Consider the following 225,297-nt stretch of genomic DNA (forward strand, 5'->3'; position numbering starts at 1 on the left):
CCCTTAAGCATCTTGGAAGTTAGTGGAACGGTCCTGGAAAGGCCGGCGATACAGGGTGATAGCCCCGTACACGAAAACAACCTTGATGTGAAATCGAGTAGGGCGGGACACGTGACATCCTGTCTGAATATGGGGGGACCATCCTCCAAGGCTAAATACTCCTGACTGACCGATAGTGAACCAGTACCGTGAGGGAAAGGCGAAAAGAACCCCTGTGAGGGGAGTGAAATAGAACCTGAAACCGTGTACGTACAAGCAGTGGGAGCCCTTCGGGGTGACTGCGTACCTTTTGTATAATGGGTCAGCGACTTACATTTTGTAGCGAGGTTAACCGTATAGGGGAGCCGTAGGGAAACCGAGTCTTAACTGGGCGTCTAGTTGCAAGGTGTAGACCCGAAACCGGGTGATCTAGCCATGGGCAGGTTGAAGGTTGAGTAACATCAACTGGAGGACCGAACCCACTAACGTTGCAAAGTTAGGGGATGACCTGTGGCTGGGGGTGAAAGGCCAATCAAACTCGGAGATAGCTGGTTCTCCCCGAAAGCTATTTAGGTAGCGCCTCGGACGAATACTACTGGGGGTAGAGCACTGTTTGGGCTAGGGGGTCATCCCGACTTACCAACCCCATGCAAACTCCGAATACCAGTAAGTAATATCCGGGAGACACACGGCGGGTGCTAACGTCCGTCGTGAAGAGGGAAACAACCCAGACCGCCGGCTAAGGTCCCAAAGTTCTGGTTAAGTGGGAAACGATGTGGGAAGGCTCAGACAGCTAGGATGTTGGCTTAGAAGCAGCCATCATTTAAAGAAAGCGTAATAGCTCACTAGTCGAGTCGGCCTGCGCGGAAGATGTAACGGGGCTCAAACCAGGCACCGAAGCCGCGGATTCACGCTAAGCGTGAGTGGTAGGGGAGCGTTCTGTAAGTCTGCGAAGGTGTATCGAGAGGTATGCTGGAGATATCAGAAGTGCGAATGCTGACGTAAGTAACGATAAAGGGGGTGAAAAGCCTCCTCGCCGGAAGACCAAGGGTTCCTGTCCAACGTTAATCGGGGCAGGGTGAGTCGACCCCTAAGGCGAGGCCGAAAGGCGTAGTCGATGGGAAGCAGGTTAATATTCCTGCACGACTTGTAATTGCGATGGGGGGACGGAGAAGGCTAGGTGGGCCAGGCGACGGTTGTCCTGGTGAAAGTGCGTAGGTGGTGTTTCTAGGCAAATCCGGAGACACAACACTGAGACACGAGACGAACACACTACGGTGTGGAAGCCATTGATGCCCTGCTTCCAGGAAAAGCCTCTAAGCTTCAGATTACAAGTCATCGTACCCCAAACCGACACAGGTGGTCGGGTAGAGAATACCAAGGCGCTTGAGAGAACTCGGGTGAAGGAACTAGGCAAAATAGAACCGTAACTTCGGGAGAAGGTTCGCTCTTGATGGTGAAGTCCCTTGCGGATGGAGCTGTCGGGAGTCGCAGTGACCAGATGGCTGGGACTGTTTATCAAAAACACAGCACTCTGCAAACACGAAAGTGGACGTATAGGGTGTGACACCTGCCCGGTGCCGGAAGGTTAATTGATGGGGTTAGCGCAAGCGAAGCTCTTGATCGAAGCCCCGGTAAACGGCGGCCGTAACTATAACGGTCCTAAGGTAGCGAAATTCCTTGTCGGGTAAGTTCCGACCTGCACGAATGGTGTAACCATGGCCATGCTGTCTCCACCCGAGACTCAGTGAAATCGAATTCGCCGTGAAGATGCGGTGTACCCGCGGCTAGACGGAAAGACCCCGTGAACCTTTACTACAGCTTGGCACTGAACATTGAACCTACATGTGTAGGATAGGTGGGAGGCTTTGAAGGCGTGACGCCAGTTGCGCTGGAGCCGTCCTTGAAATACCACCCTTGTATGTTTGATGTTCTAACGCAGGGCCCTGAATCGGGCTCGCGGACAGTGCCTGGTGGGTAGTTTGACTGGGGCGGTCTCCTCCCAAAGAGTAACGGAGGAGCACGAAGGTTGGCTAATCCTGGTCGGACATCAGGAGGTTAGTGCAATGGCATAAGCCAGCTTAACTGCGAGACGGACAGGTCGAGCAGGTACGAAAGTAGGTCATAGTGATCCGGTGGTTCTGAATGGAAGGGCCATCGCTCAACGGATAAAAGGTACTCCGGGGATAACAGGCTGATACCGCCCAAGAGTTCATATCGACGGCGGTGTTTGGCACCTCGATGTCGGCTCATCACATCCTGGGGCTGAAGTCGGTCCCAAGGGTATGGCTGTTCGCCATTTAAAGTGGTACGCGAGCTGGGTTCAGAACGTCGTGAGACAGTTCGGTCCCTATCTGCCGTGGGCGTTGGATGATTGAAGGGAGTTGCTCCTAGTACGAGAGGACCGGAGTGAACGAACCTCTGGTGTTCGGGTTGTCACGCCAGTGGCACTGCCCGGTAGCTAAGTTCGGAATCGATAACCGCTGAAAGCATCTAAGCGGGAAGCGAGCCCTGAGATGAGTCATCCCTGACCCCTTGAGGGTCCTAAAGGGCCGTTGGAGACCACAACGTTGATAGGCGGGGTGTGTAAGTGCAGCGATGCATTGAGCTAACCCGTACTAATTACCCGTGAGGCTTAACCATACAACACCCAAGAAGTGTTCTAAGGCTTGTAGCAAACCTAAGCGAACTACTAATTCAGTGATAATGACTCAGTCGTTATTCACGTCAGCTTTCTGGATTGAAGAATTTGCCTGGCGGCCATAGCGCCGTGGAACCACCTGATCCCATGCCGAACTCAGAAGTGAAACGCGGTAGCGCCGATGGTAGTGTGGCATTCGCCATGCGAGAGTAGGACACTGCCAGGCACCTAATTAAACAGCGATGTGAAGAATCACGACGCTGGCTGCGAGGATGACACCTCAGAAGAAGCAGCACATGATTTAGCGCAAGCTAACCGAATGCGGAGCGGTAGTTCAGTCGGTTAGAATACCGGCCTGTCACGCCGGGGGTCGCGGGTTCGAGTCCCGTCCGCTCCGCCACTAATTTGAAAGGCCTTCCCAGATGGGAAGGCCTTTTTGCTATGGGCGATTTTGCCCAGCGACTCACAGGTTTGCACATCGGAACCAACACAAAGCCCGGCTTCATGACCGGGCTTTGATGTTTTTAGCGTGTTAAACAGCCTGTATTAGCATTTATCTGGAGGAAGAGAACTAAAGCCCTGTCATCTTTTCCATTTTGTATCTATATCAAGCCCTTATCTGATGGATCACTGGACATCTTAACTGGTTTACTTTTGGCCAAACTCTGTTCATGGTGCGCGATTAGGGTTGTATCTCGTTTATAACTCGGTAGAGTAAGGGCATCTTGAGTTTGCCTGTCCCGCGCCGAGTTTGCCGGGTTCCAGGTGTAACTTGGCCAGTTTTTATCAACCTTAAGTCAGTGGTATCGATATGGAACAAGTAAACAAGTCCACCTTCAGCGATGTACTGGAATATGTGCGTATGTCCCGTCGCCAGAACAAACTCAAGCGTGAAATTGCGGATAACGAGAAGAAGATCCGTGACAACCAGAAGCGCGTGCTGCTGCTCGACAACCTGAGCGACTATATCAAGCCGGGCATGAGCATTGATGATGTGCAGGCGATCATCGCCAACATGCGTGCCGACTATGAAGAGCGCGTGGATGACCACATCATCAAGAACGCCGAGCTCTCCAAAGAGCGTAAAGAGCTGAGCACCAAGCTGAAGGGCATGAGCTCTCACAAATAAGCGTTGCGTTTTCGCTTAAGAAACACCGGCCACTGGCCGGTGTTTTGTTATCAGCTCGGATCTCTGCCACTCCTGCAACAATCGGCTCCCCTTTTTAGAATTGCCCTGTTACCATCACCACAAAGCGGTCAATAGTTTCAAGCCATTGACTTGAAAAGACTAAGCTTGAGTGAAACACAATAAATTGCGCAACCATGGTGGGGCTGATATGGGCGCATCAGAACAGACGGATTTGACACAAGTGGCATCTCAAGATTCATCTGTCCAGACCTCGGACGGGAACCCAAAGCGCAAGCGCCGTCCCTGGTGGCGTTGGCTGTTCTGTTTTCTCTTTTTATTGTGCCTGGGGGCGGTGATCGCTCTGGTTGGCTATGAGATGAAAACCTCGAAGCTGCAATCTCAGGAGATTTCCCGCTATGCTGCCAAGCTCACCTATCAGGTCGAGCCTGGCCAGAGCAAACAGATCGCTTTCCCTGAGGATGGCCCGTTCGACAAGCGGCTCGGCTATGTGCAACTGCCGATGATGCAGGAGCGTTTGCTGCAGCGGGGCTATGAAGTCAGCAAGCAGGTGCATTTCTCCGACGCGCTCTATGACTACGCCAGTCGTGGCTTCTTCGTGCCCTATACCGAGAAGGTGCAGGCCGGTTTGACGCTGCACGATTGCCGCGCCGAGCCCTTCTATCAATTCAAGTATCCGACCCATCACTATCCGGATTTTGACTCCATTCCGCCGCTCGTCATCCAGTCGCTGCTGTTTATCGAGAACCGCGACTTGCTGAGCAACGAAGAGCCGTTGGCCAACCCGGCAGTCGACTGGCCCCGTTTTGCCAAGGCCGCGCTCTCTCAGGTGGGCAAGGCGCTCGATATGCAGGATCAATCTGCCGGTGGCAGTACCTTGGCGACCCAGGTGGAGAAGTATCGCCACTCGCCGGACGGGCTGACCCTGTCGCCGACCGAGAAGATCCGTCAGATGGCCTCTGCCAGCGTGCGGGCCTATCGTCTCGGGCCGGAAACCCTCGAAGCGCGCAAACTGGTCGCCTGGGCCTACCTCAACTCGGTACCGCTCTCGGCTGCGCCAGGATATGGTGAAGTCCATGGTCTGGGAGATGGTCTCTGGGTCTGGTTTGGTGCCAACGTCGATGATGTGAACCGTCTGTTGGATCCCGCCCGCAACCAGAACGCGCCGCTGGCCGAGCAGGGGCTTGCCCTGCGTCAGGTTGTCTCTTTGATGATTGCGCACCGCCGTCCCTCTTACTATCTGGCTCAGGGGCGAGAGGCATTGGCTACCCTGACCGACAGCTACCTGCGCCTGTTTGTGCAGGAGGGAATGATCACGCCACCTCTGATGGAGGCGGCGCTCAAGGCCAAGATTACGTTCCGTGACTTCCTGCAGTCCCCGGCTATCACCCGGGTGAACAACAACAAGGGGTTGCAGGTTGCCCGTACTCGCCTGAGCCGTCAGCTCGGGGTGCAGCTCTATGACCTCGACCGGATGGATCTGACGGCCGATACCAGCCTCAACATGCCGCTGCAAAATGAAGTATCCCGTTATCTGCAGCAGTTGGCCGATCCGGCGTTTGCCGCCCAGGTAGGGCTGTTTGGCGAGCGCCTGCTCTCGCCTGAGAAGACGGGCGATGTGCGCTACAGCTTCACCCTGTTCGAGAAATCGCCGGAAGGGTTCAAGGTGCGGGTGCAGACCGACAACACCGATCAGCCGTTCGATATCAACGAAGGCTCCAAGCTGGAGTTGGGCTCAACCGCCAAGTTGCGGGTGCTGACCACCTATCTGGAGATTGTGGCCGAGCTGCACGACAACTATGCCGGGATGCCGGTCGAGAATCTGCGTAAATTGGCTGCCGTCTCTCAGGACAACCTCAGCCGCTGGGCCATCTCCTATCTGATGACGGCTCAGGACAAGAGCCTGCCTGTGATGCTGGAAGCTGCGCTGGATCGCAAATACTCCGCCAGCCCCAATGAGGGGTTCTTTACCGGTGGCGGCATGCACACCTTCAACAACTTCCGCCGCGAGGATAACAATCGTATTCCGACGTTGCGTGACTCTCTACGTGAGTCGATTAACTTGCCCTTTGTGCGGCTGATGCGCGATATCGTGCGCTACAGCCTCTACAAGGAGGGCAACCGTGCCCAGTTGCTGAAGGACGACAAGGATCCCCGTCGTCAGGAGTATCTGGCCAAATTTGCCGACAAAGAGGGCCAGACCTATCTGCTGCGCTTCTGGCGTAAATATCGCGGCAAGACCCCCGAGGAGCAGCTTGATACCTTCCTCGACGGTCTCAAGCCGAGTGCGGTACGTCTGGCGGCGGTTCACCGCTACCTGATGCCGGAAGCCAGCGAAGCCGCATTTGCTGCCTTCCTGGCGGAGCGGTTGCCGCGGGAAAAGCTGAGTGCGAAACGGATCAATCAGCTCTATGTGAGCTATGGCCCGGGCAAGTATTCACTGCCGGATCAGGGCTACATCGCCCGGGTTCACCCGCTGGAGCTGTGGTTGCTGGCCTATCTCAAGGAGTTTGACAAGGCAACCTTTGCCGATGCCGTTGCTGCCAGCCGTGACGAACGCCAGGAGGTCTACAGCTGGTTGTTCAAGACCCGTCATCGCAGTGCTCGTGATAGCCGGATCCGCACCATGCTGGAGGTGGAAGCGTTTCTCGATATTCATCAGCGCTGGGCCAAGCTTGGTTATCCGTTCGACCATCTGGTGCCGTCCTTGGCTACCGCCTTGGGGAGCTCCGGTGATCGTCCGGCTGCACTGGCCGAGCTGATGGGCATAATCCAGAATGGTGGCATCCGTTCGCCGACCCTGCGGATCGAGCACCTCTCGTTTGCCAAGGGGACTCCCTTCGAGACCGAGTTTGAGCCACAACACACCGAGGGAACCCGAGTGATGCCGGCAGAGGTGGCGGCAGCCCTGCGCAGTGCGCTCTCCAAGGTGGTGGAAGGGGGCACAGCAAGACGTATCGCCGGTGCTTTTACTCTGCAGGACGGCACTGTGTTGCAGATGGGGGGCAAGACCGGCACCGGTGATAACCGGATTGAAACAGTAGGCCGTTATGGCAATGTGACCAGCTCGCTGGCGCGCAACCGAACCGCGACCTTCGTTTTCTATCTGGGGGATGATCACTTCGGTACCCTGACCGCCTATGTACCGGGTAGCCAGTCCGACAAGTTCCGCTTCACATCTGCACTGCCGGTGCAGGTGCTCAAGGGCATGGCTCCCCTGCTGATGCCTTACCTGCAACCAGGTTCCCATACCCAGTGTCTGGCGAACCAGTGAAACGAGCGAATTACCGCTCATCACGCAGGTAACTGACCAGAAAAACGGGGAGGCTGACAGCCTCCCCGTTTTCATTTCCTAATCGGGCGCAGCGGCGATCGATTGCGATCAGGTGTTCAGTACGAACTGCTCGATCACCTGGGCCACACCATCTTCATCGTTGCGGGCAGTGGTGTGCTGGGCGAGATCCTTGATCTCGTCGGTGGCATTCCCCATCGCAACCCCGAGGCCAGCGTACTCGATCATGTGGCGATCGTTACCCGCATCTCCGACGCAGATCACCTGAGCGGCGGTCAGGCCAAGGTGCTCGGCCAGCGCGGCAACGCCGGTCCCCTTGTTGCTGTGCTTGTTCATGAACTCGAGGAAGAAGGGGGCGCTCTGTACCACGGTATAGCGTTCATAGAGCTCTGCGGGCAGTCGCTCGATGGCGCGGGAGAGCTGGGGCGGCTCGTCGATCATCATCACCTTCATGATCTGCTCGTCGGCAGGCAGGGTGGCGAAGTCGATCAGATTGATCGGCATGCCGATCAGGCGGGATTCGTGCTCGGTGTAGGTGCTGACACGGGGGCTGATCAGGCCACGGGTGACCGAGAAACCGTGGACGTTAACCTCCAGCTCGTCGGCCAGTTTGGCGATGGCGCTGGCGTCACTGCCGGTCAGCAGCTGGCTGCGGATGATGCGCTGATCGGCAACCTGTTGTACCAGGGCGCCGTTGTAGCAGATGACGTAGTCATGCTCTGTGGTGAGGCCGAGTTCTTCCAGATAGCGGCTCATGCCTTCCAGTGGACGGCCAGAGGCCAACACTACGGTTACCCCTTTGGCGCGCGCGGCGCTGATGGCGGCGTGGGTGCGGGGAGTAATTTGGCCCTGCGGGTTGAGCAGGGTGCCATCCATATCCAATGCGATCAGCTTGTACATCTCTCACTACCTGAGTCTGGGTGGCCCGCCCGGTGGGGCCAAGGAAGTGGCGAGTGTAGCGAAAATCGGCGTCGGGATCACGGCCGGCACAGCGAGCTGCCGGTGTCGGTTGATCTATTTGTGCCCCTCGTAAGGGGTCATCTCCAACGTGTCATCATGAATGGTCAGACGGGTGGGGCCTCGGGTGATGGTAACCTTGCGTTTAAAGCAGGCCATCTCGACCTCGATGCCGGAGAACAGATGCTGGGTGGCAATGACCTCCATTTGCGCCATCAAGTTCTGCATATCTTCATTGTTTGCCGTGATCTGTTCGTGGATGAGGGTCAGCTCCGCCAGCTGGTGATCGCGGATTGGTTTGAGCTTGCGCAAGGTATCAGGATTGCGTTTATCGCTGGGCAGTTGCAGCAGTTTCATCACCAGTGCCTTGACCTTGTCGAGCTGGGCCTGACACTCCAGCTGGCGCAACTTGAGTTGGTGTTCCTGTTCCTTGTGGGTGAAGTAGCCACCGAGGATCTGCAGCCGGGTATGGTTGGCGGCCTCGGCCCCCAGGCTGGGGGCCATGATTAGACGATTGGCAATGCTGGTTCCACCCAGCAGATTGCCTTTACGCATGTTAGTGTCACCCACCTTGATATCCCGTCCACTGCGGGTGTAGCAGTGGCTGAGCTGGCTCTGGATTTGTATATCTCCACCCGCTTCCAGCTGCGCGTATTGGGCATAGCTGGCGTGGATCTCCCCTTGGGCATTGAGCTGGCAAAGGTACTCTCCCTGCTCGTTGCGGCGGCCAATGATACCGTGCCGTACCGTAATGCTGCCCCCTGCTTCGATCCAACCTCCTTCGATAAATCCACCGATGACGATGTCACCGCTGACCCGTATTTTCATGCCCGGGTTGACGTCGCCGCTGACGATTAATCCCCCCTCAAACGCAATGTGGCCGTGGCGGGCATCCACCTGCTTGACACTGAGTACCTCGTCCACTTTCATACCTGCTTTCTCCTGGCAGGGCAGGCCAGCCCTACTGGCGATCAACAAGTCGGGATCGTCGGGGGAGATGAAGGTTCCCTCGCCAGCACTCATTGGACTGTCTTTACCATCCTTGGCAGGCAAGTCCTGACCTGTCACGGTAAAGCCGGGCACCCCGACGGTGGCAGGATGGCGGCGCATCAGCTGGGCCCCTGCCTTGACGGTGACGATGGAACCAAGATCTCGCAGATCGACTTTGCCATGATCCAGTTCTTGCGGCTTGAGGATCCGCTCGGCCGGTGTCTCCACCAGCCGCTCATAGCGAGTGTCCTGACCATTGACGGCAGGCTGGCCGTTGGCAATCACCAGCTTGAGCTGACTGCCGGGGGCGGCCTCCTTGGCTGACTGGATGGCAGCGGTGAGCAGTTGCTCACTCACCCCCTGTTTGATTTCGCTGATGGCGATCGTCTCTTTCAGCTGTTCCAGCGTCACATACTTGCCCCCCCAGTCGGCAGTGATCTGGGCGATGGCGCTCATGCGATCCTTCTCCACTATTACGGCGAGTCGGGCATCCTGACGCTTGCCGATGGGGATGGGGTTGGCAGGGACGGGGGCGGCAGGGTTGGTGAGCAGGGTATTAAGCAGGCTGATGGCCTGTTTGATCCCCTCGGGCAGCGGCTGATAGCGGCGACAGTTGGAAGCGAGCAGCAGAGCCTGCACATCCTGTTCCGTGACAGGTTTGGTGAGACCGGCGGCAATCCGCAGGCAGACCAGTTCCATATCGCTTGATAGCAGCAACCACTCTTTGCTTAACACCGCATCTCCTTGCTGGATGAGAACGGAACGATCGGCTCGTTCCTCTACTGTCATTTAATCTCTCAATGATTAATAAAGCGAGTCGCCAACCCTGAGAGTGGGCAGTATTCAGATATTTCCTCTGAATGGTCAATGAATTGAAGTCAAATCGGTGATGGCGGCCAGATAAATGTGGGCGCTGTTTGGAAACGGAGTGAAAAGACGGATCGCAGCGCCAGCGACATAGGGTTGCTGGCAGGGGAGTGGCGGTTCTTATCAGCTGCGCTGGGCTGTTCTGGCCAGGGTGAGGTAATCGCCGAGCACCGGCTCACCCAGCATATGGCGGCGCAGCATGTCGAGGGCGGCAAAGGCGAGGATCTTGCGGCGACTCTCCGGGTCGGGGTGGCTGACCTTGACCGTCTGACCGACGTGTTTTCCATCGGCGCTGAGTAGCAGTGGTACACCCTCAGTGCCCTCTCGCCCTATGGTCAGTTGCAGGCCCGCATCGGCGGTCGGCAGTTGCGCCAGCTCATCGGCCAGTTGCGTACTGAAGTTGGCCTCCAGCCTGGGATGGCCGTGACAAAGCGCCAGCAGGGCGCCGCCACTCTCTCCCTCCAGCAGAGCCAGCGGTTTGCCTTGCAGCAGCGCCAGGATCTGCTGCGCCGGTTCCGTATCTCCGCTGCCAACCAGCCAGGGACGGATCGTATCCAGCAGTCGGCGCTCGGCACTCTCCATGTCAGCGGTACTGGCGTCGTGGCCGATCAGTTTCAGCTCGATAAGGGGCATGGAGGAGCGGTAACCCAGCTCGATGCCGGCTGGCCAGGGGTCGGCATCCAGCATATCGCTGAGGGCCGACTCCGAGACGCCGAAGGTGTAAAAGCGACGCAGCTCGGTATCGACTTGTGCCCCGGCCAGCTGTTTGAGGCGCGGCAGAATTTGCTCGCGCACCATCTGTTTGAACTCGAACGGCACGCCCGGGGTGAAGAAGAGCTGACTCTGGCCACTTCGCACCACAAAGCCGCAGGCGGTGCCGACCGGGTTGTCGAGGATCTCGCTCCCCTGTGGCAGCCATGCCTGTTTGGCATTGCTTTGTGCCATGGGGCGGCCACGGCTGGCGTAGCGCGCTTCGATGGTAGCGAGCCATTCGGGGAAGAGGGTGAGTGGCTGGTCAAAGGCTTCAGCTGCCGCCTGAGCGGTCAGGTCATCGGCAGTGGGCCCGAGTCCGCCACACACCAGCACCACCTCGGCGCGGCTGGCACTCTCTTGCAGCACCGTTTTCAGGTCGGTGAGGTTGTCCCCTACCGTCAGGCGACGGCGCACCTGCCAGCCCTGCTCCAGCAGCAGAGCGCTGAGCCAGGCCGCGTTGGTATCCACCACCAGACCCGTCACTATTTCATCTCCGGTACTGATGATCTCGATACGCATGGCTGGCTCCTTGGATTAAACGGGTGGCAACGGTTGGCCTCGGGCCAACACAATCAGGCTTTGTTGTGCTCGAAGTAGTAGCTGATCCGGGTACGCGGATTGAGGTACTCGAACACGGCGGGCGGCAGCCGTTTGGGGTGGATCACCTTGGCGATCGACAGTTCGGCTTGCTGCAGGTCGATGATGGCGGCTTCCTGACGGGGAATGCGCGGATCGTAGACCAGCACCGAGGGGTAGAGCAGGCGGGAAGCGTTGACCGACATCACCAGTCCCACCTGACCGTTGGAGAGCTGCACCACGCTGCCGGGGGGGTAGATCCCCATCAGCCGGATCAGCATGCTGAGGTACTCCGGATTAAACTGCGCCTTGCGCTGCTTGTAGAGGCCGCTCAGGGCTGAGTAGGGCACCTTGGCCTGCATGTGGCAGAGGTTATCGTACTCGTTGATCAGCGACACCATCTGGGTCAGCGGATCGAGCTGGCCACCCTTGAGCCCTTCCGGCCCGCTGCCATCGAGATATTCATGGTGATGGAGCACGATCCCCTTCGCCTCGGCCGGGAAATCCTTGGCCAGATTGAGCAGATCCAGCCCGTAGCGCGGGTGCTGGGCCATCAGGTTCTGCTCCGGCTTGGTCAGCGGCTCGGTCTTGCGCAGGATCTGGCTCGGGATCTTCAACTTGCCGATATCGTGGAACAGCGCCCCCATGCCGACCTGACGGATCTCGTCGGCCGTCATGCAGCACTCCTTGGCCAGCAGCATGCTGAGCACGCTCACATTGAGGGAGTGGAAGTAGAGGTTGTTGCCATCCTCGCTGTCGGAGACCAGATGGAGCACCATCTCGTCCACCGAGAGCAGTTGCTCGGTCATGGCGTTGACCAGCTCCTGTGCCTCGCCGATGGCATTGAGGGGGCGGGACTGGATCTTGCTCATCACGCTGCGCACCTGGGCCAGCGACTGCTGGAACTGCTTCTCGCACTGCTGCAAATTGCGGCGATACTGTTGCAACTGCTCTATACGCTGATCCTTCTCCTGCTGCATTCGGGCTTGCCGCTGTGCGGCGTCTGCGCTCTCTTGTTGCTGAGGCTGTACCTGATTGAGGGGCTTGGGCGGAACGTCGCTCTTGTCGGGAATGATGGTGACCAGTTTCAGGCCGAGACGGCGGATCAGCTCGATCTCTTCTTCACTTTTGATCTTGAAGCTGGAAAACAGGAACGGGTGTTCGCGCCACCCCAGTGGCAGGGATACATAGTTGCCGACTTGCAGTCGATCTACGGAAATCTTGATACCGGTCATTATCTTGGAAGCAGGAGACACACTGAGCCGTATGCTAGTCAAAGGCGGGGGTGAATACAAAAGGTATCTGATGACAGGGCAGGAGCTTTATTATAGGCTTCTGGATGTCCAGACATATTTACTGATGCAGTACAGGGAGTAAGCATGCCGATCAAGATCCCGGATCAGTTACCCGCCGCCGAAGTGCTGGGGCAGGAGAACATCTTCGTGATGACGGAATCCCGGGCCGTCACCCAGAACATCCGCCCGCTGCGGGTGTTGATCCTCAATCTGATGCCCAAGAAAATTGAGACCGAGATCCAGCTGATGCGGATGCTCTCCAACTCGCCGCTGCAGGTGGATGTGGATCTGTTGCGCATTGATGACAGGGAGTCAAAGAACACACCTCAGGCCCACCTCGAGAACTTCTATCACGACTTCGAACAGGTGCGTGGCAACAACTACGACGGCATGATCATCACCGGGGCGCCGCTTGGGCTGGTGGAGTTCGAGGAGGTGGTCTACTGGCCGCGCATTGTCGAGATCATCGAGTGGTCCCATCAGCACGTGACCTCCACTCTGTTTCTCTGCTGGGCGGTGCAGGCGGCGCTTAAAGCCTTGTATGGCATGGAGAAGCAGACCCACGGCGAGAAGCTCTCCGGGGTTTATCGCCACCACCGCCTCGACGAGCACGAACCGCTGCTGCGTGGTTTCGATGACGAGTTTGTCGCGCCCCACTCCCGCTATGCGGCGTTTGATGGCGATTTGATCCGCGCCCACACCGATCTGCAGATTTTTGCCGAGTCAGAAGAGGCGGGGGTTTATCTGGCGGCGACCAAGGATTGTCGTCAGGTGTTTGTCACCGGGCATCCGGAGTACGACGCCCTGACTCTCGATGGGGAGTACCAACGGGATCTGGCGGCGGGCCTTGACCCGGCTATTCCGGTCAACTACTACCCGAATAACGATCCGGGCAAGACCCCGCGCGCCAGCTGGCGCAGCCATGGTCATCTGCTGTTTGCCAACTGGCTCAACTACTACGTCTATCAGCTCACCAGCTATCGGGTGGAGGATATCGGCAAGGTCTTCACCTATGACCAAGGGGGCAAGTAGTCAGTCGCCCAGCTCCAGCCGCTGGGCCAGCTGGTCGAGCCATTGGCGGTGGCAGGCCAGGGTAAACGCCTTGGGTCTGTGGGCCTTGATAGCGGCCATCGCTTCTTGCTGTGGCTGGCCGAGGGTCATCAGCAGCGCGGCGGCGACCAGACCGGTACGACCGCTGCCCCCTTTGCAGTGGATGACCAGATGTTTGCCATCCCCCAGCAGCTCGCGCAGCTGCGGCAGCGCCTGTTGCCAGGCGGCCTCGAAGGCTGCATCGGGGGCCAGATCATCCTCGATGGGCAGGTGGAGCCAGCGCATTCCTTCGTGCTCGACCTGCTGGCCGAGCTGCGCCAGTTCGAGTCGGGTCAACTCGGCGCTCGTCATCAGGGTCACCACCCCGTGGGCACCGGCCAGCCGCAGTTGATCGAGCGCCAGGGTCAGCGGCACCTGCTGGGTGCCGGGGCAGGGGGTCAGCAGCAGCTGACCATCGACACGGGGAACCTCAAGGCTCCAGAAAGGGTGATACGGGTGCATGGCGGATCCTCGCGTGGTGGCCACAGGGCTGCGGCCGGTGAATGGCGCCAAGGATAGGCGGGGCAGGGGGGATGTCAATGGCCGTTGTGTTTGCCCCAGTTTACGGGCAGAGTCTAAAAAATTGAGCGGTTCAAGGAGTTAAGATGAGAAACCTGGATCAACTGGATTTGGATATCCTGGCCCATCTGTTTCGGGATGCGGGCATGACCAACAAAGATCTGGCCGCGTTGGTGGGCGTTGCCCCCTCCACCTGTCTGGAACGGGTGCGCAAGTTGCAGCAGGATGGCGTGCTCAAGGGGGCGCACTGCGAAGTGGATTATCAGGCCCTCGGGGGTCACATTCAGGCCATGGTCTCCCTGCAGCTGGCCCGGCACAGCCGCCAGATCATCGATGCCTTCCGCGATGCCATTCTGGCGCTGCCCGAAGTGATCAGTCTGTTCCACATGGGGGGCAAGGATGATTTTCTGGTGCACCTGTGTGTCTCCGATACCGAGCACCTGCGCAACTTCGTCTTCGATCACTTCACCTCCCGCGAAGAGGTGGTGCACCTCGAAACCTCGCTGGTGTTCGAGCACAAGTTCAGTCGCTCCCTGCCCTGCTTTCCCCAACCATAACGGCCTGTGGGCCGACGGTATGGATAGATGGAAAAAACCGCCAGCTGGCGGTTTTTTCCATTCTGCTATCGGCTGAATCAGCACGGGCGGCTCAATTGGCGGCGGTGCGTTCATCCTTGGCCGTCTGATAGAGGCTCTTCTGATAGGCCATGCTGCCCCACAGGGCCAGACCAAGGGCATCCTCCTTCAAGGCGTCCGGCTGCGCCGCCAGGGTCAGCTTCTCGCTGGCATTGTCGTAGACATAGCCCTCTGCCGCCCGTTCCGGTTGCAGTATCACCACATCCTTGCCGCGCATCAGGGCGAAGTTCTTGTCGTACTGCATGATGGCGCGCCCCGGCCAGTCGGCAGGCATGCGGGTCAGATCCTTGCCAAGCATGGGGTAGTCGGCACTGATCCCCATCAGGGAGAGCAGGGTCGGCGCCATGTCGATCTGGCTGACGACGCGCGGATCTTTTCTCGGCACTATGCCGTCGCCCACGATAACCCCCGGAATATGGAAGCGGGGGATGGGCACCAGACTGGCGCCACCGACCCGGCTGTCGTGATCGGCGATGACCAGGAACAGGGTATCCTTCCAGTATTCGGACTGTTTCGCCCTCTTGAAGAACTCGCCGATGGCGTAATCCGCATACTTGGCCGCGTTGTTGCGGGTCTGCTTGGGTTGCTCGAAGAGTTCGATGCGGTTGTCCGGGAATTCGAACGGATCGTGGTTGCTGGAGCTGAACACCAGACTGAAGAAGGGTTTGCCCTCCTTGTGCAGCGCCTTGAAGGTCTCGTCGGCCTTGACCATCAGATCCTCATCTGAGGCGCCCCATGAGCCCTTGAACACCGGATTGTCGAAATCCTTCTGCTCGACGATGGTGGTGAAGCCGTTGCCGAGGAAAAAGCTGCGCATGTTGTCGAAGTGACTCTCGCCGCCATAAATAAAGCTGGTGTCGTAACCCCGCTGTTTGAGCAGATCCGCGATGGTAAAGAAGTTGGTCTGGCTCTTGCCTAGTTTGACCACCGCCTGTGCCGGAGTTGGCGTGAAGCCGGTCAGTACCGCCTCGATACCACGCACCGAGCGGGTGCCGGTGGCGTAGAGCTGCTCGAAGGCCCAACCCTGCTGCGACAGGGCATCGATGTTGGGGGTAAGCGGCAGGCCGCCGAGGGAGCCGACAAACTGGGCACCCAGACTCTCCTGCAGCAGGATCACCAGATTCTTCGGTTTACCCTGGAAGCTCGCCTGGTTGAAGGTCTGGCTGGGCAGCAGATCTGAGTTGAAATCACTGGCCGGACGGCCACTCTCCTTGCGCATGACTTCGAGCACCTTCTGAGGGGTCATCTCGCCGTAAAACTGGCCGGCATCCTCCTCGGCGCCCATCTGTTTGATGGCAAAGAAGAGGGAGTAGGCGGAGTTGACGGTGAGCGAGTTGACCAGCGGATCCTCGGCAAAGGCGACCATGGCCGGGTTCAGGGCGCGGTGGCCGAGACTGGAGCGGGCACCGAGAAAACCTATGGCCAGAATGAGCAGGGCGAAGGCCGGACGCAGATACCAGCGGGGGAAGCTGAGGCCATGCACCAGACGGCCGCTCAGCCACCAACCGCCGGTCAGCACGGCGCCACTGAAGAGTAACGCCAGCAGCAGCTCGGCTTTGCGCCCCGCCCACAGCATGGCGAACACCTCTTTCGGATAGATGAGGTACTCCACATAGAGACGGTTGGGACGCACGCCATATTCGGTGACAAACGAGGGGGTGGAGATCTCGAGGAACAGCATCAGCCAGAGTCCGACGGTCAGCCAGACGCGCATCAGTTGCAGCCAGCCCCGGCCGATGGCATGGGGGCCTGCCAGCAGCAGAGTGAGCATGGCGGGGACACCCCAGACCCAGCAGAGGGTCGCAAAGTCGACCCGGATCCCTTGCAGCAGCATCTCCTGCCAACCGGCCACGGCATCCACCCGTTCCAGTTGCCAGAGACCGAGGGCGATTCGGCTGAAAGAGAGAGAAAAAAGCGCGAGCGCGCAGAAGACGGCGAAGGGCCAGAACGGGCCGAGTCGCTGTTTTAGATCTGTCATGTTTGTTCCTGAATGAGACTGTAAACGTCTGTCCACAGACGTTTTTTTAGTTGTTGTGAGGTTATGACAGATCGAATTGGTTAAGGTTGCATTCAAGTTTGTTAAAAGTCGGCATTAACACATTTATCATCTAAAAATGTGATGTCGCGCCACTAATGAGCACAGCATAATCTGCTGGGTAAAATGTGAGCCACAGCGTGTATGGATGGAGCGCTGGTGTTTATAATTGCCGCGAATTATCTCAATCGGAGCCGAAGGGATGCCGGTCTTTATCGATGTCGAGTATGTGCGGGGATGGCGCCTGTTTCTGGTGTTATCGGATGGCACCACGGGTGTGCTGGATCTGACCCCCTGGCGAACCCAGCCGCTGTTTGCAAAGCTGGAGAGCGAGCGTCACTGCGCCCGGGTCTTCATCAACCGTCACCACCAGCTGGAGTGGCCTGTTGGCTGCACGCTATCCGCCCATGAGGTCTATCACCTCATCTCTCCCATCGATGAGCGGGAAGCCTTCAGCTAATCCCCATTTTTTGTGAGCCAACGCCAGATTCCTGTTACTGGAATGTTTGCCCGTTTGCCTTTCTGAGCCAACTTGGGTAAAACCTGCGCAACATTTTGCCAACTTGCCTTCGCTTCACCTGACAGAGGCTTGCCGCTTTCGCGCCGCAGGCCTTTTTTGCGGCCTGATGGCAAACCTTTCCCTTGCTGAAAGGTTTGGTCGGTTGAATGAAAATAACAAAATAAACAAATACATAAGGAAAATGTATGGCTTGTCATATGCGCACACCTCTTGCCCTGCTGGTGGGCGGGCTCGCCTGTCACGGCGCTGCCGGTCAGGAATCGGTTCAACAGCTGGATCCCATGGTGGTGGTGGCAACCCGCCCCGCCAGCACACTTGAAGTGACGCTGGATCCCAAGAAGCCCGGTTCCCCCATGCCCGCTGCCGACGGCGCCGGTTATCTGAAGAATGTCACCGGCATGAGCATGGTGCGCAAAGGGGGGCTCGGTGGCGACCCTGTACTGCGGGGGATGGGGATGTCCCGCCTCAACGTGCAGATGGATGGCGGCATGCTGGCCGGTGGGTGTGGTGGCCGGATGGACCCGCCCACCGCCTATGTGTTCCCCCAATCCTTTGACCGGATCCGGGTGCTGAAGGGGCCGCAATCCCTCGAGCAAGGGGCTACGCTGGCGGGAACCGTGCTGTTCGAGCGGGACAGACCCGAGTTCACCGCACCGGGCCTCAAGGCCGATGCCTCGGCCCTCTTTGGCAGCTTCGGCCGCGATGATCAGATGGTCGACATGACGGCAGGCTCGACCGACGGCTATCTGCGCGGTCAGTTCACCCACTCCGATAGCGACGATTACCGCGATGGCCATGGCAACAAGGTGCGCTCCTTCTATCGCCGCGAGAACGGCACCGCCCAGCTGGGCTGGACGCCGGGGGAGCACACCTGGCTGGAACTCACCGCCGAGCGTAGCAATGCCCGTGCCGCCTATGCGGACCGCACCATGGATGGCCCCATGTTTGATCGCGAATCCTTCGGGCTGAAGCTCAAGCAGGAGCAGATCACCACTCACTGGCAGCGCAGCGAGCTGACCCTGTGGGACAACTACATCGACCACATCATGGACAACTTCAGCCTGCGGCAAAACAGCGGCATGAAGATGCTCTCCAACCCGGATCGCCGCAACACAGGTGGGCGCTGGGCCAACGATATCGCCCTGCCTGCCGACTGGCTGCTGACCGCCGGGCTAGACAGCAACCGGGATCAGCATCGCAGTCGGAGTGGGGTCGACTATGCCACCAAAGATCGTCAGCGCACCCTGCGTTTCGAGCAGCAGGGCGGCTTCGCCGAACTGGGTCGTCAGCAGGGGGCCCACAGCTACAAGGGCGGTTACCGTCAGGATAGGGTCGAGACCACCCGCTATGGCGCCGGTGAACAGACCCTCTACAGCGATACCCTGAGTCTTAACAGCGGGTTTGGCCGCTACGAATATCAGTGGTCGCCACGCTGGTCCAGCTATCTGGCCTGGGGGCAGGCAGAGCGTGCGCCGGACTACTGGGAGCGCAGCAAGGACAGTACCCCGTTCACCCTCAACCCGGAGCGCAGTCGCCAGTGGGATGCGGGGTTGGCCCTGCGCAGCCGCGAGCTGGATCTGACCCTCTCCCTCTTTAGCTCCGATATCAAGGACTACCTGCTCTACAACAGCAAGTCAAACAAGGTGCGCAATATCGATGCCCAGACCCGGGGGGGCGAGCTGGAGGGGCGCTGGCAGTTTGCCGATCAGTGGCGTCTCGATGGTGGTCTGGCGGTGGTCTATGGCGAAAACCAGAGCGACAACAAGCCGCTGGCCCAGATGCCGCCGCTTGATGGCAAGCTGGCGTTGGGCTGGCAGCCGGACGAAGCGCTGAGTTTCACCCTGCTGGGGCGCGCGGTGGCGGCGCAGGATCGGGTAGATCTCTGGTCCGGCACCGTTGCGGGTCAGGATCAGGGGGAGACCCCGGGCTTCTTCACCATGAACCTGAGCGGCGCCTGGCAGTTTGCCAAAGGGTGGCAGCTTTCGGCCGGGGTGGACAACCTGTTCGACACCTTCTACTACGAGCACCTCTCCAAGTCGGTGCACGCCAGTCAGGCGGGGTTGGGCTATGAGCAGAGCGGCCGCATCCCCGAGCCGGGCCGTTCCTACTGGCTCTCGCTCAACTACCGTTTTGCTTCGGCAGGGGTGCTATAACCAGTTGAGTCAGATAACGTTTTCAGTCACAGACACCGCTGTGTGAGCATCGCTATCATGGTGAAAAACAGGCGTATCAGACGCCTGCTCTCACAGCGGGAACATAACAATGAAACAAGGAACGTTACGCTATGGCGGCCTGCTCGGGGCCGCCCTGTTACTTGCGGCTTGCGGCGGCAGCGGTAGTTCAGGTGGGGAGAGTTCTCCCCCCGTCGTCAATCCGCCGGTCACCCACCCTCCGGTTGCCACGGCCAGTCGTGCCTGCTATGGCGACGATCAACCCGCCTGCAACCTGCGCATCTATCAGGTAATGGTGGAGTCGTTTGCCGATGGTGACGGCACTGCCAACTACGGCATCGGCTATGGCCCCTCCCAGCACAACGGCGATCTGCAGGGGATCATCGACAGTCTCGACCACATCAAGAGTCTCAACGTCAACGCCATCTGGCTCACCCCGGTGTTCGACTCCTGCGCGGGGCAAGGCGGCGATAACAAGCTCGATGCCACCGGCTACTTCGCCTGCGACTTTTTCACCGTGGATCCCAACTTTGGCAGCAATGCCAAGCTCAAACAGCTGGTGGACGGGGCGCACCAGCGCGGCCTCTATGTCTTCCTCGACGGGGTGTTTGGCCACGTCAACAAGGTGGGGGTGAGCAAGCCCTCGCCAGAGGGGCGTCTGCCAGCCCTCACCAGCGGCGGTGCGGGTTATCCCGGCCAGCTGGTGGATTACAGCAAGCCGGAGAGCCTCGCCTACTTCAAGGAGGTGGCCCGCTATTGGGTCGAGCAGTACGGCATCGACGGCTGGCGCCTCGATCAGGCCTATCAGCTTGGGCTGGATGATTGGCGCGCCATTCGCAGCGAGGTGGAGCAGGCCAGCGCAGCGCGCAAGGCCGCCGGTCAGCAGTGGGGCACCCTTGGCTACATGGTGGGCGAGGTGTGGAAGGGGGCTGACGACATTCGCGCCCAGGCTTACGGCAGCAGCGACAATCCAGCGCTCTCCTCGGCCTTTGACTTCCCGTTGCGTTACGGCATCCTGCAGGCACTGGCGGTGGAGGAGTCCGGCAAGGGCGGGCAGGGGGCCAGTGTGCTCGATGCCAGCTGGAACAAGGTGGAGAACTACCCGAATCATGCCATGCCGAACCTGATGCTGGGCAACCACGATCTGGTGCGTTTTGGTGATCTGCTGGAGCGCGGCAACTTCAAGTCGACCGAGTACTGGCAGCGCCACAAGGCAGCCTTCAGCTTTATGGCGGCCCGTTCCGGCCCCATCACCTTCTACTATGGCGAGGAGTTTGGCGACGAGGTGCCGGGCTTTGCTGCCAAAGTCAGCGGTGACTGTGCGGCGCAGGGCTTGTGCGACGACCATGTGGCCCGCAGCGACGGCAAGGTGCCCGCTGTCACCGGCTTTGTGCCAAGTAGCGAACAGGCCGAGCTGAAAGAGTGGCTCGCCCAGTTGCTGGCGATGCGTGCTGCCCACCCCGCCCTCTATCAGGGAGAGCGAGTCAAGCTGGTGGCCGAGGGCAGTCTCTATGGTGACATCAAGCAGACGGCGGGGGAGCAGATAGTCTACCTGCTCAACCTCTCCACCACGGCGCTCAGCTACAACTTGCCGACGGGCAAACTGCGCAGCGGCAGCGCGCTGGTGGATCTGCAAAGCGGCGAGAGTCTGGCCATTGGCGGCAGCAGCGTGACGGTGGAGATACCGCCCTTGAGCGGGCGTTTCCTGCGTCTGCAATAAGTCAGCCACAGCACGCTTTGATATGAGAGAGGGCCCCATCGCGGGGCCCTCTCTGTCATTGTGGGCGACAAAGTCATGGCGGGGTTATGCGGTGCTCTGGCCCCGGTTTTCCAGCCGCTGGCGAAAGGCGCGGGCCAGTCGCTCGTAGAGATCCTGCGCCTCCTTGTCTTCGATATCACCGCGGATCCAGGGGTTGTCGACGATCTCCAGCAGCACGCAGTCGCGCCCCTGCTGGCGCAAATCGAGCCCATAGAGGCCATTGCCGAGCTGATGCACTGCGCGGCGAGCGGTCTGCAGTACCCGCTCCGGCACCTCGTTGAGCGGTAACGCCTCGATGCGGCTCATGTCGAGAGGGTGCTTGCGGCGGCGAATGCGGTTGCCGGGTTCGGGCCGGTAGCGGCGACAGGCAAACAGCGGCGAGCCATCGAGAAAGCCGATGCGCCAGTCGAACTCGGCGGGGATCCGGCTCTGCACCAAGAGCAGGGCGGAGCGGCCCAGCCCCTCGTCCAGCAGCCGGGCCAGCAGCAGCTCGTCGCTGGCCATGGCGAGATCGCGCCCCTGTGCCCCGTCGGGCACCTTCACCATCAGCGGCAGGCCGAGCCGCTGTACCAGCTCGTCCACATGGTGGCGGCCGCGGCGGGTCACCACCATGGTGGGCGGCATGGGCACGCCGCTGCGCACCATCAGCTCGTAGAGATAGAGTTTGTTGCTGCAGGCGAGGATGGCGCGGGAGCTGTCGATCACCGGCATCTTGAGCTGTTCGGCGCGATGGGCAAATTCGAAGGTGTAGTGGCCGACTGCGGTTTCGGCACGCAGCCAGAGGGTGTCGAACTCCGGCAGCCGCTCTATGGCCGACGGTGGCAGGATCTCGGCCCGGATGCCTTGGGTGGCAGCTGCCCGGATAAAACGCTCCAGCGCCAGCCCGTCACTGCTGGCGCGGCCGTCATCTGGGTCGACCAGAATGGCGAGCTGGTAGAGCGGCGCCGCCTGCTCCTCATCACCGGTCCCCACCAGCGCTTGGGCGTGGTGCAGCATCAACTCTTTCTCGCTCTGGCTCAGCTCCAGCGGCGACAGGCTCTGCTGCTGGCGCACCGACCAGCCGTGGCGGCCGCGCTTGAGGGTCAGCTCCTGCAGCGGCAACTGGCTCAGGCCATAGTAATAGCGCGCCAGCCCCGCCAGCTCGTTCTGTTCACACTGGCCGAAGATGGCGCGTACCCGGATCCTGTCCTCGCTCTGCTGGGCCAGCCATCCCTGCGCCTTGCGCCACAGCTTGGCCGGTGGCTGCAGGGGTTGCAGTCGGCTGATGGCTTGCAGACCCGGCAGACAGTGGTGGCCGCGTGCCTGGGCCAGCAGCGAGCAGTAGTAGCCTGCGCTCAGGTGCTCCAGATTGCGGCAGAGGTTGATGATGCGGGGTCGGCCGCCGGTGGTCGGCACGCCATGTTGCAGATAGGTGCGGGCGGTCAGCAGATAATCGGCATGGCAAGGCCAGTCGCCCAGCTCTTCGACGATGACATAGGTACTCATATTTTCGGCTCCACAGATCAGACTGCCTGAACAGGCAGGATCCCCAGTGGGCTTCGATGCACCGACAAGCACGACAATGGCGCGAGGGGAAACAAGAGGTTACAGTGCCTAATATGACGCCTTGGTAACTTGTGATACAAGTCGCATTTTTGGTGCTGAGGATAAATAACCGAACAAGGACTCCCCGTGTTGACCGTACGTGCGGCCCGAACCGATGATCTGGGCGCCATCGTGAATCTGGAACGCTACTGTTTTCCTCCCGAAGTCGCCTTTGGCCGCAGCCGCTGGCACTATCTGCTGGCCCACGCCAAGGGGCGCACCCTGTTGCTGCTGGACGAGAAACATCAGCTGATGGGCTATCTCTGCCTGCTGGAGCACAGAGGCTGGGATCGGTTGGTCATTCAGGCGCTGGCCATCCGCTGGACGGTGCGTCGTCTGGGCTGGGCGCGGCGCCTGCTGGAGCAGGTGATCTGCGAGGGCAAGGCCGCTGGCTGGGGGGCGATTCGCCTCGAAGTGGGGGACGCCAACGAAGAGGCGCTGGCGCTCTATCAGGGATTGGGATTTCGTCCCCAGCAGCGGCTGGCGGACTACTATGGCCGCGACCAGCACGCCCACCGACTGGTGCTGCCGCTGGTGAGCGACGAGGAGCGTGAGCGGCGCAGAGTGGCTCGCACTCAGGCGCGCAAGCCGTCTTTACAGGCCAACTGACCATATTGAACGAGCAGAATCGAGGAGCAGGATGAGCTGCGACAACTGTCTTGCCACCGCCATCAGGGCAAAGCTGGGGCGCTGTCCGGTCTGCGCTGGCCAGACCTTCGTCATCGGCCTGATTGGCTGGTTGGTCTGGTGGTGGTGCGGCGCCGACACCTCGGTCAACGCCCTCACCGGCCTGCTGTTTGCGCTGGGTGGCTCGGGCCTGTTGCTGCTCCATCTGGTGGTATTTGTCTGGCGCAAGGCGACCGGACGTGAATTGAGCGATGAATAAATCAGATTGGATTCAACAACATAAATAACAATATCGGTGTAGATATGGAGGTTCAGATGATTGCAATGGTAACGGGCGCCTCGTCCGGTTTTGGTGAAGCCATCAGCCGCCAGCTGGTGCAGGCGGGCTACAAGGTGATCGGCACCGGTCGCCGTGCCGAGCGGCTGGCTGCGCTGGCTGACGAGCTGGGCGAGCAGTTCCTGCCGCTGGCGTTCGATGTGCAGGACAAGGCGGCTACCCGCGCCGCCATCGCCGCTCTGCCAGCCGCCTGGAGCGAGGTGGATCTGCTGGTCAACAACGCCGGTCTGGCGCTGGGGCTGGAGCCGGCCCACAAGGCGGATCTGGAAGATTGGGAGCAGATGATCGCCACCAACATCAGCGGTCTGACCCTGCTCACCCGCCTGCTGCTGCCGGGCATGGTGGCGCGCAATCGCGGTCACGTCATCAATATCGGCTCCATCGCCGGCACCTACCCCTATCCGGGCGGCAACGTCTACGGCGCCACCAAGGCGTTCGTGAAGCAGTTCAGCCTCAACCTGCGCGCAGATCTGGCGGGCACCGCCATCCGCGTCACCAACGTGGAGCCGGGCCTGTGCGGCGGCACCGAGTTCTCCAACGTGCGCTTCCACGGTGACGATGCCAAGGCGGCCTCCGTCTATCAGGGGGTGGAGGCGATCCAGCCGGAAGATATCGCCAATACCGTGCTCTGGGTGAGCCAGCAACCGGCCCACGTCAACATCAACAGCATCGAGATTATGCCGGTGGCCCAGACCTTCGGCCCGCTCAATATCAGCCGCCGCTGATTGCGGCAGGTGATGAAAGCAAAAGAGGCTCCCGTGGGAGCCTCTTTGCGTTGGCGAGCCGGTCACAGGCTCATGATCTTCTTGAACTCCTCCGGCGAATACTTTTTCTCGGTGCGCTTGGTGAGATCCGTCATCAGCTTGTAGCGCAACGTTTTGGCCATCTGATAGGTCTGCTCCAACTGGCCGTAGGAGTAGTCGGCGGCCAGCCCGATGGCGGTAGCCTTGTCGCTGGCGTAGGTCTGCTTCAGGCTCTTGTCGAGCAGGGCCACCTCCTTGTAGAGCTTGGTGCTCTCTTTGCTCCAGACGCCGCGCAGCAGCGGCAGGTATTTGTCCGGATCGGCGCTGGCCAGCGCGGTCAGGCTGCGGAGCTGCCAGTAGGCGGAATCGTCGGAGTAGCTGTCGCTGCCGGTGCGATAGGGCAGGGGATAGTTTTCCAGGGTGTTGTAGAGCGGCACCATCACAGATTCGGCCAGCACGCCGTAACTCTGCCAGATGAGCCCCTGCAGCTCTTTGGGCATCTCCTTGCGCAGCTGGATGACGTGGGATTCCAGCTGGCGATCGACGCGGATCGGCCGCTCCGCCTTGCCCGCGAGCGGCGTACCGTCATAGGTGGCGCTCAGCACCCTGGCTACGTCCGGCAAGGCGATGGGGGCATCCGGCTTCATAAACAGTGGATATTGCGCCTGCCGGGTCGCCTGTTTGTGGGAGGCCGTCAGCATGTTCTGGCCGAGCCACTCCCGATCCACGTTGTAGGGGTCGGCAATCACTCCGAATGCCTTGGCGAAGTTGAAATCTTTCGGGTCGGCGTTATCCAGCAGTTTGTGCTCGCGCACGAACTCCAGCAGCTTGGGCGAGTGCAGCACATCGGCGCTGTCGAGATTGACGCCGTGGATGCGCAGGCCGTTGGCCACCATGGCGTAGCTGTCGTCCGGCACCCGCACCGCGATCCAGTGGTGGCCGGAGCCAATCTCCATCAGCCAGGCTTCGTTCACATCCGCCAGATAGAGGCTGTTGCCCTCACCGGCACCATATTGCTCCACATAGCGGCCGAGCAGCTCGACCCCCTCTTTGGCCGTCCTGGCTTGCGGCAGGATCAGGGTGGGGATGATGGCTTCAATCACTCCCTTCTCAATCAGCGGATCGGCTTTCCGGGCCTTGTCGTTGACCTCGGCACTGGTGGTGGCCGAGATGGTGACGTTGAACTCGTTGATGCCGCGCTCTTCATAATATTTGCCTGCCGGGTCGCTGGTGGTGGCATCCCAGTCGTGGATGGCGGAGTAGGCTAAGAACGCCTTGGGCATCGGCACTTCCAGCCCGTTGCCCAGTTTCCAGAGTTTGCCCTCGTTCTGCTGCGCGGGCCGGAAGGCGAGGTACTTGTTCCAGTTGTTGACGCCAAAATCCTCGTTTCTGGCGATCATCACGCTGCCATCGGCACTGGCCCCCTTGCCGACGATAAGACCGGTACAGGCGTCGGCACTGGTGCCAAGCAGGGTGAGCAGGGTGGCGGAGAGAAGACTCAAGGTGTGTTTTTTCATAGTTATGCCCGAAAGGTTGAGGTGAGTGAGATTCAGACGAGGGGATGAGGTGTGGGGAGGCTGCAACTCCGAACTGGCAGCGGAGTGAGCACGACAGATTGGTCTGCCTGTTATTGGTTTTTCGAACAGATCATCCATGACACGGCTGGCTGGTTGTGATGTGCGCCAAAATTGTATTCCCGAGTGGTTGTTTATTTTGTGATCGAGCTGCGGTTCCTGACTTTTCTCTGGCGTCGTGGTGCGCGGACGGCGAAATGTGCCAAAACAGCGAGAACCGGCAGCAGATGAGTCATGATTCTGACGCCAGCCTTGCGTGGGGGACGTGGCGAGATCCGCCATAGCGCGGGATCTTGCACCATCTGACAAGTTGGCCTGTAACTTGCTGGTTTAATTGATAATGGTGGGGCCTGACGCCCCATGTGACCGGATCAGCCTGTGCCCATTGCCGCAGATGCGCACTGAATTGGAGCCCCCCATGGATATCAAACCCTACAGCCAGCAGCTTGCCCAGAGCGCATCCAACAACCGTGCCCTCGCTACCCTCAACAGTGCCAGTAGCGGCGGTCAGGGCGGTGGCTGGGAGGAGATGGTCAGCCTCTCCACCCAGCGCATGACCGGTCAGGCCCAGCAGGTGCTGACCTACGAACATCTGGCCAAGAACAACAAGTTGCCACCGGCGCTGGATATGAGCTCCGACAAGGGGGGCGTGGTGCAGCAGCTGGTGGACAAGGCGCTTGGTTTCGATCGCAAGAAGTTCAACGAGATCGAAGAGAAGCTCAAGACCATCGCCGATAACAAGAAGCTGACGCCGGAAGAGCGGGTGGAGCAGAGCAAGCCGCTCAACGAACAGCGAGAGGCGATGCTCAAGGAGGCGATGGATCGCCTGACCGACAAGAAGAGCTCATCCACAGATGAGGCCAAAACTGCCTGATCCTGCCGCGGTTCTGAGATCTACCCGGTCGGCACCGATGGGCCAGTGTCGACCGCCGATGGGCAAGCTTCTGCCACCTCTTTTGACCTCACCTCCCCACAGGCGCACAATGTCCGCGCATTGAGCCAGTCGAGGAGTCCGCCGTGTACAACTTCCAATATGCCAATCCGACCCGTATCTGTTTCGGCGAGGGGCAGATCGCCAGCCTGCCCGAACTGATCCCGCCCGGCAGCCGGCTGCTGGTGCTCTACGGCGGTGGCAGCATCAAGCAAAACGGCGTCTATGAGCAACTGACCCGGGCGCTGGAGGGGGTGACGTGGCAGGAGTTCTCCGGCATCGGCGCCAACCCCAGATTCGAGCTGTTGATGGAGGCGGTGGCGCAGGTGAAACGCGAGCGCATCGACTTCCTGCTGGCGGTCGGCGGCGGATCGGTAGTGGATGGCACCAAGTTTGTTGCGGCGGCCGCCTGCTACGAGGGGGATGATCCCTGGGATATTTGCGGCAAGCAGGCGAGTGTGCACAAGGCGCTGCCGATGGGCTGTGTGCTGACCCTGCCAGCCACCGGCTCCGAGAGCAATCCCACCTCGGTGGTGAGCCGGGGGGATGTGAAGATCTCCTTCAGAAGCCCGCTGGTGCAGCCGCAATTTGCGGTGCTCGACCCGACCACCACCTACAGCCTGCCGCCGCGCCAGACCGGTAACGGAGTGGTGGATGCCTTCGTCCATATTGCCGAGCAGTACCTCACCTTTCCGGTGGGAGGTGAGGTACAGGATCGGCTGGCGGAAGGTTTGCTGCAGGTGCTGGTGGAGAACGGCCCCAAGGCGCTGGCGGAGCCGACCAACTATCAGGTACGGGCCAATCTGATGTGGGCCGCCAGTCTGGCGCTCAACGGGCTTATCGGTTGCGGGGTGCCGCAGGATTGGGCCTCTCACGCCATCGGCCATCAGCTGACGGCGCTCTATGGGCTGGATCACGGCCAGAGCTTGGCGGTGGTGCTCCCCTCACTGCTCCGTGAGCGGGCGAGCCAGAAGCAGGACAAGCTGGCCCAGTTTGCCGAGCGGGTGTGGCATTCGACCCGCGAGGACAAGGCCCTGCGCATCGAGGAGGCGATCATCCGCACCGAGCAGTTCTTCCAGAAGATGGGACTGGGTACCCGGCTGGCCGACTATGGCCTCAGCGAAAGCTGCATTCCGGCGGTCTGCTCCAACCTCAAGCGGGTGGGGCGCACCGCGCTCGGTGAGCAGCAGGATATCGACCCGGATCGGGTGGCGCGCATTCTCGCCCGGGCGCTATAAGCCAGCGTCGATTTGTTTCCCTGGCTGATGCATTTTCCCAATTAAAGAGGGCCGCTTGTTGCGGCCCTCTTGCATGACGGGTTAGCCGATCACTCGGTACGCGCCTTGAGGTAGCCGGCGTAGTCCGGGATCTGCACGCTGAACGCCTGTCGCATATGGGGGCTGTCCATGATGAAGTCGGCGGTCGCTTCGTTGGTGGCAACCGGGATGTTCCACACCGCAGCAAGTCGCAGCAGCGCCTTCACGTCCGGATCGTGGGGCACCGCATTGAGGGGATCCCAGAAGAAGATCAGCACATCGATCTTCCCTTCGGCGATCAGGGCGCCGAGCTGCTGGTCGCCCCCCATGGGGCCGGAGAAGAGGCAGGTGATGGGCAGTTGCGCCTTCTTGCCGAGCATGGTGCCGGTGGTGCCGGTGGCGTAAAGATGGTGGAGCTTGAGCTCCTCCTTGCGGCGCATCACCCAGTTCAGCAGAGGGGTCTTCATGTTGTCGTGAGCCACCAGTGCCACCCGTTTGTGGGGCGCCATCTCGCGTGCAATCTGTTCCATGGAAATCGTCCGTAGCATTGTTATTGGAAGAGAGCCGTATCCTAATCGAAAGCGGCGCCCGTTGCCTTGCCGGGCGCCGTAACTGTGATCACTTCGACTGTTCAATCCACTGCTTGTTCTTCTGCTCCAGCACCGAGATGGGCAACATGCCGTATTCCAGCACATGGTGGTGGAACGCCTTGAGGTCAAAGCCTCCGCCCAGTGCCTGCTCGGCCGACTCCCGCATCCGGATCAGCGCCAGCTGGCCCGCCTTGTAGGAGGTCGCCTGACCGGTGTAGGCCATGTAGCGCGGCACCTCGGAGCTGATGTCCCCCGCCCCCAGCGCCGAGTTCTCCTTCATGTAGTTGACAGCCTGATCGTGGCTCCAGCCATACCAGTGGATACCGGTATCCACTACCAGTCTCATCGCCCTGAGCATCTCCTCGTTGAGGCGACCGAAGTATTGCAACTGGTTGTTGAAGGCGGACGATCCCTCGACCTTCACGTCCCCCACCGCCGGATCATAGAGGCCCCGCCCCTGATAGAGCCCCATGTCATGATCCGCCAGGTATTCGGTGTAGAGCGCCCAGCCCTCCGCATAGGCGGTGTAGGAGGCGTTAGCCACGTACTGCGGGAAGTCGGGATCCTTGGCGGCTAGCTCCTGGGCGATGGTGATCTGGAAGTGGTGACCCGGCGCCGCCTCGTGGGCCAGCAGGGTGCTGATGTTCCAGCTCTGCAGACCATAGGGGTAGTATGTGTTGAGGAAGAACTGCCCCTTGCGGCCGGTCTGCGGGTTGCCGTCCTGATACCAGGCTACCCCGCCGTATGGCGCATCTTCATAGGAGACGGGCACCACCTCGTAATCCAGTTTGGGAATGGTTCGTTCGGCATCGAAGAAGTCTGGCAGCACCAGTGCTGCTTTGCTCTTGAAGACGTTGTACTCCTGCAGTGCCCGCTCGTGTTCGGCCAGCGCCTGCTGCTGTGGCCCGCTCAACGTCGCCCCGGCTGCATTGTCCGGGTTGAGGCCGGCGGACCAGACCTCTAGCGGGTTCTGATAGAAGAAGGCCGGCTCGTTCAGATAGCGGAAGAAGGCGTAGATCTGGCCGCTCTGCTTGCTCTGGCTCGCGTCGTCGCTGTCACACTTGCCGACGGAATGGCATACCTTGACCATGGCAGCGAAGATCCGTTCTACCTCGCTCAATCCCAGCTCATGTACCTGCTCGGGTGTCATATTGGTGGTGGTGTGCTTCTTCAGCAGCCAGCGATACCAGTCTCGCCCGTTGGTCATGCCGCAGAAGCCATCATCACACTCGCCACTACCCAAGCGCACTGCATAGGCGCCGCCATGCTGGTAATCCAGATAGTCGCGCAGCGCCAGATAGCGGGTGTTGATGCTGTCCAACACGGCTTTGTAGTCTGCTCGCAGTGTGGCATCGGCATCCCCCGGCAACTGCTGCCAGCCGAGGTAGGAGCCGGCGATCGCCTCCCCATCCAGCTTGCTGTTGAGCTGGGCCAGCAGCCGGTCTACCAGCTCATCAGGCAAGGTGTTGCCCTGAACACTGGCCAGCTCGAATTGGTGTTTCACCTCGGCAAGATAGACATCATAGGCCTTGAGCCAGGTGAGGTGTTCCTGATACCAGGCCAGCGGGGTCATTGTTGTCTTTGCTCGAGTTGCCATTGCAAGTGCCGGAGCTGTGTCTGTGCGGTCGAGATCCCGTCGCCATGCGCCATCACCCGGCGTGACCCTGTCGGCCGAGCTGTGCTCGAAATAGTCGAAGTCACCGCTGACGGTGCGAGCCGCTTTGCCGCTGGCAGGGGCTGCTCCGACGTCATCTGCCAGATCCACCACGCGGTTGCGGAAGTGATGGATCGGGATCTGGGATTGGGGTAAATCGTATCCTTCAAGATTGATCTGCAAGTCCCAGCGGATCATGTCGTAGAACAGCCGATCCCGCTCACTTAGCACCGTGGGATCCAGAGCATTCAGTCGTTGGAGCAGTGAGCTGTCGAGTGCTTTGCGCTTGGCGATGCTGGTGGCATCGATGGCAAAACCGTAGGGGTCGAGCGATTGGCTCTCGCGCAGGGCCTCATCCATGGTTTGCATCAGGGATGCTTTGGTGGCTGCGGGATCTGCAGGTGCGTTCGAGCTGTTGTCATTGCAGGCGGCAAGAGACAGGGCAATGGCGCAGGCTAGCGCGAGCTTGTTGGGTAGGAAGTGCATGATGTAGTCCTTTCACATGTTGTTATTGTATGTCCCTGTGAGGGGCCCCAATAGTGCAACTCCCAAGCGTCTGTTTTTGCGATCTGAATAGCAAAAATACGCTTATTTTTCATGCTGATAAGTGGTGTGAAAAGCTATGCAGCCAGACATTAAAAAACCCGCCTGAGCGGGTTTTTTAACCGTTTTTTCATGCCATAACTATTCAGGATGAACTGTGGTGCAGTTGCGACTGCTGGTAGTTCTCCAGCCCGATGCGATCGATAAGGTCTAGCTGGGTCTCCAGCCAGTCCACGTGCTCCTCCTCATCCTCCAGGATCTCCTGGAACAGGTCGCGGCTGATGTAGTCCTGCACCGACTCGGCGTAGGCGATGGCTACCTTGAGGTCGGGGATGGCATCCATCTCCAGCGACAGGTCGCAGCGCAGCATCTCTTCGACGGTCTCGCCGATGCGCAGCTTGCCCAGATCCTGCAAATTGGGCATCCCTTCCAGAAACAGCACCCGCTTCACCAGCTCGTCGGCGTGTTTCATCTCATCGATAGACTCGTGATACTCCTTATGCCCGAGCGCCTTGAGGCCCCAGTCATCGTAGATGCGGGCGTGCAGGAAGTATTGGTTGATGGCTATCAGCTCATTGGCCAGTACCTTGTTGAGGTGGGCAATGATCTTGGGATCTCCTTTCATCGACAGTGCTCCTTGGTTCGTGCCTGAGGCTGAGATCCTTAGAGCTTAGTCCAGAAAAGTGACAACAAGAGGTCCAGCGAGCTAGCTCGCCTGCGGAAAGGGATTGAAAAGACGGGCCGGTTTTACCGGCGACAGGCCCTGCTCAGGCCACCTCGTAGTAGAGCGGCGCCTGTTCCAGCTCGGCCTTGTCCAGTTCGGCGGCGATGATCTCCATGGTCATGCGCACGCATTTGCCACACTGGGCGCCCACCTCGAGCGACTGCTTGAGCTGGCGGAATTCGCTTTTACCTGACTGCACCGCCTTGCGGATCTGGGTATCTGTGATGCCGCGGCACAAACAGACGTACATGATGATTACCTCTTGTGGAATGACATGAAATCTAAATGAGAATGGTTCGTAGTGCAAATAACTATTGGTAATAAGATCCCCCGCTTGCCAGCCATCAACCCCTTGGTGACAATGCCCTGTCACTGAGGAAAACATCATGCTCAAGAAACTGTTCACTGCCCTGTTTGGCGGCCAGCCCGCTGTGGTCGCCGAAGTCACTCCCACCGAATATGCCGGCTATCTCATCTATCCGGAACCCATGGCCGAAGGGGGCCAGTACCGGTTGGCTGGCCGCATCACCAAAGAACTGGATGGGGTGCTGCAAACCCACCGTTTCATCCGCTCCGATCTGTTTGCCAATCCGGCCGATGCCGAGCGCTTCATGGTGCAGAAGGCCCACACCTTTATCGATCAGATGGGAGATCGCATGTTCGAGCCCCGCAAACCGGCTGACAGCCAAGCTTCATGACACTGCAAGAGAGCACCCTGCTGCGCGAGGCGTTGGCCCGCGCCGGTGAGCGACGCCTGATCTGGCTGGAGGGGGAGGAGGTCGAGTGCATCGCCCGAGCCGAGGTGCTGCTGAGCGGCGTCAGCTACTGGCTGGGGGACGGCCCGAGCGAGCACAACCCGCAACCGGCGGCCAAGGCCTTGCAGCGGCTCGGTCAGGAGTGCGACACGCTGGTGTTCAACGCCTTCAGCGGTTTTCATCCCGACGCCTTCGGGGCGCTGGCTGGCACCCTGCGCGCCGGTGGCTTGCTGCTGTTGCTGACCCCGTCCAGAGTAGAGTGGCCTGCATGGCCGGATCCTGATCGGATCCGGCTGGTGGCCCAACCGGAAGACATTGTGCTGGCGGGTCACGGCTTTATCGCCCGGCTGGTGCGGCTGCTGGAAGGTGATCCTGCCCTCTCGCTGGAGCCGCCGATTTGCTCGCAGCCGTGGCAACAGCTTGGGCCGGAGCGCAGGCTGAGCTGCGATCAGGCACGGGCACTGCCTGCCATCCACAAGGTGTTGCACGGTCATCGTCGTCGGCCGCTGGTGCTGAGCGCCGACCGCGGTCGTGGCAAGAGTGCGCTGCTGGGGCTGGCTGCCGCCGAGCTGCTGCGCCAGCAGCCCGCGCTGAACATAGTGGTGACGGCCCCATCGCAGGCAACAGTGGCGACCCTGTTTGCCCACGCTACTCGCGGGCTCGATACCACGCCTGAACAGCTGAGCGGGCTGAGCTACTGTTCGCCGGATCGGCTGGTGCACGAGGCGATGAATCCCGATCTGCTGCTGGTGGATGAAGCTGCCGCCATTCCGACCCCGCTGCTTGAAGCCATGCTGGCCCGCCATAGCCGCATTGTGTTTGCCACCACCGAGCACGGTTACGAAGGGACGGGGCGCGGTTTTCACCTGCGCTTCAAACGGGTGCTCGATAGCCAGACCCCGGAGTGGCAGGAGATCCACCTCTCTGAGTCCATTCGCTGGAGTGAGCACGATCCGCTGGAGCCGCTGATCTTCCGCCTGCTGGGGCTTGATGCCGAAGTGGCAACGCCCTTGCCGCCGACCAGCCCGAGCTGGCGTCTGGTCAACCAGGAGGCGCTGGCGAGCGACGAGGCGTTGCTCAACCAGCTGTTTGGCCTGCTGGTGCTGGCTCACTACCAGACCACGCCGAGCGATCTCAGGTCCCTGCTGGAGAGCCCGGATCTCGACATCCATCTGCTGGAGCAGGATGCGAGCCTGCTGGGAGTGGCGCTGGTGGCGCGGGAAGGGGGGATAGATCCTGAACTTGCCGAGGCGATCTGGGCCGGGCGTCGCCGTCCGCGCGGCCATCTGCTGCCCCAGTCGCTGCTGGCCCACGCCGGTTTCAAAACGGCGGGGGGGCGCAGCTACGCCCGGGTGATGCGTATCGCCATCCATCCCGAGCTACACCGACACGGGTTGGGATCGCTACTGCTTGGCAGGCTTGAAGAGCATTATCGTCAGGTGGGGATCGATTACCTTGGCTCGGCTTTTTCGGCCAGCGCCGACCTGCTCCCTTTCTGGCGCAAGGCTGGGCTGGAGGTGCTGCGCATCGGCCTGCAACGGGATGCCGCCAGCGGCTGCCATGCAGCCCTGCTGCTCAAAGCGCTGAAACCCGAGCATGAGCCCGAGTTGAATCAGTGGCAGCAGCGTTTCATTCGCCAGTTGCCGACCCTGCTGGCGGGTGAGCTGAAAGGATTGGAGCCCGAGCTGGTATGGCAATGTCTGCAAGGCAGCACCGTCACCGCAGCGGAGCTTGACGAGTTCGAGCGCGATGAGGTTGAGTGCTTTGCCCTGCATCACAAGCCGTTTGAACTGAGCCAATCCAGCCTGCAGTTGTGGTTGGCGCGCAATCTGGCTGTGCTGAGTTCACTGACTCCTGAAGAGCGTTATCTGCTGATCGCAGCCATCTGGCAATATGCCGACTGGGGAAGACTGGCTGCGAGGTTGCAACTGGCGGGCAAGCCCGCCGTGATCAAGAGTTTGCGGGCGCTGCTGGCGCGTCTTTTGAGTTCCTCTACCACTCGATAGGTTTGCCCTGCCAGTCGAGAAAGCTCAGCTCGCCATCCGGTTGCAGCCGGTTCATCAGGTTAATCAGATGGTCGGCTACCAGCTCGGGACTCTGCACATTTCCTGGCGGTACATTGGCGTGAAACGGGCGGGAGAGTTGGGTATCCACAGTGCCGGGGTGGAAAGCCAGCAATTTGACGCCGGGGGCCCGCCGGGCCAGCTCGATGGCGGCACACTTGAGCAGCATGTTGAGGGCGGCCTTGGATGCGCGATAGCCATACCAGCCGCCCGCTCGGTTGTCGCCAATGCTGCCGACCCGAGCGCTGAGAACGGCCATAGTGCAAGGTTCGCGGCCAAACAGCGGTAACAACTGGCTGATCCAGCACAGCGGCAGCAAGGCGTTGCTCTGGTAGAGGTGGGCCATGGCATCGAGATTGATTGCTTCGAGCCGCTTCTCTGGCTGGATCTTCCCCTGATGCAGGATGCCGTTGCAGATCACCACTCTGTGCGGTCTCGGTGCCCACTCCGCGATGCGGGCTACTGTAACTGCCATCTGCTCATCGCTGTAATCGCAACATAGCCAGTGCAGAGCCGGCGACGAGAGGCCCGCAGGTGCGGGCTGACGACTGATGGCAATCACTGGCCCGACACCCGCCGCCAACCAGTGTGCCACCAGAGCCGCCCCGATACCGCCAGAAGCGCCAATCACGACTATGCCTTCACTCATCTCCGGCTCCTTGTGAGTGCATGATGGATTTCACCATCTGCCAATGTTGTCCTGAGTGGCAGATACGATCGTACCAGCCTGCGGGATCAAACGGTTAAGGCTGCATTCTTGCCGAGATCCGAGCCGTTGGGTGAATTCCATTCCTATACTGAGGGAAAACCGCAGCGGTCTGCTGCCCGCGCAACCAGAATGAGAGTCACCATGATGTCCAAAGATGGGGAAGAGCGTAAATCTATCCTGACCGAAAGTGGCACCAACGAGCTCGAGATCATCGAGTTTCACCTCAAGAAGCAGCTGCCGGACGGCCGTGAAAAAACCGCTTATTACGGGATAAACGTCGCCAAGGTGCGCGAGGTGATCCGGGTGCCGGAGACCACAGATTACCCCAACGCCCAGCGCCATATGGTGGGGGTATTCTCCCTGCGGGATCGTCTCATCCCGCTGGTGGATCTGGCGGGCTGGCTCGGCATCAAGACCAACCCTGACCCCAGCCACAAGGTGGTGATCGTCACCGACTTCAACAAGATGGCTAACGGCTTCCTGATCGACAGTGTCAGCAGGATCCACCGGGTCTCCTGGGAGGATGTAGAGTCCCCCAGCCAGTTTCTGGAAGCGGGGGAGAACGACTGCGTGGTGGCCGTGGTCAGGCGCGATGGCAACCTCATCATGATCCTCGATTTCGAGAAGATCATCGCCGATATCAACCCCGAGCTCAGCATGGAGAAGTACGACGTCACCCAGGATCGCAAGGTGCTCATCGACGATCGCATGATGGCGCTACGCCAGGGCAAGACCATTCTGGTGGTGGACGACTCGGCCTTTATCCGCAAGATGATCGAGACCACCCTGCGTACCGCTGGTTACAACGTGATTACGGCCAAGGATGGGGGCGAGGGGTTGGAGATGATGACGGATTTCGATCGTCTGGCACAGGAGGAGAGAATGCCGGTGACCGGCTTTGTCAACGCGGTGATCACCGATGTGGAGATGCCGCGCATGGATGGCATGCACCTGCTCAAGCGACTGCGGGATACCCCCTCCTACAAGGAGATGCCCATCGTGATGTTCTCCTCCCTGATGAGCGATGACAACCGTCAGAAAGCGCTGCAATTGGGGGCCAACGATACCATCACCAAGCCCGAGATAGGGCGCATGGTGGGGATGATGGATCACATGCTGCTGGGAATTGCCCCGCCTTCGCCCGCCAACAACATCTGACCTGCCATTAACTTCCAATTGGCCGGTCGAATCCACTGACCGGTGCCTCAAGCGGCCACTCCTTGCCAAGGGGTGGCCGCGCTGTTTTGGCTATTTGCTGCGATCCCGACGCCCCTTGTCTCCCGGATACAATTCATGTAATGATAATTATTATCATTTATTGGTGTGAAGCATATGACAGCAACCTGGGTGAAGGGGTGGGTCGAGTCGACCGAAGGTGGCAGCAGCATGAGTCACTGGAAACAGCAGACCCGAGAGGGCAACCGGCTGTTTGACTGCGGCGAGTATCATCAGGCGCTGGCTCATTATCAGCAGGCGCTCTGGCTGGCTCGTCAGCAATTGGTGCAGTGGCATGACGCCGATGAGGCGGTGGCTGCGCTGGTTGTGGCTCACCACAATCTGGCGGATCTGCTGGTGGCCATGACTCTGCCCGGTTGCGCCGCCGACCTGCTCTGCTATGTGCACGACTGCCTGCTGGCGACCTGTCACTCCCCCGCTTGCTCCTCTCGCCTGCGAGAGGCGGCTTTGCGCCATACCCGCACAACCCGTGCCGAGTTGCTGACGTTCGTACAGCGCCACGGCAGCCACGCCGGGATCATGCGTTCGCTCGGTCACTGCCTGTGTCAGAGCGAGCCCTCATCCCGGCTCCATTAATCCGAACAGAGGTCATCATGAGCCATACCCTGCCTGCCCTGAACTATGCCTACGACGCACTGGAACCCCATATCGATGCACTGACCATGGAGATCCACCATAGCCGTCATCACCAGACTTATATCAATAACCTCAACGCCGCACTGGAAACGGCGCCCGATCTGGCCGCACTGCCGGTAGAGGAGCTGCTGAGCCGCTTCGACACCCTGCCAACCGCCCTGCAGGGAGCGGTCCGCAACCATGGCGGCGGCCATGCCAACCACTCCCTGTTCTGGCTGGTGATGAGCCCGCAGGGGGGCGGTGAGCCGGGCGGTGAGCTGGCTCTGGCCATCGAGCGGGAATTGGGGGGATTCGATGCCTTCAAGCAGGCTTTCACTCAGGCGGCTCTGAGCCGCTTTGGTAGTGGCTGGGCCTGGCTTGTGGTGGACAAGGCAGGCAGATTGCAGGTGGAGAGCAGTGCCAATCAGGACAGTCCCCTGATGCATGGCCATACCCCGATCCTGGGGCTGGATGTGTGGGAGCACGCCTACTATCTCAAGTACCAGAACAAGCGTCCTGACTATATCGCAGCCTTCTATCAGGTGGTGGATTGGGCCGAAGTGGCCCGCCGCTATCAGGCGGCGCGAGGCTGACCTGGTCGCTGGGAATGGGTGTGCAGGCTCACCGCTACAACCCGCGCTGTAATAACAAGACCCGCCAGTTGGCGGGTCGTCTGTTTATGGTGTGGCAGTGCTGACGCTGGCGGCTGAAGGGGTCATCGGCAATGTGGGCAAGGCCGTGCTGGACGCCTCTGCGGCGGTTTCCATCGCGGGTTGGGCGGGAGTGACCAGCTCAGTCGTTGCCGCTGCGGATACAGCAGGAGTGACTTGTTCAGTCGCGGCCGAGGCAGATGGAGTAGCCGACTCGGTGGCAACCGCGGCAGAGACTGCCGCTGGCTTGGCCTCATCCACCGCCGGTTTGGGCTGTTTGAGGCAGGGTTGCAGGCTGCCGATGGTGCTCAGTGACTGGCAAGGCACAGGCAGACCGATGGGGACCGGTGCCCCGAGGAACTTGGGCCCCTTGTCCAGTACATAGAGGTCGAGCAACCCCATCAGGCGGGCAAAGACTTCCCGCACCCGGGTGCGGATCCCCTGATAGGCGCTGGGATCCTCGGCATTGAAGCCGACCGCATCGATACCGAAATGGCGGGCGATGAAAATGGCCCGCTCGTTATGAAAGCCCTGGGAGACCACGGTAAAGCGCTCCTGGCCGAACACCTCCTTGGCGCGAACCACAGAGTCGAGGGTGCGGAATCCGGCGAAATCCATATAGATGGCGGAGGCGGGGATGCCCGCCTTGATCAGGGCGCGGCGCATCTGGCGTGGCTCGTTGTACTGCACGGTGGCGTTGTCACCGGAGACGATGATGAAGTCCACCTTGGCATTGTTGTAGAGCTCGGCCGCCGCCTTGATGCGGTATTTGAAGTAGTGGTTGGGGCCGCCACCGGAGAGATATTTGGAGGTACCCAGCACCACCGCAACCCGGTTGTAGGGCACCTTGTCCACCCGATCGTAGGTGTAGTGACGGGCATCCGAGACGATCCACTCGCTGTAGCCCAGCAGCATGGCAATCAGGGCCAGCAGCAAAACGAGGCAGGCGAGGAGGATCTTGGCAAACTTCTTCATGCGCGGTGCGGTCAGGGTCTGAAGTTGGGAGTGGCTATCGGCATTCTATTACAACTCGGCCGCTGGTGTCAGACTTGATAACGGGCGGGCACCTCATTCGGGCAGAGGTTGTCGCAGCAGAGGCGGGAGTGCGGGGGGATAAAGCGAGGGGCTGCGGTGGCAGCCCCTCTTTGTGTTGGATGTCTATCAGTGGGCGGAGTCGTTACCCTTGCAGGCGTCTGACTCCTTGTTTGCTTGCCACCAGGGCAGCAGATCCCGGGCGAGCCACGCCTGATAGGCATCGCTGTCGTTGGCGATCAGCCGGTCCAGCTCCCCTTCGAAGTCGCTCATCGCCTGCTGCCGATCCGGATTGCGCAGCGCCTGTGCCAGCGCCAGCCAGCTGGCGCCGCGACCGGTATCGTTGAGGAAACGGTGCACGGTATAGGACCAGGAGTAGACCATCTCGCCACCCTGGTCGTAGTCAAGGTGGAGGATAGCCGCCAGTGTCGGACGCTGGTTGGCGGGGCGGTTTGCCACGTTATCCAGACCCCGGGCAAAGCACTGGCCGTGGGCGATGTACTCTGCAATCCCCTCGGCCCACCAGGTGGTGCGGTTGAGCGGATAGTGGCCGAAGCTGCCGTACTGGTTGAAGCGGCCATCCAGATAGTGAACGTACTCGTGGCGCAGGTTCCACACCTGGAAGGCAGGGCGTTTCCACTCCGCCTCATAGGCGAAGAAGCGGGCCTGATTGCCGGGGCGAGCCGGATCCCCCTCGATATAGATGCCGCCATTGTCGGTGGAGACACCAAACAGCGCGCTGCCGTAGCGGCCCCAGTCGGCGGAGGAGTTGAAGATCACCAGCTCCAGCGCTTCGTTGTGATCATCGGCCACCGGTTGCCAGCCTGTCTCCATCTGCTGGTGGAAGCGCTGCTCTTCATCACCCAGCTCGCGGCAGATCCCTTCGGCCTGAGCCTGGGTCAGATCCTGAGCGCGCAGACGCAGGGTGGGTGAGCAGGTGTGCTCGAACGGCAGAATATCTTCCATGCGGATCGGTGTGCAGAGCCCGGCGAACTCGCCGCTGATACAGGCTTCGCTGGTGCGATCCGTGTAGGTGAGGTAGTAGCTGGAGAGGGTCAGGGATACCTCTTCCAACATGGCAGCCGGATGCTGTCCGCCCGGGATCAGCCCTTGCTGGCGCATGATGGCGATGACATCGCGATCCAGCTGTTGGCGATAGGCGATCGCCTTATCCGGGCTGGTGTGATGGAGGTAGCGCATCATTTGGTAGAGACGGCTATGGGCATCGAGGATGTTGTTGAAGATAAACAGATCCCGTGAGCCATCGCGCTGTTTCCAGAGGGCCAGCTCGCTCAGGCCCAGTTGCAGCAGGCTCTGGCGCAATGCCGCCTCCTGTTGCAGCACAGCTGCGCTGAAGTCCGCCTGCTGACCGTAAGAGGCGCTCTGATCGACCAGATTGAGCAGCTCGAACAGGCCATCGGCCCAGGGTTTGTGGCCATTGATCTGTGCCGCATGTTGCACCGCATAGCCGAGCGCCTGGTTGAGCTGGGCCAGCATGGGGGCGGCACTCTGGCGGAAGGCGGCTTGGCCAAGTTGTCCCTGCGCCGCTACGCTCCAGGCTTCCAGCACTGTGCCAGCCTGATCCTGCGGTTCGGCACCCAGCAGCAGGGGGTGGTTGAGCAGATCAATCATCACCCCGGCCAGTGCCCGGGCGGCCTGATCACTCTCCTTGCCAACGCCGCCATGGTAGTTATGGGCGCGCACATAGTAGAGCAGCTTGTCCATTGCCGGATGGGTCGGCTGGTTGGCCGCCAGCAGGGCACGCATGCCGCGCACCACCGCCATCAGCTTGGCATCATCGTGGCCGTAATCCGCCTGCCAGGCAGGACTGTTCTGGCCACTCACGTCGGCCACCAGTTTGGCGGCATCGCTGTCGAGCAGATCCACATCGGGCTGCTCGGGCTCGGAGCAGAGACGACCGTTGGCGCGGCGGCACTCCAGCTGTTCCTCCTTGCTGGCCAGCACGATGGGGCGATTGAGCACCCGACTCTCCTGCCACTCTTTGCTCTCTGGCAGGGGCTGCCACTCGCCGCCAGCGACCGGGTATTGGTAGCCGCTATCTTGCAACGTTACCTGAACCTCGCTGCCAGCGGGGATCTCCTGACGGCAGATGCGATAGCGGATGGTGTTGCTCCCCTCCTTGCGCTCCTGTGGCTCATCACACTCTTGCTGAGGCGTGAGCTGATCCAGCTGCCACTGATAGCGGCGCCAGACGTGGATCTCGCTGACCTGAGCGGCAGCCTGACTGCCTGCCACCGGCTGCAGGCGGAAGAAGATCTGCTCCAACCGGCCATCCCGCTCACTCGGGGTCTCTTCAAGTACCTGCAACTGCTGCCAATCCTGCGGCTGATAGTGCCACTCCGACTCTGCGCAGCGGCCCTGCGGGTTGAGTTCGCAGCGATCCAGCTCCCTTTCGCTCTGACCCAGGATGATGGCTTGCGGCAGCGGCAGACGATCTTGGCGCTGGGCGGTCGGCGTGCCCGCCAGCTGCTCCCAGCGACCCTGCTTGAGGCCATAACCAAAGTCATAACTGCTGGCGGGAATGAGCTTGCCCGCCGGAATCCGAGCTTCACAGCGCACGAAGCGGATCTGCCAGCCCGCATCTACCTTGAGTTGCGGCTCGCCACATTGCTGCTCGGCGAGGGCCGCGAGATCGCTGCTCTGCCAGTCGAAGCGACGGTAGACCCTGAGCTGCTGGTAAGGAGCATTGCTGCTGCGTGCCTTGAGCTCGTAGGTGATCTCGGTGATGCGAGCGGCCAGTTGCCGGCTCGATTCGCCAGTCAGCTGATACTGTCGCCAGTCATTGGGGGAGTAGTTGGCTTGCGCCGAGGATGTAGCCAAAAGCAGGGGGCCTGCCAGCAGCAGCCACCCGGTACCTGAACGGTTCATTTTTATCCCTTTGTTGTTGTTTGTGTATTGTCTTGCGAGTAATCGCAAGGCAATTTAAACAGTTCCAAAGGGATATCAATTGCCAATTAAAAATCAGATAAATCAATAAGATGGTGACTTTTTGAGTCTGATCGAATTATCGTGGGTTGGCGCCGCAGTGAGGACTCACATGTTTCTTTTTTTGTTTTCAAAGAAGATCGGTAAATTGTGAGTCCGATCTCATTCAGCTTGTTATGCCCGAGTGGTTTGTTGTCGGGCTACCTTGCCCAGCAGTTGGCGGGAGGGTTTGAGATTACCGCCAAGATCGGGCCAGGGGAGCCAGTGGTCGGGCACCATAAAGCCGGGCAGGGTGCTGCGGATCCAGGCTGCCAGTTCGGAGTCGGGAACCGGCTCACCGTGCCAGTCGATAAAGGCGGCGGGGCGTTGGCCCCACTCGTCGCTCGGCACCGGCACCACCAGTGCCTGGGCGACAGCGGGGTGATCCACCAGTCGCTGCTCTATGGTCTCGGGCTGGATGTTTTCGCCACCCGAGATAAAGAGGTTATCGAGCCGTCCCTCTACCAGCAGTTCCCCTGCCGCAGTGAACCTCCCCTTGTCGCGGGTATGAAACCAGCCTTCGTCATCGAGCGGCAGTTCCAGCTCGCCATCTCGGTAGTAACCGGCAAACAGGGTGGCGCCGCGCACGCAGATCTCCAGCTCCCGGATGCACACCTCCCGCCCCGGTAGCGGTTTGCCAACTACGCCTGCATCGCCGGGGATAGCGGTGCAGACCTGACTGCCCATCTCGGAGAGACCATAACTCACCTTGGGTTCGAGCCCCATGGCGCAGAGGCGGCTCACCAGCGGCTGCGGGATGGCGGCGCCACCGAGCAGCAGCTCGCGCAGGCGGGTACGGGCGGGGTCAAAACCCTCTGCTAGCAGTCGCCAGAGCTGGGTCGGCACCACCGAGAGATGGGTAATGGGCTGCTGTTCAAGCCGCGCCTTGAGCGGCTGACTGCGATCGTCTAGCACCAACGTGGCGCCCGCCAGAAAGACCCGAAACAGGATGGCGTAGCCGCCCACATGGAACAGCGGCAGGGAGAGCAGCCAGCCGGACTTTTCATCGAGGGGAATGAGGGGGGCAGAGCCGCGCGCCGAGGCAAGGTGGTTGCAGAGCCGGTGCACCACCGCTTTCGGCGTGCCGCTGGAGCCGGAGGTGAGGATCATATTATTGAGTTGGGTCGATTCCAGCGACCATGTTTCCTCGCTTGCTGGCAGTTCGCGCGTGAAGTCGAGCTGCAAGGGCTGCCAGTTGCCTGCCGGGATCTCCCCTGCCGACCAGAAGGCATCGGCATCGAGTTGTACCGCCAGCTCGCGCTGCTTTTCGAGAGGAAAGGCGGGGTTGAGCGGGCAGAACACCACGCCGCTGCGCACGCAGGCCCACGCCAGCAGCACATCTTCCAGCGCACCGCGCACCACTGCAGCCAGATGATCGCCACGGCGCACGTCGACTTGTTCCAGCTGTTGGCACAGGCTGTTGAGGCGGGCATCGAGCTGGCGATAATTGAGGGGCGAGGCTGTGTGGATGGCAATGCGGTTCGGGGCTGTGATTGCCCGGTGGCGTACCGGGCAAGGTGTCTGTTCGGATGAGCGGGAGGGGTCAATCACGGTAATACAGTTGCTCCAGTCGGCTAAGATCCGGTTTGCCATCTTCCCCCAGCAGGTTGCCTGCCATCCAGCGGCGGGTATCCAGACCCGGCGCCTGTTCGGGCGCCCATTCGCCCGCCAGATGAAACAGCTGGCTCAGGCCCAGATCCGATTCGAAGCAGGAGGAGATGATCACCTTGAGCCGCAGTTCGCGGGCGCGGGCGATCAGCGCTTCGCAGTTGGCGAGTGAACCGAGCAGGGTAGGCTTGAGCACCAGCGCGCGCAGTTGCGGGATCGGCTCCCACGGCTTGCCCTGCGCCAGCAGTTCGTCCAACGCCACCGGCATGCCGGTGCGGTTGGCGACAAAGGCGATGTCGGCAAAGTCGGCGCAGGGGTCTTCCAGATACTCGATGCGATTCGGGTCGAGGTGGCCGCAGAAGGTCCACGCCTCCTCGCGAGTCCAGCCCTGGTTGGCATCCAGCACCAGCTTGAGGGAGGGGATGCGGTCGCACAGCAGGCGGATCAGCGCCAGCTCGTCACGCATCGGGTAGCGCGCCACCTTCAGTTTGGCCTTGCCGGGCGTGCGGTGCAGCCACTCTTTCCAGTTGCGCAGCAGCTCTTGGGGGGAGCCTTGAATGAGGGGATAGGGCTCCGGCAGCGGGTTGCGCTGCTCGGGCCATGTCCGGCGCGCGCAGTCGAGGCCAAATTGCACCGACGGCAGCACGGGGTTCGGGGTATCGCCGGCGGCCAAGACCGCCAGCGTGGCCAGGGCTTCTGCCTCTGCCTGTTGCAGGCTCTCTTTCGAGAAGCCGGGCAGGGGGGCGATTTCCCCCCAGCCGTCGTTGATGCGCACCAACAGCCCCTCTCGCGCCACCTCCACCTTGCCGTGAAAGGTCAGTGGCTGGGTAAAAGGCAGTTGATAGCGATACAGGGCTAGTGTCATCAGGGGTTCCGCTTGTATTTGGAGAAGTCGGGGCGACGCTTTTCGTTGAAGGCGTTGCGGCCTTCCTGACCCTCTTCGGTCATGTAGAAGAGCATGGTGGCATTGCCCGCCAGCTCCTGCAAGCCCGCCTGACCATCACAGTCAGCGTTGAGCGCCGCTTTCAGGCAACGCAGCGCCATCGGGCTGTTTTGCAGCATTTCACGGCACCAGCGCACGGTTTCGCGCTCCAGTTCCGCCAGCGGCACGACAGTGTTGACCAGACCCATGTCGAGGGCTTGCTGGGCATCGTACATGCGGCAGAGGAACCAGATTTCGCGGGCCTTCTTCTGGCCGACAATGCGAGCCATGTAGGAAGCACCCCAACCGCCATCGAAGGAGCCCACTTTCGGGCCGGTCTGGCCAAACTGGGCGTTGTCGGCGGCGATGGTCAGGTCACACATCATGTGCAGCACGTGGCCGCCACCGACCGCGTAGCCCGCTACCATGGCAACCACAGGTTTCGGGCAGGTGCGGATGTCGCGCTGGAAGTCGAGCACGTTGAGGTGGTGAGTCCCCTCGTCATCCCGGTATCCACCGTAGTCGCCACGGATCTTCTGGTCGCCGCCGGCGCAGAAGGCTTTCTCGCCAAAACCGGTCAGGATGATGGTGCCGATCTGATCGTCATAACGGGCATCGGCCAGCGCCTGCAGCATCTCTTTGACGGTGCGGGGGCGGAAGGCGTTGCGCACCTGGGGACGGTTGATGGTGATCTTGGCAATGCCATCGTTGGACTTGTGATAGAGGATGTCCTCGTAACCGGCGGAGCAATCCTGCCACTCAACAGGAGCGTACAGTTCCGCTTCCGTCATTGCTTCAATCATGGTTTTTTCCTTCTGATCTGGGAGAGTGCAGTTGAGCACCGAGTTGAGCACAGAGTTGAGCAATCCCGGCATGTTGAACAGGTGCGTACAGTTCAGCTTCCGTCATTGCTTCAATCATGACTCGTCTCTTCTTGTTGGTTGACCCACTCCGAGAGGAGTCGGGCAAAGTTATCAGGCTGATGGGCGTGCAGATTATGGCCGCCATCCAGTACCAAGTGGTTGATTCTGCGATTTTGGTTCGCCAGCTGGCAAGCCAGCTGATGGAATTTGTGATCCCGCTTGCCACTCACCCAGGTGACCGGCAGCTGGCTAGCCATGAGCCAGGGGGCGAGATCCGGCTGCTTGCCGAGCGAAGTGGCGCGCAGCATGGTGGCGATGCCCATGCCGTCGTTGCCAAGGCGGCGGGCGATCTGGCGGGCCCGGGCCGCGTCGTCGAGATCGGCAAACACCCCTTGCCGGTACCAGTCTGCCAGCACGTCAGCCAGGGGCTCCTGCTCGAAGCGCCGCGCCCACTGTTCATCGTGCTGGATGCGGGCGGGCCGTTCACTGGCCGGTAGCCCCGGGTGGCAGTTCTCCAGCAGCAGCCCCCGCAGCCCGGCGGGCTCGTGGCTGGCGTGATAGAGGGCCAGTCGCCCACCCAGCGAGTAACCCGCCAGCAGATAGCGTTCAATATTGCGGCTGGCCAGCTCGGTGACCAGCCACTGGTGGCTCTGTTCAAAGTCGCTGATGTTGAGATCGCTATGCTGACCGTGACCCGGCAGGTCGAGGGCGATGCAGCGGATGGCGGGCAGCCGGTCGATCACCGGTTGCCAGTCGCCGCTATCCCCCAGCAGGCCGTGCAGCAGCACCAGCGGCACATTGGCATATTTATTTGCCACGGATGGCGGCCCCCAGTGCCTTGAGATCATCGGCCACCTGCTCGCTCGGTACCCGGATCTCGATCAAGGTAACGCCATGTTGGAGGGCGGCGCTGTAATCGCGTTCGAACTCGGCCAGTGTGGTCGGCGCGCGATAGGCGAGGCCAAACATGGCGGCGGCATGTTCAAAACCGAGGCCGTGGGGCAGCCGGTAGTAGCTCTCCAGCAGCGCCCCTTCGGTGGGCACTGGCAACATGCGGAAGATGCTGCCGCCATCGTTGTTGAGCAGGATCACCACCAGCGGTCGGCTCGCCTTGCCAAGCAGCGCGAGACTGTTGAGATCGTGCAGGGCGCTGAGATCGCCGAGCAGCAGGGTTGTTGGCTGGTCGCTCGACTGGGCAAACCCGTAGGCGGTGGCGATCAGGCCATCGATGCCGGAGGCACCGCGGTTGGTCATCACCCGGCTCGGCCCCTTGCCCGTGTCACCGAGCATATCCATCAGTCGGGCAGGCATGCTGTTGCCGACAAACAGTTGTCCTTCGATCAGGCGGTTGAGGTGATGGCAGACTCCGAGCTCCGAGAAACCCTCGCAGGCCGCGGCGATCTGCTGGCTGGCGTTGTGTTGCAGCTCGGCCAGCCGGTGCCAAGGGGCCCGAGGGGTGACCGGATGAGCCACTGCAAAGGCGCTGGCACTGCAGAGCAGCCGGTTGCGCAGCCGGTAGTCGGGATCGAGCCGCGCCGGTTGCGGATCCACCAGCCAGTAATCCTGCCATGAATGGTGTTTTATGAACTGGCCAAGCCGCTTGGAGACAAGCCGCGCGCCAAATTGCAGCAGCACCTCGGCGCGGCCCAACTCGGCGACAAATTCAGGGTCGTTGAGCGCCAGATCCATATGGATGAGGTTGCGGCTATCGAAACGGATCTGGCTCTGCAGATCTGCCAGCAGCGGCCAGCCGAGTTGCTCCGCCAGTGCGGCGGCGGCCTGTGCCTGATTCGGGTCGGTAATGCGGCCAGCTACAACGATGCCGCGCTGTTGCCGAAAGGTTTCCCACTCCGCCTGAGGTGGGCAGGTCGGCTCGTTTTGCTGCCACGGGCTCCAGGGCTTGTGCGAGCCGAGCCAGTCACCGAGGGGGGCCAGATAGTCGGAGAAATCCTGATAGTGCTCCCCCGGGTAAAGGGGCTCCGGGTACATGCAGTTGAAGTGCACCACCCCGGGGGTGAGCGCCTGTTTGGCCAGCGCCTGATCCACCGAGCTCAGCACAAACGCCGCCGGAATAGTCGGGGTGGGGCTCGGCAGGTTCTGCTGATAGACGGGGTAGCGGCCGAAGATCCCCTGCTGGTCGATCGCCTGATTGGCGCCGTTGTCGATAAGCTCGTGAGGGCGATCGGCGGAGAGAATAATCAGCGGTACGCTGGTGAGCTGGGCCTCTGCCACGGCGGGCCAGAGGTTGGCTACCGCGGTGCCCGACGTCATGATCACCGCCACGGGCCGGTTGCTCCCCTTGGCAAGACCCAGCGCCATAAAGCCGAGACCGCGCTCGTCAAAGTGCAGGTGACGACGAAAGCCCTGATGGGCGGCGGCTGCCATTGTCAGCGGCGCAGAGCGGGAGCCGGGGGCCAGCGCGATGTCGCGCACCCCGAGGCGAAAGAGCTCCTCCAGCAAGAGGGAGGACCAGACGTGGTTGAAGGTGGCGTGCTGGCTCGAAAACTGTGTGCAGGCAAACTCTTCGCTGGCAGGCTCTTTACGGGTGGGCATAGGGGCTCTCGTAGCGTGAAAAGGGTGAATGACTATCCCAGCAGGGAGAGCACATTGGCGATCTTGTTGTCGAGTTCGGCCCACTCGGCGACAGGCTCGGAACCGGCGACAATGCCGGCACCGGCAAACAGGGTAACGCTGCCCGGTTGAATACGGGCGCTGCGAATGGCGACCGAGAACTCCGAGGTCTCCCGACTCAGCATGCCGCAGGCTCCGGCGTACCAGCCCCGATCATAGGGCTCGAACTCGCGGATAAAGGCGAGCGCTGCCTCGCGCGGGGCGCCGCCCACCGCTGGCGTCGGGTGGAGGGCGTCGAGCAGCTGCCAGTCGCAGACCCCGGGCTTGAGCTCTGCTTCGATATCGCACTTGAGGTGCTGCAGCAGCCGCAGTTTGAGAATGCGCGGCTCGGTCAGGGTGGCATCGTGGGTCAGTGGCGCCAGTCGGCTGAGGATGTCGGCATGTACCAGCCGGTTCTCCAGCCGGTTCTTGCTGTCGGCCAGCAGCTCGGCGGCCAGCTGGGCATCCACCTCTTCATCGCCGGAGCGGCGAATGGTGCCCGCCAGCGCCTCGGTAAAGAGGTGGCGATCTTCCCGGCGGTAGAGCCGCTCGGGGGAGCAGGCAATAAAGGCCTGCTCGGGGGAGAATTGAAAACCGAAGTGGAAGCAGTCCTGGGCGTGGCGGGCCCACTGGTCGAGCATGGCCCAGGGATTGATATCCGCATCGTGGTTCGGACTGGTCAGCACGCTCTCCCGCGACAGCACCACCTTGGGGGTGTGGGCCTGAAAATCGGGGGCGGTGACGCGCTCCACCAGCGTCTGCCACTGGGCGGGGCCGGGGCAATCCTGTCGCTGCCAGGGCTGCTTTTGCAGGGCGGGCAGCGCAGCTTCCGGACGCAGGGCATCGAGGGCGGCTTCGGCCGCCTGCAGTTCGGCCTCGAGATTGTTTTCATCCAGCCAGAGGTTGAGGCAGAGACTGACGCACTCACCACGGCGCACCAGCTCGATGCGGGGCAGCACGAAACGGCAGGGGCCAAACCCTTGCCAGCCGGACTGGGCCGGATCGAACGCCAGTCCGCCATAGTAGCGAGGGCTGTCGTCATGATGCTGGTTGGCTGTGTTCGTGCACACCTGCTTGATGGCGTGCGGTTCGGTCAGTTCATGGATGGCGCCCAGCGCGACATACTCGGGACGAGCCTCTCCACGGGCCTGCCAGTAGATGCGGGGATAGAGGGTTTGCGCCGCGAGCCAGCCCAGAAAGGAGCGGATTTCGATCGCCACTCGCAACCGTACGAAGCCGCTGACGTTGCTGTGACGCAGGGCGTCCAGTTGTTGCTTGATATGGGTCTGAGCCAACATGGATTCTTGTCTGAGCCGGGTAGTAACGAGCGATCCGGTAGCTGGATGCCGTAGGTTTATGCCAAAGGGCGATGATTTCCTATATATTATCTGCCCATTCGTCCATGTAAATCGCCCGCGGGAGCTTCACTCTCCGGGGTCAAGTATACCCAAATCCTGTTCGATAACCCTTAACACGATCAATATCCGATTGTTTGGCCATTACAAAATGACAAATACCTTCTCTGTTTGGTTGCTGGCGGCGCGTTTGCGAACACTGCCGCTCGCCTGCTCTTCCATCCTGCTGGGCTCGGGGCTGGCTGCCAGTCGTGGCGCCTTCGATGGCACCATCATGGCGCTCTCCCTGCTGACCGCCATCCTGCTGCAGATCCTCTCCAATCTGGCCAACGATTACGGCGATGCGGTCTCCGGCGCCGACAACGGTGAGCGGATCGGCCCGCAGCGGGCGGTGGTCTCCGGTCTTATCACCAAAAAGCAGATGTGCGTGGCGATGGGGCTGACCGCGCTGGCGGCGGTGGCCAGTGGCCTGCTGCTGCTGGGCTGTGCCTTCGGCGGCCAGTGGCTGCAGATTTTGGCATTTGTGGTGCTGGGTGGCGCGGCCATTGTCGCGGCGGTGACCTACACCGTCGGCAAGACCCCTTACGGCTATCGCGGGTTTGGCGATATCTCGGTGTTCCTCTTCTTTGGTCTGCTGGGGGTGCTCGGCTCCTACTACCTCTTCACCAAGAGTCTGGAGTGGGATCTGCTGCTGCCTGCCACCGCTTGTGGTCTGCTGGCCACCGCCGTGCTCAATATCAACAATGTGCGCGATATCGAGACCGACGCCGCCAGCGGCAAGATCACCCTGGCAGTGCGCCTTGGCCGCAACCGTGCCATCGCCTATCACTGGGTGTTGCTGGGGGCGGCGCTGCTGGCAACCATCGCCTTTATCCTGATCCAGCCCGCCAGTTTCTGGCCGTGGATCTTCCTGCCCGCCATGAAGCCCCTCAGCGATGCGGCGCGCACCTTGCGCGAAAGCTACGATGGCGAGGTGCTGACTGGCGCCCTCAAGAAGACCGCCATCAGCGCGTTTCTGTTCAGTCTGCTGCTCTCTATCGGGTTGGCGCTCTCCTGACTGCTGGTCGCAGCTCGCCAAGGCGAACAATAAAAAGGGCTCCCGATATGGGAGCCCTTTTTGGTTTTGGCCGGTTTAGCTGGCGCGCGCCACCCTGAGAGGGCGGCGGGAGAAAATCAGGGTATCCAGCAGCCAGATGGCGACCATGGAGGCGCCCACCAGCGGGAAGGCGATCCCCAGCAGGATCAGCAGGGCGATGGCACCGCGCATCGGCGGGAGTTTGGCAGGCAACGGCGGCGCGGCGAGACGGCCCTGCGGACGACGGCACCACCAGATCCACAGACCACTCACGGCGCTGGCCAGCACCATCAGGCAGATAAGCAGCATGGCGAGCTGATGGGGCCAGCCGTAGAGCTTGCCCATGTGCAGCATGACGCCACTCTCTACCGTCTTGGCGACCGGGCCGTAATCCTGCCAGCGCACATCGGCCAGCACCTTGCCGCTGTATTGATCGACATGCAGGGTGGCGTCGTTGCGCGGATCGTCGGCAAACAGGGCGATGGTGTAGACGCCGGTGGCGCCGACCGGCGGGGTGATGCTGTAACCCGGATGGACTCTCCGCTCATGGGCGATCTCGACGACCCGTTGTAGCGCAATGCGCTGGCTCGCCATCACCACTCCCTCATGCTCGCCATGGTTCATGGCACCGTGATCGTGTCCCTCATCGACCGGCTGCGAGCTGGGCATAGGGGTGTTCTCCACCGCCCAGGGAACGGTCTGCTCGTGTGCCTGATTCAGGGTGCGGGCCAGCGGCGCCGATTTGGGCACCTCGTTCCACATGGCGGCGGGGAAGCGGTTCCAGACAGCGGCAAACTTATCGCCCCAGAAGCCGGTCCAGGTCATGCCGCTCAGCAGCAACAGCAGCAGGAAACCGGCGCCCCAGAAGCCGACCACTGCGTGCAGATTTCGCCACCAGAGGCGTCCGCGCTGGTTCACTCTGGGCCAGAGGATGCCGCCCACCCCGGGCCCTTTGCGTGGCCACCAGAGGTAGAGACCGCTCAGCAGCAGTACCAGCCCCCAGCCTGCAGCCAGTTCGATCAGCCGATCCCCCGTGGTGCCGAGCAGCAGGTCGGCGTGCAGGGAGCGAGCCACTGCTTGCAGATTCCACTTGTTATCCATGGTGCCGAGCAGGGCGCCGCTGGCGGGATCGAGGAACAGGGTAAGCTCCTGCTCGCCCCGATTGACGATGAACTGGGCGCTCTGCTCGGGAGCGACAGGCGGCAGGTATTTACGCAGGCTGGCATCGGGCATGGTCATCATCGCCTTGGCCAGCAGTTGGTCGGCACTCAGTGTCTGGCTGGCGGGGGTGACCTTCATCAGCTCGGGGTACATCAGGTTGTCGAGCTGGGGTTTGAACAGATAGACGATCCCGGTCAGTGACAGCAGGATCAGGAAAGGGGCGACAAAGAGACCGGCGTAGAAGTGCCAGCGCCAGACCCGTTGGTAATGACTAGAGTCCCTGTTTTTCATTGCACATCCTTGTTGGAGCACCAAACCTTTCGGTTGGTGGAATGTTTGTGGCGGCGCGGATAATAGCAGTAACGTTTCGTTAACTGCAATCACACATCTTGAGATCGGTTCGGTGCGGGATGTCGGTAACATGAGGTGCCAACGGTTTGCCGGATAGGATGAACACGCTTTGGGAAAAGCCTGTTTGCTGCTGGACTTTTCCTTATAAATTATTACCTTGTGGTAACAATTTGCAGGCGATGGTGGTGGTAACGGAATGGGAGCAGTCATGCAGCCACATGGGCAATTCGACATGGAGCGCAGGGGCCAGATGCTGATCTGCCGCCCGCGTGGCCCCTTCAATCTGGCTGGCGCCGTGGCCTATGAAGCGTGTTTTCGTCACGAACTGGCCGGACTGATGGATAGCCCCTGGGGGATTGTCGAGGTCGCGACCGAGTTCGAAGCGGCCGGGCCCGAGGTGCTGGCCCGTTTTCGCCGCCAGTTTGGCTGGTGTGCCGAGAACGGCTGTCTCTTTCTGGCGGTTGTGCTGTCGGGGGGATTCAAGCGCTATCTGGCCGATCAAATCTTCAAAGGCTTGCCGTTTCGGGCTGTGCGCTATTTCGAGCAGGAGGGGGCCGCCATTCGCTGGCTGGAGCAGGAGCTATCGCTCTGCGCAGTGAGCCGCTCAATTTAACCGAGATTGATAAACCACTTGTCCCGCTCGTCGATGCAGTCGGGTTCCCCCATCTCGAATTCACGGCAGATCAACGGCCGTACCTCGTAGATACGGCACATCATGGTGTTGCGGTCGAGGGCGGCGCACCAGCCATCGTCCAGCCGGCGCATGACCGGTATCTCGCCTTCCCGTTCCAGTACATAACGGTCCGGCACGCCAGTATCGGTAAAGAGCATCACTTCGAGGCGGCAGCAGCAGGCTTCGCAGTTCTGGCAGCTCACATCGGTCTGGATTGCTTGGGTCATGGGGCCTGTCTTGCCGCATGGCGGCATCGGAGATATGAAACAGGCGCCTGTCAGGCGCCTGTGGTCTGGCTAAAGGCTTGCAAAAACCTTAGCCCAGTTTGCGGGCGCGGTAGCTGCGACCCTTGATCTTGCCTTCCTGCAACCGCTTGAGGGCGGCGCTCGCCACGCTGCGCTTCACCGCGACGTAGGAGTACTGCTCGGAGATCTGGATCTTGCCCACGTCGGCGCCGGCAATGCCGCCTTCACCGGTCAGGGCACCCAGAATGTCACCGGCCCGCACCTTGGTCTTGCGGCCTGCATCGATGGAGAGGGTCACCATCTGCGGGGCGATCGGCTTGATGTCGCGGCCGATGCTGTCGAGATCACCCAGCGGCATCGGAGCTTGCTGGTACTCTTCGATAAAGTTGACGCGCTGGGCCTCGTTCGGCTGATAGAGACTCAGGGCCAGACCCTGCTGGCCGGCACGACCGGTACGGCCGATGCGGTGCACGTGCACTTCCGGATCATAGGTCAGCTCGTAGTTGATGACGGCGCCCAGCTCCTTGATGTCGAGGCCGCGGGCCGCCACATCGGTGGCCACCAGAATGGTGGCGCTGCCGTTGGCAAAGCGCACCAGCACCTGATCCCGCTCGCGCTGTTCCAGATCGCCATTCAGCGCCAGCGCCGAGAAGCCCTTGGTGGCCAGATGGTCGGCCACGTCGTTACAGGCGCGCTTGGTGTTGCAGAACACCACGCAGGAGCTGGGCTGGTAGTGACTCAGCAGCCAGGTGAGGGCGTCGAGGCGATGACCGGCAGGCACTTCATAGAGCTTCTGTTCGATGGCGCTCCCCTCGTGCAGGGACTCCACGCTCACCTCGACCGGATTGCGCTGCACGCCGCGGCTCATCTGGGCGATCCCTTCCGGATAGGTCGCGGAGAAGAGCAGGGTCTGACGCTGTTGGGGGGCATAGCTGATGACCCGGTTGATATCTTCGCCAAAGCCCATGTCCAGCATGCGATCCGCTTCATCCAGCACCAGCGTCTTGAGGCCGGAGAGCTCCAGCGTACCTTGCTCCAGATGTTTGAGAATGCGACCCGGGGTGCCAACAGCGATGTGGGCACCAAAGCTCAGGGTGGCGGACTGCGGTGCGGTCGGGGTGCCGCCGCACAGGGTCACCAGCTTGACGTTGGGCAGGGCGCGCGCCAGACGACGGATCTCGGTGGCCACCTGATCCGCCAGTTCGCGGGTCGGGCAGAGCACCAGCGCCTGCACTTCGAGGCGGTTGACGTTGAGCTTGGCCAGCAGGCCGAGGCCGAAGGCGGCGGTCTTGCCGCTGCCGGTTTTTGCCTTGGCGATCAGGTCTTTGCCATCGAGCACCAGGGGCAGGCTCTGGGCCTGGATCGGGGTCATCTGCAGGTAACCCAGGCTGGTGAGGTTCTCTTGCAGGGCGGGGGAGAGATTGAGGCTGCTAAATTCGCTGTTGTTCACAAAAGGACTCTATTTCGGAGAAAACGGGGATGCGCGAGCGCTAAGGCCGCGCATCATACCAGAATGTGGCACCGGATGTGGCGGATTTTTGAACGGCTGGCCATGGGGGGCACATTATGGGGGTATTTGTTGCCAGATTGGTTGTGAGCAATATGTGAAAGGATATCGGGGTAATTATTCAAACATGCGTGTAATTATTTATTGCGGATAAACGTTTGCCATTTCTGTTGTTTAAATATAATGGTTGAAAAATATTCTATTGGCGAGTGTGGCATTAAGCACAATGTTGCGAAAATGATATCAAGATATTTTGGAGGGCCATGAAAATGCCATTTTAATTATGTAATATCATGTTTTTTAATGAATTTGTCGTCGTCAAAGTTGTGCGATTAATATCAGGTTGTTGCGTAATTAATTTAAAAACGTTTGTATTATCCTGCATGCATATTATTACACGGGATTGTGATGACTCTCTGATTTTTAAATGTGCAAATGTCTATGATGGCGCCGGTCGAAAATTACAATTCACTCAGGTGCTACAGGTATGGAATACGTTCACTTTGTGCTCGGACTGGTTATGGTCCTCGCTCTTTCTCTGCTGGCTAACCGCCACAACTGGAGACAGATCAAGCTGCGTTATATCGGCCAACTGCTGGTGGTCGAGCTGGCGCTGGCCTGGTTCATGTTGAACTCGGAAGTGGGTCTGGCTGTGGTGGGTGGCTTCGCGGCCGGCTTCACCAAGCTGATGGAGTTTGCCAAGCAGGGAACCGACTTTGTATTTGGCGGCATGATGAATGAAGGTTCATTTACCTTCTTCCTGATGGTGTTGATGCCCATTGTCTTCATCTCCGTGTTGATCGGTATTCTGCAGTACATCCGCCTGTTGCCGCTGGTGATCCGCGGTATCGGTACCGTGTTGGCCAAGATCAACGGCATGGGCAAGCTGGAGTCCTTCAACGCCATCAGCTCCATGATCGTCGGTCAATCCGAGAACTTCATCGCGCTCAAGAACATCCTGCCGCACCTGAACGAGAAGCAGATGTACACCCTGGCGGCGACGGCGATGTCCACCGTCTCCATGTCCATCGTCGGTGCCTACATGCAGCTGATCGAGCCGCGTTACGTGGTGGCTGCGCTGGTGCTCAACATGTTCAGCACCTTTGTCGTGCTGTCGCTGATCAACCCGTACGACCCGGACAATACCGTGACCGATGCCAAGGCGCTGGCCGAGGGCGACGAGCACCATACGCCGAAGAGAGAGAACTTCTTCGAGATGCTGGGCGAGTACATCATGGCCGGTTTTTCCGTTGCCGTTATCGTGGCGGCCATGCTGGTGGGCTTTATTGCCCTGATCGCCCTGGTCAACTACCTGTTCGAGCTGGCGTTTGGTGTCAACTTCCAGTACGTCATGGGCTACCTCTTCTATCCAATCGCCTGGATTCTGGGTATCCCGAGTGGTGAAGCGCTGCAAGCGGGCTCCATCATGGCGACCAAGCTGGTGACCAACGAGTTCGTGGCCATGATGGATCTGGGCAAGATTGCTGCCGAGCTCTCCCCGCGTACCGTCGGCATCCTCTCCATCTTCATGGTCTCTTTCGCCAACTTCAGCTCCATCGGCATCATCGCCGGTGCGGTAAAAGCGCTGAACGAAGAGAAGGGCAACATGGTTTCCCGCTTCGGTCTGAAGCTGGTCTACGGTTCAACTCTGGTCAGCCTGCTCTCTGCTGTTATCGCAGGCATCATGATCTGATCCTCTAGTGGCATCTGCCACGGTTTGAGCCCCTGACCTCGTCAGGGGCTTTTTTATTTCTGGCTTACAGGCGCCAGCCGCACCACCAGCCGGCAACCAGCAGGGTGAGGGTGCAAAAGCCGGTTTCGATGGCGCCGCCACTGCGCAGCGACCAGCCCGGCAGGCGGTAACGGCGCTTGATGGGCCAGAAGAGCGGAATGCCCGCCGGGGTGAGCCAGTCCCCCAGCAGATGGCTGAGGTAGCCGACGATCAGGGCATCCTTGACCCCCATGGGCAAGGTGTCCGGCGGCAGGCTCTGGTTCAGCCCCCAGACGGCAGCGGCGACCGCCAGCAGACTGTGGGTGAAACCGCGATGGCCGAACAGCCGCGACAGAGGTTTCGAGATCCACGGCAGTCGCTGCCCCAGCACAGATTTGGGGTGGTCGAGGTCGGGCAACAGGGCGCTGGCCAGCGCGGCAGGGATGGTTTGCCACAAGCTGGCATCGGCCAGGGCCGGAGTGAGCTGCAGTTTGTGGGCGATCAGGGTGCAGGTAACGGAGAAGAGCAGGTGCCCTTGGGCGGTCATGATGATTACGGCGTAGATAAGATGGCGGCGCATCTTACCAGCCTGACGGTTGTGGTCAGCTCTTATTTTAAAAATCAGGATGTTACGGCGAAAAAGCGCCCATGTTGGGCGCCTTTAGGGTCTCTTTACAGCTTGCCTTTGACCAGCCACTTATCGAGGGCGTTGGCAAAACGCTGTTTGTCGGCGGCATTGAAGGGGGCCGGGCCGCCGGTTTGCACGCCGGCCGAGCGCAGCTCTTCCATAAAGTTGCGCATGCCGAGCCGCGCCTTGATGGTCTCGCGGGTGTAGATCTCGCCGCGGGGATTGAGTGCCTCGCCACCGGCATCGATCACCCAGGAGGCGAGGGGGATATCACCGGTGATCACCAGATCGCCGGGCTGAACCTGCTGGGCGATGACATGATCTGCCACATCGAATCCCTTCTCCACCTGCTGGGTTTTGATGAAGGGCGAGGGGGGCACCCGCAACCCCTGATTGGCCACCAGGGTGGTGACGACCTGGGCGCGGTGGGCGGCGCGGTAGAGGATCTCCTTGACCGGAATGGGGCAGGCATCGGCATCAACCCAGATGGGCATGGCATGGTTTCCTGTAGTGAAAGCGGATGGAAAACGAGAGTGGTCATGTTAACACAGGCCTTCCCTTCCCGGCGCGGGGCTGAGTCGGCCCAGCCTTTGGTGTAAGCTGGGGCCAGCACATGAAACGAGAAGGAGACGAGATGGATCGGGTGCCCGGTGAAGTGATTTATGCCCTGACCCTGGATGGCAAGGGTGGCATGGCGCCGCTGACGGCGGGAAGCGAAGTCCCGGCGGCACATCCCGGCTGGCTGCATCTGGATTACGGCAATCCCGATTCGGCGCGCTGGCTGTTGCAGACCCCCTTGCTCAGCGAGGCGGCCAGGGAGTCGCTGCTCGGCCAGAGCAATCGTCCCAAGCTGGTGCGGATGGGGGAGACGGTGCTGCTGATCCTGCGCGGCATCAACCACAACAAGGATCACAGGCCCGAAGAGATGGTGGCGTTGCGCATCTTCATCACCCCGGATCTCATCATCAGCAGCCGTCGTCGTCCGCTGCTCTCCGAGCAGGATGTCTTCAACCAGCTCAAGTTGGGGGGCGGCGCCGATACCCCGGCCGACTGGCTGGTGGAGATCTGTGATGCCCTGACTGATCGGGCGGGGGAGTTTGTCGAGGAGCTGCACGACAAGATCCTCGATCTGGAGGAGATGGTGCTGATGCGCGACATGCCCGCCAATGGCCGCTTGGCGCTGATCCGCAAGCAGCTCATCATGATCCGCCGCTACCTCTCGCCGCAGCGGGATCTGGTGGCGCGGCTGGCCAACGAGAAGATCAGCTGGCTGGATGAGGATGACCGCCGTCGTCTGCTCGATATCGCCGACCGGCTGCGGCGTTGGCTGGACGATCTGGATGCCGGGGTCGCACGTACCGCCGTGCTGGCGGACGAGATCAACAATCTGATGGCGGAGGCGACCAACCGCCGCGCCTACCAGATGTCGGTGATGGCACTGCTCTTTTTACCTGCCAGCTTCCTGACCGGTCTGTTTGGCATCAACCTCGGCGGTATCCCCGGGGCTGAGAATCCGACTGCCTTCTGGGTCTTCTGTGGTTCGCTGGTGGCGCTGGCAAGCGGGCTGGCTATCTGGCTCAAACATCGGCGCTGGTGGTAAGGAGGCATAACCCATGTGGCAATCAATTGGCCTGACCTTGCTGCTGTTGCTGGGTCATACCCTGATCCGGCGGCTGATTCACAAGAGCCTGCTGGCGCTCGGTCAGAGCAGGCAGGTGAGCGAGAACCGGGTGCTCTACGTGGCCCATGTGTTCCACTTCCTGCTCGGCTGCGCCACCTTGCTGGTGCTGGCCGGGGTATGGGGGCTCGACTTCTCCCGACTGGTGGTGCTCGCGTCCTCCTTCTTTGCGGTATTGGGGGTCGCCATGGTCGCCCAGTGGTCGATCCTCTCCAACATCACCGCCAGCATCACCATCTTCTTCGCCTTCCCCTACAAGATTGGCGACCGGATCCGCATCCTCGACAAGGATGATTCGGTCACCGGCGTCATCACCGAGATCGGCCTCTTCTATGTGCGGGTGCGTGATGACAACGGCGATCTGGTCACCTATCCGGCCAACCTGATCCTGCAAAAGCCGGTCAGAAAGCTGGAGGGCAAGGTGGTGGAACCGCTGCAGCCGGAATAGAAAGTAACCGGAATAAGAAAAGGCTCCTCTGGAGCCTTTTTGCTGTGTGGCAGGTGCCGACGGTACGTCGCGAAGACGCCCATCCGTTGAACCTTACTTCGACAGGAACAGGCTATTGTAGATGCTTGCTGCGGCCACAATAGCCAGAACGGGTCAACAGTTGGCTCTGCTGCTAGATCTCCTGTTGTGCAACATCTGCCTGTGGCTTGTGTTGCCAGATTGCCCCGAGCAGCAACTTGAGCAGCAGTCCGGGCGGGTTGTCCAGCAGCTTGCCGGACTCCAGCAGCAGCTGACCATCGGCGCGAAACCCGAGGCTGGCATCAATAGTGCCATCCTCCGAGACCACCTGGATCAAACCATTGAGGGCAGAGCGCTCACCGGGTTGACAGCGCAGCCGCAACTGGCGGGGCTCCCCCAGCAGAGTGAAGGCGCGGCTCAGCGGGGGGGAGTCTTCATAATCGGGCCAGTTGAAGAAGTGATACTGCTCGGCCAGGGCGCCAGCCTGCTGGCAGAACTGGTCGAACAGCTGACCGATTGCCTGATACTCCTGATCGAGTCGTCTTGCCTGCTCTTCAATCCGTTTCATTGTTTACTCCTTGTCTATCCACTTGATCAGACATTGCTTTTCTGACCCCGTGACTGCCGCTTTCCAGATATGAGGCCAAATGGCCGCGAGGTCTGTGAGCCGGATCGAAGTTTCAGTCTGAAAACGTTATCTTGTTGAAACTGGATGGTTTTTTTGCCCTGTCGCTCACATTTGAATCGATTGCCGCTGATTAATATGGCACCGCCTGGCAATGACCGGGTGCTCGACTATCGAGACTAACTACAGCGGGAATTATAAAAATATGGATATGAAAAAGACCAAAGTGGCGCTGGTAACAGCCTCACTGCTCGCGCTTTTGTCTGGCTGTAATGGCAACAGCACATCTACTTCTACACCTGAACCTTCTGACGGACCTGTCGCTCGACTGCCCAAAATGGATCCCCCAAAGGAGCTGCTGCAAGCAGGCCCCAACGAGGTAGTCATTGCGCTGGTGGACACCCAGGCGGCAGCCAAGAGTGCCAAGACACCGTTTGACAGCCACAGCCTGCATCTTTGGAATAACGATGCCTGCAATGCAACGGCAGATAGCGGCCTGAACAGCGGGTGGGATGACAAGAGCAAGACACCTGCCACTGCCGACAACTTTGGTCCGGCCTGGGTCGTACCGCTCAGCAAGGTGGAAGGGTGCATCAACTTTATCGCTCGCAACGGCGATCTGGCCAACCTGACCGGCAGCGATATGAAGGTGATCTTCAGTGAGCACCCGGATCGCACCGTGGCCATCGTCGCGGGCAAGAAGGATCTGTTTGGCAGCCGCGCCGAGGCCTTTACCGCGGCCTTCGGCGTGGCGGGGGCCAGTGCCCATCTGATCGATGGCAATACCCTGATCTGGCAAGGGGGCAAGGACAAGCCTCACGTGCGCCTTTATTACACCGACTCGGGCACCATCAAGGCCAATGCCGATGGGGTGTTCGATTTCCCCTATATCAGCCTGACCGCGACCAGCCTGACTGCCGAGCAGCAGGCCAAATATCCGCACCTCAAGGATGCGGCCGCCTTCGCCCTGCCCGCCGGTAAAGATCTCAAGCCCCTGCTCAAGGGTGAGCTGGTGGCTATCGGCACCGATGCCGACGGTATCCTGCAGGGGGCGACCCTGGTGCAAAGTGCTGGTGCCCTTGATGCGCTCTATGCCCCAGAGGCGACCAAGCTCAGCTATGGCGCCGTGGTGGAGGGTAACCGGGTGACCTTCCGTCTCTGGGCGCCGACCGCCAAGTCGGTCAAGTTGGCCCTCTACAACGCTAGCCACCAGAAGAGTGGCGAGGTGGCCATGACCTTCGATAGCGCCAGCGGTAGCTGGAGTTACGAAGGGGGCAGCGAGCTGATCGGCCAGTTCTACCGCTACGACATGGAGGTCTACCATCCGCTGAGCCGCAAGGTCGAGCACTACGAGGTGACCGACCCCTATTCGCTCAGCCTCGCGATGAACTCCGAGTTCAGTCAGGTGGTGGATCTCGACGATCCGGCCCTGAAACCGGAAGGGTGGGACAGCCTCAAGGCGCCCCACAGCCAGCAGAATCCCGCCGACATCACCATCTATGAAGCCCATGTCCGCGATCTGACCGGCAACGATGATTCCACCCCGGTGGAGCACCGTGGCAAGTTCCTCGGGCTGACCGACAGCGACAGCGTGCCCGTCACCCACCTGAAATCCCTGGCCAAGAGCGGCGTCAGCCACCTGCACCTGCTGCCGGTGTTCGACATCGCCACCGTCAACGAGGATCCGGCCAAGGTGGCCAACATCGGCGATGACTTCAGCAAGCTGTGCGAGGTCAATCCCGAGGTCAAGAACTCCCGGTTTGCCAGCCACTGTGGTGGTGGCGAGACCATTGAAGCCGTGCTCGGTGAGCTGCAAGCCAGCGACAGCAAGGAGAACCCTGTGGTGCAGGAGCTGTACGGCTATCTGCGCGGCGTCGACTCCTTCAACTGGGGTTATGATCCCTACCACTACACCACGCCGGAAGGCTCCTACGCTACCAACGCCGAGGGCACCAAACGTATTCTGGAGTTCCGCGAGATGGTCAAGGCCATCAAGCAGAACATCGGTATGAACGTGGTGATGGACGTGGTCTACAACCACACCAACGAATCCGGGCTCGGCCCCAAATCGGTGCTCGACAAGATAGTGCCCTGGTACTATCAGCGCCTCAATCCGGAGACCGGCTCGGTGGAGAACTCCACCTGCTGCTCCAACACGGCGCCGGAACACGCCATGTTTGCCAAGCTGATGGATGACTCCCTGGTCACCTGGGCGCGCGACTACAAGATCGACGCCTTCCGCTTCGACCTGATGGGCCACCATCCGAAAGATCAGATGGTGCAGGCGCTGGCCGCGGTGAAGAAGGTCAATCCCGAGATGTACTTCTACGGCGAGGGGTGGAACTTCGGCGAAGTGCAGGATGACAAGCGCTTCGTGCAGGCTACCCAGAAGCATCTGGGTGGTACCGGTATCGGCTCCTTCTCCGACCGCTTGCGCGATGCGGTGCGCGGCGGCAGTCCGTTCGACGGTGGCGATACCATTCGCAAGACCCAGGGCTTTGGCAACGGTGCCTTCGTCGATCCTAACGAAATGAGCAAGGTGGATCTGGCGACGGCCTTGCACCAGTCCGATCTGGTGCGGCTCGGCATGGCGGGCAACCTCAAGGAGTTCGTGCTGACCGACAAGGATGGCATGCCGAAGAAAGGCGCCGAGATTGACTACAACGGTCAGCCTGCCGGTTATGCCCAGGATCCGGTGGAAGTGCAGAACTATGTCGACAAGCACGACAACCAGACCCTGTTCGATAACCTGATCTACAAGGCGCCGGAAGGTGCCGATCTGGTACGGATGCAGGGAGTATCGCTGGCGACCGCCATGCTGGGTCAGGGCATTCCCTTCACCCACGCCGGTGTCGAGCTGCTGCGTTCCAAATCCATGGAGCGGGACAGTTATGACTCGGGCGACTGGTACAACAAGGTCGACTACACCCTGGGCGACAACAACTTCGACAAGGGGTTGCCGCGCAAGGACAAGGATGGCGACAACTATCCACTGATTGAGCAGGTGCTCGGCAAGCATGCCAAGCCGGGCTCGGCCGAGATGGCGCAGATGGTGAGCTTCTATCAGGAGCTGGCGGAGCTGCGCAACTCCTCCCGCCTGCTGCGTCTGGGCAGCGGCGCCGAGGTGATCAAGCGGGTCGACTTCCGCAATACCGGCCCGGATCAGGTGCCCGGCCTTATCGTCATGACGGTGGATGATGGCGTCAGTGCCGGGGCGGATCTGGATCCGGCCATCGATGGTCTGGTGGTGATGATCAACGCCAGCAACCAGAGCCAGAGCATCGGCGACCTCCGTGATGGCAACGATCAGCCCATCGATCTGAGCGGTATGGTGCTTAGCAGCAAGCATCGCGCAGTCGACAGCATCGCCAGCGGCGCCGCCTATGACAACGGCCAGCTGACGCTGGGGGCCTGGTCTGCCGCCGTGTTCGTCAAGCCGCAGTCTGGTGCACAGGGCGCGGGCCTGCCGGTCAGCAAGAAGACCGACTTGAGCACCCTGCCACCGTTTGGCAACACCGCCGTTTATCTGAAGGGGTTCCTCGGTGAATGGGGTGAGACCAACCAGATGACCTTCAGTAGCAACTTCATGTATGAATTCACCACGGAAGTACAGGCTGACAAGCTGGGCTCAACCGAGGTGAAGATTGCAGATGCCAGCTGGGGGCCGGTCAACTATGGCAGCTGCAACGCCGGTGACAAGCTGGTGGTCGGCACTCCGCTGACCCTTTGCAAGGGTGGGGATACCGGCAACATCGGGCTCGATCTGGCCAAGGCGGGCAGCTACAAGTTCGTGTTTACCGCCATGAACAAGGACAAGCCCACCCTGAGCGTCAGCTTCACCGAGCCGGTGCAGAGTTGCAAGGTACTGGACACGGTGGCGGGCAATCCGCTCGGCTACAACCTGTTCGTCAAGGGTGAGCTCTCCGGCTGGGCCGCTCAGCCCCAGTACCAGTTGAGCTACAAGGGGATGGACGGCGATCTCGCCATCTATCAGGCAGCCTTCAACTACACAGGCAGCACCGAGTTCAAGGTCGCCAACGAGGACTGGAGCAAGGAGTACCTGCTCAACGGCGGCGGCGCGCTGAAGGCGGAGACGGGCTACCCGTTCGCCTTCTCCGAGGCCGGTAGTGCCAACAACAGCATCACATTGCCGCAAGGGCTGTGGAGTGTGTTGGTGAAGGTTGACCCGGCTGGCGTCAAGGCAGGTACTGCCGTCATTCAGGAGTGCAGTGCCAAGTAAGCAACCCATTGAGTCCGGGGGATGGCTCGGCGTCCCCGGGTTGAATTCCACCTTGCCAAGGGTGGGATAACTCCGAGAGAGTAAGCAAAGCGCGACTGCCGACCGGCAGGCGCGCTTTTTCTTTTCCGTCACCGGCTGAAACAAAAGCCGCCCGGATGGGGCGGCATTGGTTATTTCATGATGTCTGGCTGTGCGGGATTAGCGCTTGCGTAGCAGACGCAAGGCGTTGGCAGTCACCAGCGCGGTGGCGCCGGTATCGGCCAGCACCGCAATCCACAGGCCGGTGATGCCGAGCAGGCTGGTGACCAGGAAGATGGCCTTCAGTCCCAGTGCCAGCGCGATATTCTGGTGAATATTGGCCAGTGCCGCCCGCGACAGCCGGATCATCGCGGCGATGCCACCGAGCTGGTTGTGGGTCAGCGCCGCATCGGCAGTCTCCAGCGCCACGTCGGTGCCGCCCCCCATGGCGATGCCGATACTGGCCCGCTTCATGGCGGGGGCATCGTTGATGCCATCGCCGATCATTGCGACCTTTTGCGTCAGACCGAGCTTGGCGATCTCATCGACCTTGCCCTCCGGCAGCAGGCCGGCACGCCAGCCCATGCCGAGCTCACCGGCGATGGCCTCGGCGGCGCGGGGGTTGTCGCCGGTCAGCATGATGCTCTGCAGACCGAGCTGGTTGAGCTCTTGCAGTGCCGCAGCAGCTTCCGGCCGGATCTGGTCGCGCAGGGCCAGCAGGGCGGCCGGCAGAGCCTGGTCGCCGACGCTCTGGCAGAGCACCACAACGGTCTTGCCCTGCCGCTCCAGCGAAGCAATCCGGATTTGCTGTTCCACATTCAGGGTCGCCACCCGGCTCGGTGCCAGAAGTTGCCACAGTTCACCGTTGATGCGTCCCTCAACCCCCATGCCCGGCAGGGCACGCAGGTCGCGAGCCTCCGCCAGCGAGAGTCCCTGTTCGGTCGCGTTGGCGACCACGGCGCGGGCCAGCGGGTGGTGGGAGCCCTGCTCGATGGCAGCCGCCAGTGCCAGCAACTCGGCCTCCGGTTGGCCATTGAGGCTGACCAGCTCGGTCAGTTGCGGCTTGCCCTGGGTCAGAGTGCCGGTCTTGTCAAAGGCGACGGTATCGATATGGGCCAATCGCTCCAGCGCGGCACCACCCTTGATCAGGGCCCCCTGACGGGTTGCCGCAGCCAGCGCCGAGGTAACCGCTGCCGGGGTGGAGATGACCAGCGCGCAGGGGCAGCCGATCAGCAGCAGCGCCAGTCCGCGATAGATCCACTCGTCCCAGCTCTGGCCAAAGGCAAGGGGCGGCACCAGCACCACCAGCAGGGCAACCAGCATCATGGCCGGGGTATACCAGCGGCTGAAGCGGTCAATAAAGCGCTCGATGGGGGCGCGCTGGCTTTCGGCCTCCTCGATGAGGTGCAGAATGCGGTCGATGGCGTTGTTGCCGGGTTCGGACACCACCTCAAGGTGCAGCACCCGATCGGCAGCCAGACTACCGGCCGGCACCTTGTCCCCCTGGCGACGTTCCACCGGAATGGATTCACCGGTCAGGGCGCTTTCGTCAAACGCACCGAGCTCATTGAGCAGGCGGGCGTCGGCAGGTAGACGGGCACCCGGGGCGATTTCGATGATATCGCCGGGATGCAGCTCATCGGCAGCTACCTCTTCCCGCACCTCGCCCTCGGCAGTGGTACGGATGCGCAGCGCCTTGTCAGGCACCAGCGCCATCAGGGCTGTGACCCCGGCCCGGGCGCGTCCGGCGGCGTAGGCCTCCAGATGTTCACCCAGCATAAAGAGCAGCAGCACCATGGCCGCTTCGGCGGTTTCACCGAGGAACAGGGCCCCCACGGCGGCCACCGTCATCAGGGTCTCGATGGCGAAGGGGGAGCCGCTTTTGGTCAGCGCCCACGCCTTGCGGGAGATGGGCCACAGACCCCAGAGGGTCGCCAGGGTAAAGAGTGGCTGACCGAGCTCTTTCGGCAGCAGGGCGGCGACCAGCATCAGGCCGGCTAGTGACAGGGGCTGCCAATATTTGCCCAAAAAGTTACCGAATAGATTGCCTTGCAGGGGCGGTTGTGAAGCTTGCTTGCGGCCAGCTGCCTGCTTGTCAGCACTTTCCCCCTTGAGCTGGAAACCGGCGGCCAGCACGGCGGCGGTGACGGGATCGGGTGAGAGGCCGGGGGCCAGATCCACCACCAGCTTCTCGGTGGCAAACAATACGCGCGCCTGTTGTACGCCGCTCACCCGGCTGACGGCGGTCTCGATCTTGCGGGCGCAGCTGGGGCAATCCATCCCCAACACCTGCCAGCTGTGGCGACTGTTACCTTGCGCAGGCGCAACCAGAGGGTCGGCAGGTGGCATATCGTGCTCATGCTCGTGAGCTGGCGATAAGGGGGCGCTGCAGCACACTTGATCGTGACAGCCTCCTCGGGGAGGCTCTTCATCCTCGGGGGATTCATTGCCGTCACGGGATGCGTGCTCATGAGGCGTCTGGGTTGAACAGCAACTGACGGGCGTGGTGTTGTCGCAGCAGTGGCTATCGTGGTGATGTTCACTCTGGCCGGGGGCCGCCTTGCTGACGGCCTTGATGGGGGCGGCGTGCTGATGATTGCAGCAGGATTTGCTCATGATGAGTCCCTCTTGATGGATCCCGCCCCTGCGAGATCCCTGATTACTGAGAAGGAGTCTAAACCTTGGTGTTAAGTCCAAGGTCAACCCCTTTATATCCCTTGTCTTCGCGGGTGTTTGTCTGGTCCCGCCGCCCCTATACTGATCACCCGGATTTTTACTACACCAATAAAGGACATAACACATGAGCAACTCAGTCACTCTGCAAGGCAACCCGGTTTCCGTCGCTGGTCACTTCCCGGTCGCCGGTGAGCAAGCCAAGCCCTTCTCTCTGGTGGCCAAGGATCTCTCCGACGTGACCCTGGCAAGCTTTGCCGGTCAGCGCAAAATCCTGAACATCTTCCCGAGCGTCGATACCCCAACCTGCGCGACCTCTGTGCGCAAGTTCAACGAGCAGGCCAGCGCGCTGGAGAACACAGTCGTGCTGTGCATCTCCGCCGATCTGCCGTTCGCCCAGTCCCGCTTCTGCGGCGCCGAAGGTCTGGACAAGGTAGTGACCCTCTCCACCCTGCGCGGTGCGGCCTTCATGGAAGATTATGGCGTTGCTTTCTCTTCTGGTCCGCTGGTCGGTCTGACCGCTCGCGCCATCGTGGTGCTGGATGGTGACAACAAGGTGCTGCATAGCGAGCTGGTCGCCGAAGTGGCCGACGAGCCGAACTACGCTGCTGCGCTGGCCGTGCTATAAGGCTGCAAGCCATAAAAAATCCCGCTTCGGCGGGATTTTTTATGCGGGAATTGTCCGTTCAGGGCGTAGCTGGCGGGGTGGTCGCCGGTTCAGCCTTGGCGGTTGGGGAGGGTTGCCACTCCACATAGGGGCGGTGGATCTTCTCGTAGATCTCGGCCAGTTTGCCGGTGGCAGCCAGCTGATCAATGGCTTGGCGGAGAAATTCGTCCATCTCATCACCTGCTGCCCCTTTCTGGATGATGAAGACATCCTCGAAATCCCCGAAAAATTCTCGCCTGATATTGGTCAGCCCCAGCTGCTTGAGCATCAGGTCGGCCTCCTCTTGTGCCCAGACAAAGGCGTCGATACGGCCGCGTGAGAGCTTGCGCAGTGACTGTTCGATACTCATCGATCGCTGCACCGGGAAGGGCATATAGTCGGGAACGGCCTCGATCAGCAGATCCCGTTTGGTGGGCACTATGCCGTAGGCCATATCTGTGGTGACCGGATAGGCGGTATTGCTGTAAATCACATGGGCAACTTTGCCAAAACTGCGGGTGCTGAAGCGATAAGCCAGCATATCGATATCCTTGAGGTTGCGGATGGCGGGCAGCCCCAGATCAGCCTTGCCGGAGATCACCCCAGCCATGGCACGGGCGATGGGGTAGATGGTGATCTTGATGGTCACATCGGGGTAGAGATCATCGATGGCGTGCACCAGGTCGACAAAGGGGCCTGTCTTGTCGGCATTGATCAGCCCAGGCAGCTCGCCAAGGTGGGCATTGAGGATGCGCACAGGTTTAGACGGCTCGGGGGGGGCGTCGTTTTCCGGAGTCTGCGACAGGCCGAGAGTTGCGCTGCCGAGCAGGGTGACCACGAGCAGCAGAAGGGGGATGTGTCTGGTCATGACGTGTCTCTCTTGGTGATGGGTCAGCTAAAGTGTAGTCAGACCGTCGCCAGCGCCCCTCGGCCAGGCCATCATGGATAGGGTTTTACTTCTCGGCCCCCGCTCACTAGACTTCGCCTCCCACTTCTTTGTTGACGTAGCGCCATGACCTTTAGCGAACTTGCCCTCCATCCCGCTCTGCTTGCCTCTTTGCCCGCCACCTTGCAGACGCCGACCCGCATCCAGCAGCTGGCCATTCCGGCGGCGCTGGCGGGGCAGGATCTGCTGGCGCTGGCCCAGACCGGCAGCGGCAAGACGCTGGCGTTTGGCTTGCCGCTGCTGCAACGGCTGGATCCCGCCTCCAGTCAGGTGCAGGGTCTGGTGCTGGTGCCGATCCGCGAGCTGGCGATTCAGGTCACTGCCGCGCTAAAAGAGGGGGCCGAGGCGCTGGGGTTGCGCATCGTGACGTTGTGTGGTGGCGTTGCGCAGGAGCGGCAACAGGCCGAGCTAGCGCTGGGGCCACAGCTGCTGGTGGCGACGCCGGGGCGGCTGCGGGATCTGCTGACCCAGCAACTGTTGGGGCTGGATGGTTTGCAACTGCTGGTGCTGGATGAAGCGGATCGCTTGCTGGAGATGGGCTTTGCTCCCGACATCAAGGCGCTGCTCGGCTTTATTCCGGCGGATCGCCAGACCCTGCTCTTCTCCGCCACCTTGCCTGCCGAGCTGGAGGCGCTGGCCAACGGCCTGCTGCGCGAGCCAACCCGTATCGAGGCCAACCCCCTCAACAGCGTGGTGAACGAGATCGAAGAGCGGCTCTATCTGGTCAACAAGAGCAGCAAGGTACCGGCGCTTATCAGCTTGCTCAAGGAGCAGGCGTGGCCGCAGGTGCTGGTCTTTATCAGTGTGCGGGATGATGCCGACGGGGTTGCCAGAAAGCTGGCAAAGGCGGGCATTGCGGTGGCCGCCCTTCATGGCGAGAAGGAGCAGGCGGTGCGCGAGCAGGCGCTCGGCGATTTCAAAGAGGGCAAAATTCGGGTGCTGGTGGCCACCGACCTGATGGCGCGCGGCATCCATGTGGAGGCGCTGCCGCTGGTGATCAATCTGGACTTGCCCGCCAGCGCCCCTGTCTATGTACACCGCCTCGGTCGTACCGCCCGGGCTGGCCGCGATGGGTTGGCCATTTCGCTGGTCTGCCATGGCGAGAGTGACATGCTGCAAGCTATCCGCACCCTGACCGGCCGCGAGCTGCCGTTGGGCGATCTGGCGGGATTCCCGGTCACCGACCAGCCTGCCAGCGGGGAGGGCAAACGCCCCCCTCGTGACAAGCAGGCCAATCGCCGTACCCAGGCCAAACGCAGCGTCAAGCAGTTCAAAGGCAAGACGCCGCGTAGTTGAGCGTCAGGCTCGGGCCAGCGGGTAGGTGAAGAGCGCCAGATGGGCGAAGTTGAAGGCGAAGTGGATCAGGATGGCCACGGAGAGTCGCCCGCTGAGCTGGAATGCCAGGCCGTAGCAGCAGCCTGCCAGGGTCGCAAACAGCGCCAGCAGTGGGCCACCGGGCAGGTGGATGGCTCCGAACAGTAGCGCAGCCACGATGATGCCAATCCAGGGGCGGTAACGTTCGGTCAGCGCCTGCTGGATCGCGCCGCGAAACAGCGCCTCTTCCGCCACGCAGGTGAACAGCAGATTGTTGAGTGCAAACAGCCACCACCAGTGGGGCAGACCCACTTCCGGTTTCAGTGCCCCCAACTGCCAGGCGATGACCAGCAGAGCACCCAGCGGCAGCAGCAACAGCGCCAGCGGGCGCCAGCGGATTGCGCCCCCCTTGCCCAGCAGCATCGGGCAGGCCAGCAGCAAGCCAAAGAGCAGCAGCGGTTTGTCGAGGTTCAGATACATGTTGAATGGCACACTGGCGGGGCCTGCCAGTACCTGATCCAGCACCTTGAGATTGCTGAAACCGGGGATCAAATGCAGGGTAAGTGCCACCGCCCATGCCAGCAGGGCTGACCATGCGAGGGGGCGGCTACGGTCGGAGAGGGTGGGCAGAAGCCAGGCCAGCAGCAGGGCTGCCAGCGTCACCAGCAGTGCGGTCGTGGTGATGCGATCCAGCCAGAGCGCCAGCAGCAGAGCCACAGCAAGCAGCAGGAAACCCGGCTGGCGTTGGCGTGCCATACAGAGCAGGGTGGCCAGTGCCAGTTCTGCCCAGATCAGTATGTCAGGTAGGGGTAACATCGGAACTCCTCTGTAACAAAAGCGCAGCACCTTAGCAGGGGCGTTGGCGCAAAGGCAACCAGACCGGGTTATTTGGGTCAGCCTCCTATACTGAACTGGAGAGTAAAGAGAGGGATGGCGATGAAGCACTATGGCTGGTTGTTCTGTTGTTGGTGTGGATGGTTGTCATGCGCTCCCCTGTCGCTGGTAACCGGAGATTTTTCGCCCTATTCCGGGGCCGGGCTGCCTGATGGTGGGCAGAGCACCCGGTTGGTGACGACCCTGCTGCGCGAGGCTGGCTATGACGAGCTGAAGGTGGATTATCTGCCATGGAACCGGGGCTACGAGCTGGTTCGCAACGGCCTGGCATCCGCCACCTTCCCTTATGCCTGGACGCGTGAGCGAGCCAAGCTGTTCTATTACAGCGCCCCCATTCATATCGATCACCTCTCCTGGTTCACCTATCGTGGCAGTGATGCGGTACTCGATGGCAAGTGGCAGGGGTTGAGAGTCTGTATTCCCGCCAGCTGGAGCACCAGTCACGCAGATGAGGTGATTGCCCGTTTTTCATTGCGGCTCACTCGCCCCAAGAGTTTGGTGCAATGTCTGCAACTGCTTGAGCGGAAACGGGTTGATCTGATGCCGATGAATGATGCGGTGACGGCGGACGCCAGCATGCAGGTGTTCGGCGACCCGAACTATCTGCAACCGCTCCCCTATTTTCGCCAGCGGGATACCTTCTATTTGCTGGTGTCGCGCAAGATGCAAAATGGACGCGAACTGATAGAACGCTTCAACGAAGCCTTGGCTGCGGCACGTGCCAGTGGCCATTACGACCAACTGGTTCCCTGGGGACAGCCACGTCTGCTGCGCTGTGAGCAACCCTGAGTCAGAGCAGATTGGCACCAATTAAAAAGCCGGAGCAGTGGCTCCGGCTTTCTTTATGCCTTCAGGGGCGATTAGCGGCCTGATTCGGCAATCACGCGGGCGATGATATCGGCGCGCTTGCCGGCTTCCAGTTCGCCCAGAGCGATCAGGCCAGCCTTGAAGATGACGTTCTTCGGCAGGCTGACGTCGTCCAGTGTGGCGATCGCTTCAACGTGCATGCCGTTCAGGCGGCTGGCATCGCGCGGGCTCAGGTTGACCTGAGTGTTCATCACCTGCTTGCCTTTCTTCTTGGCAGGTGCAGCCGCTTTCTTGGTGGATTCCTGTTCTTCGTCTTCCGGCAGTTCGTCATCAAAATCGTAAATAGACATAGTCAATCCTGTTGAGTTAGGCAAAAGGGCACGTTTGCCCGACATAGTAATCCGACATTGGGTCAATCAGCCCATATCCTCGTTACGGATAAAGGCGCGCCAGGAGCTGAGCACCTGGGCAAAATCTTCCAGCCCGCACATGGCCAGCTGTTCATCATCGTAGTAGGCGAGATCGTCAAGATCCTCATCCAGCTCGATATTGAGGGCGTTGGCTTTCACCTCCGCCTCTTCATGGGTCAGCAGCAGGGAGTAGTCACCGCCGTTGAGCCGGTATTCGACTCGGGTGCGGTTGGAGAGCTGATCAATGATGGAGAAGAGCTCGTCGAGCTTCTCCTCATCCTTGCCAACCTCGTCGATCAGCCACTGACCGATGGCTTCATGGCCCATGGAGAACCGGGCGCGATAGCCACCAAACGGGTCGCGGCGAAATTCATAATCCATAGCACAGTCCAGATCGGAGGGATGGGCCAGCACGGGCAGGCGGGTGCAAGCACGCAATTCCTGCTCCATGGCGGGGCACACATCGGGTAAAGTGGCCTATTCTAGCGATCCCCCTCTCGCTTGTCTTGATGATGTGGCATCTTTGCGCCCATGTGCCCTGAATCGCCTCGTGGTGACGTAGCCAGATCAGCCCCTTGTCCGGAGATGTTATGCAGCTAAACGATAACCTTGCCCGCCAGATCGTCGCGCGGGCGATGAAGATCCTCTCCTTTTCGGTCAACGTGATGGACGAACACGGCCTCATCATTGCGTCCGGCAATCCGGAGCGGATCCATCAGCGTCACGAAGGGGCCGTGCTGGCGCTCACTGAAAACCGGGTGGTGGAGATTAGCGAAGCGACAGCCCTGCAGCTCAAAGGGGTGCGACCAGGCATCAATTTGCCCATCTCCTATCAGGGGGAGCTGATCGGGGTGATCGGCATCTCCGGCGATCCGGAGGAAGTGCGTGCTTACGCTGAGCTGGTGCGAATGACCGCCGAGCTGATCCTGGAGCAGGCGGCGCTCACCGAGCAGCTGCAGTGGGACAAGCGCCACAAGGAGGAGCTGGTGCTGCAGCTCATCCGTGGTGAAGGGCGGGACGATCAGCTGCAGCAGGCGGCCCGTTTTCTCGGGCTGGAGTTGGCCCAGCCCAGGGTGGTGGCCGTGCTTGCGCTGGAGGAGGCCGATCCGGCTCGTCTGCGCGAGCTGGTCCATCAGCTGGAGAATCCGGAGCGGGACAATCTGGTCGCCATCAACGGGCTCGACGAGATAGTGGTGCTCAAACCGGCACAATTGAGTGATGGCGTCTGGCAATCGGCGCAGGAGCGCAGCCGGATCAAGCAGTTGCTGGCCCGCATTCCCCACTTCAAGGTGCATATCGCGGTGGGCGATTACTTCGCCGGGATAGACGGGCTGGCGCGCTCTTACCAGACGGCGCGAGATACCCTGCGCCGTGGCATGCGGCAGGCGCCGCGCAAACAGGTCTACTTCTTTGAGGACTACCGTTTGCCGGTGCTGCTGGGCAGTCTGGCGGACTCCTGGCAGGCGGATCAGCTGCGCACACCGCTACAGAAACTGGCCCGGGAAGATGGCAAGGGGGCGCTGCAGAAGACCCTGCGCCACTATTTCTTGCAGGATTGTGATCTGCATCGCTGTGCCGAAGCCCTGTTCATTCACCCCAATACCCTGCGCTATCGGCTGGGGCGAATAGAGCAGATAACCGGGTTGAATTTCAACAAGTTAGACGACAAATTTTTGCTCTATCTCGGCCTTAATCTCGACTTGTGATTGTGAAGTTGGACAAAAAACCACTTTTAAATGACGCAATTTTTGGTTTTTAAGCCAAAGTATTCTGATTGCAGATCTCCATAATGGCGGCCATTCACTCCCATTGAAGGTGTCCGTCATGATCCCGGTTACAGCCCTTGGCGCCATCGCGGCGCTCTCCATCGCCATCATCCTCATTTTGAAGAAGGTGCCGCCCGCTTACGGCATGATCGTGGGTGCCCTTGCCGGTGGCCTGATTGGCGGTGCCGATCTGACCCAGACCGTCGCCCTGATGATCGGCGGTGCCCAGGGGATCACCACTGCGGTGATGCGGATCCTGGCGGCCGGTGTGCTGGCGGGCGTACTGATCGAATCGGGCGCGGCTACCACTATCGCCGAGACCATCGTCAAGAAACTCGGTGAAACCCGCGCCCTGCTGGCGCTGGCACTGGCAACCCTGATCCTGACTGCGGTCGGCGTGTTCGTGGATGTGGCCGTCATCACGGTGGCGCCCATTGCGCTGGCCATCGCCCGCCGTGCCGACCTCTCCAAGGCGGCCATCCTGCTGGCGATGATCGGTGGCGGCAAGGCGGGTAACGTGATGTCCCCCAACCCCAACGCCATTGCCGCGGCTGATGCCTTCCATCTGCCCCTCACCTCTGTGATGGCGGCAGGCATCATTCCGGGTCTGTTCGGTCTGGTGATGGCCTACTGGCTGGCCAAGCGGCTGAACAACAAGGGCAGCAAGGTTGCTGCTGATGAGGTGGTGAGCTTTGCCGGTGCCAAGTTGCCAGGCTTTGCCGCCGCCATCAGTGCACCGCTGGTCGCCATCCTGCTGCTGGCTCTGCGTCCTGTTGCCGGTATCGTGGTGGATCCGCTGATTGCACTGCCGCTTGGTGGTCTGGTCGGTGCCCTGATGATGGGTAAATTCAGCAAGGTGAACCAGTTTGCGGTCTCCGGCCTCGCCCGCATGGCGCCGGTCGCCATCATGCTGCTGGGTACCGGTACTCTGGCAGGCATCATTGCCAACTCCGGTCTGAAAGATGTGCTGATCAGCGGCCTGACCGCTTCCGGTCTGCCTTCTTACCTGCTGGCGCCTATCTCCGGTGCTTTGATGTCGCTGGCGACCGCCTCGACCACCGCCGGTACCGTGGTGGCCTCCAACGTATTCAGCTCCACCCTGATTGAACTGGGGATCAGCGGTCTGGCCGGGGCGGCCATGATCCATGCCGGTGCCACCGTGTTTGACCACATGCCCCACGGCTCTTTTTTCCATGCCACCGGTGGCAGCGTCCACATGGGGGTAGGTGAGCGCCTGAAACTTATCCCTTACGAAACTGCAGTCGGTCTGACCATTGCCACTGTCTCCACCCTGATGTTTGGCGTGTTTGGCCTCGCCTAAGGAATTGATATGAAAATTGTTATTGCCCCCGATTCATTCAAGGAGAGTCTGAGCGCCATGGCGGTGGCTGATGCCATCGAGGCCGGTTTCAAGCAGGTACTGCCGAACGCCACCTACGTCAAATTGCCGATGGCCGATGGCGGTGAAGGCACGGTGCAATCGCTGGTGGATGCCACCGGTGGCCGCATCCTGCCGGTCGAAGTGAGCGCGCCCCTAGGTAACAAGGTGCAGGGCTTCGTCGGCCTGCTGGGTGATGGCCAGCGCGCAGTCATCGAGATGGCTGCCGCCTCTGGTATCCATCTGGTGGCGCCCGAGCAGCGCAATCCGCTGCTCACCTCCAGCTTCGGCACCGGCGAGCTGATCCTGGCTGCGCTGGAGATGGGAGTGAAGCACCTCATCCTCGGTATCGGCGGTAGTGCTACCAATGACGGCGGTGCCGGTATGATCCTGGCGCTCGGCGGCAAGTTGCTCAAAGCGGATGGTGCGCCTATTGCTCTGGGTGGCGCAGGTCTCAGTGAGCTCGCGACCATCGATCTGAGCAGTCTGGATCCGCGTCTGAGCGATCTGGTTATCGAGGTAGCGTGCGATGTGAACAACCCGCTCTGCGGCCCGAAAGGCGCCTCTGCGGTGTTTGGCCCGCAAAAGGGGGCGACCCCCGAGATGGTGGCGCAGCTCGATGCCAACCTCTCCCGTTATGCCGACTGCATTGAGCAGGCCCTTGGCAAGCAGGTGAAGGATATTCCGGGGGCGGGTGCTGCCGGTGGCATGGGGGCCGCGCTGGTCGGTCTGCTAGGTGCCGAACTCAAGCCTGGCATTCAGATCGTCATCGAAGCGCTGAAACTGGCCGATGAAGTGGCCGATGCGGATCTGGTCATCACCGGCGAAGGTCGTATCGACAGCCAGACCATCCATGGCAAGACGCCAATCGGTGTCGCACGTTGCGCCAAGCAGTTCGGCAAGCCGGTGATCGGTATCTCCGGTTGCCTGACCGACGATTGCGGTGTGGTACATGATCACGGGCTGGACGCGGTATTCGCCGTGGTCAACCGCGCCATGTCTCTGCCGGAGGCGCTGGAGAGCGCCAGCGCAAACATTCAACTCACTGCGCGCAACGTCGCGGCACTCTATCAACTCAAGGGTTGATCCGGTTCGGCCGATGGGCCCCATCGGCCACTCAATATCCCCGTTTGGGGCATCTCCCATCCCGTGAGATGTCTGACTGCCCTGGCACTTATTTGCCGATCCATCGTGATCGGCTCTTTTCTTTCCGTTCCTTTGTCTTGCCACACTTTTGACTCCATGGGTCAGCGCGGTTTTGATAGGCGCACATCTCCCTTTACGGCATAGTGGTCGTACCAAGTACAAGGAGAGACTCATGTTCCTGCTGACCCTGGGGGTTGCGCTGTTTACCCTGATCCATCTCTACCCCTGTTTTGCGGTGGCCCATCGGGCGCGACTGAGAGAACGGCTGGGTGAGAATCGCTACAAGGGGCTCTTCTCCCTGCTGGTGTTTGTCGCCATCGCCTGCATCATTGCCGGTTGGCGCTCGGCCAGCTCGCTGCCGCTCTATTTCCTGCCGGAGTGGGGGCCGATGACCATGACGGTGATGATGCCCTTTGCTCTGATCCTCTTCTTCTCCGGCCAGGGGCCCAACCATCTGCGGCGCTGGCTGGTGCATCCCCAACTGCTCGGTACCCTGCTCTGGGCGGTGGCCCATCTGCTGGTCAACAGCGAGGCGCGATCTCTGGTGCTGTTTGGCGGCATCGGGCTGTGGGCGCTGGTGAGCATGGTCTGGATTTCGGTGCGGGACTGGCAGCGATATCCCCGCCCGGCGGCTAACTGGACAGGCACTGGCATCAGCGTCGGGGCGGGCCTGGCTGCCACCGCGCTGCTGGTGTTCTGGGGCCACGGCTGGCTGACCGGCATTCCATTGCATTGAGAGTGAACTGCGGCTCTGGTAACCGCGTATGATGGACAAAACAAAAGGAGTCTTGGCGATGAAATGGTTCACTCTGTTGCTGTTATTGGGGGCTGGCGCGGCCTCTGCGGCGTGCCCCGATTATTTCAATGTGGAGATGCGGGAGCTAAACAACTCTCAGCGCCACAACCTCTGTCAGCTGACCGAGGGCAAGGTGGTACTGGTGGTCAATACCGCCTCCTACTGCGGCTACAGCGGTCAGTTTCGCGATCTGGAGAAGCTCTACCAGAGCTACAAGGATAAAGGGCTGATTATTCTGGGTTTCCCCTCCAACGATTTCTGGCAGGAGGCGGGCAACGAGACCAAGACCGCCGAGGTGTGTCGCCGCGACTATGGCGTCACCTTCCCGATGTTCAATCGGGTAGCGGTGCGGGGCTCCGATGCTGTGCCACTGTTCAAGGGGCTGGCGGCGGCCGCTGATGGGGATGAGCCGAACTGGAACTTCCACAAGTATCTGGTGGGGCGCGATGGCAAGCTGATCGCCAGCTACGGCGCCAACCAGAATCCGGCTGACGACCCCCTCAAACTGCAGATCACCCGGGCGCTGGGGCTCTGACCCTATTCCTTGGCGGGCGGCTCTGGAATAATGGGCTCCCGCCACTCAATCCGGTTATCTTGTGCTGCAACGTCTTCCTCAAATGGTGATCTTCGATGCGCTGGTGCGCGAGCAGGGAATCTCTGCTGCCGCCCGTCGTCTCGGGGTCTCCAAATCCCATATCAGCAAGCAGCTGGCGCTGCTGGAGACCACCCTTGGCGCCCAGCTGGTGCAGCGCACCACCCGCCGCTTCGTCCTGACCGAGCTGGGTCAGGAGTATGCCCGTCACTGCCATGCGCTCGTGGCGGTGGCGCAGGAGGCTGACTCCATGATCGCCGAGCGGCGTGGCAAGGTGAGTGGCGTGCTCCATCTCGGGGTGGGCCAATCTTTTGGTCGTCTGCACGTCATTCCTCATCTCAAGGCGTTTCAGGATCGCTATCCCGAGCTGGAGCTGGAGGTCTCGCTGTTCGACCACAGAACCAATCTGGTGGATGAGGGGCTGGATCTCTGGCTCACCACCTATGAGGACAAGCCGGAAGGGCTGGTGGGACAGCGGCTGGCCGACATTGGCTTCGTGGTGGCGGCTTCGCCGGATTACCTGCTGAGCCACGGTACGCCGCTCCATCCCAAGGATCTGGCCCAGCACAACTGCATCACTTACCAGAGTCGGGAGCGGCGCTATCACCAGTGGTCGTTTCGCCAGGGCAAGGAGCGCCAGACGGTGCAGGTGGCGGGCAACTATCGGGTGGATATGGCGGAGGCGGTGCGGGATGCGGCACTGGCCGGGCTCGGCATCGCCTATATCGCCAACTACTTGCTGGACAAGGAGTTACAGAGCGGCAAGCTAATCCCGGTGTTGCCAGGATGGCGACCGAACCAGCAGATGGCGGTACACGCCGTTTATGCCAGGCGCGAACATCTGGATCCCAAGATCCGTCTCTTCATCGATTTCCTCAAGGCCCGCTTTGGCCCCGAACCCTATTGGGAGCAGCGACTGGTCCCCTGGCTCGGGGGTAAATTGTCCGGCAGTGAGGAATGATTGTTTCCATATAAAAACTCTCGATTTCTCCTGATACTAAAACCGAACCAAATCAGCCAGTTGGCGCAACCGATATCGTGCAAACGTTTTTTCTAACAGGGTTGTAACCAAGCGGACTTGCAGTGACGGGGTGAGAGGCGCAGAATCCGCGCCCATCTTTTTCCCCACCTGATGGAGTCCCTATGATTGCCCTGCTCGGCATCCTGAGTATCCTGGCGCTTGCCGTCATCTGCTCTGATAATCGTCGTCGTATCCCGTTGCGAACAGTTGGTCTTGCCCTCTGTCTGCAAGTCATGTTTGCCGGTCTGGTGCTCTGGCTGCCTGCCGGTCAGCACGTGCTGAACGGGGTCAGCGAGAGCGTAAGCAGCGTGATCGGTTATGGTCAGGAGGGGATCGCCTTCCTGTTCGGCGATCTGGCCAAGTTCAAGCTGGGCTTCATCTTTGCCTTCAACGTGTTGCCGGTCATCATCTTCTTCTCTGCGGTGATCGCCATCCTCTACCACATCGGCATCATGCCGCGGGTGATCGCCCTGCTGGGTGGTGGCTTGCAGAAATTGCTGGGCACCGGCCGTGCCGAGAGCCTCTCCGCGACCGCCAACATCTTCGTCGGCATGGTGGAAGCGCCGCTGGTGGTCAAACCCTACCTCTCCAAGATGTCCGATTCCCAGTTCTTCGCCGTGATGAGCTGTGGTCTCGCCTCCGTCGCCGGTGGCACCCTGGTGGGCTATGCCAGCCTCGGGGTTGAGCTGAAATACCTGATCGCGGCAGCCTTCATGTCGGCCCCTGCCGGTCTGGCGATGGCCAAAATCCTGGTGCCGCCGGGAGCTGAAGAGGTCGATCACCATCAGGATGTAGAGATCCCCCGCGCCACCAACGTGATTGAAGCGGCGGCCGATGGCGCCATGTCCGGCCTCAATATCGCGGTGGCGGTCGGTGCCACCCTGCTGGCTTTCGTTGGAGTGATCGCCATGCTGAATGGCCTGCTCGGCTGGGCTGGCGGTCTGGTAGGGCTGGATCTGAGCTTCCAGATCATTCTGGGCTGGCTGTTTGCCCCAGTCTCCTGGCTGATCGGGGTGCCCTGGGATCAGGCACAAGCCGCTGGCGCTCTGATCGGCACCAAGATCGTGGTCAACGAGTTCGTCGCCTTTATCGGTCTGGTGCAGGATCAGACCCTGAGCGAGTCGAGCAAGGCCATCGTGACCTTCGCCCTGTGCGGCTTTGCCAACATCTCCTCCATGGCGATCCTGATCGGTGGTCTGGGCTCCATGGTGCCGGAGCGCAAATCCTTCATCGCCCGTTACGGCATGCGCGCCATTCTCTCCGGCGTGCTGGCGAACCTGATGAGCGCCTGTCTGGCCGGTCTGTTTCTCGCCCTGTAACCGCTGCGGTACGGAATAGATGCAACAAGGGCGCCCTGATGGCGCCCTTGTCATATGGATAAAATGAAGCCCCGGCCTTGTTCGGGGCTTCTTGTTGCTGCTCAGTCGACGTAGAAGGTCTGCTGGAAGCTGAGGTTCTGTTGCTGCCCACCGCCCATGATCTTCAGGGTGAACTGATAGGTATCTTCGTTGCGGTAGGGGAGGGTCGCCAGATAGTAGATGGCATCGCCCTCTTTTACCTCCTGGAAGCTGAGGTTGCGGATGGTGCCGGTCAGGTTTTTGGCCTCACCGGTGATCCCCACGGCTTGCGCCACTTTCTGCTTATCCTGTACCGCAATATTGATGATGGCGTTGTAGCGGCTGCGCTCCAGTCCATACGCCTTGGCGACCTCTGGTGTAAGGAAGCTGGAGTTGAAGGCGTTGTAGTGCACCAGCCAGGGCCCCAGCTCCTTCATCTGTTCTGCCTTGAGCGGCAGGGTCATCAGCAGTGCCAGCAGGCCACTCATCCAGGCTGTTTTCATCTGTCATCCCTCTCATATCTACGGTTGGCGCAGGCCGATTCATTCAGCCTTGCGTGTCATTCAGCAGTGCACTCACTTCTTGCGGCAACTGTTTGGGGCTGTCGATGGCGACGGTTTTGTGTCGCCCCAGCTCGCCCCGCACTATGGTTACCTGGCCCTTGGCCACCTTGAACTGCTTGGCCAGAAACTTGATCAGATGGCTGTTGGCCTGGCCATCGACGGGCGGTGCCGTGATGGCCACTTTCAGCTCTTCACCATGCAATCCGATGATCTGATCCCGACTCGCCTTGGGCTGGATCACCAGATGTAGTACCAGTTCATCCCCTTGTTGCAGGACGGCTGGCATCAAATCATCCACCACAGCTGGCCGAACAGGTCACCCAGCAGGTAGTTGATGGCTTGCAGGCCGATAAAGGCGACCAGCACCGAGAGATCCAATCCGCCCAGCGCCGGCAGTACGCGGCGGATAGGGGCGAGGAACGGCTCGGTCAGCTGATGCATCACGTATTCGATGGGGTTGCGGCCCTGGCTGACCCAGCTCAGGATGGCGCGGATCAGCAGTACCCAGAAGATCATCGAGCCCGCTTTCTTCAGCACGGTCAGCGCGGCAAACAGGCAGATGCTGAGCCAGTCCGCCAGCAGCACGTTCATGCTCTTGAGCAGGGCCAGCTTGGCGAAGGCGATGGCCAGCGCCAGCACCACGGAAGCGAGATCGATGCCGCCCAAGCCCGGGATCACCCGGCGCAGCGGGATTACCAGCGGATTGGTTAGCTTGACCACCATCTGGCTCATCGGGTTGTAGAAGTCGGCACGGGCCCACTGCAGCCAGACGCGCAGCAGGATCACCATCAGGTAGAGATCGAAAACGGTGTTAATCAGAAAGTAAGCAGTGTTCATCTGGGCTCCTGTTAGAAGAGGGTTTCCATTTCGGTGGCGCGAGCAACGGCCGCCTGCATGGCTTGCGCAGTCAGCGGCATCAGCCCCTGCTGCTGGAATGTCTTGATGGCTTCGGCTGTGGTGCCGCCCTTGCTGGTGACCTGCTCACGCAGGGTCTGCAGCGCCAGCTCGGGGTTTTGCTCCACCATGGCGGCTGCGCCCAGTGCGGTCTGCTGCACCAGCAGGCGTGCCTGATCGGGCGAGAAACCCATCGCCTCCGCCTCTTCGGCTATCGCCTGCATAAAGAGGAAGAAGTAGGCCGGAGCACTGCCCGCCGCGGCGATGACGCCGTTGATGCCGGACTCCTGCTCTACCCAGAGGGTCTTGCCGACCGCCTGCATCATCTGCTCGGCAAAGTCGCGATCCGCGGCGGCAATATGTTCGGGTGCATAGAGACCGGTCATGCCCAGACCCAGCAGGGCCGGGGTATTGGGCATGGTGCGGATGATGCGGTCATGGCCACCAGCCATCTCGCCAAGGCGCGCCACCTTGATACCGGCCGCGATGGAGATGAGCAGCTTGCCCTCAAGGGAGCCCAACTCTTCAACCAGTGCTGACAGCATGCCGGCCATCAGCTGCGGTTTGACCGCCAGCACGATCACTTCGGCATCGCGGGCCGCCTCGGCATTACTCTGGGTGATGCGAATGCCATGTTCGCTCGCCAGCGCCTCCAGCTTGGGCAGACTGGGGTTGGCAGCAGTGATCTGCCCGGCGGGATAACCCGACTTGACCAGTCCGGCGATGATGCTGTGGCTCATGTTGCCCGCGCCGATAAAGGCCAGCGTTCTATGCTGCATCAGATGCTCCTGTTGCACATGGGGTCGCGGCGGGGTTGGCGCTGCCTGCACCACCTGACGCCAGAATTCGGTGTTCCATCAAACGCTCCTGTTGATGAAGTCGCGGCAAGAGGCGGACGTATGGGTTATCCGCTGGCCTTGCCTATGAGTAGTCACGGGCGCCGAAGATGGCGGTGCCGACCCGCACCATGGTGCTGCCGTGGGCTATCGCCAGTTCAAGATCCTCGGTCATGCCCATCGAGAGGGTATCCACCGTGGGGTATTGTCGCGCAAGCTCGGTGAACAGAGTCTGCATACGGGTCATTTGGGCGGCCAGTACGCTCTCGTCACTGGTGTGTTCGGGAATGGCCATCAGCCCCCGCAGCACCAGTCGCTCACTTTGAGAGACCTGCTCGGCAAGACGGAAAATCTCTTGTTCCGACGTTCCGGATTTGCTGCTCTCTCCGCTAATATTGATTTGCAGACAAACATTTAGCGGTGACATGCTGGCAGGGCGCTGATTGTTCAGACGTTCGATCAGCTTCTCTCTGTCCACGCTTTGAACCCAGTCGAACCGTTCGGCAACCAGCCTGGATTTGTTCGATTGCAAAGGGCCGATAAAGTGCCACTCTATGTCGCTATATTCCGGCTGCTGGCGCAAGGTATCGATCTTGGCCGCTGCTTCCTGAGCGTAGGATTCGCCAAAGCAGCGCTGACCTGCGGCATGGGCGGCCATGATGGCCTCGACCGGCTTGGTCTTGCTCACGGCCAACAGGCGGATCTGCTGCAGGTTTCGGCTCGCCCGTTCGGCGGCCTGGGCAATACGTTCCTTTACCTGAAACAGGTGCTGGGCAATATGGTTCATATTTCGTTAGTGATCTTGTGATGGGAGAATGACAAGTCTATGGATATCACAGAGTTATTGGCTTTCAGTGTAAAGCATAAAGCCTCGGATCTACACCTCTCGGCCGGGGTTCCCCCGATGATCAGGGTTGATGGTGAGGTTCGCAAGATCAATTTGCCCGCCCTGGAACACCGGGAAGTGCATGCGCTCATTTACGACATCATGAACGACCATCAGCGCAAGGAGCTGGAGGAGAACTTCGAGGTCGACTTCTCGTTCGAAGTGCCCAATTTGGCCCGTTTCCGGGTCAACGCCTTCCAGCAGGCGCGCGGCTCGGGCGCGGTATTTCGTACCATCCCCAGCACGGTGCTGAGCCTCGAGGATCTCGATGCGCCGGAGATCTTCCGCAAGATCGCCGAGTTTCCGCGGGGTCTGGTGTTGGTGACCGGCCCGACCGGTTCCGGTAAGTCGACCACGCTGGCGGCCATGGTCAACTACATCAACGAGAACTTCCATCACCACATCCTCACCATCGAAGACCCCATCGAATTCGTCCACGAGAACAAGCGCTGTCTGGTGAACCAGCGGGAAGTGCACCGGGATACCAAGAGCTTCAGCAACGCCCTGCGCTCGGCACTGCGGGAAGACCCGGACATCATTCTGGTGGGCGAGATGCGCGACCTTGAGACCATTCGTTTGGCCATGACCGCCGCCGAAACTGGCCATCTGGTGTTTGGCACCCTGCACACCTCGTCGGCGGCCAAGACCATCGACCGTATCATCGACGTCTTCCCCGGCGCGGAGAAGGACATGGTGCGCTCCATGCTCTCCGAATCCCTGCGGGCGGTTATCTCCCAGACCCTGCTCAAGCGTATCGGTGGCGGTCGGGTGGCGGCTCACGAGATCATGATGGGCATTCCGGCGGTGCGTAACCTGATCCGCGAGGACAAGATTGCCCAGCTCTACTCGGTGATCCAGACCGGGATGACCCACGGCATGCAGACCATGGATCAGAGCCTCAAGCAGCTGGTTAGTCGTGGCGTGGTGGCATCCCTTGATGCCAAGGCCAAGGCCGTGGATCCCAACAGCATTTAAGAGACTCGCACCCAGGGAGGGATAGATGATGAATCTGGATGATCTGCTGAGCGAGCTGGTCGAGCGAAAGGGATCGGATCTGTTTGTGACGGTGGGCTCGCCGCCCACCCTCAAGGTAAATGGCCATCTGGTGTCGCTGGGGGGTGAGGCGCTCGACAAGAAGGGGGCACTGACGCTGGTCAGGGATACCCTCAGCAGCGATCACTTCGAGCGCTATATCCGCACCAAGGAGGCCAACTACGCGATCTATCGCGAGGCGCTTGGCCGTTTTCGGGTCAGCGCCTTCTGGCAGCAGGAGCTGCCCGGCATGGTGGTGCGGCGTATCGAGACCCGCATTCCCACCTTTGAAGATCTGCAGCTACCCAAGATCCTGCAAGAGGTGGCGATGGCCAAGCGGGGGCTGGTGCTGTTTGTCGGCGCCACCGGGGCGGGCAAATCGACCACCCAGGCGGCGATGATCGGCTATCGCAACCAGCATGCCGATGGTCATATTCTGACGGTGGAAGATCCGGTGGAGTTCGTCCATCAGCATGGTCGCAGTCTGGTGACCCAGCGAGAGGTGGGGATCGACACCGAGTCGTTCGATGTGGCGCTGAAAAGTTCGCTGCGTCAGGCACCGGACGTGATCCTGATCGGTGAGATCCGCAGTCAGGAGACCATGGAGTTTGCCCTGCAGTTCGCCGAGACGGGCCATCTTTGTCTCGCCACTTTGCATGCCAACAATGCCAACCAGGCGCTGGATCGCATCCTCCATCTGGTACCGCAAGACAAACACCGCCAGTTCCTGTTCGATCTCTCTTTCAACCTCAAGGCCATCGTCGCTCAGCAGCTGGTGCCGAGTATGGATGGCAAGCGGCGCTGCGCTGCGTTCGAGATCCTGCTCAATACCCCGCTCATCACCGACATTATCCGCAAGGGAGAGATGCATCGCCTCAAGGAGGTGATGACCAAATCGACCGAGCTGGGTATGCAGACCTTCGATCAGGCGCTCTTCAGCCTGTTCTGCGCCGGCCAGATTGGCTACAGTGAGGCACTCGCCCACGCCGACTCGGCCAACGACCTGCGACTGCTGATCAAGCTCTCCGGTCGCGAGCGGCTCGGCACCGGCACGCTGGACAATGTGACGCTGGATGAATGAATCATGGGGCCGCTCTGCCGTTCGGCCCCTCGCCATAAAGGAACGTTATGCTGATTGTGGTTTCCCCGGCCAAGACGCTGGATTACGAGTCACCGCTGGTGACACCCCGTTTCACCCAACCCGAGCTGCTGGATCACTCCGCCGAGCTGATTAGCCGAGCCCGCCAACTGAGCCCTGACCAGATCGCCACACTGATGAAGATCAGCGACAAGCTGGCCGGTCTCAATGCCGCCCGTTTTGCCGAGTGGCAGCCAGATTTCACCCCCGCCAATGCCCGTCAGGCGCTGCTGGCCTTCAAGGGGGATGTCTACACCGGTTTGGCGGTAGAGGATTTCAGCGAGGCCGATTTTGACTTCGCTCAGGCACACCTGCGGATGCTCTCCGGCCTCTATGGCGTGTTGCGTCCCCTCGACCTGATGATGCCCTATCGACTGGAGATGGGGACTAGGCTCAACAATAGTCGCGGCAAGGATCTCTACCAGTTCTGGGGGGAGGTGATCACTCATCACCTCAACGACGCGCTGGCAGCCCAGGGGGATGAGGTGCTGATCAATCTGGCCTCCGACGAGTATTTCAAGTCGGTACGACCCAAGAGCCTGAAAGGGCGGATCGTCACGCCGGTGTTCAAGGATGAGAAGAACGGTCAGTTCAAGATCATCAGCTTCTACGCCAAGAAGGCTCGCGGCATGATGGCCCGCCACATCATCAAGCACCGTCTGACCGAGGTGGAGCAGCTGACCGGCTTCAACGCCGAGGGCTACTACTTCGTGCCGGAAGAGTCGGACGCCAATACCCTGATGTTTAAACGCGCCGAAAATTAATTACAAAAAGAGGGAACCAATCTTTCGACCCGAGGGTCTGAATATGTGAATCCTCTGTTGTAAGCACTTTTTATTCGCCGACGTTTGATACGTCGGCTTTTTTATTGCCGTTTTTATTGTCCATCGATTGCCTTCGCCGGGACTATGTGGTTCAGATAGACTCAAGACAGGGAGCGAGTTGTCGTGAGGTGAATATGGAACAGAAAAATGCCATTCGGCAGGTTGCCGTCCCTTGGGCTCCGTCCCGCCAGCTACCGCCCGGTCTGGTTGTGGCCGAGTTGCATCAGGATCTCTGGAGCGACTCCCTGACCATCATGCTGGGGCGGGCGCGCAGCATCGATCTACCCCCGCAAATCCTCTGCAGGGTCTATTTTCGCCATATCTACGCCCTGCGGGTCATCGAGGATTGCGATCTGGCCGAGGGGAAGGATAGCCACGCCATCGAAGAGCAGATCCAGCTCATCACTCCATCCCGTTTTGCCAGCTGGTTCCATCAGGAGTCGGACGGCCTGCATCTGGATGAAGATCTGCAGCACTATCGCATCTCCACTTGGGATTACTGCGCCGATGTGCTGACCTCTTCTGCGCCAGAGCTGCAGTTCCTGCCCCAGAGCGAGTAGCCAGCGATAACGCCAGAGGCCAAGGGGGATCCTTCGCCTCTTGTCTTTGTGGAGGTGCAGAGCGTGCGATGCTCAGGTCACTCAGTCAGAGGGTGGCCTGTTGTGTTGCCACAAAAAAAGCGCCTCAGAGGAGGCGCGGGGAAAAAGACAGATTGGAAGCGTCACATGGGTGCTACTTGAATCAGCGAATGAGCCGTGCCATTCAAGTATGGAGCTATCATGCCAAGCTCAATCTGAAGTAGTTCTGAGGCGATTCTTCATCTTCTGTTCATCTTGTCAGCAAGGCGTGGCCACTGATTGAAAGCCTTTTCATTCTGGTCGCGATATTGTCCTGTTCCTCTCCGGGGACGCTCATTGTCTCATGGGGCCAGCTCGAATGTTGTGCCTGCCTGTTCCAGTGCCAGCAACCAGCGCTTGATGGGAATGCCGCCAGCATAACCGGTCAGATCGCCGCTGCGTCCGATCACCCGATGGCAGGGCACTATGATGCTCAGCGGATTGCGCCCATTGGCAGCGCCCACAGCCCGCACCGCCTTGGGATTGCCTATCGCCTGGGCAATCTCGAGATAGCTCACGGTCTCGCCATAGGGGATATCGCACAAAGCGTTCCATACCGTTTGCTGAAACGGGGTGCCCTTCGCTGCCATGGGCAGATCGAACTGCTGCAACTTTCCGGTGAAATAGGCGGTGAACTGGGCAAGATAGGGCGCCAGCGCCTTGTCATCCCGTTGCCAGTCAGCTTGCGGCATGACTGGTCGCTCCCCGTGCATGAACTCCACGTGGCGCAGTCCATCCTGATCGATGGCGACCAGCAGGGGGCCGCGGGCGCTGTCGCAAAAACTGTATCTCATCGGCTGACATCCTTTGGGGGTTGGCTCAGTCCAGAACTGGTTTGCCGCGGGCGGACTTGATATCCCCCTTGCGCTTTTTGGCATCGACCCGTTTGCGCTGGGAGCTGCGGGTCGGCTTGGTGGCATGGCGAGCCTTGGGGCGCCAGGCTGCTTTTTTCAGCAACTCCACCAGACGGCTCACCGCCTCCTTGCGGTTCATGTCCTGGCTGCGATGGCTCTCGACCCGGATCAGGACAAAGCCATCGTGTACCCGGCTGTCGCTCAGCTTGTCGAGACCCTCCTTGTAGAGGGGCGTCAGGCTGGGAGAGTTGTGGTAATCGAAGCGCAACCAGACGGCGGAGTCGGTCTTGTTGACGTGCTGTCCACCGTTGCCCTGTGCCCGCATGGTCTGAAATTGCAGCTCATGCCAGGGAATCGTGACGCTGTTGGAGATAACTAACATGCTGTTTTGCTCTTGTTTGGTGCATACCCGCTGACCGCTGCAGCATGGTGCCTCATTATGGGGCGTGCTGGCCAGTTATGGGGATGTACCTGGCGAATGGCGCCGACATTAAACTCTATCTATATGAAATAAAACAATAAAAATACTTGGCATAAGAATTGAAACCCGATTCATGACACACCATGGATTGGGAGCAACCAGATGAAGCTGATTAGTGCGATTATCAAACCGTTCAAGTTGGACGATGTCCGCGAGGCTATTGCCAACCTGGGGGTGGAAGGGCTGACCGTGTCCGAGGTCAAGGGATTTGGCCGCCAGAAGGGACACACCGAATTATACCGGGGAGCCGAGTATCAGGTCGACTTCCTGCCCAAGGTGAAGCTGGAGATTGCTACCGCCGATGATAACGTGGAAGGGGTGATCGAGGCGATCTGCAAGGCGGCCTATACCGGCAAGATCGGCGACGGCAAGATTTTTGTCTACGACTTGCTGCAAGCGGTGCGCATCCGCACCGGCGAGAGTGACGACGAGGCGCTGTGATGAACCGCATCAGTGACGTACAGATCTGTTGACCTCCCGATCTCGGGGAATCCCGATGGAGTGAGCGCTTATTGAAGCCTGATCAACATAACGTTTTGCTCAGAAGAGGCCGAATGGGATTCCATCCGGCCCTTTTCATTTATGGGCGATTAAATATGTGATGTGGCGACGGCGAGCTTTCTTGATCCGCTTATAAGATGTATGCAGAATGCAAACGGAAATCGTTATCACTCTGTATAGCTAATCAAGGAATGGATGATGAAAATGAAGATGTTGGCACTGGCTTTCTCTGCGTTGGCAGCTCAGTCGGCATTGGCGGCCGGGGAAGTGAATGTCTACTCCAACCGGCAGGATGAGCTGATCAAGCCCATCATCCAGCAGTTCGAGAAGGAATCTGGCATCAAGGTGAACGTGGTGTTCGCCAAAGAGGGATTGAACGAGCGTCTGGAGCGGGAAGGCAAGCTCTCTCCGGCCGACCTGATGCTGACCGTCGATATCAGCCGTCTGACCGATCTGGTGGACAAGGGGCTGGTGCAGCCGGTGGATAGCAAGATCCTGCAGGAGAACATCCCCGCCATCTATCGTGATCCGGAGAATCGCTGGTTCGCCCTGACCACCCGGGTGCGCGCCATCTACTCCAGCAAGGATCGCCTCGGCAAGCTCGACACCATCAGCTACGAAGATCTGGCCAAGCCTGAATTCAAAGGAAAAATCTGCACCCGCAGCGGCAAGCATGAGTACAATGTGGCGCTGGTCTCCTCCATGATTGCCCATCACGGCATGGCCGAGACCAAAACCTGGCTGGAAGGGGTCAAGGCCAACCTGGCGCGCAAGCCGCAGGGCAACGACCGGGATCAGGTCAAGGCGATCAAGGATGGTATCTGTGACGTGTCACTCGGCAACAGCTACTATCTGGGCGCCATGTTGAAAGATCCTGCTCAGAAGTCCTGGGCGGATGCGGTCTATATCAACTTCCCGAACCAGGCTGACCGCGGTGCCCACGTCAACGTGAGTGGCGTGGCCATGACCAAGTATGCCAAGAACAAGGCCGAGGCCCAGAAGCTGATGGAGTTTCTGGCCGGCGACACCGCCCAGCACATGTATGCGGACGTGAACGCCGAATATCCGGTCAAGGCCGGAGTCGAGCCTTCCGCCATGGTCAAGTCCTGGGGCAGTTTCAAGTCTGACCCACTACCGGTCAGCGATTACGCCAAGCACCGCAAGGACGCCTTGCAGTTGCTGGATGAAGTGAAGTTCGACTTGTAATCAGATGGGGCCAACGGCCCCATCAACATCTGTGGTCTCATGAAAAATTTTGGATGGATGACCGGCAGCTGGGCCATCGCCCTGCTGCTGGGTTTACCGGTTATAGCCCTGCTTTTCTCTGCCTTCTCGGCTGAGGGGGAGCTGTTTCGCCACCTCGCCGATACCGTGCTGCTCGATTATCTGGGCAATACCCTGGGGCTGGTGGTCGGCGTAGTATTGCTCAGCTTGCTGTTTGGCGTGCCTACCGCCTGGCTGGTGGCCATGTGTCAGGTACCGGGGCGGCGCGCCCTGCAGTGGGCTTTGATGCTGCCAATGGCCATGCCCTCTTATATCGTCGCCTACGTCTATACCGACCTGCTCGACTACTCGGGCCCGCTACAAGCTGGGTTGCGAACACTCTTTGGCTGGAACAGTCCGGCCGATTACTGGTTTCCTGCCATTCGCTCCCTTGGTGGCGCAGCCTGGGTGCTGGCACTGGTGCTGTTCCCCTATGTCTATTTGCTGACCCGCGCCTCCTTTCTGGAGCAGTCAGTCAGCCTCATTCATTCCAGCCGCCTGCTCGGCTGTACCCCGTGGCAGAGCTTTCGCCGCCTCAGTCTGCCGCTGGCGCGCCCGGCCATCATGGTGGCGGTGTCGTTGGTGGCGATGGAGACGTTGGCCGATTTCGCCACCGTCCACTTCTTTGCCATCAACACCCTGACCACGGCGGTCTACGACACCTGGCTCGGCTATGGCAGTCTGGCCACCGCGGCCAAACTCTCCTGCCTGATGTTGCTGGCAGTGGTGCTGTTGATCGCGCTGGAGCGCCGCTCTCGCAGTCGGCAGCAGGTGTTCCAGAAGTCCATGGGTCATGAGCAGCCGCTGCGCTATCCGCTCAAGGGGATGAGTCGCGCTCTGGCCGCTTTTTGGTGCTGGGGGCTGGTGCTGGCCGGTTTCGGCCTGCCGTTCGTCATCCTGCTCGATTACGGGGTGCGCTACTTCGAGTTGTCGTGGACGCCGGAGTTTGTCCGCTTCGCCGGCAACAGTCTGCTCATCTCGGCGTTGACCGCCCTGCTGGCGATGGGCATCGCCCTGCTGCTCGGCTTCTTCTGTCGTCTCGATGGCGGGATCAAGAGTCTGCTGCCCCTGCGCATCGCCGCCATGGGCTACGCCATGCCGGGTACCGTGCTCGCCATCGGCGTGCTGGTGCCGCTCACCGCCCTCGACTTTGCCATCAACGATCTGGCCGAGTGGCTGGGGCGTCAGGGCCCGGGCCTGCTGCTGACCGGCACCATCACCGCCATCGTGTTCGGTTATCTGGTACGCTTTGTGGCCATCGCCATCGGCTCGGTGGAGAGCAGTATGGGCAAGATCTCCCCCAGCCTCGACATGGCTGCCCGCTCTCTTGGGCAAGGGGATGGCGGCATGCTGCGCCGGGTCCATCTGCCGCTGGTGCGCCGTGGCCTGTTTGCCGGTGCCATGCTGGTGTTCATCGAATCCATGAAGGAGCTGCCCGCCGCCCTGCTGCTGCGGCCGTTCAACTTCGATACTCTGGCGACCCACGTCTATCAGTTCGTCTCGGACGAGATGCTGGAGCGCGGCGCGCTGGGGGCTATCGTCATTGTGCTGGTGGGACTGTTGCCGCTGATCTGGGTCAACCGCACTCTGGACAGTCCGGGCCACTGAGTCGCCACGTCGGTCAATGAAATTGCATGCGGTGTGCTGAACCAAAAGGCTGCGCGCCGCCAGAAACGAGAGGAAGTCAGCCTTGTCCTGTTTGCAGGTTGAAAATGTCAGCTGCCGTTACAACGGCCGCAATGTGCTGGAACAGCTCTCCCTGACGGTGGCAGACAACGAGATCGTCTGCCTGCTGGGAGCCAGTGGCTGCGGCAAAACCACGCTGCTCAAGGCCATCGCAGGGCTGCTGCCGTTGGCAGAGGGCTCGATTCGCCTCGGCGATACCCTGCTCGACGGGCCGGGTGCCAGCGTGCCGCCCGAGGCGCGCAATATCGGGATGATCTTTCAGGATTACGCCCTCTTCCCCCACCTGACGGTAGCTGACAACGTCGGCTTTGGCCTGACCAAACTCGATCGCCGCGCCCGCCAGCAGCAGGTGGACGAGGCGCTGGCGCTGGTCAATCTGCAGGGGCTGGGGGATCGTTATCCACACCAGCTCTCCGGTGGCCAGCAGCAGCGGGTGGCCATCGCCCGGGCGCTGGTGTGCAAGCCGCGGCTGATGCTGCTGGATGAACCTTTTTCCAACATCGATACCCAGGTGCGGATGAAGTTGATCCTCGAGATCCGCGCCCTACTCAAGCAGCAGGGGATCGGCGCCATCTTCGTCAGCCATAGCAAGGAGGAGGCGTTCGCCTTCGCCGATCGGCTGGCGCTGTTTCGCGCCGGTCACATCGAGCAGGTGGGCCAGCCGGAGCAGCTCTATCGCCGCCCGCAAAACTGCTTCGTGGCGGAGTTTCTCGGCGGGGTCAACTATCTGGCCGCCGAGGTGGTGGACAGCCACTGCGTGCGGACGGCGCTCGGGGTCATCTGTGGCAGTGAGCCTCATGGCCGCGCAGTGGGTGAGCAGTTGCAGCTGATGCTCAGACCTCAGCAACTGCTGCTGGAGAGCGCCGCAGATGGCGAGCTTAAGGTGGTGGAGCAGCAGTTCCTCGGTCACCACTGCCGGGTGCTGTTCGAGTGTGGCGATCTGCAACTGGAGGCGAGCATTGGCGAGCCCCTTGATGGGATGCGGGCACGGATCAAGGTTGCCCCCCATGGGCTGGTGTTGTTTGACCCTTTGCCCTGAACGCGTGATATCGTCGTGAAATCAAAGAACTGGATCCACTCTGGTTTATAATCGCGCAACGCAAATAGCCCGTAACGCTAACGCCTACTCAGGGGAGAGATATATGAAAGCCCAAGCCGGGATCTGCGCAGAGCCGAATCTGCACGCCCTCTATCTGATGTTCAATCGTACCGGCGATGCCGCCGAACTGGTCGGCCGTCTGGCCAAACTGCCCGCCTTGTGGCAGGCGGTCGCCGCCGATTTCCCCGATGCCGGTTTCAGCGGTCTGGTTGCCGTTGGCGCCGATGCCTGGGATGGTCTCTACCCTGCCGCCCGTCCGCCCCAGTTCCGCAGCTTTATGGCGCAATCCGCCAACGGTCAGGAAGCCCCCAACACCCCGTTTGATCTCTTTATTCAGCTGCGTGCCGAGCGGGTGGATGTGCTGCACCACGCCGGTCACCGCGTGATGGCGCTGCTGGCCGGGCTGGTCGAGCTGGCCGAAGAGGTGCGCGGTTTCCGCAACCTGGATTTCCGTGACCTGACCGGTTTCGTTGATGGCACCGAGAACCCGCAGGATGAACACCGTGCCGAAGTGGCGCTGCTGGCCGATGGCGAGTTTGCCGGTGGCTCCTACATTCATGTCCAGCGCTGGGTCCACGCCATGAGCGACTGGGAGAAGCTGGCGCAAAAAGAGCAGGAAGACATTATCGGTCGCACCAAGCCCGACAACATCGAGTATGAGTCTGCCGCCAAGCCGTTGACCGCCCACATCAAGCGGGTCAACCTCAAGACGCCGAAAGGGGAGTCCATGGAGATCCTGCGCCAGAGCATGCCCTGGGGCACCATGACCGAGCAGGGGCTCTACTTCATCTCCTGCTGCCGCACTCCGCAGCACTTCAACGCCATGTTGGCCAGCATGTACAAGGGGGAGGGCAGCCACTTCGACCACCTGCTGCGCTTCACCAAGGCGGTGACCGGCGCCGCTTTCTTCGCCCCATCGGAAGGTTTTCTGATGGCGCAGGGCAAATAAGCCCGCCTGACGAAGCTGCAGAAAACAAAAATCCCGGCCTTGGCCGGGATTTTTCGTTCTGGCGTGACCGCGATGACGCGGTAGCGGCCATTACGGCGTCTGTTCGAACAGCTCGAGGGCGGAGAGGTAGAGCTCTTCGATATCGGTATCGCTGGTCGGGGTGATGAAGATGGTGTCATCACCGGCGATGGTGCCGAGGATCCCCTCTGCCTTGCCGAGGGAGTCGAGCAGGCGGGCGATCAGCTGGGCTGCGCCCGGGCTGGTGTGGATCACCACCAGTGCGCCGTTGTGATCGACGTCCAGCACCAGATTCTTGAGCGGGCTGGAGGTGGTGGGCACGCCCAGTTCCACTGGCAGGCAGTAGACCATCTCCATCTTGGCATTGCGAGTGCGAACGGCGCCGAAGCGGCTCAGCATGCGCGATACCTTGGACTGGTTGATGTTCTCGAAGCCCAGCTCTTGCAGGGCGGTGACGATTTCTGCCTGGGAGCCAAAGCGCTCTTCTTTCAGCAAGGCTTTAAAGGCCTTGGCCAGTTTTTCTTGCTTGTCGTTGTGTTTCATCTTGGTCTCACGAATGAGGAGGTGTGGCGGCCTGTGCGATACAGGCGGCAGATACGAACAGCGGGGCCATTTTGCATTCATATGCCGTTTTTTGCAAGGAAGCGGCGCTTGTTCTGCATATTGATTCAAAAATGGCTTGCATCAACCTTTATTAGGGATAGAATCGGGATGAAATTTTGAAAACTTATTCAATTGGGTTGTATGGGTATTGAATTAATAGGTATCGAGAAGTCCTGGCACAAGGTGCCGGTTCTGCAACAGGTCAGCTTTCGGACATCCCCCGGTGAAACCTTGGTGTTGCTGGGCCCGAGCGGTGCTGGCAAGAGTTCCCTGCTACGGATGATGAACCTGCTGGATACCCCGGATGCGGGTGTTCTGCGGATTGGCGAAAGTGAATTTTCTTTCCCGAACTCCCTCTCTGCCGCCGAATTCAACCGCCAGTCCCAACTGCTGCGTCGCAAGGTGGGTATGGTGTTCCAGCAGTACAATCTCTGGCCACATCTCACTGTGATGGAGAATCTGATTGAAGCGCCGGTCAAGGTGCTCGGCATGAGCAAGGAGGCCGCCATCGAGAAGGGGGCCTACCTGCTGGCCCAGCTGCAACTGGCCGACAAGCGCGATGCCTGGCCTGCCCGTCTCTCTGGCGGCCAGCAGCAGCGGGTGGCCATTGCCCGTACCCTGATGATGGACCCGGAAGTGCTGCTGTTTGACGAGCCGACTGCTGCCCTCGATCCCGAGATCACCAAGGAGGTGGCCGAGATCATCCGTAACCTGAGCCAGACCGGCATTACCCAAGTGGTGGTGACCCACGAGGTCGACTTTGCCCGCAAGGTAGCCAGCCAGGTGATTTATCTGGAGAAGGGGCGGATCATAGAATCCGGCACCGCTGCCATTTTCCAATCCCCGCAAACCAGCCGGTTTGCCGAATTCTTGATGCATTGATATTGAATCGATAAGGAAGCTGTCATGAAAAAGAGTCTGTTGTTGGTTGCTGCCATGGGCCTGTTGAGTACCTCCGCCATGGCCAAAGAGATCAAGTTCGCCACCGAGGCCACCTACGCGCCGTTCGAATACCTGGATGACAAGAACGAGTTTCAGGGTTTTGACATCGATCTGGCCCGCGCCATCTGCGAGCAGGCCAAGCTGGAGTGCAGCTTCCACAACCAGGCCTTTGACAGCCTGATCCCTAGCCTGAAATTCCGTCGCTACGATGCCGCCATCGCCGCCATGGACGTGACCCCGGAGCGGGCCGCGCAGGTCGACTTCTCCGACATCTACTACGAGAACTCGGCAGTATTCGTCGCCAAGAAAGGTGCCTTCAAGGGGCCGGAAGAGATGGTCGACAAGACAGTCGGTGTGCAGAACGGTACCTCTCACCAGTCCTATCTGGTGGATAACTGGGTGAGCAAGGGCCTGCTGACCGTGCCGTACGCCAGCTACCAGAGCGCCTTCCTCGACATGATGAATGGCCGTACCGACGGTGTCTTTGCCGATACCGCCGTTGCTGCCGATTGGCTGAAGCAGCACAAGGAGTATGCGGTGGTGGGTGCGCCGGTGACGGATGCCAAGTACTTCGGTACCGGCTTTGGCATCGCGGTCGCCAAGGGCAATCAGGAGCTGCTGACCCAGCTGAACAAGGGGCTGGCCGAGATCAAGGCCAACGGCACCTATCAGAAAATCTTCGACAAATACTTCGCGCAGTAAGCCATGTTGAGCCTGTTGTTGGATGCAGCCTGGATGACCCTCGGGCTGGCCCTAGCATCACTGGTCGGGGGCATGGTATTGGCACTGGCGTTCAGTGCCGCCGAGCTCAGCAAGCAGCGTGCATTGGTGTGGCCGGTGGCCACCCTGACCACGCTGATCCGTGGCCTGCCCGAGTTGCTGGTGGTGCTGTTCATCTACTTCGGCTCGACCCAGGTGCTGTTCCTCATCACAGGCGAGTATGTGGAGTTCAGTCCGTTCGCCTGTGGCGTGCTGGCGCTCTCCCTGCTGTTCGCCAGCTATGCGACCCAGACCCTGCGGGCGGCGCTCAATGCGGTGCCTTCAGGTCAACGGCTGGCGGCGCTGGCGTTGGGTTTGAGCAAGAGCCACATCTTCTTTCGCATCGTGTTGCCGCAGGCGTGGCGTCATGCCCTGCCGGGCCTCGGCAACCAGTGGTTGGTGTTGCTGAAAGATACCGCGCTGGTGTCGCTTATCGGGGTGAACGAGATGATGCGTCAGGCGCAGATGGCCTCGGCCAGTACCTATGAGCCTTTCACCTGGTATGCCGCCGCGGCCCTCATCTATCTGGCCATCAGTCTGGTGAGTGAATATGGCCTCGGGCTGGCTGCCCGCTACACCCGCCGCTACGGAGGTTAACTGATGCAAGAGTATCTCGTTACGTTGCTGGGCGGTCTTGTCACCACGCTGGAGCTGACCCTGTTCAGCCTGCTGCTGGGGATTGTGCTGGCGGCCCTGATGACCTGGGTGCTGGAGCTGCGCCTGCCGGTAGCGACCCAGCTGGTGCAACTGTGGGTGCTGCTCTTTACCGGCACGCCGCTGCTCATTCAGATCTTCCTGATTTACTACGGGCCGGGCCAGTTCGAGTGGCTGAAAGCCAGCCCGCTCTGGCCGCTGCTCAAGCAGCCCTGGTTCTGCGCCGTGCTGGCGCTGGGTCTCAACACGGCGGCTTACTCTACCCGGTTGTTCAAGGGGGCGCTCGATGCCATCCCGGCTGGTGAGGTGGAGGCGTGTCGTGCGCTTGGCTTTAATGGCCGCCAGACCTTGTGGATGAAGGTGCGTCATGCTGCCCGTCATCTGGTGCCTGCCTACTCCAACGAGGTGATCCTGGTGCTCAAGGGGAGCTCCCTCGCCAGTACCATCACCATCATGGACATCATGGGGCTGGCGCAGGGGCTGAATGCCCAGACCTACGATACCCTGGCTGTGTTCGGGGTGGCTGGCGGGCTTTATCTGGCGATGAACGGATTGTTAACAATTGGTTTTCGCTGGTGTGAAAAACGGGCGCTGGCATTCCAATCCTGAGACCTTCAAATCTACCTCTTTATGGTAAGGGGAAGTGCAGAAAAACTGTGCTTCTCCTCCAACTTTTTGTATTTCCCTCCAATTTTTGCTCCCGCATGTTTCGTGGCTCACAGAACCCGTGACTGCAACTGTTATCAGATTGTTTTTTATGGGGGGATCCATTAAGGTTGGGCGCACAACAACAAACAACCTTAAACCTACGCTTAAACATGGAGTTGATCATGAAAGTTGCCGTTCTGGGTGCCGCTGGTGGCATCGGTCAAGCCCTCGCTCTGCTGTTGAAAAACCGTCTGCCGGCCGGCTCCGAGCTGAGCCTGTATGACATCGCCCCGGTTACTCCGGGTGTGGCCGTTGACCTCAGTCATATTCCTACCGACGTCGCCATCAAGGGCTTCTGCGGTGAAGATCCGACTCCTGCGCTGGTTGGGGCCGATGTGGTGCTGATCTCCGCCGGTGTGGCACGCAAGCCGGGGATGGATCGCTCCGACCTGTTCAATATCAACGCCGGTATCGTCAAGAATCTGGTCGAGAAGTGCGCGGCCACTTGCCCGAAAGCACTGATCGGCATCATCACCAACCCGGTCAACACCACTGTGGCCATCGCCGCCGAAGTGCTGAAGAAAGCCGGTGTCTATGACAAGCGCCGTCTGTTCGGTGTCACCACCCTGGACGTGATCCGCGCCGAGACCTTCGTCGCCGCCGCCAAAGGGCTGAACATCGACAAGGTTCGCGTCAATGTGATCGGTGGTCACAGTGGCGTCACCATTCTGCCGCTGCTCTCCCAGATTGAAGGCGCCTCCTTCACCGCTGAAGAAGTGGCTGCCATGACCAAGCGCATCCAGAATGCCGGTACCGAAGTGGTTGAAGCCAAGGCCGGTGGCGGTTCTGCGACCCTCTCCATGGGTCAGGCGGCTTGCCGTTTCGGTCTCTCCCTCATCAAGGGTCTGCAGGGCGAAGCCAACGTTGTTGAGTGCGCCTACGTGGAAGGCAACGGCGAGCACGCCACCTTCTTCGCGCAGCCGGTACTGCTGGGCAAGAACGGTGTCGAAACCGTACTGGATTACGGCAAGCTGAGCGCCTTCGAGCAGGAAGCGATGGAAGGCATGCTGGCTACCCTGAAAGCCGATATCCAGCTGGGTGTCGATTTCGTCAAGTAAGCGGGTCAACCGTGCCAACAAGGGAGCTTCGGCTCCCTTTTGTATTGATGAGAGCCGCTCGGCAGGCTAAGGGGATGGGGCTTGGTGCCGATAACAGAGTGCAGCAGGAGATCCTTATGATGAAACCCCTTACCCTTCTCGTTCTTGTCGGTGCATTCACCGCGCCCCTCTATGGTGCCGAGGCGGTATCGGCTGCCGTATCGAGCGATGCGCCTGCAGCAAGTGCATCGGCACCGACCGCAAGCAGTGCTGCGGTGGCGGCCCCTGTCTCTGCTGCTACGCCAGCGCCCTCTGAGGCAGTCCCCGTTTTGCTTCCGGCTGAGCCGGTCACGCCCGTTGCCAGCAGTGGTGAGGGGGCCGCGCCGCTGCCAAAACCGGCGGAGCCTGCCGCTGTGGTGGCGCCTCCCGCACCTCTGGCCGCAGGCGAGTTGCAGGCGGTGCCGCTCTATCGTCAGGACGAGCTGCTCAACTGGATTGAGCAGGGGCGCCACCTCACTCAGGTTAAACAGGATCGCTGTCAGCTGACTCAGGATATCGAAGCGCGCGCCTCGGTGATGAAGATCCCGGCCTATCAATTCCTCTGGGGGGATATGCTGGCGTGGGGTGTCTGCACCAAATCGAATGCTGAGCTCGGGGTGCAATATATGTGGGAGGCGGCCAATCAGGGGTTGGCGCCGGCGCTGGAGCAACTGGGTCGCTACTACTGGAAAGGAACTTTGGTGCAGAAGGATTTGGTGCGAGCCGAGACCCTGATGCGCGAGGCGGCCAGCCTCGGTTTTCTGCGGGCCCGCATCGAGTGGGTCGAGATGCTGCTGCAGGGGATGGGCAGTCCGCTCGATTATGAGGACGCCTATCGCTGGCTCCATGGCTCCGTCATAGGTGACAAGGCGCTGCACCAGAAGGCGGCGAGTCTGCTCAACCGTCTTGGCAACAGGATGCCGGCCAACGTGGTGGCCCGCGCCAAGGCGATGCACTGATCCAAAAAAATGACCCACAGATCTGCACCTGTGGGTCCGGTTCCAGCCGCCGTGCCATGACAGGCCGGAACCTCCCTCTGTTATATGGCTGCCCGCGCCTTAGAGATCTTGGTGGGGGCCAAAAACTTCGTAATGGAGCTGCCCCGTTGGTACCCCAGCAGCCAGCAGCTGCCGCTTGATCTCTTGCATGAAGCTGACAGGGCCACAGAAGTAGTAGTGGGCCTCTGGCGTGATGCGCTCCTTCACGGCCGTCAGATCCATGGTGCCGGCCAGGTCGTAATCTTCACCCTGTACATCGCTGGCCTCCGGCTCCCGATACCAGACCCGGCTCAGCAAGTTGGGATGCTGGCGGGATTTTTGCTGAGTATCCTCCCGGAAGGCGTGTACAGCGCCCTGTTCGCAGGCGTGCAGCCAGGTGATGTCGGCCTGATGGTCGCTCGCCAGCAGCTGGTTGAGCATGCTCATCATGGGGGTGAGGCCGACCCCGGCCGAGAGCAGCACAACCGGCGTCTGGTCATCCGCTTTCAGGTAGAAATCGCCGGTGGGTGGCATCACTTCAATCTTGTCGCCCGCCTGCAGGTGATCGTGCAGCAGGTTGGAGACCTGGCCCTGCGGCTCACGCTTGACGCTGATGCGGTAATCCTGCCCATTGGGGGCATCGGAGAGGGAGTACTGGCGGATCTCCTGATATTCCAGCTCGGGGTGAACCAGCTTGATGCTGAGGTATTGGCCCGGTTTGAAGGTCAATACCGGCTTGCCATCTTCCGGCGCCAGCAGGAAGGAGGTGATGAGGGCGCTCTCGGCCCGCTTCTCCTTGATGATGAAGGTGCGGGTTCCTTGCCAGCCGCCATCCTGGCTTGCCTTCTCCTGATAGATCTCTCGCTCGCGGCCGATGAAGATGTCTGCCAGCACGCCATACGCCTTGCCCCATGCCTCCAGCACCTCGTCGGTGACCGCACTTCCGCCCAATTCTTTGAGCGTGGCCAAGAGATGACTACCTACAATGTGATATTGTTCCGGCTGGATCAGGAATCCGGTATGTTTGTGCGCAATCCGCTCGACCGCACCGGCGAGCGCTCCCAGATTGTCGATATTCTTTGCATACGCGGCGACTGCATTGAACAGGGCCAGCGGCTGGCCGCCACTGCGTTGGTGGGCCAGGTTGAAGATATCTTTCAGCTCCGGGTTATGGCTGAACATCCGTTGGTAGAAGTGCTGGGTGAGGGCAGGGCCTGCCGATTCGAGCAGCGGGATGGTGCTTTTGATGACGGCAACGGTGGTTTGATCTAGCATAGAGGCCTCGTTCTAATTGAACATATAAAATGTCATTTAATAAGTGGCATCCTAGATGTTTATTTGATTTGAATCAATACTCCACTTTTCGCATCGCGCTAATCAGGTTTTATGAGACTAACCAGTTATACAGATTTCGGATTGAGAGCCCTGCTCTATCTTGCCACCCTGCCGGAAGGGGAGTTGTCGAGCGTTGCCAAGGTATCGGCCCTGTATGGTGTTTCCCGCAACCACATGGTGAAGGTGGTCAATCAGCTGGTGAAGCTGGGCTATCTGCAATCCCAGCGGGGCAAGAATGGCGGTATTCGCATTGCTTGCGATCCCGCCACCATCAATATCGGGCAGGTGATCAGGGCGCTGGAAGGCAATCTGGACGGCATTGACTGTGGTTCGCCCGCTTGCCACATCGTCTCTGTCTGTCTGCTCAAGAGTGCGCTGAAAGAGGCGATGGATGCGTTTCTGGCGGTGATGGATAGCTATACGCTGCAAGACCTGCTGGCCAACCGTGACGAGCTGCAACTGGTCTTCGGTGAACTGATCCCGACACTGGTGCTGGAGCCGGATGACGAAGATGAGCAATAGAAAAGGGCTGCCACTGGCAGCCCTTTTTCAATCTTGCGAATCCGACTCCGCCCGGTACGATGCCGGCATGATCCGCGCCATCTTCACCATGTTATTCTCTACATCGAGGATCTCGATAGGATAGCCAGCAAGCCGGATACCTATGTTGGGCTGGGGGATCTCCTCCAGATATTCGAGGATCAGACCGTTGAGGGTGCGCGGTCCGTCGATGGGCAGGTGCCAGTTCATCTCCTTGTTCAGCTCACGGATGCTGGCTGAGCCTTCCACCAGGAAGGAGCCGTCCGGTTGGGGATGGATCTCGTCGCTCGGCGCTGGCGTCATGGAGGTGGTGAAGTCCCCCACGATCTCTTCCAGAATATCGTCCAGGGTGATTAGCCCCTGAATATCGCCATACTCGTCGACGATCAGACCAATTCGCTCCTTGTTGCGCTGGAACTTGGCCAGCTGCACGTTAAGTGGGGTTCCTTCCGGAATGAAGTAGATCTCGTCCACTTCCCGCAACAGACTCGATTTGTTGAACTGGTCCCTGGCTACCAGCCGCAGGGCATCACGCGCGTGTAAAAAGCCGACAACGTCGTCGATATTGTCGCGATAGAGCAGGATCTTGGTGTGAGCGCAGTGAGCCAGCTGGCGCTGGATGCTTTTCCAGTCATCGTTGATGTCGATGGCGTAGATATCGCTGCGCGGTACCATGATGTCTTCGACCAGCATCTTGTCGAGATCAAGGATGCTGAGCAGCATCTCCTGATGACGCTTGGGGATCAGGTTGCCTGCCTCGTTGACGATGGTGCGCAGCTCCTCGGTATTGAGGGAGTCATCCTTGTGGGGATTGATCTTCAGCATCTTGAGCAGGCCGCTGGTGATGCCGTTGATCAGCCAGACCAGCGGCGAGAGCGGCACCATCAGTCCCTTGAGGATCCAGGAGGCGGGATAAGCGATCTTCTCCGGGAACATGGCGGCCAGCGTCTTTGGTGTCACTTCACCGAATACCAGAACAACCAGTGTCAAGCCGAAGGTGGCGATGGCGACCCCGAGATCACCAAACAGCCGGATACAGACGATGGTGGCGATGGCAGAGGCGAGGATATTGACCAGATTGTTGCCGATCAGGATCAGTCCCAGCAGGCGATCGGGGCGGGCGAGCAGTTGCTCGACGCGACGTGCGGCTTTGTGTTTGGTCTGTGCCAAGTGCCGCAGCTTGTAGCGGTTGATGGACATCAGACCGGTTTCGGAACTGGAGAAGAAGGCGGATAAGAGGATCAAGATAACGAGAACAATCAGTAATGTGCTCGTTGAGATACTGTCCACAAAGGGCTCCTGTTGGGTGGTATGGCTAAGTATGTCAGCTCAACAGCACTTCTTTGACGAAGCGGCTGCCAAAGTAGGCAAGGGTCAGGATGAAGCTGCCGATCAGACTCAGCGTGATGACTTTGCGACCGCGCCAGCCATAGGTGTGGTGACCCCACAAGAGCAGAACATATACACACCAGGCCAGAATGGAGAGTACCGCCTTGTGTGATTTGCCTTGGGCGAACATATCTTCGAGAAAAAAGAGGCCGGAGGCGATGGAGAGGGTCAGCAGCAGCACCCCCGCAGAGATAAGCTGGAACAGCCGCTTCTCTACCGTCATCAGTGGCGGCATCGCTGGCAGGTTACTGATTTTTCTAGATTTAAGCTGCTTGTCCAGACAGGCAAGCTGCAACGCAAACAGGCAGGCGATCATTAATACCGCATAGGCCATCAGGGCGAGGCCAATGTGCAGCAGCAGCTGGGGATGGGCCTCCAGATGGGTTATGTAGCGACCCGGGATCAGGGCACTGGCAGCCAGCAGTAGGGCCGAGAAGCTGTACACTACCGGCAGCAGGATCCAGCCGTTGAAGCGACGAGTGACGCAGGTCATGAAGCAGCTGATGATGAGACTCACCAGCGAGGCGACGTTGAGCATGCTCAGGTTTTGACCTGAATGGGTCACCATTACTTCACTGGCAACAGACGCACCATGGGCGACCAGCGCCAGTCCTACGCAAGCAAACAGGGGGGCGTGCCCGACTTGTTTGGCATTGAGCAGCAGGTGCAGTGAGGCGATGATGGCCAGCAGATAAAACGCCAGGGCCAGAACAGAGATCACGATCATAACCAGGTCGTTGTTACACAAGCATTTAGGGATACAAGAGGAGCAGTATACCTTGCACAAGATGTGCTCGCCAGTTGTGCAATGGCCGATCTGCCCATATATAGGGACGAAGCATCGATGAGTGGCTCCGCGGTGAATAATCGTCCTCGCGGCTGCTCTGGGTTATAATGCCCTCCATTTACAACGCCAAGAACCGGAATGCGTCATGTTTGAGAATTTGACTGAACGACTCTCGCGCACCTTGCGCAATGTCAGTGGCCGCGGCCGTCTGACCGAAGAGAACATCAAGGAAACCCTGCGCGAAGTCCGCATGGCGCTGCTCGAAGCGGATGTCGCCCTGCCGGTGGTGCGTGATTTCGTAGCTCGCGTCAAGGAGCGTGCCGTCGGCCAGGAAGTGGCCAAATCCCTGAGCCCGGGTCAGGCGTTCATCAAGATTGTGCACGGCGAACTGGTCACTGTAATGGGTGAGGCCAACGAGCAGCTCAATCTGGCTGCCCAGCCGCCCGCCATTATCCTGATGGCCGGTCTGCAGGGTGCCGGTAAAACCACCACGGTCGGCAAACTGGCCAAGCTGCTCAAAGAGCGCAACAAGAAGAAGGTGCTGGTGGTCAGTGCTGACGTTTATCGCCCAGCAGCGATCAAGCAGCTGGAGACCCTGGCGGGTGACATCGGCGTCGACTTCTTCCCGAGTGACGCCAGCCAGAAGCCGGTCGACATCGCCACCGCCGCCATCGATCAGGCGCGCAAGAAATTCTATGACGTGGTGATCGTCGATACCGCCGGCCGTCTGCACGTCGATAGCGAGATGATGGCCGAGATCCAGGATCTGCACGCCACCATCAAGCCGGTCGAGACCCTATTCGTGGTGGATGCCATGACTGGTCAGGATGCTGCCAATACCGCCAAGGCATTTAATGAAGCACTGCCCCTTACCGGTGTGATCCTCACCAAGGCGGACGGTGACGCCCGTGGCGGTGCCGCGCTGTCGGTACGCCATATCACCGGCAAGCCGGTCAAGTTTATCGGTATGGGCGAGAAGACCGATGCACTGGAGCCGTTCCACCCTGATCGCCTCGCCTCTCGTATCCTCGGCATGGGCGATGTGTTGTCGCTGATCGAGGAAGTCGAGCGTAACGTCGATAAAGAGAAGGCCGCCAAGCTGGCCAGCAAGGTCAAGAGTGGCAAAGGCTTCGATCTCGAGGACTTCCGCGAGCAGTTGGCCCAGATGCGCAACATGGGCGGCATGATGGGCATGCTCGACAAGCTGCCCGGCATGTCCGGCTTGCCGGACAACATCAAGGATCAGATGGATGACAAACTCACCGTGCGGATGGAGGCCATCATCAGCTCCATGACGCCGAAAGAGCGTGCCCATCCCGACCTCATCAAGGGCTCTCGCAAGCGTCGTATCGCTGCTGGTTCCGGCATGCAGGTGCAGGACGTGAACAAGCTGCTCAAGCAGTTCACAGAGATGCAGCGCATGATGAAGAAGATGTCCGGCAAGGGCGGCATGCGCAAAATGATGAGCCAGATGAAGAACATGCTGCCACCGGGATTTGGTGGCGGTCGCGGTCCGTTCTGATTATCCGGAGTTAGGTATTGAGCGAGGGTCTGCGAGTTGCAGGCCCTTTTCATTGCCACCTTGCGCAAAAAATGGCTGGCTTGGTTGCAATTATTACGAATCCAAGTAGAATTATGCGGCTTATTTTAAGCTAGGGTCCGCGTGTTTGCGGGCCTTGTTCATTAGATGTTAATGAGGACGATATGGTAACCATTCGTTTACAACGTGGTGGCGCGAAAAAGCGTCCGTTCTACCAGGTAGTAGTTGCTGACAGCCGTAACGCCCGTGACGGTCGTTTCATCGAGCGCGTTGGTTTCTTCAACCCGGTTGCTTCTGGTAACGCTGAAAAGCTGAACTTGGACCTGGCTCGCATCGAGCATTGGGTTGGTACTGGTGCCGCTGTTTCTGACCGCGTTGCCAAGCTGATCAAAGACGCTGCCAAAGCTGCTTAATCAGCCAAACGGTAAGGAGTTAAGGTGGAAAAACCTGTAGTTCTGGGCACCCTGGGTACCGTTTACGGCATCAAGGGCTGGCTTAAAGTGAACTCCTTCACCGATGTTGCCGAAGCGATTTTCGATTACAACCCCTGGCTGATCAATCAGAACGGGGTGTGGCGTGAAATCCAGGTTTCATCCTGGAAGCGTCACAACAAGGGTCTGATCTGCAAACTCGATGGTATCGACGTGCGCGAGGATGCCCTGGCATTGACCAATGTCGAGATTGGTGTAGCCGCCGATCTGTTGCCTGCGTTGCCTGAGGGCGAGTTCTACTGGCGTGACCTGATTGGTTGCTCGGTAGTGACCACCAAGGGATACGACCTGGGCAAGGTGACCGAATTGATGGAAACCGGCTCCAACGATGTGTTGGTGGTTGAGGCCAATGTAAAAGATGCCTTTGGTGCGAAGGAGCGGTTGATTCCGTTCCTGGAAGAGCAGGTGATCAAGAATATTGATCTGACTGCTCGAACAATCGAAGTTGATTGGGATCCTGGTTTCTAGTTTCCCGCGCTAACACGGGTGCCGGAGGTTTCTTATGTGGATTGGGGTGATTAGCCTCTTCCCTGAAATGTTCCGAGCCATTACCGAGCACGGGGTAACGGGTCGGGCCGTCAAGAGTGGCCTGCTGCAGATTGAGTGCTGGAACCCTCGGGACTTTACCCACGACAAACACCGTACGGTCGATGATCGTCCTTATGGTGGTGGGCCCGGCATGTTGATGATGGTTCAGCCGCTGCGTGACGCGATTCATGCAGCCAAGCAAGCGGCGGGAGACGGGGCGAAAGTCATCTATCTCTCTCCTCAGGGGCGCAAGCTGACTCAAGCGGGCGTTACCGAGTTGGCGACGAATCAGAAACTGATTCTGGTAGCCGGTCGATACGAAGGTATCGATGAACGCGTGATACAAACCGAAGTCGACGAAGAGTGGTCTATCGGGGATTACGTGTTAAGTGGTGGCGAGTTGCCTGCCATGACCCTGATCGATGCGGTTTCGCGTCTGGTCCCGGGGGTTTTGGGCGATCAGGCCAGTGCCGAGCAGGACTCCTTTACGGATGGCTTGCTGGATCATCCCCACTATACTCGGCCGGAGGTGTTGGATGGGTTGGCGGTGCCCGAGGCGCTGACAAGCGGCAATCACGAAGTGATTCGACGCTGGCGTCTCAAACAGTCGCTCGGACGAACCTGGCAAAGAAGGCCGGAACTTATTAACAACCTAGCTCTGACTGACGAGCAAGAATCACTTCTTGCCGAGTATGTCCGCGAAGTGCGTGACAGCGTTAAGTAGAGTTTTCAGTTTATCCTAGGTAAGGAAAGACAATGAGCAAGATTATTCAGCAGCTTGAACAAGAGCAACTGCGTACCGACATCCCGGCTTTTGCCCAGGGCGACACTGTACGTGTTCAAGTTCGTGTTAAAGAAGGTGGTAAAGAGCGTCTGCAGGCTTTCGAAGGCATCGTTATTGCCAAGCGTAACCGCGGTCTGCACTCTGCTTTCACCGTTCGCAAGATCTCCAACGGCGAAGGTGTTGAGCGTGTATTCCAGACTCACTCTCCGCTGATCCACAGTGTAGAACTGAAGCGTCGTGGTGATGTTCGCCGCGCCAAACTGTACTACCTGCGCAACCTGTCCGGTAAAGCTGCTCGTATCAAAGAGAAGCTCAACTAATTCGATTCGAATTGGTGTGGGTATGTCGGCGAAAAGCTCGACAGGTAGTGAAAAGGCTCGCCAATGGCGAGCCTTTTTTGTATCCGTCTATTGGCTCTCTTGCTGCCATTACTGGATCACTCGCACCACCGAGTTGTCGCGCCCGAAGGGGCCTGGCACATAGTCGTCCGCAGCCCAGTCATTCTCGTAGAGGGTTTCCCCTGCCGGTGTGATGAGCTGGTAACAATATTCGAAGTACCCCGGGCCGTCGGTCGGCAGATTGAGGGTGGTTTTGAACTCGCCGCTCTTCATGCGTTTCAGTTCGACCGGTTGCCACTGGGTAAACTCGCCGATCAGCATCACCTGTTCCGCCCCTGCGGCCGCCTCTTTCTCTACGGCAAAGGTCACCTTGACCTCGGGCTTGGACTTCAAAAACTGTTTGATCAGTGGCATGACGCCTCCTTGTCTGTGAGTTAAAAATGGCTCCTGTCTATTTTTATATCACCATATGACAAAGATGTTGATAAGGCAGATCAAGTCGGCAAGGCAAAATAGCGTTGCAGCAGGCTGTGGGTGAAATCGATCTTGAGATAGAAGCCGCGCGGCAAGGTCATAATGGGTTGACCATCGCGGCCGATGGCGCGAGTCAGCGCCTTGTTGTTGGCAGCCTTGGGGCGCAGTTGCATCACCTGGCCGTGGCGTGCGCTGATCTGCTCCACTTCTCCCAGCACTATCATGTCCATCAGCTCCTCCCAGTCCTGACGCAGTAGCCGGTCTTCCTCTTCATTCGGGCTCCACATCAGCGGCATGCCGACTCGCCGCTCGCCAACCGGGATCTCCCGACTGCCTTCCACCGGGATCCAGAGTACCCGTGACAGCTTGTTGCGCACGTTTGACTCCTCCCAGCGCTGACCGCTGACGCCGATCAGCGGGGCGACGCAGACGAAGGTGGTCTCCAGCGGTTTGCCTTGAGGATCCACGGGGATCGTCTTGAGTTCGATCCCCAGCTCCGGGAAGTCCTGTTCCGGCTTGCTCCCTGCGCTGGCCCCCAGTTGCAGCTCGATCAATTGACCGACCCAGCCCTTGTCACGGCGCAGGTCTTTGGGCACCACGGCGCCAGCCTCGGCGGCCAGCTGCGCCAGCGTGAAGCCCGCCATGGCATAGGCGCGGCTCAATAACTCCTGCTCGGATCGGGGATTGCTTGACATAGTTGGCTCCATCTTGCTCGCCATATTCTAACAGGGGAGGATCCCGAGAAGGATCGCTGTTTTTATAACCGATCCTGAGTGGATAAGAACAAATGCAGAAAATTTAGGGGATGACATCTCATCATTATGATTTTAAAGGATTTTGTCTATTTTATCGAGCACTCTTCCAAGTCTGGTTTGACCTCGAAATAGTTGTCCAAGGGTTTGTGCATGATGTTACACACAGTTATCCACAGAAATCTTGGATAAGTGGATGAAAGTGGGTGGAGTCGCGGGTATGTTACAAAAAATTGTGAATGCCACCCCATTTTTACAGGGTTAACGGGGTAGATATTGTGCCACTCCTGTGGATAATTTCGCCGAGGTGGATCTTTGAGCAGTTGAACTTGTTCACAATCCGGATCATGGATCTGGCGCGTGGAGTGACATGGATCTAGATCCAGTTGTCATGTCCTAACACAATGTAAAATAATAGTTTTTTATATATCATGTTGCATGTTGATGCGGAGAGTCACTTTTCGCGTACAGTTAAAAAGTACTGTATATACCCGTTTGCTAACAGCTTTATGCACAGTCTGGGTGGGCAACTTGGGGGAGCGGATCCTTGGATTTGTTTATAAGTATGTTTGAAATTGAAAGTTATTCATGAAACAGGGGATTCACTCCTTGTTTGCTGCCACGGGGTGAATGTGGAACAATCTCCTTATAGATTCAGCCTTTATAAGGTGATCACGTGATTGATGGCGACGGATTTCGTCCCAATGTCGGTATCGTGATCTGTAACCGTGAAGGACAAGTGTTGTGGGCTAAACGCTATGGGCAGCACTCCTGGCAGTTTCCGCAGGGGGGGGTTGATGATGGTGAAACGCCAGAGCAGGCCATGTATCGAGAGCTGTATGAGGAGATTGGCCTCAAGCCCGAAGATGTGACCATCATGGCCACCAGTCGTAACTGGCTAAAGTACCGTTTACCCAAACGTCTTGTCCGCTGGGACAGTTCACCGGTCTGTATTGGCCAAAAACAAAAATGGTTCCTGTTACAGCTGAATCCGGGCAAGGAGTCGCAGATCCAGTTCGGCTGTCATGGCCATCCCGAATTTGACGACTGGCGTTGGGTCAGCTTCTGGTACCCGGTGCGTCAGGTCGTTTCGTTCAAGCGGGAGGTTTACCGCCGGGTCATGAAAGAGTTTGCCCCGCTGGCGATGCCAGTGCCGGTAGTGCAGGTCAACAAGAAGGATGGGCGGCGCAACCGCGCCCGTTAAGGAGCACAGACTAGTTGTTAACGGAACTGAGACGTATCGTCGAGAGCATGGCCGAGGCCAATACCCTCGAGCAGGCCTTGCAAGCATTGGTGAGCCAGACCCGGCACGCCATGGCAGTGGACTGCTGCTCCGTCTATGTCTCGGAACCCGAGGTGCGCCGCTATCGCTTGGCGGCTACCGACGGCTTAGCCCCGTCCGCGGTCGGCAAGGTCACTCTGCCCTACGAGCAGGGCATCGTCGGTCTGGTGGGTCAGCGGGAAGAGTTGATCAACCTGGCTGATGCTCCCGCGCATCCCAGTTTCAAATTCCTGCCCGATGTGGCCGAAGAGGCGTTCCGCTCCTTCCTTGGTGCCCCCATCATGCATCAGCGTCAGGTGGTCGGCATTCTGGTCGTGCAGCAGAAGGAGAGCCGCCGCTTCGATGAGGGGGAAGAGTCCTTCATGGTCACCCTGGCTGCCCAGCTGGCTGCGCGGATCGCCCAGGCGCAGGCCAAGGGTTGGCTGCAGAAGACCGACTGGAGCAAGCCGTTACGCGGTATTGCCGGTGCCAGCGGCATCGCCATGGCCAAGGCCTGGGTGTGGCGGCCCCGCAAGGCGCTCTCGTCCATTACCCCGCGCAAGGATGAAGACCATGCCAGCCAGCTGGCGCGGCTGGAGCTGGCGGTTGAGGAGGTGCGGCACGACTTGGAGAGTCTGGCGCTGCGTTTTCGTGAGAGCTACAGCCAGGATTCGGTGGCGATCTTCGACATCTACCTCCATCTGCTGAACGATCCTGGCTACATCAAGCCCATTCGCAACAAGGTGAGCAAGGAGCACTGGACTGCGGTATCTGCGGTCAAGCTCATCAGCGATCGCTTGATCGAGCAGTTCAAGGGGATGAAGGATCCCTACCTGCAAGAGCGCTCCACCGATGTGAAAGATATCGCCCAGCGGCTGATCAGCCGACTGGTGCAGAACGAGCCGGAGCATATCTCGATCGGTGAGCCTGTGGTGCTGGTCGCCGACGAGGTGACGGCCACCATTCTGGCGGAAGTGCCCCGCGAGTATCTGACCGGGGTGGTCTCGCTCAAGGGGGGGACCAACTCCCACGCTGCCATTCTGGCCCGTGCCATGGGTGTTGCCGCCATCATGGGGGTCGATCTGCCCCTTGGTGACATTGGTGGTCGCATGCTGGTGGTCGATGGCTATAGCGGTGATCTCTTCATCGAGCCCAATCAGGTGATCCTGACCGAGTATCGTCAGCTGCTGAGCGAAGAGCGGGCGCTCGATACCCTGGTGCGCAGCGTCGACAACCTGCCATCCGAAACCGCCGATGGCACCAAGGTCTCCCTACTGCTCAACGCAGGTCTCAGTGCCGATACCGAGATCTCCCTCAACCAGCTGGCGGACGGGGTGGGCCTCTATCGCACCGAGATCCCGTTCATGCTGCAGGAGAGCTTCCCCTCAGAGTGGGAACAGACTGCCCGCTATCGCGGCATTCTGGAGACCTACCGCAACCGGCCGGTCTGCATGCGGACGCTGGATGTGGGCGGCGACAAGCCGCTACCCTATTTCCCCATCGTCGAGGAAAACCCCTTCCTTGGCTGGCGGGGGATCCGGATCACGCTGGATCACCCCGAACTGTTTCTGGTGCAGCTCAAGGCGATGCTGCGGGCCAGCGAAGGACTCGACAATCTGGCCATCATGCTGCCGATGATCAGCAGCGTTAGCGAAATCAAAGCCTCCCGTCGTCTGCTGGATCAGGCGTGGCGGGAGGTGTCGGAAGAGGCGGCGAGCCGCGATGCAGTGATCCGCTACCCCAGTCTCGGGGTGATGATCGAGGTGCCCTCAGCCCTCTTTATCTTGCCGGAGATGGCGCCGCTCGTCGACTTCTGGTCGGTGGGCAGCAATGACCTGACCCAGTACCTGCTGGCAGTGGATCGCAACAACTCTAGGGTTGCCAACATTTACGACGCCTTCCATCCTGCGGTGATCCGTGCCCTGCAACAGTTGGTTGATGCTTCCCACCGCTACCAGAAGCCGGTGTCGGTGTGTGGCGAACTGGCCGGTGATCCGGTCGGTGTATTGCTGCTGCTGGCCATGGGCTATCGCCGCTTCAGTATGAACACCCACAACATCGCCCGGATCAAGTACGTGCTGCGTCAATCCACCCTGAGCGAGTTGACCGAACTGATGGCCGATGGCCTCAAACATGACAACCCCCACGTACTGCGCGGCCTGTTTGCCCGCTATCTGGAGGAACATGGTTTGGGCGGTTTGCTACGAGCCGGTCATAAATCGAAACAGAGTGATTGATAATCATGCCTTGTCCCTGCTGACGAATGATCGGAAAATGCGGCTTTTATTTTGACTGGGGCCGCATATGCAGCACGATGGATATTGGGTTTTCTCGCAGATTGATCCCGTAGCATTCAGTTTGGGACCACTATCGGTACGCTGGTATGGTCTCATGTACCTGTTCGGTTTTGCGTTTGCCATGTGGCTTGCCGGCCGTCGCGCCGATGCACCGAACAGCGGCTGGACCCGCAACGAGGTGTCGGATCTGCTGTTTTACGGTTTCCTCGGGGTAATCCTCGGTGGCCGTGTCGGTTACGTGCTGTTCTACAACTTCGATCTCTTCCTTGCGGATCCCACCTATCTGTTCAAGATCTGGACCGGCGGCATGTCGTTCCACGGTGGGCTGATCGGGGTGATCACTGCGATGATCTGGTTTGCCCACAAGACCAAGCGCCACTTCTTCACCGTGGCCGACTTTGTGGCACCACTCATTCCGTTCGGTCTCGGCGTTGGCCGGATCGGCAACTTCCTCAACGGCGAGCTGTGGGGCCGGGTCACCGATGTGCCTTGGGCCATCATCTTCCCGGAGGCCGGCCCCGAGCCGCGTCATCCCTCCCAGCTCTACCAGTTCGCACTGGAAGGGGTGGTGCTGTTCATCATCCTCAACCTGTTCTGGCGCAAGAACCCACCGCGCGGCGCCATCTCCGGCATGTTCCTGCTGTTCTACGGCCTGTTCCGCTTCCTGGTGGAGTTTGTGCGCCAGCCGGACAGCCAGCTTGGTCTCTATTTCCAGGAGATCAGCATGGGCCAGATCCTCTCCACCCCGATGATTATCGCCGGTGCCCTGATGATTTGGGCCGCCTACAAGCGTCCACAGTTGTTCGGTAATGCCGTGAAGGAGGCGAAATAATGCGAGCTTATCTCGACCTGATGCAGAAAATCCTCGATGAGGGCACCGTCAAGTCAGACCGTACCGGCACCGGTACTGTCTCCCTGTTCGGCCATCAGATGCGCTTCAATCTGGCGGAGGGATTCCCGCTGGTGACCACCAAGAAGTGCCACCTGCGCTCCATCATTCACGAGCTGCTCTGGTTCCTCAATGGCGATACCAATACCGCCTATCTGAAGGAAAATGGCGTCAGCATCTGGGATGAGTGGGCCGACGAGAATGGCGATCTGGGGCCGGTTTACGGCGCGCAGTGGCGCTCCTGGCCTGCGGCCGACGGCTCTTTCATAGACCAGATCCAGAAGGCGGTGGATGACATCAAGCACAACCCTGATTCGCGCCGCATCATCGTCTCCGCCTGGAACGTGGGTGAGCTGGACAAGATGGCGCTGGCCCCTTGCCACGCCTTCTTCCAGTTCTATGTGGCGGATGGCAAGCTCTCCTGCCAGCTCTACCAGCGCAGCTGTGATGTGTTCCTCGGCTTGCCGTTCAACATTGCCAGCTACGCCCTGCTGACCCACATGATGGCCCAGCAGTGCGATCTGGAAGTGGGTGACTTCGTCTGGACCGGCGGTGATGTGCATCTCTACTCCAACCACATGGAGCAGACTGCGCTGCAGCTATCCCGCGAGCCGCGCCCGCTGCCGACCCTGGTGATCAAGCGTAAACCTGACTCCATCTTCGATTACAAGTTCGAGGATTTCGAGATCGAGGGTTATGATCCCCACCCGGGCATCAAGGCGCCCGTCGCCATCTGACAGAAAGGCGCCATGAGGCGCCTTTTTTTATATATAAAAACACTTAAAAATCTCATTATTGGCTAACTTAGTTGTGAATATGACGCAGGAAAAACCTGTTCTAGGTAGGCCAGTTCTATTTTGCTTTCGATTTTTCCGAGGTTTTTGGCAGCAAGAAACGATTTTCCATTGGTTGTTGCAGGCTATAGACTTAAATTCAAGTGATTTTGTGGAAAAATTAACCATGAGTGACGTAATCAAAAAGTTCCTGAAGCTGGAGGCCGCCTCCGGAATTATTCTGATCATGGCTGCCATGCTGGCAATGATTTTAGCCAATACCGCGCTGGCTGGCGGGTATCAGGCGTTTCTCGACACCCCGGTGCAGGTGCGCATCGCGGCTCTCGACATCAACAAGCCGCTGCTGCTCTGGATCAACGATGGCTTTATGGCGATCTTCTTCCTGCTGGTTGGCCTGGAAGTGAAACGAGAGATGCTGGAAGGGGCGCTCTCGACCCGGGTTCAGGCGACCTTCCCGGCTATTGCGGCGGTTGGCGGCATGCTGGCTCCGGCCTTGATCTACGCCTTTTTCAACTATTCGGATGAAGTGGCGCGTGCTGGCTGGGCAATTCCGGCTGCGACCGATATCGCCTTTGCCCTCGGGGTGATGGCGCTGCTCGGCAAGCGGGTGCCGGTGAGCCTCAAGGTATTCCTGCTGGCGCTGGCTATCATGGATGACCTCGGCGTCATCATTATCATCGCGCTCTTCTATACCCAGCAGTTGTCGCTGGAGGCGCTGGCCGTCGGTATTCTGGCAACCCTCACCCTGCTTTGGATGAACCGTCGTGGCGAGGACAGGATCAGCCTCTACATGCTGGTCGGTCTGGTGCTCTGGGTGGCGGTGCTCAAGTCTGGTGTCCATGCGACGTTGGCCGGTGTGGTGGTGGGCTTTATGGTTCCGCTTAACGGCAAGCGTTACGCCTCGCCGCTCAAGTATCTGGAGCATCAACTGCACCCCTGGAGTGCCTATCTGATCCTGCCGTTGTTTGCCTTTGCCAACGCAGGGGTATCGCTGGAGGGGATTGGTCTCTCCTCCCTGCTGAGTCCGGTACCCATGGGGATCATGCTGGGGCTGTTTATCGGCAAGCCGCTCGGGGTGTTCACCATCAGCTGGCTGTCGGTCAAGCTGGGCATCGCCCAGTTGCCGCCCGGGGTCAACTTCAAGCAGATTTTTGCGGTCAGCATCCTCTGTGGCATCGGGTTCACCATGTCGATGTTTATCGCGTCGCTCGCCTTCGAGCACGGTGGGCTGGATTACGGCAGCTACTCTCGCCTCGGGATCCTGGTGGGCTCTACCATGGCGGCGGTAGTCGGCTATCTGGCCTTGCGCATGGCCCTTCCCAAGGGTGAAGGGGAACAGAGTACGGAGGGACTATGAAGCTGCATACAGGGTTGTTGATGCTGTTGTTGAGCCCCGCGGCATGGGCCGGCGGGCTGGAGGATTGCAAGCAGGACGCCACTTCGGCGAACTGCTCTGCCTATCTGAACGGAGTGGTAGACAGCGCCCTGCTGCTGGGGGACAAGCAGGCTAAGGCTCGTTTCGGCGAGACCTTCTCCGAGCGGGCGCTGAGCAGCCGGGCTGGCGAAATGGTCAAGCGCTCCAACAAGCGTTATTGCGCTGACCGGATGCCGGACAAGGCACGCCTCAAGGCCAGTCTGATGGAGCAGTTTGGCGCGAACAAGGTTGACTCGGTTAGCGACATGTATGACATTCTGGCGGTTGAACTCAGCTGCTACCGGAGTCCGCGTCAAGCGGGAACCCCATCGGATGTCACACCTTAACTACAACCATCTCTACTATTTCTGGATGACTCAGAAGAAGGGCTCCGTTACCCAGGCAGCGGAAGCCCTTTTTTTGACCCCGCAAACCGTCACCGGTCAGATCAAGCTGCTGGAGCAGCGCCTCGGGGGCAAGCTGCTCAAACGCAAGGGGCGTTCCCTTGAGGCAACCGAGCTGGGCCAGCTGGTGTTTCGCTATGCCGACAAGATGTTCAGCCTCTCCTACGAGATGCTCGATATCGTCAACTACCGCAAGGAGAGCCAGATCCTGTTCGACGTCGGCATCGCCGATGCCCTCTCCAAGCGCCTTGCCAGCCGCGTGCTGCTCTCTGTCATCCCCAATGATGGTTCCATCCATCTGCGCTGTTTTGAATCGACCCACGAACTGCTGCTGGAGCAGCTGAGCGAACACAAGCTCGATATGATCCTCTCCGACTGTCCGGTGGACTCCAGCCAGCATGCGGGGCTGCTCTCCAAGCGGTTGGGCGGCTGTGGCGTCAGCTTCTTCTGCAAGGCTCCATTGCCCGAAAAGCCCTTTCCCGCCTGTCTGGAAGAGCGCAAGCTACTGATCCCCGGTCGCCGTACTGCCATGGGGCGTCAGCTGACCCAGTGGTTCGAGCAGCAGGGGGTTTCTCCCAGCATTCTTGGCGAGTTTGATGATGCCGCCTTGATGAAGGCGTTTGGCTTCTTCAATCAGGGCATCTTCATGGCTCCCACCATCTATCGGGAGGAGATCCTTGAGGGGGAGGGGGTGATGCTGATCGGGGAAACTCAGGATCTGATGGAGGAGTATTACGTCATCTTCGCCGAGCGAATGATCCAGCATCCGGCGGTGAAGCGGGTCTGCGAGAGCGATTTTACCTTTCTCTTTTCCGGCCAGGAGAACTTCTCCGCCATCCAGCCGGCCACCCTGTCGTTTTAAAACGGCCCGTCACCACGTATCATCGGCGATGAGTGGTAGAGGAGAGATGTGATGCAACTTGAAGAGATGGAAGCCAATGCGAGTAAAGCAGTGGCCTTGCTCAAGGCGCTGGCTAACGAACGGCGACTGTTTATTCTGTGCCAGTTGCTGGAGCGCGAACTGTCGGTGGGGGAGCTCAACGAGCGATTGGGATTGAGTCAGTCGGCCTTGTCACAGCATCTGGCGCTGCTGCGGCGGGATGAGCTGGTGACGACGCGCAAAGAGGCCCAGACGGTCTACTATTCGCTGCGCAGCCATGAAGTGCGTGAAATGATCAGCTTGCTGCATCGACTTTATTGCAGCGCAGATAAATAAAAAACCGGCACTAAGGCCGGTTTTTTCAGCTTTGATCAGCAGACGCTGATTAAGCCATAGCTTTGATCTGGGCAGACAGGCGGCTCTTGTGACGAGCAGCTTTGTTCTTGTGGATCAGGCCTTTGGTCGCCATACGATCCATGATCGGCTGAGCAACAGCGAAAGCGGCAGTCGCAGCAGCTTTGTCGCCAGAGGCGATAGCAGCGATGACTTTCTTCAGGTAGGTACGGGTCATGGAACGACGGCTGGCGTTGTGCTGACGGCGTTTTTCTGACTGAAGAGCGCGCTTCTTAGCAGATTTGATGTTAGCCAAGGTAAAACTCCTAAAACTGTCTTAGCGAGTGTATTGAAAAGGCCCGGAAATATGCCCTTCCAACCACATATTGTCAAATGATTTGTGCAAATAAACACCGCCTCCCGGTGGTGTGTCAGTAGGGAGACGGTTAAACTGTCGGCCGATTCTAGCAGCATTCTTTTCATTCTGACAGTTCCAGAGGCCTCGTCTTGAGTAAGAAATTGATCAAATCCGGCATGATAGTGTCCGGAATGACGCTGGCATCCCGCGTAATGGGCTTGGTTCGCGATGTGGTCATCGCAAATCTGCTCGGTGCCGGGGTGGCCGCAGACGTATTCTTCTTTGCCAATCGCATTCCCAACTTTCTGCGTCGCCTGTTCGCCGAAGGTGCCTTCAACCAGGCCTTTGTTCCCGTGATGACGGAGTACAAGAAAAATGGCGACGAGAGGGAAGTGCGTGAATTGCTGGCGGCGGTTGCGGGCACGCTGGGGGGCATAGTGACTGTGGTCACCCTGCTCGGTGTGCTGGGGTCTGGTGTGCTGACCGCGCTGTTTGGCTGGGGCTGGTTCTGGGACTGGCTGCATGGCGGCCCTGCGGCCGAGAAGTTCGAGCTCGCCAGTCTGATGCTCAAAATCACCTTCCCTTACCTATGGTTCATCACCTTTACCGCCATGGCGGGGGCTATCCTCAACACCTTCGGCCGCTTTGCGGTCTCGTCGTTTACGCCGGTGTTTCTCAACATCACCATGATTGCGGCGGCCTGGTGGATTGCGCCACTGATGGACAAACCTGAGATCTCGCTGGCAATTGGTGTCTTTTTGGGCGGTTTGGTGCAGTTTCTGTTCCAGTACCCCTTTTTGCGCCAAATCAACATGCTGGTATGGCCCAAGTGGGGATGGAATCACCCGGGGGTGGTGAAGATCCGCACCCTGATGATCCCGGCCCTGTTCGGGGTCTCGGTCAGCCAGATCAACCTGCTGGTCAACACCATGCTGGCTTCTTTCCTGGCGACCGGTGCCATCAGTTACCTCTACTACTCTGATCGCCTGCTGGAGTTCCCCCTCGGTCTGTTTGCAGTGGCCATCAGTACCGTGATCCTGCCTGCGCTGGCGAAGAAGCATGTGGATGCCGATCCGGCCGACTTCTCCCGCACCATGGATTGGGGGGTGCGGATGGTGATGCTGCTCGGCCTGCCCGCTATGATAGGCATTGCGGTGATGCGCGAGCCTATTTTGCGGGTGCTGTTCATGCGCGGCGAATTTGGTCTGCATGAAGTGAGCATGTCGAGCGCCAGCCTGTTGGCCTCCACTACCGGTCTGCTTTCCCTGATGCTGATCAAGGTGCTGGCGCCCGGTTACTACGCCCGTCAGGACACCAAGACGCCGGTGCGGATCGGGGTGATGTCGATGATTGCCAACATGGTCTGCAACCTCCTCTTCATCTATCCGCTCGGTTATGTTGGCCTGGCGCTCTCGACCGCTTGCTCGGGCACTCTGAATGCGGCCTTGCTGTTCAAGGGGTTGTACCAGCAGAGCGTCTATCGCCCCTCCCGCCATACCGGCGTGTTCTGCCTCAAGCTGCTGGTCGCCAGCGTGCTGATGGGAGGCGTGCTCGCCTACCTGTCGCCGGATCTGGCCCAGTGGGGCACATGGAGCATGGGCAAGGCCAGTTTGCAGCTGACCATGCTGCTGTCGCTGGGGGCCGGGGTCTACGCGGTGGTGTTGCTACTGCTGGGCATTCGGCCGCGTCATCTTAAATCGGGGCAGCAGTAGTCGTGATCCTGCGGCGCCATGGGGATAGTGCCTCATGGGACCACGAGGTTCGGGATTGGGCCCGGATAGTTGAAATCAGGCTATGAGGGCTGACCCTGCCTGCTGCCTGATATATAATCCGCCGATTTCCATGGCAGCAACGCACAAGGCACTGATGGAGCTTATTCGCGGCATTCACAATCTCAAGCCCCGTCACCGGGGATGTGTATTAACCATTGGCAACTTTGATGGGGTTCATCAGGGTCACCATGCGGTATTGGCACGTCTCAAGGAGAAAGCGGCCCAGCTGGGATTGCCCGCCTGCGTCATGCTGTTTGAACCGCAGCCGCTGGAGCTGTTTGCCGGCACGGCGGCGCCCGCCCGGCTGAGCCGGTTGCGGGAAAAGTACGAAGCGCTGCAGGGGCTGGATATCGATCGCATGCTCTGCGTGCGCTTCAGCCACCGCTTCGCCGAGCAGGCGGCTTCGACCTTCATCGAGCAGTTGCTGGTGGAGAAGCTCGGGGTGCGCTATCTGGTGGTCGGCGATGATTTTCGCTTCGGCAAGGGGCGGGAAGGGGATTTCCACCTGCTGGAGGAGGCGGGCCATCGCTTCGGTTTCGAGGTGATCAGCACCCAGAGCTTCCAGCTCGAACGGCAGCGGGTCAGCAGCACCCTGGTGCGTGAAGCCCTTAAGGCGGGCCGGATGGCGGAGGTGGAGCTGATGCTTGGCCGCCCCTACACCATCAGCGGCCGGGTGGCCCACGGCGACAAGCTAGGGCGCACCATAGGTTTTCCCACTGCCAATCTGGCCCTCAAGCGTCAGGTGATCCCGGTCGGTGGCGTGTTTGCGGTGGAAGTGATATGTTCCGGCAAGACCTTCCCCGGTGTAGCCAATGTGGGTGTACGGCCGACCTTGAGCGGTACACAAGCCAGATTGGAAGTACATCTATTTGATTTTTCTGGTGATCTATATGGTCAGCAGGTCAAGGTGCTGCTTCGCCACAAGCTGCGCGAAGAGCAGAAGTTTGCCTCTTTCACTGCCTTGAAAGAGCAGATCGAACGAGATGCCCTGGCGGCCCGAGCCTGGTTCGGGCTGCCACAATTCAATTTACCCAGCACTCTTTTAGAAAAGAAGGGAACCCAGGACTGATGAGCGACTATAAACACACCCTGAATCTTCCGGAAACCGAGTTTCCGATGCGTGGCGATCTGGCCAAGCGCGAACCCAACATGCTGAAACGTTGGTACGATCAGGATCTCTACGGCGCTATTCGCCGCGCCAAAGCGGGCAAGCCTTCTTTCATTCTGCATGATGGCCCCCCCTATGCGAACGGCAATATTCACATCGGTCACTCGGTCAACAAGATCCTCAAAGACATCATCATCAAGTCCAAGGGTCTCTCCGGTTTTGATTCCCCCTATGTGCCGGGTTGGGATTGCCACGGTCTGCCTATCGAACTGAAAGTGGAAGGCATGGTCGGCAAGCCGGGTGAGAAGGTTTCCGCTGCCGAATTCCGTGCCGAGTGCCGCAAATACGCCAAGACCCAGATCGAAGCGCAGAAGACCGACTTCATCCGTCTGGGTGTGCTGGGTGACTGGGAACACCCCTACCTGACCATGGATTTTGGCACCGAAGCCAACATCATCCGCTCCATGGCCAAGATCGTTGAAAACGGCCACTTGCACAAAGGCTCCAAGCCGGTGCACTGGTGTACCGATTGCGGCTCCGCGCTGGCTGAAGCCGAGGTGGAGTACTACGACAAGAATTCCCCCTCCATCGATGTGCGCTTCAAGGCTGTTGATGAGGCGACCGTTGCCGCCAAGTTTGACTGCGCCGAAGGCCACACCGGCAAGGGCCCGCTCTCTGCGGTGATCTGGACCACCACTCCGTGGACCCTGCCAGCCAACCGCGCCATCGCCATGCACGCCGATCTGGATTACGCACTGGTGCAGGTTGAAGGTGAGCACCCCGAGCGTCTGATCCTGGCCGCAGAGCTGGTCAAGGACGTCATGGATCGCGCCGGTATCGAGAAATTCCACAATCTGGGCTATGCCAAGGGGGCCGCGCTCGAGCTGCTGCGCTTCAACCACCCCTTCTACAGCTTCGATGTGCCTGTGGTACTGGGTGACCACGTTACCCTGGATGCCGGTACCGGCGCCGTACACACCGCCCCTGGCCACGGTCAGGAAGACTTCGTGGTCGGTCAGAAGTACGGTCTGGAAGTGGCCAACCCGGTTGGCAGCAACGGTGTTTACCTGCCGGATACCGAACTGTTTGCCGGTCAGCATGTGTTCAAGGCTAACGCCTCCGTGATCGAAGTGCTGACCGAGCGCGGCGCCCTGTTGCATCACAAGGTGTTCAACCATTCCTATCCGCACTGCTGGCGTCACAAGACCCCGATCATCTTTCGTGCTACCCCGCAGTGGTTCATCAGCATGGAGCAGAAGGGTCTGCGCAAGCGCGCGCTGGAAGAGATCGAGCGCATCGAGAAGGATGGTATTGCCCAGCAAGGCCAGAGCGGCTGGGTACCGGCCTGGGGTAAAAACCGCATTCAGGCGATGGTCGAGAACCGTCCTGACTGGTGTATCTCCCGTCAGCGCACCTGGGGTGTGCCCATCTCCCTGTTCGTCCATAAAGAGACCCAGGAACTGCATCCGGAATCCGTGCGCCTGATGCACGAAGTAGCCAAGCGTGTCGAGCAGTCCGGCATTCAGGCATGGTGGGATCTGGACAAGGCGGAGCTGCTGGGTGCCGATGCCGACATGTACGACAAGGTGCCTGACACCCTCGACGTCTGGTTTGACTCCGGTTCTACCCACGCTTCCGTGGTTGATGCCCGTCCCGAGTTCAACGGCAAGCCAGCCGACATGTATCTGGAAGGTTCTGACCAGCACCGTGGCTGGTTCATGTCCTCCCTGATGATCGGCGTGGCCATGAAAGACAAGGCTCCCTACAACCAGGTGCTGACTCACGGCTTCACCGTGGATGGTCAGGGTCGCAAGATGTCCAAGTCCATCGGCAACGTGGTCAGCCCGCAGGACGTGATGAACAAGCTGGGTGCCGACATCCTGCGTCTGTGGGTAGCGAGCACTGACTACACCGGCGAGATGACTGTCTCCGACGAGATCCTCAAGCGCTCTGCCGACGCCTATCGCCGCATCCGCAACACTGCCCGCTTCCTGCTGGCCAACCTGAACGGCTTCAATCCGGCGACCGACATGGTGGCGCCTGCCGACATGGTGGTGGTGGATCGTTGGGCTGTCGGTCGTGCCAAGGCGGTACAGGCCGAGATCATGGCGGCGTTCGACGAGTACAACTTCCACGGCGTGACCCAGAAGCTGATGCAGTTCTGCTCCATCGAGATGGGCTCCTTCTATCTGGATGTCATCAAGGACCGTCAGTACACCGCCAAGGCTGACAGCCTGGCCCGTCGCTCTTGCCAGACCGCCCTCTATCACATTGCCGAGGCCATGGTGCGCTGGATGGCGCCGATCATGAGCTTCACCGCCGATGAAATCTGGGCACTGCTGCCGGGTGAGCGCGGCGAGTTCGTCTTCACCGAAGAGTGGTACGACGGCCTGTTCGGGCTGGAAGCGGGTGAAACCCTCAACGACGATTTCTGGGCCGAGATCCTCACCGTGCGTGGTGAAGTGAACAAGGCGCTGGAAGTGGCCCGTGGCGAGAAGCGTATCGGCGGTTCCCTGCAGGCCGAACTGACCCTGTTCGCCAAGCCGGAGCTGGCTGCACGCCTGAATGCCCTGGCCGATGAGCTGCGCTTCGTGCTGCTCACCTCCAAAGCCAAGGTGGTGGTGGCTGACACTGCGCCGGAAGGCTCTGTGGCGACCGAGCGTGATGACCTGTGGCTGAGCGTGGCCCAGTCTGCTGCCGCCAAGTGCGACCGCTGCTGGCACCATGTAGAAGATGTGGGCACCATCGCGGGTCACGAAGAGATCTGTGGTCGCTGTGTGACCAACGTTGAGGGTGACGGCGAAACTCGTCAATTTGCCTGATGAACATGACTCAACATAAAAGCGGCCTGCGTTGGCTGTGGCTGGCAGTGCTGGCCTTTGTACTGGACCAGGCGAGCAAGCTCGCCGTGGTCAAGTTGCTGCCATTTGGTTACCCGGGGGTGGAGATCACCCCCTTCTTCAACCTGGTTCACGTCTACAACAAGGGCGCCGCATTCAGCTTTCTGGCTGATCAGGGGGGCTGGCAGCGCTGGTTCTTCGCGGTGCTGGCTTTTGCCATCTGTGGATTGCTGATCCACTGGCTGCGCAAGCAGTCGGTGACCCAGCGTTGGAGCGGTATCGCCTATTCACTCATCATCGGCGGCGCCCTCGGCAACGTCTTTGATCGACTGGTGTTGGGCCATGTGGTCGATTTCCTCGACTTCTACTGGCAGCGTGCGCACTGGCCGGCATTCAATCTGGCCGACAGCTTTATCTTTATCGGGGCCGCCATGATCGTGCTGGACGGTTTCCGTGGTGAGAAAAAGGAGCAGGCATGAGCCAGCAGATCACCGCTAACAGCAGCGTGCTGTTCCACTTCTCCATCAAGCTGGAAGATGGCTCGGTTGCCGACAGCACGGCGCTGCACGGCAAACCTGCCCGCCTGCGGATGGGCGATGGCAGCCTGACCCCAACCTTCGAGCAGTGCCTGCTGGGGCTGCGCGAAGGGGAGAGCAAGAGCTTCACGCTGGCGCCGGAGCAGGCGTTTGGCCTCTCCAATCCCGACAACATCTACCATCTCGACCGTGCCAAGTTTGGCGCTGATGTGGAGCCAAAAGTTGGCACCATCATCCTGTTCGATCAGCCCAATGGCAGCGAGTTGCCGGGCATCATCCGGGCAGTTGCCGGGATGTCGGTGACGGTCGATTTCAACCATCCGCTGGCCGGTCATACCGTCACCTTCGAGGTGGATATCCTGGGCGTTGATGATGAGGAGAAGGTGCATTAATGGATATTCTGCTGGCTAACCCCCGTGGCTTCTGCGCCGGTGTCGATCGCGCCATCAGCATTGTCGAGAGCGCGCTGGAGAAGTTTGGGGCCCCCATCTATGTCCGTCACGAAGTGGTGCATAACCGCTATGTGGTGAACAAGCTGAAAGAGGCGGGCGCTGTCTTCGTCGAGGAGCTGGACGAGGTGCCGGACGACAGCATCGTCATCTTCTCTGCTCACGGCGTGGCCAAGACAGTGCGCGAGATGGCCAAGTCCCGCTCCCTCAAGGTATTCGATGCCACCTGTCCGCTGGTGACCAAGGTGCACATGGAGGTTCATCGCGCCAGCCGCAAGGGCTCCGAGGCTGTGCTCATCGGCCACGCCGGTCACCCCGAGGTGATCGGGACCATGGGGCAGTACGAGAATCGCGAAGGCGGAATGTATCTGGTAGAAACACCGGAAGATGTGGCCAAGCTCAAGGTAAAGAATCCGGATGACCTCTGCTTCGTCACCCAGACCACCCTGAGCGTGGATGAGACCTCTGACGTCATCGATGCGCTGCGCAAGCACTTCCCCAAGATCCAGGGGCCGCGCAAGGACGATATCTGCTACGCCACCCAAAACCGTCAGGATGCGGTGCGGGAGATGGCGGGGCTGGTGGACGCCATGCTGGTGGTGGGGTCTCGAAACTCTTCCAACTCCAACCGTCTGCGCGAGCTGGCCGAGAAGGTGGGTGCCAGAGCCTATCTTATCGACGATGCGTCGATGATCGAGGCGAGCTGGCTGGAAGGCGTGAAAGCGATCGGCGTCACTGCAGGTGCATCCGCCCCCGAGGTGCTGGTGCAGTCTGTGATTGCACGCCTGCGGGAGTTGGGTGGCAAGGTCGTCGCCGAGCACCCCGGTCGCGAAGAGAACGTGGTGTTTGAGGTACCACCCGAGCTGCGGATCCTCTGATCCCTGTCATCTTGCTAGATGTCGGTTTATTGCCAGAGCCACCTCGTTGAGGTGGCTTTTTTGGCCCCAACGAGTCCTTTTTGCATGTTCGCAACCAGATCGCAGCAAAAATTGATGATGTAGCTCGAACTTTTGCATTGCCGGGATTGAAACCCCAAGTGCCCGGCATAGACTTGCCAGCAAGCCCTTATTCTGGCTTAGCACACATGGAGTGTGTCTGTCCTCCTGGAACAAATCAGAGCGAAACAGGATGTTTTTGCGTTCAGGTTTTAGCCTTATCGAGCTTATGGTGACCATAGCGCTCGTCTCTTTGTTACTCACGTTAGGGGTTCCTTCCTTCAGCGCTTTGTTGCGCACCATTTCTCTCAATACTCAGGCCAACAACTTTGTTGCAGCTATCAACCTTGCCCGCTCGGAAGCCATTCGTCGCAACACGGTAGTGATCCTCTCCGCTGCTGCCGATAACCTGACCCAGCATCACTGGGAGGCCGGTTGGCAGATCTGGGTTGATGGCAACGGCAACGGCATACTGGATAATGGTGAGTTGTTGCGAGACTTTCCCGATATGGGGAGTGGAGTCCTGAGCAGCAATACTTCCCTGCTGCGTTTCAATAGCGAGGGTTTTCTTGATGGTCGTACTCCCTTGGCCCGGGTATTTTCTCTGCGTCCCGATGAGTGCAGAAATGAGGCCTCCCGTGATATCAACATCACAGTCGCTGGTCGCCCCTCCATTACCGAGGCTAGTTGCCCATGATGCGAGAACGGGGTTTGTCACTGCTTGAAATCATGATCTCGGTACTGGTGCTCTCCATCGGTATTCTGGGGATGGCTACTCTGCAACTGCAGGCTCTCAAGAGTAACCAGTCGGCGCTGACGCGTACCGAGGCGACCCAGTATGCATACATGATCAACGATATGATGCGGGCTAATCGCAGCGCGGCTCTGAACGGGCAATACAATATCGACTTGGGCGAAACTGTCTCGGGTAGCTCTATGGCGGTTCAGGATCTGCTGCACTGGAAGCGGGTCGTGGCCGAGCTACCAGGTGGCGATGGCGCCGTATCGGTCAGTGCCGGAAGGGCCACTATTACTATTCAGTGGGATAGCAGTCGGCTGTCGACTGATCCAGCGTCGCGCAGCATGATCCTGAGGACGGACCTATGAGCAGGAGCGGTTTGCCGCTACACCAGCACGGGATCGGCTTGGTCGAGGTGATGATCGCCCTGGTGCTCTCGCTGATAACGGTGGGGGTCATGATTCAGGTGTTTCTCGGCAATCACAAAACCTATCTCACTGGCGAGGCCATTGCCCGGGTGCGGGAAGATAGCGGATTTGCCACCAATCTGCTGCAAAAAGAGCTGCGTATGGTGGGCTATCAGGGGTGTCTCAGCAAGCAGGGGGTCAATATCACCAATACCCTCAATAACAGTACGGCACTGCCCTACAACTTCACCACCTTTTTGCGTGGTTACGACAATGTGACGTCCACTTTGCCAGCCGAGCTGTCTGCTCTGTTCAGCGGTTCCGAGCCCAGACCCATGCCGGGTAGCGATATCCTGTTGGTTCAGGGGCCGGTTGGGGTTGGGGTGCCGCTCAGTCGTGATAATCATAACAGTGCCGCCCAGCTGTTTGTGCAGCAGCTATCCAGCAAGGCCGACTATTGTGGTTCCGGCGCACAGGGTTATAGCGATCTGTGCGAGGGAGATATCGTCATGGTCTCCGACTGTCAGAAGGCCAGAATATTTCAGGTCACCAAAGTACAGGGCGTGGCAGGGGGGCGTGAGGTCAATATCGTCCACTCCAATGACAACAAATATACGCCAGGCAATGCCAGCAGTTCCTGGGGGGGGGCCAGCAGCCCACCCGAGGAGCGATTCGGTCTTGGCTCGGTCGTGAACAGGGTGGAAACCCGTCTCTACTATATCGCCCGCCCCTCTGCCAGCAGCCCCTACGCGCTTTATCGCAAGAACGGGGTGGCTGCAGGTATGCCCCTTATCGAAGGGGTTGCCAATATGCAACTTACATTCGGCGAGGATCAGAACCGGGATCGTGCGGCAGATCGCTACGTGAGCGCCGCAGGTAATCCAAACTGGGACAATGTACTGGGGATTGGAGTGCAACTTTTGATGCGCAGCAACCAGGGTAATGTGGTGTCGTCTCCGCAGGCCCTTAGCTTTGCCGGAGCCACCTTCCGGGCGACCGATCGCAACTGGTACTGGGTCGCCGAAACCACAGTTGCGCTGCGCAATCGGCTACCTTGAGGAGCCCAGTCATGATGGATCGACAGCAGGGGATGGCGCTGGTGATCAGCCTGATTTTTCTGGTCATGGTGAGCCTGCTGGGTATGGCCAGCATGCGTGGGGCGCAGTTGCAAGAGAAGATGGCGGGTAACCAGAAAGAGGCTCTGCAGGCATTGCAGGCGGCAGAAGCGGGCCTGCGCGCTGCCGAGCGCTATATCGAGGCTGGCAACTCGGGTCCCTATGACAACAGCGCGGGCCTGTATGAATTTATCGACACCGCGGTGGATCCTGCCTCCCCTTCGACCGCCTGGCGTACCTATACCAACAGTGGTCTGGCGGGGCGCGCTCCCGAATACTTTATCGAACGGTTGCCCTATACCCAGGGGGGGAGCGAGGATCTGGCAGTCGATGAGCCCATCAGTGAGCGTCGTCTATATCGTATTACTGCAAGGGGATTTGGTCTCTCTGACGAGAGCCGGGTGCTGTTGCAATCGACCTATAGTCGCTAGGAGGCGGTGTATGGGCAAACTTGGTTTTGGCCTTTCAGTGATGCTCTGCTGTGCTTCGGCACAGGCGGCGCTCGATATTGCCCAGGTTCCCCTCTATCTCGGCACCCGGGCCGATCCCAATATCATGTTTACCCTGGATGATTCGGGCTCGATGCATTTCGAGTTGATGCCGGAGGGGTTGATTGAGAACAGCGCTCGCTACGTCTACCCCAGAGCCGACAATGTCTATGGCAGCGAGGATTATGACAACCGGACCGTGACTTTCACCAGCAATAACGACCGCAATGCCTATACCCGCTCAAGCAACAACAACAAACTCTACTACAACCCGCAGCAGAGCTATCGGCCTTGGGCCAAGGCGGATGGTACCCCGATGGCGAATGCCAGCATCAGCTGTGCACCGCACAACCCCTTCAATACCGCCGCCGGCTGTCGTGATCTGACCAAGAACAACCGCTCCAAGTCCCTGCGTTACTACACCGGATTCTCTTCCACCGATTACAAAGATGACGAGACCTTCTGGCCAGCCGTCTACTTTGCCTACAAGGGCAGTGGTGACGTGAAGAAAGTGAGCAGTTATACCCGGGTCGAGATAAAGTCCGGCAGCACCTATGGCGGGCGGCCCAATCGCAGTGATTGTAAGAGCGCCCCCGTTTGTACTTATGACGAGGAGATCCAGAACTTTGCCAACTGGTATACCTACTACCGCTCACGGATCCTAGCGGCTCGTGCCGGGGTCGGCCGTGCCTTTGCCAGCCAAGGGCAGGCCCTCCGGGTGGGGTTTGCCACCATCAATGCTAGCGGCAGTGTGATCCGCGGGGTGGCGCCTTTCTCCGGAACCGATCGCAGCGCCTTTTTCAGCGACCTTTACAGCCGCGATATTCCGGCCGCCGGCACGCCGCTGCGCACCAGTCTGAAGGACGTGGGGGAGTACTTCTCCCGCACTGACAAAAACGGCCCCTGGGCGGCCAGTGCCGGCAGCACCTTGCCCCACCTCACCTGCCGGCAGAGCTACAACATCCTGATGACTGATGGCTACTGGAACGGAAATTCTCCCTGGGTCGGCGATCAGGACAAAGATAGCATCGAGAATACGCTGGCCGATGTGGCCTACCAGTACTGGAAGACCGATCTGCGCCCCGATCTCGCCAACAAGGTGCCGACCAGCACGGCGGATCCGGCCAATTGGCAGCATCTGGTCAACTTTACCGTCGGGCTTGGCGTCAACGGTTCCCTCAATCCTGCCAACGGTATCCCGAGCCGTTGGCCCAATCCCCATGATCCGGATGACAAGGAGTACAAGAATGCGACCTACATTCCGGAGTACAAGATTGATGACCTGTGGCACGCGGCACTCAACAGCAAGGGGAGCTTTTTCAGCGCGGCGGATCCGGATACCTTCGCCGCAGCCCTGAGCAGCACCCTGGCCCAGATCGCGGCCCGCAACAGCTCCGCCAGCTCGGTGACTGCCAACGCAACCCGGCTGGACAGCAATACCCACATCTACCAAGCCCGCTATAACAGCGGCGACTGGTCGGGGCAACTGGTCTCGATCCCGCTGAACAGCGATGGCACCCTTGGGGAGATCGCCTGGGATGCTGCTACCTTGATCCCCGAGCCTTCAGCACGCAATATTTTCACCCGGCAAGACGGTGTCGGCATCCCCTTCCGTTGGGATACGCTGAATGTGGCCAACCGGGCTCTATTCAATGTTGCTGGTGACAACCAGGGAGAAAGCCGCGTCGCCTATCTGCGCGGTGAGCGCAGTGGCGAGCAGCGCAATGGCGGTGCGTTTCGCAATCGTAGCGATCTGCTTGGAGACATCATTAATTCAGATCCCGTCTATGTGGGCAAGCGTGATTACGGTTACAGCAGTGCAGTCGGTCTGACCCAGCCAGAGCGGGAGGGTTACCAGGCTTTTCTAGACTCAACGGCGATTACCCGCCGCACCCCCATGCTCTATGTCGGTGCCAATGACGGTATGCTGCACGGATTTCGAGTCTCCGACGGTGTCGAGCGGCTGGCCTATATCCCGTCCAGCCTGCTGGGCGAGCTGACTCAGTTGACCAGACCGAATTACAGCCATCGCTACTATGTGGATGGGACGCCCAAGGTGGGCGATGCCTATCTGGGCAGTCGCTGGAAGAGCATCTTGCTGGGATCCACTGGTGCCGGTGGCAAGGCGGTATTTGCCATCGATGTGACGGCCCCGGATAACTTCACCGCAGATAAGATGCTGTGGGAGTTCACCAATAGCGAAATGGGGGTTGCACTGGCGGCACCCACTTTGGTCCGGGTCAAAGCCGACAACAAATGGGTTGCTCTGGTTGCCAATGGTTACAACAGCACCAGCCAGACTGCGAGGCTATTTGTGCTGGATCTGGCAACTGGCGCCATTATCAAGGAGATCGATACCCAGGTGGGGTCGGCCAGCGAGCCCAATGGTTTATCTTCCCCCTTACCGGTAGATCAAGACGGGGACAGGATTGTCGACTATGTCTATGCCGGTGACCTGCACGGCAATCTGTGGAAATTCGATCTGACCGGCAACAACAGTGCCCAGTGGGGAAGTGCATTGAAAACGGGCAGCAAGCCCACGCCGATGTTTCAGGCCTGTAATGGTAGTTGCAGTGCCAGTACGCGTCAGCCGATTACCATGCGCCCTTTGGCTATTCGTCACCCTAAGGGGGGGGTTATGGTAATGATGGGGACTGGCAGTTATTTTACCAATGATGACAAACTGGTTCCCGCCACGCCGAGGCTGGAAGCGGTGTACGGTATCTGGGATACGGGGGCTACCGTGCTCAGTAGCCAGCTGTTGCAGCAGAGCATCACCCATGAGTTTGTGGCCAACGGCACCACTATCAAGTTCAACGTGAGGGTTGTCTCCAACCGGAATGTCAATTACACCAGCCAAAAGGGTTGGTATCTGCTATTGAAATCGCCAAGCTTGAGCAAGGGGGTAGGGGAACGGGCTGTCTCCGAGATGCTCTATCGGCATAAGCGTTTAATTTTCAACACATTGATTCCGTCAGCGGATGCCTGTGATTTTGGTGGCCGCTCCTGGCTGATGGAGCTGGATCCCATCTCGGGTGCCAGACTAACCTACTCGGTGTTTGACGTTAACGGCGACGGGGCTGTTAACGATGATGATTATGTCGCGATCAAGGATGATGCTGGTAATGACATCAAGGTACCTGTCAGCGGGAAACAGTTTGATGAGCTCACCACGACGCCAAGCGTGGTGGAGGATGCCGAGATGGAGCGCAAATATATCAGCGGCTCCAGTGGTAATATCTCGGTCACGCTGGAAGAGGGGGCAGGCGATCTGGGTGGCCGTCAGTCCTGGTTGCAACTGGAGTAGAGGTTGGCATGGAACGTGGTTTTACCCTGATTGAGTTGATGATAGTGGTCGCAGTGGTCGCCATTCTGGCCGCGATCGCATATCCCAGTTACAACAACTACATGGCGGCAGCCAAGCGAGCCGAAGCTAAGGCCGTATTGCTGGAAGCTGCACAATATCTGGAGCGGGAGTTTACCGCCAGCGGCAATTATGACGCAGGTAACCTGACCTCTGCCGGCCTGGCGACCCTACCGAGGGATGGTGGTGCTGCTTATTACAATGTGGCGCTCAATGCCAGTGGGGCACGTTATACCCTGACCGCTATTCCGACCGGTGTGATGAATGGCGATCCCTGTGGATTGTTGACCCTCGATCAGAGCGGACTGCAGGGGGTATCACGAGCCACCATGACAGCCACCGAATGCTGGTAGCGTTCAGTTCCAGCACTCGGCAGGGTGCTTGATGTCGGCCTTGTTGATAGTCAGGGTATCACAGGCCGTGCTGCCAGCCTTGTCACCGACCTGGGCCCCCTTGCTGGTGGCTACCAGTGTGTAGGCGGTGGCGGTGGCGCCAGAAATGCTAAAGGTGTAGTAGTCGCTGGTTGGGTTGCCCACACTGGCTATCGCACTGCTGTAACTGGCATTGGAGATGCGAAATTCTTCCTGTTTGAGCTGCATGGTCAACAAGCCCTTGATGGCATCGGCTCGACGAGATTTACGCAGACCGTCGGTAAAGCTCGGGTAGGCGACAGCAGCAATAATGGCAACAATGGCAACGACCACCATCAATTCCAGCAGGGTGATTCCAGATTGTTTGATTCTCATGGGCGCGGCAGGGTTCGTTAAACAGGTAGATACTATAGGATAGTACTGACCTCATACTCTACTGGCATGAGCGAAAAGAAAGGAGTATTTAGCCAATGGAATTCACAGAGGGGCGCTCAGCCGGTTTTACCATGATTGAATTGATGATCGCCATGGCTCTGGTCGCCCTGCTACTAACCGTGGCTATTCCCAGTTACCAGTCATTGCGCCAGGAACAGATGGTCAAGGCGGCTACCCAAGCTGTTTACACGGATATCATGCTGCTCAAGTCTGAGGCTATCAAACGTAATAAACCGATTATCTTCAAGATATTTAATGCGGGGCAGGCCAATTGGTGCTATCGCATAGCTCTTGATTCTACATGTAATAGCTGCATGGATTCATGTTCTGCTATTGAAGGTCGCAAGGGCGTCGATGCCAGCGAGTTTAAGGGTATTACTCTGACTACAAACTATGAGTTATCCGGTTCTGAACATGCTCTTGAAATCAATAATCGCAGAGGCTCATTCAAAGATCTTCACGGCAGTGGCGGTTTGGGCAATGGTTCTATTTGTCTGAAGAACGGTGCCTCTGAGCACAGGGTTATTATTGCCACGAATGGCCGAGTGAGAACCGAGCCTGTAACGGGGAGCTCTCCATGCGATTAGGTCTGGCACGAGGCTTTAACATAGTCGAGTTAATGGTGGCCATGGTCGCAGGTTTGTTTTTGGTCGCGGCAGTAACATCCTTGTTCGCCACTATTCTCAAGGCCAATCAAACATCGATGCAGGTGAGTCGTCTAAATCAGGAACTGCAAAGTATCACCGATATGATTGCCCGCGATGTACAGCGAACCGGTTACGACCAGGCTGCGACTGCATTCCTCGGTGCTGCATCGGGTGTCAAATCGCCATTTTATTTTGATACCACCAGCGATTTGAGGAGTGAAACGATCAGTGGCTCCAAGATTTATCGCTGTATCAGGCTGAAATACGATGATGATAACAATGGAATACTTGGTACCAATGAAACCTTTATTTACAGCTACGACAGTGCTGACAAAGGGGTACAACTTGGTTCCAGTTGCAGCACAGGTAATTTACTTAGCACCGATGACACTATTGAGGTGACTGACCTGACTTTTTCGCTCCTTGGAAGCAGTGCCTCGGCTGGCGCGAGAACGGTACGTTTGAGCATATCGGGTCAGTTAAAGGCGAATCCCGCACTTAAACTCACCCTGCAGCGTGATATCAAGCTGCGTAACGACGGGTATTGATGCCATGAAACGTCATCTTGGCTTTACCACATTCACTATTACGCTAATGCTTATTGTGATCCTGCTTGGCATTTCATTGCTGGCGGGCAAACTGATGGTAGCAGACCGTCGTGTCAGTCTTAATGAAGTACAGTATCGCCAGGCACTTGCACTGGCCGAGCTGGGCCTCTCGGATGGGGTTGGACGGCTCACGCAAGATGCTGCTTGGCGTACCCCTAGTAGCGGTATATCTATCACTGTTTCAGCTGGAAATTATACCCTGCAGGCACAGGACGAACCGGCAGTGGTTGTCGGTGGGGCGAATGTAGTTCCTGTTAGAGTGCGCGCTATGGCGAGCTTGGTGGACAGTACTGCCAATGCCGAGGTTGAAATTAAGGCCATCAAGATAAGCGTATTGGCGGGCACACCGGCGGCCCCTCTGACGATTGCTGGTGGCATGGCAGTATCCGGCAACTTTACAGTGGTGGCTAACCCCAACGGTGGAGGACCGGGCGTCCCGCTATCAGTCTGGACAAATGGCAATGTGGATTTGACCAATGGTTCTGGCCAGACCTGCCATCAGGGGGACTACAGCGGCGGGTGCAGTGCTTACATTAGTCAGAAGGGCGATAAACAGTCGGACATAAAAGACAATGATACTGCATTCCCCACTGATCTGGTCTGGTATCTGTTCAATGAAAATGACGACGCTACAGGGTGGGCCAATCTGGAGTCGCGAGCAGTACAACTACTGAAAAATTGTGATTCGCTTTCGACGGCATCGAGCGGCCTGATTATTGTCGATGGAGACTGTAAACCGGGTGGATCAATTGGGTCTACATCTGCGCCTGTAGTACTCATCGTGCGCAATGGCAATCTGACAGTAAATGGGAGCGCCACCCTCTATGGACTGGTGTTTGCCTATTCATCCACACCTGCAACTACGACTACCGATATCAGCTTGAAAGGGGGGGCCATCGTCAATGGTGCTGTAGTGGCCAACTATCAACTGGGCAAAACGGCTAACGGTACCTTTGATGCCAAGTATGATCAGGCGGTGTTGAGCAATATCGAAAATGGGGCGGCGTTTCAGAGCATCAATCTGGTGCCTGGTAGCTGGCGCGATTGGTAGGAGCATGTATGAAACCGCACAAGGGATTTGGGCTGTTAGAGATTTTGATCACTCTGGTTCTGCTGGGGGTGGGGGTTGCTGGACTGGTGGCTATGTCTCGTTCATTGCTCAATACCTCTCAGGATAGTCGCCGCTATGAAGTAGCCATGCGGCTGGCGGAGTCAAAGCTGGATGCATTTCGTACCTTCAATGGGGTGGTGAGTGCGGTTTCTCCGCTCACTGCCTATAACAGTATCGCGGCCGGTTCCAGCTCGGCCACTCCTCCCGATGGTGGTGGGACTTATGCTCTTACTTGGTCTGTCAGTAACCAGTACTGGAATGGTTCTGCTTGGCAAACGGCTATCCCGGCGGGTTACTTGCGTGCTTACCCTGGCCGAAAGGTGGTTAATGTAACCGTCAGCTGGAGTGACAGCGTCGGGCAGTCTCATTCCTTGCTGCTTTCTGGCGCTGTATCGCCGGTGGAGTCGTTAACCCAGAATCAGTTTAACGGGGGGCTGGATACCAGTCGCGAACCGCCCCATGTGGTTTATACCCCCGGGGTTGCGCCTGATGTCATTTCCATCCAGATTGACCAGGAAGGGCGCAAACAAGAGACCAGCAAGCCATTGCCCACCGTGACCTCCAAGGACGGTACTGTCGGCAAATTGGTGCAATTCGAGACAGTTACCTATAAGCCAGACAATGGTGGCAATACCCAACAGGTGCTGCAGGATCTGGCATCGGTTTCCTGTTCCTGCAGCTATGGCTCGAGCGTTAATGCCTACTTGCCAGGTAAGGCCATTTTGACCAGCAGCAATCTGTTGTACTGGAACGTGGGCTCTCAGGTTACCAAGCAGACCGGGGTACTTAATAGCAGTGTCAGAGATCAACCGAGTCTCTGCACCAGCTGCTGCAAGGATCATTTCGATGGTAGCGGCAGCAGTTTCGAGCAGTTTTACGCTCCACTCAATACCAGCCGACTGCGCTACAACAGTGGCCTCTCATCGGTCAATAGCGGCGATTATGTGGATGCCTGCCGCTTTGTCAGGCTTGATGGCTACTATCGTCCCCTGCCGGACTGGAACCTGATCAAAGTTATCGTGACCAGCGCTGATTTTCTTGCCAAGCCCGCAAACCAGACTAGCTATCAGAACTACATCAAGTACGTAGTTACTACCTACATCACCTGGCAGAAGAACATTCTCAACTGGACCGCAAACCCCACGGCTACGGCGCCGACGATCACCGAGTTTGCGGATTGGTTGCCTGCCAATGCTGCGACAGGAGGAGATACCAGCACCAAGATCACCATGAATACGGGGACCGCCCAGTTGATTGCCAGAGGTATCTACGTGGATCTGCTCTCGCCAGACAGTCTCGCGAAGCTCGATCTGACTTCTCAGGATCTGTTGGCCAAGGTTCCGTTTCAGGATATCAATCTGACCATGCTGGCGGAGTGGAGCTTGGTGCCATTGAGTGGCCAGTTGACTGGCAGTGCCTCTGACTATGTCGGTGTGACCAACGAGCCGGTCAAGACAGTCGTTGATCTTGGCAGCTATTATTTTGGTAGCTACAGCCGTGGTTATCTGTCCGCCAAGAAGAGCACCAAGGATGCATCCAACGTGTTGCAAAGTGCATCGATCAAGGTGACGGCCTACCAAGGTAACTCGGGGATCACAGCTTCACTTATCTCACCGGTAGATCGAAGTGAGGCCAAGGTCGCCACCATGCCTATCTCGGTCGATACCAGCTCCCAGACGGTGCCAACCCTCACGGTATCAGGGCGGATCGAGTGCCTAGAAAAAGTCAGTAACAGGGATTCATCGCCTACGGCGTGCAATAAGAATACCTTTAACGGGCTGAATCCGCCCACTACGACTACTAGTGGTGCCACTTGCCGTATTGATAAACCCCAAGCTAACAACCAGCCGGCCACCTATGTCTGTACTGCTCCGCAAAACAGTACTCTGGTGATAAGTTTTTCTTATAGTGCCCAGGGCAATACAGCCTATTTGCTGAAGCCCGCTTCTCTGAGCATTGCCATGACACCGCCTGCCAACGGTCAGGTGATTAGCGGTCCTTGTGCCCTGCTGGTGGACAATGGTGTAACCAACGCAACCAATCTAAGTTGCACCCCTTGAATCCGGGGCGCTGGCACAGCCAGCGCCTTTTCTTTATCATTCCCCATCATTTTCGAATACAAGATGCATCGCCATGGCAAAAGCCCTCTCTCTGATGCTTGCCCAGTTGAATCTGACGGTAGGCGCCATCGAAGATAACACTGACAAAGTGCTCGCTGCGGCCGCTCAAGCCGAACAGCAAGGTGCCGATCTGCTGGTTTGTTCCGAGCTGGCCCTGACCGGCTATCCACCGGAAGATCTGCTGCTGCGCGCCGATCTGATGATCCGGGTTGATGCTGCGCTGGCTCGCATTGCCGAATGGCAGGGTAACTGCGCCATTTTGGTCGGGCATCCCTGGCGTGAAGGGGAGGCGCTCTATAACGCCGCCTCCCTCTATGAGCAGGGCAAGTTGATTGCCCGTTACTTCAAGCAGGACCTGCCCAACTACGGGGTATTCGACGAGAAGCGCTACTTCACCGCGGCGACCGAGACCTGCGTGGTGCCGTTCCGTGGTCACCAGCTGGGGCTGCTCATTTGCGAAGATTTATGGCAGCCGGGTCCGGCGCTGGCCGCCAAGGCCGCGGGGGCAGAGCTGCTGCTCACTATCAATGCCTCGCCCTATGATCAGGAGAAACCCTGGATCCGCCGCGAGCTGATGGCCGAGCGCTGCGATCAGACCGGTCTGCCACTGGTTTACCTCAATCAGGTATGCGGTCAGGATGAGCTGATTTTCGACGGCTGCTCCAAGGTGTTCAGCAGCCAGGGCGAGTTGACCCACAAGCTGGCCCCGTTTGCCGAAGAGCTGGCGCTGGTACGTTTTGCTGATGGTCAGCCGGTGAAGGAGCGGGAACCCGCTGCGCCGCTCGAGCCGTTGGCCGAGACCTATCAGGCGCTGGTGCTGGCAGTGCGCGACTACGTTACCAAGAACGGCTTCCACGGCGCTGTGCTGGGCCTATCTGGCGGCATCGACTCGGCGCTGACGCTGGCCATTGCGGCCGATGCCATCGGGGCCGACAAGGTGCAGGCAGTGATGATGCCGTTCCGCTACACCGCCCAGATGAGCGTGGAGGATGCCAAGGAGCAGGCTGAGCGGATGGGGGTGGAGTTCAACATCATCTCCATCGAGCCGATGTTCGAAGGGTTTATGACCCAGCTGGCGCCGTTGTTTGAAGGCACCGCCCGCGATACCACCGAAGAGAACCTGCAGGCCCGCTGCCGCGGCGTTCTGCTGATGGCGCTCTCCAACAAGCGTCGTCGCATCGTGCTGACCACCGGCAACAAGAGCGAAATGGCGGTCGGCTATGCCACGTTGTACGGTGACATGGCGGGCGGTTTCGATGTGCTGAAAGATGTGCCAAAGACGCTGGTGTTCAAGTTGTGCGAATATCGCAACTCGGTCGATTACGTGATCCCGCAGCGGGTCATCGACCGCCCCCCTTCAGCGGAGCTGGCGCCGGATCAGGTGGATCAGGACAGTCTGCCCCCCTACGACATCCTCGATGCGATCCTCAAGCGTTATGTGGAAGAGGATGCCTCGGTCGCCGATATGGTGGCAGAAGGCTTCGAGGAAGCGGTGGTGCGCAAGGTGATCCGGCTGGTGGATCTCAACGAATACAAGCGCCGTCAGGCGGCGGTCGGGCCCCGCATCACGGCTCGCAACTTTGGTAAGGATCGCCGTTACCCCATTACTTCCGGGTTCGGTAAACAGAACTGGTAAGGAGTCACCATGAAGAAGATTGAAGCCATCATCAAACCGTTCAAGCTGGACGATGTGCGCGAAGCCCTGGCCGAGATCGGCATCAACGGCATGACCGTCTCCGAAGTCAAAGGCTTCGGTCGCCAGAAGGGTCACACCGAGCTCTATCGCGGTGCCGAATATATGGTCGACTTTCTGCCCAAAGTGAAAGTGGAGCTGGTGGTACAGGACGAGGATCTCGATGCCTGTCTGGAAGCGATCCAGAATACCGCCCGCACCGGCAAGATTGGTGACGGCAAGATCTTCGTCTGCGAGGTGGAGCGCGTCATTCGTATCCGTACCGGCGAAGAGAACGAAGACGCTATCTGATGTCGTTTTTGCCTCGTTATGTTCAGGAGAGCAAAACAAGTTCTGCTCTGATGTCCCGAAAGCGCATCGTGGCGGTGGCAGGCTTGCTGTCAGTACTCACTGCGTGCAGTACCCGCCCGCCGGCGCAGCCGGAAAATCTGTGCCAGATCTTTCGCGAGAAGCCGGAGTGGCACAAGGCTGCGCTCAAGATGAACGAGAAGTGGGGGACGCCGATTCATGTGGTGATGGCCATGATGTATCAGGAGTCCTCGTACGTACATGATGCCCAGCCGCCGATGCAGTATTTCCTCTTCATCCCGACCGGGCGGGCCAGTTCGGCTTATGGTTATGCTCAGGTCAAAGATGAAACTTGGGCGGATTACCAGCGGGAAACCGGTAACAGCTGGAGTGACCGCGATGACTTTGCTGACGCCATCGATTTTATGGGTTGGTACACTAACAAGGCCCAGCGGCTCAATGGCACCTCCAAGTGGGATGCCTATGGCCAGTACCTCAACTATCACGAAGGGTGGGGTGGCTACCGGCGTGGCAGCTATCGAAGCAAGGGGTGGTTGATGAAGACCTCTCGCAAGGTGGAAGCTCGCGCCCAGCGCTACGGCGCCCAGTACCGTCAATGCAAGGATCAGCTCTCCCGTGGGGGCTGGTTTTGGTAACCAAATCAGGAGTCAGAAATGCCGTTATTGGATAGTTTTACTGTTGACCACACTCGTATGGAAGCGCCAGCGGTGCGTGTGGCCAAAACCATGCAGACCCCGAATAAAGACACCATTACCGTGTTCGACCTGCGTTTCTGCGTACCGAACAAGGAGATCCTCTCCGAGCGCGGTATCCATACCCTCGAGCACCTGTTCGCCGGTTTCATGCGTGATCATCTAAACGGCAACGGTGTAGAGATCATCGACATCTCCCCCATGGGTTGTCGTACCGGCTTCTACATGAGCCTGATCGGCGCGCCGGACGAGGCCCGTGTCGGAGCCGCCTGGCAAGCAGCCATGAGCGATGTGCTGACCGTGCAGGAGCAGGGCAAGATCCCTGAGCTGAACGAGTATCAGTGCGGTACCTATAGCATGCATTCGCTGGAAGAGGCCCATGCCATCGCTCGCCATGTGCTGGAGCGCGGCATCGGCGTTAACCACAACGACGAGCTGGCCCTGCCGGAAGAGAAGCTGAAGAGTCTGTGAGGCTGATGAGCTGTCGCTCATCGGGTAACCTCTCTTCGGGGAATGTTAAAAGAGCCGGTCAGCCATACTGACCGGCTCTTTTTTATTCCGCCCGATCGCGGTTATGGGGATGACTTGCTCCCCTTGCCGACTCTGATTAGGATGATTTTTGACCTGAACCTGTTGGCGGAGGTGTGACGATGAAAGGGGTATTGCTGCGTTGGCTGGCCCGTTACGATGCATGGTGCGAGGAGTGGGGGCTCACTCAGGAGAACCGGCGCTGTTGCACGCCGGTTCGTTATGATGATGCAACCAAAGAGCGAGCTTGCGCTGAAGAGGCTGAGCTCAATCAAAATTGCGGGTCACGGCACCGGTAACGCTGTTGTACTCGAAGCCGAGGCCGTTTCGATAATCCGGGTTGGTCTGGAAGCGGTTGATTGAGTCGCGCAGGATATAGCGGCAGTTGAAGTGTTTCTCGTTGCCTTCATCCTCATCTTGATGGCCTGAACCGACTTGTGTGGATAGATAATCAAACCCTTCTGGGATATTCACAGCGTTGGGAGCTATGGGGGTGACCGTTTGGTCTCCATCAAGCAGGTCATTGAATAGCAATTCACAGTCATCATCATTGTTGACCGATATATGGTTACCTGAGCCCGGCTGATATGGTTTATCGCTTCCCGCACTCCCTTGATCTTCCTTCGAGCCCGTTGGCCAACCATATCGATTGATATCCAATTTGCCTTTACCAAAGCTGCTCAGATTGTAGAGCGCGATTGCTTGTCCCTGCATTTTCACCGCCCATCCAGCATGAGCCAGCTGAACTGCACTGGCAAAGCTGCCTGCGGTCGCCGAGACCGTGCTTTTCAGGGCATCATCCTTGATATTGATAAAGCGGGGCAGGGCGGTGACGGCCAGGATCCCCAGCACTATGATCACCAGCACCAGTTCAATCAGGGTAAAGCCGTTGTTTCTGTTGTTCATCATGTTCAATGACCCATTAAATACCGCAAACAGGTGTGAGTGATATGCAGCTGATAGATACCCATTGCCATCTCGACTTTCCGGTGTTCGACCAGGACAGGGAGGCGCTGCTGGCCCGTTGTCGGGCATTAGGGGTGACGGAGTATATCATTCCTGCCATCGCAGAGGATAACTGGACTCGTGTGATGGCACTGGCAGAGCAACATGACGGCCTCTTTTATGGTCTGGGCATTCATCCCTGGTATGCCGGTGAACAGCGTGAGGGGGTGATGGAACGGCTGCGAACGCTGGTGATGAGCCAGCCTGCCGGGCTGGTGGCCATTGGCGAGTGCGGGCTGGACCTCCGTTCTCACGTGCCGCAGGAGGGGCAGCGTGCGCTGTTTGAGGCTCAGATCCGGCTGGCTGCCGATGTCGGGCTTCCCCTGATGATCCACTCGGTGCGTGCCAATGACACTGTGGCCAAGCTGTTGCGCCGTTTCAAGCCGCCTCGTGGCGGGGTAATCCATGCTTTCAGCGGTTCGTTGCAGCAGGCGGAGGCCTTCTGGCAACTAGGCTTTCGACTCGGGGTGGGCGGGGTAATCAGTTTTGAGCGGGCGAACAAGACGCGAGAGGTATTTCGGGCTATGCCGCTCGAGGCTTTGGTGCTGGAAACCGATTCGCCCGATATGCCGTTACAAGGTGATCAAGGCACCCGGAATACCCCGGAAGCGCTGCCGAAAATAGCAGAAATATTGATGACATTGCGGGAGGAATCATCGGTAGATGTTGCCAAGGTGTTATTTGAAACTGCCCGGCATCTTTTCCATCACGACCTATTGTCATGAAACAAATTCGCAACACTTGATTTAGTTGTCAGGAAAAAAAATGAGCGTAAAAATCGTTTGCTGTCTAATTTTGTGACACTTGGGCATTTTGATAACGATAAAATGTGACCAGCATTCTATTTTATCGGACTTTAATTAGTATAATGCGCTCCCCTTGATTAGTTGGGTTTAATAACAACTCACTAACAAGCCAGGTGCTACTAGAGGAAGATAATAATGAATTTGTTCATGGGTCTGGTAGGGATGGCGACGCTCGTCCTTATCGCGGTGCTGTTCTCCAGCAATCGCAAGGCAATCAACGTACGTACCGTTGTCGGTGCGTTCGCAATTCAAGCCGGTCTGGGGGCGTTTGTACTCTATGTTCCGGTTGGTCGCGATATCCTGGTCGGCGTGTCCGATGCGGTATCCAGCGTGATCAGCTACGGCCAGAACGGGATCGACTTCCTGTTTGGCGGTCTGGTCAGCAACAAGATGTTTGAAGTATTCGGTGGCGGCGGCTTTATCTTTGCCTTCCGTGTTCTGCCGGTCATCATCTTCTTCTCTTCCCTGATTGCCGTGCTCTACTACCTGGGCATCATGCAGATGGTCATCAAGTTGCTGGGCGGCGGCCTGCAGAAAGTGCTGGGCACTTCCCGCACCGAATCCCTCTCTGCAACTGCCAACATCTTCGTCGGTCAGACTGAAGCGCCGCTGGTGGTTCGTCCTTACATCTCCAAGATGACTGACTCCGAGCTGTTCGCCGTCATGTGTGGTGGTCTGGCTTCCGTTGCCGGTTCCGTACTGGCCGGTTATGCCTCCATGGGCGTGAAGATGGAGTACCTGATTGCTGCCTCCTTCATGGCTGCACCGGGTGGTCTGCTGTTCGCCAAGCTGCTGGTTCCCGAGACCGAGACCCCGAACTACGACGAAAGCTCTGCCGATGCCGAGCTGGATGACAAGCCTGCCAACGTCATTGACGCTGCTGCTGCTGGCGCCTCTGCCGGTATGCAACTGGCCCTGAACGTCGGCGCCATGCTGCTGGCATTTATCGGTCTGATCGCCATGATCAACGGCATCTTCTCCGGTGTGGGTGGCTGGTTCGGTTATCCGCAACTCTCTCTGGAACTGCTGCTGGGCTGGATCTTCTCCCCGCTGGCCTTCCTGATCGGTGTGCCCTGGAATGAAGCAGTGGTTGCCGGTTCCTTCATCGGTCAGAAGCTGGTAGTGAACGAGTTCGTGGCTTACCTGAACTTCGCTCCGTACCTGAAAGACGAAGTACTGATCAACGGTGTGGCCATGTCCGATCACACCAAGGCGATCATCTCCTTCGCACTGTGTGGTTTTGCCAACCTCTCCTCTGTTGCCATCCTGCTGGGTGGTCTGGGGTCCATGGCGCCGAACCGCCGCGGCACCATTGCACGCTTTGGTCTGAAAGCCGTACTGGCTGGCTCTCTGTCCAACCTGATGTCTGCCACTATCGCTGGCTTCTTCCTGGCACTGTCCGGCATGTAATCGTCGCCTGACTGACAGGGTATAAACACGAACGCCACGGCACCTGCCGTGGCGTTCGCGTATGGAGCGGTGACAACCGTTTTCCTATCTAAACTAATAATAAAATGAGTCAAATCGGAGGTTATATGAATGAAGTGCTACTGGCGATGGTGGCCGGCTTTATAGTTGGTTTGTTGTTTTCTTTCCTCAAATTGCCGATCCCGGCACCTCCCGTTTTGTCCGGGGTAATGGGGATCGTCGGGGTCTATCTGGGGGGATTGGCCTACTCTTGGATCCTGACTCGTTTCTTTTCGTAAGGCTTTTTTAGACCTGGATTTGCCAGATGTGAGGTACCTCTGAAATTGGCAAATCCGGCTTGCAAACAGGGGGTATCTCGGCTGAAATAGGCGTTGCCAGCAGGGTGCTGGCAATGACTAATACTCGATCAAATCGGGTGTTGGCGGTCAAATGGAATTGATTGGGAAGTCGGGTCAGATGTTGTCTGCCTTTCTCAAGTCTTCATGGAACCAAGTCCGCACTTTTGTAAGAAAGTGACAGGGCTCTTGCCTTATTTACAGTCGCAGTGCCTGCAGGGTGTTTTGAATAGCATCCCGATAGTGCCGGTGCCTTCGCACTGTAATTCCATTCCCGTATAGCTGGGGGATTACTGCCTGTGCATCCATCGCTGGATGGTATGGCGGTGCCCGGTTATCTGGATTAAATCGAGACTTTGGAGAACAGAATGACTGATCTGAAAGTGGCCGCTCAGCGCGCCCTGAACCTGATGGACCTGACCACCCTGAACGATGACGACACCGATCAGAAGGTGATCGACCTGTGCCATAAGGCCAAGTCACCGGCTGGCCTGACTGCCGCCGTCTGCATCTATCCCCGTTTTATCCCTATCGCTCGCAAGACCCTGCGTGAGATCGGCGCTGCCGACGTACGCATTGCGACCGTGACCAACTTCCCGCACGGCAACGACGACATCGAGATCGCCGTGGCCGAGACCCGTGCCGCTGTCGCCTACGGTGCTGATGAAGTGGACGTGGTGTTCCCGTACCGTGCCTTCATGGCCGGCAATGAACAGATCGGTTTTGATCTGGTCAAAGCCTGTAAAGAGGCCTGCGGTGCCAAGGTGCTGCTGAAAGTGATCATCGAAACCGGCGAGCTGAAAGAAGAGGCGCTGATCCGTCGCGCTTCCGAGATCTGTATCGATGCCGGTGCCGACTTCATCAAGACCTCTACCGGTAAGGTGCCGGTCAATGCGACTCCGGAAGCGGCGCGCATCATGATGGAAGTGATCAAGGCCAAGAATCCGAAAGTTGGCTTCAAGCCTGCTGGTGGAGTGAAAGACGCAGCCGTTGCCGGTCAGTATCTGGCCATGGCCGAAGAGATCCTCGGCAAGGACTGGGTATCCGCCCGTACCTTCCGCTTTGGTGCATCCAGCCTGCTGGCCAGTCTGCTGGCCACTCTGGGGCATGGCGACAAGCCGGCCAACACCAGCGGTTACTAATAGGTTGATGAGGGGGCGGACCTGGTCCGCCCTGTTAGCCCCCACCATGCGGTGTGCGGGCAAGGATTCAGGCTTGTGTAACGCCAGCAATGGCGGAGGGAATGAAAGATGTTTTTGCCTCAAGAAATTATTCGCAAGAAGCGCAACGGTGAAGCGCTCAGTACCCAAGAAATTCAATTCTTCGTTCAGGGCATTACCAACAACACCATCGGTGAGGGGCAGATTGCCGCGCTGGCGATGGCGGTCTACTTCAAAGACATGACCATGGATGAGCGGGTTGCTCTGACCTGCGCCATGCGCGACTCCGGCATGGTGCTGACCTGGGATCACCTCAATCTGGGTGGCCCGATTGTCGACAAACACTCCACCGGCGGTGTGGGTGATGTGGTCTCTCTGATGCTTGGCCCGATGGTGGCCGCCTGCGGCGGTTTTGTGCCGATGATCTCCGGCCGTGGCTTGGGCCACACCGGCGGCACCCTCGACAAGCTGGATGCCATTCCCGGCTACCAGACCTCGGTCGACAACGACCGTTTCCTGAAAGTGGTGAAAGAGGCGGGCGTGGCCATCATCGGCCAGACCGGCGATCTTGCCCCTGCTGACAAGCGTATCTATGCAGTACGTGACATTACTGCCACCGTCGAATCCATCGCGATGATCACCGGCTCCATCCTCTCCAAGAAGCTCGCCTCCGGGCTCGAAGCGCTGGTGATGGATGTGAAAGTGGGCTCCGGCGCCTTTATGCCAACCTTCGAAGCCTCCGAAGAGCTGGCCAAGAGCATTGTGGCCGTGGCCAACGGTGCCGGTTGCCGCACCTCTGCGCTCTTGACCGACATGAACCAGGTGCTGGCCTCCAGCGCCGGTAACGCGGTGGAAGTACGTGAAGCGGTGCGCTACCTGACCGGTGAATACCGCAACCCGCGCATCCACGAAGTGACCATGGCGCTGTGCGCCGAGATGCTGATCTCCGCCGGTCTGGCCAGCGACGAGCGCGATGCCCGCACCAAGCTGCAGGCGGTGCTGGATAACGGCAAGGCGGCCGAGATCTTCGGTCGCATGGTGACAGGTCTCGGTGGCCCGGCCGATTTCATGGAGCGTTACGACGCTTACCTGCCCAAGGCAGCCATCGTACGCCCGGTCTTCGCGGCCAACAGCGGCTTCGTGACCGCCATGGATACCCGCGAGCTGGGTCTGGCGGTGGTCGCCATGGGCGGTGGTCGCCGCGCTGCCGGTGACAAACTTGATTATGCGGTCGGTCTGACCGACTTTATCCGCCTGGGTCAAAGCGTTGATGCTGACAAGCCGATCGCGATGATCCACGCTCAGACTGAAGAGCAATATGCTCAGGCTGCCAGCATGGTGCAGGCGGCTGTCCGGATTGGTGGCGAACGGCCGGAGGCACTGCCTGAAGTGTACCGCCGTATCACCCTGGCCGATTTGTAACAAGGGGAAGACCCATGAAACGTACCTTTATTCTGATGATGGACTCTTTCGGTATTGGCGCTGCTGCTGACGCCGACAAGTTCGGAGATGTGGGCGCCAACACCCTTGGCCATATCGCCAAGGCGTGTGCGGCAGGTGAAATTGAAGGCCGTGGCGCCCTCAATCTGCCCAACCTCAACAAGCTGGGTCTGGGCCACGCCTGCGAGCAGGCTTCCGGCTACTTCCCGGAAGGGCTGAAAAAAGATATCGAGGTAGTCGGTGCCTACGGCTTTGCGCAGGAGCTCTCCTCCGGCAAGGATACCCCGTCCGGTCACTGGGAGATCGCTGGTGTGCCCGTGCTGTTCGAGTGGGGCTACTTCAAGGATCACCACAACAGCTTCCCGCAGGAGCTGCTGGACGCCATCGTCGAGAAGGCTGGTCTGCCGGGTTATCTCGGCAACTGCCACGCCTCCGGTACCCAGGTGCTGGACGATCTGGGCGAAGAGCACATGAAGACCGGCAAGCCGATCCTCTACACCTCTGCCGACTCCGTGTTCCAGATTGCCTGCCACGAAGAGACCTACGGCCTCGAGAAGCTCTATGAGCTGTGCCACATCGTGCGCGAGCTGCTGGAGCCCTACAACATCGGCCGCGTGATTGCGCGTCCGTTCGTGGGCAGTGGCAAGGGCAACTTCAAGCGTACCGGCAACCGTCACGACTACTCAGTGCTGCCGCCGGCGCCGACCGTGCTGGATTACATGAAAGATGCGGGCGGTCAGGTTGTCTCCATCGGCAAGATTGCCGACATCTATGCCCAGCAGGGCATCACCAAGCAGGTGAAAGGGACCGGTCTGACCGAGCTGTGGGATCGCACGCTGGAAGAGGTGAAAGCGGCCGGTGACAACACCATCGTCTTCACCAACTTTGTGGACTTCGACTCCTCCTACGGCCACCGCCGTGATGTTGCCGGTTATGCCGGTGCGCTGGAGTATTTCGATTCCCGCCTGCCGGAGCTGTTTGAGCTGCTGCAAGATGGCGACGTGGTGGTGCTGACTGCCGATCACGGCTGTGACCCGACCTGGGGTGGGACCGACCACACCCGCGAATACATTCCGGTGCTGTTCTTCGGCAAGCCGGTCAAGGCCGGCTCCGTCGGTCGTCGCGAGACCTTTGCCGATATCGGCCAGAGCATCGCGGCTTACCACGGCCTGCCGAAACTGGCGTACGGTACCAGCTTCCTGTAATTTACCCGCCCGCCACTTCGGCGGCGGGCAATTTATAAAACAATAAAACTCAACCTAGTGTGAAGGAATCAAGAGAATGGCAACTCCTCATATCAATGCGAAAGATGGCGCCTTTGCTGATACCGTGCTGATGCCGGGCGACCCCCTGCGCGCCAAGTACATCGCTGAAACTTTCCTGGAGAACGTCGAGCAGATCTGCGACGTGCGCAACATGTTCGGTTTCACCGGTACCTACAAGGGCCGTCGTATCTCTGTCATGGGTCACGGCATGGGTATCCCGTCCTGCTCCATCTACGCAAAAGAGCTGATCACCGATTACGGTGTGAAGACCCTGATCCGCGTGGGCTCCTGTGGCGCCGTGCGTGAAGACGTGAAACTGCGTGACGTGGTGATCGGTATGGGTGCCTGCACCGATTCCAAAGTAAACCGTCTGCGCTTCAAAGATCACGACTTCGCTGCCATCGCCGACTTCGACCTGGTTGCCAATGCCGTGCAGGCCGCCAAGAACAAGGGCGTTGCCGTGCGTGTGGGTAACATCTTCTCCGCCGACCTGTTCTACACTCCGGATCCCTCCATGTTCGACGTCATGGAAAAATACGGCATCCTGGGTGTCGAGATGGAAGCCGCCGGTATCTACGGCGTGGCCGCAGAGTACGGTGCCAAGGCGCTGACCATCTGCACCGTCTCCGACCATATCCGTACCGGTGAGCAGACCACCTCTGAAGAGCGTCAGCTGACCTTCAACGACATGATCGAAATCGCACTGGATTCCGTCCTGCTGGGCGACAACTAATCCCGCAGCCTCTGGAACCATGCAAAAACGGCGACCTCTGGTCGCCGTTTCTTTATCCGTTTACTGCGCCGCATCATTGTTGGTTGGCGGCGGGGAGGGTGGAGGACTTCGTTTTTTGTGCTTGCGCACTCGCATATAGTTGCGACGAATGCCATAGGAGATAAGCAGACCTGCCAGCAGCGCAATCAGCAATATCAGCCGCTGTTTCTCCTGAATCGTTTTGAGTCTGGTGTCCTTGTCCGCCAGCATCTGCTGCTCTTCCAGGGTGATGCGCAGGTAGCCCAGTGTCTGATCGCCATCCAGGACCTCCTGTACGAACTGGATCCGCCCCTTGCCTTGTTCCGGCATCGATTTGTTATTGTCACCGATGGGTAGCAGGCTCTCCAGCGGTACGGCCTGTTCCGACTGGGCGAGGGGAATGCCGCGTCCATCATAGAGTGTGACATCGAGGATCTCCGGCTCGGTCGCCAGATCCCGGGCCAGCCGTTCCAGCTCACTGCTGTTCTCCTCCTTGAGCCAGCGCTTCATGTCGCGGGCAGCATAGGCGACCAGTGCCTGGGCGCGGTTGCGTGCTTCGGTGTGCAGCGCAGCCTGGCTCTCTCCCTGCATATGATGGAGAACAACCAGTACCCAGCAGCCGAGCAGCAGGCCGGCTACCAGACTGAGTACACGTTTGATGGGAAGATGACGCTGCAAGCGCGAGACCTCATGCTGACAATGAGTGCCGGATCTTGGCGCTTGCCTGCGCAAAAAGCAATACGCTACTCTGGGTCAGCATTGTTAACCCCCTGATCACCAAGGAAGGCGTATCTCTTATGTTGTTGTCCCGGCTCCCCCCTCTGTTATCCGATTGGCCTGCGTTGTTGTCCGGCTCACCCTGTTGGCAGCTCAACGCCGATGCGTTGCAACCGACAGAGACCCCGCAGGCGGGCGGCTGGTTGGTACTGTTTGGCAAGGGGCTGGGCGCCTCCCATCTGACGCATCTGTCACCACTGTTGGCTGCGCAGGGGCTGGTGGCCACCCTCTATCCTCCCACCGAGGTGACGGAGGTGCCGCTGCTGCTGCTTGGCTGCGATCGCTTCTCTTCCGAGTTGGTGGCCGAGCTCAAGAGCGGTGAGTGGGAGATCGATCTCTGCCACCTGCCGGCACTACCCACCCTGAGCGAACCCGGCCTGTTGGTGATGGACATGGATTCCACCGCGATCCGTATCGAGTGCATCGACGAGATCGCGCGGCTGGCGGGGGTCGGCGATCAGGTGGCGGCGGTAACAGCTGCTGCCATGCAGGGCAAACTGGAGTTCTCCGACAGTCTGCGCAACCGGGTGGCCCTGCTGGCTGGAGCGCCGGTCACCATTCTCGACGAGGTGGCCGCCAACATGCCGTGGATGCCCGGCTTGCAACTGATGGTCGATACCCTCAAAGAGGCTGGCTGGAAGGTGGCCATCGCCTCCGGCGGTTTTACCCGTTTTGCCGGCGAGTTGCAGCAGGCGCTGGGGCTCGATGCTATCTTCGCCAACGAGCTGGCGGTGGAAGGGGGTCAGCTGACTGGCAAGGTGAGCGGGCGCATCGTTGATGCCAGCGTCAAGGCCGAGGTGTTACAGCAGCTTGCTCAGGAGTACGGCATTGCTGCCGCCCAGACCGTGGCCATCGGCGATGGTGCTAACGATCTCAAGATGATGGGCGTGGCAGGTCTTGGGATTGCTATTCATGCCAAGCCGCTGGTGCGGGCGCAGGCTGCGGCCACCCTCAATCATCACGATCTGGAGGGGGTGATCTGCCTGCTGGCGGCGCGCGCCTGCAGCGAACAACGCTGGGACAAGCGCTGACTGTGTTTCAAGGAGGAAACCAATAAAAATGGAATTGTTGCAGCAGTCTCTGTTTATCCCCTGTGGCGCCCATCAACTGCATGTTCGCCACATCAAACCCCGGGTCGCCGTGCATGGCGAGCCGATCCTGATGGTGCACGGCGCCATCGAGAACGGCCGCATCTTTTACACCGAATCGGGCAAGGGGCTGGCCTGTTTTTTGGCCCGCCACGGCTATCAGGTCTATGTGGCTGATTTGCGGGGACGGGGGCTCAGCACTCCGGCCATCGCCGAGCTGGCGGAGCACGGCCAGCACGAGCTAATCACCGAGGACTTGCCCGCCCTGCATCGCTGGATTGCCGAGTGCCATCATGGCTTCAAGGTGCACTGGGTGGCCCACTCCTGGGGCGGTGTCATCATGGCCTCGACCCTGGTGCGCTTCCCCGAGCTGGCGGATCAGGTGGCCAGTCTGCTGTTTTTTGGCACCAAGCGCGGTGTGTCGGTGCACAATCCCGAGCGCTGGCTGAAGGTGGATCTGATCTGGAATCGGCTGGCCCCCTGGCTGGCTCGCCGCCGTGGTTTTCTGGCGGCTCGTACTCTGAAGATCGGTGCTGACGACGAGCCGCTGCGCTATCTGCAGGAGACCATCCCCTGGGTCAAGTGTGGCCCCTGGCGGGATCCTCACGACGGTTTTGCCTATGACGAGGGGGCGGCACGGGTCAACTGGCCGCCACTCTGGATGATCTCTGCCAGAGCCGACAAGGTATTGGGCCATCCGACCGATGTGCGCCGTTTCAGCGACGAGATAGGCTCGGCTGCTCGTCACACCCGCCTGGGGCGTGATAATGGCAACCGGCTTGACTATGACCACATCAATATGCTGACCGCCCCGCAGGCGCAGGAGGATCACTTTCCCCGGATCCTGGAATGGCTGCTCAATCCGCAGGCAGCATGACAAAAAACAGGGCACATAGTGCGCCCGTGTCGATGGGATCAGCGGGGCGGCTGCGTGATGCCGAACCGGAACAGAGTTGCCTGGGTGGTGTCGGTCAGCTCGCCAACCCCCACGACACTCCACAACTCCTCTTCCAGCCGCTTTGCCTTGTGAATGGCGAACTTGGCGATGTAGTCCAGCTCATTGGCAATGAAGTTGGTGTCGGGGCGTCCGGTGCGGGAGATGCCGACCAGCACCGAGTAGAATTCTCCCTGCTGCAGTGCCAGCTCGATGAACTGGCGCTTCTCTTTTAGGTTGCTAAAGCTGCTGGCGAGGCGGCTGGTGAAGATGGGGAGGCCCGCCTTGGTCTGGATGCTGGCAATATAGACCTCATCTTCACGCGGTTTGTCCTCCCGCTCGATGGCTCGCAACGGATTCATCAGCAGCTCCTTGAACAACTCCCCCTGAAACAGCGGATAGAGGTTCTCCTGCTCAGGTTGCTCGGCACAGGCGGTTAACAGTTGTTGCAGGCTGCGCGGAGTGAGTGACTTGCCGATGGCGGCTGGCTTGGGGGCACCCTTCAGTTTGTTGATATAGACCGGTGAGTTGAACAGGTGGTGGGTGTAAATATTGCGCAGGGCTCGCGCCAGTCCGCGATAACGGCGCTGCTCCTGCGCCGCCTTGAGCTTGTTCTGGTTGCTCTCGATCAGCAGGCTGAAGAACTGACGACCGGTATGACGATCGGAATCCCCGTCGATACAGAGGTGCAGCACGGTGCGAGTCATGTTGAGACTAACCAGCCGGTAGGAGAGATGCTGCAGATCCATGCTCTTGGATAACTCCTGCAGACGGGGCAGGGCGATGGTCACCACATCGTTTTTCTCGCCGATAAAGGCATCTTCCAGCTCGACCTGCAGGCCATGGGTAGAAATATCTCGGGTCCAGCCAAGCCATGACTTGCCATTGTGATGGATGGCAACGGCTGTTTTGTGGATATAGCGCAGCTCCTTGCGCAACTGGACATAGTGCAGGGATTCAATCTCGAAGGGGGCAACGCCCAGCTCGTGACCAAAACGTTGCAATTCATTGGCATTATTGCCCAGCTCGCCCTCCGGGCGGAACTCCTCCCGTTGGGACTCCAGACTGATCTCCTGCAGCAGGCCGCAATACCCAATCAGTTTGAGACGTTCGAGTAACAGAATATCCTGCAGTTGCGAATTTTCGACCCCCTGCAACTGCCCTACATCTGCCTCCAGCGATTCACACGCCTCCAGTGAAAACTTGTAGACACGCCAGCTGGGACGTCGGGAGCCCACCTGGAAGAAGAGGGCGGTGAGACCACTCTGGCGCAGCTCTTCAGCAGTGGCAGAGAAGAAATAGATATGGCTGCGTACCGTGTGGGTGAAGCAGTAGATGAGGGTTTCGGTCGTGGTGCCGGGAGCAGGGCAGAGGCGTTTCATCCGTTTTGCTGAGAAGAGTCCCGCCAGGGCATCGCGGTTTTTCTCGTCGCGCCAATACTCCAGCAGGTGCTGGTTGTTCTCGGTGCGCAGTGCTATCTCGAGTGAGGGACAATCTCCTGTGCTGAAGAAGAGCGGCATGCCGGTCATCCGTGGCAGGTAGAACTGCTCATATCCCTTGATGATGGCGGCGGAGAGCAGATAGTCGACGCTGACCCGATAGCGGATCTTGTTGGCTTCGATAAAGTCGCTGAGGAAGGCATCGAAGGCGGGCTGCTCACCGGAGCGTACCAGCCTCAGCCAATACTTCCCTTCCTTGCTCTCTTCACCGAGGATCTGGTAACCGACCGGCTGATGCAGCACCGGATTGGGGTGATCCCGCTCTAGCCCGGTAAAGAAGACCTCGACCTGAGCGCCGGTCTGGTAATTGGGCAAATAGGGGACCGAGACTCTCATGCCGCCGAGGGAAAGATCGGAACTTTTGGCGAACAACTTCTCCCCGTCATGAAGTTTGATGAGCAAGGGCGAGCTAAAGTGCATCCGCTCTTGTCGTCGCCCGTAGTAACTGGCAAAGACGATGGTGTTGACGTCGTATTGCCGGAAGGGGCTGACAGGGGGTTGCAGCAGGCCATCCACCCGGGCGTGGTGATGGTTCTTTTGCCATTGTTGCAGCGCTTCGTAAACGCCAAGGGTATAGGCGTCACGGTAGAGATAGCACTGGGACTGAAACAGTCCGATGGCCTCGGCCGGCATAAAGTGGGTGATACCGTCGAACTCGTGCACCAGGCACTCGTCCTCCAGTTCATCGCGCATGTCGATAACCCTGCGGCAAGGGGAGCATTTGCGATTGAGCTCCATCTTGATCAGAAAACGGCCGTTACTGTTTTCGTCCTGGGTCAGACGGTTGAAGATCTCTTCGAAATCTTTCTCCCGCAGCAGGGGTACAAGTTGTTCAATCAGATGTTGTTGGTGTACTGAATCCATGTGTTCCTGCCACGGAAAGTCACTTTTCCGATTCTGGGTTTGATCTGTCGGTCGCAAACAAGTATATCAAGCAGGAATTCATCCTGTCCCCGAGTTATCAATGGCTAAAAATAAAACTGCTTATGTTTGTTCCGAATGTGGTGCCGACTTCACACGCTGGCAAGGTCAATGCAGCGAGTGCAAGGAGTGGAATACCATCACCGAGGTACGCCTTGGCTCCGTCACTCCCGCAGGCAAGAGTGCCCGTTACACCGGTTATGCCGGCGCGGTCGGCAGTCAGGTACAGACACTGGCAGAGATCGCCACCACCGAAATCCCCCGTTTTACTTCCGGTTTCAAGGAGTTGGATCGGGTGCTTGGTGGCGGTGTGGTGCCCGGCTCGGCGATTCTGATCGGTGGTAACCCGGGGGCGGGTAAATCGACCCTGCTGCTGCAGACCATGTGTGGTCTGGCAGAGCGGATGAAAACTCTCTATGTCACCGGTGAGGAGTCGCTCCAGCAGGTGGCAATGCGGGCCAACCGCCTTGGTTTGCCTACCGACAAGCTACGGATGCTCTCCGAGACCAGCGTTGAGCAGATCTGCCTGATTGCCCAGCAGGAGCAGCCGCAGATCATGGTGATCGACTCCATTCAGGTGATGCATGTGGCGGATGTCCAATCTTCTCCCGGTTCGGTCTCACAGGTGCGTGAGGCAGCAGCGTTACTGACCCGTTACGCCAAGCAGAACCATGTGGCCATCTTCATGGTGGGTCATGTGACCAAGGATGGCAGTCTGGCTGGCCCCAAGGTACTGGAACACTGCATCGACTGCTCTGTGCTGCTTGACGGTGGCCATGACTCCCGTTTTCGGACTCTGCGCTCTCACAAGAACCGCTTCGGTGCGGTCAACGAGCTGGGGGTCTTTGCCATGACTGAACAGGGGATGCGCGAGGTGAGCAACCCATCTGCCATCTTCCTCAGTCGCGGTCAGGAGCAGGCGCCCGGCTCCATCGTCATGGTGATCTGGGAGGGTACCCGACCTCTACTGGTTGAGTTGCAGGCGCTGGTTGACTACTCCCAGCTCTCCAACCCTCGCCGGGTGGCGGTGGGGATGGATCACAACCGACTCGCCATGTTGCTGGCTGTGCTGCACCGTCACGGTGGGCTGCAGATGGCGGATCAGGATGTCTTCATCAACGTGGTTGGCGGGGTCAAGGTCGAGGAAACCAGTGCGGATTTGGCGCTGTTGCTGGCGATGGTCTCCAGCTTCCGGGATCAGGCGTTGCCCAAGGATCTGGTGGTGTTCGGCGAAGTGGGGCTCTCAGGGGAGATCCGTCCTGTCCCCTCTGGTCAGGAGCGGCTGCAGGAGGCGGCCAAGCATGGTTTCCGCCGTGCCATCGTGCCGCACGCCAATGCCCCCAAGCATCCTATCGAAGGGATGGAAGTGGTGCCGGTCAAGAAGCTGTCTGAGGCACTCGAGGCACTGTAATTCTCTTGCATTCCAGTCAAGACAACAGAACAACAAAAAAGAGCACCTCGGCGCTCTTTTTTGTTGTTCTGGAGCTAGCCATCAGGGCTGGCTATGTTCCAGATGCTCGCTCAGCAATTGTTCCAGCTCGCGGTGGAGCAGCTCTTCGTCGCCGACGTTGAGCTCGATCATCCGCTTGAGGTGGGTGGCGCTGTCGATATCGATGTGGTGGCAGTAGAACCCCAGCTTCTTGCTGGCTTCATGGGTCAGCTCGACCTGCATCTTGATCTCGATATCGCTGCCACTCAGGACAAAACTGAGCTGGTACTCCTTGTTGTCACGGCTCTCCCAGTCGTCTGGGCGGATCAGCAGGGCTCCCTGCAAGGAGATGTCGACAAGCTGAGTTTGCCACTTGTGCTCCCCCTGGGTGAGGTCGGCCGTGGTCAAATAGAGGATCCGTGCAAAACGGCGGCGCTCAGACATGATCATCTCCTAGTTTGCAATCTGCTGGACACAAGGAATCATTGCACTGAGTGTAATGCACCTTGGCTGCCAGTAGCTTGAACTTGCTCCAAAAATAGCGATCAGGCTTGCTGGGCACTGAGAAACTCCACCACATGGAGTGCCTTTACCAGACGATCTTCCTGTTTGAAGCGATCTTCCAGTACCGGGCCCAATTCGTTGAGGTCATCATCAAGCAGTAGCAGTTGGGCCTCATCGGCATCGCTGTATTTGTCATTGAATTCGAGGGCAAACTCGGTAGTAGCACGAATATGGGGGTAAATCCGTTTGGCGAGTTCCAGTGTTTCACCACTGGCCTGTTCGAAAGCGGTGACGACGTGGTGGTAGATCTCGAAATGGCCCGCGCTGACATAGTCGACCAAGCGGTCGCAGAAGTGCTGCAACTCTTCCTGTTTGGGCAGGCTGCGCTGTTTGGTTCGAGCCGGGGTGAGGCCCGCCAGTCGCATATATTCAACCAGCAACGCCTGTCGGGCGTCCAGCCAGTCATCGATTGCCTTATGCTTGCCTGCCAGCGCCTGCTTGGTCTGTTCCAGTTTTGTCAACATAATCCCTCCATGGGGCAAAGGCTTGGCGTTTGATAGGGCTTCCGAGCCGTTTGAGCGGTGACACTACCTATAACTATGGAAAATCTGACCAAGCGTCAATAGGCTTGCCGGGATATTGTTAAGCGGGGAAGAAATAAGCGGACGGTGGAGCTTGCCGCAAGCAGGTTTCGGGCCCGCTCGCTCTTCTGCTGGCACGGAATGTGATTATTTCCGCAGATCTTGATGAAAACCCCAGCGTTTAACCCGTATGCCTCGATAAAGGCTTTGCCTGTGCGTTTTTTTTTGCATAGAGTGACCCAGCGCTAAATGCCCGATCATAAAGGAAATGTTATGAACAAAGCTCAACTTGTCGATGCGATTGCCGCCAAAGCAGATCTGAGCAAAGCTCAGGCCAAAGTGGCTCTGGAAGAGATCATCAATGGTATTACCCAGAGCTTGAAAGAAGGCGATGCTGTGCAACTGGTCGGTTTTGGCACCTTCAAGGTCACCCACCGTGCAGCCCGCACCGGTCGTAACCCGCAAACTGGTAAAGAGATCCAGATTGCTGCTGCCAACGTGCCTTCATTTGTGGCTGGCAAGGCACTGAAAGACGCCGTCAAGTAAGTCCGAAAGTCTGTTTTGTCCAATGCCAGTCAGCTTGCTGACTGGCATTGTTTTTATGGGGTTTTCCCATCCTTCCGGTTAGCGCTCCCTTGCTTTTCCTGTTGTACCAGTTCCTTTGTCAACCTTGTTGAGTCTGAGGCCTTATGCCGTCTGCGGAGTGGATGGCAGCGGCCAGATCCGCTCATAGGCCCAGGTAAAGAGCATGATGTAGACGAGATAGAAGGCGACGAAGCCGAGATCCAGCATCAGGGCGTCCCATACATCCAAATCGAGCCAGAACATGACGCAGGGTAGGGAGAGCATCATAAAGCTCGCCTCATAGCCAAACGCGTGCAGGAAGCGGTCCAGTGGTTGCTTGTTGGTGCGCCCGCAAAGTTTGAGCAACCCCTTGTCGAACAACAGGTTCCAGCCATAGGTCTAGGCGGTGGCGACGATGGAGAAGAAGATGGCCAGCGAACCGACCTCGGCGACGCCCTGACCGAACAGCTGGCTGATCAGGGGGGCGACCAGTGCCAGCCCGATGCCTTCGTAGAGCACCAGATAGCGAAGTCGATCAGGGGTGGTGCGTAGTTGGGTACTACTCATGGGTGATGTGCCTCCTGTGGGAGGCGCATTCTAATCAGGGAGTGGTTAAAAGAGAAGCATCGGCCCGTCATGACTGATGTTGAGGGGCATGATTATGCCCCCTCATTTGCGATACTTCTCTATTGCCAATTTGGGCGTTAGCCCTGAGTGGTCAAGTCTGCGACTCAGGCGTCGGTTGGCGTGACCCGGGTCAGCATGGCAAAGCCCTCTTCCACTTGGGTGAGCTGTACCTTGACCTCTCCCAACTCGGCGAGCGAGGCAACATGGGTGCCACCACAGGGAATGGTCACCTCATGGCCTTCCAGCATGCAGTGCCAGTAACGGGAATCGATGATCGCCTCGCCAGCACGGCTGCGGCGGATTTCTCCTCCGGCTGCAATCCAGTCGGCCAGCTGCTGGTTGACCTTCTCTTCAATCAGCGCCAGATCTGCTAGCAGAGCCTCGCTGTTGACCCCTTTCTTGCGCAGGCTCTTGCCGATTCGGTACTGCTCTCGCGAACCGCAAGGCTCGACCCGCGAGCTTTGAATAGCAAGACGATCGAAGTCAGGCTGGCTCAGTGCATCGCGCTCGCTTACCTCCTTGCGCCAGTAGGAGATGAGTACCCGGTTGAGGGCCATCGCGGCCAGATGGCAGCCGCTATGGCCCAGACTCAGGGCGTGGCGGGCCGCTCTATCGACCTGCAACTCGACCCGACTGCCGACAGGCAAGTTGTGCTCGCCCGCCAAGGGGTGTACCACCACGAACTGCCATCCCTCTGCCCCCCGTTTTACCGGAATATCGGCGTCGACGAACAGCTCGCCATCCGGGCTGATAGCCCCCATCCGGCAAGGGCCAATGGCGGCTTCGCCCCCTTCCCAGCGAGCATGGCCCACGTCCCCCGGCTGATCGGGCCAGAGGTGGCTCTGTGGATGAAAGGGGGTGAGGTCGGTGACCAGCAGCGTGGTTTCACCGCGCTGGCAGCAGACCACGCTGGCCTGCTCCTGATGATGGCCCAGCACGAAGCTGACTCGGGTATGTTCCATGGCAAGGCTCCCGCAACGATAGATGAGAAGAGAAAGCGGCAGCATACGCCAAAGTGCGAAGAGGCTCATTAACCAGTGTTAATGAGCCTCCTGTTTGGTGACTGGTTGCTAGATCATGGCAACCAGCAGATAGGCGTTGAGGCCAATCACCAACGCAACGATAAGGCGGCCGATGGCTTGTGTGACCGGATGGTTGCGATGTTGCCCCATCAGCGCCCGATCGCCGGTCAGCATCAACAGCGGGATCAGGGCCAGCGCGATGCCAAAGCTCAGGATCACCTGACTCAACACCAGAATTTCGGTGGTGTTGAGCCCCATGGCGATTACCACGAAGGCGGGAGCCATGGTGATGGCGCGACGCTGCCAGAGTGGGATGGTAAAGCGGACAAAGCCCTGCATAACCACTTGCCCGGCCAGGGTGCCCACCACGGTAGAGCTGATGCCGGAGGCGACCAGCGAGAGGCCAAACAGGGTGGCTGCTGCCTGACCCAGCAGCGGAGTGAGGGTCTGATAAGCGGATTCCAGCTCCGCTACCTGCTGGTGGCCCGAGCTGTGGAACGCGGCGGCCGCCATCGCCATCATCGCCAGATTGACGAAGCCGGCGATAGTCATGGCAATCGCCACATCGACCTGGGTGGTGTGCAGCCGCTGGCTGACCGAGCCCTGATCCTGGGTGTGCTGGGTCAGCGCCGAGTGCAGGTAGATAACATGGGGCATCACGGTGGCACCGAGCACACCGGCGGCCAGATAGACGGCATCGCTGTTGGGCAGACCGGGGAAGAGGGCGCCCTCCAGCAGGCTGGGCAGATGGGGGCGGGAGAAGATCAGCTCGACGATGTAGGCCGCCGCGACGAACAGCAACAGACTACCGACCACGAACTCCAGTGGTTTCTGACCACGGGATTGCAACATCAGGATCCCCCAGGTCACCACGGCGGTGATACAGGCTCCTTCAAGCAAGGTCACGCCAAGCAGCAGCTTGAAGCCGACGGCGGCGCCGATAAATTCGGCCAGATCGGTGGCCATGGCGATGATCTCTGCCTGCACCCAGTAGGCCCAGACCGCCGGTTTTGGCAGTCGGTCACGGATATGTTCCGCCAGATTCTTGCCGGTGACGATGCCGAGCTTGGCCGAGAGGGTCTGCACCACCATGGCCATCAGGTTGGCCCATACCACCACCCAGAGCAACTGGTAGCCAAAGGTAGAGCCCGCCTGAATATTGGTGGCGAAGTTGCCCGGGTCGATATAGCCGATGGCGGCGATAAAGGCTGGCCCGAGCAGGGTTAGTTTGAATTTGCGGGCTGGAATCGTAGTTGTCAGTGCGGGTTGCATGGCATCACCCTCCATAAGGATATGGAGAGAGAATAGATCCAAATGATAATCATTATCAATTGTTGTTTCTGATGATTTCCATCGGGAAAAACATTTAAGGCAGTCAGTTGCAGTGAGGGATGTGATTTCGTACAATACGCCGCCCTAGAAAAGCAGCGACTAAACACCTTTATGTTCCTTGCCTCCGAGGTCTGGCTGCACCTGGGCGGAGGCTGAATTAATCCGTAAGGAGCTAAAATGCGTCATTACGAAATCGTCTTCATGGTTCATCCGGACCAGAGCGAGCAAGTTCCCGGCATGATCGAGCGTTACACCGGCGCCATCACCACCTCCGGTGGTACCATTCATCGCCTGGAAGATTGGGGCCGTCGTCAGCTGGCTTACCCGATCGACAAACTGCACAAAGCCCACTACGTTCTGATGAACGTAGAAGCAGAGCAAGCCGTTATCGATGAGCTGGAAACCAACTTCCGCTTCAACGATGCCGTTATCCGCAACATGATCATGCGCACCAAGCACGCCGTGACTGAAGTTTCTCCGATGGCCAAGGCCAAAGAAGAGCGCTTCACCCGTCGTGACGACGAGCGCCGCGAAGAAGCTACTGAAGCTGCTTCCGAAGAGTAATTCTGGATCACTGACTAGAGGATAAAGGCCATGGCACGTTATTTCCGTCGTCGTAAGTTCTGCCGCTTCACCGCCGAGAACGTTACCGAGATCGACTACAAAGATATCGTTACTCTGAAAAACTACATCACTGAATCTGGCAAGATCGTACCGAGCCGTATCACCGGTACCCGCGCCAAGTATCAGCGTCAGCTGGCACGCGCCATCAAGCGTGCTCGTTACCTGGCTCTGCTGCCGTACACCGATCTGCACAACAAGTAAGAATCGGCCCGGCACTTAAGCCTAACTCAACGAAATTTATAGAGGAAAGGTAATGCAAGTTATCCTGCTCGACAAAATCGCCAAACTGGGCGGTCTGGGTGACCAAGTTTCCGTGAAATCTGGTTATGCCCGTAACTACCTGATCCCGCAAGGCAAAGCTGTTATGGCCACCAAGGCCAACATCGAAGCTTTCGGTGCTCGTCGCGCTGAGCTGGAAGCCAAACTGGCTGCCAACAAAGCTGCTGCTGAAGAGCGTGCTGCCAAGCTGGCCGAACTGGCTACCGTGGTTATCGCTTCCAAGTCTGGTGACGAAGGCAAGCTGTTCGGTTCCATCGGTACCCGTGACGTGGCTGAAGCCATCACTGCTGCCGGCGTAGCCGTTGCCAAGAGCGAAGTCCGCATGGGCAACGTTCTGCGTAACACCGGTGACTACGAAGTTGCTGTTCAGCTGCACGCTGACGTTAAAGCAACCGTACAGATCCAGGTTGTTGCCCTGTAATAGCGATTCGCTTTTGCAGAGAAAACCCGCGCACTTGCGCGGGTTTTTTATTTTCCGGCCCGGGGGTAGAGTGAAGGTCTGTTCCACTGGAGGAGATCCCTATGGCTTGGGTAGAAGGTCGCGTCATCGAACGCATCGAATGGACACCCACCCTGTTCTCCCTGCGGGTAGCGGCCGAGCTGGCCCCTTACAAGGCAGGCCAATTCACCAAGCTGGCCCTCGAGCAGGGCGATCGCCGCATTCAGCGCGCCTACTCCTTCGTCAATCCCCCCTCTGCGCCATACCACGAGTTCTATCTGGTCGAGATCCCGAGCGGTGAGCTGACTCCCTCGCTCGGCTCGCTGCAAGCGGGCGATACCTTGCTGGTGCAATCCCAGGCCACCGGCTTTCTGACGCTGGATGAGGTGCCCGCCGGGCGCGATCTCTGGCTGCTCTCGACCGGTACTGCTATCGGCCCCTTCCTCTCCATGCTGGCCGATGGGGAAGCCTTCAACCGCTTCGACAATCTGGTGCTGGTGCACGGGGTACGTAAAGGCGAGGAGCTGAGTTATCAGGATTTGATTGCGAGCTTTGCCGAGCAATATGGCGAGCGCTTCCGCTATGTCCCCTTTGTCAGTCGCGAGCCCTGGCCCGATGCAATGGCAGGGCGGATCCCGGCGGCGATTGCCAATGGTCAGCTGCAGGATCGAGTGGGGTTGGAGTTCTCCCCCGAGCTGAGTCAGGTGCTGATCTGCGGCAATCCGGAGATGGTGAAAGAGACCCAGCAGACCTTGCTGGCGCAGGGGTTGGCCAAGAATCTGCGGCGGGCGCCTGGCAATATCAGTGCGGAGAATTATTGGTAAAACAATCAGCACAGGGGCGCAAGGCCCCTGCTGCATAAGCAAAGGCGGCAGTCAGTTTTTCTTGCCGTTACCCTTGTTTTTATCCTTCTGTTTGTCGTGACCTTGTCCCGGGTTATTGCCGCTGTGGATGCTGCGGTTGTAGTGATCCCGGTACTTGCCATCCATCTTGTCGCAGTTGAGTTTGATCCGGCTGTCGCCAATGCCAAGATCCAGACAGTTGTCCTGCCACCAGTCGTACTCCTTGTCATCCCAGTCGAGATTGATCTTGATGTCATCACCGGAGATCTTGATGCCATCGCTATTTTTGCTTGGCGGTGCCGCAACCGCGATGCCGTGCGCCATGAGCAGGGAAAGCAGCAGGGCGCCGCGCCGGATAACGGGGTTGTGTTTAGCTTGGGTCATCGCAAGGGTACTCCTGTTGTTACTGGTCGCTCTGCGAGTTGGCTGGGAGCTGGTTGGTTTTCGGTGGCTGGTTGCGATTCTCTTCATCTTCCAGATTGAATTTGACCGCCTTGCAGTCGACGGAGGAGGTCTCCCCGATATCCAGAGTGAGGCAGTCGTTCTGGGTCCAGCCGAACTGTTTGTCATCCCAGTCCAGATTGAATTTAAGCTCATCGACGGAAAATTCGGTGCCACCGCTCTCTGGATATTGCTGTGTCGCAGCGGCGCCGCCGGTAACCAGAAGAAGGGAGAGTAGCAAGGTGGTCGTACTGTTCATGATGGCCTCGGATAATTGCAACGGTGGATGAGTGTACGGATCTGGGCTGAACCCGGGCGGAATCACACCTCATCTCACCAGATGATCAAGTCAGGGAGGAATTGTATCGCTTTTCTGCTGCCGATTTGTCCGTTTTGGTCGCACTCTGGGCAGCTGGTTGCCAATCTGAAGGAATTCAGTCATTTGCCCTTCTCTGTGCGAGTCTGGCGACTATAATCGGCAGCCAACTTTTCCTGCACAGCACCCCCCTTCATCATGACCACACAGGACTCCTCCACATTGCGCTACCCCAAGGGGTGGTTTGCTCTGACGACGGTATACAGTTTCACCGGGTTGGCTATTCTGGCCTCCATTATCTTCTCCCTGCTGCTGTTCCTCTCCATCGATGACAACCCGCTGATGAAGTGGCTGTTCGGCGGCTTGGCCATCATCTTCGAGCTGGGCAAGTTTTATGTCTGGTACGAGTACGGCGAGCGCAAGGCGCGGCGGGATCTGAGTGGCGCTTTCTGGTCGCTGTTGTTCTACAGCGTGCTGGCGGCCATCTCCATCGGCGGTAGTATTGGTGGCATCAACAGCGCCACCAATACGGTACTGAGCCAGCAGGCGCGCCACGAACGGGAACTGGCCCGTTTCGACGAGCAGATCGCCAGCATCGAGCGGCAGATCCAGCTCAACGAGGAGGCGGCCCGCAAATATATCGAGCTGGAGCGGATCTCCAGTGGCGTCTCCTCGTTGCAGCACGCCAATACCAAGCTGCGCTTGCAGCAGGATGAGCTGCGTCAGCAGCGCGATGCCAAGCCGGTCAACGAACAATCCTCCATGTTGGGGCTGATGAGCAGTCTGGCGGACGGGGTGGGGATGAGCATCAGTCAGGTGCAGTTCCTGCTGGTCTGCTTCCTCTCGGTGTTGCTCGACGTGTTCGGCGCCTTTTTCGTCAGTCTGATCGGCGAGGAAAACCGCTTTCGCCGGATGTGGCGCTGGCAGCAGGAGCAAGCTCGCAGAGAGGCGCAGGCAGCGTTGGCGATGGCTGCCCAGCCCGAGCCCATCATGCCCCCCGAGCCCGCCCCCGAGGTGCTGGCGCAGGTGCGCGGTGCGCTGGTGAGCGGTGAGCTCAAGTGCAGCAAGCGCTCGGTGGCACAGGCGTTGTCACTCTCGCTGGAGGAGGTGGATCGAGTGTTCCACCATCTGCTGTCGCAAGGGGTGTTGGGGCAGGGGAGCAATCGCCACTACTACCTCAATCCGGCGCTGGAGCAGCAAGCCGGATAGTGAGAAGGCCACCGAAACTCGGTGGCCTTTTTCGTTATCGAGTGGCTGTGGCACTCAGTGAGTCAGCACCATCATCAGGCTGAGGAAGGCGGCCAGTCCGCCACCGATGCCGATGATCCAGTAAAACCCCTTGGCCCCCTGTTTGAGCGGGATGCGGAAGTAGAGCAGAAATGCCCACCACCCCAGTGCCAGCAACAGAGGAATAAGAAACATTCGAGCCATGGTGTCCTCGCTGTTATTCTGTTGACCCTTGATCAATCAACAGGATGGATTGTGCAATGACGCAACTACAGATTACCGCATTCGGTGACCCCTCGGTACTCAAGCTCAACCCTTCCCTCGATAAGGTGCCAGCCGATGGCGAAGTGCGGGTGCGCATCTGCTTTGCGGGGGTGAACCCCATCGATGCCAAAACTCGCGCCGGTCTTGGCTGGGCGGCGGCCCAGAACAAGGACAAGCTGCCCTGGACACCGGGTTATGACGTCTCCGGCGTGGTAGAGAAGGTGGGCCCCGGCGTGACCTCGCTGGTCGAGGGGGATCGGGTGTGCGGCATGGTCGGTTTTCCCCTTACCGCAGGTGGCTACGGGGAGTCTGTGGTGGCAAGCGAGAGCGAGCTGGTCAAGCTCGACGGGGTGAGCCTGCAGCAGGGGGCGGTGCTGCCGTTGGCCGGTCTCACCGCCTGGCAGGGGCTGCTTGAGCACGGCGGCCTCCAGAGCGGTCAGCGGGTCTTGATCCTTGCCGGTGCCGGTGGTGTCGGCCATCTGGCGGTGCAGTTTGCCAGCGCCTATGGCGCCGAGGTGGTGGCTACCGCCAGCCCCGACAACCATGGCTTCCTGCACGCTCTGGGGGCGCGCTGGATGGTGGATTACCACGACGCAAACTGGCCAGCAGCTGTGGTGGCAGAGGCCGGCCAGGTCGATCTGGTGCTGGATCTGGTAGGCGGCGAGAGCGGCAAGGCGGCGTTGGCCTGTGTCAAGCCGGGTGGCCGCTTGGTGACTGTGCCCACCATTACCGCCCAGCAGATCAAGGATGCTGGGGCTGCGGCGGGTATCGAGGTGGTCGGCATGCTGGTTCACCCCGACCAGAAGCAGCTGGGTCAGATGTTGATGCTGCTGCGTCAGGGGGAGGTGAAGGTCACCCTCGCCGGTGAATTCCCCCTGGCCGAGGGGGCGCTGGCCCATCAGGCCATCGAAGGGGGCCATGTACGCGGCAAGCTGCTGCTGCGGATGCCTGCGGCCGACGGCTATCCCGGATGAGCGAGATGATGGAGATGGCACATGGTGTGGCTGTTATTGAGCGCCTCGCGTCCTTGCCTGGGGGGTGGGGACGCGCATCATGAATGAGTTAATGGAGATGGGGCTGGGGTGGCTCTTTTTGAGCGCCTTTACCTCAGCCACTCTGTTGCCCGGCAGCTCGGAAGTGCTGCTGGGGGCCATGGCGGCGAAAGGGGAGTGGAGCATGGCGAGCCTGCTGCTGTGGGCGACGCTCGGCAACACCCTCGGCTCCATGACCACCTGGTGGCTTGGCTGGCTCGCCACCTTCAAGAAAAAACCGGAAGATTTTCAAGGCCGTGGGGAACAAAAAGCCTTAGGCTGGCTCAAACAACATGGTCACTGGTGTCTGCTGCTTGCCTGGACGCCGGTGGTCGGTGATGGTCTCTGTCTGTTGGCCGGTTGGCTGCGCCTCTCCTTCTGGCGCTCTCTCATTTTGATCGGGCTCGGCAAATTGTTCCGTTATGCCCTGGTTTTTCTGCTGGCCAGTCACATTTTCTAGCCTGTTTTTGTCACTCACGAGGTCACTGTGAACAAAGTCATACCTTTAACGATTCTGCTGGGCTTCACCCTGCCGGTGCTGGCGGCACCGACCCTGATCGCCGAACAGGGCAAGGAGGAGGGCAAGCTCGCCATCCCCTATCAGATGTACAAGCTGGACAACGGCCTGACTGTGATCCTGGCCCCCGACCGCTCCGATCCGCTGGTGCACCTCGATGTGACTTATCACGTCGGCTCATCCCGCGAGACGGTCGGCAAGTCCGGTTTTGCCCACTTCTTCGAACACATGATGTTCCAGGGCTCGAAACACGTTGGTGATCAGGAGCATATGCGGATCATCAACGAAGCCGGTGGCGACATGAACGGCACCACCAACAAGGATCGCACCAACTACTACGAGACCGTGCCTGCCAACCAGCTGGAAAAAGTGCTCTGGCTGGAGGCGGACCGGATGGGCTTCCTGCTCGATGCGGTGAGCCAGAAGAAGTTCGAGATCCAGCGCGCCACCGTCAAGAACGAGCGGGCCCAGCGGGTCGATAACCAGCCGTACGGGCTGGTGAGCGAGAAGGTGGGGGAGGCGCTCTATCCGCGTACTCACCCCTACTCCTGGCAGCCTATCGGTTACGTGGAAGATCTCGACCGGGTCGATGTGAACGACCTCAAGCAGTTCTTCCTGCGTTGGTATGGTCCCAACAACGCCACCCTGACTCTGGGCGGCGACTTTGACAGCAAGCAGGCTCTCGAGTGGATCGAGAAGTACTTCGGCTCCATCCCGCGCGGCCCGGACGTGGCCGAGCCGACGCCAAAGCCGGTGACCCTGCCCGAGACCCGCTACGTGACGCTACAGGACAAGGTACACCTGCCGCTGCTCTATATCAGCTACCCCACCGTCTCTCTTGGCGATCCGCAGGAGCCGGCACTCGACATGTTTGCCGACGTACTCGGCGGTTCCGCTAGCTCCATGCTCTACCAGTCGCTGGTGAAAACCGGCAAGGCGATCGATGTGGGGGCGTCCCACTATTGCGAAGAGCTGGCCTGTACCCTGACCGTCTACGCCTATCCCAACCCGTCGCAGGATGGCAGCCTCAAGACCCTCAAGGGGGAGGTGGACAAGGTGATCGGCGAGTTCGCCCAGCGCGGCCTCAAGCCGGAAGATCTGGAGAAGGCGATCGCCAAGTACCGCGCCTCCGCCATCTGGGGTCTGGACAGCGTCTCCGGCAAGGTGAGCCAGCTCGCCATGGGTCAGGTGTTTGCCCAGGATCCCAACTATGTGTTCAAGACTCTCGATGCCATCGGCAAGGTGACACCTGAGCAGGTGAAGGCCGCCTACGACAAGTTCATCGCCGGCAAGCCGGCGGTGGTGCTGAGCGTGGTGCCCAAGGGCAAGACCGAGTGGCAGGTTGCCACCCCGAACTTTACCCCCGCCAAGCGCGAGCTGCCGGATTACAGCAAGCATGACGAGGCGCTGGCCGAACGACCGGTAAAAGACAATTTCGATCGCAGCGTGCAACCCAAGGCGAGCGAGGCGGTGAGCGTCAAGGTGCCCGCCATCTGGCACGGCAAGCTCGACAAGAACATCGAGATCATCGGCACCAAGAGTGACGAGATCCCCGCCGTCTCCATCATGATTGCCCTGCCGGGCGGCATTCGTGCCGAAGATAAGGGGCAACTTGGGCTGGCCAATCTGACTGCCGCCATGATGGGGCAGGGCACGGTGCGCCTGACCGAGGCTCAGCTGAGCGACGAGCTGCAAAAGCTGGGCTCAAGCATTGATGTCTCCAGCGCCCAGTACAACAACCTCATCACCGTCAGCTCGCTGGCGGACAAGTTGCCCCAGACCATGGCGCTGGTGCGCGAGGTGCTGGAGCGCCCGGGCATGCGGGAGGCGGACTTCGAGCGGGTCAAGGCGCAGCTGCTGCAAGGGATGCAACAGGCCCAGCAGCAGCCCGAGTGGCTGGCCGGGCAGGCGTTCCGCGGACTGGTCTACGGCAAGCAGAACCGCCTCGGGCAACCTACCGACGGGGTACCGGCCGATGTGGCCAAGCTGACCCTGGCGGACGTGAAGCACTTCTATCAGGCCTACTACAACCCCACCAACGCCAAAGTGGTTGTGGTCGGTGATGTGGACCAGAAGCAGATCGAGGAGCAACTTGGCTTCCTGACCGAGTGGAAGGGGGCAACGCCAACCCTGGGGGATCTCAAGCTCAAGGGTGAGCAGGCCAAGCCGGGCATCTATCTGGTCGACAAGCCGGGGGCGCCCCAGTCGGTGATCCGCATCGGTCGTCGCGCCATGCCGTTTGATACCACGGGGGATTACTTCACCGCTGGGCTGATGAACTTCAACCTGGGTGGTAACTTCAACAGCCGCATCAATCTCAACCTGCGGGAAGACAAGGGCTACACCTACGGCGCCAGCTCGGGCTTCTCCGCCAACCGCGAGGTGGGCACCTTCGCCACCGGTGCCAATGTGCGGGCCGATGCAACCGTGGATGCCATCCGCCAGTTCCTCAAGGAGATGGACAACTACCGCAAGAGCGGCCCGACACCGGTGGAGCTGGCCTATATGCGCAGCGCGGTCTCCCAGCAGGATGCCCTCTCTTACGAGACCTTGGGCCAGAAGGCGGGCTTCCTGCTGCAGATGGTGATGTATGACCTGAAACCGGACTATGTGCAGGCCCAGAACAACCTGATCAAGACGGTGTCTCCCGAGGCGCTGAAGGCCAGTGCCGCCCGTTGGCTCAATCCGGCCGATATGGTGATCGTGGTGGTGGGAGACAAGCAAAAGCTTGAAAAACCCCTGAAGGAGCTTCATCTTCCCATCTATCCGCTGCAGTTGCCGTAACTGACGCTTTATAAAAATCAAGAGCCGCCCCGGATGGGGCGGCCTCACATGAGCCGTGAATATGACTACAACAAGCTTGTCGCTCACCGAGTTGCTGAATGCGTTGGGATCACCGGAGCGCCTGACCGCGCTCAAGGGGATCCGGCGCGGGATCGAACGTGAATGCCTGCGCATCACGCCGGATGGCCGACTCGCCCAGAGTGACCATCCCCGGGAGCTGGGCTCGGCCCTGACCCATCCCAATATCACCACCGACTACTCGGAGAGCCTGCTGGAGTTCATCACCCCGGCCACCGACTCCATCGATAGCCTGATGGAGCAGCTCGGCGATATCCATCACCATGTGATTCAGAATCTGGGTGACGAGCGGATTTGGCCGCTCTCCATGCCCTGCTTCGTCGGTGGGGAAGAGAGCATCCGGCTGGCCCAGTACGGCAGCTCCAATATCGGCAAAATGAAGACCCTCTACCGTCAGGGTTTGAAGAACCGCTACGGCAGCCTGATGCAGGTGATCGCTGGGGTGCACTTCAACTTCTCCATGCCCGACAGCTTCTGGAGCGAGTGGCAGGATCTGGAGTGCGTCGGTTGTTGCAGCCAGCGCTTTATCTCCGACAAGTACATGGGGCTTATTCGCAACGTCTACCGCTTCGGCTGGCTAGTGCCCTATCTGTTTGGCGCCTCCCCTGCCATCTGCGAATCCTTCCTCAAAGGGCGCAAGAGCAACCTGCCGTTCGAGAAGACCGGCAAGGGTACCCTCTATCTGCCTTACGCCACCGCGCTGCGTCTCTCTGATCTTGGCTATACCAACAGCGCCCAGGCTGGGCTCAAGATCAGCCACGACAATCTGCCGGCCTATGTCAGCAGTCTGCGCCGCGCCATCAACACCCACAATCCCGACTTTGCCAAGATCGGGGTCAAGGTGGATGGGGAGTATCGTCAGCTTAACGACAACGTGTTGCAGCTGGAGAATGAGCTCTACGCCCCAATCCGCCCCAAGCGCACCCCGCGCAGCGGCGAGAAGCCCTCGGATGCGCTGGATCAGCGCGGCATCGAATACATCGAGCTGCGCACCGTAGACGTCAACCCCTTCACCCCGCTCGGCATCGATGCGGATCAGATCCGCTTCTTCGACCTGTTCCTGGTCTGGTGCCTGCTGCGCCCCTCTCCGGTGCTGAGTGACGAGGAGATTGCCCGCAACCGCCGCAACCAGAACAAGGTGGTGCTGGAGGGACGTCGTCCCGGCCTCGAGCTGGAGGACGAGCAGGGTCATGCCATCGGCCTCAAAGAGTACGGCCTCAAACTGTTCGACGAGCTGGCTCAGGTGGCCGACCTGCTGGATCGCTGCTGCGGCCGCAACCGCTATCGCGAGACGCTGGCGATGCATCGCGAGAAGCTGCTCAACCCCGAGCTCACCTACTCCGCCCGCATGCTCAAGGAGCTGCTGGAGAGTGGCAAGGACAACGGCTGCTACGGCGACAAGCTGGCGACCCGCTATCGCGAGGAGCTGCTGGCAGGGGAGCTGCAGTACTGGGATGAGGCCTACTTTGCCGGTGAGGCGAAGGATTCCCTGGCCAAGCAACGGGAGCGCGAGCGCAGCGACAGCCTGTCGTTCGATGACTTCCTGGCCGACTACTTCGGTACCAGTACCACCACGGCCTGAGGCGGGTTCGTACCAACCAAAGTGCCAACAAAAAGCCGCTCGAGTGAGCGGCTTTTTTATTTCTCTTGTCCCGTCCTGAATATGGTTTACACCTTTCCTCCCAATAAATGGAGAACCGGATGGGACAAGGTGTGAAACGGACACAGCGCGATTACTCGCTGACTTTTAAACTGGCGCTGGTCGAGCAGATTGAAAAAGGCGAGCTCACCTACAAACAGGCTCAGGTGCGTTATGGCATTCAGGGCCGCTCCACCGTTCTGGTATGGTTGCGTAAACATGGTCGGCAAGATTGGAGCCAGGGGGCTTCTGTTCGTGCCGGCAGGAGCATCACCATGCCAGACCCCGACAACCAGACGCCCGAGCAGCGTATCAAGGAACTCGAGCAACAGCTGGCGCTGATGAGTCAGAAAGCCCAGTTCTTTGAGGCCGTCGTCGATGTACTGAAGAATGACTACGGCGTCTCTATCGTAAAAAAGCGACCCGGCAAGTCCTCTCGCAGCGGCAAGTCGAGAGGCTGACCATTGTCAGGGCTTGCCTGTTTCTGGGGATAAGCCGGCAGGCTTACTACAAGCGCAATCGGGTCGCCGACGAGCGCCATGCACAGGGCTTGCAGGTGGTGCGCTTCGTGCGTCAGGTTCGACTGCGACAACCTCGGGTGGGCACTCGCAAGCTGCATTATCTGCTGCAGGGTCAGGATGATGGCGGGCTCAAGGTCGGGCGGGACAGGCTGTTTCGGATATTGGCCGAGCACCGCCTGCTGGTGCAGCTTAAGCGGGCGTATCACAAGACCACCCACAGTTTTCACCGTTTCTACCGTCATCCCAACTTGCTCAAAGCGGGACCAGAGCAGGTTACGCCGGTGGCCCCGGAGCAGGTCTGGGTCGCTGATATCACCTATCTGCCAGCCAGGAGCGGGCCGCTGTACCTGAGCCTGGTGACGGATGCCTACTCACGCAAGATAGTGGGCCATCACGTGCACGAAGGGATGCACGCGGAGTCGGTGGCGATGGCGTTCAAGAAAGCGCTGAAGCAACGGTGTGGCAGCGGGGAGCTAATCCATCACTCAGACCGTGGCGTGCAGTATTGCTCGGGACTGTATCAGTCATTACATGAACGGTACGGGGTGAAATGCTCGATGACGGATGGGTATGACTGTTATCAGAATGCGTTGGCGGAGCGGGTGAACGGGATTTTGAAAGGAGAGTTATTGTTGCAAAGCCCGCAGGATTTGGCGCAAGCGCGGGAGATGGTGCGTGAAGCAGTAGATATTTACAACGCGGAGCGGCCGCATCATGCGTTGAAATACAGAACCCCCGATGCGGTACATAGGGGGTTCTGAGTAGGGAAATGCTAGTTGAACATGTGTAAACCTATTTCAGGACTAGACATCTGAACCTGAGCGATATCAGACGTGGTTATACATCGCCTCTATTTCGCTCTGGTATTTTGCCTCGATGATCTTGCGGCGCAGCTTCATGGTGGGGGTCAGCTCACCCAGCTCCATGGAGAAGGCGCTCGGCAGCAGGGTGAACTTCTTCACCTGCTCGAACTTAGCCAGCTCTTTTTGCAAGTCGGCGATGCGGGCTTCGAAGAACTCCATCACCCGGGAGTGGCGCAGCAGCTCGGTCTTGCACTGGTATTGCAGGTTGATGGAGCGGGCGTACTCCTCCAGCGACTCGAAGCAGGGGACGATCAGCGCCGAGACGAAGTGGCGGGCATCGGCGACGATGGCGATCTGCTCGATAAAGCGATCCTTGCCGATGGTTCCTTCCACCAGCTGCGGTGCCACGTACTTGCCGTTGGAGGTCTTCATCAGCTCCTTGAGGCGCTCGGTGAAGTAGATATTGCCCTGGCTGTCGAGCTCACCGGCATCGCCAGTACGCAGGAAGCCATCCTCGGTCATCACTTCAGCGGTCGCGTCCGGCTTGTTGTAGTAGCCGCGCATCACGGTCGGGGAGCGCACCAGCAGTTCGTTGTTCTCACCCAGCTTCACCTCGATGCCGTTCAGTGCCGTGCCGATGGAGCCGAGCTTGAACTGGCTGTCTTCGTAGCAGCAGACGGTAGCTGTGGTCTCGGTCATGCCGTAGCCGTACTTGAGGTTGAGCCCCATCGCCTGGAAGAAGAGGTTCACATCGTCGGCCAGGCGGGCGCCCGCCACCGGCAGGAAGCGGGTGCGGCCGCCAAAACGGGCGCGTAGCTTGCGAAACACCAGTCGCTCGGCGAGCCAGAGCTGGCCGTAGAGCAGCGGGGAAGCGGACTTGCCAGCCTGACGGGTGGCAACCATTTGCTTGCCGACCTTGGTCGCCCAGCCAAACAGGGCGCGGCGCAGAGCCGGAGCCTGGGCAACCCGGGCCTGGATCATGGCGTAGGCCTTCTCGTAGAGGCGCGGCACAGCGCACATCACGGTCGGCTGCACTTCGCCAATCACATCCATCACCTTCTGCGGATCGCGGATATAGACGTTCTCGGCACCGCAGTAGAGCACGTAGTAGCTCCAGGCCCGCTCAAACACGTGGCTGAGCGGCAGCATGCAGAGCGACACATCCTGCTGATTGAGGTCGAGGCGGCTGTTGTGCATCTCGAAACAGGCGGCGATGTTGCTGAAGTCGAGCATGACCCCCTTGGGCTCGCCTGTGGTGCCGGAGGTGTAGATCAGGGTCAGCAGATCATCCATCCGGTACTGGGTTTCCCGTACTCGCAGTTCCTGCTCGCTGGGCTGATGGTTGCCGGAGACCAGAAATGTCTGGAAGTGGCTCGCCTGCTTGCAGCCGCGCAGATTGACGTTGCCATCGAGAGCGACGATCTGACGAATTTCGCCGTTTTGCAGCAGGGTCAGCGCCTGATCGAACTGGGGTTGTTCGCCAACGAACAGTACCTTGATGCCGGCATCTTTGACGATGTAGCGCAGCTGATCGAGTGTGCTGGTGGGGTAGATAGGGACGCTGACGCCGCGGGCGGCAAGGATGCCGAGATCGGCCTGGGTCCACTCCGGCATGTTGCGGGCATAGATGCCGACCATTTCGGTTGGCTGGTGGCCGGCACGGATCAGCGCCTGTGCGCAGTAGTCCATGGCCTGGCCCAGAGTACGCCAGCCGATGGCGCGCCACTGGCCATCTTGCTGAACCCGCAGGGCAGCCTTGTTGCCAAGCTGGGCAATACGTTCACGCATCAGTCGAACCAGATGAAGCTTCGGCATCAGTTAAACATCCTTTAATTACAGTTGTACGCCCGCGAGGGCACTAAAAATCGGGCTAGAGTTTAAACTCCAATATTACGGCTTACAAGTGTTCGCTGTTTGTCTTGGATCACAAAGAGCGCAAATAGCTCTCCCTTTGCGCAGACTGGCCGATACTGCTAGGAGGCAGAGAGAGGGTTAACGATATGAATCTGTGGGTGAAAGGGGCGTTGGCCGCGGTCGGGCTGATGGTGGTGGGGGGCGCTGCGTTTTGGTTCTTTGCCGGAACGTCATCACAGGGGCCCGCCAATCCCTGGTATCAGGGGGCCGAGGGGTATCAGCAGGCGCAGCAACAGGCGCTGGCACTGGGCTATCCGCTGCTCTATGTGCTGGAGACCCCCAAGTGCCGCCGCTGCAGCGATCTGGAGAAAAAATTCTGGCAGAGCAAGGAGATGGCTGGTCCGCTTGCCCGGCTGGTCAAGGTGCGGCTCAACCCGGGCAAGGGGGATGGCAGCGAGCAGATCCTGCGCCGTTTTCCCAAGGTCGCCACACCGCCTGGCATCTATATCCAGCAGCCGGGTCAACCCCTTAAACCGATCAAGATAGTGGTGGATATACAGCAGATCTGGATGCCCGGGAAAACCTGGCAGCGGGGCTTCTATATGCCGCTTTCTGCCGCCGGATTCGAGGCGGTGGTTCATACCACTCTCGCCTTGCAGGATCCGACGCTGGACAATGCCCCCCTCGATTGAAGAGGGCAAGGTGCCTGAGTGCGATGAACAGGCAGGATCAGCCGAAATCGAACAGCCGTGACATCAGCACCGCATCTTCCCGATCATTACCGGTGCCGTAGTAGTCGGCGCGTCGGCAATACTCGGCAAAGCCGGCACTCTCGTAGAGGTTGATGGCGGTCTGGTTGCCAGCCCGCACCTCGAGGAACCAGGCCTGTGCACCGGCTTGCTTGCTGCGAGTCAGGTAGGCTTGCAACAGTGCCCTTCCCAACCCCTTGCCCTGACATTCGGGATGGACACAGATGTTCATCAGCGAACTGTCTCCGGCTACCAGATCCGAAATATAGAAGCCGGCCGGGCGACCATCGACCAGCATCAAACCGTTGAGATAGCGAGGACCGAAGCAGGAGAGCAGGTTGGCCTCACTCCACGGCTCCTTGTGGGCAGCCTGCTCAATGGGGTAAACAAGGTCGAAATCGGCTTCGAGCAGGGGGCGAAACTCAGGCATGGTGACTCCGGGTAGCTGAATAGGGGATGTCTCGGGGTTGTCAGACACAACTTTTGTAAAATCAGGTAAATAGAGCTGCTTCAGTGAGGATGTTGAAGGCAGGATGCAGGATCATGCCGTGGAACTTGCCATATGTCGGCGCAGTTGTTGCCACAAGGCTCGCTTTTGCGCGGCGCTGGGGTCTAGCGGACAGATCAGCGCATCGGGTCGTTCCGGGTTGGCCTCCGTCAGCCAGAGTAGCGGCGAGGCGCCCGCCGTTTGCAGATCGGCAGGCGGCAGCTCGCTGAGCAGTGAGACCTCCTCGGGTGTCATGCCGAGCAACTGGCAGATATCCGCCAGCAGCGTGGTGGCAGGCAGCTGAGGTGCCAGCAACCAGAGTTTGCCGCTGGGCAGCGGGGCGCTGGTGGCGGGGGCTGTCTGGCTGGTATGTTGCTCAAGCTCTCGAGCGGGGTCTGCGCCCAGCAATGCCGGACGACGCAGTTGCCAGCTTTGAATGCCCATGCGGGCCAACATGCTCTGACGAACGGGATCTTGCATTTGAGGCGACTCACTCTTGATCTGCATTGGGGAAAAATGTGTTGCGCAGGGTACACTCGAACCGCTTTTGCTGCACCCTTTGTAACGCATCATCTGGCGCATGCTGGCATGGTGCCATCAGGACACTGGCTATGCATGGGCGCAACACGATGTCTATACGGTATCACGCCGACCTTGGTTTTTTTCCTGCCAGAGGCGGGTATTGTGCGGCAAGAGATACCAGAATAACCATCATAACCAGACAAAACCCTATGGCGAATAGATGGATATCACGCCTTGGGGTCATCATTATCCCAGCTTCGGAACCGTCTCTATGTCGCCTTTAGCTCAAGCCAAGAACCCTGCGCGTCTTATTCCTATCCAGGAGCGCCTGCCCCGGTTGCTGGCCGCCCTCGGTGAGGGACTCTACGAACGGCAGGATGCCCTGCGCCTCGGTCTGCTGGCGGCCCTCAGTGGCGAGAGTGTCTTCTTGCTGGGGCCACCAGGTATCGCCAAGAGCCTGATCGCACGCCGCCTCAAGCTGGCCTTTCACGACGCCCGCCACTTTGAATACCTGATGACCCGTTTCAGTACGCCGGAGGAGGTGTTCGGCCCCCTCTCCATTCAGGCGTTGAAAGAGGATGGCAAATACCTGCGCCTCACCGCTGGTTATCTGCCAGAGGCCGAGGTGGTGTTTCTCGACGAGATCTGGAAGGCGGGCCCCGCCATCCTCAACACCCTGCTCACCGCCATCAACGAGCGACAGTTTCGCAACGGCGACAGCCAGCACCCCATCCCGATGCGGTTGCTGGTGACCGCCTCCAACGAGCTGCCGGCGCCGGATAGCGGGCTGGAAGCGCTTTACGACCGGATGCTGGTGCGGATCTGGATGGATCGGGTGCAAGAGAAAGCCAACTTTCAATCCATGTTGGCCAGCGATGGTCACGCCCACCAGAACTTGCCGGAATCCCTGCAGATCCGGGGTGATGAGTACGAGCAGTGGCAGAGCCAGATTGAACAGGTGCGCTTGCCGGATGCCTGTTTCGAACTCATCTATCAGCTGCGCCAGCAGCTCGACAGCCAGTTGGCCCACCGCTGCTATGTGTCGGATCGTCGCTGGAAGAAGGCGGTACGGCTTATCAAGGCGAGCGCCTTCTTCAACGGTCGTGACGAGGTCGCGCCGGTAGATCTGCTGCTGTTCAAGGACTGTCTATGGCATGACGAGGAGTCTCGTACCGCCCTGCTGGAGATGATGACCGAGTTTTCCCGCCTCTATGGTTATCAGCAACTGGCGATGACCCGCCAGCTGCTGGCGCTGCGGGATCAATTCAAACAGCTCAAGCAGGGCGTGTCCCAGCGTCTCTGCTGCAAGGCACGCAAGCGTAAACAGTGGTTTGGCCGACGGGCGAGGGGGATCGAGATCCCCCTCGCCAACGCCAGACCCTTTGGCAAGCAGGTGCACTTCCATCTGCTCACCCCGGCACCGCTGGATGGCAGCGATCCCGAGCGTCTCACCAGCACCCTGGTGTTCGATCGTACCCTGCTTTCCCATTGGCATCCGACCGGCGAGGCGCTGGTGGGTTATCAATATGGCAACCCGAAAGAGGGACACTACGAGCTGGTACTTGACGATGAGCTGCGCCTGCAGGTGCTCGATATCCAGCGCCAGCAGATCCCGCTGGTATTGATGGAGCGCAACGCCATCCCCGAGGTGGTGCTGGCGCCCTGGCTGCAAGCGCTCGACGAGCAACTGGTCCAGGTCGGCAAGGTGATGCAGGAGCTTAAACAGCAGCGCACTCTGTTCGATCGTCATCGGCAGCACCTCTTTATTGCCCAGCGCTGGCTGCAACAGGTGGAGGACAGCTTCTTCGTGCTGAGCCGGGATCTTGAACTGCTGCGCGGCGAGCTGACACAGTGGCGCGAGCGGTTGCCAAGGCTGGACGAGTAAGGAGCGCTCATGCTTGAGATTGGCATGCTGGATCTGGGACTGCTGATTGGCGAAGGGGAGCTGGCAGGGGAGGTGGCACTTTTGCTTGCTGCTTCGCCCAAGATCTCCGAGTTCATCAAGCGCTCCCCGCTGCAGGGCAAGCTGCTGAAAAAGCGCCTGCAGAGCTGGGGTGAGCAGCTTGGCGAGGAGATCCGTCACAAGCCGGTGCCGGTGGCGCTGGAGCAGGAGTACCTGCTCTATCAGGCGCACCGGCAGTTGCCGATGACCGAGCTGATTGGTCGCCTGCCCGCCCTGCTGGAGTCGCTGGATCACTACAGCCCCTTTGCCGGTGAGGCCCGTTCGCTGGTTCGCCAGCTGATGGCTCACCCCACCGAGGGGCTGCGCCAGCTCTTTATCGACAAGTGGCGTGCCAGTCTGGTGGGGAGCCTGCTGCAACTGCAGCAGCAGATCGCCGAGGCGGAGCGGGAGAAGCAGCGTCAGGAGATTGAAGATCAGCTGCTGGCGAGCCGCACCCTGGCCGATGCCCTCGATCCGAACCAGATCTCAGCCGGTGGTCTTTGGGATCTGGCGCAGGGGCACTGGCACAAACGCAGTCTGGTGCTGGTCAAGCAATACGCCCGTATGTTGCAGCGCGAGCCCTTGCTGGCGGAGATTGCCGCTCTTCTCGGGCGCAGCGAGCGGGATCGCCGGGCGCAGGAGCAGCCGGTGCCACCGGTTCAGGTGCTGGAGCTGGAGCCCGCCCCCAGCGACGATGTGCCGGACGACCTGGTGGGCATCCACCAGGCGAGCGACCTGATGCGGCTACTGCCAAGCGAGGCGGTGATGCTGGGGCTGCCGGAGCTGGAGCTGGAGTTCTACCGCCGCTATCTGGAGCGGCGCCTGCTCAGTTACCAGTCACGCGGCACCTTGCCGCGCCAGCGCATCATGCAGCGCACCCCGGAGCAGGGGGGGCAGCAGTTGCAGCAGCGGGGCCCCTTTATCGTCTGTGTCGATACCTCCGGCTCCATGGGGGGCTATCCCGAGGAGTGTGCCAAGGCACTCTTTCTTGCGCTGCTCAAGGTGGCGATGGATGAGAAGCGCGGTTGCTACCTGATGCTCTTCTCTACCGAGGTGGCGACCCTTGAGATCACCGCCGATACCGGACTGGACAAGGCGGAGCGCTTCCTCTCCATGAGCTTTCACGGTGGTACCGATCTGGTGCCTTGTCTGGAGAAGGCGCTGGTCAAACTCGATGAGCCCGCTTTTGCCAAGGCAGATGTGCTGGTTATTTCGGACTTTATCGCTCAGAGTCTGCCCCATGCCCTGCTCGAGCAGATGAACCGCTATCGCCAGCGCCAGACCCGCTTTCACGCAGTGGCCATGTCCCGGCACGCCAAGCAGGCGCTGCTGCGGGTATTTGACAACAGTTGGCTGCTCGATTGTGGCCTGCGCGGTCGGTTGCTTCGGCGATGGCAGCATCATTAGTCACCGGATGGGGCAGCTCATCTCTTTTCTCCCTGCATCCCCATCTTATTCCAACATTATGATATCCCTGTGAAATGTGACCAGGTAGCCATTCGAAGCATCTCTCCTTGCGGTAGCCTATATAGCCATTGTTACAGGGGACAAGAGAGTGATTTTCCAGTATCGGCTTGCCCGGTGCTCTTTCCCATTGATCCGGAGTGTGTATGAGCCGACTTGCCTTGCTGCTGTTGTTGGCGGTATTCGGGCTTGCAGCCAAACCCTTGTCACCCGAGCAGTTGGAAAATGAACTGGAGGGTATGGAGCAGGTCCATCAGCCTATCGAGTTGCTGCGGGAGCGCGTTGCTCGCTTGCTGCGGGATGGCAGCGACTATCCACCGTCCCAGCTGATGCGGATCAGTCGTCTGGCTTGCTGGGCCCAATCTGCCGATGACATCCAGGCGTCTCGCCGTGCGATTGCGTATGCCGACAGACAACTGGTGCTGGCTCAAAAACAGGAAGATGACGCAGCCATTGCAGAGTTGCTCATCTGTCGTGGCTGGTTCAATCAGCTACTCGGCGAGGTGGCACAGGCTCGTCGTGATTACGATGAGGGGCTGCGGGTGGCTGGGGAGGCTGCCCTACCCAAGCTGGAGGCGCTAGCGCTGTCCCACCGGGGAGCCATGTTGTCGTTTCAGGGGGCATCCGGAAAAGGATTGGTGGATCTCTCCAGGGCGCACGACATCTACGAACAGTTGGGATTGACCACTTGGTACAACCGCACGCAGCTCGAGATTGCCGCCGCGTTTCGTCGCATGGGCCTCTATGCCGAGGCGTTTACCACCCTGAATCGATTGCATGATCACTTTGCTCACAGCCATGACGAGTTCGGTCTGGTGAGGATGAGAGAGCAGTTGGCTCTGGTTTATCTGGAGACGGGACGCTATCAGGAAGCACAAAATGAGCTTGAACATAGTCTCGCTTTCTTGCATCAGCCCGAGTACCGGATTGAACATGCCGATCGTCAGGTGATGCTGGCGGAGGCTCTGCTCGGTCTGGCACATACGAAGGAGGCCAAGCGTTTGCTGGTGCAGGCTGCTGGCGTGCTTACTCCTGACGTAGACCCTATCCTCTACGCCCATCTCGAGCTGGTGATGGCTAAATTACAGGTGAAAATACGGGAGCCTGCCCCGGCCCTGAGCGCGCTGGAGAAGATTGAACCGATCCTGGAAGCTGAGGGGCACACTCGTTACTTGATGGACCTCTATGCCGTCCGAAGTGGTGCATTCGAGTTGCAAGGGGACTATCCGGCGGCATTGGCGGCGCTCCGAGATCATCTGGCACAGGAACAGCGTCTCGACCAGATGCAACGAGAGCAGAGTACCGCCTGGGTGCGCGGCCAGTTTGAACTGACCCGCCAGGCGGAGGAGAACAAGCGGTTGCGGGTCGAGCAGCAGTTGCAACAGCAGGAGCTGGCGCGGATCAAGGAGCGTCGCTTTTGGTTGCTGGTGGTGATGGTGCTCTGCGGGGGCGTGGTTTTGCTGATGATGAGATGGTTGCTTGAGCGCAATCGGCGAATGCATCGGTTGGCCTTTACCGATGAGCTGACCGGTATCGATAACCGGCGTCGGGTGCTGGTGGATGGTCGTGAACATTTTGAGCTGGCCCGCAGACAGCAAATGCCCTTTTCGCTGTTGCTTTTTGATATCGACCACTTCAAGCGGATCAACGATTTGCTGGGGCATCATCAGGGAGACCGGGTACTGCAGTGGGTATCCCGAATGGTGGCAAGAGAGTTGCGGCAGCAGGATCTGTTGGGCCGCACCGGCGGAGAGGAGTTTTTGGCGCTGCTGCCGGAGACGGGGCTGGAGGAGGCGTCTCGTGTGGCGGAACGGATCTGCTCCAGGATCGGTCAACGGGCGTTGCCCGGTTTGTCTCATCCGGTGACCATCAGCATCGGGTGTGCTTGCCTGCGCGATGATGATCAGGATCTGGCCGCGTTGATCCGGCGTGCGGATGAGGCTCTCTACCGGGCAAAGGGGGCCGGGCGCAACCGGGTGGAAACAGACGACTGACGGACTGGGTATTTTTCACTCGCGCGGGTATAATGTCGCGCAATTTTGCTTTGACTCAGGCGATAAGACCCATGTAACGCAACCCTCCTCCCTCTCTCCACCAGGTTGGCAACACGCCAGCTGGCGTGGCTTTCGTTGCGTATACATGTGCCGTGAGCGGCATTCCGGATTTATTCCCACGGTGGCTGATGCCACCGCCCAATAGAAGAACGTTGAATTATGTCAGCTGAATTTCTGAGTGAAGTCTCCAAGAGACGCACTTTTGCGATCATTTCGCACCCGGATGCGGGTAAAACCACCATCACCGAGAAAGTCCTGCTGTTCGGACAGGCCATTCAGCGCGCCGGTACCGTCAAGGGCCGTGGCTCGGGCCAGCACGCCAAATCCGACTGGATGGAGATGGAGAAGCAGCGTGGTATCTCCATCACCACCTCGGTGATGCAGTTCCCCTATGCCGATTGTCTGGTCAACCTGCTTGACACCCCGGGTCACGAGGACTTCTCCGAAGATACCTACCGTACCCTGACCGCGGTCGACTGCTGCCTGATGGTCATCGATGCCGCCAAGGGTGTTGAAGACCGGACCCGCAAGCTGATGGAAGTCACCCGTCTGCGTGATACCCCCATCCTCACCTTTATGAACAAGCTGGACCGCGAAGTGCGCGATCCGATGGAAGTGATGGATGAAGTAGAGCGCGAGCTGAAGATCATGTGCGCCCCGATCACCTGGCCTATCGGCTGCGGCAAATCCTTCAAAGGTGTCTATCACCTCTACAAGGATGAGACCTATCTCTATCAGAGTGGTCAGGGCCACACCATCCAGGAGAAGCGGGTGGTCAAGGGACTGAACAACCCGGATCTGGATGCCGCCGTCGGCGAAGATCTGGCTCAGCAGCTGCGTGACGAGCTGGAACTGGTGCAGGGCGCCTCTCCCGAGTTCGATCACGATGCCTTCATCGCTGGCGAGATGACCCCGGTCTTCTTCGGTACCGCGCTCGGTAACTTCGGTGTCGACCACATGCTGGATGGCCTGACCGACTGGGCGCCGTCTCCCATGCCGCGCAAGGCCGAGAGCCGCGAAGTGGTGGCGACCGAGGAGAAGTTCTCCGGTTTCGTGTTCAAGATCCAGGCAAACATGGATCCGAAACACCGCGACCGTATCGCCTTTATGCGTATCGTGTCAGGCACTTACAGCAAAGGCATGAAGATGCGCCACGTGCGCATCGGCAAGGATGTGAACATCTCCGACGCCGTGACCTTTATGGCCGGTGACCGTGAGCAGGCGGAAGACGCCTTCGCCGGTGACATTATCGGTCTGCACAACCACGGCACCATCCAGATCGGTGACACCTTCACCCAAGGTGAAGATCTCAAGTTCACCGGTATCCCGAACTTTGCACCGGAACTGTTCCGCCGCATCCGCCTGCGCGACCCGCTCAAGCAGAAGCAGCTGCTCAAGGGGCTGGTCCAGCTCTCTGAAGAGGGGGCGGTGCAGGTGTTCCGTCCGCTGATCAGCAACGATCTCATCGTCGGTGCGGTCGGTGTGCTGCAGTTTGACGTGGTGGTTTCGCGCCTCAAGAGCGAGTACAACGTCGAGGCCATCTACGAGGCGGTCAACGTCTCCACCGCCCGCTGGGTGGAAGGGACCGACGTCAAGAAGTTCGAAGAGTTCAAGCGCAAGAACGAGGTCAACCTGGCCCTCGATGGCGGTGACAACCTCACCTACATTGCACCGACCATGGTCAACCTGCGCCTGGCACAGGAGCGCCACCCCGACGTGCAGTTCCGCCAGACTCGCGAGCACTGATACTGCTTACCAAATCCCGCCAGATGGCGGGATTTTTTTATGCATCAAGGAGAGGTGATGGTTGAATCGATGAATCCTGCCTGCTCGGCTCTGGCTGAGAGTTATCTGTTATCCCTGCCGGTGGCAGCACGGGCTCGTCATGTCTCAGCGGACTACTTCTGTGCTGATGAACACAATGCCAACCTCTGTGCCGAGCTGGTGGCAGCAGGCCGCAAGCGAGCGACCTGTAGCCTCGCTTACTGGTATCTGGAGAAGGGCGAGCGGATGCCGGAACAGGGTGACTTGCTGGTGGTAACAGACTGGAGTGGTCACCCCAAGGCTCTGGTTGAACTGGTGTCAGTCACCTTGTGTCCATTCGATGAGATTGATGCTGCGTTTGCCGCCGAGGAGGGGGAGGGCGATGGCTCTCTGGCTTGGTGGCGCAAAGCGCACAAGGCATTCTTCGAATGCGAGATGAAGGCGGAAGGGGGCGAATTTGATGAGCACGCCACGCTGGTGCTGGAGCGATTCCGGGTAGTGGCGCTGCCATAATAAACGAAGCTGCAAGCAGGGGAGACTCCTGTTTGCAGCTATCACTTTAGAGTGCCAGGTCCAGCACCATGCAGATCTCGCAATCCCCGTGGCCGGTGCAACCAAGGGGGCCGGGCAAGTGTTCAAAGCCCAGTGATTCGTAGAGGCTGGTGGCTTCGCGCAGTACCTCAGTGGTCTCCAGATAGCAGCGGCGATAGCCCAAACCACGAGCGGCATCCAGCGCTTGCAACACCAGCCGTTTGCCAAGGCCCAGTCCGCGCAGGGCGGGCATAAAGTACATCTTCTGCAGCTCGCAGACTCCCTCTTCTCCCGCCAATGGCGCGATACCGCCACCGCCGAGGATGGAACCGTCCGGCCCTTCGATAACCCAGTAGCGACTCTTCTCCCCCTGATAGCTCTGGGAGAGGGTGTCGAGATTGGGATCCGAGACCCCATACCCCTTGTCGGCGGTGAGGCCATATTCGGCCGAGACGGCGCGGATCACCAAGGCGATCTGGGCATTGTCCGCCGCCGTGATGGGGCGGATCTGGTAGCCCCGCTGGCGACGGGCGCGGGAGAGGGCGCTGCGATAGAGCCGCAGCCCTTGCCATAGCTGCTCCCGCTCGGGCAGGCTCAACTGCGCCAGCATCTCTTCCATCGCCCCGTCCATCTCCCGGTGCAACTCCAGCAGCATCCCCTGACCGTTGACGGTGAGGCGGGCCTCCTTGCTGCGGCCGTCGGAGGGGTGCGGGTGCCAGCTGATGAGATCCCGCTCGGCGAGGCGCGCAAGCGGGCGGCTGGCGTTGGATTTGTCGATGTGCAGCTTTTCTGCCAGCTGCTGGTTGGTGGCCGGGGCGTTCTCCAGCTCGATCAGCAGGTGAGCCTCGATGGGGGTGAGGGCCAGATTGCCGCACTGCTGGGAGAGCATGCCGAGTTCGCGAACCAGATCGCGCGACAGGGCGCGCAGGGGACGGGGATCCATATCGTGGTTTCCTTTTTAGTTGTGCATGACAACTAAAATAGCGTAAAAGTTGTAATTCGCAACCTTTTGCTGTGATGACTTGCAGAATATGGGGTGAGCGGCAGCCCCGTTGATTGGGCTGCCGCAGGATACTCGTCAGGCGGCTGCTCTGATGGCCAGCTCCGGGCGGCGGGAGAAGCAGCGGGCGAGCAGCAACATGGTGGCGACGCCTATGGTGCCCAGCACCAGCCAGGGGAGGGCAGGTTGTCCCTGTTGCAGCGAGAAGTCATAGAGGGAGCCACCGCCCACGTAGCCGGTCATGCCCCCCAGCGCCAGTCCGAGGCGGCTGAAGCCCATGTAGCTGCCGCGGGCTGTGGGGTTGGCCAGCCGGGTCATCAGGGTCTCCCGGGCCGGTTCGCAGATGATGATCCCCAGATAGAAGCAGGCCAGCAGTACGAAGATGCCGGAGAGGGTGCTGACGAAGGCGACCAGTCCGATCCCCACCGTCATCAGCAGGATACCCGCCATCAGCCGGCTCTCCAGCCGATAGCGTCGCTCGCTGAAACGGGCGATAGGGTAGAGCAGCGCCAGTGACAGCGCCGTTTCCAGGCTGTACATCCAGCCCACTGCCGTGGTGGTGCCGGAGAGCTGCTTGACCAGAATGGGGAAAATCAGCATCACCTGTACCCACAGCATGTAGTAGCCGCTTAAGATCAGCACCAGTCGGCAGAAGGCGCGATCAGCCAGTACCTGTCCCAACCCTTCCCGCATAGGAGTCGGTTTGACCGAGAGGCGGTAGGCGGGCAGCAGGGTCCAGTTGCAGAGCGCCGCCAGGGTGAAGAGCCCAGCGCCCAGCAGGCAGACGTAGGTGAAGTCAAAGCGCAGCAGCCAGCTGCCGAGCAGGGCACCGGTGACGGCACCCGCGCTCTCCAGCATCATCAGCAGGGAGATAAAGCGGCCCCGCTCATGGGGACGGGTAAATTTGATCACCAGTGCCGCCCGTGGCGGGTCGAACAGGCAACCGCCCAGACCCGAGAGGAAGCAGGAGAAGATCAGCATGGCGCCGCTGTCGGCCCAGGCCAGGGTGGCAAAGCCGACGGCGCGCAGCAACATGCCGGTGACGATGAGCGGGCGGGCGCCGAAGCGGTCGGCAAGCGAGCCGCCAAAGATCCCCAGCCCCTGCTGGGTCAGCTGGCGCAGGCCGAGGGCCAGCCCCACCAGACCGGCCGCCCAGCCGAGCTGGTCGACGAAGCGCAGGCTGATCATCGGCATCACCACAAAGAAACCCAGGATCACCAGTGTGGTATCCAGCGCCAGAAACCAGCGTCCCCAAAACCTCGCCCTATCGACCATAACGCCCTCTCATTCACAGATACCTTCATTCTGGAGAGGGTTTAGATATAGTGGTAGACGACAACTACCTATATTTCATATCAGGATTATTTATGTCTATGGATCTGGACGATCTGCAACTGCTGCTGGATGTGGCCGAGCTGGGCAGCTTCAGTCAGGCGGCGGCCATTCGTGGCTGGTCACAGCCGCTGGTGAGCCAGCGGATTGCCCAGCTGGAGGAGAGCCTCGGGGCACCGCTGTTTCAGCGTCATCGGCGCGGGGTGACGCCGACCCGTGCCTGCGAGGAGTTTCTGCCATCGGCCCGCTCTGCGCTGGCGATCCTGAGCGAAGGGCGGCTGGCACTGCAGGGGGCGCCTGCGCTGCCTTGTATCCGTCTCTCCAGTCTGCCATCCCTCACTTCGGTGGTGTTTGGCTCGTTATTGATGGAGCTGGTGGACGAGCCGTTCGAGATCCGCTGCACCACGGATCACTCCGGCGAGATCATGCAGTCGCTGCTGACCGGGGAGGCCGATATCGGCTTTGTACTCAAGCGCCCGCCGGTTGCGGGCCTCCAGATGGAGCTGCTCTGCTGCTCCCCCATTATCGCTATCGCCTCGCCATTGCATCCGCTGGCCGGTTGTCACGGTCTCACCCTGGAGGATATTGCCGACCAGCGGCTGGCGCCTCAGGTATGGGGGCCGGGGTGTGACGTCTTTATCCAGCAGTTGCGGCGGTTGCGGCGGGCCGCCAGCCCCCTGCATGCGGTGCAGCCCGCCAGTGCGGCGCGGGATCTGGCGCTGGAACACGGGTTTATCACCCTGATGCCGGAGCTGGCCATCAAGCGGGATCTGGAGGTGGGGCGGCTGGTCAGGCTAGATGTGCGCAATCTGCCGCAAGAGCATTGGGATGTGATGATGGCGTGGCGCGGTGGCAAGCGGCCCAACCCGGCCCGGGAAACCGTGTTGGCCACCGCCCGCGCGCTGGCGAAACGGTGGCGCAATGAGTAGAACGATGCGGGACAAGGCCCGCATCGGGTGGATCAGTAGCTGGCCTTGAGGGTTACGCCACTGAACGCGGAAAACCCTGACAGCTGCACATGCCAGGTACCCGCCTTGGGATTGGTGAAGGAGCAGCTTTCGTTATTGCCCCCCTTGTAGGGGCGGCAGTCATAACTGCTGCTGGTGGGGGCGCTGCCAAAGCGGACGTAGAGGTCGGCATCTCCGGTGCCGCCGTTGCTGCTGATCTGCAGCGACCTGGTGCCCGCCGGTACGTTCAGGGTGTAGTTGAGCTTGCCACCCTTGCTGGCGGCGAGGTTGCTCACCGGCACGCCGTTTTGCAGTACGTTGTCGCTCGGTGGCGGCGTGGTGCCGCAACTGGCATCAACCCCGACGGTCTGGAAGGCACGAGCCACATCCGCCTGACTGTAACCCAGGTCGGCGGTCGCCCGGCTGACGCCGCAGGCCCCTTGCTGGTAGTTGGTGTTGGCTCCCCAGTAGAGGCGGTTGGCCAGCAAGAAGACTTCAAATGCCTTGCGGGTGTTCCAGCCGCTGCTGGTGGCGAGCAGGTAGAAGGCGCGGTTATAGACCCCGGAGCTGTGGTGTACATCCATCCCCTCCTGATAATCCGCGGCATGGCCGATGGATCTGCCATCCCGGGTCGGATCCTCGAAGTAACGCAGGGAGCCGTTACCCTTGAAGATCTGGGCACCGACCAGCCAGTCGTTGCTCCCCTTCATGTAGAACTCGGCCGCTTCACCCGCCATATCGGAGAAGGCCTCGTTGATACCGCCGGATTGTCCTGAATAGATCAGCCCGGAGTTCTGCTCGGTAAAGCCGTGGCTCACCTCGTGGGCCGCCACATCGAGGCTCACCAGCGGGTGGAAGGTGGTGGCGCCGTCACCGAAGGTCATCTGGCTGCCATCCCAGAAGGCGTTCTCGTAATTCTTGCTGTAGTGAACCCGCATCTTCAGTTTGAAGGTGAGGGGGGCCGTGTTGTACCAGTTGCGGTACATGTCGAACACCACGTTGCCGAAGTAGTGGGCGTCGTTGAGGGGCGAGTAGGCGCCGTTGATCTCCTTGACCCGGTTCTCCGGACAGGTGAACTGGTGGATGGCGCCGCCTGAGGTGGCGTGGTTGAGGTTGATGGTATCGACGTTGGGGCTGGTCATCCGGCAGTTGTCATCCACGATGAGCGGGCCAAAGTCGGTGCCGTAGACGTATTTGCCGGTCTTGATGTTGCCCCCCGGGCCGCTGGCATCCTTGTGGTTGATCCCCTCCCAGCGTTTGAGCTCCTCACCGCTCTGGGCATCAAGAATGACGAAGGGGCGGCTTGGCTTGTCACCTTCGGCGATGAAGGAGACCTGATAAACCAGCCGGGCCAGCCCGTTCTCATCCTGCATCACATAGAGTTTGACCTGCTCGTTACTCCCCTTGCTGCCCGCCTTGGCCTTGCTGGTTGCATCCTGTGGCGAGAGGGTGGCGGCCGGGCTTGCCACATCCTGATCGATCTGGCGCAGCATGCGCCCGCTGGCCTGTTGCAGCTGGCCGTTCAGGCTCTTGTCAGCCACGATGACCTGACCCATTACCGGGATGCCGTTCCAGACCTGCTCGTAGCGGATCCGCTGCTGGCCGTTGGGCAGCTTGACCACCCGCACCTGACGAAACTCGCCATCTTCCAACTGCAAGGTACCACTCGCGGCACTGAGGCCGGTTATGGCCCGGATGCCGTTTGTCGTTACGTTGATCTCTACCTCTTGCGCCGCCAGTGCGGCGCTTCCCCAGCAAGCCAGCGCAACGGCCAGATAAATTTTATTCATCTCTTCTTTCCTTAAATCGATGAGGTTGATAAACCGACCGAAGGTCGGGCGTTTTGAAGCTAGTGCCGGTGGGGGAAAGTACCCCCTGTCAAAAGTGACAGAGCAGCACAAAGGGGTAGCAGGATCTGCCAAAGTGCCGTTTGTGGGCATTCGTCGGCGCCATGTGGAGAGCATTATCCGGTTTCAGACACCCACCCTCCTCTTTTGAGGGAGGAGAGATCGTGCGCAGTCACCCTCTGCGAAGCCTGCCTGAGGAGGGCAGTAAAAGTGGCTGGCGCGGCCAGTGGCGATTGGCTACATTGGGTGCTGGTTCGCGATTTGATCACTGATTTGAAAGGAGAATCCCATGTTTTCATGGCAGTTGGACGACGAGCTTGCGCTGCTCTTCTTGCAGCCCGATATGGCGAGCGAACTGTTTGCCCTCTGCAATGACAACCGGGAGTACCTCTCCCAGTGGCTGCCCTGGCCGCCACTGATCCAGCGCCCCGTTGACAGCGCCCTCTTCATTCGCAGTGCCATAGAGAAGTTCGCCCGCGGCGAGGGGCTCACCACTGCCATCGAGTATCAGGGGGAGGTGGTGGGGGTTATAGGTTACAACAGCATCGATCACGACCTTGGCAAGGTGGTCATCGGTTACTGGCTGGCGGAGCGCTGGCAGGGCAACGGTATCATCACCCGTGCCTGTCAGGCCCTGATCCACCACGCCTTCGAGGAGATGGGGATGGAGAAAGTGGAGATCAGCGCCGCCACCGATAACGAGCCCAGCAGGGCTGTTTGTGAACGGCTCGGGATGCAGCTGGAGGGGGTGACCCGGCGCGCAGAGCGGCTGGGCAACCGGATTGTGGACCATGTCCACTACAGCCTGCTGCGCGATGAGTGGCTAAGACAGAGGGAGTCCTGATGGCGCTGCCACATATCAAGACGGCCCGCACCCACCTGACCATACTGTCGCCGGATCAGGCCCCCATGATGCTCGACTTCTACCGGCGCAACCGCGCCCATCTCGCCCCCTGGGAGCCGCTTCGGGACGAGCACTTTTACACCCTCTCTTACTGGCATGCCCGGCTGCAGGACAGCTACAGCCAGTTCTTCAACGGCACTGGCGTCAATCTGGTGGCCCTCGATCCGGCTGGCGAGCGGGTGATCGCCACCTGCAACTTCAGCAATATCCTGATGGGGGTCTTCAAGGCGTGTCATCTGGGCTATGCCATCGACCAGCAGCATCAGGGGCAGGGGGTGATGAGAGAGGTGCTGTCAGCCGCCATTGACTACCTGTTTCGCGAGCACGATCTGCATCGCATCATGGCTTGCTATATGCCTGCCAATCAGCGCAGTGGCGCCTTGCTGGAGCGGCTCGGTTTCGAGCGGGAGGGATTCGCGCGGGCATATCTGATGATCAATGGCCGCTGGGAGGATCACATCCTCACCTCGCTGATTAATCCGGCCTCCTGAACGACAGATAAAAAAACGGGCCCGAAGTTGCCTTCGGACCCGTCTTCGAATGAGGTGCAGGCTTAGTTGGCCTTGGCATCGCTCACTGCAGCTTCAACCTTGGTAGCCGCTTCGGTAGCAGCTTTTTCTACGGTTGCAGTCGCTTCGGAGGTGGCCTTTTCTACGGTAGAGGTGGCTTCGCTAGCGGCTTTTTCTACAGTGGCAGCAACTTCGGCGGCCGGAGCAGCAGGAGCGGCAGCTTTTTCTTCTTTCTGACCGCAAGCAGTCAACATCAGACCCAGGATACCGGCTACCAGTACTTTGTTCATGTGCATTCCCTCAAATAAATATGGAGAGATGGTCTGTGCAACCATCACAGCGCCCACCGTTGCCCGGTATTGAAACAAGAAGCCGGGAGGCAGCAGGCGGGCGCAATATAGCCCCATTAGTTACCGATGAAAACGGATATCACAATGACATTTTTTCGTGCCGTTGATAAAAAGCTCCACTGCAACGACTGATATCAATACAAGATGCCGTTAAATAGTGCTGATTGCACAATAAAACACCGCTTTGCTGCCATCTTGTGGCGGTTTAACAAGGTCAAGGTTGCTCAAGCGCGGCCGATGGCCCACACCTTAGTCAGACAGCTTCTGACAGGGCAGCCGTTTTCCCTCAAGGTGGCTCTGGCGGGCCAGATCCAGCAGCGCCATCACCGCCAGCGCTTCACTTGCTGGCACCGGGTTGCTCCCTTCGCCCTTGATGGCGGCGCAGACACCGCGATAGTAGGCGCCATAATCCCCCGCCTCACCCACCACGCTCTGCTGCTGTAACTGACCATCGACAATGCGGCTGAGCTGACCGGGTTCGCTATCCATGCCCCAATCCGCCGCCGGGGGCCGCTTGCCCAGCTTGAGCTGATCTTCCTGCACATCCATACCGAATTTCACGAACGAACCCTGGCTGCCGTGAACGATGAAACGCGGCATGGTGGCCGAGACCAGACAGCTGCCATGCAGAATGACCCGCAGAGCACCGTAACCCAGCACCACATGGAAGTAGTCGTCCGCCAGTGCGCCGGGGCGCTGCTCGGCCAGATCGGCCTGTAGCCAGTCCGGCTGGCCGAACAGCTGCAGCGCCTGATCCAGCACGTGAGGGCCGAGATCGAACCAGAGGCCGGAACCCGGGCCACCCGCTTCGCGCCAGCGCTGGCGAACTTCGGGGCGATAGCGATCGAAGTGGGATTCGAACTGGGCGATCTGCCCCAGCGTCCCCTCGGCAATCAAACGGCGCACGGTAAGGAAATCCCCGTCCCAACGACGGTTGTGGAAGATGCTGAGCAGCCGCTGCTGCTTTTCGGCCAGCTCGACCAGCGCTTGCGCCTCGGCCAGGTCCAGTGCAAAGGGCTTGTCGATCACCACATGTTTGCCTGCCAGCAGCGCCTGGCGGGCGAGGGGGGCATGGGTGTCGTTGGGGGTGGCGATCACCACCAGATCGACGGTCTCATCGCTTAGCACCTCCTCCAATGAGCCGACCCGGCAGTCGGGCAGATCGGCCTGCACCTTGGCGGCATCGCGGCTTACCACCCTGCTCAGGGACAAGCCCGGGGTGGTGGAGAGGAAGGGAGCGTGGAAGGTCTTGCCTGCAAAGCCATAGCCCACCAGGGCTGCGTTGAGAGTGTGGCTCATCGGGAGTTCTCCGCTGACATCGAGTGAGTAGGGTTGCCATCGCAGGAAATCTGCCGGATGGCCATATGCTGTAAAGACGATACAAACGAGAAGGGGGCCGATGGCCCCCTGAGTGTGCCCATCAGAGCACAGGATTTATTGCAAACACAAGCGGCGACCGCGGCGGGTCATCAGCATCACCAAGGGCGGCAGCAGCAGCCACATATGCAGTGCCAGCTGGCTGAGCGGGTCGTGCATCAGGGCGCCGGTCAGACCAACCAGGGCGCCGGAGCCGCTCATCTGGAACAGGCCGAGCAGGGCGGCGGCGGTACCGGCGCAGTGGCCGAACGGTGCCAGCGCCATCCCGGCGGCCGAGCCCAGAATCATGGCAAAGCCGATGCTGGAGAGGAATACCGGCCCCATCATCGCCAGCGGATGTTCGATGTGCATGGCCAAAGTCAGGGTGATGGCCGAGAGCATCAACACCAGCAGGCCGATGCGCAGGGTGCGTCTTGGCCCCACCTTGGCGATAAAGCGCGGCGCCATAAAGCAAGCCAGGATGTTGAGCGCGGCGTTGGCGGTAAACCAGTAGCTAAAGCCGCTCATGTCCAGCCCCAGCTTCACCATCAGCTGCACCGGTGCGGCGGTGACATAAGCGAGGATCACAGCCATCGCCAGCATGCACAGCGCCGCATTGAACAGGAAGCTGGGGGAGCGCAGCACCGGGCTGTAGCGAGACCAGCTGATGAGGGCCCCTTCGCTGCGAGTCTCTTCCGGACGGGTCTCCGGCATCCGCCACATCAGCCAGCTGCCGACGATGAGCGCATAACCGGCCATAAACCAGAAGTTTGCAGACCAGCCCGCCTTGGCGGTGAGCCAGCCACCGAGCAGGGGGGCCAGCGCAGGAATAAAGCAGATGGCCCCATTGAGGTAGGAGATCATCTGGCCGCTCTTTTTCGGGCCGTAGCTGTCACGTACCACCGAGAAGGCGGCGACCGAGGTAGCGCAGGCGCCGAAGCCCTGCAGCACCCGGGCCAGCATCAATTCGCCGAGGCTGGCGGCAAAACCGGCCCCCAGCGCGCTCAGGCCATAGAGCAGCACGCCGCCCAGAGCGATGGGCTTGCGACCGTAGCGATCGGCCAGCGGGCCAACAAGCAGTTGCCCCAGCCCCATGCTGAACAGGAACCAGGTGATGGTGCCCTGCATCAGGGTTACTTCGGCGCCCAGCTGCTCGGCCATCTGCGGAATGGCGGGCAGGTAGATGTCGATAGCCAGCGGACTGAACAGCACCAGTAGTACGAGCAAAAGTATCAATGGCATCTGTCACCTCTTTAGTCAGCCAGGTTAATGAATTGGGGCGCGAGTCTACTGACTCACAGTAATGAATAGAAATGGTATTTAATCACTTTGGTTATTCCATTATGGAAACATGTATTAAAAAGCTGGTTATTCGATGGCGGCAAATCCCCCGCAACCCCATCACAGCGGGTGTAATTGACGCTTTTACTAAACGCTTGCGCCGCATAGAATGCGCAGATTATTTTTGCGGAGGTGCTCGATGAACAAGCTTGTCCTGGCAACAGGTAACCAGAAAAAGGTGAAGGAATTGGCCGCCATGCTGGCCGATATGAAGATCCAGGTGATCCCACAGAGCGAGTTTGCGGTCTCCGATGCCGATGAGACCGGCACCACCTTCGTCGAGAATGCCATCATCAAGGCCCGCCACGCCGCCCGCATTACCGGTCTGCCCGCCGTGGCCGATGATTCCGGTCTGGAAGTTGATCTGCTGCAAGGGCGCCCCGGCGTCTACTCCGCCCGCTTTGCCGGTGTGGGGGCTGGTGACAAGGCCAACATAGAGAAGCTGCTCGGCGAGCTGCAAGGTGCCCCCGAGTACCTGAAGAGCGCCCGCTTCTGGTGTGTGCTGGTCTATATGCGTCACGCCGACGATCCCACCCCCGTCATCTGTCAGGCGAGCTGGGAAGGGATGATCATCGACGAGCCGCGCGGTCAGCACGGTTTTGGCTATGACCCGGTCTTCTTCGTGCCGGATCACGACTGCACCGCCGCCCAGATGCCCGCCGAACTGAAAAACCAGCTGAGCCATCGTGGTCAGGCGCTGGCCAAGCTCAAAGCGGCGCTGGCTGCTGCGCACTGAGTCACTTCGCCACCTTGTCGGTTACACACGGCCAATCACACATAATCATCTACAATGGGGGCCTTGAGCCCCCGTTTTATTGGAAGCCCCATGCTGCAACTGCCGCCGCTCTCTCTCTATATTCATGTGCCCTGGTGCGTCCAGAAGTGCCCTTACTGTGACTTCAACTCCCATGCCCAGAAGGGGGAGTTGCCTCACCTCGAATATGTCGCCGCCCTGCTGGAGGATCTGGATCAGGATCTGAAGTGGGCACAGGGGCGGCCGCTCTCCTCGATCTTTATCGGTGGCGGCACCCCCAGCCTGTTGACGGTGGAGGCGATGCAAGCCTTGCTGGACGGGGTGCGGGCCCGTATTCCGCTCGCCGCAGATTGCGAGATCACCATGGAGGCCAATCCGGGCACGGTGGAGGCGGACAAGTTTGCCGGTTTCCAGCGCGCCGGCATCAACCGCATCTCCATCGGCGTGCAGAGCTTCCAGCAGGAGAAGCTGACCCGCCTCGGCCGCATTCACGGCCCGGAAGAGGCCCGCAAGGCCGCCGCACTGGCCCATGCCATCAAGTTGCCTACCTTCAATCTGGATCTGATGCATGGTCTGCCGGATCAGAGTCTGGATGACGCCCTTTATGACCTGCAGCAGGCTATCGACTGCGCCCCGCCGCACCTCTCCTGGTATCAGCTCACCATAGAGCCGAACACGGCATTTGCCTCCAAACCGCCCAAACTGCCGGAAGATGACACCCTGTGGGATATCTATGAGCAGGGCCACGCCATGCTCACCGCCAGCGGTTATCGCCAGTACGAAATCTCGGCTTACGCCAAAGAGGGCTATCAGTGCCATCACAACCTCAACTACTGGCGCTTTGGTGACTATCTGGGGATTGGCTGTGGCGCCCACGGCAAGGTGACCGATCTCGCGAACCAACAGATCCTGCGCACCGCCAAGGTGAAGCATCCGAAAGGGTATCTGGACAAGAGTCGCCCCTATCTGGACGAGCAGTGGCAGGTGACGGCAGACGATCTGCCGCTCGAATACTTTATGAACCGCTTCCGCCTGTTTGAACCGGCCCCCAAGGCGGAGTTCGAGGCCTATACCGGCTTGCCGCTGGAAAGGGTAGAGACGGTGCTCGCCATCGCCCAGAGCAAGGAGCTGATCGAGGATTTGGGGGATAGCTGGCAGCTCACTTCTCTCGGCCATCGCTATCTGAACGTATTGCTCGAACTGTTTATGGATGAGTGAGCGGCCTGTTGAGGCTGTGAGTTGGCGTTGCCAAATCGCTTCTTCTGTCAAAACGATCAGGGCGCCAATGGCGCCCTGATCGTTTATGGTCGGTAGAAACCCGCTCAGCAGCAGACGCTGATCATCTGTTGTTGGCCGGGCTCCCACCGCTTGCCAAATTTGGCCTTGCGCTGGTAACTCCCCTTGCCCTTCTTGTTGCGCTCGACCCGGCTGCGAAACAGGGGATCGGAGAGCAGGGCATGCAGATGGTTATCCTTTATCTCACCGCGCTGATGGGCATAGTGGCCCCCTTGCGCATTCTCCTCACGGGGGAGGGCGGGTTGGTCGACCCGAATTTTGGCCATGATGGCTCCTCTTCTTTTCTCTTGGTGTGTTGATGCTTGTGTCTGGATGGCGGTTTTCGCTGCGGGCGCCTGTTCAGATGAGCGCCCGGCAACCGGATGCACTGGCACCGGTTAAAAACGCGGCGATTTTGTCACCAAATCGCCGCCGGAGCAATGCGTCGGCGGCGCCGAGTCAGTCACACTGAGCTAGGCACGCTCAGTCAGGCATACCATGTCAGCCGTGAACCGGGTCATGCTGGTCGTGGTTGTGATGCTCGTGATGGGCCGGTGCACCAGATTCCAGCGTCTCGAGGATGGCGCAGTGCTCCGCCGAGCGGGGGCCGCCGCAGCAGATATTGGAGAGCTCGCGCAGATTGTCGCGAAAGCGGGTCAGTTCGATGATCTTCTGCTCCACCTGGGCCAGCTTGGTGTCGGCCACTGCTTTCACCTCCTGACAGGTGACTTTGGCCTTGTTGGTATCGAGGTCGAGCAGCTCGCCGATATCGGCCAGCGAGAATCCCACCGACTTGGCGCGAATGATGAACTCCAGCCGCCGCCTGTCCTGTTCACTGTAGAGGCGGTAGCCGGATTCGTTGCGGATCCCCGGTGAGATAAGCCCGTTCTTCTCGTAAAAACGCAGGGTATCTGCCTTGACCCCGCACGCCTTGGCCAGTTCACCGATCCGATACATGCTCTATCTCCCCTTGAATGTATGCCGCCACAAAAACCGGAATCCACTATCACCCCTTTGCCCATGGATTGCCAGCCAAGGGCATAAAAGGGGCAGATAAACATCTCCTGGCGACCCTTTTTTCCCATAAAACACTGAAAGTGCAAACGTTTCGAGAAAATCAAGTGGAAAACGTTTGACGCCGCGCCAAATAAGGCTTTGCTGTTTCAAAAAATCCACCACATGTCACATTTTTTGTGTAGAATACGCGCCCATAACAGAGCGCCGCACCAAGCGGGCATTTCCTAAAACGCTTTTGCCGGATGTCGGGGCGAGAGTGGTTTGCGAAATCCCCCACTTCCATTTATTTGGGGACTCTCTGTGTTGAGCCTCGCCTCCCATGGAACGGTCCCCGTTATGTTGAGGACGATAGTGTGATGGAACAAGCTCGACCCATTCGCCGTGCACTGCTGAGTGTGTCTGACAAAACTGGCATTCTGGAATTTGCCAAGGCACTCAACGAGCGTGGTGTTGCCCTGCTCTCCACGGGCGGTACCGCCAAGCTGCTTGGCGAGGCGGGTCTGCCGGTGACCGAGGTCTCCGACTACACGGGTTTCCCTGAAATGATGGATGGCCGGGTCAAGACCCTGCATCCCAAGGTTCATGGCGGCATCCTCGGTCGTCGGGATCAGGATGACGCCATCATGGCCCAGCACGCTATCTCCCCCATCGACATGGTTGTCGTCAACCTCTACCCCTTTGCTGCCACCGTGGCCAAAGCGGGCTGCACCCTGGCCGATGCGGTCGAGAACATCGACATCGGCGGCCCGACCATGGTGCGTTCTGCCGCCAAAAACCATAAAGATGTCGCTATCGTCGTCAAAGCTGCCGACTATGATCGGGTTATTCGCGAAATGGATGCCAACGGCAACAGTCTGAAACTGGCGACTCGTTTCGATCTGGCGATCAAAGCCTTCGAGCACACCGCTGCCTACGACGGTATGATCGCTAACTACTTCGGCACCATGGTGCCCTCTTATGGCGACAACAAGGAGGGTGATGAGGAGTCCCGCTTCCCGCGCACCTTCAACAGCCAGTTCATCAAGAAGCAGGACATGCGCTACGGCGAAAACAGCCATCAGGCTGCCGCTTTCTACGCCGAAGAGCATGCCGCGCCGGGTTCTGTCTCCAGCGCGACCCAGTTGCAGGGCAAGGCGCTCTCCTACAACAACATCGCCGACACTGACGCGGCGCTGGAGTGCGTGAAGGAGTTCGACGAGCCGGCCTGCGTTATCGTCAAGCATGCCAACCCGTGTGGCGTGGCCATCGGTAACGACCTGCTGAGTGCCTACGATCGCGCTTACCAGACCGACCCCACCTCTGCTTTCGGCGGCATCATAGCCTTCAACCGTGAGCTGGATGGCGCCACCGCCAAGGCCATCGTCGAGCGTCAGTTTGTTGAGGTGATCATTGCCCCAACCGTCAGCCAGGAGGCCCGCGACGCGGTCGCCGCCAAGCAGAACGTGCGTCTGCTCGAATGCGGTCAGTGGACGGCCCCGGCGCAAGGGTTTGACCTCAAGCGCGTCAACGGCGGTTTGCTGGTGCAGGAGCGGGACCTCGGCATGGTGACGCTGGGTGACCTGACCGTGGTCAGCAAGCGCCAGCCGACTGAGGCCGAGCTGCAAGATTTGTTGTTCTGCTGGAAAGTTGCCAAGTTCGTCAAATCCAACGCCATTGTCTACGCCAAAGATGGCCAGACCATCGGTGTCGGCGCCGGCCAGATGAGCCGCGTCTACTCCGCTAAAATCGCCGGTATCAAGGCGGCTGATGAAGGGTTGACCGTGGCGGGCTCCGTGATGGCCTCCGATGCCTTCTTCCCGTTCCGCGACGGTATTGATGCTGCCGCGCAGGCCGGTATCTCTTGCGTGATCCAGCCGGGTGGCTCGATGCGCGATCAGGAGGTGATCGACGCCGCCAACGAACACGGTATGTGCATGGTCTTCACCAACATGCGCCACTTCCGTCACTGATGGATCAGGGCCGCCATGGGCGGCCCTTTTGTTGTCTCTTTTCCACTGACTATTGCGACCGGCTTCCCTCTGGCGGAAGCCTGTGACCCACATAGAAGCGAGCGATACGATGAAAGTACTGATCATTGGCAATGGTGGCCGCGAACACGCCCTGGCCTGGAAGGCCAAGCAATCCCCTCTGGTGACCCGGGTCTTCGTCGCCCCCGGCAATGCTGGCACCGCGCACGAAGGGAGTATCGAGAACGTGGCTATCGCAGCTACCGATATTCCAGCTCTGCTGGCGTTTGCCAAGGAGCAGCGCATCGGTCTGACCATCGTTGGCCCGGAAGCGCCGCTGGTGAAAGGGGTGGTCGATGCCTTCCGTGCCGAGGGGCTGGCCATCTTCGGTCCGACCGCGGCTTCTGCTCAGCTGGAGGGCTCCAAGGCCTTTGCCAAGGATTTCCTGGCCCGTCACGCCATCCCGACTGCCGAGTACCAGAACTTCACCGAGGTGGAGCCCGCGCTGGCCTATCTGCGCGAGAAGGGAGCGCCCATCGTCATCAAGGCCGATGGTCTGGCCGCAGGTAAGGGGGTTATCGTGGCGATGACCCTGACCGAGGCCGAAGAGGCCGTGCGCGATATGCTCTCCGGCAATGCCTTTGGCGACGCCGGTGCCCGGGTGGTGATCGAGGAGTTTCTGGAAGGGGAAGAGGCGAGCTTCATCGTCATGGTCGATGGCGAGCATGTGCTGCCGATGGCCACCAGTCAGGATCACAAGCGGGTGGGGGATGGCGATACCGGCCTCAATACTGGCGGGATGGGCGCCTATTCGCCGGCGCCTGTGGTGACTGATGAAGTGCACCGCAAGGTGATGGAGCAGGTGATTATGCCGACCGTGCGCGGTATGGCGGCTGAGGGCAACGTCTACACCGGTTTCCTCTACGCTGGCCTGATGATCGACGGTGCAGGCAATCCCAAGGTGATCGAGTTCAACTGCCGCTTTGGTGATCCCGAGACCCAGCCCATCATGCTGCGGATGCGCTCCGATCTTGTGGAGCTCTGTCTGGCCGCCTGTGCCGGCAAGCTGGATCAGGTGGAAGCGAATTATGACCCCCGCGTAGCCATTGGTGTGGTGCTGGCTGCTGGCGGTTATCCCGGCGACTACCAGCAGGGCAAGGCCATTAGCGGTCTGCCGGTGGAAGAGGCGAGCGGCGAGAAGGTATTCCACGCGGGTACCCGCCTTGAGGGCGATACCGTAGTGACCGCCGGTGGCCGCGTGCTGTGCGCGACTGCGCTGGGCCATACAGTGGCTGAAGCGCAGCAGCGTGCCTATCAGCTGGCTGCCCGTATCCAGTGGGACGGTGTCTTCTATCGCAATGACATCGGCTGGCGCGCCATCGAGCGTGAACAGCAGGCAGGCTGATAGCCGATACCCGCAGTGACAAGCCCCGCCAATGGCGGGGTTTTTTATGCCGAAAAGTGCCTGATTGTCGATGCATTCATGTTGCTGTGGTTAACAAGCGAGGCACTCTTGTCACCATTTGCCACAAAAAACATCATTTTTCACAAACGCTTCACCATGAGTCATGGCATTATGCTGGTGATGAATTCCTGTTTGGATTCATAGGTGACCCTAATAATTTGAGCATGTTGTTATATAAGGAAATCCCATGTTGAAAACTGTTCGCCCCCTGCTGCTGCCTCTGATGTTCGGTCTGATCGCGTTGCCTGCCATGGCTGGCGATCTGGAACAGCCGATGAAGAAGATTGGCTTCAACTACAAGCAGGCGGTCAAGGCTGATGATCCGGCTACCATGGAGAAGCACATCAACGAGATGAAGGCCCAGCTGGATGTGGCCAAGCAGAAGAACATGCCTGCCGCCAAGAAGGAGAAGTTCCTCGAAGGCATGAATGAGGTACAGACCGAGCTGGATGCCAGCCTGGCTGCGCTCAAGGCCGGTGACGAAGCCAAGGCGCGCGAGCACCTGGCCAAGGTCAACGACCTGAAGAAGGAGTATCACAAGTATGCCAAGCAAAAAGGGTGATCCCTTTCGCTGGGATGCTGTGGTTCGCCTGACCCATTGGGGTGTGGCGGCGATCTGTATCGGCAACCTCTGGGTTAACGAAGCGGGGGAGGAGTGGCACGAGTGGCTGGGTTACGGCGCCATTGGGCTGGTCTCCTTGCGTCTGCTCTGGGGGCTCACTTTCGCCCGTGGCTACGCTCGCCTTAGTGCCTTAATCCCCAGCGGTGAGGATTTTCGCCAGCAAGCGCGCGAGATGCGTGAGCGGCAGCCTCCGGCACCGGGTCATCACGGCAGCGGCAAGCTGGCTGTGTGGGCGCTCTGGCTGGTCGTGCTGGCGACAGCAGGCAGCGGCTGGTTTCAGAATACCGAGACGGGATTTGAACTGGGGGCTGACGAGTGGCATGAGTGGTGCGTGGTGGCGCTGCAGGGACTGATTGGTCTGCATCTGCTGGCCATCGTCTTCACCTCCTGGCGCCAGCGCAGCAATCTGGTTACCCGGATGCTGCCTGCCATCGGGAGTCGCTCATCCATCCAGAGCGGCAGCAACGAGCAAACCTGAGGCTCAGCATTAGGCTACTTGTTTCTTAGTGAGGCGCCTGATCCAGACCCTGCCCAGACCCGCCCATGGCGGGTCTTTTCTATGGCCTCCTCGAGCTTATCACGGGACATTGCTCGATCCGCAGATGCAAAAAGGCCACTCATCATGAGCGGCCTTTTTCAATTTGGTGGCCCCTGGGGGACTTGAACCCACGACCAATCGATTATGAGTCGTAGAATTTACATTCTCACAATGTCTCATTGCGTTTCAGAAAGCATACAAAAATCATAGTAAACACATACATATAGCAAACTTGCTTGTCTCATAAGATCTCGTAAAATATCAGATAGCTTCATCTTAAAAGCACCCATTAAAGCACCATGATTTGAGCATGGGTGCTTTTAGCGAGACCTGTCGACTATGCCATTAACGCCCAATGATATCGCTGCACTACCAGCGAAAACCAATGCCTATTACAGGATGGATGATACCCGTACTCGTGGGGCTGGTGGGCTAGGGGTCAAAGTTCTTCCAAGTGGTGGCAAGATGTTTGTCTTCCGCTACATGCGCGAAGGAAAGCGGGCCTTCATCCAACTTGGCAGTTTTCCCACGCTGTGCCTTGCCGATGCCCGCAACAAAGCCCGGGCCTTGAGCCAGACAATCCGAGATGGTTTAGACCCCAAAGATGAGCAAGAACGACAATCAAAAGAGCGTGAGCAGGCCAAGCGAGAGCATGAGCAACAAGGCACCATAGGGCAGTTATTCCAAAGCTATACCCAACAGATGAAGAAAGACGGTAAACGTACCCATGCGGCTGTGATGTTGGCGTTGGAAAAAGAGACATACCCGCATCTGAGCAAGACGACCAAAGCAAAGGATGTGACCGCTCATGATATCAAGATCATTTTGGCCCACATGATACGCCGGGGAGCAAGCACCCAGTCAAACCGGGTACGTAGTTACCTGATGGCAGCCTTCAATTACGGCCTCAAGCACGACAACGATCCTGCCAACTTCATAGATGATGCTAAGTTTGGCCTTGTGATGAACCCAGTGGACGCGATACCCAAACAGAAAGCTGCGGAGCGCGTCGGAGAACGATTCCTATCATGGAGCGAAACCCGTCAACTACTCGATGATATGGAGCAGCCAACGAGCCTTGGCCCGACCCTACGCAACCTGATCCGGTTGTGTTTCTTCACCGGAGGTCAGAGGCCCAATGAACTGGCTGAATCCCGTTGGGCCAATATTGATTGGCAAGCCAAAACTCTGACCATTACCGCCGACATTTCAAAAAATAAGCGTATCCACATTGTTCCACTCACTGATAGCGCCTTGCTTGTCCTTCGGTTCCAACAAGAGCTAGCTGGTGATAGCCCTTTTATCTTTCCTCACGCCCTGCAGTCGGATAAGCCTATGCCGATGGCATCACTGAGCCAAGCTATCGACCGTTACAGAAAACGAACCCAGATGGAGCATTTTATCCCCCGTGACTTCCGGCGTACCTGTAAAACCCTGATGGGTGAGCTTGGTATTGCCAAAGATCTGCGCGACCGCCTCCAGAATCACGCCCGGAATGACGTATCCAGCAAACACTATGATCGTTATGAATATCTTCCAGAAAAGCGTCATGCCTTGGAATTATGGGAACGACGCTTGCTGCAGACTGAAATGGATCCTGGTGTCTCTGCAAACCTTGGGGAGTAAATGATGGGTAGCTTCGCGGCGAATGTTCGTATACGTCGCAGTTTGGAAAGCTGTCGTTGACCAATCTGGTGTTTAGGGTCAGGCGGCATTTCTGTCTGGCTCATCCTACTCTTGAACCCCATCCTCGAACGTCACATTGCTCTCTGCCAAGCCCGTAGCGCACCTCAAGCTGTTTCCAGTGCTTCTGTGCCGAATCCAGTAATATGTAAGTAATCATCAGGGGACCCTCAAATGAATCACCGCCTCACGCTCACTTCATGTGCAGACATACGGTCGAAAATATCTGCACTATTGGGTCAGCCTTCCAAATTGCTGACCCAAAGCGCCGCCCAAACCCCATAGAACGCCATCCATCTGCACGATGCTGTATATCACATCCTCTGAATCCCCCCACCAGTAGACCTAGCGAAGGTCGGTGAGATCTCGCAGATCATTCGTTAGATGTTCATCACCCAACTACTTATCTAGCTAGTTGATGATGTCGGCTGATTGTAGATTGGCGAGATAAAACTCTTCGTAGTTGAATTGACACAGCTGTCTCCAAAAAGCCCAAAGCAAGCCCCAAACAAGCCCCAAAAGAGTTATTACCCCTGTAGGGCTGGCCGCACATGTTGACATTCCTTCAGACTGCTCTCGAATGAAAAAAAACCAAGGAGCAATCTTATGAATCAACCTAATACGATGCTGATTTCCGAAGCAAGCTTGCGTAAAAAACTGGAAATCTCGCGGGCTACCATCTACCGCTGGCGTAAAAATAATCCGAATTTTCCCAAGGCTGTCCATATCGGACCGCGGGCTATTCGTTACGACCTTGCCGCTGTTGAGGCATTCATTGCCAAATTGAGCGAAGGGGAGATTACGTAATGGCCTCCCCATTCAAGAGATTCATTTTGCTGCTCTACATGCCCTTCACAATGGAGAAGCACTACCTGCTTTCTGCTGATGGTTTCCTTGCTGTGATTGGAGGTGAGACATGGGTGATGTAGTAAGGCCGGATGCCAAGGACGTTACACCTCAAGAGCGCTGGGTTTTGTACTCGAGGGAAAAGGCATTGTTGCTTGAACGTGAGAAGGCGCTGACTCACAAAGAAATCGAGCTGCGTGTACGTGCACTGGTTGATAAACACGGTGTGTAATATGGCTGATATTTATATGTTTCCGGACAAGCACGCGCAAGTTCAAACACCGGCTGTCCGTGTGGCTCAACTGGCTGACGGTTTTACCAGGATTGCCAATGAGCTCTATGACGCCATCATTTTGGCTGATTTAACCAAGAATGAGCAGAAGGTGATACATGCCATTACCCGCTGCACCTTCGGGTTTAACAAGAAGGTGGATCGCATTTCCGACAGCCAGATTGCCCGGCGCACAGGGATGTCGCGCCAGGCGGTCAGTCTTGCCAAAAACACGTTGTTACGTATGAAGGTTTTGGTGCGTGAGGTGGGCAAAATCGGTCCCAACAATTGCCTGAGTGAGTGGGAAGTTACCGAGTGTCATAGGAAGTCTGACATTGTCAGAGAAACCATGACAAATGGTGTCACGGAAACCATGACAGTCTTGTCAGAGAAACCCGGACACACAAAAGACACTACTAAAAAGACAAAAAAGAAAAATACTGATGGGGCATCAGCTGGCGCTGACGCCACCGCCGTCGAACAACAACAGGTCAAGCAGACCAAACACACACCTTTTAAAGCCATCGTGGATATCTACCACGAGGTACTGCCTGAGATGGCTGCAATACGGGAGCTTACCGACGCACGCAAGACCAAAATTCGCAACTTCTGGCACAAGTTCAAGTTTACCGAAGAACGCTGGCGTAAGTACTTGGAATATATCGCCGAGAACTGCCGCTGGATGTGTGAGAGTCGACCACGGCGGGATGGCGAGTCGAGCTGGAAACGGAAGAATCTGGATTTTCTGGTCACCGAGCGCTGCATATTGGGCGTAAAGGAGGGGCGGTTCGATGACGAGTAGCATTCTAGGATTGGTCCCCCCGCACAACTTTGAAGCTGAGCAATCGACGCTGGGTGGGCTGATGATCCGCGCCGAAGCTCTTCACGAGCTCTCTTTGTCTGAGCGGGATTTTTACAGCCGGCCGCACCAGATCATTTTTGACGCCATCTCACAGTTGGTGGCTACGCGCCAACCTGTTGACCTCAATACGGTCAGCCACCGTTTGGATGAGAATGGGCTGATTGAGGAGGCTGGCGGTTTGGCCTACTTGATAGAAGTCATCAAAAACACGCCGAGCGCGGCCAACATCACTACCTATGGTGCCATCGTGCGCCAGAATGCAGATCGTCGCTTTGCTGTGGCCAAGCTGCAGGATTGTATTGGGGCGATGATGGATCCTGGATTCAGCTCGACCGAAGAGAGGTTCGCCACCATGGATGGCCTGCTGGGGGAAATCGACAGCAAGCGCTCTGATGGTGTGTCGGCCCTAGCCTCGCCAGCCTCAGATATAGTGCGCCAGTGGTGTGACGAGATGGATCGCCGCTCTAACCTCGATCCTAACGAGATGATCGGTTACGCGACAGGGATCGACAATCTCGACAAGCTGCTCTACCCCTCTGGGATCAGCAAGACCGCGCTGGTGTGCATTGGGGCGCGCCCCAAAATGGGTAAGTCGACGGTGATGGCCAGCTTGTGCAACCACACTGCTTTGGTGAAAAAGCTGCCGGTTGTTGGTTTCAGTCTGGAAATGACCAGTGTTGAGCTGTTCGAGGTGATGATCGCCCAGGCGGTCGGAATAAATCGGCAGGATCTGAGTCATGCGAAAGACCTGCAATCGATCGACAAGGCCTATGCTGCAGCGGCCGAGTTGGGCTACTCCAAGCTGCACCTTGCCGACCAGTCGGGTATGAGCCTGTCCCAGATTGTTAGGGAGTGTCGTCGTCTGCGCCGTAAGTTGGGTCAACTGGGATTGATTGCGGTGGACTATCTGACCTTGATGAAGGCGGATAAGGCTGAACGCAATGACTTGGCGTATGGGGCGATCACTAAGGGACTCAAGGAACTGGCCAAGGAGATGGGTTGCCCGGTAGTGCTGCTGACTCAGCTCAATCGTGGTCTTGAATCGCGGGACAACAAGCGGCCCATGCCGAGCGACAGCCGTGACACTGGCCAGATCGAGCAAGACTGCGACATTTGGATTGGCTTGTACCGGGACGAGGTGTATGACGAGAACTCTCCTCGCCAGGGGCTCTTAGAACTGAGTGTGCGTCTGAACCGGAGCGGTAATACGGGGACTGCATACTGTCGATTCCAGGAAGGGGTGATTTCAAACATCAGTGCTGAGGAGGTAGAACGGGTGGTTCAGGTAGCGGTGGCGTCGGCCAAGGGTAAGGTACACAGAGGGGGGTGGGGTGGTTAAGTAATTGAAATTAAATATGAATTATAAATAACTTGGGAAGGTGATGTGGTTTTGACTGATGGACATCATGTGCCTAAGTGCAGCGCAGGGGGTATTTACACACCGATTTCCTGCTGCTGGCTGCAATGCCTTGCGCTGAGGAGCCTCGTGCCGGATGCGTAATCCACTGTTCCAGCTAAGGAGGGCAGGCTGATTTATTTCCGCACATCCTGGCAACGATGATCGTCCTCCCCCTGTAGGGCTGGAACCGGTCTACCCCATAGTGAATACTGGTCGCCTATGACCTATTCCCCTATGCATATAACAGATTTCCCTGACTGGCACGGTATCGAACTCGCGTACTGTGCTGGCCGCCAGAGTGTGCGCCAGATAGCGATAGAGCACGGCATTTCACATACCGCCATTAACAAGCGGGCCAAGACGCACAAATGGTCAAGAGTCACAACACCTGTTAACGCTGTCTCATCTTCAGGTATGCCTACGGATCCTATCAGTAGAGCTGAACACGTGGATTCAACAACTCAAGTTATGATCCCAGTTGTCACTCCTCAGGTTTCCACAGTGGAAACCAATACGTCGAATCCCAAGACGGTAACAAGAGGCCGTCGGAGCGCATACACAAACGAGTTGGGGGAGGCCATATGTAGCGCCATTGCTGATGGGGTGAGTCTACGCGCAGTGTTGGCTCGTCCGGGTATGCCGTCCAAATCCATGGTGATGCGCTGGTTGGCTGATGAACGCTACGTAGAATTTAGGGACCAGTACGCGTGCGCGCGCGAGGATCTGGCCGACAAACTGGCCGATGAGATCCTCCAGATTGCCGATGACGGCAGCAATGACACCTTCCTCGACGCCAACGGGAACGTAAAAGTGAACCATGATGTGATTGCTCGTGCCCGCCTGCAGATCGATGCTCGTAAGTGGCTGGCCGCAAAGCTGGCTCCCAAGAAGTACGGCGATGGGGGGCAGAGAGAAAATTCGGGCGTTAACTACGGGAGCATGCAGGTGAAATCGACAGTCACTTTTGTGCATCCACCCAACTGGGATGAAAATGGCGAGGTTTATAAGGATGACTGATTTTGTAACATTGAATGAAAGTCCCAAAGCCATCGTGGCAATCTCGTTCGGGATGAAGGGATCAGAGGTTCGAATCCTCTCACACCGATCAAATTCAACAAGGGCTTAGCTTCGGCTAGGCCCTTGTGTATTTCTGGCCCTCAAGTTCTGTGGGGAAATTGTTCCTCTCCCCGTCTTTGTCCTTCATCTAAGGCCACTTTCGGTGCCTCACTCAGGACGACTGCTTCCCCCATGCCAACGCAATAGCTCCGCTCCTACTCATGTTTTGGGCTCATATCCTTACCATGCATCCTCCGTATTCAAAAGAACATCTGGGCTAGCCCTCTCTTACACAGGAGCCCTCAGTGCAGCCATTGATGACCCACCAAGGTTTCCTTTGTAAGGCAATGAGGATCATCGCCAATTCAACATAATGGGCATTAGGCAAAGTTGGTTGGCAGGCGCAGTGACGCACTTTTGTCCATTGCAGAGTATTGGGGGTCATAGTAGTGCCTTGCGTAGGTACCGTATCGCCCCTTTGCTCACCGCCATGCCAAGAGGAAGTCTTAGGCATGCAGCAATAGCAAAAAATTATGAAAAAAACTCCATGTGTAATTGACGAGTACATCTTGTTGATTCACAATATATGTACTTATTCAGTACATATTGGACGCGATGAAATGTATAAGTATGGTGTTGAACTTTTCCCCAAGTGTGTGTTGACTCCAGTGACCCTGGGCGAGCTAAGAGCATCTATTGCTGAGGTGCAGGACGTCTTCGATGAACTTCACTATCTGGCGCATGGCTCTGCTATTGACAGTGATACTGACCGTGATTCCAGGCTGGAGAGATGTCGTCTTTGGCCTCAATTAGCCTATGTGTGGAAGTATGCCGAGCAAGGTATCTACAGTGACGATGCTATACCAAGTGATCCCGATGCTTTTTTTAGCGATGCGGCAACACTCCTTTCTGCAATCAATGGCTACAACGCCTATCAGGGCGAAACTGTCGGGCAGGCGATCATCAAGGTCATCATCAAATTCTGTGCCCGTATCAAACTCGATTTCAATTCGAATTTTGAGACTGCATTAAATAGCCCATTCGGTGATGCGGTCACGCTCCAATGCGCGTGGTTCCCACAAGTCGCCATGAAAGACCTTACCCTGCTGGAGTTGGCGTTACTTGCTGGGATGACCAACATGCGGTCAGTGCGAAATGCCCAATATGTGGAAGATGAGGGACTGAGTTTTTACAAAGATGGGACAAAGGTACTCGTCACTGTGGCAGACGCCAGAACGTGGTTGGCTGGTCGAACAGGCTTTGTCTCATCGACGAATCTGCCTACAGCTGACAGTGTGGTTTATTAATTTTCCTGCAAGGAGGCGAAGATGAAAAACTTCACAAAGCACAGCGAAAAACGGTCACAGCAACGCGGTATTTCCATGGCGATGTTAATGGCACTGGAAGACTTTGGTATTGAAATCCAGCAAAAGGGCGGCACGGTTAAGGCTGAAATGCCACGTAACCACGATGTGCGTCAGAACATGAGAGCCTATGCCAAATTAATCGTTCACCTGCTGGACCATGATATTTATTCCATCGAAGGCAACATGAACGAGATTATCACAGTGGGCCACAAACATTCATAACCACTTGGATGTGGCTTTACGGAAGTATGAAATTATCACCAGTAAATGTGGGGATTTATGGGTTGTTTACCTTGTCATGGTCGCGTTGATTGCACTCGCTGCTTTGAGACCAAACAACTGGCGTTCGATGTCTCGAAGCGAACCGAAGGGGATTGGCGGATCACACACAATCCGCTCTCTTGGGGCACGACCACTCCGGAGGTTGTCGTTCTAGGCTTCTCCAAAGGTCCGACGCAGGCAGGGGCATTAGCCTCCGAACCACACGATGCCATCGCCTACAAGAAAGCGCGTCTGCAAGTCGGCAAGATCCTCGCGCACATTGGGCTGATTCCCACCTTGGAGTCGCCGGAACGGATTAAAAAAGAGGTGGATAGGTTGATCTCCGATAAAGGCGGCCGGTTCCACTTCGCCTCACTCATCCGTTGCACCGTTGAGCAATATGACCGTTCAAAGAACATATGGAAGGGGTCGGGTGGAGGAATGCTGGACAAGTTTATGGGGGCCGAGTTTGGAGACGAAGTTGCGTCAAACTGCTCTGCCGGGTTTCTGCGTGATCTGCCCAGTGAAACACGGCTTATCGTCATGTTTGGACTTGGCTCTGAGATCAAGTCTAAAAAGTCTTTGAGTGAGTTCTCCCACAATTACGTGGAGGCCGCCAACAAGCTGTTCCAGAAAGTCCGGCCTGGAAAGTGGAAGCGAGTGAATCAGGTCGCCTATACGGATGGCACCATCACCGTTGTTCACGTCGAGCACTTTACCTCGCAAGGGGCCAATATTCCGAACTGGCTTGGGGTATATGACCACCCCAGGTCACAACTTGGCCGTCTGGCAAAGGCTGCGGTCAAAGGCTCTGGCGTGAAAGTGTATTAAGACAAAGATATTTCGTTGAAAAGGAGAGGCGGTCGCAGTCCCTCCATGGCATGGATAATGGGAGCAGAGTTCCTATGGGTTTGATTTATTTGAAACAGGCAGCTTCGGAATGGCAAGTCGGCATTGCGGGTAGCGCGGGTGAGTTCAAGTGGGATATTCAGGAAAGAATTTTGGCAACAGACTTCAAAGATGCTGCTGAAAAGGCTCAGCAGAAAGCCATTGAAGGTCGAGGTGTGGTGTATTCCCTCACAAGTATGGAGTTAAAACTCGTTGAAGAGGCCCCTATACCCGAGCAATAAACCATCTTATTATTGGGACATCCTAATAGGCTCCCAGCCAAAAGAAGGCTAACCCTGTCACCGCACATAAGGGGGGTTACGGTAAATCCGGCGCCCCTTTTTGCTGCCTGGCAATTCAGTGCAGCTCATAAAGTGTACATTTTGAGCCATTCAACCAGTCCCTCAAAACCTATGGCTCAAAACTGGTTTTTTTCTATGAGCCATAACTACGTTTAGATCCATAGATAATGAGCCAAGCAAAGAGGCATATCGTGGCGGTGATTGGGTATCTCAGAGTAAGCACGGACGAACAGAGTATTGGAGCTCAGCGTCACAGTATTGGGCAGACTCACAAGGTTGAGAGTTGGTTCGCTGACGAAGGCGTATCGGGAGCAGTGAAGGCACTACAGGCAATATCCATTGCACATCATCTTGGTAAACATGCTCTTTCCCTTTCACATATCAAGCTCATGTCCGCCGCTAACAACGCCTGAGTGCCAGTGACGGTCGCTCAGACGATGTATGCTAGCTCGTAACTATCCCTTCTCATCCATGTACTTGTCGGTTGCGGTGCCAGCACCCACCGCAACCGCAACCGCTATCCCGGCTGAGGAGATGGCACCCACAGGGCCCAGCACAGGCAGAGAGACAATCACTACCGTGGTGGCAACCGTAGCTTCTACAAAATCACTAAACCAGGACATAGGTTTGCTCCTTTTCCGTTGCGGTATTGCCTATTTCGGCAGCACCGTTATCCTCAATTGATACATAGCGGAATGTGACATCCATCACATTTCATATCCGCCAGAAAAATTTTAGAGCCTGTTTGAAAAAAGTGGGAACAGTGAAAAAATAAAGATTTTTACACGGTGTTATAATTGTGTGCTAATTGAGGGTTCAAAGAAAGAACGCCTCATGCCAAGAATTGACACTTTAATTATTAAATTTCAATGAGTTGGATTGTTTTCACTGAATCGCACCGGCTTCTTTAGACACTGTCGTGACGTGAGATGGTTACAGGTCATCATTGAGTCTGGCGAACTCCACTTCGTTGGTAGTGATCGCCAAGCTTGCTAGTTTGTCCGCTATCTCATTACCCTCAATTCCTGCATGGCCAAAAAAAGCGCACTCAATTGAGGCTTTTTTATGCGTTCGAATGCTGAATATACTTCTTCGACCAACAATCTATTAGCCACTTGCTTACCACTTTTCAGTTTCCATCCTCTTTTCTTCCATCCCGGCGCCCATTTTGTCGCACAGTCTCGTGTATAGGTTGAATCTGTCAAGATACGGAGCTGGTCGGTGGTTGGATGCACGGTGAGATATGTCTGCGCCAGACTTAGGGCAAAATTGAGCGCCATCAGCTCACCGATATTATTCGTGCCGTGAAGCAGATAGCCGCCATACCACTGAGCTATAATTTTCCCTCTTTCATAGACTACGACGCCACAACCGCTTGGGCCGGGATTGCCATCACAGTAGATGGTCAGATTCGAAAGGAGTCCCTGTACTTTTGTAGTGGTCTAACCATCCCGGACACCGTTTTAGGTGGTACAGTCACCAGCGAACAGAAGGTAGAGGCCCTGGAGGCTCTACTGCCCTTGCTGGTGCAGGTGATCGCGGAAGGGAAGTTACAGCAAACGGCGCTGGCTGATCTGCGGGCCAATCATGCAGCTCTGCAGGCGCTGTCTAGCTCACCCGCGCCGAACTGGTCGGTGATCGGGGCTTTGTCTAGCTGCGTGCGATCGATTTTGGAAGGTGCCGGTGGAGGGGGGCTGGCTGCACAGGCGTTGGGCTGGTTGACCACCTTGACAGCGGGCTGAGTGACTTACTTCCCTGTTGATGGCATGTCTTTTCTCTTGCGAGACCAGTCTCAACCCCTTCACTAATGGAAGTATCGCTACCGGGCTGCGCCCTATCCCCGGCACCCAAGTGCACCGCGCCATCGAGCCGCTGCTGGGCACTCTCAGTCGCGGCGAGTGGGAGCAGCAGTGGTACCCGCTCTATCAGGCGGTGCTGGCATGGTGCCATGTGCAGGAGAGCGAGGTGGAAGCCTTCTACAAGCGAGTTACTGCCGCTTAAGGTATGAAAATCGAGATGGTACTGAAAAAACTATGGGTCGGCGTTACTAGTAACGGATGTTGTGCATAGTCATGATTTGAAAGTAAAAGTCATTTTTTTACTGCAAACCGTCACTAGCTGGTGTTCGCTAAATCAAACAAAATGGTTTGACTGTGGCGTCAACTGTAGATAGTTTTACCGTTAAGAAATCTTAAAAAGTAGTGGGGGCAAAGCCCCCACTATAGTTAACCAAAAAAAGCTAGATACAAATCTCTCACTGCTAAGATGGCCTCGGAACCGTTCTTGATGTGAGGTAGTATCGGTAACAGGGTTGTGGTTGCTACTAACAACAACTTCCCAGTCATGCTCTTAGGCCTGTCAGCATCATGTTGATGGGCCTTTTGTTTGCAGCGGAAGCTGCGCTTTGCCGCGGGATTGCGGCGCTTCAGTTTTGCCATATAGTGTTTCCCTATTCGGCGGTTGATAAAGTCGTTTAAGTGAAAGCATTTTCACCTCTCTAGCTGTTTGGTGTTGTTGGTGGCCTTGTGGCCAATTCCTGAATTTTCCGATCATTTGTCATCAGGGACAAGGCATGATTATCAATCGCTTGTTTCGATTTGTGACCCTGCAGAATCCATTGCCAGACGCTACCAGTAAACAGCTAGCTACGCCAAGCCCATCAGCACATTCTTGCCCATACCTGAATCTTTTTGCACATTTTTCGTCCAGTGCGTCCTAGCAAGGCCGAGTTAGATTGAAATCATCATGCAGCCTCTTAGTGCTTATGCTTGCAACACTGCATGTAGTGGTATTTTTGTCAGTAGACACAAGATAAGGTGCTTGTGTTCCTATTGCAATCTGTGGATAACCTTTAGGCTGTGGGTAAATTGTGAGCCTTACGCTCTGTGTTGGTGATCACTTACAACGAGTGGTTTTTCATTCTTCCGCTGCGCCAAATGCAAGTCTTCTGATCGAAGATGAAAAATTTAAATAACTTTTTTTGCTTGCGAAAATCATTCTTTTTTAATAGCAAACTCAAGTTGAATAGATTATTTCCCAATAATGGACAAATTCTGTACTAACTAGTCACCAACATGACTGCTGCGGACATACTTTTAAATCGAGGTTCTCCGTGTGTGAAAAGTGGCTACACACCAGCTAAATTGAAGACTATTGGCTATGGAGGGACTCAATGGACAGCAAATGGAAGTGGCCCGCTTTGAAGGTTGCAAGGTGGGCTTTCAAACATGGTGAGTTCTTTGACCTTTACGATGTGTCATATCTGCTTGGGATACCGGCCAGCGATGCGGGTAAGGTGGTCCTCTATCTGAGGTCATTGCGCTGCGTGGAAAAAATGGCCGAGACTCGGCGTTGCAAGCCGGAACCTGGGCGAATGGCGCGTCGCCGGATTTTTATCAAGGTGATCTGCATACACCCAAGTCCAATGCTGATGCCGGAGAACGAATTACCAGAGCAAAAATGCGAGTCGGTTCAGAGCTGATCGAGCTGACCGAGCTGGTTAGGCGGATACCTTATCATTCTATTGTGTGTATTTAATTGGCAGGATGCATGCGTGACTCTTATTGTGTGTGTCGCCTTGGCTCTCATGATCTGGTTTGCCCTTGTCTCTTATAGGAGACAAAGGAACATCCGTTCAGATGTGTGCAAAACGTGGACTCCTCTTACAAGGGAAGAGCATTTTGCTGTTCCCGTTATCATTTCACGACCAATAGCTCTGCTAATGACGTTGTATATCTCGGGCTGAGCTGCTCCCGCTTCATCATCCATTCGCTGGTATCCCGTCCCCTTGTGCCAAAGTAGACCCTCCCGATTCCTTCCTGATTGATCTTGTCGATCACCTGCATCAGTGCATTGCTGCGTGGCACTTGTTGCTCGCTGGCGAACAGGTCGCCCTGTTGGATGCTGTCCGGGGTGAAGTCGGCCAGCATGACGCCACCTTTCTGGTAGCGGTGTCCATCTCGCCAGATGTTGGATAGGAGCGGTCCAATCAGGGCAAGCAGCGCCCTGGTGTCGCTGGTTGGGATGGCCACCCGGGTGCTAATCTGGTTGCCGTAGTATGGTTCTTTGTCATTGAATGGACTGGTGCGGATAAACAAGGTGACGTGACGACAGCGCATCCCTTCAGATCTAAGCTTCTCGGCGGCCCGTTCCATGTAGCCTGCAAGGGCCTGGTGCATGGCGCCGATCTGGGTGATGCGATCGCCAAAGCTCCGGCTGCAGATGATCTGTTGCTTGGCCTTGGCCATCTCTTCCAATTCGGCGCATGGGATCCCCCGCAGCTCCTGGACAGTTCGCTCGACGACGACCCCATATCTCCGCCGCAGGCTCTTGGTATCTGCTGAGACAAGCTCTGCCACGGTCCGGATCCCCTGTGATTCCAGTTTGGCGGTCAGCCGGCGGCCAATTCCCCACACTTCTTCAACCGGAGTAATAGCCATCAGCCTGGCTCGTCTTGCCTCATCGCGCAGGTCAACCACACCGCCGGTGGCTGGCCACTTCTTGGCGGCGTAGTTCGCCAGCTTTGCCAGGGTTTTTGTCGGCCCAATCCCGACTCCTACCGTGAGGCCTGTCCACTGCTGCACCCGTTCACGGATCTGGCGACCGTATACTGCCAGGTCACCTGCCCATGATTCGCTGAGCTCGATAAAGGCCTCATCGATGCTGTAAACCTCTACCGCCGGCGCCATGCCTTCCAGGGTCGTCATGACACGTTGCGACATATCGCCATAGAGGGCGTAGTTGCTGGAGAACCAGACGCCTCCCATGGCTTCAAAGAACTGGCGGATCTGGAAGTAGGGAACCCCCATCTTGATCCCCAGTGCTTTCGCCTCTGCCGAGCGGGCCACAATGCACCCGTCATTGTTGGAGAGCACTACGATAGGTCGCCCCTTCAGGTCTGGCCGGAACAGGCGTTCGCAGGAGGCGTAGAAGTTGTTCACATCTACCAGGGCAATAGCCTTCGGCATGGTTTACCCCAGCTTGGTCTTGTGGAGTACGAAAGTGACGACGCCGAATATCTCCAGCTCCTGGCCTTCCTGCAGGGTGATAGGCGGGAAATCTGGGTTGGCCGGGAGCAGTGCGGGGAAGGGGCGCTCTTGTAGCCGCTTGACGGTGAACTCCCCATCGAGGCAGGCCAGCACGATTGCGCCATGGCAGGGCTTGATTGCTCTATCCACGATCAGAAGATCCCCGTCATTGATGCCAGCATTCACCATGCTGTGTCCGCTGGCCCTGACATAGAAGGTGGCGGCAGGATGTTCGATACAGATCTGGTTTAAGTCGATGGTCTGCTCTACATAGTCCTGTGCCGGGCTGGGAAAGCCGCAAACGACAGGGGTGAGGAATAAAGGGAGTTCTATGATAGGTGCATCGGTCGCGTGGGGGATCATGGTAAGGGTGGCTGTATGAACATACAGTCATTCTAACTGAGGGATCCGGAAAGATCACTGGTCGGCGTTCGGGTCTTGGCAAGGCAAGGAGGTTCGCAGCCAATTAAGCTTGGCAGAGTCCGACCTGGTGAGTCTGTGCTCATATATGACGAAGGGGCAGCGCATGTGAATCAACTACATCCCGACTACCAGGGGGGTGCTGATGGAATACTTCGGGGTTGATGACCCCGGGTACGACTGGAAGGGGGAGGTGTGGCAGGACTACCAGGCCCCGATCCTGATCCAGCGAGATGGCCGGCGGCAGGCGCAGCCCGGCAGCAAGCACTACCCCACGATGAACGCCAGGGCCGAGCGCTGGCGGATCAGCATGGCCGACGGCATGCCCTTCGCGGTTGCAGGTATCTGGCGGGCATGGCAGGAGGAACAGGGCTACACCTTCAGTTTCTCCCAGCTCACGATCAATGCCGACACGCACCCGCTACTGCGGCGAATGCACAAGCCCGTAGACGAGAAGCGGAGCTTGGTCATCGTGTCGCTGGATGACTACGACACCTGGCTGGGGTGCAAGGACCCTGAACTGGCGCGAACTTACCAGGTTCAGCCGCTGATAGAGCAACTGACAGGGGGGCCGAAGCCACTTGTTTTCCAGGGCTGACGTTAGCCCAGTGTTAGACCTGACAAGAAATGAGCAAGGTTCGCATCGCTGCGAGCCTTGCTGTATCTGGTACTAAAAGAGGAGCCGAACCTGCAGCCTTCGCATTACGAGTACGGTGAGCACAAGGCGTAACAGCAGGCAGATAGCAAGCTGGACTTGTTTTTAACAGATATTAGAGGTGGCAGGAAACCTCTAAGGCCAAGTGTGGTGCTCTGTGGACGCTGATAACATAGGGAGATAAAGATGCAATACATGTATTGATAAAGGCATCAGATAAAAAGAGAAGAAGGCAGGCAGCACAAATTGCAAAGCGGTTTCGCTATCGAGGTGAGGACATGGCGATGTGTACCAGCTTCGCCAACAGTTGCTTCGCTACCCACACAGTTCTTTGTGTCAATGAGCTATCCCTAACGTGGATTAACTACCAGCATCCCAGCTTTTCCCTAAAGGTACCCATTAAAGCACCCAAGAACGCCGGATAAGCAAAAGGCGTAGCGGTTACTAACCTGCTACGCCTTGCTATATGTGGTGGCCCCTGGGGGACTTGAACCCACGACCAATCGATTATGAGTCGACTGCTCTGACCAACTGAGCTAAGGGGCCAAATTGTGCGTTTAGCGGCGTGGATTATAGGGGAAGAGGAAAGGGCAGTCTATAGGCATATCAACCACTTGGCGACTAATTGTCCAGCTTGATTGAGGGCGCAAAGAGGGTCGCAAGGGTAAATGCCAGACAAAACAAAGCCCCGCATGGCGGGGCTTTGGCAGAGTAGTTTGACACAGGGTCAGGACTATTCGTCCAGGAAGCTGCGCAGCACTTCCGAGCGGCTCGGGTGGCGCAGTTTGCGCAGTGCCTTGGCTTCGATCTGACGAATACGCTCACGGGTAACGTCGAACTGTTTGCCCACTTCCTCTAGGGTGTGGTCAGTGTTCATGTCGATACCGAAACGCATCCGCAGTACCTTGGCTTCACGGGCGGTCAGGCCAGCCAGCACTTCGCGGGTGGCGTTGCGCAGGCTTTCGCTGGTCGCCGCATCCGCTGGCAGAGCCAGGGTGGTATCTTCGATAAAGTCGCCCAAGTGGGAATCTTCATCATCACCGATGGGCGTCTCCATGGAGATCGGCTCTTTGGCGATCTTCAGTACCTTGCGGATCTTGTCTTCCGGCATGCCCATGCGCATGGCCAGCTCTTCCGGGTTCGGTTCGCGCCCCATCTCCTGCAGCATCTGACGGGAGATACGGTTGAGCTTGTTGATGGTCTCGATCATGTGTACCGGGATACGGATGGTACGGGCCTGATCCGCGATGGAGCGGGTAATGGCCTGACGGATCCACCAGGTAGCATAGGTCGAGAACTTGTAGCCACGACGGTATTCAAACTTGTCTACCGCCTTCATCAGACCGATGTTGCCCTCCTGGATCAGATCCAGGAACTGCAGACCGCGGTTGGTGTACTTCTTGGCGATAGAGATAACCAGACGCAAGTTGGCCTCAACCATCTCTTTCTTCGCACGGCGGGCCTTGGCCTCACCGATGCTCATGCGACGGTTGATATCCTTGATCTGGGCAATCGACAGACCGGTCTCTTCTTCAATCTGCTGCAGCTTGCCGATGGCGCGCTGAATATCCTCGTCCATTTCAACCAGACGTGGAGACCAGGCTTTGCCTGCCTGCTTCTGGTATTCGAACCAGGCCGTTTCACACTCGTTGTTGGTGAAGGCCGCGACGAAGGTTTTCTTAGGCATCTTGGCCTGCTCAACGCAGAGCTTCATGATGATGCGTTCCTGCACGCGAACGCGCTCCATCATTTCACGCATGTTATTGACCAGGCGATCGAACTGCTTGGGCATCAGGCGGAATTGACGGAATACATCGGCCAGCTGGGCGATGGCAGCCTGGGTATCTTCGTGCGCGCGACCATTCTTCTGAATGGAGAGACGGGTCACTTCATACTGGGCACGCAGTTCGCCGAACTTCTCGCGAGCGACTTCCGGATCCGGACCACCGTCACCGTCGTCGTCAGAGCTGTCGCCATCTTCGTCTTCGTCTTCTTCGTCCTCTTCATCTTCGTCGGCCAGATCGTCTTCGCCGAGTTCGGAACCGATATGCGTGGCGGTAGGCGCCATATCTTCAGTTTCGTTCGGGTCAATAAAGCCAGAGATGATGTCAGAGAGACGCAGCTGCTCGGCTTCGTACTTGTCGTACTGTTCGAGCAGGTAAGTAATTGCTTCAGGGTACTCGGCTACGGAGCTTTGTACCTGGTTGATACCGTCTTCGATCCGCTTGGCGATGTCGATTTCGCCTTCACGGGTCAGCAGTTCGACGGTACCCATTTCCCGCATGTACATGCGGACGGGATCGGTCGTGCGACCAATCTCAGATTCAACAGATGCCAGAGCCTGGGCCGCTGCTTCGGCAGCGTCCTCATCGGCGGTCCCCCCTTCAGCCATGATCAAGTCATCGGCATCCGGAGCGTTTTCAACCACTTGAATGCCCATATCGTTGATCATCTGAATGATGTCTTCGATCTGGTCTGAATCGACAATATCTTGCGGGAGGTGATCGTTCACCTCGGCATAGGTCAGGTAGCCCTGTTCTTTACCTTTGGCAACGAGGAGTTTAAGCTGAGACTGCGGGGTTTGCTCCATAGAACTCATCCGGTTGGTGCTGCTAGGTTGCGCGTACAGTGCGCTGCTGCGCAAATAGCCAATTCTAATAGAAAACCGCCAGACATGCTATGTCTGGTTGCGGCGTCGGTCATGAGAAACCCCTGCCCGCAGTATTGTCTGCGCCAGGCGGTTATAAATTTTTTGCTTTTCATCCCGTCGATTCGGGCAACGCTATCCATATTGGGACTAATCACTCAAATATCAAGCCCCACTCTCATATCTTTTCTCAATTTGCACCTCTCTGAGCAGCATTACCAGCTCTTGGGTTTCTTCGGAGCTTAGTCCTTCCTGAGCCACTTTGGTCTGTAATTCTTCGATCCGCTGTTTAAGAAACATATTGATGAAGCCAACAAAGGTATCCTGCAACTCCCCGAGAATATCGGGTTCCTGATCGAGTTTGATCTCCTCGAACAGGTCGTGCATTGCCAGCTGGGCGAGAATGTCCCCCTCCTTGGTGCCACGCCAGTGTTCCAGCAGGATACCAGTAGTGATACCGGGCTGTGCCAGGATCTGCTGGTGCAGTTGTAGCAGGAACTTGATGCCCTGCACGCGCAGTCCAGCTAACTCAGGCATGGGGGGAAGCTCGGCCGTCACTGCCGGATATTGCACCATCAGCGCCAGCGCACGCCGCAGTGGCGTTAGCTTGGCTGCCTTGGGTTTGTTGACCTCGGCCTTGGGCTGACTGTTGCGAGCAAAGAGCTCGGCGATGCGCTGCTTGTTCTCGCCCCAACGCATCATGCTGGAGAGACGAGTGATCAGCCCTTCGCGGGTAAACCCTTCCGGAACGCGACGAATAAGCTCGGCGGCCTTGTTGGCCACTTCGAACTTGCCTGCCTCACCCGAAAGTGCGGCATCCCGGCCGAGACGCTCGAACATGAAGTCGGCGAACGGTTGGGCTTCATCGAGCAGGGCTTCAAAACCCTCCTTGCCGATCTGGCGTACCAGCGAGTCGGGATCCTCGCCATCGGGCAGGAACACGAACTTCAGCTCGCGGCCATCCTGCAGATGAGGGAGGGCATTATCCAGCGCGCGCCAGGCCGCTTCACGACCGGCGTTGTCACCGTCGTAGCAGCAGACTACCTCGGCGGTGGTGCGAAACAGGGTGTGGATATGGTCGCTGGTCGTTGCAGTACCCAGCGCCGCCACCGCATAGTCGATGTCGTACTGACCGAGTGCCACCACATCCATGTAGCCTTCCACCACCAGGATCCGGCGTGGATCCTTGTGTGCCTGCTTCACCTCGTAGAGACCGAACAGCTCCCTCCCTTTATGGAAGATGGGGGTCTCCGGCGAGTTCAGGTACTTGGGGGTGCCATCACCCAGCACCCGGCCACCGAAACCGATGACCCGGCCACGCTTGTCGCGGATCGGGAACATGATGCGATCGCGGAAACGGTCATAGCTGCCCGGGCCATTGTCACGGGTGATCAGCATGCCGCCCGAGATAAGCAGCTGTTCGTGATCCCGGCTGGCGCCGAAGCGGCGGCGTACCTGATCCCAGTCACTTGGGGCATAACCGATGTTGAAGCGCTTGACCACTTCACCGGTCAGGCCGCGTCCCTTGAGGTATTCCACCGCATGGGGAGCGCTCTTGAGATTGCTCTCGTAGAAGCGGGCGATCTGGTGCATCAGCTCGAACAGATCCTTGCTGACGGCGGGCTGGCTATTGGCCGAGCCGCCGATGCTCTGCTCGCGAGGTACCTGCATGCCTTGCATGCTGGCGAGCTCTTCGATGGCATCGGGAAATTCGAGACCGTCGTACTCCATGACAAAGCCGATGGCATTGCCGTGGGCGCCACAACCGAAACAGTGGTAGAACTGCTTCTCCTGGCTGACCGTAAAAGAGGGGCTTTTTTCGTTATGAAAAGGGCAGCAAGCCTGGTAATTCTTACCGGCTTTTTTCAGCCGCACTCGCGAGTCGATCAGCTCGACTATGTCTGTGCGTACGAGCAGATCGTCGATAAAGGATTGGGGGATCCTGCCTGCCATAACCGTCCTGTTTCATTGCGGAGAAAATAAAAAAGCCGCGCATTCCAAGGGAAGCACGGCTTCTTCGACCAAACAAGAGAGTTGCCTGTTACGCCAAGCGGGTTTTCACCTGAGCACTGACGGCGCCGACATCGGCACGCCCCTGAATTTTCGGCTTCAAGACAGCCATGACCTTGCCCATATCAGCCATGATGGCAGCACCACTTTCAGTGATGGCTTGCTCGATCAGGGCGGCAATTTCATCTGCGGTCAGCTGTTGCGGCAGGAATTCCTGCAACACAACGATCTCGGCGGACTCTTTGTCGGCGAGATCCTGGCGACCGGCAGCTTCAAATTGGCTGATGGAATCGCGGCGCTGTTTGACCATTTTGGTCACGACAGCGAGGATATCCTCATCATTCAGCTCGATACGGGTATCGACTTCACGTTGCTTGATTTCTGCCATCAACAAGCGGATCGCTCCCAGACGTGCCTTATCTTTGGCAAGCATAGCGAGCTTTTGCTGATCCTTGAGTTGATCCTTCAGAGACACGGCAATATCTCCCGATTAGTACAGGCGGATACGACGTGCGTTTTCGCGAGACAGCTTCTTGGCGTGACGCTTGACAGCAGACGCTTTGGCGCGCTTACGAATGGTAGTCGGCTTCTCGTAGAACTCACGGCTACGAACTTCGGACAGGATACCGGCTTTTTCGCAAGAACGCTTGAAACGACGCAGAGCAACGTCAAACGGCTCATTTTCACGGACTTTGATTACTGGCATGTGCCTTTCACCTCAGTGATAAATTGTTAGCTGACCTTCAATCGATCAGCATGTCTTAAAATGGTGCGAAATTATACTCTGGACAGGGAATGAAAGTAAACCCGCAGAGATCGCTCTGGTTTAAAAAACCCGCGAAGGTTACCATAGCCGTCTCATTTTAGCAGTGAAATTTTTTAGCAATGCGTGTATTGGGCATAGAGACATCCTGTGACGAAACCGGGATCGCGATCTTCGACGATCAAAAAGGGATCCTTTCCCATCAGTTATACAGCCAGGTCAAGCTGCATGCGGACTACGGTGGCGTCGTCCCCGAACTCGCCAGCCGGGATCATGTTCGCAAGACGATCCCGTTGATCCAGGCCGCATTGCAAGAGGCGGGACTGGGCAAAGATGACATCGATGGCATCGCGTATACCGCGGGGCCGGGTCTGGTTGGCGCCATTCTGGTGGGGGCGACCATTGGCCGCTCGCTGGCGATGGCGTGGAACAAGCCGGCTATCGCCGTCCATCATATGGAAGGGCACCTGCTGGCCCCCATGCTGGAAGAGAAAGCCCCCGAGTTTCCCTTCGTGGCGCTGCTGGTCTCCGGTGGTCACTCCATGTTGGTGCGGGTTGACGGCATCGGCAGCTATCAGCTGTTGGGGGAATCCATCGATGATGCTGCTGGCGAAGCGTTCGACAAGACCGCCAAGCTGATGGGGCTGGACTATCCAGGTGGTCCGCTGCTCTCCCGTCTGGCCGAGAAGGGCACTACCGGGCGCTTCCACTTCCCTCGTCCGATGACAGATCGTCCCGGGCTCGACATGAGCTTCTCCGGCCTGAAGACCTTCACCGCCAACACTATCGCCGCCAACGGTGACGATGAGCAGACCCGCGCCGATATCGCCCGTGCGTTTGAAGATGCTGTGGTCGATACCCTGGCCATCAAGTGCCGTCGCGCCTTGAAAGAGACCGGCCTCACGCGCCTGGTGGTTGCTGGCGGCGTCAGTGCCAACCGTCATCTGCGTGCCCAGCTGGCCGAGCTGATGGAGAGCCTCAAGGGCGAGGTGTTCTATCCGCGCACTGAATATTGCACTGATAACGGCGCCATGATCGCTTACGCCGGTATGCAGCGCCTGAAAGCGGGCGTGTTTGAGCCGTTGGCGGTCAAAGCCGTGCCGCGCTGGCCGCTGGATACCCTGGATCCGGTCTGATCCGACGGATCCCGCCTTCTGGCGTGGTGGTGAGTACCATGTGGTCTACTGCTCCTGCAATTCGGCAGCGGCGGTTATAGCGCCGTTGGCACGCTGTTGTGGTGTCTGCTGTCGCCGTGGTTGAGCCATCCGGATAAGAGGTCAGCCCTCTTGCTGCCAGACAGCCAAGCCAACCACAGAGTAAAAAGAGATAAAAAAATCCCCGCCAACTGGCGGGGATTTTTGTTTGGTGATCGGCAGGCGATGAATTACAGCAGGATGCCGCCGAAGAAGAAGCCCAGTGCCACGGCGATGGCGATGGTGGCGGTGCCCGGTACGAAGAAGGGGTGGTTGAAGACCGCCTTACCGATACGGGTGGAGCCGGTGTCGTCCATCTCTACCGCGGCCAGCAGGGTCGGGTAGGTCGGCAGTACAAACAGGGCGCTCACAGCTGCGAAGGAGGCAATCGCAGTCAGCGGGCTGACACCCAGTGCCAGTGCGGCAGGCATCAATGCTTTGGTGGTCGCACCTTGTGAATAGAGCAGCATGGCGGCGAAGAACAGCACCACGGCCAGCAGCCAGGAGTACTGGTTCAGCAGGTCGCCGGCGATCAGCTGGATGGTGTCCATGTTGCCTTTCACGAAGACGTTACCCAGCCAGGCCACACCCAGTACGCAGATACAGGCGGACATACCGGACTTGAAGGTCGGCATGTTGGTCACTTGAGTTGCGTCCAGTTTGCACACCAGAGTCATGATGGTGGCCGCGGCCAGCATGATGCCCATGATGGCGCCATCGCGGGGGATCGGCGGGTTGGTGATCAGGCCTACTTTACCGGAGATGGCAGTGGCATAAGCCATGACAGCAACGATGGCAGCGATGAAGATCCAGACAGACAGTTTGGCGTACGGTTTGATCTCGAGCTTGGTAGTACCACGCAGTTTGATCAGGCCCTTGGCTTTACGCTCCAGATAGACTTCGTCCTGCTCCAGCGGCTTGCCCATCATGTTGGCAATGAAGGCGCCCAGGATACAGGCCAGGAAGGTAGAGGGGATGCAGATGGCCAGCAGGGTAAGGTAGTCAACACCGAACGGCTCGAGCATACCGGAGAAGGCAACCACAGCGGCAGAGATCGGGGAAGCTGTGATGGCGATCTGGGAGGCGACAACCGCGATGGAGAGCGGACGGGATGGGCGGATCCCTTGCTCTTTGGCCACTTCAGCGATCACCGGCAGGGTAGAGAAGGCGGTATGACCGGTACCGGCCAGCATGGTCATCAGGTAGGTGACCACAGGGGCGGCGAAGGTGATGTATTTGGGGTTCTTACGCAGCGCTTTTTCTGCCAGGAAGACCAGGTAGTCCATCCCGCCAGCCAGTTGCATACAGGCGATGGCACAGATGACGGATGCGATGATCATGATCACATCCCAAGGGATGTAGCTGACCAGTTGATCGCTCGGGATGGGCATGCCCAGACCCCACGTCAAGACCAGTACCCCCAGACCACCGGCAAAGCCGATGCCGATGCTGCCTATCCGGGCCCCCAGATAGATAGCGGCGAGCACGACAAGTAACTCGATTCCAATCATAGCGATAACTCCATTTTTTAGTTTTTGGTTTTTATTTGGCAAAAAGCCAATTCCCGATCGGGCTGGGGATAAAGACCAATCGGGAACTGACTTTATGGGCCGGGAAGATCCCGGCCCATACTCGCTTATACGGCAGCTTCGCGGGTGAAACGCTTGGCTTTGTATTGCGGGTTCATCAGGTTCTCGATGGAGAGAATTTCGTCCAGCTGCTCGGCGCTCAGCAGGCCACGCTCAAGAACGACTTCGCGGACGTTCTTGCCGGTCTGGGCACAGATCTTGCCGACGATATCCCCTTCGTGGTGGCCGATGAAGGGGTTCAGGTAGGTCACGATACCGATGGAGTTCAGCACGTGATTCATGCAGATTTCCGGGTTGGCGGTGATACCTTCCACGCACTTCTCGCGCAGGGAAATACAGGCTTTTTCCATCAGGCTCAGGGATTCGAACATCGCCTGACCAATCACCGGCTCCATGACGTTCAGCTGCAGCTGACCGGCTTCGGCGGCGAAGGTGATGGTGATGTCGTTACCGAATACCTTGAAGCAGGATTGGTTGACCACTTCCGGGATAACCGGGTTGACCTTGGCCGGCATGATGGAGGAACCCGCCTGCATTTCCGGCAGGTTGATCTCTTTCAGTGCAGTGCGCGGGCCGGAGGAGAGCAGACGCAGGTCGTTACAGATCTTGGACAGCTTCATAGCCAGACGCTTGATGGCGCCGTGCAGCATGACGTAGGCGCCACAGTCTGAGGTCGCTTCGATCAGGTCTTCTGCCGGCACATAGGCACGACCGGTGATCTCGGCCAGACGCTTGATAGCCAGTGCAGAGTACTCGGGCGGAGTGTTCAGACCGGTACCGATGGCGGTTGCGCCCAAGTTCACTTCCAGCAGCAGCTCCTGGCAACGCTTGATGGATTTGATCTCTTCACGCAGGGTCACGGCGAACGCGTGGAACTCCTGACCCAGGGTCATCGGAACCGCATCTTGCAGCTGGGTACGACCCATCTTCAGGATGTTTTTGAACTCTTTCGCTTTGGCATCGAATGCCGCGATCAGGTGCTCCAGCGCATGCAGGGTCACGTCAGTGCTGTTGACCACAGCAACGCGGAAACCGGTGGGGTAGGCATCGTTGGTGGACTGGCACTTGTTGACGTGGTCGTTCGGGTTGATGACGTCGTAACGGCCTTTCTCCAGACCCATGATTTCCAGGGCGATGTTGGCCAGTACTTCGTTGGTGTTCATGTTGACGGAGGTGCCGGCACCACCCTGGTAAACGTCGACCGGGAACTGGTCGAAGCATTTGCCGGTGTTCAGCATCAGGTCGCAGGCTTCTACGATCTTGTCAGCAATTTCAGGACGGATGGTACCCAATTCACCGTTTGCCAGCGCAGCGGCTTTCTTGGTCAGCACCATACCGCGGACGAATTCCGGAACGTCAGAAATCTTCTGAGAGCTGATCTTGAAGTTCTCGACAGCGCGCAGGGTGTGCACACCGTAGTAGAGATCATTGGAAACTTCTTTGGTGCCCAGCAGGTCTTCTTCAATGCGGACGTTCTTGATGTCGCTCATTGTAATGCCTCAGAAATCAGATAAATGGAAAAATCCTCACCGAGTGGTCGCGAGTTCCTTGCGCACAGCTCATCCTGAAGCACCACACATCGAGTGGGGCGGTTGGGAGAATGACCTCCCGAAAAACTAATCAATATACTACTCCAATTGAGGTATCGGTTATTAGAGGTGGATCACTAAATTTGCGACATTTTCAAATTACTTTGAGGAAAGTACACATATGTTATGAAGTTTTTATCATGATGATTTTTATAAATTTTTGTGACTTTTTGCTGATTTTTTAGATTGCTGATGACGTAGGAGTCAGTTGACCAACTTGAAAAGAGGGGGGGCGCCCCCATTTATTCAGGGCAGAAAGTGGTGATGACGGGGCGGCAAAATCGTCTCTGACCATCGTTGGATGGGCGCCACTTCTTCTCAATTTACCGGTGCTGGAGTGGATATGGGCAAGTTGTTTTTGTTGTTGGTGGGTCTGGTTGTACTGGAACTCACCGTGATGATCGAGGTCGGCTCGGTAATCGGGGCGCTGCCGACTGTCGGCTTGCTCATACTGACTGCGGTATTGGGCTCCTCGCTGGTGCGCAGTGAAGGGATCAAGACCCTGTTCAGCGCCCAGCAAAAGATGCAGATGGGCGAGATGCCGGGCCGTGAGGTGATGGGGGGCATGATGCTGGCATTGGCTGGCTTGCTGCTGATTATCCCGGGTTTCGTGACCGACATTTTCGGTGTGCTGTTGCTGCAACCCTGGCTGCGCAACAAACTGGCTGACAAGCTGATCGGCAGCAGCCAGTTCCGGATGCAGATGGGTGGTTTCCAGCGTACTCAATCGCCGTTTGGCAACGCACCGTCCGATGATCATCTGGGGAACGCCAAGCAGGGCGGCACCACCATCGAAGGCGAATTTGAGCGCAAAGAGTAATCGACGAGACGAAAACCCGAGGCGAGTGACTGAATCAGGGTTTGCCCTGATGGCACAAGGCCTCGAAGCGGTGTCGGGCATACCACCACGCGAGGGTGCCCGCCGCCAGATTGGCCAGCAGTATCCCCAGATATATCCCCTGTTCTCCCCCCAGCTTTGCCCCCAGCCAGGCTCCTGGCAACAGAAAACCAAACAGCCGCAATCCGTTGAACAAGAACGAGATACTGGATGCTCGCACGCCATTGAGTGCCGAGGCCAGCAGCATCACCATGCCCTGAAAGCCGTAACCGATGGGCACCAGATGCAGATAGAGAATGATGAGGCGAATGACCTGCGGATGATCGCTGAACAGATTGGCGATGAGTGGCGCCAGTAGCCAGGTCAGGCCATAGATGGCGAGCTGGAACAGCAACGCAAACCCCATGCAGCTCTGCAGTGCAGCTTTGGCGCGGGCCGGATTGCCAGCGCCGCAGTTTTGCGAGATGAAAGGGGCCAGTACGGAGGCGAGGGCCATCATCACAATTAGCAACAGCGCCTCGACCCGCGACGCGGCGCCGTAAGCGGCCACCACCTCGGTACCCAGTCCTGCAAAGATCGTCATCAGCACCGCATTGGCCAAGGGGTTGAGCATATTGGTAAAAGAGGCGGGGACGGCGACATGGAGCAAGGCCCGCCAGTGGGTCAGCAACCGGGCCCGCGGCGAGAGGCGCCACAGCAGCAAGCCCTCCCGATGACGCAGGATATAGAGGCTGACCAGCATCGCCATCAACCAAGAGATAGAGGTGGCGATGGCGGCCCCGCGGATCCCCCACTCGGGAAAGGGACCGATACCGAAGATCAACAGAGGATCCAGTACCCCGTTGACCAGCCCGGCTACTGCCATCACCAGACTGGGGGTTTTGGTATCGCCGGTCGCCCGGATGGCGGCATTGCCCACCATGGGCAGCACCAGCATGGGGACGGTGATATACCAGATCAGCATGTAGTCATGGATGAGGGAGATAAGCTCGGCACTGGCGCCCAACAGGGTAAACAGAGGCTTGATGGTGAGAGCGCCCCCCGCGGAGAGCAGGGCCACCATGATCACCGCCAGAAACAGGCTGTCGGTGGCGAGATGGGCTGCCTCATCGTGTTTGCCCTGCCCCAGGGTATGACCGATCACCGCTGACAATCCGGCGCCCAATCCCATCGCCAGCGAGGTAACCACAAAAGTGACGGGAAAGGTAAAACTGATGGCGGCCAGAGCTTCGGTGCCCAGCATACCGATAAAAAAGGTATCGACCAGATTGAAGGCCA

Annotated in this window: 220 protein-coding genes, 2 tRNA genes and 2 rRNA genes (2 of these 224 running past the window's edge); 139 read left to right on the forward strand and 85 right to left on the reverse strand. The window is 58.7% G+C overall.

What is annotated here, in order from left to right:
• From I6L35_RS08610 to I6L35_RS08630, 5 genes are all read left to right on the forward strand, one after another.
• Positions 1–2,622 (forward strand): 23S ribosomal RNA (locus tag I6L35_RS08610) (it extends 267 nt beyond the left edge of the window).
• Positions 2,623–2,731: 109 nt separating this feature from the next.
• Positions 2,732–2,846, forward strand: a 5S ribosomal RNA gene (gene rrf / locus I6L35_RS08615).
• Between the two features lie 97 nt (positions 2,847–2,943).
• Positions 2,944–3,020: transfer RNA gene (locus I6L35_RS08620), tRNA-Asp, on the forward strand.
• A gap of 411 nt (positions 3,021–3,431) precedes the next feature.
• Complete coding sequence (gene tmaR, locus I6L35_RS08625) at positions 3,432–3,749, forward strand: PTS system regulator TmaR (RefSeq protein WP_005336024.1); 318 nt, start codon at positions 3,432–3,434, stop codon at positions 3,747–3,749.
• Positions 3,750–3,957: 208 nt separating this feature from the next.
• A complete protein-coding gene (locus I6L35_RS08630; protein ID WP_216980028.1) occupies positions 3,958–7,041 on the forward strand; it encodes a transglycosylase domain-containing protein in 3,084 nt (1,027 codons plus the stop codon).
• A gap of 108 nt (positions 7,042–7,149) precedes the next feature.
• On the opposite strand, the gene yidA is transcribed toward I6L35_RS08630, so the two are convergent.
• The 4 genes from yidA to I6L35_RS08650 all read right to left on the reverse strand — a co-directional run bounded on the left by yidA (position 7,150) and on the right by I6L35_RS08650 (position 12,437).
• Positions 7,150–7,959 carry a sugar-phosphatase gene (gene yidA, locus I6L35_RS08635; protein WP_216980029.1) on the reverse strand — a complete coding sequence of 270 codons (810 nt, stop codon included), beginning with the start codon at positions 7,957–7,959 and terminating at the stop codon, positions 7,150–7,152.
• A gap of 114 nt (positions 7,960–8,073) precedes the next feature.
• On the reverse strand, positions 8,074–9,741 hold the full coding sequence (locus tag I6L35_RS08640) for a DUF342 domain-containing protein (protein ID WP_216980030.1): 1,668 nt from the start codon (positions 9,739–9,741) through the stop codon (positions 8,074–8,076).
• A 255-nt stretch (positions 9,742–9,996) separates the two neighbouring features.
• Complete coding sequence (locus I6L35_RS08645) at positions 9,997–11,145, reverse strand: CinA family nicotinamide mononucleotide deamidase-related protein (protein ID WP_216980031.1); 1,149 nt, start codon at positions 11,143–11,145, stop codon at positions 9,997–9,999.
• Positions 11,146–11,198: 53 nt separating this feature from the next.
• Positions 11,199–12,437, reverse strand: a complete 1,239-nt coding sequence (locus I6L35_RS08650) for a DUF3391 domain-containing protein (protein WP_216980032.1) — start codon at positions 12,435–12,437, stop codon at positions 11,199–11,201.
• Positions 12,438–12,581: 144 nt separating this feature from the next.
• Between I6L35_RS08650 and metA the strand changes: the two genes are divergently transcribed.
• Positions 12,582–13,529, forward strand: coding sequence for a homoserine O-succinyltransferase (gene metA / locus I6L35_RS08655; RefSeq protein ID WP_040094088.1), 948 nt, complete (start codon positions 12,582–12,584; stop codon positions 13,527–13,529).
• Here metA and I6L35_RS08660 read toward each other — a convergent pair whose 3' ends face one another.
• Positions 13,530–14,048, reverse strand: coding sequence for a cyclin-dependent kinase inhibitor 3 family protein (locus I6L35_RS08660; protein ID WP_216980033.1), 519 nt, complete (start codon positions 14,046–14,048; stop codon positions 13,530–13,532).
• Between the two features lie 143 nt (positions 14,049–14,191).
• On the opposite strand from I6L35_RS08660, the gene I6L35_RS08665 reads away from it, so the two are divergent.
• A complete protein-coding gene (locus I6L35_RS08665) occupies positions 14,192–14,662 on the forward strand; it encodes an Lrp/AsnC family transcriptional regulator (protein WP_005336001.1) in 471 nt (156 codons plus the stop codon).
• Positions 14,663–14,753: 91 nt separating this feature from the next.
• Here the strand turns inward: I6L35_RS08665 and I6L35_RS08670 are convergent, their stop codons facing one another.
• A complete protein-coding gene (locus I6L35_RS08670) occupies positions 14,754–16,718 on the reverse strand; it encodes an LTA synthase family protein (protein ID WP_216980034.1) in 1,965 nt (654 codons plus the stop codon).
• 259 nt (positions 16,719–16,977) lie between these two features.
• On the opposite strand from I6L35_RS08670, the gene I6L35_RS08675 reads away from it, so the two are divergent.
• The gene (locus tag I6L35_RS08675) at positions 16,978–17,235 is read left to right on the forward strand and encodes a DUF2442 domain-containing protein (RefSeq protein ID WP_005335997.1); all 258 of its coding nucleotides are present in this window, start codon (positions 16,978–16,980) and stop codon (positions 17,233–17,235) included.
• Here the strand turns inward: I6L35_RS08675 and I6L35_RS08680 are convergent.
• Positions 17,232–17,492 carry a hypothetical protein gene (locus I6L35_RS08680; RefSeq protein ID WP_141108901.1) on the reverse strand — a complete coding sequence of 87 codons (261 nt, stop codon included), beginning with the start codon at positions 17,490–17,492 and terminating at the stop codon, positions 17,232–17,234. The genes I6L35_RS08675 and I6L35_RS08680 overlap by 4 nt on opposite strands.
• On the opposite strand from I6L35_RS08680, the gene I6L35_RS08685 reads away from it, so the two are divergent.
• Positions 17,481–19,448: a TonB-dependent copper receptor gene (locus I6L35_RS08685; RefSeq protein WP_216980035.1), complete on the forward strand. Its 1,968-nt coding sequence runs from the start codon at positions 17,481–17,483 to the stop codon at positions 19,446–19,448. The genes I6L35_RS08680 and I6L35_RS08685 overlap by 12 nt on opposite strands.
• 109 nt (positions 19,449–19,557) lie before the next feature.
• Positions 19,558–21,186, forward strand: a complete 1,629-nt coding sequence (locus I6L35_RS08690; RefSeq protein ID WP_216980036.1) for an alpha-amylase family protein — start codon at positions 19,558–19,560, stop codon at positions 21,184–21,186.
• An 84-nt stretch (positions 21,187–21,270) separates the two neighbouring features.
• On the opposite strand, the gene I6L35_RS08695 is transcribed toward I6L35_RS08690, so the two are convergent.
• Entirely contained in the window at positions 21,271–22,710 is a 1,440-nt protein-coding gene (locus tag I6L35_RS08695) for a RimK family protein (protein WP_216980037.1), read from the reverse strand.
• Between the two features lie 186 nt (positions 22,711–22,896).
• Here I6L35_RS08695 and I6L35_RS08700 point away from each other — a divergent pair, with 186 nt between their 5' ends.
• Genes I6L35_RS08700 through I6L35_RS08710 form a run of 3 tightly spaced genes read left to right on the forward strand, consistent with a single transcriptional unit; the run spans position 22,897 to position 24,498 of the window.
• On the forward strand, positions 22,897–23,418 hold the full coding sequence (locus tag I6L35_RS08700) for a GNAT family N-acetyltransferase (protein ID WP_216980038.1): 522 nt from the start codon (positions 22,897–22,899) through the stop codon (positions 23,416–23,418).
• Between the two features lie 31 nt (positions 23,419–23,449).
• Positions 23,450–23,695 (forward strand): DUF3624 domain-containing protein, encoded by a 246-nt coding sequence (locus I6L35_RS08705; RefSeq protein ID WP_005363187.1) that lies wholly within the window; start codon positions 23,450–23,452, stop codon positions 23,693–23,695.
• A 56-nt stretch (positions 23,696–23,751) separates the two neighbouring features.
• The gene (locus I6L35_RS08710; RefSeq protein ID WP_216980039.1) at positions 23,752–24,498 is read left to right on the forward strand and encodes an SDR family oxidoreductase; all 747 of its coding nucleotides are present in this window, start codon (positions 23,752–23,754) and stop codon (positions 24,496–24,498) included.
• A gap of 62 nt (positions 24,499–24,560) precedes the next feature.
• Here the strand turns inward: I6L35_RS08710 and I6L35_RS08715 are convergent, their stop codons facing one another.
• The gene (locus I6L35_RS08715; protein ID WP_216980040.1) at positions 24,561–26,033 is read right to left on the reverse strand and encodes a C69 family dipeptidase; all 1,473 of its coding nucleotides are present in this window, start codon (positions 26,031–26,033) and stop codon (positions 24,561–24,563) included.
• Positions 26,034–26,508: 475 nt separating this feature from the next.
• Between I6L35_RS08715 and I6L35_RS08720 the strand changes: the two genes are divergently transcribed.
• A complete protein-coding gene (locus tag I6L35_RS08720) occupies positions 26,509–26,964 on the forward strand; it encodes a hypothetical protein (RefSeq protein WP_216980041.1) in 456 nt (151 codons plus the stop codon).
• A gap of 143 nt (positions 26,965–27,107) precedes the next feature.
• A complete protein-coding gene (locus I6L35_RS08725; protein WP_162519565.1) occupies positions 27,108–28,259 on the forward strand; it encodes an iron-containing alcohol dehydrogenase in 1,152 nt (383 codons plus the stop codon).
• 89 nt (positions 28,260–28,348) lie between these two features.
• Here I6L35_RS08725 and I6L35_RS08730 read toward each other — a convergent pair whose 3' ends face one another.
• The 4 genes from I6L35_RS08730 to I6L35_RS08745 all read right to left on the reverse strand — a co-directional run bounded on the left by I6L35_RS08730 (position 28,349) and on the right by I6L35_RS08745 (position 32,038).
• Entirely contained in the window at positions 28,349–28,807 is a 459-nt protein-coding gene (locus tag I6L35_RS08730; RefSeq protein WP_005363178.1) for a methylglyoxal synthase, read from the reverse strand.
• An 88-nt stretch (positions 28,808–28,895) separates the two neighbouring features.
• Positions 28,896–31,007 carry a DUF885 family protein gene (locus tag I6L35_RS08735; protein WP_216980042.1) on the reverse strand — a complete coding sequence of 704 codons (2,112 nt, stop codon included), beginning with the start codon at positions 31,005–31,007 and terminating at the stop codon, positions 28,896–28,898.
• A 202-nt stretch (positions 31,008–31,209) separates the two neighbouring features.
• The gene (bfr, locus tag I6L35_RS08740; RefSeq protein WP_216980043.1) at positions 31,210–31,689 is read right to left on the reverse strand and encodes a bacterioferritin; all 480 of its coding nucleotides are present in this window, start codon (positions 31,687–31,689) and stop codon (positions 31,210–31,212) included.
• Positions 31,690–31,831: 142 nt separating this feature from the next.
• Positions 31,832–32,038 carry a bacterioferritin-associated ferredoxin gene (locus tag I6L35_RS08745; RefSeq protein ID WP_216980044.1) on the reverse strand — a complete coding sequence of 69 codons (207 nt, stop codon included), beginning with the start codon at positions 32,036–32,038 and terminating at the stop codon, positions 31,832–31,834.
• A 136-nt stretch (positions 32,039–32,174) separates the two neighbouring features.
• Between I6L35_RS08745 and I6L35_RS08750 the strand changes: the two genes are divergently transcribed.
• Both I6L35_RS08750 and I6L35_RS08755 read left to right on the forward strand, forming a co-directional pair.
• Positions 32,175–32,486, forward strand: a complete 312-nt coding sequence (locus I6L35_RS08750) for an HlyU family transcriptional regulator (protein WP_216980045.1) — start codon at positions 32,175–32,177, stop codon at positions 32,484–32,486.
• Positions 32,483–34,549 carry a tRNA(Met) cytidine acetyltransferase TmcA gene (locus I6L35_RS08755; RefSeq protein WP_216980046.1) on the forward strand — a complete coding sequence of 689 codons (2,067 nt, stop codon included), beginning with the start codon at positions 32,483–32,485 and terminating at the stop codon, positions 34,547–34,549. Before I6L35_RS08750 ends, I6L35_RS08755 begins: the two co-directional genes overlap by 4 nt.
• Here I6L35_RS08755 and I6L35_RS08760 read toward each other — a convergent pair.
• The gene (locus tag I6L35_RS08760; RefSeq protein WP_216980047.1) at positions 34,536–35,255 is read right to left on the reverse strand and encodes an SDR family NAD(P)-dependent oxidoreductase; all 720 of its coding nucleotides are present in this window, start codon (positions 35,253–35,255) and stop codon (positions 34,536–34,538) included. The two genes, I6L35_RS08755 and I6L35_RS08760, sit on opposite strands and share 14 nt — an antisense overlap.
• 201 nt (positions 35,256–35,456) lie before the next feature.
• Between I6L35_RS08760 and I6L35_RS08765 the strand changes: the two genes are divergently transcribed.
• The 3 genes from I6L35_RS08765 to I6L35_RS08775 all read left to right on the forward strand — a co-directional run bounded on the left by I6L35_RS08765 (position 35,457) and on the right by I6L35_RS08775 (position 37,759).
• A complete protein-coding gene (locus I6L35_RS08765) occupies positions 35,457–36,473 on the forward strand; it encodes a chemotaxis protein (RefSeq protein ID WP_005335957.1) in 1,017 nt (338 codons plus the stop codon).
• A 174-nt stretch (positions 36,474–36,647) separates the two neighbouring features.
• Entirely contained in the window at positions 36,648–37,127 is a 480-nt protein-coding gene (locus I6L35_RS08770; protein WP_216980048.1) for a tetratricopeptide repeat protein, read from the forward strand.
• 17 nt (positions 37,128–37,144) lie between these two features.
• Positions 37,145–37,759, forward strand: a complete 615-nt coding sequence (locus I6L35_RS08775; protein WP_216980049.1) for a superoxide dismutase — start codon at positions 37,145–37,147, stop codon at positions 37,757–37,759.
• Positions 37,760–37,843: 84 nt separating this feature from the next.
• Here I6L35_RS08775 and I6L35_RS08780 read toward each other — a convergent pair whose 3' ends face one another.
• The 9 genes from I6L35_RS08780 to I6L35_RS08815 form a co-directional block, all read right to left on the reverse strand.
• Positions 37,844–38,791 (reverse strand): vancomycin high temperature exclusion protein, encoded by a 948-nt coding sequence (locus I6L35_RS08780; RefSeq protein WP_216980050.1) that lies wholly within the window; start codon positions 38,789–38,791, stop codon positions 37,844–37,846.
• A gap of 186 nt (positions 38,792–38,977) precedes the next feature.
• Positions 38,978–41,737, reverse strand: a complete 2,760-nt coding sequence (locus I6L35_RS08785) for a collagenase (protein WP_216980051.1) — start codon at positions 41,735–41,737, stop codon at positions 38,978–38,980.
• 231 nt (positions 41,738–41,968) lie between these two features.
• Complete coding sequence (gene menE / locus I6L35_RS08790) at positions 41,969–43,384, reverse strand: o-succinylbenzoate--CoA ligase (protein WP_216980259.1); 1,416 nt, start codon at positions 43,382–43,384, stop codon at positions 41,969–41,971.
• The gene (menC, locus tag I6L35_RS08795; RefSeq protein ID WP_042053622.1) at positions 43,377–44,306 is read right to left on the reverse strand and encodes an o-succinylbenzoate synthase; all 930 of its coding nucleotides are present in this window, start codon (positions 44,304–44,306) and stop codon (positions 43,377–43,379) included. Before menC ends, menE begins: the two co-directional genes overlap by 8 nt.
• A complete protein-coding gene (menB, locus tag I6L35_RS08800) occupies positions 44,306–45,154 on the reverse strand; it encodes a 1,4-dihydroxy-2-naphthoyl-CoA synthase (RefSeq protein ID WP_197971580.1) in 849 nt (282 codons plus the stop codon). The genes menC and menB overlap by 1 nt, the downstream gene beginning before the upstream one ends.
• A gap of 4 nt (positions 45,155–45,158) precedes the next feature.
• Complete coding sequence (locus I6L35_RS21250) at positions 45,159–45,284, reverse strand: hypothetical protein (protein WP_302056546.1); 126 nt, start codon at positions 45,282–45,284, stop codon at positions 45,159–45,161.
• Positions 45,277–46,074, reverse strand: a complete 798-nt coding sequence (gene menH, locus I6L35_RS08805; RefSeq protein ID WP_216980052.1) for a 2-succinyl-6-hydroxy-2,4-cyclohexadiene-1-carboxylate synthase — start codon at positions 46,072–46,074, stop codon at positions 45,277–45,279. Before menH ends, I6L35_RS21250 begins: the two co-directional genes overlap by 8 nt.
• Positions 46,034–47,779 carry a 2-succinyl-5-enolpyruvyl-6-hydroxy-3-cyclohexene-1-carboxylic-acid synthase gene (menD, locus tag I6L35_RS08810; protein ID WP_216980053.1) on the reverse strand — a complete coding sequence of 582 codons (1,746 nt, stop codon included), beginning with the start codon at positions 47,777–47,779 and terminating at the stop codon, positions 46,034–46,036. The genes menH and menD overlap by 41 nt, the downstream gene beginning before the upstream one ends.
• A 32-nt stretch (positions 47,780–47,811) precedes the next feature.
• Positions 47,812–49,134: an isochorismate synthase MenF gene (locus tag I6L35_RS08815; RefSeq protein WP_216980054.1), complete on the reverse strand. Its 1,323-nt coding sequence runs from the start codon at positions 49,132–49,134 to the stop codon at positions 47,812–47,814.
• A gap of 208 nt (positions 49,135–49,342) precedes the next feature.
• On the opposite strand from I6L35_RS08815, the gene I6L35_RS08820 reads away from it, so the two are divergent.
• The gene (locus I6L35_RS08820; RefSeq protein WP_216980055.1) at positions 49,343–50,248 is read left to right on the forward strand and encodes a 1,4-dihydroxy-2-naphthoate polyprenyltransferase; all 906 of its coding nucleotides are present in this window, start codon (positions 49,343–49,345) and stop codon (positions 50,246–50,248) included.
• A gap of 75 nt (positions 50,249–50,323) precedes the next feature.
• Here the strand turns inward: I6L35_RS08820 and I6L35_RS08825 are convergent, their stop codons facing one another.
• A complete protein-coding gene (locus I6L35_RS08825) occupies positions 50,324–51,718 on the reverse strand; it encodes a PepSY domain-containing protein (protein WP_216980056.1) in 1,395 nt (464 codons plus the stop codon).
• 268 nt (positions 51,719–51,986) lie between these two features.
• Here I6L35_RS08825 and I6L35_RS08830 point away from each other — a divergent pair, with 268 nt between their 5' ends.
• Positions 51,987–52,391: a hypothetical protein gene (locus tag I6L35_RS08830; protein WP_216980057.1), complete on the forward strand. Its 405-nt coding sequence runs from the start codon at positions 51,987–51,989 to the stop codon at positions 52,389–52,391.
• Here I6L35_RS08830 and I6L35_RS08835 read toward each other — a convergent pair.
• Together I6L35_RS08835 and dbpA are read right to left on the reverse strand one after the other, a co-directional pair.
• Positions 52,388–52,678: a YkgJ family cysteine cluster protein gene (locus I6L35_RS08835; RefSeq protein WP_216980058.1), complete on the reverse strand. Its 291-nt coding sequence runs from the start codon at positions 52,676–52,678 to the stop codon at positions 52,388–52,390. The two genes, I6L35_RS08830 and I6L35_RS08835, sit on opposite strands and share 4 nt — an antisense overlap.
• Positions 52,679–52,766: 88 nt before the next feature.
• Positions 52,767–54,146, reverse strand: coding sequence for an ATP-dependent RNA helicase DbpA (gene dbpA, locus I6L35_RS08840; RefSeq protein WP_216980059.1), 1,380 nt, complete (start codon positions 54,144–54,146; stop codon positions 52,767–52,769).
• A 544-nt stretch (positions 54,147–54,690) separates the two neighbouring features.
• Between dbpA and I6L35_RS08845 the strand changes: the two genes are divergently transcribed.
• A complete protein-coding gene (locus I6L35_RS08845; protein ID WP_216980060.1) occupies positions 54,691–55,896 on the forward strand; it encodes a NupC/NupG family nucleoside CNT transporter in 1,206 nt (401 codons plus the stop codon).
• A gap of 64 nt (positions 55,897–55,960) precedes the next feature.
• On the opposite strand, the gene I6L35_RS08850 is transcribed toward I6L35_RS08845, so the two are convergent.
• Together I6L35_RS08850 and I6L35_RS08855 are read right to left on the reverse strand one after the other, a co-directional pair.
• Positions 55,961–56,461 (reverse strand): metal-dependent hydrolase, encoded by a 501-nt coding sequence (locus I6L35_RS08850; RefSeq protein ID WP_216980260.1) that lies wholly within the window; start codon positions 56,459–56,461, stop codon positions 55,961–55,963.
• 125 nt (positions 56,462–56,586) lie between these two features.
• The gene (locus I6L35_RS08855) at positions 56,587–57,036 is read right to left on the reverse strand and encodes a YaiI/YqxD family protein (RefSeq protein ID WP_005335916.1); all 450 of its coding nucleotides are present in this window, start codon (positions 57,034–57,036) and stop codon (positions 56,587–56,589) included.
• A 140-nt stretch (positions 57,037–57,176) separates the two neighbouring features.
• On the opposite strand from I6L35_RS08855, the gene zntB reads away from it, so the two are divergent.
• Entirely contained in the window at positions 57,177–58,142 is a 966-nt protein-coding gene (gene zntB / locus I6L35_RS08860; RefSeq protein WP_005341467.1) for a zinc transporter ZntB, read from the forward strand.
• Positions 58,143–58,155: 13 nt separating this feature from the next.
• The gene (locus tag I6L35_RS08865) at positions 58,156–58,668 is read left to right on the forward strand and encodes a mechanosensitive ion channel domain-containing protein (protein ID WP_005335914.1); all 513 of its coding nucleotides are present in this window, start codon (positions 58,156–58,158) and stop codon (positions 58,666–58,668) included.
• Between the two features lie 172 nt (positions 58,669–58,840).
• Here I6L35_RS08865 and I6L35_RS08870 read toward each other — a convergent pair whose 3' ends face one another.
• Complete coding sequence (locus I6L35_RS08870) at positions 58,841–59,254, reverse strand: hypothetical protein (protein WP_005341466.1); 414 nt, start codon at positions 59,252–59,254, stop codon at positions 58,841–58,843.
• A gap of 262 nt (positions 59,255–59,516) precedes the next feature.
• Between I6L35_RS08870 and pulA the strand changes: the two genes are divergently transcribed.
• On the forward strand, positions 59,517–63,551 hold the full coding sequence (pulA, locus tag I6L35_RS08875; RefSeq protein WP_216980061.1) for a pullulanase-type alpha-1,6-glucosidase: 4,035 nt from the start codon (positions 59,517–59,519) through the stop codon (positions 63,549–63,551).
• 198 nt (positions 63,552–63,749) lie between these two features.
• Here the strand turns inward: pulA and I6L35_RS08880 are convergent, their stop codons facing one another.
• Positions 63,750–66,185, reverse strand: a complete 2,436-nt coding sequence (locus I6L35_RS08880) for a zinc/cadmium/mercury/lead-transporting ATPase (protein WP_216980062.1) — start codon at positions 66,183–66,185, stop codon at positions 63,750–63,752.
• A 184-nt stretch (positions 66,186–66,369) separates the two neighbouring features.
• Between I6L35_RS08880 and tpx the strand changes: the two genes are divergently transcribed.
• Entirely contained in the window at positions 66,370–66,870 is a 501-nt protein-coding gene (tpx, locus tag I6L35_RS08885; RefSeq protein ID WP_005341463.1) for a thiol peroxidase, read from the forward strand.
• 58 nt (positions 66,871–66,928) lie between these two features.
• On the opposite strand, the gene I6L35_RS08890 is transcribed toward tpx, so the two are convergent.
• Entirely contained in the window at positions 66,929–67,756 is an 828-nt protein-coding gene (locus I6L35_RS08890; protein ID WP_216980063.1) for a transporter substrate-binding domain-containing protein, read from the reverse strand.
• 144 nt (positions 67,757–67,900) lie between these two features.
• Here I6L35_RS08890 and I6L35_RS08895 point away from each other — a divergent pair, with 144 nt between their 5' ends.
• On the forward strand, positions 67,901–69,130 hold the full coding sequence (locus I6L35_RS08895) for a DEAD/DEAH box helicase (protein WP_216980064.1): 1,230 nt from the start codon (positions 67,901–67,903) through the stop codon (positions 69,128–69,130).
• Positions 69,131–69,133: 3 nt separating this feature from the next.
• On the opposite strand, the gene I6L35_RS08900 is transcribed toward I6L35_RS08895, so the two are convergent.
• On the reverse strand, positions 69,134–69,964 hold the full coding sequence (locus I6L35_RS08900; RefSeq protein WP_216980065.1) for a CPBP family intramembrane glutamic endopeptidase: 831 nt from the start codon (positions 69,962–69,964) through the stop codon (positions 69,134–69,136).
• Between the two features lie 162 nt (positions 69,965–70,126).
• Here I6L35_RS08900 and I6L35_RS08905 point away from each other — a divergent pair, with 162 nt between their 5' ends.
• Positions 70,127–70,831: an ABC transporter substrate-binding protein gene (locus I6L35_RS08905; RefSeq protein WP_254204244.1), complete on the forward strand. Its 705-nt coding sequence runs from the start codon at positions 70,127–70,129 to the stop codon at positions 70,829–70,831.
• A 71-nt stretch (positions 70,832–70,902) separates the two neighbouring features.
• Here the strand turns inward: I6L35_RS08905 and I6L35_RS08910 are convergent, their stop codons facing one another.
• Together I6L35_RS08910 and I6L35_RS08915 are read right to left on the reverse strand one after the other, a co-directional pair.
• Positions 70,903–71,199 carry a hypothetical protein gene (locus I6L35_RS08910; protein ID WP_005348860.1) on the reverse strand — a complete coding sequence of 99 codons (297 nt, stop codon included), beginning with the start codon at positions 71,197–71,199 and terminating at the stop codon, positions 70,903–70,905.
• 66 nt (positions 71,200–71,265) lie between these two features.
• A complete protein-coding gene (locus I6L35_RS08915; RefSeq protein WP_216980261.1) occupies positions 71,266–71,640 on the reverse strand; it encodes a YacL family protein in 375 nt (124 codons plus the stop codon).
• Between the two features lie 209 nt (positions 71,641–71,849).
• Here I6L35_RS08915 and I6L35_RS08920 point away from each other — a divergent pair, with 209 nt between their 5' ends.
• The 7 genes from I6L35_RS08920 to I6L35_RS08950 all read left to right on the forward strand — a co-directional run bounded on the left by I6L35_RS08920 (position 71,850) and on the right by I6L35_RS08950 (position 79,277).
• On the forward strand, positions 71,850–72,965 hold the full coding sequence (locus I6L35_RS08920; protein ID WP_216980066.1) for a sugar diacid recognition domain-containing protein: 1,116 nt from the start codon (positions 71,850–71,852) through the stop codon (positions 72,963–72,965).
• A 118-nt stretch (positions 72,966–73,083) separates the two neighbouring features.
• Positions 73,084–74,346, forward strand: a complete 1,263-nt coding sequence (locus tag I6L35_RS08925; RefSeq protein ID WP_139707427.1) for a GntP family permease — start codon at positions 73,084–73,086, stop codon at positions 74,344–74,346.
• Between the two features lie 9 nt (positions 74,347–74,355).
• The gene (locus I6L35_RS08930) at positions 74,356–75,489 is read left to right on the forward strand and encodes a glycerate kinase (protein ID WP_216980067.1); all 1,134 of its coding nucleotides are present in this window, start codon (positions 74,356–74,358) and stop codon (positions 75,487–75,489) included.
• Between the two features lie 232 nt (positions 75,490–75,721).
• Positions 75,722–76,285, forward strand: coding sequence for an NnrU family protein (locus tag I6L35_RS08935; RefSeq protein WP_042084306.1), 564 nt, complete (start codon positions 75,722–75,724; stop codon positions 76,283–76,285).
• A 58-nt stretch (positions 76,286–76,343) separates the two neighbouring features.
• Entirely contained in the window at positions 76,344–76,880 is a 537-nt protein-coding gene (locus I6L35_RS08940) for a glutathione peroxidase (protein WP_005340333.1), read from the forward strand.
• A gap of 82 nt (positions 76,881–76,962) precedes the next feature.
• The gene (locus I6L35_RS08945) at positions 76,963–77,898 is read left to right on the forward strand and encodes a LysR family transcriptional regulator (RefSeq protein ID WP_042053315.1); all 936 of its coding nucleotides are present in this window, start codon (positions 76,963–76,965) and stop codon (positions 77,896–77,898) included.
• A gap of 182 nt (positions 77,899–78,080) precedes the next feature.
• Positions 78,081–79,277, forward strand: coding sequence for a NupC/NupG family nucleoside CNT transporter (locus I6L35_RS08950; RefSeq protein ID WP_005357935.1), 1,197 nt, complete (start codon positions 78,081–78,083; stop codon positions 79,275–79,277).
• Positions 79,278–79,378: 101 nt separating this feature from the next.
• Here the strand turns inward: I6L35_RS08950 and I6L35_RS08955 are convergent, their stop codons facing one another.
• The 5 genes from I6L35_RS08955 to I6L35_RS08975 all read right to left on the reverse strand — a co-directional run bounded on the left by I6L35_RS08955 (position 79,379) and on the right by I6L35_RS08975 (position 82,375).
• A complete protein-coding gene (locus tag I6L35_RS08955; protein ID WP_113740088.1) occupies positions 79,379–79,798 on the reverse strand; it encodes a DUF4426 domain-containing protein in 420 nt (139 codons plus the stop codon).
• A 43-nt stretch (positions 79,799–79,841) separates the two neighbouring features.
• Positions 79,842–80,144 (reverse strand): DUF167 family protein YggU, encoded by a 303-nt coding sequence (yggU, locus tag I6L35_RS08960; RefSeq protein ID WP_021230942.1) that lies wholly within the window; start codon positions 80,142–80,144, stop codon positions 79,842–79,844.
• The gene (locus tag I6L35_RS08965) at positions 80,144–80,695 is read right to left on the reverse strand and encodes a YggT family protein (RefSeq protein ID WP_124930250.1); all 552 of its coding nucleotides are present in this window, start codon (positions 80,693–80,695) and stop codon (positions 80,144–80,146) included. Before I6L35_RS08965 ends, yggU begins: the two co-directional genes overlap by 1 nt.
• 11 nt (positions 80,696–80,706) lie before the next feature.
• On the reverse strand, positions 80,707–81,531 hold the full coding sequence (proC, locus tag I6L35_RS08970) for a pyrroline-5-carboxylate reductase (protein ID WP_216980068.1): 825 nt from the start codon (positions 81,529–81,531) through the stop codon (positions 80,707–80,709).
• Positions 81,532–81,673: 142 nt separating this feature from the next.
• On the reverse strand, positions 81,674–82,375 hold the full coding sequence (locus I6L35_RS08975) for a YggS family pyridoxal phosphate-dependent enzyme (RefSeq protein WP_216980069.1): 702 nt from the start codon (positions 82,373–82,375) through the stop codon (positions 81,674–81,676).
• A 39-nt stretch (positions 82,376–82,414) separates the two neighbouring features.
• On the opposite strand from I6L35_RS08975, the gene tapT reads away from it, so the two are divergent.
• The 4 genes from tapT to I6L35_RS08995 all read left to right on the forward strand — a co-directional run bounded on the left by tapT (position 82,415) and on the right by I6L35_RS08995 (position 86,028).
• Positions 82,415–83,449 (forward strand): type IVa pilus ATPase TapT, encoded by a 1,035-nt coding sequence (gene tapT / locus I6L35_RS08980; protein WP_005340354.1) that lies wholly within the window; start codon positions 82,415–82,417, stop codon positions 83,447–83,449.
• Between the two features lie 28 nt (positions 83,450–83,477).
• Positions 83,478–84,587 carry a type IVa pilus ATPase TapU gene (gene tapU, locus I6L35_RS08985; RefSeq protein WP_005340356.1) on the forward strand — a complete coding sequence of 370 codons (1,110 nt, stop codon included), beginning with the start codon at positions 83,478–83,480 and terminating at the stop codon, positions 84,585–84,587.
• A 47-nt stretch (positions 84,588–84,634) separates the two neighbouring features.
• On the forward strand, positions 84,635–85,408 hold the full coding sequence (gene yaaA, locus I6L35_RS08990) for a peroxide stress protein YaaA (RefSeq protein WP_100646812.1): 774 nt from the start codon (positions 84,635–84,637) through the stop codon (positions 85,406–85,408).
• Positions 85,409–85,602: 194 nt separating this feature from the next.
• Entirely contained in the window at positions 85,603–86,028 is a 426-nt protein-coding gene (locus I6L35_RS08995; protein WP_005340360.1) for a hypothetical protein, read from the forward strand.
• A gap of 359 nt (positions 86,029–86,387) precedes the next feature.
• Here I6L35_RS08995 and I6L35_RS09000 read toward each other — a convergent pair whose 3' ends face one another.
• Positions 86,388–86,879, reverse strand: coding sequence for a methylated-DNA--[protein]-cysteine S-methyltransferase (locus I6L35_RS09000; RefSeq protein ID WP_216980070.1), 492 nt, complete (start codon positions 86,877–86,879; stop codon positions 86,388–86,390).
• A gap of 25 nt (positions 86,880–86,904) precedes the next feature.
• Complete coding sequence (arfB, locus tag I6L35_RS09005; protein ID WP_216980071.1) at positions 86,905–87,321, reverse strand: alternative ribosome rescue aminoacyl-tRNA hydrolase ArfB; 417 nt, start codon at positions 87,319–87,321, stop codon at positions 86,905–86,907.
• A gap of 201 nt (positions 87,322–87,522) precedes the next feature.
• Here arfB and glnK point away from each other — a divergent pair, with 201 nt between their 5' ends.
• The 5 genes from glnK to I6L35_RS09030 all read left to right on the forward strand — a co-directional run bounded on the left by glnK (position 87,523) and on the right by I6L35_RS09030 (position 92,918).
• Complete coding sequence (glnK, locus tag I6L35_RS09010; RefSeq protein ID WP_005341406.1) at positions 87,523–87,861, forward strand: P-II family nitrogen regulator; 339 nt, start codon at positions 87,523–87,525, stop codon at positions 87,859–87,861.
• A gap of 258 nt (positions 87,862–88,119) precedes the next feature.
• Positions 88,120–89,127 carry a Fe(3+) ABC transporter substrate-binding protein gene (locus I6L35_RS09015; RefSeq protein ID WP_216980262.1) on the forward strand — a complete coding sequence of 336 codons (1,008 nt, stop codon included), beginning with the start codon at positions 88,120–88,122 and terminating at the stop codon, positions 89,125–89,127.
• 39 nt (positions 89,128–89,166) lie between these two features.
• A complete protein-coding gene (locus I6L35_RS09020) occupies positions 89,167–90,792 on the forward strand; it encodes an iron ABC transporter permease (protein ID WP_216980072.1) in 1,626 nt (541 codons plus the stop codon).
• Positions 90,793–90,874: 82 nt separating this feature from the next.
• Positions 90,875–91,909, forward strand: a complete 1,035-nt coding sequence (locus I6L35_RS09025) for an ABC transporter ATP-binding protein (protein WP_216980073.1) — start codon at positions 90,875–90,877, stop codon at positions 91,907–91,909.
• Positions 91,910–92,012: 103 nt separating this feature from the next.
• Positions 92,013–92,918, forward strand: a complete 906-nt coding sequence (locus I6L35_RS09030) for a Dyp-type peroxidase (RefSeq protein WP_216980074.1) — start codon at positions 92,013–92,015, stop codon at positions 92,916–92,918.
• A 90-nt stretch (positions 92,919–93,008) separates the two neighbouring features.
• On the opposite strand, the gene argR is transcribed toward I6L35_RS09030, so the two are convergent.
• Positions 93,009–93,479 (reverse strand): transcriptional regulator ArgR, encoded by a 471-nt coding sequence (gene argR, locus I6L35_RS09035; protein WP_005340378.1) that lies wholly within the window; start codon positions 93,477–93,479, stop codon positions 93,009–93,011.
• Between the two features lie 201 nt (positions 93,480–93,680).
• On the opposite strand from argR, the gene I6L35_RS09040 reads away from it, so the two are divergent.
• The 6 genes from I6L35_RS09040 to I6L35_RS09065 all read left to right on the forward strand — a co-directional run bounded on the left by I6L35_RS09040 (position 93,681) and on the right by I6L35_RS09065 (position 98,637).
• Positions 93,681–94,421 carry an ATP-binding cassette domain-containing protein gene (locus tag I6L35_RS09040; RefSeq protein ID WP_005357971.1) on the forward strand — a complete coding sequence of 247 codons (741 nt, stop codon included), beginning with the start codon at positions 93,681–93,683 and terminating at the stop codon, positions 94,419–94,421.
• Positions 94,422–94,445: 24 nt separating this feature from the next.
• On the forward strand, positions 94,446–95,183 hold the full coding sequence (locus tag I6L35_RS09045; protein WP_040067430.1) for a transporter substrate-binding domain-containing protein: 738 nt from the start codon (positions 94,446–94,448) through the stop codon (positions 95,181–95,183).
• A gap of 3 nt (positions 95,184–95,186) precedes the next feature.
• Positions 95,187–95,837 (forward strand): arginine ABC transporter permease ArtQ, encoded by a 651-nt coding sequence (gene artQ / locus I6L35_RS09050; protein ID WP_043826111.1) that lies wholly within the window; start codon positions 95,187–95,189, stop codon positions 95,835–95,837.
• A gap of 3 nt (positions 95,838–95,840) precedes the next feature.
• Positions 95,841–96,503: an arginine ABC transporter permease ArtM gene (gene artM / locus I6L35_RS09055; RefSeq protein ID WP_005348902.1), complete on the forward strand. Its 663-nt coding sequence runs from the start codon at positions 95,841–95,843 to the stop codon at positions 96,501–96,503.
• A gap of 221 nt (positions 96,504–96,724) precedes the next feature.
• Positions 96,725–97,660 carry a malate dehydrogenase gene (gene mdh / locus I6L35_RS09060; protein WP_005340384.1) on the forward strand — a complete coding sequence of 312 codons (936 nt, stop codon included), beginning with the start codon at positions 96,725–96,727 and terminating at the stop codon, positions 97,658–97,660.
• A gap of 392 nt (positions 97,661–98,052) precedes the next feature.
• Positions 98,053–98,637, forward strand: coding sequence for a tetratricopeptide repeat protein (locus I6L35_RS09065; RefSeq protein WP_026034955.1), 585 nt, complete (start codon positions 98,053–98,055; stop codon positions 98,635–98,637).
• A gap of 99 nt (positions 98,638–98,736) precedes the next feature.
• Here the strand turns inward: I6L35_RS09065 and hmpA are convergent, their stop codons facing one another.
• The gene (gene hmpA / locus I6L35_RS09070) at positions 98,737–99,930 is read right to left on the reverse strand and encodes an NO-inducible flavohemoprotein (protein ID WP_216980075.1); all 1,194 of its coding nucleotides are present in this window, start codon (positions 99,928–99,930) and stop codon (positions 98,737–98,739) included.
• A gap of 111 nt (positions 99,931–100,041) precedes the next feature.
• Here hmpA and I6L35_RS09075 point away from each other — a divergent pair, with 111 nt between their 5' ends.
• Positions 100,042–100,512 (forward strand): Rrf2 family transcriptional regulator, encoded by a 471-nt coding sequence (locus I6L35_RS09075; protein WP_216980076.1) that lies wholly within the window; start codon positions 100,042–100,044, stop codon positions 100,510–100,512.
• Positions 100,513–100,539: 27 nt separating this feature from the next.
• Here I6L35_RS09075 and I6L35_RS09080 read toward each other — a convergent pair whose 3' ends face one another.
• Both I6L35_RS09080 and ccsA read right to left on the reverse strand, forming a co-directional pair.
• Entirely contained in the window at positions 100,540–101,820 is a 1,281-nt protein-coding gene (locus tag I6L35_RS09080; RefSeq protein ID WP_005341388.1) for an HlyC/CorC family transporter, read from the reverse strand.
• A 34-nt stretch (positions 101,821–101,854) separates the two neighbouring features.
• Positions 101,855–102,646 carry an inner membrane protein YpjD gene (ccsA, locus tag I6L35_RS09085; protein WP_041233962.1) on the reverse strand — a complete coding sequence of 264 codons (792 nt, stop codon included), beginning with the start codon at positions 102,644–102,646 and terminating at the stop codon, positions 101,855–101,857.
• Positions 102,647–102,851: 205 nt separating this feature from the next.
• Here ccsA and ffh point away from each other — a divergent pair, with 205 nt between their 5' ends.
• From ffh to rplS, 5 genes are all read left to right on the forward strand, one after another.
• Positions 102,852–104,228: a signal recognition particle protein gene (ffh, locus tag I6L35_RS09090; RefSeq protein ID WP_216980077.1), complete on the forward strand. Its 1,377-nt coding sequence runs from the start codon at positions 102,852–102,854 to the stop codon at positions 104,226–104,228.
• Between the two features lie 182 nt (positions 104,229–104,410).
• Positions 104,411–104,659: a 30S ribosomal protein S16 gene (gene rpsP / locus I6L35_RS09095; protein WP_005341383.1), complete on the forward strand. Its 249-nt coding sequence runs from the start codon at positions 104,411–104,413 to the stop codon at positions 104,657–104,659.
• Between the two features lie 24 nt (positions 104,660–104,683).
• The gene (rimM, locus tag I6L35_RS09100; RefSeq protein ID WP_011704630.1) at positions 104,684–105,205 is read left to right on the forward strand and encodes a ribosome maturation factor RimM; all 522 of its coding nucleotides are present in this window, start codon (positions 104,684–104,686) and stop codon (positions 105,203–105,205) included.
• 34 nt (positions 105,206–105,239) lie between these two features.
• Entirely contained in the window at positions 105,240–105,989 is a 750-nt protein-coding gene (gene trmD / locus I6L35_RS09105) for a tRNA (guanosine(37)-N1)-methyltransferase TrmD (RefSeq protein WP_005308699.1), read from the forward strand.
• A 32-nt stretch (positions 105,990–106,021) separates the two neighbouring features.
• Positions 106,022–106,369 carry a 50S ribosomal protein L19 gene (gene rplS / locus I6L35_RS09110; RefSeq protein ID WP_005313505.1) on the forward strand — a complete coding sequence of 116 codons (348 nt, stop codon included), beginning with the start codon at positions 106,022–106,024 and terminating at the stop codon, positions 106,367–106,369.
• A gap of 108 nt (positions 106,370–106,477) precedes the next feature.
• Here rplS and I6L35_RS09115 read toward each other — a convergent pair whose 3' ends face one another.
• Both I6L35_RS09115 and mutH read right to left on the reverse strand, forming a co-directional pair.
• Positions 106,478–106,801, reverse strand: coding sequence for an isoamylase early set domain-containing protein (locus I6L35_RS09115; RefSeq protein ID WP_005341376.1), 324 nt, complete (start codon positions 106,799–106,801; stop codon positions 106,478–106,480).
• 80 nt (positions 106,802–106,881) lie between these two features.
• A complete protein-coding gene (gene mutH, locus I6L35_RS09120; protein ID WP_005341375.1) occupies positions 106,882–107,556 on the reverse strand; it encodes a DNA mismatch repair endonuclease MutH in 675 nt (224 codons plus the stop codon).
• A 733-nt stretch (positions 107,557–108,289) separates the two neighbouring features.
• On the opposite strand from mutH, the gene rppH reads away from it, so the two are divergent.
• The 8 genes from rppH to I6L35_RS09160 all read left to right on the forward strand — a co-directional run bounded on the left by rppH (position 108,290) and on the right by I6L35_RS09160 (position 115,888).
• Positions 108,290–108,817 (forward strand): RNA pyrophosphohydrolase, encoded by a 528-nt coding sequence (rppH, locus tag I6L35_RS09125; RefSeq protein WP_005341374.1) that lies wholly within the window; start codon positions 108,290–108,292, stop codon positions 108,815–108,817.
• A gap of 14 nt (positions 108,818–108,831) precedes the next feature.
• Positions 108,832–111,111 carry a phosphoenolpyruvate--protein phosphotransferase gene (gene ptsP, locus I6L35_RS09130; RefSeq protein ID WP_216980078.1) on the forward strand — a complete coding sequence of 760 codons (2,280 nt, stop codon included), beginning with the start codon at positions 108,832–108,834 and terminating at the stop codon, positions 111,109–111,111.
• A 67-nt stretch (positions 111,112–111,178) separates the two neighbouring features.
• Complete coding sequence (gene lgt, locus I6L35_RS09135; RefSeq protein WP_031227775.1) at positions 111,179–112,003, forward strand: prolipoprotein diacylglyceryl transferase; 825 nt, start codon at positions 111,179–111,181, stop codon at positions 112,001–112,003.
• A complete protein-coding gene (gene thyA, locus I6L35_RS09140) occupies positions 112,003–112,797 on the forward strand; it encodes a thymidylate synthase (RefSeq protein WP_216980079.1) in 795 nt (264 codons plus the stop codon). The genes lgt and thyA overlap by 1 nt, the downstream gene beginning before the upstream one ends.
• 223 nt (positions 112,798–113,020) lie before the next feature.
• Positions 113,021–114,211, forward strand: coding sequence for a Na+/H+ antiporter NhaA (nhaA, locus tag I6L35_RS09145; RefSeq protein WP_157161451.1), 1,191 nt, complete (start codon positions 113,021–113,023; stop codon positions 114,209–114,211).
• On the forward strand, positions 114,208–114,615 hold the full coding sequence (locus I6L35_RS09150) for a hypothetical protein (protein ID WP_005348920.1): 408 nt from the start codon (positions 114,208–114,210) through the stop codon (positions 114,613–114,615). The genes nhaA and I6L35_RS09150 overlap by 4 nt, the downstream gene beginning before the upstream one ends.
• Positions 114,602–115,534, forward strand: a complete 933-nt coding sequence (gene nhaR / locus I6L35_RS09155) for a transcriptional activator NhaR (protein ID WP_005340434.1) — start codon at positions 114,602–114,604, stop codon at positions 115,532–115,534. The genes I6L35_RS09150 and nhaR overlap by 14 nt, the downstream gene beginning before the upstream one ends.
• Positions 115,535–115,585: 51 nt before the next feature.
• Positions 115,586–115,888: a metalloregulator ArsR/SmtB family transcription factor gene (locus I6L35_RS09160; protein ID WP_013724128.1), complete on the forward strand. Its 303-nt coding sequence runs from the start codon at positions 115,586–115,588 to the stop codon at positions 115,886–115,888.
• 49 nt (positions 115,889–115,937) lie between these two features.
• On the opposite strand, the gene rpsT is transcribed toward I6L35_RS09160, so the two are convergent.
• Entirely contained in the window at positions 115,938–116,201 is a 264-nt protein-coding gene (rpsT, locus tag I6L35_RS09165) for a 30S ribosomal protein S20 (protein WP_005308808.1), read from the reverse strand.
• Between the two features lie 191 nt (positions 116,202–116,392).
• On the opposite strand from rpsT, the gene murJ reads away from it, so the two are divergent.
• The 12 genes from murJ to tppA all read left to right on the forward strand — a co-directional run bounded on the left by murJ (position 116,393) and on the right by tppA (position 130,349).
• Entirely contained in the window at positions 116,393–117,955 is a 1,563-nt protein-coding gene (gene murJ / locus I6L35_RS09170) for a murein biosynthesis integral membrane protein MurJ (protein WP_216980080.1), read from the forward strand.
• A 154-nt stretch (positions 117,956–118,109) separates the two neighbouring features.
• Positions 118,110–119,084, forward strand: coding sequence for a bifunctional riboflavin kinase/FAD synthetase (gene ribF, locus I6L35_RS09175; RefSeq protein WP_111901026.1), 975 nt, complete (start codon positions 118,110–118,112; stop codon positions 119,082–119,084).
• Entirely contained in the window at positions 119,084–121,945 is a 2,862-nt protein-coding gene (gene ileS / locus I6L35_RS09180) for an isoleucine--tRNA ligase (protein WP_216980081.1), read from the forward strand. The genes ribF and ileS overlap by 1 nt, the downstream gene beginning before the upstream one ends.
• Positions 121,945–122,442, forward strand: coding sequence for a signal peptidase II (gene lspA, locus I6L35_RS09185; protein ID WP_005340447.1), 498 nt, complete (start codon positions 121,945–121,947; stop codon positions 122,440–122,442). Before ileS ends, lspA begins: the two co-directional genes overlap by 1 nt.
• Positions 122,439–122,891, forward strand: a complete 453-nt coding sequence (gene fkpB, locus I6L35_RS09190) for an FKBP-type peptidyl-prolyl cis-trans isomerase (RefSeq protein ID WP_216980082.1) — start codon at positions 122,439–122,441, stop codon at positions 122,889–122,891. Before lspA ends, fkpB begins: the two co-directional genes overlap by 4 nt.
• The gene (gene ispH, locus I6L35_RS09195; RefSeq protein ID WP_216980083.1) at positions 122,891–123,826 is read left to right on the forward strand and encodes a 4-hydroxy-3-methylbut-2-enyl diphosphate reductase; all 936 of its coding nucleotides are present in this window, start codon (positions 122,891–122,893) and stop codon (positions 123,824–123,826) included. Before fkpB ends, ispH begins: the two co-directional genes overlap by 1 nt.
• Positions 123,827–124,076: 250 nt before the next feature.
• Positions 124,077–124,580 carry a type IVa pilus pseudopilin TppE gene (tppE, locus tag I6L35_RS09200; RefSeq protein WP_216980084.1) on the forward strand — a complete coding sequence of 168 codons (504 nt, stop codon included), beginning with the start codon at positions 124,077–124,079 and terminating at the stop codon, positions 124,578–124,580.
• The gene (pilV, locus tag I6L35_RS09205) at positions 124,577–124,990 is read left to right on the forward strand and encodes a type IV pilus modification protein PilV (protein ID WP_216980085.1); all 414 of its coding nucleotides are present in this window, start codon (positions 124,577–124,579) and stop codon (positions 124,988–124,990) included. The genes tppE and pilV overlap by 4 nt, the downstream gene beginning before the upstream one ends.
• The gene (locus I6L35_RS09210) at positions 124,987–126,087 is read left to right on the forward strand and encodes a PilW family protein (protein ID WP_216980086.1); all 1,101 of its coding nucleotides are present in this window, start codon (positions 124,987–124,989) and stop codon (positions 126,085–126,087) included. Before pilV ends, I6L35_RS09210 begins: the two co-directional genes overlap by 4 nt.
• An 11-nt stretch (positions 126,088–126,098) precedes the next feature.
• A complete protein-coding gene (locus I6L35_RS09215; RefSeq protein ID WP_123173790.1) occupies positions 126,099–126,575 on the forward strand; it encodes a PilX N-terminal domain-containing pilus assembly protein in 477 nt (158 codons plus the stop codon).
• A gap of 10 nt (positions 126,576–126,585) precedes the next feature.
• A complete protein-coding gene (locus tag I6L35_RS09220) occupies positions 126,586–129,939 on the forward strand; it encodes a pilus assembly protein (RefSeq protein WP_216980087.1) in 3,354 nt (1,117 codons plus the stop codon).
• A gap of 8 nt (positions 129,940–129,947) precedes the next feature.
• A complete protein-coding gene (tppA, locus tag I6L35_RS09225) occupies positions 129,948–130,349 on the forward strand; it encodes a type IVa pilus pseudopilin TppA (protein ID WP_216980088.1) in 402 nt (133 codons plus the stop codon).
• A 3-nt stretch (positions 130,350–130,352) separates the two neighbouring features.
• Here tppA and I6L35_RS09230 read toward each other — a convergent pair whose 3' ends face one another.
• Positions 130,353–130,742 (reverse strand): type IV pilin protein, encoded by a 390-nt coding sequence (locus tag I6L35_RS09230; protein ID WP_216980089.1) that lies wholly within the window; start codon positions 130,740–130,742, stop codon positions 130,353–130,355.
• A 95-nt stretch (positions 130,743–130,837) separates the two neighbouring features.
• On the opposite strand from I6L35_RS09230, the gene I6L35_RS09235 reads away from it, so the two are divergent.
• The 9 genes from I6L35_RS09235 to I6L35_RS21290 all read left to right on the forward strand — a co-directional run bounded on the left by I6L35_RS09235 (position 130,838) and on the right by I6L35_RS21290 (position 138,809).
• Complete coding sequence (locus tag I6L35_RS09235; RefSeq protein WP_216980090.1) at positions 130,838–131,389, forward strand: GspH/FimT family pseudopilin; 552 nt, start codon at positions 130,838–130,840, stop codon at positions 131,387–131,389.
• A gap of 20 nt (positions 131,390–131,409) precedes the next feature.
• Positions 131,410–131,997 carry a PilW family protein gene (locus tag I6L35_RS09240; protein WP_216980263.1) on the forward strand — a complete coding sequence of 196 codons (588 nt, stop codon included), beginning with the start codon at positions 131,410–131,412 and terminating at the stop codon, positions 131,995–131,997.
• A gap of 4 nt (positions 131,998–132,001) precedes the next feature.
• Positions 132,002–133,108 carry a pilus assembly PilX N-terminal domain-containing protein gene (locus I6L35_RS09245; protein ID WP_216980091.1) on the forward strand — a complete coding sequence of 369 codons (1,107 nt, stop codon included), beginning with the start codon at positions 132,002–132,004 and terminating at the stop codon, positions 133,106–133,108.
• Positions 133,109–133,116: 8 nt separating this feature from the next.
• Positions 133,117–135,228, forward strand: a complete 2,112-nt coding sequence (locus tag I6L35_RS09250; protein WP_216980092.1) for a prepilin-type N-terminal cleavage/methylation domain-containing protein — start codon at positions 133,117–133,119, stop codon at positions 135,226–135,228.
• A gap of 73 nt (positions 135,229–135,301) precedes the next feature.
• Positions 135,302–136,924 (forward strand): NAD+ synthase, encoded by a 1,623-nt coding sequence (locus tag I6L35_RS09255; protein ID WP_216980093.1) that lies wholly within the window; start codon positions 135,302–135,304, stop codon positions 136,922–136,924.
• A 9-nt stretch (positions 136,925–136,933) separates the two neighbouring features.
• Complete coding sequence (gene glnB, locus I6L35_RS09260) at positions 136,934–137,272, forward strand: nitrogen regulatory protein P-II (protein ID WP_005308848.1); 339 nt, start codon at positions 136,934–136,936, stop codon at positions 137,270–137,272.
• A 50-nt stretch (positions 137,273–137,322) separates the two neighbouring features.
• On the forward strand, positions 137,323–137,925 hold the full coding sequence (locus I6L35_RS09265) for a hypothetical protein (protein ID WP_216980094.1): 603 nt from the start codon (positions 137,323–137,325) through the stop codon (positions 137,923–137,925).
• 18 nt (positions 137,926–137,943) lie between these two features.
• Complete coding sequence (luxS, locus tag I6L35_RS09270; protein WP_033112946.1) at positions 137,944–138,453, forward strand: S-ribosylhomocysteine lyase; 510 nt, start codon at positions 137,944–137,946, stop codon at positions 138,451–138,453.
• 179 nt (positions 138,454–138,632) lie between these two features.
• Positions 138,633–138,809: a DUF5363 family protein gene (locus I6L35_RS21290; RefSeq protein WP_216980095.1), complete on the forward strand. Its 177-nt coding sequence runs from the start codon at positions 138,633–138,635 to the stop codon at positions 138,807–138,809.
• Here I6L35_RS21290 and I6L35_RS09280 read toward each other — a convergent pair.
• Positions 138,778–139,419, reverse strand: coding sequence for a type II secretion system protein (locus I6L35_RS09280; RefSeq protein ID WP_216980096.1), 642 nt, complete (start codon positions 139,417–139,419; stop codon positions 138,778–138,780). The genes I6L35_RS21290 and I6L35_RS09280 overlap by 32 nt on opposite strands.
• Before the next feature lie 41 nt (positions 139,420–139,460).
• Here I6L35_RS09280 and I6L35_RS09285 point away from each other — a divergent pair, with 41 nt between their 5' ends.
• The 7 genes from I6L35_RS09285 (at position 139,461) to deoD (ending at position 146,682) form a co-directional block, all read left to right on the forward strand.
• Entirely contained in the window at positions 139,461–140,240 is a 780-nt protein-coding gene (locus I6L35_RS09285; protein WP_216980097.1) for a TatD family hydrolase, read from the forward strand.
• 216 nt (positions 140,241–140,456) lie between these two features.
• Positions 140,457–141,731 (forward strand): NupC/NupG family nucleoside CNT transporter, encoded by a 1,275-nt coding sequence (locus tag I6L35_RS09290; RefSeq protein WP_005341329.1) that lies wholly within the window; start codon positions 140,457–140,459, stop codon positions 141,729–141,731.
• A gap of 125 nt (positions 141,732–141,856) precedes the next feature.
• Entirely contained in the window at positions 141,857–142,027 is a 171-nt protein-coding gene (locus tag I6L35_RS09295; protein ID WP_005340467.1) for a XapX domain-containing protein, read from the forward strand.
• A gap of 425 nt (positions 142,028–142,452) precedes the next feature.
• On the forward strand, positions 142,453–143,226 hold the full coding sequence (deoC, locus tag I6L35_RS09300) for a deoxyribose-phosphate aldolase (protein ID WP_216980098.1): 774 nt from the start codon (positions 142,453–142,455) through the stop codon (positions 143,224–143,226).
• 108 nt (positions 143,227–143,334) lie between these two features.
• Positions 143,335–144,666, forward strand: coding sequence for a thymidine phosphorylase (deoA, locus tag I6L35_RS09305; protein WP_005358033.1), 1,332 nt, complete (start codon positions 143,335–143,337; stop codon positions 144,664–144,666).
• Between the two features lie 14 nt (positions 144,667–144,680).
• Positions 144,681–145,889: a phosphopentomutase gene (locus tag I6L35_RS09310; protein ID WP_005341326.1), complete on the forward strand. Its 1,209-nt coding sequence runs from the start codon at positions 144,681–144,683 to the stop codon at positions 145,887–145,889.
• Positions 145,890–145,965: 76 nt separating this feature from the next.
• Positions 145,966–146,682 carry a purine-nucleoside phosphorylase gene (gene deoD, locus I6L35_RS09315; protein WP_040096807.1) on the forward strand — a complete coding sequence of 239 codons (717 nt, stop codon included), beginning with the start codon at positions 145,966–145,968 and terminating at the stop codon, positions 146,680–146,682.
• A gap of 60 nt (positions 146,683–146,742) precedes the next feature.
• Here deoD and I6L35_RS09320 read toward each other — a convergent pair whose 3' ends face one another.
• Positions 146,743–147,378, reverse strand: coding sequence for an AhpA/YtjB family protein (locus I6L35_RS09320; RefSeq protein WP_216980099.1), 636 nt, complete (start codon positions 147,376–147,378; stop codon positions 146,743–146,745).
• 119 nt (positions 147,379–147,497) lie between these two features.
• On the opposite strand from I6L35_RS09320, the gene serB reads away from it, so the two are divergent.
• Together serB and I6L35_RS09330 are read left to right on the forward strand one after the other, a co-directional pair.
• Positions 147,498–148,508: a phosphoserine phosphatase SerB gene (gene serB, locus I6L35_RS09325; RefSeq protein ID WP_216952868.1), complete on the forward strand. Its 1,011-nt coding sequence runs from the start codon at positions 147,498–147,500 to the stop codon at positions 148,506–148,508.
• Positions 148,509–148,536: 28 nt separating this feature from the next.
• Positions 148,537–149,442 (forward strand): alpha/beta fold hydrolase, encoded by a 906-nt coding sequence (locus I6L35_RS09330; protein ID WP_216980100.1) that lies wholly within the window; start codon positions 148,537–148,539, stop codon positions 149,440–149,442.
• Between the two features lie 38 nt (positions 149,443–149,480).
• On the opposite strand, the gene I6L35_RS09335 is transcribed toward I6L35_RS09330, so the two are convergent.
• Complete coding sequence (locus tag I6L35_RS09335) at positions 149,481–151,862, reverse strand: PilZ domain-containing protein (RefSeq protein WP_216980101.1); 2,382 nt, start codon at positions 151,860–151,862, stop codon at positions 149,481–149,483.
• Positions 151,863–151,962: 100 nt separating this feature from the next.
• Between I6L35_RS09335 and radA the strand changes: the two genes are divergently transcribed.
• Positions 151,963–153,330, forward strand: coding sequence for a DNA repair protein RadA (radA, locus tag I6L35_RS09340; RefSeq protein ID WP_005341318.1), 1,368 nt, complete (start codon positions 151,963–151,965; stop codon positions 153,328–153,330).
• Positions 153,331–153,411: 81 nt separating this feature from the next.
• Here radA and I6L35_RS09345 read toward each other — a convergent pair whose 3' ends face one another.
• Together I6L35_RS09345 and rsd are read right to left on the reverse strand one after the other, a co-directional pair.
• The gene (locus tag I6L35_RS09345; protein ID WP_216980102.1) at positions 153,412–153,792 is read right to left on the reverse strand and encodes a PilZ domain-containing protein; all 381 of its coding nucleotides are present in this window, start codon (positions 153,790–153,792) and stop codon (positions 153,412–153,414) included.
• 101 nt (positions 153,793–153,893) lie between these two features.
• Positions 153,894–154,376: a sigma D regulator gene (gene rsd / locus I6L35_RS09350; protein ID WP_216980103.1), complete on the reverse strand. Its 483-nt coding sequence runs from the start codon at positions 154,374–154,376 to the stop codon at positions 153,894–153,896.
• Positions 154,377–154,706: 330 nt separating this feature from the next.
• Between rsd and hupA the strand changes: the two genes are divergently transcribed.
• On the forward strand, positions 154,707–154,979 hold the full coding sequence (hupA, locus tag I6L35_RS09355) for a nucleoid-associated protein HU-alpha (RefSeq protein ID WP_216980104.1): 273 nt from the start codon (positions 154,707–154,709) through the stop codon (positions 154,977–154,979).
• 141 nt (positions 154,980–155,120) lie between these two features.
• On the opposite strand, the gene I6L35_RS21095 is transcribed toward hupA, so the two are convergent.
• The 4 genes from I6L35_RS21095 to I6L35_RS09370 form a co-directional block, all read right to left on the reverse strand.
• Positions 155,121–155,378 (reverse strand): chlorhexidine efflux transporter, encoded by a 258-nt coding sequence (locus I6L35_RS21095; RefSeq protein WP_254204548.1) that lies wholly within the window; start codon positions 155,376–155,378, stop codon positions 155,121–155,123.
• Positions 155,379–155,396: 18 nt separating this feature from the next.
• A complete protein-coding gene (locus I6L35_RS21100; protein ID WP_254204549.1) occupies positions 155,397–155,564 on the reverse strand; it encodes a chlorhexidine efflux transporter in 168 nt (55 codons plus the stop codon).
• Positions 155,565–155,728: 164 nt separating this feature from the next.
• Positions 155,729–156,586, reverse strand: a complete 858-nt coding sequence (locus tag I6L35_RS09365) for a hypothetical protein (protein ID WP_216980105.1) — start codon at positions 156,584–156,586, stop codon at positions 155,729–155,731.
• A gap of 108 nt (positions 156,587–156,694) precedes the next feature.
• On the reverse strand, positions 156,695–157,918 hold the full coding sequence (locus I6L35_RS09370) for an Nramp family divalent metal transporter (RefSeq protein WP_216980106.1): 1,224 nt from the start codon (positions 157,916–157,918) through the stop codon (positions 156,695–156,697).
• 237 nt (positions 157,919–158,155) lie between these two features.
• Here I6L35_RS09370 and rpsF point away from each other — a divergent pair, with 237 nt between their 5' ends.
• The 4 genes from rpsF to I6L35_RS09390 all read left to right on the forward strand — a co-directional run bounded on the left by rpsF (position 158,156) and on the right by I6L35_RS09390 (position 160,144).
• A complete protein-coding gene (gene rpsF, locus I6L35_RS09375) occupies positions 158,156–158,542 on the forward strand; it encodes a 30S ribosomal protein S6 (protein WP_005308887.1) in 387 nt (128 codons plus the stop codon).
• Between the two features lie 30 nt (positions 158,543–158,572).
• Positions 158,573–158,803: a 30S ribosomal protein S18 gene (rpsR, locus tag I6L35_RS09380; RefSeq protein WP_005308890.1), complete on the forward strand. Its 231-nt coding sequence runs from the start codon at positions 158,573–158,575 to the stop codon at positions 158,801–158,803.
• Positions 158,804–158,855: 52 nt separating this feature from the next.
• Positions 158,856–159,302: a 50S ribosomal protein L9 gene (rplI, locus tag I6L35_RS09385; protein WP_005340490.1), complete on the forward strand. Its 447-nt coding sequence runs from the start codon at positions 158,856–158,858 to the stop codon at positions 159,300–159,302.
• 101 nt (positions 159,303–159,403) lie between these two features.
• Positions 159,404–160,144, forward strand: a complete 741-nt coding sequence (locus I6L35_RS09390) for a ferredoxin--NADP reductase (RefSeq protein WP_216952875.1) — start codon at positions 159,404–159,406, stop codon at positions 160,142–160,144.
• Between the two features lie 51 nt (positions 160,145–160,195).
• Here I6L35_RS09390 and I6L35_RS09395 read toward each other — a convergent pair whose 3' ends face one another.
• Together I6L35_RS09395 and I6L35_RS09400 are read right to left on the reverse strand one after the other, a co-directional pair.
• Positions 160,196–160,546, reverse strand: coding sequence for a hypothetical protein (locus I6L35_RS09395; RefSeq protein WP_042053367.1), 351 nt, complete (start codon positions 160,544–160,546; stop codon positions 160,196–160,198).
• A 19-nt stretch (positions 160,547–160,565) separates the two neighbouring features.
• The gene (locus tag I6L35_RS09400) at positions 160,566–160,862 is read right to left on the reverse strand and encodes a hypothetical protein (RefSeq protein ID WP_216980107.1); all 297 of its coding nucleotides are present in this window, start codon (positions 160,860–160,862) and stop codon (positions 160,566–160,568) included.
• Positions 160,863–161,117: 255 nt separating this feature from the next.
• Here I6L35_RS09400 and I6L35_RS09405 point away from each other — a divergent pair, with 255 nt between their 5' ends.
• Positions 161,118–162,128, forward strand: a complete 1,011-nt coding sequence (locus I6L35_RS09405; protein ID WP_139408451.1) for a Preprotein translocase subunit SecY — start codon at positions 161,118–161,120, stop codon at positions 162,126–162,128.
• 54 nt (positions 162,129–162,182) lie between these two features.
• Here the strand turns inward: I6L35_RS09405 and I6L35_RS09410 are convergent, their stop codons facing one another.
• Entirely contained in the window at positions 162,183–162,350 is a 168-nt protein-coding gene (locus I6L35_RS09410) for a hypothetical protein (protein WP_005308905.1), read from the reverse strand.
• Positions 162,351–162,406: 56 nt separating this feature from the next.
• On the opposite strand from I6L35_RS09410, the gene I6L35_RS09415 reads away from it, so the two are divergent.
• From I6L35_RS09415 to I6L35_RS09435, 5 genes are all read left to right on the forward strand, one after another.
• A complete protein-coding gene (locus I6L35_RS09415; protein ID WP_216980108.1) occupies positions 162,407–163,384 on the forward strand; it encodes an NADP-dependent oxidoreductase in 978 nt (325 codons plus the stop codon).
• A gap of 79 nt (positions 163,385–163,463) precedes the next feature.
• A complete protein-coding gene (locus I6L35_RS09420; protein ID WP_101531118.1) occupies positions 163,464–163,901 on the forward strand; it encodes a YqaA family protein in 438 nt (145 codons plus the stop codon).
• A 27-nt stretch (positions 163,902–163,928) separates the two neighbouring features.
• The gene (locus tag I6L35_RS09425; RefSeq protein ID WP_216980109.1) at positions 163,929–166,742 is read left to right on the forward strand and encodes a pitrilysin family protein; all 2,814 of its coding nucleotides are present in this window, start codon (positions 163,929–163,931) and stop codon (positions 166,740–166,742) included.
• Positions 166,743–166,803: 61 nt separating this feature from the next.
• Entirely contained in the window at positions 166,804–168,402 is a 1,599-nt protein-coding gene (gene gshA, locus I6L35_RS09430; protein ID WP_216980110.1) for a glutamate--cysteine ligase, read from the forward strand.
• Between the two features lie 119 nt (positions 168,403–168,521).
• Positions 168,522–169,741, forward strand: a protein-coding gene (locus I6L35_RS09435; RefSeq protein WP_216978836.1) for an IS3 family transposase whose coding sequence is annotated in 2 segments (ribosomal slippage) — positions 168,522–168,870 and positions 168,870–169,741 — 1,221 coding nt in all. Because the reading frame shifts where the segments join, the coding sequence is not laid out codon by codon here.
• Between the two features lie 66 nt (positions 169,742–169,807).
• On the opposite strand, the gene I6L35_RS09440 is transcribed toward I6L35_RS09435, so the two are convergent.
• Positions 169,808–171,598, reverse strand: coding sequence for a long-chain fatty acid--CoA ligase (locus tag I6L35_RS09440; RefSeq protein WP_216980111.1), 1,791 nt, complete (start codon positions 171,596–171,598; stop codon positions 169,808–169,810).
• 185 nt (positions 171,599–171,783) lie between these two features.
• On the opposite strand from I6L35_RS09440, the gene I6L35_RS09445 reads away from it, so the two are divergent.
• Positions 171,784–172,329 (forward strand): hypothetical protein, encoded by a 546-nt coding sequence (locus tag I6L35_RS09445; protein ID WP_216980112.1) that lies wholly within the window; start codon positions 171,784–171,786, stop codon positions 172,327–172,329.
• A gap of 37 nt (positions 172,330–172,366) precedes the next feature.
• On the opposite strand, the gene rimI is transcribed toward I6L35_RS09445, so the two are convergent.
• Together rimI and I6L35_RS09455 are read right to left on the reverse strand one after the other, a co-directional pair.
• On the reverse strand, positions 172,367–172,816 hold the full coding sequence (rimI, locus tag I6L35_RS09450; RefSeq protein ID WP_216980113.1) for a ribosomal protein S18-alanine N-acetyltransferase: 450 nt from the start codon (positions 172,814–172,816) through the stop codon (positions 172,367–172,369).
• 111 nt (positions 172,817–172,927) lie between these two features.
• A complete protein-coding gene (locus I6L35_RS09455; protein ID WP_216980114.1) occupies positions 172,928–173,353 on the reverse strand; it encodes a DNA polymerase III subunit psi in 426 nt (141 codons plus the stop codon).
• Positions 173,354–173,666: 313 nt separating this feature from the next.
• On the opposite strand from I6L35_RS09455, the gene I6L35_RS09460 reads away from it, so the two are divergent.
• The 5 genes from I6L35_RS09460 to I6L35_RS09480 all read left to right on the forward strand — a co-directional run bounded on the left by I6L35_RS09460 (position 173,667) and on the right by I6L35_RS09480 (position 181,132).
• A complete protein-coding gene (locus I6L35_RS09460) occupies positions 173,667–175,280 on the forward strand; it encodes an ATPase RavA domain-containing protein (protein ID WP_216980115.1) in 1,614 nt (537 codons plus the stop codon).
• 9 nt (positions 175,281–175,289) lie between these two features.
• Positions 175,290–176,744 (forward strand): ATPase RavA stimulator ViaA, encoded by a 1,455-nt coding sequence (gene viaA, locus I6L35_RS09465; RefSeq protein WP_216980116.1) that lies wholly within the window; start codon positions 175,290–175,292, stop codon positions 176,742–176,744.
• 203 nt (positions 176,745–176,947) lie between these two features.
• Positions 176,948–178,795, forward strand: coding sequence for a diguanylate cyclase (locus tag I6L35_RS09470; RefSeq protein WP_216980117.1), 1,848 nt, complete (start codon positions 176,948–176,950; stop codon positions 178,793–178,795).
• 216 nt (positions 178,796–179,011) lie between these two features.
• Positions 179,012–180,601 carry a peptide chain release factor 3 gene (gene prfC, locus I6L35_RS09475; RefSeq protein WP_110304084.1) on the forward strand — a complete coding sequence of 530 codons (1,590 nt, stop codon included), beginning with the start codon at positions 179,012–179,014 and terminating at the stop codon, positions 180,599–180,601.
• 57 nt (positions 180,602–180,658) lie between these two features.
• Positions 180,659–181,132 carry an ASCH domain-containing protein gene (locus I6L35_RS09480; protein WP_216980118.1) on the forward strand — a complete coding sequence of 158 codons (474 nt, stop codon included), beginning with the start codon at positions 180,659–180,661 and terminating at the stop codon, positions 181,130–181,132.
• 46 nt (positions 181,133–181,178) lie between these two features.
• On the opposite strand, the gene I6L35_RS09485 is transcribed toward I6L35_RS09480, so the two are convergent.
• Together I6L35_RS09485 and mdtH are read right to left on the reverse strand one after the other, a co-directional pair.
• Complete coding sequence (locus I6L35_RS09485) at positions 181,179–182,093, reverse strand: bifunctional helix-turn-helix transcriptional regulator/GNAT family N-acetyltransferase (protein ID WP_216980119.1); 915 nt, start codon at positions 182,091–182,093, stop codon at positions 181,179–181,181.
• Positions 182,094–182,228: 135 nt separating this feature from the next.
• Positions 182,229–183,425, reverse strand: coding sequence for a multidrug efflux MFS transporter MdtH (mdtH, locus tag I6L35_RS09490; protein WP_005340523.1), 1,197 nt, complete (start codon positions 183,423–183,425; stop codon positions 182,229–182,231).
• A 92-nt stretch (positions 183,426–183,517) separates the two neighbouring features.
• On the opposite strand from mdtH, the gene I6L35_RS09495 reads away from it, so the two are divergent.
• A complete protein-coding gene (locus I6L35_RS09495; protein ID WP_216980120.1) occupies positions 183,518–184,411 on the forward strand; it encodes a LysR family transcriptional regulator in 894 nt (297 codons plus the stop codon).
• 32 nt (positions 184,412–184,443) lie between these two features.
• Here the strand turns inward: I6L35_RS09495 and I6L35_RS09500 are convergent, their stop codons facing one another.
• Positions 184,444–186,219, reverse strand: a complete 1,776-nt coding sequence (locus I6L35_RS09500; protein WP_216980121.1) for a M4 family metallopeptidase — start codon at positions 186,217–186,219, stop codon at positions 184,444–184,446.
• A gap of 346 nt (positions 186,220–186,565) precedes the next feature.
• On the opposite strand from I6L35_RS09500, the gene I6L35_RS09505 reads away from it, so the two are divergent.
• A complete protein-coding gene (locus tag I6L35_RS09505) occupies positions 186,566–187,120 on the forward strand; it encodes a GNAT family N-acetyltransferase (protein WP_139436561.1) in 555 nt (184 codons plus the stop codon).
• Complete coding sequence (gene rimJ, locus I6L35_RS09510) at positions 187,120–187,671, forward strand: ribosomal protein S5-alanine N-acetyltransferase (RefSeq protein ID WP_216959370.1); 552 nt, start codon at positions 187,120–187,122, stop codon at positions 187,669–187,671. Before I6L35_RS09505 ends, rimJ begins: the two co-directional genes overlap by 1 nt.
• A gap of 62 nt (positions 187,672–187,733) precedes the next feature.
• On the opposite strand, the gene I6L35_RS09515 is transcribed toward rimJ, so the two are convergent.
• From I6L35_RS09515 to I6L35_RS09525, 3 genes are all read right to left on the reverse strand, one after another.
• Positions 187,734–187,979 (reverse strand): hypothetical protein, encoded by a 246-nt coding sequence (locus tag I6L35_RS09515; protein WP_193860654.1) that lies wholly within the window; start codon positions 187,977–187,979, stop codon positions 187,734–187,736.
• A gap of 309 nt (positions 187,980–188,288) precedes the next feature.
• Complete coding sequence (locus I6L35_RS09520) at positions 188,289–189,338, reverse strand: oxidoreductase (protein WP_216980122.1); 1,050 nt, start codon at positions 189,336–189,338, stop codon at positions 188,289–188,291.
• Positions 189,339–189,473: 135 nt separating this feature from the next.
• Positions 189,474–190,637 (reverse strand): multidrug effflux MFS transporter, encoded by a 1,164-nt coding sequence (locus I6L35_RS09525; protein WP_005340537.1) that lies wholly within the window; start codon positions 190,635–190,637, stop codon positions 189,474–189,476.
• A gap of 238 nt (positions 190,638–190,875) precedes the next feature.
• Between I6L35_RS09525 and rdgB the strand changes: the two genes are divergently transcribed.
• Together rdgB and hemW are read left to right on the forward strand one after the other, a co-directional pair.
• Positions 190,876–191,472 (forward strand): RdgB/HAM1 family non-canonical purine NTP pyrophosphatase, encoded by a 597-nt coding sequence (rdgB, locus tag I6L35_RS09530; RefSeq protein WP_058059723.1) that lies wholly within the window; start codon positions 190,876–190,878, stop codon positions 191,470–191,472.
• A gap of 90 nt (positions 191,473–191,562) precedes the next feature.
• Positions 191,563–192,708 carry a radical SAM family heme chaperone HemW gene (gene hemW, locus I6L35_RS09535; protein WP_201990783.1) on the forward strand — a complete coding sequence of 382 codons (1,146 nt, stop codon included), beginning with the start codon at positions 191,563–191,565 and terminating at the stop codon, positions 192,706–192,708.
• A gap of 104 nt (positions 192,709–192,812) precedes the next feature.
• Here hemW and I6L35_RS09540 read toward each other — a convergent pair whose 3' ends face one another.
• Both I6L35_RS09540 and zntR read right to left on the reverse strand, forming a co-directional pair.
• The gene (locus I6L35_RS09540; RefSeq protein ID WP_254204551.1) at positions 192,813–193,052 is read right to left on the reverse strand and encodes an alternative ribosome-rescue factor A; all 240 of its coding nucleotides are present in this window, start codon (positions 193,050–193,052) and stop codon (positions 192,813–192,815) included.
• Between the two features lie 214 nt (positions 193,053–193,266).
• Positions 193,267–193,722, reverse strand: a complete 456-nt coding sequence (gene zntR, locus I6L35_RS09545; RefSeq protein ID WP_216980123.1) for a Zn(2+)-responsive transcriptional regulator — start codon at positions 193,720–193,722, stop codon at positions 193,267–193,269.
• Between the two features lie 416 nt (positions 193,723–194,138).
• On the opposite strand from zntR, the gene purH reads away from it, so the two are divergent.
• From purH to I6L35_RS21110, 15 genes are all read left to right on the forward strand, one after another.
• The gene (gene purH, locus I6L35_RS09550; RefSeq protein ID WP_216980124.1) at positions 194,139–195,731 is read left to right on the forward strand and encodes a bifunctional phosphoribosylaminoimidazolecarboxamide formyltransferase/IMP cyclohydrolase; all 1,593 of its coding nucleotides are present in this window, start codon (positions 194,139–194,141) and stop codon (positions 195,729–195,731) included.
• 109 nt (positions 195,732–195,840) lie between these two features.
• The gene (gene purD / locus I6L35_RS09555; RefSeq protein ID WP_216980125.1) at positions 195,841–197,133 is read left to right on the forward strand and encodes a phosphoribosylamine--glycine ligase; all 1,293 of its coding nucleotides are present in this window, start codon (positions 195,841–195,843) and stop codon (positions 197,131–197,133) included.
• 247 nt (positions 197,134–197,380) lie between these two features.
• Positions 197,381–197,755 (forward strand): cytochrome b562, encoded by a 375-nt coding sequence (locus tag I6L35_RS09560; RefSeq protein ID WP_216980126.1) that lies wholly within the window; start codon positions 197,381–197,383, stop codon positions 197,753–197,755.
• The gene (locus I6L35_RS09565; protein WP_216980127.1) at positions 197,736–198,293 is read left to right on the forward strand and encodes a cytochrome b/b6 domain-containing protein; all 558 of its coding nucleotides are present in this window, start codon (positions 197,736–197,738) and stop codon (positions 198,291–198,293) included. The genes I6L35_RS09560 and I6L35_RS09565 overlap by 20 nt, the downstream gene beginning before the upstream one ends.
• Before the next feature lie 399 nt (positions 198,294–198,692).
• Positions 198,693–199,979, forward strand: coding sequence for a site-specific integrase (locus tag I6L35_RS09570; RefSeq protein WP_216980128.1), 1,287 nt, complete (start codon positions 198,693–198,695; stop codon positions 199,977–199,979).
• Positions 199,980–200,642: 663 nt separating this feature from the next.
• Positions 200,643–200,843: an AlpA family transcriptional regulator gene (locus tag I6L35_RS09575; RefSeq protein WP_100646754.1), complete on the forward strand. Its 201-nt coding sequence runs from the start codon at positions 200,643–200,645 to the stop codon at positions 200,841–200,843.
• 109 nt (positions 200,844–200,952) lie between these two features.
• Positions 200,953–201,114, forward strand: coding sequence for a hypothetical protein (locus I6L35_RS09580; RefSeq protein ID WP_216980129.1), 162 nt, complete (start codon positions 200,953–200,955; stop codon positions 201,112–201,114).
• A gap of 1 nt (position 201,115) precedes the next feature.
• A complete protein-coding gene (locus I6L35_RS09585) occupies positions 201,116–201,955 on the forward strand; it encodes a replication protein (RefSeq protein WP_216980130.1) in 840 nt (279 codons plus the stop codon).
• Entirely contained in the window at positions 201,945–203,354 is a 1,410-nt protein-coding gene (locus I6L35_RS09590) for a DnaB-like helicase C-terminal domain-containing protein (protein ID WP_216980131.1), read from the forward strand. Before I6L35_RS09585 ends, I6L35_RS09590 begins: the two co-directional genes overlap by 11 nt.
• A gap of 279 nt (positions 203,355–203,633) precedes the next feature.
• Complete coding sequence (locus I6L35_RS21105) at positions 203,634–204,431, forward strand: hypothetical protein (RefSeq protein ID WP_254204552.1); 798 nt, start codon at positions 203,634–203,636, stop codon at positions 204,429–204,431.
• 572 nt (positions 204,432–205,003) lie between these two features.
• Positions 205,004–205,777, forward strand: a complete 774-nt coding sequence (locus I6L35_RS09600; protein ID WP_216980132.1) for a hypothetical protein — start codon at positions 205,004–205,006, stop codon at positions 205,775–205,777.
• 21 nt (positions 205,778–205,798) lie between these two features.
• Entirely contained in the window at positions 205,799–206,059 is a 261-nt protein-coding gene (locus I6L35_RS09605) for a hypothetical protein (protein WP_144715269.1), read from the forward strand.
• A gap of 57 nt (positions 206,060–206,116) precedes the next feature.
• A complete protein-coding gene (locus tag I6L35_RS09610; RefSeq protein ID WP_216980133.1) occupies positions 206,117–206,929 on the forward strand; it encodes a hypothetical protein in 813 nt (270 codons plus the stop codon).
• Between the two features lie 74 nt (positions 206,930–207,003).
• Positions 207,004–207,228 (forward strand): hypothetical protein, encoded by a 225-nt coding sequence (locus I6L35_RS09615; protein ID WP_144715273.1) that lies wholly within the window; start codon positions 207,004–207,006, stop codon positions 207,226–207,228.
• 227 nt (positions 207,229–207,455) lie between these two features.
• Positions 207,456–207,701: a recombinase family protein gene (locus I6L35_RS21110; RefSeq protein ID WP_254204553.1), complete on the forward strand. Its 246-nt coding sequence runs from the start codon at positions 207,456–207,458 to the stop codon at positions 207,699–207,701.
• A gap of 42 nt (positions 207,702–207,743) precedes the next feature.
• Here the strand turns inward: I6L35_RS21110 and I6L35_RS09625 are convergent, their stop codons facing one another.
• Both I6L35_RS09625 and I6L35_RS21295 read right to left on the reverse strand, forming a co-directional pair.
• Entirely contained in the window at positions 207,744–207,911 is a 168-nt protein-coding gene (locus I6L35_RS09625) for a hypothetical protein (protein WP_216980134.1), read from the reverse strand.
• Positions 207,912–208,292: 381 nt separating this feature from the next.
• Entirely contained in the window at positions 208,293–208,697 is a 405-nt protein-coding gene (locus I6L35_RS21295; RefSeq protein WP_216980265.1) for a ribonuclease HI, read from the reverse strand.
• Here I6L35_RS21295 and I6L35_RS09635 point away from each other — a divergent pair.
• Both I6L35_RS09635 and I6L35_RS09640 read left to right on the forward strand, forming a co-directional pair.
• Positions 208,593–209,030, forward strand: coding sequence for a hypothetical protein (locus tag I6L35_RS09635; protein WP_216980135.1), 438 nt, complete (start codon positions 208,593–208,595; stop codon positions 209,028–209,030). The genes I6L35_RS21295 and I6L35_RS09635 overlap by 105 nt on opposite strands.
• A 19-nt stretch (positions 209,031–209,049) precedes the next feature.
• Complete coding sequence (locus I6L35_RS09640; protein ID WP_254204554.1) at positions 209,050–209,289, forward strand: hypothetical protein; 240 nt, start codon at positions 209,050–209,052, stop codon at positions 209,287–209,289.
• A gap of 224 nt (positions 209,290–209,513) precedes the next feature.
• Here I6L35_RS09640 and I6L35_RS09645 read toward each other — a convergent pair whose 3' ends face one another.
• Positions 209,514–209,726, reverse strand: coding sequence for a hypothetical protein (locus tag I6L35_RS09645; RefSeq protein WP_216980136.1), 213 nt, complete (start codon positions 209,724–209,726; stop codon positions 209,514–209,516).
• A gap of 734 nt (positions 209,727–210,460) precedes the next feature.
• On the opposite strand from I6L35_RS09645, the gene I6L35_RS09650 reads away from it, so the two are divergent.
• The gene (locus tag I6L35_RS09650) at positions 210,461–210,769 is read left to right on the forward strand and encodes a hypothetical protein (RefSeq protein WP_254204555.1); all 309 of its coding nucleotides are present in this window, start codon (positions 210,461–210,463) and stop codon (positions 210,767–210,769) included.
• Between the two features lie 214 nt (positions 210,770–210,983).
• On the opposite strand, the gene umuC is transcribed toward I6L35_RS09650, so the two are convergent.
• A complete protein-coding gene (gene umuC / locus I6L35_RS09655) occupies positions 210,984–212,255 on the reverse strand; it encodes a translesion error-prone DNA polymerase V subunit UmuC (protein ID WP_216980137.1) in 1,272 nt (423 codons plus the stop codon).
• Between the two features lie 3 nt (positions 212,256–212,258).
• Entirely contained in the window at positions 212,259–212,678 is a 420-nt protein-coding gene (gene umuD, locus I6L35_RS09660; protein ID WP_216980138.1) for a translesion error-prone DNA polymerase V autoproteolytic subunit, read from the reverse strand.
• A 202-nt stretch (positions 212,679–212,880) separates the two neighbouring features.
• On the opposite strand from umuD, the gene I6L35_RS09665 reads away from it, so the two are divergent.
• Positions 212,881–213,333: an SOS response-associated peptidase family protein gene (locus I6L35_RS09665; RefSeq protein WP_216980139.1), complete on the forward strand. Its 453-nt coding sequence runs from the start codon at positions 212,881–212,883 to the stop codon at positions 213,331–213,333.
• Between the two features lie 526 nt (positions 213,334–213,859).
• Here I6L35_RS09665 and I6L35_RS09670 read toward each other — a convergent pair.
• The 5 genes from I6L35_RS09670 to rpsU form a co-directional block, all read right to left on the reverse strand.
• A tRNA-Ile gene (locus tag I6L35_RS09670) sits at positions 213,860–213,936 on the reverse strand.
• A gap of 187 nt (positions 213,937–214,123) precedes the next feature.
• Positions 214,124–215,980, reverse strand: a complete 1,857-nt coding sequence (gene rpoD / locus I6L35_RS09675) for an RNA polymerase sigma factor RpoD (RefSeq protein WP_005340563.1) — start codon at positions 215,978–215,980, stop codon at positions 214,124–214,126.
• Between the two features lie 222 nt (positions 215,981–216,202).
• Positions 216,203–217,990, reverse strand: coding sequence for a DNA primase (dnaG, locus tag I6L35_RS09680; RefSeq protein WP_216980140.1), 1,788 nt, complete (start codon positions 217,988–217,990; stop codon positions 216,203–216,205).
• Between the two features lie 88 nt (positions 217,991–218,078).
• Complete coding sequence (locus tag I6L35_RS09685) at positions 218,079–218,522, reverse strand: GatB/YqeY domain-containing protein (protein ID WP_042084472.1); 444 nt, start codon at positions 218,520–218,522, stop codon at positions 218,079–218,081.
• Positions 218,523–218,537: 15 nt separating this feature from the next.
• On the reverse strand, positions 218,538–218,753 hold the full coding sequence (gene rpsU, locus I6L35_RS09690; RefSeq protein ID WP_005309452.1) for a 30S ribosomal protein S21: 216 nt from the start codon (positions 218,751–218,753) through the stop codon (positions 218,538–218,540).
• 179 nt (positions 218,754–218,932) lie between these two features.
• Here rpsU and tsaD point away from each other — a divergent pair, with 179 nt between their 5' ends.
• Positions 218,933–219,946, forward strand: coding sequence for a tRNA (adenosine(37)-N6)-threonylcarbamoyltransferase complex transferase subunit TsaD (gene tsaD / locus I6L35_RS09695; protein ID WP_042052807.1), 1,014 nt, complete (start codon positions 218,933–218,935; stop codon positions 219,944–219,946).
• Between the two features lie 248 nt (positions 219,947–220,194).
• On the opposite strand, the gene I6L35_RS09700 is transcribed toward tsaD, so the two are convergent.
• Together I6L35_RS09700 and aspA are read right to left on the reverse strand one after the other, a co-directional pair.
• The gene (locus tag I6L35_RS09700) at positions 220,195–221,514 is read right to left on the reverse strand and encodes an anaerobic C4-dicarboxylate transporter (RefSeq protein ID WP_021229055.1); all 1,320 of its coding nucleotides are present in this window, start codon (positions 221,512–221,514) and stop codon (positions 220,195–220,197) included.
• 125 nt (positions 221,515–221,639) lie between these two features.
• Positions 221,640–223,082: an aspartate ammonia-lyase gene (gene aspA / locus I6L35_RS09705; RefSeq protein ID WP_005340569.1), complete on the reverse strand. Its 1,443-nt coding sequence runs from the start codon at positions 223,080–223,082 to the stop codon at positions 221,640–221,642.
• A 442-nt stretch (positions 223,083–223,524) separates the two neighbouring features.
• Between aspA and I6L35_RS09710 the strand changes: the two genes are divergently transcribed.
• Positions 223,525–224,001 carry an FxsA family protein gene (locus I6L35_RS09710; protein WP_005340570.1) on the forward strand — a complete coding sequence of 159 codons (477 nt, stop codon included), beginning with the start codon at positions 223,525–223,527 and terminating at the stop codon, positions 223,999–224,001.
• Positions 224,002–224,035: 34 nt separating this feature from the next.
• On the opposite strand, the gene I6L35_RS09715 is transcribed toward I6L35_RS09710, so the two are convergent.
• A protein-coding gene (locus I6L35_RS09715; protein WP_254204568.1) for an MATE family efflux transporter crosses the window boundary here: on the reverse strand, positions 224,036–225,297 show its 3' portion. It continues 73 nt past the right edge of the window; the window shows 1,262 of its 1,335 coding nt (coding positions 74–1,335); its start codon lies off the right edge, out of view; it ends in the stop codon at positions 224,036–224,038.

It is taken from the genome of Aeromonas sp. FDAARGOS 1405 (genome assembly GCF_019048265.1).
GTDB classification, from domain to species: Bacteria; Pseudomonadota; Gammaproteobacteria; order Enterobacterales; family Aeromonadaceae; genus Aeromonas; species Aeromonas veronii_A.

Excerpts from the sequence above, each read along its gene's own strand:
- I6L35_RS09245 (WP_216980091.1), top strand. The coding sequence starts at position 132,002 with ATGAAACGTCATCTTGGCTTTACCACATTCACTATTACGCTAATGCTT.
- I6L35_RS08735 (WP_216980042.1), bottom strand. The coding sequence starts at position 31,007 with ATGCACTTCCTACCCAACAAGCTCGCGCTAGCCTGCGCCATTGCCCTG.
- I6L35_RS09590 (WP_216980131.1), top strand. The coding sequence starts at position 201,945 with ATGACGAGTAGCATTCTAGGATTGGTCCCCCCGCACAACTTTGAAGCT.
- deoD (WP_040096807.1), top strand. The coding sequence starts at position 145,966 with ATGGCAACTCCTCATATCAATGCGAAAGATGGCGCCTTTGCTGATACC.
- menD (WP_216980053.1), bottom strand. The coding sequence starts at position 47,779 with ATGCCCACCCGTAAAGAGCCTGCCAGCGAAGAGTTTGCCTGCACACAG.
- I6L35_RS08880 (WP_216980062.1), bottom strand. The coding sequence starts at position 66,185 with ATGAGCAAATCCTGCTGCAATCATCAGCACGCCGCCCCCATCAAGGCC.
- I6L35_RS08650 (WP_216980032.1), bottom strand. The coding sequence starts at position 12,437 with ATGACCGGTATCAAGATTTCCGTAGATCGACTGCAAGTCGGCAACTAT.
- ispH (WP_216980083.1), top strand. The coding sequence starts at position 122,891 with ATGGATATTCTGCTGGCTAACCCCCGTGGCTTCTGCGCCGGTGTCGAT.
- I6L35_RS08975 (WP_216980069.1), bottom strand. The coding sequence starts at position 82,375 with ATGAACCATATTGCCCAGCACCTGTTTCAGGTAAAGGAACGTATTGCC.
- radA (WP_005341318.1), top strand. The coding sequence starts at position 151,963 with ATGGCTAAAAATAAAACTGCTTATGTTTGTTCCGAATGTGGTGCCGAC.
- I6L35_RS09290 (WP_005341329.1), top strand. The coding sequence starts at position 140,457 with ATGAATTTGTTCATGGGTCTGGTAGGGATGGCGACGCTCGTCCTTATC.
- I6L35_RS09645 (WP_216980136.1), bottom strand. The coding sequence starts at position 209,726 with ATGGCAAAACTGAAGCGCCGCAATCCCGCGGCAAAGCGCAGCTTCCGC.
- I6L35_RS08920 (WP_216980066.1), top strand. The coding sequence starts at position 71,850 with ATGCAGCTAAACGATAACCTTGCCCGCCAGATCGTCGCGCGGGCGATG.
- I6L35_RS09665 (WP_216980139.1), top strand. The coding sequence starts at position 212,881 with ATGGAATACTTCGGGGTTGATGACCCCGGGTACGACTGGAAGGGGGAG.
- tppE (WP_216980084.1), top strand. The coding sequence starts at position 124,077 with ATGTTTTTGCGTTCAGGTTTTAGCCTTATCGAGCTTATGGTGACCATA.
- tsaD (WP_042052807.1), top strand. The coding sequence starts at position 218,933 with ATGCGTGTATTGGGCATAGAGACATCCTGTGACGAAACCGGGATCGCG.
- I6L35_RS08780 (WP_216980050.1), bottom strand. The coding sequence starts at position 38,791 with ATGAAGAAGTTTGCCAAGATCCTCCTCGCCTGCCTCGTTTTGCTGCTG.
- I6L35_RS09610 (WP_216980133.1), top strand. The coding sequence starts at position 206,117 with ATGGGTTGTTTACCTTGTCATGGTCGCGTTGATTGCACTCGCTGCTTT.
- I6L35_RS09215 (WP_123173790.1), top strand. The coding sequence starts at position 126,099 with ATGATGGATCGACAGCAGGGGATGGCGCTGGTGATCAGCCTGATTTTT.
- I6L35_RS09460 (WP_216980115.1), top strand. The coding sequence starts at position 173,667 with ATGTCGCCTTTAGCTCAAGCCAAGAACCCTGCGCGTCTTATTCCTATC.
- hemW (WP_201990783.1), top strand. The coding sequence starts at position 191,563 with ATGCTGCAACTGCCGCCGCTCTCTCTCTATATTCATGTGCCCTGGTGC.
- I6L35_RS08825 (WP_216980056.1), bottom strand. The coding sequence starts at position 51,718 with ATGAAAAACAGGGACTCTAGTCATTACCAACGGGTCTGGCGCTGGCAC.
- gshA (WP_216980110.1), top strand. The coding sequence starts at position 166,804 with ATGACTACAACAAGCTTGTCGCTCACCGAGTTGCTGAATGCGTTGGGA.
- I6L35_RS09615 (WP_144715273.1), top strand. The coding sequence starts at position 207,004 with ATGGGTTTGATTTATTTGAAACAGGCAGCTTCGGAATGGCAAGTCGGC.
- I6L35_RS09250 (WP_216980092.1), top strand. The coding sequence starts at position 133,117 with ATGAAACCGCACAAGGGATTTGGGCTGTTAGAGATTTTGATCACTCTG.
- I6L35_RS08770 (WP_216980048.1), top strand. The coding sequence starts at position 36,648 with ATGACAGCAACCTGGGTGAAGGGGTGGGTCGAGTCGACCGAAGGTGGC.
- I6L35_RS09000 (WP_216980070.1), bottom strand. The coding sequence starts at position 86,879 with ATGAGATACAGTTTTTGCGACAGCGCCCGCGGCCCCCTGCTGGTCGCC.
- I6L35_RS09040 (WP_005357971.1), top strand. The coding sequence starts at position 93,681 with ATGGGTATTGAATTAATAGGTATCGAGAAGTCCTGGCACAAGGTGCCG.
- umuD (WP_216980138.1), bottom strand. The coding sequence starts at position 212,678 with ATGATCCCCCACGCGACCGATGCACCTATCATAGAACTCCCTTTATTC.
- I6L35_RS09015 (WP_216980262.1), top strand. The coding sequence starts at position 88,120 with ATGAAAATGAAGATGTTGGCACTGGCTTTCTCTGCGTTGGCAGCTCAG.
- I6L35_RS09525 (WP_005340537.1), bottom strand. The coding sequence starts at position 190,637 with ATGCCATTGATACTTTTGCTCGTACTACTGGTGCTGTTCAGTCCGCTG.
- rplS (WP_005313505.1), top strand. The coding sequence starts at position 106,022 with ATGAGCAAGATTATTCAGCAGCTTGAACAAGAGCAACTGCGTACCGAC.
- zntB (WP_005341467.1), top strand. The coding sequence starts at position 57,177 with ATGGATCGGGTGCCCGGTGAAGTGATTTATGCCCTGACCCTGGATGGC.
- I6L35_RS21100 (WP_254204549.1), bottom strand. The coding sequence starts at position 155,564 with ATGAGTAGTACCCAACTACGCACCACCCCTGATCGACTTCGCTATCTG.
- I6L35_RS08680 (WP_141108901.1), bottom strand. The coding sequence starts at position 17,492 with ATGACAAGCCATACATTTTCCTTATGTATTTGTTTATTTTGTTATTTT.
- menH (WP_216980052.1), bottom strand. The coding sequence starts at position 46,074 with ATGATCTCAAGGCACTGGGGGCCGCCATCCGTGGCAAATAAATATGCC.
- ccsA (WP_041233962.1), bottom strand. The coding sequence starts at position 102,646 with ATGATCGTGATCTCTGTTCTGGCCCTGGCGTTTTATCTGCTGGCCATC.
- I6L35_RS09515 (WP_193860654.1), bottom strand. The coding sequence starts at position 187,979 with ATGAACAAAGTACTGGTAGCCGGTATCCTGGGTCTGATGTTGACTGCT.
- tapT (WP_005340354.1), top strand. The coding sequence starts at position 82,415 with ATGGATATCACAGAGTTATTGGCTTTCAGTGTAAAGCATAAAGCCTCG.
- I6L35_RS09575 (WP_100646754.1), top strand. The coding sequence starts at position 200,643 with ATGAATCAACCTAATACGATGCTGATTTCCGAAGCAAGCTTGCGTAAA.
- proC (WP_216980068.1), bottom strand. The coding sequence starts at position 81,531 with ATGCAGCATAGAACGCTGGCCTTTATCGGCGCGGGCAACATGAGCCAC.
- I6L35_RS08855 (WP_005335916.1), bottom strand. The coding sequence starts at position 57,036 with ATGCCCATCTGGGTTGATGCCGATGCCTGCCCCATTCCGGTCAAGGAG.
- I6L35_RS08675 (WP_005335997.1), top strand. The coding sequence starts at position 16,978 with ATGCCGGTCTTTATCGATGTCGAGTATGTGCGGGGATGGCGCCTGTTT.
- I6L35_RS09440 (WP_216980111.1), bottom strand. The coding sequence starts at position 171,598 with ATGCCGAAGCTTCATCTGGTTCGACTGATGCGTGAACGTATTGCCCAG.
- I6L35_RS08820 (WP_216980055.1), top strand. The coding sequence starts at position 49,343 with ATGACAAATACCTTCTCTGTTTGGTTGCTGGCGGCGCGTTTGCGAACA.
- I6L35_RS08915 (WP_216980261.1), bottom strand. The coding sequence starts at position 71,640 with ATGGATTATGAATTTCGCCGCGACCCGTTTGGTGGCTATCGCGCCCGG.
- glnK (WP_005341406.1), top strand. The coding sequence starts at position 87,523 with ATGAAGCTGATTAGTGCGATTATCAAACCGTTCAAGTTGGACGATGTC.
- I6L35_RS08850 (WP_216980260.1), bottom strand. The coding sequence starts at position 56,461 with ATGACCGCCCAAGGGCACCTGCTCTTCTCCGTTACCTGCACCCTGATC.
- I6L35_RS09160 (WP_013724128.1), top strand. The coding sequence starts at position 115,586 with ATGCAACTTGAAGAGATGGAAGCCAATGCGAGTAAAGCAGTGGCCTTG.
- I6L35_RS21250 (WP_302056546.1), bottom strand. The coding sequence starts at position 45,284 with ATGATTGAAGCAATGACGGAAGCTGAACTGTACGCACCTGTTCAACAT.
- tapU (WP_005340356.1), top strand. The coding sequence starts at position 83,478 with ATGAATCTGGATGATCTGCTGAGCGAGCTGGTCGAGCGAAAGGGATCG.
- I6L35_RS09395 (WP_042053367.1), bottom strand. The coding sequence starts at position 160,546 with ATGACCCAAGCTAAACACAACCCCGTTATCCGGCGCGGCGCCCTGCTG.
- rplI (WP_005340490.1), top strand. The coding sequence starts at position 158,856 with ATGCAAGTTATCCTGCTCGACAAAATCGCCAAACTGGGCGGTCTGGGT.
- metA (WP_040094088.1), top strand. The coding sequence starts at position 12,582 with ATGCCGATCAAGATCCCGGATCAGTTACCCGCCGCCGAAGTGCTGGGG.
- rsd (WP_216980103.1), bottom strand. The coding sequence starts at position 154,376 with ATGTTGACAAAACTGGAACAGACCAAGCAGGCGCTGGCAGGCAAGCAT.
- I6L35_RS08845 (WP_216980060.1), top strand. The coding sequence starts at position 54,691 with ATGGAATACGTTCACTTTGTGCTCGGACTGGTTATGGTCCTCGCTCTT.
- I6L35_RS08965 (WP_124930250.1), bottom strand. The coding sequence starts at position 80,695 with ATGAACACTGCTTACTTTCTGATTAACACCGTTTTCGATCTCTACCTG.
- I6L35_RS09075 (WP_216980076.1), top strand. The coding sequence starts at position 100,042 with ATGAGACTAACCAGTTATACAGATTTCGGATTGAGAGCCCTGCTCTAT.
- purD (WP_216980125.1), top strand. The coding sequence starts at position 195,841 with ATGAAAGTACTGATCATTGGCAATGGTGGCCGCGAACACGCCCTGGCC.
- I6L35_RS08785 (WP_216980051.1), bottom strand. The coding sequence starts at position 41,737 with ATGAACCGTTCAGGTACCGGGTGGCTGCTGCTGGCAGGCCCCCTGCTT.
- serB (WP_216952868.1), top strand. The coding sequence starts at position 147,498 with ATGTTGTTGTCCCGGCTCCCCCCTCTGTTATCCGATTGGCCTGCGTTG.
- I6L35_RS09470 (WP_216980117.1), top strand. The coding sequence starts at position 176,948 with ATGAGCCGACTTGCCTTGCTGCTGTTGTTGGCGGTATTCGGGCTTGCA.
- I6L35_RS09045 (WP_040067430.1), top strand. The coding sequence starts at position 94,446 with ATGAAAAAGAGTCTGTTGTTGGTTGCTGCCATGGGCCTGTTGAGTACC.
- I6L35_RS08890 (WP_216980063.1), bottom strand. The coding sequence starts at position 67,756 with ATGACCAGACACATCCCCCTTCTGCTGCTCGTGGTCACCCTGCTCGGC.
- umuC (WP_216980137.1), bottom strand. The coding sequence starts at position 212,255 with ATGCCGAAGGCTATTGCCCTGGTAGATGTGAACAACTTCTACGCCTCC.
- I6L35_RS08775 (WP_216980049.1), top strand. The coding sequence starts at position 37,145 with ATGAGCCATACCCTGCCTGCCCTGAACTATGCCTACGACGCACTGGAA.
- pilV (WP_216980085.1), top strand. The coding sequence starts at position 124,577 with ATGATGCGAGAACGGGGTTTGTCACTGCTTGAAATCATGATCTCGGTA.
- I6L35_RS08835 (WP_216980058.1), bottom strand. The coding sequence starts at position 52,678 with ATGACCCAAGCAATCCAGACCGATGTGAGCTGCCAGAACTGCGAAGCC.
- yggU (WP_021230942.1), bottom strand. The coding sequence starts at position 80,144 with ATGCCAGCCGTCCTGCAACAAGGGGATGAACTGGTACTACATCTGGTG.
- argR (WP_005340378.1), bottom strand. The coding sequence starts at position 93,479 with ATGAAACACAACGACAAGCAAGAAAAACTGGCCAAGGCCTTTAAAGCC.
- rimI (WP_216980113.1), bottom strand. The coding sequence starts at position 172,816 with ATGCCTGAGTTTCGCCCCCTGCTCGAAGCCGATTTCGACCTTGTTTAC.
- pulA (WP_216980061.1), top strand. The coding sequence starts at position 59,517 with ATGGATATGAAAAAGACCAAAGTGGCGCTGGTAACAGCCTCACTGCTC.
- I6L35_RS09505 (WP_139436561.1), top strand. The coding sequence starts at position 186,566 with ATGTTTTCATGGCAGTTGGACGACGAGCTTGCGCTGCTCTTCTTGCAG.
- rpsF (WP_005308887.1), top strand. The coding sequence starts at position 158,156 with ATGCGTCATTACGAAATCGTCTTCATGGTTCATCCGGACCAGAGCGAG.
- rimJ (WP_216959370.1), top strand. The coding sequence starts at position 187,120 with ATGGCGCTGCCACATATCAAGACGGCCCGCACCCACCTGACCATACTG.
- I6L35_RS08815 (WP_216980054.1), bottom strand. The coding sequence starts at position 49,134 with ATGTTGGCTCAGACCCATATCAAGCAACAACTGGACGCCCTGCGTCAC.
- I6L35_RS09585 (WP_216980130.1), top strand. The coding sequence starts at position 201,116 with ATGGCTGATATTTATATGTTTCCGGACAAGCACGCGCAAGTTCAAACA.
- I6L35_RS21110 (WP_254204553.1), top strand. The coding sequence starts at position 207,456 with ATGAGCCAAGCAAAGAGGCATATCGTGGCGGTGATTGGGTATCTCAGA.
- I6L35_RS09280 (WP_216980096.1), bottom strand. The coding sequence starts at position 139,419 with ATGATGAACAACAGAAACAACGGCTTTACCCTGATTGAACTGGTGCTG.
- I6L35_RS08945 (WP_042053315.1), top strand. The coding sequence starts at position 76,963 with ATGGTGATCTTCGATGCGCTGGTGCGCGAGCAGGGAATCTCTGCTGCC.
- I6L35_RS08670 (WP_216980034.1), bottom strand. The coding sequence starts at position 16,718 with ATGACAGATCTAAAACAGCGACTCGGCCCGTTCTGGCCCTTCGCCGTC.
- I6L35_RS08695 (WP_216980037.1), bottom strand. The coding sequence starts at position 22,710 with ATGAGTACCTATGTCATCGTCGAAGAGCTGGGCGACTGGCCTTGCCAT.
- I6L35_RS09700 (WP_021229055.1), bottom strand. The coding sequence starts at position 221,514 with ATGATTGGAATCGAGTTACTTGTCGTGCTCGCCGCTATCTATCTGGGG.
- I6L35_RS09415 (WP_216980108.1), top strand. The coding sequence starts at position 162,407 with ATGACGCAACTACAGATTACCGCATTCGGTGACCCCTCGGTACTCAAG.
- bfr (WP_216980043.1), bottom strand. The coding sequence starts at position 31,689 with ATGAAAGGAGATCCCAAGATCATTGCCCACCTCAACAAGGTACTGGCC.
- trmD (WP_005308699.1), top strand. The coding sequence starts at position 105,240 with ATGTGGATTGGGGTGATTAGCCTCTTCCCTGAAATGTTCCGAGCCATT.
- I6L35_RS09020 (WP_216980072.1), top strand. The coding sequence starts at position 89,167 with ATGAAAAATTTTGGATGGATGACCGGCAGCTGGGCCATCGCCCTGCTG.
- I6L35_RS09605 (WP_144715269.1), top strand. The coding sequence starts at position 205,799 with ATGAAAAACTTCACAAAGCACAGCGAAAAACGGTCACAGCAACGCGGT.
- I6L35_RS09565 (WP_216980127.1), top strand. The coding sequence starts at position 197,736 with ATGCCAAGCAAAAAGGGTGATCCCTTTCGCTGGGATGCTGTGGTTCGC.
- I6L35_RS21290 (WP_216980095.1), top strand. The coding sequence starts at position 138,633 with ATGAAAGGGGTATTGCTGCGTTGGCTGGCCCGTTACGATGCATGGTGC.
- I6L35_RS09285 (WP_216980097.1), top strand. The coding sequence starts at position 139,461 with ATGCAGCTGATAGATACCCATTGCCATCTCGACTTTCCGGTGTTCGAC.
- rpsR (WP_005308890.1), top strand. The coding sequence starts at position 158,573 with ATGGCACGTTATTTCCGTCGTCGTAAGTTCTGCCGCTTCACCGCCGAG.
- I6L35_RS08745 (WP_216980044.1), bottom strand. The coding sequence starts at position 32,038 with ATGTACGTCTGTTTGTGCCGCGGCATCACAGATACCCAGATCCGCAAG.
- I6L35_RS09410 (WP_005308905.1), bottom strand. The coding sequence starts at position 162,350 with ATGGCTCGAATGTTTCTTATTCCTCTGTTGCTGGCACTGGGGTGGTGG.
- I6L35_RS08895 (WP_216980064.1), top strand. The coding sequence starts at position 67,901 with ATGACCTTTAGCGAACTTGCCCTCCATCCCGCTCTGCTTGCCTCTTTG.
- artQ (WP_043826111.1), top strand. The coding sequence starts at position 95,187 with ATGTTGAGCCTGTTGTTGGATGCAGCCTGGATGACCCTCGGGCTGGCC.
- I6L35_RS09420 (WP_101531118.1), top strand. The coding sequence starts at position 163,464 with ATGAATGAGTTAATGGAGATGGGGCTGGGGTGGCTCTTTTTGAGCGCC.
- I6L35_RS08645 (WP_216980031.1), bottom strand. The coding sequence starts at position 11,145 with ATGCGTATCGAGATCATCAGTACCGGAGATGAAATAGTGACGGGTCTG.
- I6L35_RS09295 (WP_005340467.1), top strand. The coding sequence starts at position 141,857 with ATGAATGAAGTGCTACTGGCGATGGTGGCCGGCTTTATAGTTGGTTTG.
- I6L35_RS09365 (WP_216980105.1), bottom strand. The coding sequence starts at position 156,586 with ATGGAACATACCCGAGTCAGCTTCGTGCTGGGCCATCATCAGGAGCAG.
- I6L35_RS08690 (WP_216980036.1), top strand. The coding sequence starts at position 19,558 with ATGAAACAAGGAACGTTACGCTATGGCGGCCTGCTCGGGGCCGCCCTG.
- rdgB (WP_058059723.1), top strand. The coding sequence starts at position 190,876 with ATGAACAAGCTTGTCCTGGCAACAGGTAACCAGAAAAAGGTGAAGGAA.
- nhaR (WP_005340434.1), top strand. The coding sequence starts at position 114,602 with ATGTCACACCTTAACTACAACCATCTCTACTATTTCTGGATGACTCAG.
- I6L35_RS09405 (WP_139408451.1), top strand. The coding sequence starts at position 161,118 with ATGACCACACAGGACTCCTCCACATTGCGCTACCCCAAGGGGTGGTTT.
- I6L35_RS08830 (WP_216980057.1), top strand. The coding sequence starts at position 51,987 with ATGCAGCCACATGGGCAATTCGACATGGAGCGCAGGGGCCAGATGCTG.
- ribF (WP_111901026.1), top strand. The coding sequence starts at position 118,110 with ATGGAGCTTATTCGCGGCATTCACAATCTCAAGCCCCGTCACCGGGGA.
- I6L35_RS09370 (WP_216980106.1), bottom strand. The coding sequence starts at position 157,918 with ATGCAACCCGCACTGACAACTACGATTCCAGCCCGCAAATTCAAACTA.
- I6L35_RS09330 (WP_216980100.1), top strand. The coding sequence starts at position 148,537 with ATGGAATTGTTGCAGCAGTCTCTGTTTATCCCCTGTGGCGCCCATCAA.
- I6L35_RS08925 (WP_139707427.1), top strand. The coding sequence starts at position 73,084 with ATGATCCCGGTTACAGCCCTTGGCGCCATCGCGGCGCTCTCCATCGCC.
- I6L35_RS09560 (WP_216980126.1), top strand. The coding sequence starts at position 197,381 with ATGTTGAAAACTGTTCGCCCCCTGCTGCTGCCTCTGATGTTCGGTCTG.
- I6L35_RS08730 (WP_005363178.1), bottom strand. The coding sequence starts at position 28,807 with ATGGAACAGATTGCACGCGAGATGGCGCCCCACAAACGGGTGGCACTG.
- purH (WP_216980124.1), top strand. The coding sequence starts at position 194,139 with ATGGAACAAGCTCGACCCATTCGCCGTGCACTGCTGAGTGTGTCTGAC.
- I6L35_RS09400 (WP_216980107.1), bottom strand. The coding sequence starts at position 160,862 with ATGAACAGTACGACCACCTTGCTACTCTCCCTTCTTCTGGTTACCGGC.
- I6L35_RS08715 (WP_216980040.1), bottom strand. The coding sequence starts at position 26,033 with ATGAAAAAACACACCTTGAGTCTTCTCTCCGCCACCCTGCTCACCCTG.
- I6L35_RS08900 (WP_216980065.1), bottom strand. The coding sequence starts at position 69,964 with ATGTTACCCCTACCTGACATACTGATCTGGGCAGAACTGGCACTGGCC.
- I6L35_RS09265 (WP_216980094.1), top strand. The coding sequence starts at position 137,323 with ATGTCCCGAAAGCGCATCGTGGCGGTGGCAGGCTTGCTGTCAGTACTC.
- menB (WP_197971580.1), bottom strand. The coding sequence starts at position 45,154 with ATGACGGAAGCGGAACTGTACGCTCCTGTTGAGTGGCAGGATTGCTCC.
- aspA (WP_005340569.1), bottom strand. The coding sequence starts at position 223,082 with ATGAGCGACATCAAGAACGTCCGCATTGAAGAAGACCTGCTGGGCACC.
- mdh (WP_005340384.1), top strand. The coding sequence starts at position 96,725 with ATGAAAGTTGCCGTTCTGGGTGCCGCTGGTGGCATCGGTCAAGCCCTC.
- mutH (WP_005341375.1), bottom strand. The coding sequence starts at position 107,556 with ATGTCAAGCAATCCCCGATCCGAGCAGGAGTTATTGAGCCGCGCCTAT.
- I6L35_RS09640 (WP_254204554.1), top strand. The coding sequence starts at position 209,050 with ATGGCATGTCTTTTCTCTTGCGAGACCAGTCTCAACCCCTTCACTAAT.
- I6L35_RS09310 (WP_005341326.1), top strand. The coding sequence starts at position 144,681 with ATGAAACGTACCTTTATTCTGATGATGGACTCTTTCGGTATTGGCGCT.
- I6L35_RS08710 (WP_216980039.1), top strand. The coding sequence starts at position 23,752 with ATGATTGCAATGGTAACGGGCGCCTCGTCCGGTTTTGGTGAAGCCATC.
- I6L35_RS08940 (WP_005340333.1), top strand. The coding sequence starts at position 76,344 with ATGAAATGGTTCACTCTGTTGCTGTTATTGGGGGCTGGCGCGGCCTCT.
- rpsU (WP_005309452.1), bottom strand. The coding sequence starts at position 218,753 with ATGCCAGTAATCAAAGTCCGTGAAAATGAGCCGTTTGACGTTGCTCTG.
- I6L35_RS08755 (WP_216980046.1), top strand. The coding sequence starts at position 32,483 with ATGACACTGCAAGAGAGCACCCTGCTGCGCGAGGCGTTGGCCCGCGCC.
- rpoD (WP_005340563.1), bottom strand. The coding sequence starts at position 215,980 with ATGGAGCAAACCCCGCAGTCTCAGCTTAAACTCCTCGTTGCCAAAGGT.
- deoC (WP_216980098.1), top strand. The coding sequence starts at position 142,453 with ATGACTGATCTGAAAGTGGCCGCTCAGCGCGCCCTGAACCTGATGGAC.
- luxS (WP_033112946.1), top strand. The coding sequence starts at position 137,944 with ATGCCGTTATTGGATAGTTTTACTGTTGACCACACTCGTATGGAAGCG.
- hmpA (WP_216980075.1), bottom strand. The coding sequence starts at position 99,930 with ATGCTAGATCAAACCACCGTTGCCGTCATCAAAAGCACCATCCCGCTG.
- lspA (WP_005340447.1), top strand. The coding sequence starts at position 121,945 with ATGAACATGACTCAACATAAAAGCGGCCTGCGTTGGCTGTGGCTGGCA.
- I6L35_RS09625 (WP_216980134.1), bottom strand. The coding sequence starts at position 207,911 with ATGTCCTGGTTTAGTGATTTTGTAGAAGCTACGGTTGCCACCACGGTA.
- hupA (WP_216980104.1), top strand. The coding sequence starts at position 154,707 with ATGAACAAAGCTCAACTTGTCGATGCGATTGCCGCCAAAGCAGATCTG.
- I6L35_RS08720 (WP_216980041.1), top strand. The coding sequence starts at position 26,509 with ATGGATATCAAACCCTACAGCCAGCAGCTTGCCCAGAGCGCATCCAAC.
- I6L35_RS09710 (WP_005340570.1), top strand. The coding sequence starts at position 223,525 with ATGGGCAAGTTGTTTTTGTTGTTGGTGGGTCTGGTTGTACTGGAACTC.
- I6L35_RS09445 (WP_216980112.1), top strand. The coding sequence starts at position 171,784 with ATGAATCTGTGGGTGAAAGGGGCGTTGGCCGCGGTCGGGCTGATGGTG.
- nhaA (WP_157161451.1), top strand. The coding sequence starts at position 113,021 with ATGAGTGACGTAATCAAAAAGTTCCTGAAGCTGGAGGCCGCCTCCGGA.
- I6L35_RS09210 (WP_216980086.1), top strand. The coding sequence starts at position 124,987 with ATGAGCAGGAGCGGTTTGCCGCTACACCAGCACGGGATCGGCTTGGTC.
- I6L35_RS09480 (WP_216980118.1), top strand. The coding sequence starts at position 180,659 with ATGGTTGAATCGATGAATCCTGCCTGCTCGGCTCTGGCTGAGAGTTAT.
- tppA (WP_216980088.1), top strand. The coding sequence starts at position 129,948 with ATGGAACGTGGTTTTACCCTGATTGAGTTGATGATAGTGGTCGCAGTG.
- I6L35_RS08750 (WP_216980045.1), top strand. The coding sequence starts at position 32,175 with ATGCTCAAGAAACTGTTCACTGCCCTGTTTGGCGGCCAGCCCGCTGTG.
- I6L35_RS08665 (WP_005336001.1), top strand. The coding sequence starts at position 14,192 with ATGAGAAACCTGGATCAACTGGATTTGGATATCCTGGCCCATCTGTTT.
- viaA (WP_216980116.1), top strand. The coding sequence starts at position 175,290 with ATGCTTGAGATTGGCATGCTGGATCTGGGACTGCTGATTGGCGAAGGG.
- I6L35_RS08870 (WP_005341466.1), bottom strand. The coding sequence starts at position 59,254 with ATGAAACGGATTGAAGAGCAGGCAAGACGACTCGATCAGGAGTATCAG.
- I6L35_RS09495 (WP_216980120.1), top strand. The coding sequence starts at position 183,518 with ATGTCTATGGATCTGGACGATCTGCAACTGCTGCTGGATGTGGCCGAG.
- artM (WP_005348902.1), top strand. The coding sequence starts at position 95,841 with ATGCAAGAGTATCTCGTTACGTTGCTGGGCGGTCTTGTCACCACGCTG.
- dnaG (WP_216980140.1), bottom strand. The coding sequence starts at position 217,990 with ATGGCAGGCAGGATCCCCCAATCCTTTATCGACGATCTGCTCGTACGC.
- I6L35_RS09150 (WP_005348920.1), top strand. The coding sequence starts at position 114,208 with ATGAAGCTGCATACAGGGTTGTTGATGCTGTTGTTGAGCCCCGCGGCA.
- I6L35_RS09600 (WP_216980132.1), top strand. The coding sequence starts at position 205,004 with ATGAAAAAAACTCCATGTGTAATTGACGAGTACATCTTGTTGATTCAC.
- I6L35_RS08950 (WP_005357935.1), top strand. The coding sequence starts at position 78,081 with ATGATTGCCCTGCTCGGCATCCTGAGTATCCTGGCGCTTGCCGTCATC.
- mdtH (WP_005340523.1), bottom strand. The coding sequence starts at position 183,425 with ATGGTCGATAGGGCGAGGTTTTGGGGACGCTGGTTTCTGGCGCTGGAT.
- ffh (WP_216980077.1), top strand. The coding sequence starts at position 102,852 with ATGTTTGAGAATTTGACTGAACGACTCTCGCGCACCTTGCGCAATGTC.
- yaaA (WP_100646812.1), top strand. The coding sequence starts at position 84,635 with ATGCTGATTGTGGTTTCCCCGGCCAAGACGCTGGATTACGAGTCACCG.
- thyA (WP_216980079.1), top strand. The coding sequence starts at position 112,003 with ATGCGAGCTTATCTCGACCTGATGCAGAAAATCCTCGATGAGGGCACC.
- I6L35_RS09220 (WP_216980087.1), top strand. The coding sequence starts at position 126,586 with ATGGGCAAACTTGGTTTTGGCCTTTCAGTGATGCTCTGCTGTGCTTCG.
- I6L35_RS09570 (WP_216980128.1), top strand. The coding sequence starts at position 198,693 with ATGCCATTAACGCCCAATGATATCGCTGCACTACCAGCGAAAACCAAT.
- I6L35_RS09255 (WP_216980093.1), top strand. The coding sequence starts at position 135,302 with ATGGCAAAAGCCCTCTCTCTGATGCTTGCCCAGTTGAATCTGACGGTA.
- I6L35_RS09235 (WP_216980090.1), top strand. The coding sequence starts at position 130,838 with ATGGAATTCACAGAGGGGCGCTCAGCCGGTTTTACCATGATTGAATTG.
- I6L35_RS09345 (WP_216980102.1), bottom strand. The coding sequence starts at position 153,792 with ATGTCTGAGCGCCGCCGTTTTGCACGGATCCTCTATTTGACCACGGCC.
- I6L35_RS09500 (WP_216980121.1), bottom strand. The coding sequence starts at position 186,219 with ATGAATAAAATTTATCTGGCCGTTGCGCTGGCTTGCTGGGGAAGCGCC.
- I6L35_RS21105 (WP_254204552.1), top strand. The coding sequence starts at position 203,634 with ATGACCTATTCCCCTATGCATATAACAGATTTCCCTGACTGGCACGGT.
- arfB (WP_216980071.1), bottom strand. The coding sequence starts at position 87,321 with ATGTTAGTTATCTCCAACAGCGTCACGATTCCCTGGCATGAGCTGCAA.
- yidA (WP_216980029.1), bottom strand. The coding sequence starts at position 7,959 with ATGTACAAGCTGATCGCATTGGATATGGATGGCACCCTGCTCAACCCG.
- I6L35_RS08930 (WP_216980067.1), top strand. The coding sequence starts at position 74,356 with ATGAAAATTGTTATTGCCCCCGATTCATTCAAGGAGAGTCTGAGCGCC.
- rpsP (WP_005341383.1), top strand. The coding sequence starts at position 104,411 with ATGGTAACCATTCGTTTACAACGTGGTGGCGCGAAAAAGCGTCCGTTC.
- I6L35_RS09230 (WP_216980089.1), bottom strand. The coding sequence starts at position 130,742 with ATGAGAATCAAACAATCTGGAATCACCCTGCTGGAATTGATGGTGGTC.
- deoA (WP_005358033.1), top strand. The coding sequence starts at position 143,335 with ATGTTTTTGCCTCAAGAAATTATTCGCAAGAAGCGCAACGGTGAAGCG.
- fkpB (WP_216980082.1), top strand. The coding sequence starts at position 122,439 with ATGAGCCAGCAGATCACCGCTAACAGCAGCGTGCTGTTCCACTTCTCC.
- tmaR (WP_005336024.1), top strand. The coding sequence starts at position 3,432 with ATGGAACAAGTAAACAAGTCCACCTTCAGCGATGTACTGGAATATGTG.
- I6L35_RS08955 (WP_113740088.1), bottom strand. The coding sequence starts at position 79,798 with ATGAAAACAGCCTGGATGAGTGGCCTGCTGGCACTGCTGATGACCCTG.
- I6L35_RS08705 (WP_005363187.1), top strand. The coding sequence starts at position 23,450 with ATGAGCTGCGACAACTGTCTTGCCACCGCCATCAGGGCAAAGCTGGGG.
- I6L35_RS08995 (WP_005340360.1), top strand. The coding sequence starts at position 85,603 with ATGGAACAGAAAAATGCCATTCGGCAGGTTGCCGTCCCTTGGGCTCCG.
- glnB (WP_005308848.1), top strand. The coding sequence starts at position 136,934 with ATGAAGAAGATTGAAGCCATCATCAAACCGTTCAAGCTGGACGATGTG.
- zntR (WP_216980123.1), bottom strand. The coding sequence starts at position 193,722 with ATGTATCGGATCGGTGAACTGGCCAAGGCGTGCGGGGTCAAGGCAGAT.
- I6L35_RS09650 (WP_254204555.1), top strand. The coding sequence starts at position 210,461 with ATGGACAGCAAATGGAAGTGGCCCGCTTTGAAGGTTGCAAGGTGGGCT.
- lgt (WP_031227775.1), top strand. The coding sequence starts at position 111,179 with ATGCAGCACGATGGATATTGGGTTTTCTCGCAGATTGATCCCGTAGCA.
- I6L35_RS09580 (WP_216980129.1), top strand. The coding sequence starts at position 200,953 with ATGGGTGATGTAGTAAGGCCGGATGCCAAGGACGTTACACCTCAAGAG.
- ileS (WP_216980081.1), top strand. The coding sequence starts at position 119,084 with ATGAGCGACTATAAACACACCCTGAATCTTCCGGAAACCGAGTTTCCG.
- I6L35_RS09115 (WP_005341376.1), bottom strand. The coding sequence starts at position 106,801 with ATGCCACTGATCAAACAGTTTTTGAAGTCCAAGCCCGAGGTCAAGGTG.
- I6L35_RS08935 (WP_042084306.1), top strand. The coding sequence starts at position 75,722 with ATGTTCCTGCTGACCCTGGGGGTTGCGCTGTTTACCCTGATCCATCTC.
- I6L35_RS09455 (WP_216980114.1), bottom strand. The coding sequence starts at position 173,353 with ATGCAAGATCCCGTTCGTCAGAGCATGTTGGCCCGCATGGGCATTCAA.
- tpx (WP_005341463.1), top strand. The coding sequence starts at position 66,370 with ATGAGCAACTCAGTCACTCTGCAAGGCAACCCGGTTTCCGTCGCTGGT.
- I6L35_RS09520 (WP_216980122.1), bottom strand. The coding sequence starts at position 189,338 with ATGAGCCACACTCTCAACGCAGCCCTGGTGGGCTATGGCTTTGCAGGC.
- I6L35_RS09540 (WP_254204551.1), bottom strand. The coding sequence starts at position 193,052 with ATGGCCAAAATTCGGGTCGACCAACCCGCCCTCCCCCGTGAGGAGAAT.
- I6L35_RS09485 (WP_216980119.1), bottom strand. The coding sequence starts at position 182,093 with ATGGATCCCCGTCCCCTGCGCGCCCTGTCGCGCGATCTGGTTCGCGAA.
- I6L35_RS08760 (WP_216980047.1), bottom strand. The coding sequence starts at position 35,255 with ATGAGTGAAGGCATAGTCGTGATTGGCGCTTCTGGCGGTATCGGGGCG.
- I6L35_RS08660 (WP_216980033.1), bottom strand. The coding sequence starts at position 14,048 with ATGCACCCGTATCACCCTTTCTGGAGCCTTGAGGTTCCCCGTGTCGAT.
- I6L35_RS08865 (WP_005335914.1), top strand. The coding sequence starts at position 58,156 with ATGTGGCAATCAATTGGCCTGACCTTGCTGCTGTTGCTGGGTCATACC.
- I6L35_RS08910 (WP_005348860.1), bottom strand. The coding sequence starts at position 71,199 with ATGTCTATTTACGATTTTGATGACGAACTGCCGGAAGACGAAGAACAG.
- I6L35_RS08765 (WP_005335957.1), top strand. The coding sequence starts at position 35,457 with ATGATGTCCAAAGATGGGGAAGAGCGTAAATCTATCCTGACCGAAAGT.
- I6L35_RS08685 (WP_216980035.1), top strand. The coding sequence starts at position 17,481 with ATGGCTTGTCATATGCGCACACCTCTTGCCCTGCTGGTGGGCGGGCTC.
- I6L35_RS08630 (WP_216980028.1), top strand. The coding sequence starts at position 3,958 with ATGGGCGCATCAGAACAGACGGATTTGACACAAGTGGCATCTCAAGAT.
- I6L35_RS09030 (WP_216980074.1), top strand. The coding sequence starts at position 92,013 with ATGAAAGCCCAAGCCGGGATCTGCGCAGAGCCGAATCTGCACGCCCTC.
- menC (WP_042053622.1), bottom strand. The coding sequence starts at position 44,306 with ATGACACTAGCCCTGTATCGCTATCAACTGCCTTTTACCCAGCCACTG.
- I6L35_RS09390 (WP_216952875.1), top strand. The coding sequence starts at position 159,404 with ATGGCTTGGGTAGAAGGTCGCGTCATCGAACGCATCGAATGGACACCC.
- I6L35_RS09335 (WP_216980101.1), bottom strand. The coding sequence starts at position 151,862 with ATGGATTCAGTACACCAACAACATCTGATTGAACAACTTGTACCCCTG.